The organism is Bacillus salitolerans (assembly GCF_042680805.1).
Taxonomy (GTDB): domain Bacteria; phylum Bacillota; class Bacilli; order Bacillales; family SA4; genus Bacillus_CJ; species Bacillus_CJ salitolerans.
Window position 1 is genome coordinate 1 of the sequence record NZ_JBHUEM010000011.1, and the last position, 161,853, is coordinate 161,853.

Annotated in this window: 137 protein-coding genes, 5 pseudogenes and 1 riboswitch; of the genes and pseudogenes, 19 read left to right on the forward strand and 123 right to left on the reverse strand. The window is 35.0% G+C overall.

The window, feature by feature from the left end:
- Positions 1-472 precede the first annotated feature (472 nt).
- The 6 genes and pseudogenes from ACFSCX_RS09060 to ACFSCX_RS09085 all read right to left on the reverse strand — a co-directional run bounded on the left by ACFSCX_RS09060 (position 473) and on the right by ACFSCX_RS09085 (position 9,791).
- Entirely contained in the window at positions 473-1,195 is a 723-nt protein-coding gene (locus ACFSCX_RS09060) for a LytR/AlgR family response regulator transcription factor (RefSeq protein WP_377927882.1), read from the reverse strand.
- A 71-nt stretch (positions 1,196-1,266) separates the two neighbouring features.
- A pseudogene (locus ACFSCX_RS09065) lies at positions 1,267-1,515 on the reverse strand (response regulator); the annotation flags it as partial.
- Between the two features lie 115 nt (positions 1,516-1,630).
- Positions 1,631-3,838: an ATP-binding protein gene (locus ACFSCX_RS09070; RefSeq protein WP_377927883.1), complete on the reverse strand. Its 2,208-nt coding sequence runs from the start codon at positions 3,836-3,838 to the stop codon at positions 1,631-1,633.
- A 343-nt stretch (positions 3,839-4,181) separates the two neighbouring features.
- On the reverse strand, positions 4,182-6,983 hold the full coding sequence (locus tag ACFSCX_RS09075) for a bifunctional diguanylate cyclase/phosphodiesterase (RefSeq protein WP_377927885.1): 2,802 nt from the start codon (positions 6,981-6,983) through the stop codon (positions 4,182-4,184).
- A 264-nt stretch (positions 6,984-7,247) separates the two neighbouring features.
- Positions 7,248-8,927, reverse strand: coding sequence for a methyl-accepting chemotaxis protein (locus ACFSCX_RS09080; RefSeq protein WP_377927886.1), 1,680 nt, complete (start codon positions 8,925-8,927; stop codon positions 7,248-7,250).
- A gap of 636 nt (positions 8,928-9,563) precedes the next feature.
- Entirely contained in the window at positions 9,564-9,791 is a 228-nt protein-coding gene (locus ACFSCX_RS09085) for a DUF3951 domain-containing protein (RefSeq protein ID WP_377927887.1), read from the reverse strand.
- A 285-nt stretch (positions 9,792-10,076) separates the two neighbouring features.
- On the opposite strand from ACFSCX_RS09085, the gene ACFSCX_RS09090 reads away from it, so the two are divergent.
- Positions 10,077-11,267: a diguanylate cyclase domain-containing protein gene (locus tag ACFSCX_RS09090; protein ID WP_377927888.1), complete on the forward strand. Its 1,191-nt coding sequence runs from the start codon at positions 10,077-10,079 to the stop codon at positions 11,265-11,267.
- Between the two features lie 419 nt (positions 11,268-11,686).
- On the opposite strand, the gene ACFSCX_RS09095 is transcribed toward ACFSCX_RS09090, so the two are convergent.
- The 15 genes from ACFSCX_RS09095 to ACFSCX_RS09165 all read right to left on the reverse strand — a co-directional run bounded on the left by ACFSCX_RS09095 (position 11,687) and on the right by ACFSCX_RS09165 (position 26,096).
- Complete coding sequence (locus tag ACFSCX_RS09095; protein ID WP_377927889.1) at positions 11,687-12,592, reverse strand: NAD(P)/FAD-dependent oxidoreductase; 906 nt, start codon at positions 12,590-12,592, stop codon at positions 11,687-11,689.
- Positions 12,593-12,656: 64 nt separating this feature from the next.
- Entirely contained in the window at positions 12,657-13,100 is a 444-nt protein-coding gene (locus tag ACFSCX_RS09100; protein WP_377927890.1) for an Rrf2 family transcriptional regulator, read from the reverse strand.
- A gap of 340 nt (positions 13,101-13,440) precedes the next feature.
- Positions 13,441-14,145: a YwmB family TATA-box binding protein gene (locus ACFSCX_RS09105; protein WP_377927891.1), complete on the reverse strand. Its 705-nt coding sequence runs from the start codon at positions 14,143-14,145 to the stop codon at positions 13,441-13,443.
- 69 nt (positions 14,146-14,214) lie between these two features.
- Positions 14,215-14,946: an urease accessory protein UreH domain-containing protein gene (locus tag ACFSCX_RS09110; protein WP_377927892.1), complete on the reverse strand. Its 732-nt coding sequence runs from the start codon at positions 14,944-14,946 to the stop codon at positions 14,215-14,217.
- 15 nt (positions 14,947-14,961) lie between these two features.
- Positions 14,962-16,851: a copper resistance protein CopC gene (locus ACFSCX_RS09115; RefSeq protein ID WP_377927893.1), complete on the reverse strand. Its 1,890-nt coding sequence runs from the start codon at positions 16,849-16,851 to the stop codon at positions 14,962-14,964.
- Positions 16,852-16,920: 69 nt separating this feature from the next.
- Positions 16,921-17,124 carry a hypothetical protein gene (locus tag ACFSCX_RS09120; RefSeq protein ID WP_377927894.1) on the reverse strand — a complete coding sequence of 68 codons (204 nt, stop codon included), beginning with the start codon at positions 17,122-17,124 and terminating at the stop codon, positions 16,921-16,923.
- Positions 17,125-17,647: 523 nt separating this feature from the next.
- Positions 17,648-17,902, reverse strand: coding sequence for a hypothetical protein (locus tag ACFSCX_RS09125; RefSeq protein ID WP_377927895.1), 255 nt, complete (start codon positions 17,900-17,902; stop codon positions 17,648-17,650).
- A gap of 40 nt (positions 17,903-17,942) precedes the next feature.
- Entirely contained in the window at positions 17,943-18,140 is a 198-nt protein-coding gene (locus ACFSCX_RS09130; RefSeq protein ID WP_377927896.1) for a hypothetical protein, read from the reverse strand.
- A gap of 76 nt (positions 18,141-18,216) precedes the next feature.
- Positions 18,217-20,628 (reverse strand): heavy metal translocating P-type ATPase, encoded by a 2,412-nt coding sequence (locus tag ACFSCX_RS09135; protein ID WP_377927897.1) that lies wholly within the window; start codon positions 20,626-20,628, stop codon positions 18,217-18,219.
- Between the two features lie 137 nt (positions 20,629-20,765).
- A complete protein-coding gene (locus ACFSCX_RS09140; protein WP_377927898.1) occupies positions 20,766-20,963 on the reverse strand; it encodes an SHOCT domain-containing protein in 198 nt (65 codons plus the stop codon).
- Positions 20,964-20,978: 15 nt separating this feature from the next.
- Complete coding sequence (locus ACFSCX_RS09145) at positions 20,979-22,892, reverse strand: F510_1955 family glycosylhydrolase (protein WP_377927899.1); 1,914 nt, start codon at positions 22,890-22,892, stop codon at positions 20,979-20,981.
- Positions 22,889-23,098 (reverse strand): hypothetical protein, encoded by a 210-nt coding sequence (locus ACFSCX_RS09150; RefSeq protein ID WP_377927900.1) that lies wholly within the window; start codon positions 23,096-23,098, stop codon positions 22,889-22,891. The genes ACFSCX_RS09145 and ACFSCX_RS09150 overlap by 4 nt, the downstream gene beginning before the upstream one ends.
- Positions 23,085-24,500, reverse strand: coding sequence for a sensor histidine kinase (locus tag ACFSCX_RS09155; protein WP_377927901.1), 1,416 nt, complete (start codon positions 24,498-24,500; stop codon positions 23,085-23,087). Before ACFSCX_RS09155 ends, ACFSCX_RS09150 begins: the two co-directional genes overlap by 14 nt.
- The gene (locus ACFSCX_RS09160) at positions 24,497-25,207 is read right to left on the reverse strand and encodes a response regulator transcription factor (protein WP_377927902.1); all 711 of its coding nucleotides are present in this window, start codon (positions 25,205-25,207) and stop codon (positions 24,497-24,499) included. Before ACFSCX_RS09160 ends, ACFSCX_RS09155 begins: the two co-directional genes overlap by 4 nt.
- Before the next feature lie 22 nt (positions 25,208-25,229).
- On the reverse strand, positions 25,230-26,096 hold the full coding sequence (locus ACFSCX_RS09165) for a cytochrome c oxidase assembly protein (protein WP_377927903.1): 867 nt from the start codon (positions 26,094-26,096) through the stop codon (positions 25,230-25,232).
- Between the two features lie 610 nt (positions 26,097-26,706).
- Here ACFSCX_RS09165 and spoIIP point away from each other — a divergent pair.
- From spoIIP to ACFSCX_RS09185, 4 genes are all read left to right on the forward strand, one after another.
- The gene (gene spoIIP / locus ACFSCX_RS09170) at positions 26,707-27,717 is read left to right on the forward strand and encodes a stage II sporulation protein P (protein ID WP_377927904.1); all 1,011 of its coding nucleotides are present in this window, start codon (positions 26,707-26,709) and stop codon (positions 27,715-27,717) included.
- Positions 27,718-28,217: 500 nt separating this feature from the next.
- Positions 28,218-28,379 (forward strand): hypothetical protein, encoded by a 162-nt coding sequence (locus ACFSCX_RS09175; protein WP_377927905.1) that lies wholly within the window; start codon positions 28,218-28,220, stop codon positions 28,377-28,379.
- A gap of 84 nt (positions 28,380-28,463) precedes the next feature.
- Positions 28,464-29,783: an MFS transporter gene (locus tag ACFSCX_RS09180; RefSeq protein ID WP_377927906.1), complete on the forward strand. Its 1,320-nt coding sequence runs from the start codon at positions 28,464-28,466 to the stop codon at positions 29,781-29,783.
- Between the two features lie 15 nt (positions 29,784-29,798).
- The gene (locus ACFSCX_RS09185; RefSeq protein WP_377927907.1) at positions 29,799-30,524 is read left to right on the forward strand and encodes a hypothetical protein; all 726 of its coding nucleotides are present in this window, start codon (positions 29,799-29,801) and stop codon (positions 30,522-30,524) included.
- Between the two features lie 247 nt (positions 30,525-30,771).
- Here ACFSCX_RS09185 and ACFSCX_RS09190 read toward each other — a convergent pair whose 3' ends face one another.
- The 17 genes from ACFSCX_RS09190 to ACFSCX_RS09270 all read right to left on the reverse strand — a co-directional run bounded on the left by ACFSCX_RS09190 (position 30,772) and on the right by ACFSCX_RS09270 (position 53,206).
- A complete protein-coding gene (locus ACFSCX_RS09190) occupies positions 30,772-31,959 on the reverse strand; it encodes a PDZ domain-containing protein (RefSeq protein ID WP_377927908.1) in 1,188 nt (395 codons plus the stop codon).
- A 200-nt stretch (positions 31,960-32,159) separates the two neighbouring features.
- Positions 32,160-33,617 (reverse strand): S41 family peptidase, encoded by a 1,458-nt coding sequence (locus tag ACFSCX_RS09195; RefSeq protein WP_377927909.1) that lies wholly within the window; start codon positions 33,615-33,617, stop codon positions 32,160-32,162.
- Positions 33,618-33,788: 171 nt separating this feature from the next.
- Complete coding sequence (locus tag ACFSCX_RS09200; RefSeq protein WP_377927910.1) at positions 33,789-35,195, reverse strand: ATP-binding protein; 1,407 nt, start codon at positions 35,193-35,195, stop codon at positions 33,789-33,791.
- 129 nt (positions 35,196-35,324) lie between these two features.
- Positions 35,325-36,557 (reverse strand): murein hydrolase activator EnvC family protein, encoded by a 1,233-nt coding sequence (locus tag ACFSCX_RS09205; RefSeq protein ID WP_377927911.1) that lies wholly within the window; start codon positions 36,555-36,557, stop codon positions 35,325-35,327.
- A gap of 68 nt (positions 36,558-36,625) precedes the next feature.
- Positions 36,626-37,519, reverse strand: a complete 894-nt coding sequence (gene ftsX, locus ACFSCX_RS09210) for a permease-like cell division protein FtsX (RefSeq protein ID WP_377927912.1) — start codon at positions 37,517-37,519, stop codon at positions 36,626-36,628.
- A complete protein-coding gene (gene ftsE, locus ACFSCX_RS09215; RefSeq protein ID WP_377927913.1) occupies positions 37,509-38,195 on the reverse strand; it encodes a cell division ATP-binding protein FtsE in 687 nt (228 codons plus the stop codon). The genes ftsX and ftsE overlap by 11 nt, the downstream gene beginning before the upstream one ends.
- 600 nt (positions 38,196-38,795) lie before the next feature.
- Complete coding sequence (gene cccB, locus ACFSCX_RS09220; RefSeq protein ID WP_377927914.1) at positions 38,796-39,134, reverse strand: cytochrome c551; 339 nt, start codon at positions 39,132-39,134, stop codon at positions 38,796-38,798.
- A gap of 68 nt (positions 39,135-39,202) precedes the next feature.
- Entirely contained in the window at positions 39,203-40,072 is an 870-nt protein-coding gene (locus tag ACFSCX_RS09225; protein ID WP_377927915.1) for a YitT family protein, read from the reverse strand.
- Between the two features lie 435 nt (positions 40,073-40,507).
- Positions 40,508-44,938 (reverse strand): diguanylate cyclase, encoded by a 4,431-nt coding sequence (locus tag ACFSCX_RS09230; RefSeq protein WP_377927916.1) that lies wholly within the window; start codon positions 44,936-44,938, stop codon positions 40,508-40,510.
- Positions 44,939-45,131: 193 nt separating this feature from the next.
- Positions 45,132-45,214, reverse strand: a riboswitch (cyclic di-GMP riboswitch).
- A gap of 113 nt (positions 45,215-45,327) precedes the next feature.
- A protein-coding gene (prfB, locus tag ACFSCX_RS09235; RefSeq protein WP_377927917.1) for a peptide chain release factor 2 occupies positions 45,328-46,429 on the reverse strand; the annotation gives its coding sequence in 2 pieces (ribosomal slippage) (positions 45,328-46,356 and positions 46,358-46,429; 1,101 coding nt in all).
- Between the two features lie 89 nt (positions 46,430-46,518).
- Positions 46,519-49,026: a preprotein translocase subunit SecA gene (secA, locus tag ACFSCX_RS09240; protein WP_377927918.1), complete on the reverse strand. Its 2,508-nt coding sequence runs from the start codon at positions 49,024-49,026 to the stop codon at positions 46,519-46,521.
- Between the two features lie 170 nt (positions 49,027-49,196).
- On the reverse strand, positions 49,197-49,742 hold the full coding sequence (gene hpf, locus ACFSCX_RS09245) for a ribosome hibernation-promoting factor, HPF/YfiA family (protein ID WP_377927919.1): 546 nt from the start codon (positions 49,740-49,742) through the stop codon (positions 49,197-49,199).
- A gap of 251 nt (positions 49,743-49,993) precedes the next feature.
- Positions 49,994-50,191: a cold-shock protein CspD gene (gene cspD, locus ACFSCX_RS09250; protein ID WP_377927920.1), complete on the reverse strand. Its 198-nt coding sequence runs from the start codon at positions 50,189-50,191 to the stop codon at positions 49,994-49,996.
- Positions 50,192-50,367: 176 nt separating this feature from the next.
- A complete protein-coding gene (gene fliT / locus ACFSCX_RS09255; protein ID WP_377927921.1) occupies positions 50,368-50,721 on the reverse strand; it encodes a flagellar protein FliT in 354 nt (117 codons plus the stop codon).
- Positions 50,721-51,125, reverse strand: coding sequence for a flagellar export chaperone FliS (gene fliS / locus ACFSCX_RS09260; protein ID WP_377927922.1), 405 nt, complete (start codon positions 51,123-51,125; stop codon positions 50,721-50,723). Before fliS ends, fliT begins: the two co-directional genes overlap by 1 nt.
- Positions 51,126-51,142: 17 nt before the next feature.
- Positions 51,143-52,720 carry a flagellar hook-associated protein 2 gene (locus ACFSCX_RS09265; protein ID WP_377927923.1) on the reverse strand — a complete coding sequence of 526 codons (1,578 nt, stop codon included), beginning with the start codon at positions 52,718-52,720 and terminating at the stop codon, positions 51,143-51,145.
- Positions 52,721-52,834: 114 nt separating this feature from the next.
- On the reverse strand, positions 52,835-53,206 hold the full coding sequence (locus ACFSCX_RS09270) for a flagellar protein FlaG (protein WP_377927924.1): 372 nt from the start codon (positions 53,204-53,206) through the stop codon (positions 52,835-52,837).
- A gap of 178 nt (positions 53,207-53,384) precedes the next feature.
- On the opposite strand from ACFSCX_RS09270, the gene ACFSCX_RS09275 reads away from it, so the two are divergent.
- Positions 53,385-53,570, forward strand: a complete 186-nt coding sequence (locus tag ACFSCX_RS09275; RefSeq protein ID WP_377927925.1) for a YjfB family protein — start codon at positions 53,385-53,387, stop codon at positions 53,568-53,570.
- A gap of 105 nt (positions 53,571-53,675) precedes the next feature.
- Here the strand turns inward: ACFSCX_RS09275 and ACFSCX_RS09280 are convergent, their stop codons facing one another.
- Genes ACFSCX_RS09280 through ACFSCX_RS09300 form a run of 5 tightly spaced genes read right to left on the reverse strand, consistent with a single transcriptional unit; the run spans position 53,676 to position 56,610 of the window.
- Positions 53,676-54,014 carry a hypothetical protein gene (locus tag ACFSCX_RS09280; protein WP_377927926.1) on the reverse strand — a complete coding sequence of 113 codons (339 nt, stop codon included), beginning with the start codon at positions 54,012-54,014 and terminating at the stop codon, positions 53,676-53,678.
- Between the two features lie 30 nt (positions 54,015-54,044).
- On the reverse strand, positions 54,045-54,269 hold the full coding sequence (locus ACFSCX_RS09285; protein WP_377927927.1) for a glycosyltransferase: 225 nt from the start codon (positions 54,267-54,269) through the stop codon (positions 54,045-54,047).
- The gene (locus ACFSCX_RS09290; protein ID WP_377927929.1) at positions 54,221-54,412 is read right to left on the reverse strand and encodes a glycosyltransferase; all 192 of its coding nucleotides are present in this window, start codon (positions 54,410-54,412) and stop codon (positions 54,221-54,223) included. Before ACFSCX_RS09290 ends, ACFSCX_RS09285 begins: the two co-directional genes overlap by 49 nt.
- 53 nt (positions 54,413-54,465) lie before the next feature.
- A complete protein-coding gene (gene pseC / locus ACFSCX_RS09295; protein ID WP_377927930.1) occupies positions 54,466-55,644 on the reverse strand; it encodes a UDP-4-amino-4,6-dideoxy-N-acetyl-beta-L-altrosamine transaminase in 1,179 nt (392 codons plus the stop codon).
- A gap of 24 nt (positions 55,645-55,668) precedes the next feature.
- Entirely contained in the window at positions 55,669-56,610 is a 942-nt protein-coding gene (locus tag ACFSCX_RS09300; RefSeq protein ID WP_377927931.1) for a GDP-mannose 4,6-dehydratase, read from the reverse strand.
- A 50-nt stretch (positions 56,611-56,660) separates the two neighbouring features.
- Between ACFSCX_RS09300 and ACFSCX_RS09305 the strand changes: the two genes are divergently transcribed.
- Positions 56,661-57,647 carry a glycoside hydrolase family protein gene (locus ACFSCX_RS09305; protein WP_377927932.1) on the forward strand — a complete coding sequence of 329 codons (987 nt, stop codon included), beginning with the start codon at positions 56,661-56,663 and terminating at the stop codon, positions 57,645-57,647.
- Here the strand turns inward: ACFSCX_RS09305 and pseI are convergent.
- The 49 genes and pseudogenes from pseI to ACFSCX_RS09540 all read right to left on the reverse strand — a co-directional run bounded on the left by pseI (position 57,630) and on the right by ACFSCX_RS09540 (position 106,492).
- Positions 57,630-58,685 carry a pseudaminic acid synthase gene (gene pseI / locus ACFSCX_RS09310; RefSeq protein WP_377927933.1) on the reverse strand — a complete coding sequence of 352 codons (1,056 nt, stop codon included), beginning with the start codon at positions 58,683-58,685 and terminating at the stop codon, positions 57,630-57,632. The genes ACFSCX_RS09305 and pseI overlap by 18 nt on opposite strands.
- Positions 58,682-59,722, reverse strand: coding sequence for a UDP-2,4-diacetamido-2,4,6-trideoxy-beta-L-altropyranose hydrolase (pseG, locus tag ACFSCX_RS09315; RefSeq protein ID WP_377927934.1), 1,041 nt, complete (start codon positions 59,720-59,722; stop codon positions 58,682-58,684). Before pseG ends, pseI begins: the two co-directional genes overlap by 4 nt.
- A 9-nt stretch (positions 59,723-59,731) precedes the next feature.
- Complete coding sequence (locus ACFSCX_RS09320; protein ID WP_377927935.1) at positions 59,732-60,460, reverse strand: cytidylyltransferase domain-containing protein; 729 nt, start codon at positions 60,458-60,460, stop codon at positions 59,732-59,734.
- Between the two features lie 13 nt (positions 60,461-60,473).
- Complete coding sequence (gene pseH, locus ACFSCX_RS09325; RefSeq protein WP_377927936.1) at positions 60,474-61,013, reverse strand: UDP-4-amino-4,6-dideoxy-N-acetyl-beta-L-altrosamine N-acetyltransferase; 540 nt, start codon at positions 61,011-61,013, stop codon at positions 60,474-60,476.
- A 14-nt stretch (positions 61,014-61,027) separates the two neighbouring features.
- On the reverse strand, positions 61,028-62,245 hold the full coding sequence (locus tag ACFSCX_RS09330; RefSeq protein WP_377927937.1) for an acyl-CoA reductase: 1,218 nt from the start codon (positions 62,243-62,245) through the stop codon (positions 61,028-61,030).
- Positions 62,242-63,327: a LuxE/PaaK family acyltransferase gene (locus ACFSCX_RS09335; protein ID WP_377927938.1), complete on the reverse strand. Its 1,086-nt coding sequence runs from the start codon at positions 63,325-63,327 to the stop codon at positions 62,242-62,244. The genes ACFSCX_RS09330 and ACFSCX_RS09335 overlap by 4 nt, the downstream gene beginning before the upstream one ends.
- Before the next feature lie 2 nt (positions 63,328-63,329).
- On the reverse strand, positions 63,330-64,715 hold the full coding sequence (locus ACFSCX_RS09340) for an AMP-binding protein (protein WP_377927939.1): 1,386 nt from the start codon (positions 64,713-64,715) through the stop codon (positions 63,330-63,332).
- Positions 64,716-64,817: 102 nt separating this feature from the next.
- Positions 64,818-65,561: an SDR family NAD(P)-dependent oxidoreductase gene (locus tag ACFSCX_RS09345; RefSeq protein ID WP_377927941.1), complete on the reverse strand. Its 744-nt coding sequence runs from the start codon at positions 65,559-65,561 to the stop codon at positions 64,818-64,820.
- On the reverse strand, positions 65,561-65,797 hold the full coding sequence (locus ACFSCX_RS09350) for an acyl carrier protein (protein WP_377927942.1): 237 nt from the start codon (positions 65,795-65,797) through the stop codon (positions 65,561-65,563). Before ACFSCX_RS09350 ends, ACFSCX_RS09345 begins: the two co-directional genes overlap by 1 nt.
- A 66-nt stretch (positions 65,798-65,863) precedes the next feature.
- The gene (locus ACFSCX_RS09355; protein ID WP_377927944.1) at positions 65,864-67,240 is read right to left on the reverse strand and encodes a sugar phosphate nucleotidyltransferase; all 1,377 of its coding nucleotides are present in this window, start codon (positions 67,238-67,240) and stop codon (positions 65,864-65,866) included.
- A gap of 9 nt (positions 67,241-67,249) precedes the next feature.
- Entirely contained in the window at positions 67,250-68,194 is a 945-nt protein-coding gene (locus ACFSCX_RS09360; RefSeq protein WP_377927945.1) for a GDP-L-fucose synthase family protein, read from the reverse strand.
- Between the two features lie 17 nt (positions 68,195-68,211).
- Positions 68,212-69,300 carry a GDP-mannose 4,6-dehydratase gene (gene gmd / locus ACFSCX_RS09365; RefSeq protein ID WP_377927946.1) on the reverse strand — a complete coding sequence of 363 codons (1,089 nt, stop codon included), beginning with the start codon at positions 69,298-69,300 and terminating at the stop codon, positions 68,212-68,214.
- A gap of 10 nt (positions 69,301-69,310) precedes the next feature.
- Positions 69,311-70,471: a glycosyltransferase gene (locus tag ACFSCX_RS09370; protein ID WP_377927947.1), complete on the reverse strand. Its 1,161-nt coding sequence runs from the start codon at positions 70,469-70,471 to the stop codon at positions 69,311-69,313.
- Between the two features lie 31 nt (positions 70,472-70,502).
- Positions 70,503-71,594, reverse strand: a complete 1,092-nt coding sequence (locus ACFSCX_RS09375; RefSeq protein ID WP_377927948.1) for a glycosyltransferase family 2 protein — start codon at positions 71,592-71,594, stop codon at positions 70,503-70,505.
- Positions 71,595-71,610: 16 nt separating this feature from the next.
- A complete protein-coding gene (locus ACFSCX_RS09380) occupies positions 71,611-73,572 on the reverse strand; it encodes a glycosyltransferase (protein WP_377927949.1) in 1,962 nt (653 codons plus the stop codon).
- The gene (locus ACFSCX_RS09385; RefSeq protein WP_377927950.1) at positions 73,569-74,483 is read right to left on the reverse strand and encodes an NAD-dependent epimerase/dehydratase family protein; all 915 of its coding nucleotides are present in this window, start codon (positions 74,481-74,483) and stop codon (positions 73,569-73,571) included. Before ACFSCX_RS09385 ends, ACFSCX_RS09380 begins: the two co-directional genes overlap by 4 nt.
- Positions 74,476-75,060: an acyltransferase gene (locus ACFSCX_RS09390; RefSeq protein ID WP_377927951.1), complete on the reverse strand. Its 585-nt coding sequence runs from the start codon at positions 75,058-75,060 to the stop codon at positions 74,476-74,478. The genes ACFSCX_RS09385 and ACFSCX_RS09390 overlap by 8 nt, the downstream gene beginning before the upstream one ends.
- Before the next feature lie 15 nt (positions 75,061-75,075).
- On the reverse strand, positions 75,076-76,758 hold the full coding sequence (locus tag ACFSCX_RS09395) for a glycosyltransferase (RefSeq protein WP_377927952.1): 1,683 nt from the start codon (positions 76,756-76,758) through the stop codon (positions 75,076-75,078).
- Between the two features lie 9 nt (positions 76,759-76,767).
- Positions 76,768-77,526 (reverse strand): class I SAM-dependent DNA methyltransferase, encoded by a 759-nt coding sequence (locus ACFSCX_RS09400; RefSeq protein WP_377927953.1) that lies wholly within the window; start codon positions 77,524-77,526, stop codon positions 76,768-76,770.
- A gap of 1 nt (position 77,527) precedes the next feature.
- A complete protein-coding gene (locus ACFSCX_RS09405) occupies positions 77,528-78,643 on the reverse strand; it encodes a DegT/DnrJ/EryC1/StrS family aminotransferase (RefSeq protein WP_377927954.1) in 1,116 nt (371 codons plus the stop codon).
- Complete coding sequence (locus ACFSCX_RS09410; protein ID WP_377927955.1) at positions 78,644-79,075, reverse strand: cupin domain-containing protein; 432 nt, start codon at positions 79,073-79,075, stop codon at positions 78,644-78,646.
- Complete coding sequence (locus ACFSCX_RS09415; protein WP_377927956.1) at positions 79,072-80,199, reverse strand: glycosyltransferase family 2 protein; 1,128 nt, start codon at positions 80,197-80,199, stop codon at positions 79,072-79,074. The genes ACFSCX_RS09410 and ACFSCX_RS09415 overlap by 4 nt, the downstream gene beginning before the upstream one ends.
- 81 nt (positions 80,200-80,280) lie before the next feature.
- Complete coding sequence (locus ACFSCX_RS09420; protein ID WP_377927957.1) at positions 80,281-81,747, reverse strand: glycosyltransferase family protein; 1,467 nt, start codon at positions 81,745-81,747, stop codon at positions 80,281-80,283.
- Between the two features lie 284 nt (positions 81,748-82,031).
- Positions 82,032-82,316 (reverse strand): methyltransferase domain-containing protein, encoded by a 285-nt coding sequence (locus tag ACFSCX_RS09425; protein WP_377927958.1) that lies wholly within the window; start codon positions 82,314-82,316, stop codon positions 82,032-82,034.
- A gap of 647 nt (positions 82,317-82,963) precedes the next feature.
- Positions 82,964-83,944, reverse strand: a complete 981-nt coding sequence (locus ACFSCX_RS09430) for a glycosyltransferase family 2 protein (protein ID WP_377927959.1) — start codon at positions 83,942-83,944, stop codon at positions 82,964-82,966.
- A gap of 5 nt (positions 83,945-83,949) precedes the next feature.
- Positions 83,950-84,939: a methyltransferase domain-containing protein gene (locus ACFSCX_RS09435; protein ID WP_377927961.1), complete on the reverse strand. Its 990-nt coding sequence runs from the start codon at positions 84,937-84,939 to the stop codon at positions 83,950-83,952.
- 8 nt (positions 84,940-84,947) lie between these two features.
- Positions 84,948-85,919, reverse strand: a complete 972-nt coding sequence (locus ACFSCX_RS09440; RefSeq protein ID WP_377928027.1) for an NAD-dependent epimerase/dehydratase family protein — start codon at positions 85,917-85,919, stop codon at positions 84,948-84,950.
- Positions 85,920-86,251: 332 nt separating this feature from the next.
- Positions 86,252-86,788 carry a class I SAM-dependent methyltransferase gene (locus ACFSCX_RS09445; protein WP_377927962.1) on the reverse strand — a complete coding sequence of 179 codons (537 nt, stop codon included), beginning with the start codon at positions 86,786-86,788 and terminating at the stop codon, positions 86,252-86,254.
- Between the two features lie 9 nt (positions 86,789-86,797).
- Positions 86,798-89,668 carry a 6-hydroxymethylpterin diphosphokinase MptE-like protein gene (locus tag ACFSCX_RS09450; protein WP_377927963.1) on the reverse strand — a complete coding sequence of 957 codons (2,871 nt, stop codon included), beginning with the start codon at positions 89,666-89,668 and terminating at the stop codon, positions 86,798-86,800.
- Positions 89,669-89,686: 18 nt separating this feature from the next.
- Positions 89,687-90,700, reverse strand: coding sequence for an SDR family NAD(P)-dependent oxidoreductase (locus tag ACFSCX_RS09455; RefSeq protein ID WP_377927964.1), 1,014 nt, complete (start codon positions 90,698-90,700; stop codon positions 89,687-89,689).
- A 19-nt stretch (positions 90,701-90,719) separates the two neighbouring features.
- A complete protein-coding gene (locus ACFSCX_RS09460; RefSeq protein ID WP_377927965.1) occupies positions 90,720-91,313 on the reverse strand; it encodes a hypothetical protein in 594 nt (197 codons plus the stop codon).
- A gap of 426 nt (positions 91,314-91,739) precedes the next feature.
- Positions 91,740-92,984: a flagellin N-terminal helical domain-containing protein gene (locus ACFSCX_RS09465; RefSeq protein ID WP_377927966.1), complete on the reverse strand. Its 1,245-nt coding sequence runs from the start codon at positions 92,982-92,984 to the stop codon at positions 91,740-91,742.
- Positions 92,985-93,144: 160 nt separating this feature from the next.
- Positions 93,145-93,258, reverse strand: coding sequence for a flagellin (locus tag ACFSCX_RS25670; protein WP_417281902.1), 114 nt, complete (start codon positions 93,256-93,258; stop codon positions 93,145-93,147).
- Positions 93,259-93,310: 52 nt separating this feature from the next.
- A complete protein-coding gene (locus ACFSCX_RS25675; RefSeq protein WP_417281903.1) occupies positions 93,311-93,685 on the reverse strand; it encodes a hypothetical protein in 375 nt (124 codons plus the stop codon).
- A 64-nt stretch (positions 93,686-93,749) separates the two neighbouring features.
- A pseudogene (locus tag ACFSCX_RS25680) lies at positions 93,750-94,049 on the reverse strand (flagellin N-terminal helical domain-containing protein); the annotation flags it as partial.
- Between the two features lie 88 nt (positions 94,050-94,137).
- Positions 94,138-94,365 (reverse strand): carbon storage regulator CsrA, encoded by a 228-nt coding sequence (gene csrA / locus ACFSCX_RS09475; protein ID WP_377927967.1) that lies wholly within the window; start codon positions 94,363-94,365, stop codon positions 94,138-94,140.
- Between the two features lie 2 nt (positions 94,366-94,367).
- The gene (fliW, locus tag ACFSCX_RS09480; protein ID WP_377927968.1) at positions 94,368-94,817 is read right to left on the reverse strand and encodes a flagellar assembly protein FliW; all 450 of its coding nucleotides are present in this window, start codon (positions 94,815-94,817) and stop codon (positions 94,368-94,370) included.
- 15 nt (positions 94,818-94,832) lie between these two features.
- Positions 94,833-95,408, reverse strand: coding sequence for a DUF6470 family protein (locus ACFSCX_RS09485; RefSeq protein ID WP_377927969.1), 576 nt, complete (start codon positions 95,406-95,408; stop codon positions 94,833-94,835).
- A 60-nt stretch (positions 95,409-95,468) separates the two neighbouring features.
- On the reverse strand, positions 95,469-96,611 hold the full coding sequence (flgL, locus tag ACFSCX_RS09490; protein ID WP_377927970.1) for a flagellar hook-associated protein FlgL: 1,143 nt from the start codon (positions 96,609-96,611) through the stop codon (positions 95,469-95,471).
- 15 nt (positions 96,612-96,626) lie between these two features.
- A complete protein-coding gene (flgK, locus tag ACFSCX_RS09495; RefSeq protein WP_377927971.1) occupies positions 96,627-98,279 on the reverse strand; it encodes a flagellar hook-associated protein FlgK in 1,653 nt (550 codons plus the stop codon).
- Between the two features lie 17 nt (positions 98,280-98,296).
- The gene (locus tag ACFSCX_RS09500; protein ID WP_377927972.1) at positions 98,297-98,785 is read right to left on the reverse strand and encodes a flagellar protein FlgN; all 489 of its coding nucleotides are present in this window, start codon (positions 98,783-98,785) and stop codon (positions 98,297-98,299) included.
- Between the two features lie 69 nt (positions 98,786-98,854).
- Positions 98,855-99,118: a flagellar biosynthesis anti-sigma factor FlgM gene (gene flgM, locus ACFSCX_RS09505; RefSeq protein ID WP_377927973.1), complete on the reverse strand. Its 264-nt coding sequence runs from the start codon at positions 99,116-99,118 to the stop codon at positions 98,855-98,857.
- Positions 99,119-99,210: 92 nt separating this feature from the next.
- Positions 99,211-99,606, reverse strand: coding sequence for a TIGR03826 family flagellar region protein (locus ACFSCX_RS09510; RefSeq protein WP_377927974.1), 396 nt, complete (start codon positions 99,604-99,606; stop codon positions 99,211-99,213).
- A 101-nt stretch (positions 99,607-99,707) separates the two neighbouring features.
- Complete coding sequence (locus tag ACFSCX_RS09515; RefSeq protein ID WP_377927975.1) at positions 99,708-100,391, reverse strand: ComF family protein; 684 nt, start codon at positions 100,389-100,391, stop codon at positions 99,708-99,710.
- Positions 100,388-101,872, reverse strand: a complete 1,485-nt coding sequence (locus ACFSCX_RS09520) for an ATP-dependent helicase ComFA (protein ID WP_377927976.1) — start codon at positions 101,870-101,872, stop codon at positions 100,388-100,390. Before ACFSCX_RS09520 ends, ACFSCX_RS09515 begins: the two co-directional genes overlap by 4 nt.
- A 46-nt stretch (positions 101,873-101,918) precedes the next feature.
- Positions 101,919-102,761 carry a DegV family protein gene (locus ACFSCX_RS09525; RefSeq protein WP_377927978.1) on the reverse strand — a complete coding sequence of 281 codons (843 nt, stop codon included), beginning with the start codon at positions 102,759-102,761 and terminating at the stop codon, positions 101,919-101,921.
- 212 nt (positions 102,762-102,973) lie between these two features.
- Positions 102,974-104,296, reverse strand: a complete 1,323-nt coding sequence (locus tag ACFSCX_RS09530) for an HD-GYP domain-containing protein (RefSeq protein WP_377927979.1) — start codon at positions 104,294-104,296, stop codon at positions 102,974-102,976.
- A gap of 345 nt (positions 104,297-104,641) precedes the next feature.
- Entirely contained in the window at positions 104,642-105,322 is a 681-nt protein-coding gene (locus ACFSCX_RS09535) for a response regulator (RefSeq protein WP_377927980.1), read from the reverse strand.
- Between the two features lie 21 nt (positions 105,323-105,343).
- The gene (locus ACFSCX_RS09540; protein WP_377927981.1) at positions 105,344-106,492 is read right to left on the reverse strand and encodes a sensor histidine kinase; all 1,149 of its coding nucleotides are present in this window, start codon (positions 106,490-106,492) and stop codon (positions 105,344-105,346) included.
- A gap of 305 nt (positions 106,493-106,797) precedes the next feature.
- Here ACFSCX_RS09540 and ACFSCX_RS09545 point away from each other — a divergent pair, with 305 nt between their 5' ends.
- Together ACFSCX_RS09545 and ACFSCX_RS09550 are read left to right on the forward strand one after the other, a co-directional pair.
- Complete coding sequence (locus ACFSCX_RS09545) at positions 106,798-107,430, forward strand: YigZ family protein (protein ID WP_377927982.1); 633 nt, start codon at positions 106,798-106,800, stop codon at positions 107,428-107,430.
- 190 nt (positions 107,431-107,620) lie between these two features.
- Entirely contained in the window at positions 107,621-108,679 is a 1,059-nt protein-coding gene (locus ACFSCX_RS09550; protein ID WP_377927983.1) for an LCP family protein, read from the forward strand.
- 143 nt (positions 108,680-108,822) lie between these two features.
- Here the strand turns inward: ACFSCX_RS09550 and ACFSCX_RS09555 are convergent, their stop codons facing one another.
- Positions 108,823-109,881: a glycosyltransferase family 4 protein gene (locus ACFSCX_RS09555; RefSeq protein WP_377927984.1), complete on the reverse strand. Its 1,059-nt coding sequence runs from the start codon at positions 109,879-109,881 to the stop codon at positions 108,823-108,825.
- Positions 109,882-110,234: 353 nt separating this feature from the next.
- Between ACFSCX_RS09555 and ACFSCX_RS09560 the strand changes: the two genes are divergently transcribed.
- A complete protein-coding gene (locus ACFSCX_RS09560) occupies positions 110,235-110,468 on the forward strand; it encodes a hypothetical protein (protein ID WP_377927985.1) in 234 nt (77 codons plus the stop codon).
- The gene (locus tag ACFSCX_RS09565) at positions 110,465-111,829 is read left to right on the forward strand and encodes a SpoIID/LytB domain-containing protein (protein WP_377927986.1); all 1,365 of its coding nucleotides are present in this window, start codon (positions 110,465-110,467) and stop codon (positions 111,827-111,829) included. The genes ACFSCX_RS09560 and ACFSCX_RS09565 overlap by 4 nt, the downstream gene beginning before the upstream one ends.
- Positions 111,830-111,844: 15 nt before the next feature.
- On the opposite strand, the gene ACFSCX_RS09570 is transcribed toward ACFSCX_RS09565, so the two are convergent.
- The 6 genes from ACFSCX_RS09570 to ACFSCX_RS09595 all read right to left on the reverse strand — a co-directional run bounded on the left by ACFSCX_RS09570 (position 111,845) and on the right by ACFSCX_RS09595 (position 121,613).
- On the reverse strand, positions 111,845-112,624 hold the full coding sequence (locus ACFSCX_RS09570) for an S-layer homology domain-containing protein (RefSeq protein ID WP_377927987.1): 780 nt from the start codon (positions 112,622-112,624) through the stop codon (positions 111,845-111,847).
- 1 nt (position 112,625) lies between these two features.
- The gene (gene murJ / locus ACFSCX_RS09575; protein WP_377927988.1) at positions 112,626-114,149 is read right to left on the reverse strand and encodes a murein biosynthesis integral membrane protein MurJ; all 1,524 of its coding nucleotides are present in this window, start codon (positions 114,147-114,149) and stop codon (positions 112,626-112,628) included.
- Positions 114,150-114,162: 13 nt separating this feature from the next.
- Positions 114,163-115,245: a glycosyltransferase gene (locus ACFSCX_RS09580; RefSeq protein ID WP_377927989.1), complete on the reverse strand. Its 1,083-nt coding sequence runs from the start codon at positions 115,243-115,245 to the stop codon at positions 114,163-114,165.
- A 217-nt stretch (positions 115,246-115,462) separates the two neighbouring features.
- The gene (locus ACFSCX_RS09585; protein ID WP_377927990.1) at positions 115,463-117,076 is read right to left on the reverse strand and encodes an N-acetylmuramoyl-L-alanine amidase; all 1,614 of its coding nucleotides are present in this window, start codon (positions 117,074-117,076) and stop codon (positions 115,463-115,465) included.
- A gap of 840 nt (positions 117,077-117,916) precedes the next feature.
- Entirely contained in the window at positions 117,917-118,735 is an 819-nt protein-coding gene (locus ACFSCX_RS09590; protein WP_377927991.1) for a M14 family metallopeptidase, read from the reverse strand.
- A 16-nt stretch (positions 118,736-118,751) separates the two neighbouring features.
- Positions 118,752-121,613 carry a phosphodiester glycosidase family protein gene (locus tag ACFSCX_RS09595; protein ID WP_377927992.1) on the reverse strand — a complete coding sequence of 954 codons (2,862 nt, stop codon included), beginning with the start codon at positions 121,611-121,613 and terminating at the stop codon, positions 118,752-118,754.
- A gap of 276 nt (positions 121,614-121,889) precedes the next feature.
- Between ACFSCX_RS09595 and ACFSCX_RS09600 the strand changes: the two genes are divergently transcribed.
- The gene (locus tag ACFSCX_RS09600) at positions 121,890-122,423 is read left to right on the forward strand and encodes a YceI family protein (RefSeq protein ID WP_377927993.1); all 534 of its coding nucleotides are present in this window, start codon (positions 121,890-121,892) and stop codon (positions 122,421-122,423) included.
- A 165-nt stretch (positions 122,424-122,588) separates the two neighbouring features.
- On the opposite strand, the gene galE is transcribed toward ACFSCX_RS09600, so the two are convergent.
- Positions 122,589-123,602: a UDP-glucose 4-epimerase GalE gene (galE, locus tag ACFSCX_RS09605; protein ID WP_377927994.1), complete on the reverse strand. Its 1,014-nt coding sequence runs from the start codon at positions 123,600-123,602 to the stop codon at positions 122,589-122,591.
- A gap of 147 nt (positions 123,603-123,749) precedes the next feature.
- Here galE and ACFSCX_RS09610 point away from each other — a divergent pair, with 147 nt between their 5' ends.
- Positions 123,750-125,126 (forward strand): S41 family peptidase, encoded by a 1,377-nt coding sequence (locus tag ACFSCX_RS09610; RefSeq protein WP_377927996.1) that lies wholly within the window; start codon positions 123,750-123,752, stop codon positions 125,124-125,126.
- Between the two features lie 236 nt (positions 125,127-125,362).
- Here ACFSCX_RS09610 and ACFSCX_RS09615 read toward each other — a convergent pair whose 3' ends face one another.
- Both ACFSCX_RS09615 and ACFSCX_RS09620 read right to left on the reverse strand, forming a co-directional pair.
- Positions 125,363-129,616 carry a S8 family serine peptidase gene (locus ACFSCX_RS09615; protein WP_377927997.1) on the reverse strand — a complete coding sequence of 1,418 codons (4,254 nt, stop codon included), beginning with the start codon at positions 129,614-129,616 and terminating at the stop codon, positions 125,363-125,365.
- Between the two features lie 231 nt (positions 129,617-129,847).
- A complete protein-coding gene (locus tag ACFSCX_RS09620; protein WP_377927998.1) occupies positions 129,848-132,136 on the reverse strand; it encodes a S8 family peptidase in 2,289 nt (762 codons plus the stop codon).
- A gap of 159 nt (positions 132,137-132,295) precedes the next feature.
- Between ACFSCX_RS09620 and ACFSCX_RS09625 the strand changes: the two genes are divergently transcribed.
- On the forward strand, positions 132,296-133,360 hold the full coding sequence (locus tag ACFSCX_RS09625) for an S-layer homology domain-containing protein (RefSeq protein ID WP_377927999.1): 1,065 nt from the start codon (positions 132,296-132,298) through the stop codon (positions 133,358-133,360).
- 42 nt (positions 133,361-133,402) lie between these two features.
- Here the strand turns inward: ACFSCX_RS09625 and ACFSCX_RS09630 are convergent, their stop codons facing one another.
- The 4 genes from ACFSCX_RS09630 to ACFSCX_RS09645 form a co-directional block, all read right to left on the reverse strand.
- The gene (locus tag ACFSCX_RS09630; protein ID WP_377928000.1) at positions 133,403-135,964 is read right to left on the reverse strand and encodes a YfhO family protein; all 2,562 of its coding nucleotides are present in this window, start codon (positions 135,962-135,964) and stop codon (positions 133,403-133,405) included.
- Positions 135,965-135,974: 10 nt separating this feature from the next.
- Entirely contained in the window at positions 135,975-136,364 is a 390-nt protein-coding gene (locus ACFSCX_RS09635; RefSeq protein WP_377928001.1) for a GtrA family protein, read from the reverse strand.
- Positions 136,339-137,304, reverse strand: a complete 966-nt coding sequence (locus ACFSCX_RS09640) for a glycosyltransferase family 2 protein (protein ID WP_377928002.1) — start codon at positions 137,302-137,304, stop codon at positions 136,339-136,341. The genes ACFSCX_RS09635 and ACFSCX_RS09640 overlap by 26 nt, the downstream gene beginning before the upstream one ends.
- 147 nt (positions 137,305-137,451) lie before the next feature.
- The gene (locus tag ACFSCX_RS09645) at positions 137,452-138,987 is read right to left on the reverse strand and encodes a glucosyltransferase domain-containing protein (RefSeq protein WP_377928004.1); all 1,536 of its coding nucleotides are present in this window, start codon (positions 138,985-138,987) and stop codon (positions 137,452-137,454) included.
- A 476-nt stretch (positions 138,988-139,463) separates the two neighbouring features.
- Between ACFSCX_RS09645 and ACFSCX_RS09650 the strand changes: the two genes are divergently transcribed.
- Positions 139,464-142,625, forward strand: a complete 3,162-nt coding sequence (locus ACFSCX_RS09650; RefSeq protein ID WP_377928005.1) for an S-layer homology domain-containing protein — start codon at positions 139,464-139,466, stop codon at positions 142,623-142,625.
- A gap of 80 nt (positions 142,626-142,705) precedes the next feature.
- On the opposite strand, the gene ACFSCX_RS09655 is transcribed toward ACFSCX_RS09650, so the two are convergent.
- The 9 genes from ACFSCX_RS09655 to ACFSCX_RS09695 all read right to left on the reverse strand — a co-directional run bounded on the left by ACFSCX_RS09655 (position 142,706) and on the right by ACFSCX_RS09695 (position 150,057).
- Positions 142,706-143,254, reverse strand: a complete 549-nt coding sequence (locus tag ACFSCX_RS09655) for a hypothetical protein (RefSeq protein WP_377928007.1) — start codon at positions 143,252-143,254, stop codon at positions 142,706-142,708.
- Between the two features lie 48 nt (positions 143,255-143,302).
- The gene (locus ACFSCX_RS09660) at positions 143,303-143,485 is read right to left on the reverse strand and encodes a hypothetical protein (protein ID WP_377928009.1); all 183 of its coding nucleotides are present in this window, start codon (positions 143,483-143,485) and stop codon (positions 143,303-143,305) included.
- A gap of 78 nt (positions 143,486-143,563) precedes the next feature.
- On the reverse strand, positions 143,564-144,340 hold the full coding sequence (locus tag ACFSCX_RS09665; RefSeq protein WP_377928010.1) for a PD-(D/E)XK nuclease family protein: 777 nt from the start codon (positions 144,338-144,340) through the stop codon (positions 143,564-143,566).
- Between the two features lie 256 nt (positions 144,341-144,596).
- Positions 144,597-146,075 (reverse strand): S-layer homology domain-containing protein, encoded by a 1,479-nt coding sequence (locus ACFSCX_RS09670; RefSeq protein ID WP_377928012.1) that lies wholly within the window; start codon positions 146,073-146,075, stop codon positions 144,597-144,599.
- A 574-nt stretch (positions 146,076-146,649) separates the two neighbouring features.
- Positions 146,650-147,342: a hypothetical protein gene (locus ACFSCX_RS09675; protein WP_377928013.1), complete on the reverse strand. Its 693-nt coding sequence runs from the start codon at positions 147,340-147,342 to the stop codon at positions 146,650-146,652.
- Between the two features lie 63 nt (positions 147,343-147,405).
- Positions 147,406-147,843, reverse strand: a complete 438-nt coding sequence (locus tag ACFSCX_RS09680; RefSeq protein ID WP_377928014.1) for a hypothetical protein — start codon at positions 147,841-147,843, stop codon at positions 147,406-147,408.
- Positions 147,844-148,111: 268 nt separating this feature from the next.
- Entirely contained in the window at positions 148,112-148,351 is a 240-nt protein-coding gene (locus ACFSCX_RS09685; protein ID WP_377928015.1) for a hypothetical protein, read from the reverse strand.
- 144 nt (positions 148,352-148,495) lie between these two features.
- Entirely contained in the window at positions 148,496-148,762 is a 267-nt protein-coding gene (locus ACFSCX_RS09690) for a hypothetical protein (RefSeq protein ID WP_377928016.1), read from the reverse strand.
- 755 nt (positions 148,763-149,517) lie between these two features.
- The gene (locus ACFSCX_RS09695; RefSeq protein ID WP_377928017.1) at positions 149,518-150,057 is read right to left on the reverse strand and encodes a hypothetical protein; all 540 of its coding nucleotides are present in this window, start codon (positions 150,055-150,057) and stop codon (positions 149,518-149,520) included.
- Positions 150,058-150,174: 117 nt separating this feature from the next.
- Between ACFSCX_RS09695 and ACFSCX_RS09700 the strand changes: the two are divergent.
- Positions 150,175-150,420, forward strand: a pseudogene (locus ACFSCX_RS09700) (hypothetical protein); the annotation flags it as partial.
- Positions 150,421-150,445: 25 nt separating this feature from the next.
- Here ACFSCX_RS09700 and ACFSCX_RS09705 read toward each other — a convergent pair.
- The 4 genes from ACFSCX_RS09705 to ACFSCX_RS09720 form a co-directional block, all read right to left on the reverse strand.
- On the reverse strand, positions 150,446-152,005 hold the full coding sequence (locus tag ACFSCX_RS09705; RefSeq protein ID WP_377928018.1) for a CAP domain-containing protein: 1,560 nt from the start codon (positions 152,003-152,005) through the stop codon (positions 150,446-150,448).
- Between the two features lie 330 nt (positions 152,006-152,335).
- Positions 152,336-152,881, reverse strand: a complete 546-nt coding sequence (locus ACFSCX_RS09710) for a hypothetical protein (RefSeq protein ID WP_377928019.1) — start codon at positions 152,879-152,881, stop codon at positions 152,336-152,338.
- A 250-nt stretch (positions 152,882-153,131) separates the two neighbouring features.
- On the reverse strand, positions 153,132-154,373 hold the full coding sequence (locus ACFSCX_RS09715; RefSeq protein ID WP_377928020.1) for an S-layer homology domain-containing protein: 1,242 nt from the start codon (positions 154,371-154,373) through the stop codon (positions 153,132-153,134).
- Positions 154,374-154,412: 39 nt separating this feature from the next.
- Positions 154,413-156,338: a hypothetical protein gene (locus ACFSCX_RS09720; RefSeq protein ID WP_377928021.1), complete on the reverse strand. Its 1,926-nt coding sequence runs from the start codon at positions 156,336-156,338 to the stop codon at positions 154,413-154,415.
- A gap of 195 nt (positions 156,339-156,533) precedes the next feature.
- On the opposite strand from ACFSCX_RS09720, the gene ACFSCX_RS09725 reads away from it, so the two are divergent.
- A complete protein-coding gene (locus ACFSCX_RS09725) occupies positions 156,534-156,920 on the forward strand; it encodes a helix-turn-helix domain-containing protein (RefSeq protein WP_377928022.1) in 387 nt (128 codons plus the stop codon).
- A gap of 21 nt (positions 156,921-156,941) precedes the next feature.
- On the opposite strand, the gene ACFSCX_RS09730 is transcribed toward ACFSCX_RS09725, so the two are convergent.
- Positions 156,942-157,475, reverse strand: coding sequence for a hypothetical protein (locus ACFSCX_RS09730; protein ID WP_377928024.1), 534 nt, complete (start codon positions 157,473-157,475; stop codon positions 156,942-156,944).
- Between the two features lie 295 nt (positions 157,476-157,770).
- Here ACFSCX_RS09730 and ACFSCX_RS09735 point away from each other — a divergent pair.
- Together ACFSCX_RS09735 and ACFSCX_RS09740 are read left to right on the forward strand one after the other, a co-directional pair.
- A pseudogene (locus tag ACFSCX_RS09735) lies at positions 157,771-158,582 on the forward strand (transposase); the annotation flags it as partial.
- 270 nt (positions 158,583-158,852) lie between these two features.
- Positions 158,853-159,275: a hypothetical protein gene (locus ACFSCX_RS09740; RefSeq protein ID WP_377928025.1), complete on the forward strand. Its 423-nt coding sequence runs from the start codon at positions 158,853-158,855 to the stop codon at positions 159,273-159,275.
- A gap of 116 nt (positions 159,276-159,391) precedes the next feature.
- Here ACFSCX_RS09740 and istB (ACFSCX_RS09745) read toward each other — a convergent pair whose 3' ends face one another.
- The 3 genes and pseudogenes from istB (ACFSCX_RS09745) to istB (ACFSCX_RS09755) form a co-directional block, all read right to left on the reverse strand.
- Entirely contained in the window at positions 159,392-160,093 is a 702-nt protein-coding gene (gene istB, locus ACFSCX_RS09745; RefSeq protein ID WP_377928028.1) for an IS21-like element helper ATPase IstB, read from the reverse strand.
- A 247-nt stretch (positions 160,094-160,340) separates the two neighbouring features.
- A complete protein-coding gene (locus ACFSCX_RS09750) occupies positions 160,341-160,742 on the reverse strand; it encodes a hypothetical protein (RefSeq protein WP_377928026.1) in 402 nt (133 codons plus the stop codon).
- Positions 160,743-161,175: 433 nt separating this feature from the next.
- Positions 161,176-161,748, reverse strand: a pseudogene (gene istB / locus ACFSCX_RS09755) (IS21-like element helper ATPase IstB); the annotation flags it as partial.
- Between the last annotated feature and the right edge of the window lie 105 nt (positions 161,749-161,853).

Consider the following 161,853-nt stretch of genomic DNA (forward strand, 5'->3'; position numbering starts at 1 on the left):
GTAAAATAGTGGGGGCAATTTCCTCTTTATAAGAAAAAATGAAAAACTAAGATAAAAAGAGATATTTAAAGTAAGTGTCCTAAATAAGGGGGCCAACCCGCTTTACTAAACTTATCAGCAACTTCAAAATATTTATCAGCAACTATCCTAATTTTATCAGCAACTTTTTAAGTTACGAAAACATCTATTTCACTATGTATAAGTTGGCTAGCCTACTTTCTAGTGAGTAGTACCACCGTAAAGGATACTTATGCTTTCTGAAATTATGAACAAAAGGCTCAGGGCACCCCGTTTAGCCTCAGGCAGAGCAAATGTTCCTAAAGGGTGCTTTTCCCCATTTTCTCATTTAGGGTTCTTTGACCTCGATGGCTGGGTGCTGGAGCTGGATTCCAAGTCACTAGCCCAGTCTCTTGCTGAAAACTTTTATACTTTCCTAATAATATAAAAAAGACAGACGCTATATCGTCTGTCTTTAATCGAGTAGATAACTCCGACTCTTTAATTCTTGTATATCATTTATTTTATGCTTTGAAATTCTTGCTGTAAGTGGACTATTTTTGAAATAGGCAATAAACATTTGACCACTTTTTTCGATTTTATTTAGTAAATATAAATTAATAATATAAGACCTATGTGATAATATAAAGCGCGAATCCAATAAACCTTCATATTCTGTTAATGGTTCATTTGTTTCAAAAGAACCTTGCTGAGTATGAACCACCGATTTCCTTTCAATCTTCTCAATAAAAATAATTTCATCAAAAGGAATAAAGCATATATGGTTTTGTCCCTTAACAGCTAGCTCTTTAACATAGCTTTGGTTCTTTTGATCTTCTAAAGGGATGATGACCTTCGAAAGTGCCTTATACAATCTTTCTCTCTCAACTGGTTTTAAAATATAGTCCACAGCATCTATATTGAAGGCATCAATTGCAAAGTCATCATGTCCCGTAATGAAGATAATCTTTAAATTCGGTACCAATTCTTTGCATGATTTAACGGCTTCCAAACCACTCAATCGTGGCATTACAATATCAACTAATGCAACATCAGGCTTCTTTGAATGAATCAGTTGAATCAGTTCTTCACCGTTTGCTGCTTCTCCTACTACACTGCAGTTCGGTAAGTCTTTAATAAAATGAACCAATACCTTTCTTGATGCAAGGTCATCCTCTGCAATGATTATTTTTATCATCTAAGACCCCCTTCGATCATTCATTTTATTATCAATAGTTACTAGAAGTCTTTGGATGTCTATTGGTTTCGTTATATATTGAGTAGTTCCCATTGATAATGACTTTCCAATGTCACGTTTCCTGCATTCGAACTCATTATAATGATTGGTATATTACTAGTTTTGTGATTGTCCCTTATCATTGCCAGGATATCTAATCCATGATAATCAGGCAAATACAGATCTAGCATACTAATAGTAATATTCCTTTTTTCAATATACTTTAAACCTTTTCTCCCATTGTCGGCATGAATGATATCCACTTTTTCATCATATTGTTTAAAAGCAGTTTCATATAAGGTAAAGGTTCATATACCTATCTTCATTATATCAGATGGTAGCTTATAGATGCTTTAGTGACTTGTAATCAATAGTCAACATTGAGAAGATCTGTTTCTAAGTTACATGCTTAATGAGTGGGAACGATAGACATACAATAGTACCATGATTTTCAAAACTATTTAGAGCAATTTCACCATCCATGCTCTCCACTATCTGTTTTACAAGCGTTAGTCCTATTCCCGCACCATTCGCATATTCTCTGTTAAAGCTACTTCTAAAGAATGGATCAAAGACCTTTTCTACATCAGAAGCTGGAATTCCTACACCTGTATCTCTAATCGAAACCGTAAGTCGTTCCTGTTCATTCGATACATCAACATATACGATGCCACCATTTGGCGTATACTTAATGGCATTATCAATCAAATTAATGAATACTTGTCTTAATTTTGTTGGGTCACCAATCATAACTAACTCTTCTTTTATTTCCTGTATAATTTGTATATTCTTTTTCTTTGTTAGTGGTCCAAAAAGTCCTGTAACTTCACTGATTACAGACCCTATCTCAATTTCACTTAACGAAAACTTCAGCTTCCCACTTTCAATCCGATTTAAGTCTACAATGGTATTGATTAGTTGGAGCAAATGACGACCGGCTCGCATGATTTCCCTAACATGATCATGTTGCTCTTCACTTAGACTTCCATCCATCTCTAACACTTGAGCAAAACCTAGTACCCCATTTAGAGGTGTTCGCAATTCATGACTCATTTTTGATATGAAATCAGACTTAGCATGATTTGCTTGATCCGCTTCACGCTTTGCCGTTAATAGCTCTTGTTCAACCTGCTTTTGTTTTGATATATCAACGACTGAACCGATCACTTCTACCACATGTCCATTTTCATTTTTAATGGGGACTAAGCTTAATAGAAGCTCATATTTCAAATACGAGTTTTCATATGTGACATATTCCCCATTCCAAGCTTTATTAAAATGTAGTAGATTTCTTTTATATTCATCTTCATGTAATGGAAAGTCGGAGAACTTAGTTCCTACAATGTGTGTTGATACTAAATCTATTTTTTTCATAAGTTGGCCATCAATAAACGTTAACACAAAATCTTCTTTCTCTTTTTTCATCTTGAATAAAATTCCAACCTGACTATGAATAAGGTGCTTTAACTCCTGTTCCGACTCCTCTTTTACTCTCTGTAGCCGTTTTTGTTCACTAATATCCTTTGCCATTACGATATACCCTTGTAATTGATTCTTTAACTGAATCGGCATTATCGTTAGTAAAACCTCAATGATTTCGCCAGCCTTAGTTAACATATTGAACTCAGAGAGCTGATCTTCTTGATCCATCTTCACTAGCTGATGAATAAATTCTGCTGTATTGATGGGACGATTAGCAAGAAGGCTTAAAATGGAGGATTGAATAAGCTCACTTTTAAAGTAACCAAGCTTCAATGCACACGCTTCATTTACGTCAAGAATTAGTCCATCGGAGTCAAATTTAATCATAATCATAGGACTATTGTTTACTAATAATGTATTTTGTTCATTCAGCCTCTGTTTTTCATTTTCTGTTGAGTACCGTTCATAATACGTTGTCATAAGGATGATGATATGGATAAACACAGTAGAAACCCCGACTAAGGTTATTATAAGCGTTTTATCTGTATTTATGACACTAGATGTTGGAATAGTAGAATCATAAAATAACGTAGTAGATTTTAATAAAACGTAGTGATAAACAAAAACTAGAGTACTGATTAGTAACGATCCTAGTATGAAAAGAGAAGGTCTGTTTACGCTCCCGTTTTTTGCAAAGGTCATCATAAGACCAAGTACAAAGAGTGCCAAGAAAATAAAAGTAGCTGGAAGAATTGCTATGTAATTTATAGTAAATGAGTATTGCCCATCTAACGCCCATACACCTAGTCCGTAAATACTATTAATCGTCATAAAAAATGCAATAGCAGAAGCAACTAGTCTATACCTTCTTGAAATTTTATTTAATATGAATATAGTAATGATGGCAAAAATGAATGGAATAATGAACGAAGCACATATCATCAAAATTCTGTAATCTAAAAATATGGATTCATAATACCCTAACATCGTAATATAGTGAACTGCAAATAAGCCTAAACTGGTCGAAAATGCTGCTAACACTTTAAGAAAAAATCGGTTGATTCGGTGAGTCAAAACAGAAATTCTCGATACTAAATGCAGCGTGATGAAAACTGTCAGGAAACTTACGATAATCGTAAAGATAGATGCTTGTATACTAAATGTTTCTTCTATAATCGTCATCGAGCAAGAGTCCCCTTTTCGCTATATGGTTTTTAGATTAACAATTTGACTACTGAACAACAAGTTGAAAATTTTTGAAATTTTCCTACTTCAAAAAAAAACACATGCACTGCATGCTTAATGAAGCAAAACAGAGCCCATGTTTCATTTACCATTTGTTCTTAGAAAATTGTATTTGATGAAAAACTCATTCAGTTCTTTACTGCATTTCAATACTTTTAAAGATGATAGTATTTCTTCTCTTCCGATTGCGAACAGTTCCTAATGTTTTCTTGCAATTTCTCTCTCAAGTTTGACTTGAGCCTTTGATTCCGGACTGATTCAAATCACTTCTACCCATTCTTTAGACCATGCTTCGATAAAATAACTTTTCTTTATCTAGCAGTTTTTCAAACTCTTTCGTTGGAAGTGGAGAACTTATTAAAAACCCCTGGACCTCATGACAATGTAAATCATGTAAGTAATTTAATTGATCTTCATTTTCAACACCTTCTGCCACGACGTTTAAACCTAGTTTATTCGCCAAAGCGATCACGGCTGACACAATGACAGTATCGTTTTGGTCCGTTAAAAGTTCACTAATAAAGGACCGATCTATTTTAAGAGTATCTACTGGAAAACGCTTAAGGTAATGTAAGGAGGAGTACCCTGCTCCAAAATCGTCAATCGCAATGGACACCCCTATTTTCTTTAATTGCTTTAACGTCCGGATTGTCGCTCGGCGATTTTTCATAATTGCACTTTCCGTAATTTCAAGCTCTAGCCAAACCGGATCAATTCCCGTTTCTGTAATAATTTCTTTCACCGATTCTACTATACTATTATTTTGTAACTGAATGACAGATAAGTTTACAGCGACTTTTATCGGATGATAGCCGGCGTCTTGCCATTTCTTTGTTTGCAAGCATGCTTCCCGTAGCACCCACTCACCAATCGGCACAATTAATCCACATTCTTCAGCTATCGGGATAAACTTTGCAGGAGAAATCATTCCTAAATCCTTCTGTTCCCATCTAATAAGGGCTTCCATTCCCGACATTTTCCCTGTTTTCGTATCCATCTTAGGTTGGTAATGCAAGTGGAATTCTTCATTTGCAATGGCATTTCGTAAATGCGACTCAAGAATCAGCTTGTTCGATAATAAGGATTTCATTTCTTCTGTGTAAAAACGGTAGGTGTTCTTTCCTTGTTCTTTCGCTTGGTACATAGCTGTATCTGCATGTTTAATTAAGGTCTCAACATCTTCTCCATCATGTGGGAACATACTAATTCCGATGCTTGTCGTTGTTGCAAAGGTTAACTGGTCAATTTGGTAAGGCTGAGCTAATGCATGTATTAATTTCGAAGCAATCGATGTTACTTGTTCTTTTTGATCAATGCATGGAAGGATAACCGTAAATTCATCCCCACCTAATCTTGATATGATATCTCGTTCATTTAAACAGTTCTGCAATCTTTCACTAACAGCCTGTAGTAATTTATCTCCCATACTATGTCCAAATGTGTCATTTACATATTTAAACCTGTCTAAATCCATAAATAATACCGCTAGCTTTGTATCATCTTGTAAGCAAAGATCAATTTCTTCCTCTAAACACATTTTGAACTTGGAGCGATTCGGTAAGTTAGTTAAACTATCATGAAAAGCATGGTAGCGGATTTTCTCCTCATTCTTGATTCGGTCTGTAATATCAGTAGCAAAACAGAGGGTATGCTTACATTCACCATTTTCAATGATGGGAGTTTTTGAAACCTGCATCCATCTCTCGTTTCCTTGACTATCCATCATCAGCGCATCAGGAATAAAAATCTCTTCCCTTGTCTCCATTACCTGTCGGTTTATCTCTAAATACTTTTCTACATCGTCTCGATTCGGATTAAAATAGAGTTCTTTTTTTCCAACTAAATCCTGACTAGTCGTACCCAAAATATTCGCATATGCCTCATTCACAAAAGTAAATTTGCCTTCCCAATCCATGATGTAAATGGCACTTGGACTTTTATCAATTACATATTGTAGGAACTCTTTTTGGCTTTTTAACATTAATTCTTTTTGTAAAAGCTCCGTTCGGGTAACATCTAAATTATGAATCATCTCACTAAATTTGTGTGACAGTATCCCAATTTCATCCTTACCAGTAATGGTGTCAAATGGAAGTTCAAAGTTTCCACTGGCTACTTGATCGACAGCTAATGATAGTTTCCGAAGTGGTTTGATAGTCATTATGGCATGAATTGCAGCTAGAATGGTTATGAGTATCATAACGATTACTGAAACGGCCCACAAGGACTTATTAAACTCCTTCACCGAAACTAATGTCGACTCAACTGGAACTTGTGCAACAACTCCCCATTCCACTTCAGGAACATATTGGTATGAAGAATACAATTCAACATTTAACGTATTGGTCACATGAAGATAGCCCGAGTTTTTTGCTAATAACTCCTGAACAATCTTATTATCACTTACATCTTGTCCAAATAAATCTTGTCTAGGATGGGCAACTAGCTTTCCCTTTTGATCCACAATGTAGGCATAACTCTCTGAACCAATATATAAGTCCTTAAACATCGATTGAAATAAACCTTCCTTTAATAAATGAATGGATAAATGGACCACCCGATACAATTGGTTCTCAGAATTATATATAGGAACAGATAATAACAGAATGGACTGATTGGAATCATTCTTAGTAATGACATGACTTAAGAAAGGTTTTTTCTTTTCGTCAAAATCCTGAAGGTATCCTAGGTACGACACTTGTTTATATTCTAGTAAGTCTAGTGAATAGTCACTAAGCATCCCACCATACTTATCTGTCACTGACCCTCCATCAAAAAATGGAGAAGCCTTCACGACCTTTTTCAGTTCTGCTTGTAAAATGAGTGGATCGTTTGAAATAAATTTCTCTTCCTGCTGGACTGTACTTGCAACCATTTGTACATTTTCCGCAAACATGTTGATCTGATGAGTAAGACGGTTCACAGCTGAATCTGTCATATCTCGAAACTGGTCTTTTGCAATTTTAGGTAGAATCAAATTTGAAACTACAAATATAATTCCTAATAACATGAAGCTTGTTATCACTAAGACAAGGAAAATCCTCCAAAAATAGCTAGATTTCCATGTATTATTACGTTTCATGTTGATCGCCTACTACCTACTACACATTCATACCATTTGATTATTTTCTTTGACCTAGCTCCCCTTGGAAAGTGATGAAAAATAGCGCTGGATTCTCTCTTTTCTAAACTAATCCCATACATTTCACTATCGTTTTTAGTCACGATTATTCTCCTCCCAAAACAAGAGCTGTTAACCTATTGTTAACAGCCCGCTTCTCTATTTGTTCTAGCTGAGGTACTCTTTTCATACTGAGAAATTGGCTATTTATTGGATGTATTCTTCCTATATTTTAAATTTTCGAACCAATGAATTTAAGTTTTCAGCTAATTGAGCTAAGCTATCTGCACTTGACGAAACCTCTTCCATTGAACTCACTGTTTGCTGAGCGGAGGCTGATGTTTGCTCAATTCCAGCTGCAGCTTCTTCCGATACCGACGCTATGTTAGAAATAGAACCATTCATTTCTTTACCATTGTCAGCGATTTCACTTAAACTCCTTGCAACACCTTCAATACTTGTACCCATGCCTGTTACTAAACGTTGGATATTCTTAAACGTTTCACTCGTAACTTTTATTTGCTCAGTCCCCTCCACAACTTGAGAATAGCCATCTTGTAGGGAGTTGACCACTTCATTCGATTCCTCTTGCACGTTCTTTACTATCTCTGTTATATCTTCGATGGACGCTGAAACCTGTTCAGCAAGTTTACGTACTTCATCTGCTACTACAGCAAATCCTCTTCCTTGTTCACCAGCACGAGCTGCCTCAATAGCTGCATTTAACGCTAATAAATTCGTTTGGGCTGAAATCTCTTGAATGACATCAACTAACTTAGAAATTTTCTGGGATTGCTGATCAAGGCCTTTTACTCGTTCTACTGCATTTCTGACAATTTGATCTATCGTCAGCATTTGTTCTTCAGATCGGTTCATTAAATCATTACCTTTTTGAGTATCTTGAAGAACTGTTTTTGAAGATACATTTATTCGATTACTTTCTTCGTGGGCAACAGCGATTTGTTCACTTAGCTGATCCATCATTTGGGCTAAATCACTTGAACTAGATGCTTGGTGTTCAGCACCTGCTGCTAGCTCCTGCATGGTTGAAGCAACTTGTTGACTTCCTTCTTTTATTTCACTAGCAGATTGGGTCAATTCCTCACTTTGTCCTGTAACCGTTTCACTCACTGAATTAATTTCAGCAAGTAAAACTTTTAAATGATCACTCATTTGGTTTGTAGCTTTGATGAGCTGTCCCACTTCATCTTTTGATTTTGATTTTAAATGATCTTGACTCAAGTCCCCTTGTGCAATTTCCTTCATTCTGTTCATTACGACATGTATAGGTTTCGTTAAGGAATTTGAAATAAATGTAGCGACGACTAATCCTAAAATAACAATTAGAATGGATACCACTAGTCCAATCCATTTAATGCTTTCACCATGCTTTAATACTATCTCTCCATTGTGAGTAATTTTCTGTTCACGATTTTTAGAAAGGGCTTCAAATTCGCTTATTAATTCTCTAGCAAGTGGTTGAGCTTCAACATTCATGATCAGTTTTGCGGTTTCAATTTGTCCGCTATCGTAGGCTGGAAAAACCTTATCTGTAATAAGTGTTCGCCATTCCTTACTACTTTCGATTAAGGCCTTTACTTCTTCAGAATCACTCATTTGCATTACTTCTTCTTGGAGAGATTTACTTTTTTCTGTGTATTCCATAAAATCTTCCTTAAACTCTTTATCACCATATAAAATATAGCCCCTAGCTAATGCAATTCGCTGAGCAATATTGAAGCTTAAGGTTTCATCTGCAATTAATAGAGGTAAATCCTCTTTAATGATGGCATTCGTTTCATTGTTTACTAATGTTATTGAAAAATAGTTATAAACGGCCATGATTACACTAAGACCGATTACGATTAAAAAACTTAATAAGATTTTCAAGCGTATACTTTTCATGTTCCCTCACCAATCCTTATAATGATTTTAATCCCATTACTTCCTTTTTGTTCGCACCGTGACTTTTATCCTAAATATCCACTTCTATCATAATAAAATCTAGGTATATAGTCCAGTAGCGTTTAAGCATAAAACATGTCCAATTAAACACTCTTCTTTTCCTCTGAGTCTAAAAATCTATCTATTTAGGACAAATTTCTGTTTTTTTCGACAAAAATAGACACGATTTTTGTCGTGTCTATTTAGCAAGAATCTCTTCCCACTCTCCTTCTATTTCCCGGAATCCTAGTCTCCCATGGGCTAATTTATTTCCTACTGTTACGACTAAATATAGCTCTCGGTAACCGTGTATTATTAACCGTATGGAGTGCCTAGCACCCCATTAACACTTTTTATGTAGGAAAAATTCGTTTATTTAAAGATTCAAACAATATATTCAATTTCAACTACTCTTTAAGTATTCCAAGACCTTGAACAATATCTACTTTTTCAATAGACAGTGCACGGCCTGCATTTTGAATAATTTCTTTTTGCACTAGTTCAGCTTTACGAATGGTTTATAGTACATCACTTTCAACTTTAGAAAAGGTATAATGCCTTTTCAAAAAAAGACAAAAACAGGATGGAGCAAAAATTTTATCTCTTTCCTTTATTCTTATCCTTATCATCCCCTTGATCTTCATCCTCTGCTAATACTTCTTGTTCTTCATGAAAGGCTACCTCTGTTTGTCCAGTAATTTCATCAAAGGGTGTATAAAATGGTGTTATATTTCGTTTTTTTACAAACACTTTATAAAAACCGATAAAGACCAATATTACAATTACAATTGGAAAGCCGATGGTCATCAAATCCAAAGGATTCATTTACATTCTCCTCTCATTTTCCAACTACTATATTTTTTAATATACGGAATAAGTGGTTAAAAGCTTCACAACTCATGTTGTGGCCAATCACAATTGTATGAATTTTCCAATTTCATTTATAATTATATACCATTTTTTTGCTTAATCACTCATCTACATGTACAAAAATGAATGAATAAAATTGTCAGATCCTTGAAAAAAATTAAAGATGTCGAAATTTGTAGAATTTCGTACTATAATGACTATGAAGGGTTAAAATATATGATGAAATCAGGTGTTATATAAATGAAGGAGAATAATAAAATAATTATTATCATCCAGTCCATTCTTCTACTACTTTTGCTCATTTCGAACCTCTTGATAGATTATTGGATTGTTGAATGCATGGTTAATCTCCTGCTAATAGCAGGGATTGCCATAATTAATATACGAAGCTTACATCACCACAATCAACTGTCTACTAATATAAAAAAGCTTAGAGAAGAAACAGTGGCCCTTGAGCAAATAGTTGGCACTTTGCAGGAAGAAACCGAGGACTATGACCTACTCTTTAACTCTCTTCATGGTGCAGTTTTTTCTATTGATTATATAAACAACCGTGTACGTTTTTCAAAGGGTGCCGAACAGATTTTTGGATACTCTTCAGAGATGTTGATCAAGGACCCAACTATATACAAGGAAATCATTCACCCTGATGATATAAAATATATTGATATACACGAATCAAAACTAAAAGTTGGCCGTTCTTCTAAAGTGGAATTCCGAATTAGTCTTCCAGAAGGACCCGAGAAGTGGGTAGTCCAAACAGCAACTCCTGTCCAAGATCAAGACGGGACTGTTACGAAAATTATTGGACAAATTTTTGACATTACGAAACAAGTGAAACTAGAACAAAAGCTAAAACAACTGGCTTATTATGATGACCTAACAGATTTGCCTAATCGTAAAGCATTAGACCGCCATATCCAAAAAGCGCTAGCACGTTCAAAAAGACATGAACATAATTTCACCTTGATGTTTATTGATTTAGATGACTTTAAAAAAGTAAATGATACAATGGGGCATGAAGCTGGGGATGTGTTACTTAAGGAAGTTGTTAAAAGGATAAATGATTGTATACGTGACGAGGATTTAATTTCGAGAATTGGAGGCGATGAATTCATTATTGTCTTTGAAGAAACAAATAAAGATGTCATTGAAGATATTGCTGAGAGAATACTAGAATTTGTCGCAGAGCCTTATCATATTCATGATCAAGAAGTGAAAATCTCACTAAGCATTGGGGTAAGTATGTATCCTGATGACGGTACTGATAAAGAAACACTCATTGATCACGCGGACAAAGCCATGTACTATGCCAAACATAACGGAAAAAACAATTACAAAATTTACACACCAGATCTAAATACGACTGATCTTAAAAAGGGCCTTCTAGAAAAGTGGGTCGATGCGATACAAAAATTTACGAATTTCTAGCTCAGCTATTGGTTAGACCAATTACTCTAATATAAATGTACAAAGCGACTACCTTTTTTAGGGGTAGTCGCTTTGATTTTCCAATAATACATCCTTCCAAGTGGTAGTGGGAATAAAGTGAAACTTCAATCAGTGGGGGTTTCCTCATCCCCACTGATTGTTAGCCCCGGCCCACACTGTGGGTCACACAGACGTTGCCACAGGAGGTGGCGACTCTAGTCTGTTTTCCTATTCAGGGTTCTTACTGGCGCTCATCCCCCACTTAAACTTCTCGATTCATCTAAAGTTTTGAAGTGAGGGTCTTAGCGCCAGTTGGCACGGGATAAACGGTAATAGGGAGTAATATAATCATGTCGAATATATCCTACTCCCCCTAAGCAACATAAAACCAGGACAACAAGTATTTAACACAAAGTGGATTACCACTTAAAATCTTCATTAACTAGGTCACTTATTACTCCCATAGCAACTTTACATCCCTCACTTGCTGCAATTATTAATTGAGAAGGAGCTGACATTCTATTATCTCCACTTGCATAGACCCCTTCAATATTCGTACGTCCAAAATCATCTGTTTCAATCCCTCCCATGTTATTCATGATACAGCCTAAGTTTTGAGCTAATGGAGAGGCTTGCTCTAATCCAGTAGTAACAAAGCCTCCTTCCCTTACAATTTCTTCACCATTATTAAATTGAATCTTTTCTAAGTGACCATTTTCACCTTTCAATGTCACTATTTTTTCTTCAATAACTATAATTGAATTCTTTGTTAATAATTCTTTCTGCTCTTTTGAAAAAATTTTATTACCATTAGTACAAACAACCAGATCCTTACTCCAATTAAAAATCATTTTGGTCATATGAAAAGCTCGCTCATTTTCTGAAATGACAACTAATGCACGGTCTTTTAATTCCCACCCATCACAAAATGGACAGTTAAACAAGCTTGTACCATAGAAATCATGCATACCTTTTATATCAGGCATTACATCTTTCATTCCAGTAGATAAAATCACCTTAGCAGAACGATAATCATTTCCATCGTCTGTATGGATAATAAAATATTGATTTTCCTTTCTTATATCAATTACCCGTTGATTATGAACCGATATATTTGGATACTTCATCAAATCTTCTTTAGCTTTACGTTTAAATTCTGAAGGTTTGATACCATCTCTTGTTATAAAACCGTGAGATTCATGAGTTATAGCATTTCTAGGTTTATCATCATCAAACAAAATGATATTCTTTTTTGCTCTTGCAAGAACTAGTGAAGCATTTAAGCCTGATGGTCCTCCTCCAATAACTACGCAATCTAACAACATTTTATCGTCCTCCTTAAATTAAATACATTAAAGACTCTTAATATCTATAATTCGCATAAAAAAATTATAACGATTTATGACGATTAATTTTATGATTTTTTTTCGATTCGATTTGTTTTGCAATATCTATAATATATCTATTGTTTAGTTCATCTTTCATCTTCTTTTCTGCTTCAACCATCACATTTTCAATTAAACAATCTCCATTTTTAATATCCTCATGTTCCAATGAACAATTGAATAAAGATGTTTTCCCTTCAATAGCATGAATAACATCTAAAAAAGATATATCACGAGAGTTTCTTACTATGCTATATCCACCATTAACACCCGGAATGGATTCAACTAGTCCTGCTTTAACCAATTTTGTTAAAATCTTGGAAAGGTATGTTGGTGAAAGATTTTGGATTTTTGCTAAATGATCTACTCCAACAGATTTACCCTTTGGTGTTAAAGTTAAATATACCATTGTATGTAATGCATAATTTGTGGCTCTTGAATACTTCATTACTGTCCGCCTTTATCAATATATTAAAGATCTTTAATGTCTGTAATTGATTATAAAAGAATAGAAAATAAAAAACAAGAAATTTACATTCTTGTTTCATTAAAGAGTTTATTCATCCTGTAAACTACGCAAAAAACATTTACTCCTACTACCATGCTCTCTTATGTAGAAGACAATGCCTTAAAGAATACCTTCAAGGCTTGCCTTCTTTTGTGAGAAGGTATTCTTTGTTATGATGAATGTATTCTTAACTAATTACTATAAATCATGATTACCTGTTACTTTTCATAATTAACCTGAAAAATTTTTTGGTTACAATAACTAAACACTAAAACCGAAACTAATATCCAGATGTGATAAGGGGTGTACCTATAGATACAAGGATATTGTCTTTATCCGGTTCTACCCTAAAACCAAATTGCAAATTAAAATATTGATTATCCTTTGTCGGGATAGAAAATTCCCAGTCTTCAACAAATGCCGTTACGGAAACAAAGTCTTGTTCTTCCATTGACTCTATCTCTTTAGCAGATAGCACTTTTAATAGTGAGTTTGATCTTTTTATTAAATCGCTTCTTTTTGTAGTACCATACACAGAAAAATACACTCGTCCTGTATTCAGCTCATTTTTATATTTAGAGTAGATGGTTTCCCACTTTTCATTTGTCCAAGTGGTTCCTGTTACTTCAATCGACTGATGAAGATAATATTCATCATTATTTCTAAATACAGTAATCGTTTTGATTTCAGTTGTATCCTCTTCTTTGTCAATTCTTCTACCTATCTTTTTATAATGGTGCTTCTTTTTCACAGTATCGGGTTCCCAGGAATAACTCTCATCTTGTTTTATTATGGTTCCAATTTCTCTTTCCACATCATTTAATGTGGAAAGTACCCGAGTAGTGCTTTTTATATAGATTTTCCAGCTAGTTATTGTGATTTCTTCTTGTTCAGCTACTTCTACAATCTCCAAAAAATCATAACTCTCACTAGGAAGGATATTTATTAAGAAAAATATTGTAGTAATAATTCCAAATAATTTCATCTGTTTTCACCTCATGATACATCCTTAACAATTATCATGAGGAATATACTAAGCTAGGAAATTATTTTTCTACCAATAGGTTATGGTGTCTAGAATTCCTAAGAATACCATAATGATTCCTGCAACTCTTTGAACATAGAATCCTAACTTTCGACCTTTCTTGTTTACTGCCTTTCCACCTAAATCAAAGAACCAAATAAAAACTGCCGCTAGTAATAAGGGCAAAGAAGTCCCTATTGCAAATATACTAGGCAAAATAACTCCATACGAAGTCGACAGAACCATTGGCATTAGTGTTACGAAAAATAAAATAAACATGGTTGGACAAAATCCTAACGAAAAGCTTGCCCCCATTAGAAAAGCCCCTAGTTTCCCTTTTTTCATAAACCTTTCTGGAATTTTTCCTAATAGGAGTCTCCCCTTAAAAGTGATGAAACCTACCATAAATAGACCAATAACAATCAATAACGGACCAACAAACTTTCTTATCCAAGGAAAATATAATAGTAACGATTGTTCGAACTCCCTACCAAACACCCAAACAAGTAAGCCAAGTCCAGAAAAAACCACAATCTTACCAAGAGTAAAAAAGAGTATTTCCTTCCAAGGAATTTGTGCTTGTAAAGATTTATTCCCATAAATTGTGATAGCTCCTAAATTACCTGTAAATTGACAGGGGGCAAGAGCACCAACAAGTCCTAATACAAAGGCAGCTATCATTGGAATTCCTTCGACATTATAAAACACATTAAAAAATGGACCACTTAAAAGATTACTGATTTTACTAAAGAAGTCATACATAGCCTTTCTCCTTTCTTACTCATTAAATCGGCTTTCTCCTGGTACAATTACACTATATTGATATACTTCTTCTTCTCCTGTTTTCATCTTGGCAGTAACCTCCATCAATAAAGTTCCTGCTGCATGAAACACATTTCCAGTAATCGCAAATTTATTATTATCTAGTTTAAAGGCATTGTAATCTACTTTATATTGAGGAGGCATTGAAATTTTAACCATTACAGATTCCACTTCTCTATGTGTTTGGAAATCAAATTGTATAACATTTAACCCCGGTTCGAATGGAGAGACATGAATATTGACCTTATCTGAGGGTTCTTGCCCTAAAGGATAAACTCCCTGTTCAGCTGCACTTGGCGTTGAAACCATTAACATGGAAGCAAAGAAAAGGACAAATAAACCGTAGAGGAGTTCACTTCTTCCTCTTCGTTTAAATCTTATAACAACTGAGACAGTAAGTTGACGAAGCGCTCGTCGTTGGCTATATCCAATAATCCCAATAAGAATGGTTAATCCTAATTTATATAAGATGGATTTTCCCCAACTGCTTTTATAGAAACTTTCAAAAGTAAAAGATGGAATGTATTGAAACGTCATAAGAATACCAGTCAAAATGACGATGAGCAGGCTTGGTAAAGCCCAATTTGAAAATCGAACTCCAACCTTCTCTAGCCATTCTGAAAACTCCTCTTTTTTCGAATACAATAGTAATGCCAATAAACCACCTAACCAAACGGATGCAGCAATTACATGAAGTTCATTCAAAATAATTGTCAAAACTCCACCATATCTAGGGTATGAGGCATGTCCCATTGTGAACGGTGTTAATAGGAGTGCTATTGTAAAAGATAGTACTTCCATTCTTTTAATGAATAGACCTATAAGAAGAAAGACGAGCTGAATAATAGGTATAAAAATCATCTTAAGTGAGATAAATTCCTTTGGTGAAATTTCAGTAAAAGCTATTCGTTGTTGAATAACCATGAACAGGATTCCTACAAGACTTACTAGAAAAAGAAACCATGATACCCTTTGTTGTCGAAGATTACGATTTTGATCCTTAAGGATCATTTTAGAGAAAAATGAAAGTCCGAATAATAGAGTTATACCTATAAAAAAGAACCAGTATCCTAGTTGCTTTAATCCTATATTATTGATATAAGGTACCTTTTTAAGGGGTGTACCCATAGCATTCTCTTTTAAAGGTGTAAATTCATCTACTGCAAAATAAAACACATCTACATGATCGGGCTGATTCGTCCCTTCAGGATGGCCATACCATGTTACTTGATATGTGCCTTTATTTAAAGATTCATTTAATTCTATTATGAGATGATTTGGATTAGATGGGTCTTGTAATGGTTGCTTTAAAGCATAGGATCTTTCGTTAAAAATCCCGATAGCCGTTAACTCTACTGGTTGGTTAAACCATAAATCTATCTTTTCCACGTTCCCCTTCACAATTTCCCCATCTGATGGTGACTGTTTTAGGAGCTTTAATGGTTCTGACTTTTTATCTTCTAGATTTTCTTCGATAATTTCAAAAGTAAATTTTTCCTTTAGAGGGTCACCGTCTAATGCAATAACTTGTACATCCACTATATATATGCCAGCTGGAAGTATCCCTTCTAATTCCCCAATCACATGGCCCTTGTCAGATAAATCAGCATAGATGTTTGATAATTGGATTTTATTACCTTTTGTGTCAGTTACCTTAATTGAATTGGAATGAATAACAACTGGGTCTTTGAACCAAAACTCTATCGTTTTGGGACTCTGGGTACTTCTTTCTCCTCCTTGAGGTTGAGTTTTCACTAATGATGAATGGGCTTCTACAAAAATGCTTGGACTTAAAAATACAAAGAGTATGAATATCAAGAGTAATTTTATGCACTTTAAAGGCACAATCTCCCCCCTCCCTTTACAACCTAATTCCCTTGCGTTAGGAGTAACCTACTCCTTTTTGGGAATACGTCAGCCTCCTTCTATACAGGTAGAACTAGAACTTCCAATTGCATGATTCAAATCCTTTATTAGGTCATCCAGAATTTCTATACTTATACTGTCACATATTTGTTTATCATTAATATCAATACCATAATTCTGAAAGATTTTTGTTGTCTCTAATCCCCATATATCAACTACATCCCTTACCTTCATGTTGGGTTGTATAACCATACGTAACCTCCTATGTTATTCTCTGTCTATACCATTTAATATCCTCTTCCGCGAACTTCCTGTAATTGTATCGACTACATTACTATCTATTTATAGGCAATGTAACTGGATAGGGCATCCCCCATATTAGTTATTACTTTTTCTTTTTCATCTTAAAGAACGGGAAATGAAAGCCCATATCTTTATACAAGCCGTTCAACAGTTGCGCTTCCCCTGTTTATATAGCAGTACTATCACATTTTATCTTTACATTCATGGTAATGGCTCTCAAAATAAAGCCATTTCCTTTTCTATGGTGTGCAAAAAATGTATCTTCAATTAATAAGCTCTATTCTCGCAACACCCTGACCAATTAATCTTATACTTTGTTCCCGCGTTCCCACTCCTAAACTAACTGCTAAAACTACTATAATACCTTAATATCTAATTGATAATTTTCCTATCTGAACAATACTACTAGCAGATTGTTTTCTCCTTCTAACGAAAAAGGCGAATAGGGAGTTTTCCTAATCACCTTTCCTTCTTATGAAACATTATTCTTGTTGTGTGAATCTCTACTAACGACATTTGTTCTAGTCCCCTGAAGATACTTAACTTCCTCAGTAAGTATCTTATTCTGTTCAATAACATTCCCTAGTTGTTTTCTAAGGTCATCTAGCTCTTTGTTACTAATATTAATCGAATTGCTTGTATTACAGTCCTTTTTCCCACCAGAAAACAATCCTTTCATACAAAACAACATCATTAAAGGACATAGAAGATAAAGAATCCATTCCATATAAACACCTCAAATCTTTTTTAATTGTTACCCCAGAATTTTAGTCTTCATTATTCAATTCCATAAACTCACCACAAGCAGCCATCATCTTTTGTCCCTCTGGGGAATTCATAGCATTCATCATCTGCATCATTCCATTTTTATTCATGTTTCCGGACATGTCAGCTGATGCAAACTGCCCAACAACTAACAGTGTTGCAAGGGCAAAGGAAAATCCTAGTGCTATCTTCTTTTTCATAACCTATCACTCCCTTCTTATTTTGACTCAAATTTAATTGTAGACAGTAAGTTTGGAGATTCTATGAAGACCAAGATTATTTTTTCAAGGGCTTCCACTTTCTTAAGAATAAGGTATTGGTTACAACCGAAACAGAACTAAAGGCCATAGCTCCCCCCGCTAATATAGGATTAAGTAATCCTATTGCTGCAACTGGAATAAGAAGTACATTATAACCGAATGCCCAAAATAGATTCTGGCGTATTTTTCTCATAGTCGCTTTAGAAAGACGGATTGTATCCACTATTCCAGTTAAGTCCCCTCGCATTAGAGTAATGTCTGCAGCTTCAATGGCAATATCTGTACCAGTTCCGATGGCAATTCCTACATCTGCTTCAGCAAGCGCAGGGGCATCATTTATTCCATCTCCAACCATCGCTACTACTTTACCTTTTTTCTTTATCTCACTAACTTCTTTAGCTTTATCTTCAGGTAGCACTTCTGCAAGTATACGGTTAACCCCTACCTCTTCACCAATTGCTTTCGCTGTTAGCTTATTATCTCCAGTCATCATGACTACTTCAATTCCCATTTCTCGTAACTTCTTTATGGCTGATGCGGAGGATTCCTTAACAGTATCTGCTACTGCAATAACACCTTGTATCTTTCCATCAACAGCCATTATCATCGCAGTTTTACCTTGACTTTCTAGTTTATTTTTTACAGGGATTGTTTCCTCATAGGCAACACTATTTATCTCCATTAACTTCGAATTACCAATAAGCACCTCTTTATCATCTACAACCACCTTAATTCCGTGACCGGGTATTGCCTCGAAATTAGTTGTAGCAGTAAGTGTAAGGTTCTCTATACTTGCTTTCGTTACGATCGCTTCTCCTAAAGGATGCTCTGACCCCTTTTCGGCTGATGCCGCTATTCTCAAGATATCTTCTTCCGACAAGTTCCCAAACAGATGTATATCAGTCACATCTGGTTTCCCTTTTGTAATCGTTCCGGTCTTATCTAGGACAACAGTCGTAATTCGGTGTGCTGATTCTAAGTACTCTGCTCCTTTTATTAATAAACCATGTTCAGCTCCTTTACCAGTTCCGACCATTACAGCCGTTGGTGTAGCTAAACCAAGAGCACAAGGACATGCGATTACTAGAACAGCCACTGTATGAATTAATGCCGGAGAAAAGCCAAGTACAAAATAGCTAACACCAAAAGTTATAATGGCAATTAAGATTACAATAGGAACAAATATCCCAGATATCTTATCAACTAATCTTTGTATAGGAGCTTTTGAACCCTGAGCTTCTTCTACAAGCTTTATGATTTGTGCCAGGGCTGTCTCATGACCTATCTTGGTAGTCTTAAAAGTAAAGGAACCATGTTTGTTAATCGTACCTCCAATGACTTGATCGCCTTTTTTCTTTGTCACCGGCATACTCTCACCCGTTAACATTGATTCATCAATTGTCGTACTTCCTTCTATGATTTCGCCATCAACTGGTATTTTTTCACCTGCTTTTACAAAAATCACTTCATCAACTTCAACTTCATCAATAGGTATATCCATTTCTACTCCGTCCCTAATAACTTTTGCTGTTTTAGGTTGAAGTTTCATTAACTTTTTAATTGCCTCTGAAGTTTGTCCCTTGGCTCTTGTTTCTAGAAGCTTACCCAATAAAATTAAGGTGATAATAATTGCTGCCGCTTCAAAATATAAGCCACCTTCTAGTTTAAAAACCGTTAAAAACATGCTATAAAAATAGGCAGCTGAGGTACCTAGTACAACTAAAACAGCCATATTGGCACTTCTGGCTTTTACAGCATGAAAAGCATCTTTATAAAAGTGAGCGCCTACATAAAATTGTACAGGGGTTGCTAATAGTAACTGTGCCCAGGGAGTTAAATGGAATTTAAAGGGTGAATTCATATCATACAACATGACAAAATCAGAAATCATTTGTATAAAAAAAGGGATGGATAATAAAAGACCTAGGATGAACTTTTTTCTTAAAAGGTTATACCCTTGCTCTTTTTTATCCTTTTCTGCCTCTTCTGTAGATTCTCCCAATGATGCACGATAACCCAGTTTTTCAATAGCTTTTACTAGTTGACTAGTGGTTACTTGTTCTTCAATATACTCGACTGTGGCACTTTCATTAGCTAAGTTAACATGAACCTTTTGAACACCACTCAGCTTACTAATTGATTTCTCAATTCTATTTACACAGGACGCACAAGTCATTCCACTAATAGAAAATGTGGCCTTTTTTGTGTGAACACCATATCCAATATCTTTTATGGTCTTAATAATTTCGCCTATATCCGTTTTCTCTTGATTATACTGAACAGTTGCTTTTTCATTTGCTAAGTTTACATTTATTTTCTGAACTCCGTTTAAACTTGAAATTTTGCTCTCAATTCGGGAAACACATGATGCACATGTCATCCCACTTAATCGTATAGAAGTTTCTTTGAAAGTAGTTTTATTTTCCACTTCATACCTCCTCCACCTTTGATTAAACTTAGTGTAAACAAAAGATTTGAAGAAATTGTGAAGTTCACCAAATTACTTAATAAATTTATAAATAAAATGGAGGGAAATCCTTGTTTTATCGTGTCCATTACTAAATATTATTTTGAAAGTATCCCAACTTTTTCTTCGTATTCATCTTTCTCTATTTCACCACGAGCAAATCTTTCTTTTAAAATGATAATTGAAGTATCTTTTCTTCTCTCGAAGGGTTTCATTATTAATATAAGAAAACCGTATATAGAAAGTCCTACAACCACAATCCAAAATAATAAATTTAACATCATTCCTAACCCCATCCTGATCTCTCCTTCCTATGGAACCTCTATCACATATGGGACTGTTATTAGTTCTCCCTCATGTTTAAATTGTAGCCAAATTTTATATATTCCATTTGTAGGAAACCTAGTCATAAATATCGCATTAGGGCCACTATCTTCAGCATTCATTGGATGACTATGCAGGTACTCTTGACCATTCTTACTTACAATGACTACATGTCCATTTGCTCCTAAATATTTTTCTAAGTTTGTTATATCTGAACCAGACTGATTTTTTACATTAAAAGTTAGTGTAACATCTTTATTAACAGTTAAGTCATCAAAAGAAAGGGATACAATCTTATTTTCTAAGCTTTTTGTAAGTTGATCGTCCACTGTTACAGACTCGTTTTTATTTTCACCCTCGACATTAATCCACTTTGTAAGTGTAGTTGTATTGGAATTTTGGGGAACCACATCAGCTATTAGCTTGTATTTTCCTCCTTTTGGAAAGTTCAATTCTACTGTAAATTTCCCATCTTCAGTTAAATCTGGATGTAAGTGCTGAAAAACAGAAAGATCTTCACTATGAACGATTAGGTGCATTAATTTCTCATGCTCAATATCAAATTCCTTTACTCTCTTACCCTTACTATCCATTATTTCTATTTCTAACGTTTGATTTCTATTTTGAATAGGTTCTTCTTCAAATGACCAACTAGCATCTAAGGAGTTACTTTGTCCTTGATGATGCACATGTTCATTTTCCATATTTGTTCCTAGGTTTTCTGAGTTTGCCTGCCCATCCTTAGCTATTTGTTCCCATTTCTCTCCAAAATCTTTAGAGAGAAAAATGTTTCTATTATAAGTAGTAAAAACGATCTCCTCTTTATTTTCAGGATTAACTGCAATATAAGAAATTGCATCCTCACTATCTACCTCGGGAACGGATAAATCATGTTCTGTATCCTGTTTAAGGTCTATTACCTTAATGGACATTCCGTCTTGAATCATTCCAAGAACGAGATCCCCATCATTCGTAAAGGAGACGGCTGTTGCTAATGAAGGAGATATTTGTTTGAACTGATCTCCAAAATCATGAGAGATATAAACTCCACTGTTAGTTGTTACGACAACCGTTCCTTTTTCAGTTGGATGAACAGCGAGAGCAGAGGGTTGGCCTTCTAAACCAACCATTTCACTTTTGTTCCAACTCTTTGTTTCATCTAATGTAAAATGTAAACCTGTTTCATTCATTCTTGAATTCTTTTGAGGGTTAAATACATATATTGCATGTGACTGGTATCCAACTGCCATGCCGTGAAAATCAATTTCACCATACAAATCTACTATTTCTATATTTAAGCCCATATCTGTACTTTTAATCACACCGAATGGATTTTTTAAATTTGATCCTGGACCGGGGTGACCACTACTATAAAATCCATTGTCTACCATTGAAAAGCCCATATAATCATGCTTTTCACCTTCGGGAATGGACCAAGAACCATCTTTATATACTCTTAATCCATCGTGGGCTGGTACATAAATTTCGTTTCCATCATGGGTATAGCCAAGACCGTGAATGTGCATAAAATCTATATTTTCTGATCTAGCTTCTTCACTGTTACTATTTTCATTAGAAAAAGCCATTGCACCCGTAAAGATTGTAGCAAGGAGTAATAGCCCTATGGAAGCTTGTACCCATTTTTTATATTTCGCTTTTATTTCTTTCTCTTTTCGTCCTGATTGTTTCTTTACATCAATTTTCTTTATATTTTGATTGATGGTCCACAATAAAACCACTGAGATCAACACTAATACAAGGAGGGTGTAGAACCCATACATTAATAAGGTATTCAAAAAGACTTCACGCTGATGTTCTTCCTCTGATCCATGTGCAAATACCTTAATTGGAATACTAAATAGCAGTACGATCGCTGATATCAATCTAGCTAATACACTCATTCTTTTTCTTCTCCTCTTCTCTTTATGATAAAGTAATACACGACTCCAACTACAGAGATGGGTATCCCCATCCATAAGCATACTTTTATAAACATTTTTGCATAGGCCATTATATTTTGTTCAAGCATATATGAGCCTGACATCGTTAAGCAGACGATCCCTAACATAATCAGGATTAGAGCAATGATATATTCAACTTTCTTCAATTTGCTCCTCCTCTCGATACAGTGGAAATATGAGATGTATGGCGGTACCTTCGCCCACTTTACTTTTTATGTCAATCGTGCCGTTTTGTAATTCAACTAACTCTTTTACAATTGCCAGCCCTAAACCAGTACCTCCAAGCTTTCTTGTTCTGGATTTATCTACCCGGTAAAAGCGATCGAATACATAAGGTAAGTCTTGTTCAGGGATACCAACTCCTGTGTCTTGAATTGAAATAATAGCTTGGTGATTTAATTCTTTCAATGATAGAGCGATGGATCCTCTATTCGTATAACGAATCGCATTTTCTAGTAGGTTTAAAAGGACTTGTTCTAACCGACTACGATCAGCGACAATGATTAAGTCATCTGATGCAAGCATATGCCTTACTTCTAGTCCCTTTTGTTCTGCTGATAATTTCACTTTGGCTAAACTATTCTGAAGAACCTTGTTAAGCGAAATTTCTTCTTGGTATAAATCAAATTTACCTTCTTTCATTTTTGAAAGCTCAAATAAATCATTGATAAGTTTGGAAAGTCTTTTTGCTTCTTCTTCAAGAATAGTAATATATTCATCCCGTTCCTGTTCGGATTTGTACCTTTTTTCCTTAATAGCCCTTGTGAACCCTTCTAGATACGTAATAGGTGTTCTAAGTTCATGTGAAATATTCGCAAAAAACTCTGTTCTAGTATTCTGTATTCTGTCAAGTTCCTGAGCCATATCATTAATAGCCATGACTAAGCTTCCTATTTCATCTTTACTACCTGCCTTCATTCTAATAGTAAAATCACCTTTGGATATTTTCTTTGTTGCTCGTTCAATTTCAATTAATGGATTTGTTAATTTTCTAGAGATAATGAACGTAAATCCCATTGCCAATAAAATGGATCCGACTCCGGCTAAAGTAACAAGATTTTGAATTTGTTCCAAGGAGTCATATATTCCTTCCACTGAGGTCAACACAATCAAACCACCAATCACTTGGTCATTATTAGAAATCGGTTTCCCAACTAAATAATATCGATTAGGTGAGTCACTTCCCCGTACCCCTTGAGCATGCCCATTGGTAAACAAATCTGCCAGGATTTCTGAATCGACCTGTATTCCTTTTGAATAGAGATTCGCTCCTGAATTTGAGACAACAATTCCTTTCTCATTAAAAACAATAATTTGATGATCTGTTAGATTCCCTAGTAGTTCAAACACAGTTAATAAATTTTGATCTTCTAACGAAGACAGAGATTCAGAATAGCGAGAGGAAAGACTAGTAAGCTCTTCTTGTACTTGTTTAAAGTAGAAACCAGTGAAAATTTGATTCACCGTATAACCTAAAGGAAGTAGGATGAGTAGCAGCAATAACATAATGGTAAGACCCATTTTAACTACAATGCTATTCCATCTCATTTCGAATCCTCATTTGGATTAAACTTATACCCAACACCCCACACTGTTTTGATTGGATTATAGGATAAACCGGCCTTTTTTAATTTTTCACGTATGTTTTTAATGTGAGTATCCACCGTTCTTACATCTAATACTTCATCCACAACCCATATTTGATCTAATAGTATTTCTCGGGTAAATACTCTTGAAGGATGATTGGCAAGGGCAAACAGGAGATCAAATTCCTTTGGAGTAAACACGACTTCTTGTGCTTGTACAAAGACTTGTCGATTTTCTATACCTATTTTTAGAGCATCAAAAATCATATACTCATTTTCACCTGATGATGAAGTTGATGTAGTTGCTGACCTTCTTAGCAATGCATGAACTCTGGCTAATAACTCTTCAGGTTCAAAGGGTTTACCCAGATAATCATCTGCACCAATCGTTAAACCATGCACTCTATCACTGACATCGGACCTCGCTGTAAGCATTAAAATGGGGGTTACAGTGTCCGTTTCTCTAATCTTATTACAGACTTCCCAACCATCTATACCTGGCATCATAATATCAAGAATGATAAGGTCATAAATTGAAGTCTTCATCTTATTTAATGCCTCAAATCCATCCATGGCTTCTACAACGTCATAAGAGTCATCAAGGTATAATCTTATTAACCTTCTCATCGTTGATTCATCATCAATCACTAATATATTTTCTTTGGACATAGTATCCCTCCCCGATTGAGGATTATTTATTTTCCACACACTTGTCTACTTCCTGCTCTTTCTTGGCCCAATTAAAGAAAATATATCCAATAATAGAACAAAACACAATCTCTTGTGCCACCTTCATTATGATTCCACCGAGTTGTTGGTCATCTAATGGTGGTAACATAGGGAACAATGGTTGATTGGTTATATACGTTGGATACATGGTATGGTCAGCAAAAAGAATGAGTGCACAGGCAGGTGTTAACAGAACACCACCAGCAAAGATGTACCCTATTTTTTGTACCTCAGTTAATGTATCCATTTCCTTTACAAGTGGTATTATGGGGACCCACATTAAAAATGCTGAAACCGTTAATATAACATGACTCATGGAATGAAAGATTGTATTTTGAACTAAATACTCAAAGATAATGGGAATATGGTAAAAAGAAAAAAGAACATTAAAACCTAATAATAGAAATAAAGGTCTTTTAAAAATACCTAGTCTTACTTTTGATATCCATTTTCCAGTTTCGCCATTCTGTAAACCATATAAAATCAATGGTGGAACTACGATATAAACAAGAGATTGTTGGAGCATATGAGCACTAAATAAATATGAGTCTCCTAGTACATGAAGGGGACTACCAAGTGCTAGAAAAAGAGTAAATAAACCAGATCCGAATGCTATTTTTTTTATCATGATCTTTCTTGACCCATTAATAAAAACAATATAAACAAAGGTTAAAATTAAAAAATATAAAGGGTCCCATAGTTCAAAAAAAGTATAATGTTGGAAAAAACCATCATGATCTTCGGAATCACCGTGGGCTTGTCCTATCAACGGTGAGAAAGAAAGATAAGCAACCAAAATACATAATAGGTAAAAAAGTTTTATTTTCATTGGTAACTTCCTTTTCTTTAAGATTACTTAATAGTTATAACAAGCAAATATGTAGAAAGTGTGAAGAAAATAAAAAAGAAGGTAGGATGACCTAACTTCTTTTCAAAAAGTCACATATTTTTAGTGCCAAAAGCATTCCAACATTATTAGTTAAAGATATGAATTACCGGCCACCTTATACTCAAATTACCAAATAATCTCCTGACTTCATTTGAATAACATCGGCCTTCATGCCTTTGCAAACAATCAAAGCGGTGCTCCTCCAAGTGCTCTTTCTTTCTCCAACGTGACATATAATATTTCATAATTAGGTTTCAGTCTTGATTCCCTGCCGATTTCAACTCACTCCCTACATATTGGTTTTTCATTACAGTATGACTTGGGCATTACAATTCTCCGAGATGTCATTAATCTTTAACTAAAAGATAAGTGCTAATCCATGCTTAGTATACCGATGAAACATTTGTCATTATTTGTAATTGAAAATTTTGACTTATATCCTATAATAGTGTTGTTTATCATGATCTTTACTATTTAATTCATAAGTTTTATTTTCAATATTTAAAGCCGATATTAAATATATAATTATAAATTCAAGAGGACTATTAACATGACAATTAGAAACAACAAGATCCTAAAAAACTTACTGTATTTGTGCAGTTTTCTCTTACTAATGTTAATCATATATATAACTCTCCTTAAAATAACTTATTCTAATTTAAATCCTGAAAGAGATATTCAATCTCATAATAAATACAATAATATACAAGCTGACGATGATAAAAAATCGAATAAAATGATAGACGATAAACTCTCAAAACAACATGATGAACAAGTGCATCCTGCTTCAATAGAAGTAACTCCAAGGTTAGATACCTTAAAGAATAACAAGCCTTTACTAATTGATCGTAATAAAATAAAGTCAATTGACAAACAGATAAAATCTCCAGTAATAAATGAAGGAAAGTTTCATAGTACCTTTGGCAAAGAGGTGATTTTTATTTACTTCACCCATAACCGAGAATCTTTCTTACCATACTTTCCTAAAGATACGACTCCTGATGAAGCCTATCATTCAGAAATAAATATATCTCTTGTTGGAGAGCGACTTCAACATTCCTTAAGATTAAATGGGATTTGGAGTACTGTATTTAATAATGATATTTTCACCATACTTGATATCCTTAACTTAGACTTTAGCCATTCCTACGCTATCTCAAGAGAAATGGTCAAAAAGGAAAAAAAATCTAACAAAAGTCTAGTGTTATTTTTTGACTTACACAGAGATTCTTTAACAAGAGAATATACTACAACAAGTATCAATGGTAATGATTATGCAAAGTTGTTGTTTGTGATCGGAAACGGACATACCAACTATAAGGAGAATTTAGCCTTTGCAAATGAGCTTCACGAATTAATAAATATGAAGTATCCTGGACTTTCAAAAGGTGTAATGATAAAAGATACAACCCAAGGTAATGGAGTATACAATCAAGATCTCTCGCCAGGTAGCGTAATCATTGAAATTGGCGGAGTAGAAAATTCATTTGAAGAACTGTTTCGGTCAGCAGATGTTCTTGGGTATATAGTCGGAGAATATTATTGGGAGAATTACCATTGATGTTTTATAGCAAACCAAAAGGACTCAGAAACAAAACTTTCTGAGTCCTTTATATTTTACTTATGCATTGACAAATGGTATTAAGCATTCTCTCTACTAGCAAAAACTTATTTATAAATTTCTTCAAAACCATAGCATTTAATAAATTTAGCGAAAAACTTAAGCCTCTTAAATCTAAAAAAAACACGGAGGACATAAAACATGCAAGAAGGAGAACTCCCCAATTCGTCTACCATTTTTCATTAACGTTTTATCTAGAATATTACATAGTCTTCAGAATCATTATGAGCTTATGGGAGTGTAAAAAGTAAACGTGGTTCCTATTCCTACTTTACTTAATTCAATAATGAGCTTAACTATAGACAAGCCAAGTCCATGCCCGTCTTTTTGGTTCGTGCTCTATCCTTTATAAAATCGTTTAAACACTTCGTTGTACATGAATATTTCCAATTACATTTATGAAAAATAATAGTTGTTATTAAGTAATAGGAGGAATTGGAATGCAGAATATTAATAAGACAGAGCTCCAAGCTTGTATAAATGAGTGCGAAAGTGCACTTTCTCATTTACAAAGTGCGATGAATAAAGTAACAAATGAAAAGCTTCAACATGCTGCTAGAGACCTTGAACAATGTATTTCTGAATGTAGAAGTATGCTTTAACCAGCAAGAAATGTAACAGGGAAGATAGACTTCCCTGTTATTTAAGTTTTTTTCATCTAATAAAGAGAAACGTGGTGAGATCCTATGCTAAAAGATATTAAGCAATTAGAAAAGCCGCTTATCATACTCCTAATTGGCGTATTACTTTCCCATTTAGGAACCTATATGGTTTTACCAATGTTGCCAATTATTTTGACGACAGATACAAACCTAACAGTCATCCAAATCGGGACAATCTTAGCGAGTATTGCAATCGCCTTTCAATTTGGAAGTATAATCGGCGGAATATTAGCTGATCGTATAGGTAGAAGATTTGTGATTGGGCTCGGTGCATTAGTAGGAGGAATTGGAATTTTTGGTTTTGGTATTTTTTCTAGTTATAGCTTGTTCCTAATTTCAGCTATCACGATGGGAATTGGAAATGGATTAAATGCACCCTCCACCAAAGCAGCAATAGCCGCGTTAGCCTCAGGTGAAACTCAAACAACCGCCTTTTCATTTCGGGGAATTGCAGCTAATATCGGAACTGCATCAGCAGGGTTGATTATATTCTTTTTGATTGCGGAGTCATCAAAGTTTATTTTTTGGATTGCAGGGATTATTTATATTTTACTCACTATCAAAAGTTGGACTCTGTTACCTAAAAATTGTGGAGATGGACCATGTCCCATTTTACCAGTGGGGGCTTATAAAGAAGTATTTAAAAATAGACCATTTATTATTTTTAGTTTTGTAAGTATTCTAATTTGGGCCCTATATGCACAATTGTCCTTTGCCTTACCGTTAAGAGCGACAGAGGTTTTATCCGAACCTAAAAACGTAGCATTAATATGGACATTAAACAGCTTTATTGTTATTACTTCTCAGGGTCTCATTACTCGTAAGGTTATTAGTCGAGTTCATCCATTAACTGCATTAAGTGCTGGTGTCACTTTTATAGGCTTTGGAGTTGGGTCCCTCTATTTTTCTCATTCATTTATCTACTTAGCCGTAAGTGGATTTATATTTGTGATTGGTGAAATGTTAATACTGCCTACAATTGATAGTATGATATCACAATTATCGAAGGCTGAGTTAATTGGGGTATTCTTTGCCCTTGCTAATGTCGTATCGGGCCTAGGTGAAGCTGGAGGTAAATCTATAGGTGGTGGGCTTTTATCAAATGGAGTAAACAATGCACTACCTTGGATCATATTTTCTATTACTGGCGTTTTATTATCCATTATCATTTTATTATTAAAAAAATGGGAGCCACTTAACACATCATTAAAGAAAGCAGCAGTCAAAAATGATCGGCCGATACAAGCTCCCCATGTTACCATTGAAACTTCGCACACACGTACACATCCTTATAACAACTGGGAACAAGAAGTGTTTTTTAGACACAGACCAAAAACGGAGTAAAAAGGGAGGAAAAGGATGCAGCAACATCACGAACACTCGAACCAACAACATCAACAAAAGACAAATGTTCTGGTCGGGGATGTAGAAGTACTTATTTCATCCCATCAGGACTCCTTAAATATTAAAGTTTGTGAAAAAACCGGTTTGAACCCAAAATTATTACGATCACACGAAAAAATCATGCATCTTATTATCGTTAGTAAGGATTTAGAAGAATTTCATCACCTTCATCCTGCACAATTAACTGAAAATGAGTTTAGTGTAGATGTTTCCTTATCAAATAAAGAGTATGTTGCATTTGTCGATATCAAGCCAGAAGGAATGAATTATTCCATAAAACCTATACCAATCGTCATTGAGGGCAGAGAAAATCCTGACATACCTTCACAATCTAAATTAAAAAAAGATATAAATACAACAAGAGAATTAAATGGAAAGATAGTTGAACTACATTCAAGCCCTTTAGTTGTTGGGGAGGATATCACCTTTCGATTTGACCTAAAAAATGCGACCCCGATGCCCTATTTAGGTGCATTAGGACATGTGGTAATTATCGATGAAAAAATTCAACAATTCATTCATGTCCATCCACTTAATGAAGATAAACCTATTTTTGTAGCACATTTTAAAAAAGCAGGTCTTTATAAAATGTGGGCAGAATTTATACTTGACAATGAGTTGTTAGCATTTCCATTTGTAGTTCAGGTGACAAATATTTTGATGAAGCAGGGGATTCATTAATAATCCCCTGCTTTACTATTCCTTGTATAATCTCTAACAGTGTTGGTAACTCATTTACATTTACCATCCTAGAAAAATTAAAAGAGAAGATTAACCTTCTCTTTGTTGATTAAATAGTATAATCCCTATAATTTTTAACCGGATATCATAATTAAAGCAATTAAATAACAAATTATTCAATTTATATATAAACACTTTCAATTAACTATGAGAAAATTTATTCATTCAGGTTAATTATAAAAATCAATCACCCAACCTGCTCCCGATCTACTGTTTTTTCCTCATCCACGAACAGAATTCCTAATTCATGATGCTCTCCATCATATAATGCACGTTGAACGAGGCGAAGCTCTCCATTCGTATCGATGACCTCCAGCTTAGCGAAGGCACGATTCTTCTGAAGTGAATAATAAAACTCATCTACACTCGCGACGGAAACACCATTCACCTTCGTGATGATCTCTCCAACTTGCAAGGCCATTTTTTCAGCTGGAGACTTTGGAATAACACCTAATATGACAAGTCCATGCCCTCTTCTTGAGAAGTATAGATAATCGTCATCTTGGACCCGGTGCTGAATCGAAATTAGCTCTCTACCAATCATCGCAAGTAGTGCAGTAGCAATTCCCATTAATGGCATCCAATACGTAACAATAGCCAATACGATCATAAAAACAGCTAAAGCCATTACCTTTCTACCTGTGTAGAAAATCGATTCTTGTGGTAGACTTCCTTTTATCTTTTGGTAAAACCCTATACTAAACGGCACTAAACATAAAGCATATGATTCTTGTCCAATTGATAGCAATGGCCACCAATCAAACACAGACGTAACTGCATCTCCTGGAAGAAGAACAAACATTGGAATCATCCATAATCGATTGACAACATGAACGCCGATGATTCTACCTCGCCTACTTCTCTCAAGCCTAGGTGAACTTAATTGTGAACCATTTCTCATAATTAAATACGCTTCTGTTGCTAGCAGCATAGCAAGAAGGGCTGCAAATGAGGCTGGGTGAATGAGGCTTAAATCATGTAACAACGTATCAACCATATGGTTCCCAGTTTCCCACTGTGGTAAGGATAGAGAGAATAATAAGGCTAACCCTATGACAAACGCTGGTGATAACCAACGAAAGCGAATGGTCAAACTAAACACAACAGTCAGGGTCGCAATAAGAACGATCCCACCAACAGGTATCACAATGCCTAACCCAATCGTAAATAAAGAAAGGACTAGACCAGGTAACAGACCGTTTGTTATTGCATACTTCCACTCACTAACTGCATCGAATATACGAATATGAAAGTGTCTACGCTCCTGCTTTACACGATTAAACCCAATGATTAGAGACAAGATCACTACCAGATAAAAAATAGGATGGAGAAAAAAACGTCCAACACCTGTAATAAATTCAACGAACCAATCCACATTCTCACCGCCTTACGCAAGTAACACGTATTTATCCTTTATTTTATCAAAACCAAACGTTACAGTAATTGTTTTTTATTGCCAGCTATCCGGATTTTCCAGTTTCTAGCATATAAAAATTTTGTTTAAAAACAAAAAAGTACACCCAAATGTAGTTGGGTATACTTTTCGACAAGTAGGATCGTTGTTCCTGCTTTTAATTAGAATAATGATTTAATAGCAGTTTCAAGCTGGATATCATTTTGTTGATTGCGGATTTTTTCAATGATCGCTTGCTCAAGCTTGCTTGCTGTCTCGGTGGTGATAGTTCCTGTTTGTTCAAGTCCAGCTGTCTGTTGGAATGCTTTTACAGCTGTTACTGTTTCTTGTCCGAAATAACCGTCTTCACGTCCAGGATTAAAACCTAAGCCCTTGAGCATTTTTTGAGCATTTTTAATACTCTCATTGTTCATATCAAACGTTAATGGCTTTTCAACCTGAAGTGGGTTTACATAATAAAACTCAGGTTGATTAACAGGAATTGTTGGTTCTACTCCTTTTTCATGAATCCAATTTCCATCAGGGGTTAACCACTTAAAGAATGTTAATTTAATGTTGCTTCCATCCCCCATCGGAACAGCCTGTTGTACCGTACCTTTTCCAAAGGACGTTTTCCCAACAACATCATATCCACCAGCTTCCTTCATGGCTGCAGCCATAATTTCAGAAGCAGATGCACTTCCCTCATCAATCAGAACAGATATCGGATATGGTTTCTTTTCCGTGATAGAAGAGAAGAATCGTTTCTTTTCACCCGTTCTTTCTTCAATTTGTACGTATGGTTTATCCTTTGGTAGGAAAAGCTTTAGCATTTGTTCAACACTTTCTAAATACCCACCTGGATTTCCTCTAACATCTATAACAAGACCGTCCATACCTTGGTCCTCTAAACTTTTTATCGCTTGCTCAAAATCAGCTGCTGTATCTGAAGAGAAGGATGTCACTTCTACATAACCAACCTTCTTTCCGTTATATTCCTTCATTTCTGGATAAACCGTCTCAAGTGGTATTTCATCACGTGTAACTGGAATTGTTAAAACGTCATTAACTCCTGGACGGAGAATATCCAATTCAACCACTGAACCTTTTTCGCCACGGATTTTTAGAACTGCTTCATATAAATCTAAGCCTTCAAGGCTTTCCCCATCTACTTTTAACACTTGATCATTCGACTTTAAACCTGCTTTTTCAGCTGGCGAATTTTTAAATGGAGCTACAATGGTTACCTTACCATCTACCATACTAACCTCTGCTCCAATACCTTCAAAGGAAGACTCTAGATTTTGAGAAAATTGCTCCGCAGTTTCAGCATCCATATAAACGGAATATGGATCCCCAAGCTTACCAAGCATCCCCTCGATTGCCCCTTCAATTAACTCTTCTCCCTCAATCTTCTTTACGTAATTAGCAGAAATTAAATCATATGCTTGCTTTACCTTATCAAATCCAACAGGCTCTGTACCATTTCCATCCGTTTTGTATTGTGACTCACCTGTTTCTTCTCTAACGCCCTGTTCCAATGGAGATTCACTTCCAAATCGGTCCATAACCAGGTACGTTCCCCCGCTTCCTACTAGTAGGGATACTGCCATTAACAGTGCTGTGACTTTCTGGTTCATCAACATCCTCCTCACCCACATCCAAGTTACAGTTATGTACTATTGTAAAACGAATAGACAAAAAATACACTTTTTTTGTACAAAAAAGCACCACACATGCAAAAGTGCGATGCCCTTACTATGTATTATGTCACGCTTGTACGAAATATGAGTAAAAGCTTGTACATTGTATCATAGTACATGATTAAATGGAAACGAAATGGTAACAATCGTCCCTTCTCCGCATTGACTTTGAATATCGATAGAACCTCCGTGATTTTCAATAATTTGCTCCGTCACCATGAGACCAAGACCTGTTCCCGAAGGTTTAGTCGTAAAGAAAGGTTCAAAGATTTCGGCTAAGATTTCCTCTGGAATGCCTTCTCCTTCATCTTCCACCTGAAGAGTTACCGCCTCTTTTTCATACGTTACATCTATCCTGATAGAACCACCATTCTCCATACTTTCTATTGAATTTTTTAGAATATTAATGATCACTTGTTTGATTTGCGTTTGAACACAAGATATGAATACCTCTTGAATCGCATAATTTTTTTCAATTAATATTTTTTTCGTCAAAGCTTCTACTTCAATTAATACAATTACCTCATCTAGTAGCTGAATGAGATTCGCTTTGCTAAAATGCTGAGGATGTTCTTTAGCTAACGAGAGTAACTCTCCCGATATCATCTCAATCCGTTCAATTTCACTTAACATAATCGGGAGAAACTGCTCCAAAGACGTGACGTCTTTTAGCCCAAGCTGGAGAAAGCCTTTTAACGAGGTTAAAGGGTTTCTTATTTCATGTGCAATACCGGAAGCTAATTGACCGACGGTAGAAAGCTTCTCTGAACGAATCATCATTTGATGATTCAAGTTTCTTTCCGTAATATCTCGAAAGATAACTTGAACAGCTGGTACGCCTTTATAAACGGTTGGAAACCCGATTATTTCAATATCGATTGTCTTTCCAGCAAGCGTTAACATGACTTGTTCCATTAGCTCAGGTATTTCATGATCATATATAATTCGATTCATCCGCTCTATGCATATCTCATGAAAATCAGGATGCAAAAACGTAAAGATATGCTTGCCAATGATATCTTCTTTTTTCTTGCCTCCTAAAACCTCAACACCAGCAGGGTTAATGAACACAAAGGTGTCATCAATGACTACGCCAATACTATCTAATGAGTTTTCAATTAGACTTTTATAGCTTTCTTGGATCTCCTTTACCTGCCTCGCTGTTTGCTTCTGGTTTGTTAGGTTCGTCAGCGCCATATAAGTAGCTCGTTTATGTTTGAAAAGAATAGGAGTTGATTGAACACCAATATCTATTCGACTTCCGTCACATGTTACCCACACTGCTTCAAGTAGACTTTCATTTTGCTCTGATTTGATATGTATAGGGTCTAAAAATTGATGTAAATCTTGTCCTATCAATTCATCTATAGTTTCCGCTTTTAAGAGCTTAGCGGCAGCCTCGTTGGCAAAAACAAGTTTGTTCTCTTGAGTGACCATGATTGCATTTGACATGTTGACAAGAAAATCAGAGGCTTCCCATACCGGCAATGGAGAGTCGTTCATTTTTATCGTCATGCTTTTTCACCTTGTCTTAACATTATATTAGACTCATTATACATCACTTCGCGGTAATAGAGCATGAAATTTCTGAAAAATCTAGTGCCCACAAAAAACCACAACCTTTTTTGGTTGTGGTTAGTGAAATTAAAAATTAATATATTTTCTCGGATCAACGGAGTTCGATTTACTTTCATTCCAGCCACCCTTATGAAGCTCAAAATGTAAGTGAGCACCAAAGGAATGCCCTGTGTTCCCCATGTATCCTAGACGTTGACCTTGCTGGACTGATTGGCCATCTGATACTTCTCTATTTTCTAAGTGAGCATATACAGTTGTATAAATTTGGCCTTTTACACTATGAGCAATGAACACAACATTCCCATAGCTTGAAGAGTAATAAGAACGTATAACTGTACCATCAGCTGCGGCTACAACTGGAACGTTACTACCACGCTTTCCAATATCCACTCCAGCATGGAGTCTTCCCCAGCGTTGTCCGTAATTAGAGGTGACTGGACCTGCAGATGGTCTAATGAAGTTACCAGAGCCACCATAACTAGCCTGCTGGTTCTTCCTTCTTTCTTCCTCTTCCCGTTTTTTTATACGCTCTAATTCCTTATTAAACGCTGCTTCTTGCGCTTTTAAAATCTCTTCTTCATCTTCAATTTGATGAATTTCCTCCTGAAGCATTTCTTCTTGAACTTGTAGCTCCTTCATCAGCTGTTCTTTCTGTTCACTTTGTCTTTGTTGATCGGCTAATAGATTCTCGAGCTGCGCTAGTTTTTCACCAAGCTGTTGCAATAGCTGCTTCATCTCGGCCTGTTTCTGCTCGAGCAATAGCTTGTCCTCTTCGTGCTTTTGTAATATTTCTTTATCTGCTCGGAAAATGGTGGTAACAGCATTCACACGATCGATAAAATCGCTGAAGCTTTGAGCACCTAGGACAACATCAAGATACTGCACAACCCCCCCCGAAACTTGAAGAGAACGCACACGTTCTTTTAATAGCTCATTTCTCTTTTCAATACGTTCTGTAACATCGACAATTTCTAGTTCAAGCTTTTGAATTTCTTCTTCCGCAACTTTAATTTCCTCTTGCTTTTCTCGTATATGTGCGCCTGTCTCCGCTTGAGCTAAATCGAGTCGTTCTATTTCTTTATATAGCTTTTGTTGCTTCGCTTCAATTTCTGCAATTTCATTTTCAGCATTCTCTTTGTTTTGTTGTAGTTCAGATTGTCTTTGATCTACTTCTTTCTTTTGTTGAATAATCTCAGATTTGGTGTTGGCTGAAACCACATCTAAAAAGTATGGTGTTGAGATAAAACCACTTAATCCAGTAATAAACACAACGACTAAAACGAATAATCTCCTCTTCAACGCCTGTTTCCCCCTTCACCTTTTTCAACCTTCTTCACATTCCTAGTAAAATGTAACCATTTAATCTATTAAACTTTTAAAAATTTTCGAACGGACAATAAGCTTCCCCATATTCCGATAAAGGCACCAATCACGATTAGCACTGCGCTTAGCTGATATAGAAAAGGTGTAACGGGAACAAGCTTAAAAAATGTATCTTCTAGCTTTGGACTTACAAGTTCGTAAATGTAATAATAACTTCCTGCTGTTACTGATATAGGGATAATCGAACCAGCAACACCTAATAGAAGACCTTCAATAAAGAATGGCCAACGAATAAATGAATTCGTAGCTCCTACTAATTTCATAATCTCTATCTCTCGTTTTCTAGCAACAATTGTAATTTTTATCGTATTTGATATTAAAAACATCGCCGTAAACAGCAAACCTATAATAATTCCAAGACCAATATTACGGGCAATTTCCAGCCCTTTAAACAGCTTTTCCACTGTTCCTTTTCCATAGAGAACCTTATCTGCATATGTAAAGGTTTCGATTTGCTCGGCTACCTTTACGACGTCTGTAGGTGTCGTTGTCTTTACGACAAACACGTCACTAAGCGGATTATCTTGCTCAAATAACGTATACGATTTTCCTTCTTCCCCCATACTTTGAATCAGTTCTTTTAATTCCTGATCCTTTGAGGAGAAGGTTACCTTTTCTACTTCTGGTATTCGCTCTATTCTTGTACGAAGCTCTTGACGGTCATTCTCGGTTGCCGTTACATCAATATGCACACTAATTTCAACATCTGATTCAATGGCATTCGCAAATTCATTTAAATTCATCATAATGACTAAAAAGCTCCCTACAAGAAGCAATGTCACAGTAACTGCACTGATCGAAGCAAAGGTCATCCAGCCGTTTCGGAAAATATTACGAAAGCCTTCTCGAATGTGCCGCAAGAGAGTTCTAGGATTCATAGCCATAATCCCCTCTCACTTCATCACGCGCAATTTTCCCATTTTCAATGGCGATTACACGTTTTTTGATGGTATTTACAATTTCACGGTTATGGGTTGCCATTACAACCGTTGTACCGCGGTTATTAATTTCTTCAAAAATATTCATGATCTCCCATGACGTATCAGGATCAAGGTTTCCTGTTGGTTCGTCAGCAATCATAACTTTCGGGCTATTCACAATCGAACGAGCAATCGACACACGCTGCTGCTCTCCCCCTGACAGTTCATTAGGGAAGAAGCGTGCCTTATGCTTTAAGCGAACAAGGTCTAATACGTCCATCACTCGCTTTTTAATTTGCTTTGGATGCTCTTCGATTACCTCAAGAGCAAACGCAACATTTTCATAAACTGTTAGCTTCGGAAGTAGTTTAAAATCCTGAAACACAACCCCGATATTTCGACGTAAATGTGGAACTTTCTTTTCTTTTAATTTTGCTAGGTTCACTCCGTTTATCATAATCGAGCCCTTTGTCGGCTTTTCTTCACGGTACATCATTTTAATAAATGTTGATTTTCCCGCTCCACTAGGACCGACTACATAGACGAACTCACCTTGCTTTATTTTTACGTTTATACCATTTACAGCCAGTACCCCATTTGGATACGTTTTGTACACATCTTGCATCTCAATCATTATTTATCACCTAACTTAGTTGATGTAGAAGTCTGAGATGGGTGGTGGATCGTCGTCTTCTTAAGCTGACATTCCCAACCGACTAATTAATTGACCGTTCGACGTTGTTTTACTATTTTAGTAGATTTCAACAAAATACCTCGGCCTTTTCTATTATACCATCACAAACCGTCATTTTGAGCCAAAAAATATTACATTTCTATTTCATCATGTCTAAATAAGGTATATTTTGTTATATTATACGGTATTTGTAAGTGTATTAAAAATAATAATAGGTGTTTGTCGAACGATAGTTGGAAGTGAACGAAAAAGAGGAAGAAGAGCGGAAGAGGAATTTGGATGAATTTGGAACGATGAGGAATACCGGGCAAAATTGAGTATTTACGGGTCAAATTTCAGTATTTACTGCTCAATCTTGAACATTTACCGGTCATAATCAATTATTTATCGATCAAATCAACTTATGCACTCGGTCAATCCATCATTTACCGGCCAAATATGCATATTTAACGGCAAATTCACTATGATACCGACCAATCCTAAATTCCAGCAAGCCATACAAAAAGAGGTCCTAAAAAACTAGAACCTCCCAAACAAAAACTATTTCTGTTCTGCTAACCAAACGGCAACAGCTTCAGCATCTTCACCTTGAAGAATACCTTTTGGCATCCTACCTTGTCCATTTTCGATAATGTTTAAAATTTCCTCGCTCGAGTATTTATTTCCAACTTGTGTGAGCTGTGGACCCACTCCACCTTGTAATTTCCCACCATGGCAGGTTGAACAGCTTTTTTGATAAATTTTTTCGGCTGCGGTTACTTCTCCTCCACCGGTTGCTGCGGAGTCTCCACCTGCCAACTGATCGGTTGTATCACCCGTACCACATGCTGACAATGTTAACATCGCTCCAAAAAGAATACCGATCCATTTCTTACTCATGCTAATTCCTCCTAGAGACTCAATTCTATATTCATATCTTATAATAATCTGCCATTATTTACTTCTTTTTATGAGCGCTTAAAACCTTCACCTAACACCTCAGAAGCATTCATGACGACAACAAACGCAACAGGGTCAATGCTTTTTACTAGTTGTTTCAATTTCGTGAACTCGGTTTGATCCACCACACACATCAAGATTGGGCGCTCATCATCCGTATATCCACCAAATGCCGAAAGACGGGTTACACCCCTGTCCACTTTCGTCAAAATACTTTGTCGTACTTCATCTTCCTTATTCGTAATTATTATGGCCATTTTCGAGTATCCTAGACCTACCTGGACAAAATCAATCGTCTTACTTGTAACAAAAAGGGCAATTAATGCATATAAACCTAACTCTATATCAAACACAATCGCAGCTGTTGTTACAATCATACCGTCTATCATCGCGACACACGTTCCAAGTGATAAACCAGTGTATTTGTTAATGATTTGTGCCGCTAAGTCGACACCACCAGTTGATGCCTTGCCTCGAAAAACAATTCCAAGTCCTAGTCCAACCCCAATTCCTCCAAACAAAGCAGCAAGAAGTGGATCAGTCGTGGCCGGTTCCATATTTCTCGACAGGTATACAACAAGCGGTAAAATGATCGTACCAACTAAACTCTTTACTCCAAACGAGCGTCCGAGTAGCATAATCCCAGCAATAAATAATGGAATATTTAATGCACCCTGCACAATAGCAGGCTCCCATCCCCAAACGGCATCCGTAATCGTACTAATCCCGCTGACTCCACCTGATGCAATTCGGTTTGGAAGTAAAAATAAATTAAAGGCAAGTGCGACAATAGCTGATCCTACTAGTACATATATGTATTCTAGCAGCATCTCTAGGTTCGGACTTAAACCTTCAGTATTTCTTTTACGTTTATTCATGATAGCCTCCCGCATTACCCTTTAAGATTGAGTTTCAACTCTATTAAAAGGTTTCACTGTTTTTAGCTCTGAATTTTCTCTACTAAAAACGATTAAAATTGTAAATTTTGCTCAAAAAAACGAAGCCATGCCCAATGGTATATTGACCGGCTCTAGTCTTTGTTTTTCTAACCGAAGGTGAGTATATCACGGGTTCATTATTTTGTGAACGGTATCGGTTTGACGTGGTAAAGTATTAAAAAAGATTACTGTTAGTTTATGTAAAATGACAGAAAAGTATAGACTCAAATAGCCACAAAGCTTCCTTTGCACTCACCTTTGTTATGTGCACTGGTGTGCTGCTCTCACTATTTCCCATAGAACCTGGTATGCCTCCTTGGCTTGTAGCCACTATGATATATAACTTTTATCCCCCCAAAAAAAGACTGTGATTGCTCACAGCCTTTCAGGGACTAAGTCCCAATAACATACGACCCTGTTCTTACCATTCTTCTTAGCAAATATTTCGGCAAAGTCAGCCTTTGATATTAAATCCTTCATCGTCTCAGGTTCATCCTTGTCAACACTAGATACCCCAATACTCGCGGTCAACTGCTTCCCTTTTCCTATATCAATTCGATGAATAACTCGCAGCAAATCATGCGCGACAGATGTAGCGGATTCACCATTTGTATTTGGAAGAATCACGATAAATTCTTCGCCTCCATATCGTCCAACAATGTCGCCGTTTCGAACGGATTGACGAAGCTGACTTGAAACTTCCTTTAACACACGGTCACCTTCTATATGGCCAAATACATTATTCACCTCACTGAAATCATCTAAATCAAGCATGATAAAGGAAAGGTGAGTACCATAAGCTTTCGCTTTTTTAAATTCGGAACCTAGCTTTTCAAGAAAGAAATCTCGTTTAAATAACCCTGTTAAATCGTCAGTTGTAACTTGTTCAGTGGCTAATACCTTTTCAATTTTAGGTGTAACTAGCTCTAACAAATTTCCGATGAGGGATCGCTCTTCTTTTGAAAAATAAGATTGAATCGTATAATTTTCAACTAGAAGAAAGGTGATGGCTTCATCCTTATCAGAAAATACCGGAAAACAGACATAGGTTGAATTGTCGACCTGGAAACTAGAATACGTACGGGTGCGATCAATTCTAGCCAGAACATCTTCCATATTTTTTGCTTCTACTAACTGAATTTTTTCATTGATGGATAATAGCTTTCTCCCATTTTTTCGTGTCGTATACAAATGGATGCGATCGATTAGAAAGTTTTCATATAAGACAATCGCAATATTTTTACTAAGCTGTTCAAGGGATAAGGAAGCATTAATCCGCTTTACACTATCAAACAATACCTCATAATTCACTAGCAGATTGGTTACATGCTGATGCTCTGCCATAATGTTTGTTACTAGCTTATCATGGAGTTCTACTAATTGTTGATTAACAAATTGGACTTTGACATCGTTCGTTAATTTTATGAAATTATTTTTTGCTCTAGTCAGGTTTACTTTTGCTTGAATGTATTGCTCTTGCTTTTTGTAAAACATCCCTCTTAGTAAGCAAACGTGACCTAGATAGCCATAATATTTCGTTTTGTAAATCAATTGCTCTAACGCTCTCGTAAGCTCTAACGCTTCTTCATAATTTGCCGTTTCTTGTAATGCTGTAATTTTGTAAATCATACATTCAATTCGTTCTTGTAAAGTTAACAGAGATGATTCAAGCTGTATACTCACCTTATGAATGAGCTCTCCAAAGTCTTTTGTAAATAGAAGATACATGAACTCCAGTTCACGTAATTCTTCTACCATATTGTTTGTTTCACATACCCGCCTCACAGCTGGCCACATTTTAAACACTTTATGTACGTCATTACGCTGAACATATAGCTTGAATTGAAAAATAAACACTTGATTTCGAATACTGATCTGTTTATTCTTTTTCGCTTCTCGCTTTACTTTGTTAATCATGATTTGGGCATTTTGAAAGTCTTCGATAAAGAGATAATGATTGATATATTCACTTAAAAAACCTGTATCATTTGGCTGATTGATTTTATTTCCTAACACTCGAACCTTTTCAGCAAACTCAAATGAGTTCGGTATATCCCCTAAGAGCTTGTAACAAACGAATAAATTCTCTTTGGCAACTTTTTCATTCTGTTTATCACCAAGTAATTTAGCCATTTCTACTGCTTTAAAATAAAAATCCTTCGCTCGCAATAAATCCTCATCCATGAGTCCAATTGCGATAATATTATAGATTCCACTTAACAGGAATTTCTGATCATGCTGTTCAGCAAGCGACTGAGCTTCTAAGATAAACCGTTCCCGTTCAGTCCATGGCTTTTTCTGGTGATAGAGCATATTATGTGTATTATATAAAAGGCGGATATAATTTTTAACACCCAGTTCCTTGCGTAAAGATTCACTTGCTGTATTTTGTAACTGTGTTAATTCTTCTACCAATGTAAAATCTCGCTTTGTAATAATACTCCAGGTTGAAAGAATAATTTTCAGCTCAATTCGATACTTTACCGGGATACCAGCATCTAAACTTAGCTGTTCAATTTTCCCCTCTACCTCCTCAAATACTACGTAGTTTTTCGTATTCGAACAAGAAAATCCTAGTCGTATAAGGGCTTTAATCGAATCGAATTGCTCATGTAACTGTTTATAAATCTCAATGGCTTTCATCAATTGGCCTGATCTCTCGAAGCTATACCCCATTAAAAGAAGCATTGCCTTGGGTGGCATGCCATCCAGATACTGTTCATATATATGAACAGATTTTTCAATCATTTCTACAGCCTTTATATAGAGACTAGCTCGAAAGCTTCTTCTTGCCTCGATTAAATAAAAGAGCGCTGCTTTTCTCCAATTTCCATTTTGACTATAATGATACGCAACCATCGAGTAGTGTCTTCCATCTATTAACTGCATGGCAAGCTCGTGATGAATGGAGTCTTTTTTCGTTTCATCAATCGTACTTTCTACAAACTCCCTAATCGTTAGTGATGGAAATTCATAATTCGTCATTAATCTCAACAACAAGCCTTGTTTTTGAATAGATTCTATCGCTTGTAACACCTTTTCACTAGACTCAACACCCGCCACCTTGGCAATCATCGATAAAAAGCTGTGATGATTCACGATAGGTATTTGAACAAGAGATAAAACCTGATAGATTCGTTTCTCCTCTTCTAATAACAACTGTATTTTATGATTGATCATCAGTTCATCAGATGGTGGTAAGGATAAAGCACGGATGTTCTTATCCACTAAATGCCAGCTGTAATGCTGAATATACAGCTGCTTTGTATCAGCTAAATAATGAACAAGCTCTATTGTCTTTGTCAAATTCTTATTGGAATAGTGGTACAGCCGTTCTATTAATTTTTCTTGTAAGAAGCTTGCCTTTCCAAAAATAGATAATAAAAAATGAGCATACTCACGTAACGGTAAAGGTTGAAGGTCTATCCCTTCTTCATAAAGCTCACCTAGTTCATGAGCCTCACCAATCCCAATTACACCTAACACAATTTCTTCTAACGATAATAATCGTTTTAATATCGAGAGTGAAAAAGGATCCATCCTTTCAGCTGAGTAAATACCAAACACGATTCTCGTTTCAGATATTGTTAGAAAGTCAATAAAGAAATCAACAAGAAACTGTTCTGTCTGGAGTAAAGAGAAGGCTGGTGAATCCTGTGACTCTAACTGATGCTTATAAACAGTTTTCAGTTTAGGAAATACTTCTGCTAAACCAGGTAAATGATTTAATATAGGATGAAGAATCGGCCGTGCAATCGATATTTTAATTATTTTTGTCACAAGCTGCTCAATGACTGAATATGGAGTGTCATCTGCTCTTGAAACATAATAATCAATTTGCCCTGAAAAGTCTTCGGTAATTTCAAAAAATAGGCGCTTGCGCCCGCTTCCCGTTGGGCCACTGATCAGAATACTTTGTGACCTTCCTTCAATAATCGAACGGTTTAGTTTTGAAAGAATCTGTAACTCTTCTTTTCTTCCAATAAATTCAGGCGAGTATAAATAGTGGGAGCCATACAAGCATGTATCTGAGTTTCTTTCTTGATGATCCTTCCCTTGAATTCTTTGAAGTTCATTTATTATTTGTCCTACCCATTGCAGCCTACTAACTGGACGTTTATGAATCATCTGTAGAACTAATTTCTTTAAATGAAAAGGTAGATCCATTTGTTCAATCGTTACATTATTCTGCTTTGTCACCATGTTATTTGGATTTGTGCCAGTTAGTATTTCATAAAACAAAATCCCCAGATTATAAATATCTGTACGCATATCAAATTTATTTAAATGGTACAGCTCTGGAGCGAAATAAGGATAATGAGGTCTTTGCATTCCGTGAAGTAGTTCATATGGTGATTGTGTATAAAGCGGCATAAATCTAACTTCATTTCCTTCAGTTATCCATACGTAACTAGGTACAATCGCTCCTTGTATTACACTTTCATGATGCAAAACCTCTAATTGAATGGCTATTTTCTCAAGGATTCTAATCGTATCCTTAAACGTCTTCCCTTTCATATATTCGTGCAAAGTGACCAAATTTTGGTGATTCTCATACTCCACTATCACTTCGCCCTGTTGACAATAAACCTTTCGAATTGGCAGAAAAGACGAATGGCTCTGAGCAAGAGATTTTAACCTGAGTTTAATATGTTCTTCGCCAATAAAGGTAGTCATCGTACTCGGTATCACATGAAGCAAAAGTGGGGTATGCTGCCTATCAAAAGCTGTGTATGTTTTACCTAAACCATCGTCGTGTTCTACTTCCTTAAGTAGTTTGTATTCACTTGAATCTACTATTCTCACCACTTCACATCACAGTCCTATCATAAGATTTATAGATTACAATCCAAATCAATTATCACAAAACTATGCTAGTCCCTTGTTTCTTGGCAGCATGAGACTACTTAATTTTTTATGTACAGAATTTATTGAAGTTTATCATTTGATTTTTTGAAGAAGAAAAAAAACACCCTAAAAAAGGGTATTTGCTGAACTAGATTGCAACTGGCTGGCTTATCTAATGATTTAGCCCCTTTAGTTTTGCGTCCCATCCTTTAGAATGGTTTGCCTCTATATCGAGTTTTCGGACATTTCTAACGTTTTTTTCATTATATACTATCTCCGTAAAAAGCACTAGGATAAAACGACTAAATATTAACAATTTTAGTGTTTTATCCTAGTTATGGGACTGTCTATTTTAATTTTGATCGTAAGAATGCATCGATAAATGGATCTAAATCTCCATCCATCACACTCTGGGTATTTCCAACTTCATAATTGGTGCGATGATCCTTAACTAGCGAGTATGGGTGGAAAACGTATGAACGAATTTGACTTCCCCAACCAATGTCCTTTTGTTCGCCACGGATTTCATCCAACTCAGCTTGTTGTTCTTCAATCTTCTTCTGATAAAGCTTTGCTTGCAGCATTTTCATCGCGCGTTCGCGGTTTTTAATTTGTGAGCGCTCCGTTTGACACGTCACCACTGTGTTTGTTGGAAGATGCGTAATACGAACGGCAGAATCGGTCGTATTAATGTGCTGTCCACCAGCTCCACTTGCACGGTACGTATCAACCTTTAAATCTTCCGTGCGGATTTCAATATCAATTTCATCATTAAATTCTGGCAATACATCACAAGATACAAAGGATGTATGACGGCGTCCAGATGAATCAAATGGAGAGATACGAACTAAACGGTGTACACCTTTTTCTGCCTTTAAATATCCATAAGCATTGTGACCTTTTATAAGTAACGAAACACTTTTTACCCCAGCTTCATCTCCAGGTAAATAGTCAAGCGTCTCTACTTTAAACCCTTTGCGTTCTGCCCAGCGCGTGTACATTCGTAGGAGCATTGATCCCCAGTCTTGTGATTCTGTACCACCAGCCCCTGGATGTAATTCAAGAATCGCATTGTTTTTATCATATGGTTCGCTCAACAATAGCTGAAGCTCAAATTCATTGAATTCCTTTGTTAAAGATTTAACCTCTTGAATCAGCTCTTTAAGAAGATCATCATCATTTTCTTCCTTCAACAGCTCGTATGTCATATCTAAATTTTCATATGCATCATTTAAATCATTAAATTGATTCACAAGATCTTTTAACCCATTTGCCTCGTTGATGACGGTTTGAGCGGCTTGTTGGTTATCCCAAAAGTTTGGTTCAACCATTCGTTCGTCAAGCTCACGAATACGTGCCACTTTCTCTTCTAAGTCAAAGAGACCCCCTAAAGTCAGCTAAACGCTTTTCCATTTTTTCAAGTTCATGTCTGATTTCTACTAATTCCATTGTGTTCACCTCATAGAACCTTTTCTATATATTTCGTGAAGAAAGCCTATGCCATACGACATAAGCTTACTTTCCATCCTTATAATATGTTAGCTTCCGCAGCATTGCTTATACTTTTTACCACTTCCGCAAATACACGGATCATTTCTCCCGACTGTAACACTTTTCACAACCGGCTTACGTTTTGGCTTTTGACCATCAGCATTTGGAATGACGGCTTGCCCTTTAGCCACTTCTTGTCGCTCAAGGTTATTGCGAATTTGTGCCTTCATAATATACCTGGAGGTCTCTTCCTCAATCGATTCAACCATACTTTCAAACATCGCAAATCCTTCCATCTGGTATTCACGAAGTGGATCAATTTGTCCATAAGCACGTAAATGAATTCCTTGGCGAAGCTGTTCCATCGCATCAATATGATCCATCCATTTACTATCAACAGCTCGGAGTACAATAACTTTCTCAAATTCACGCATTTGCTCAGGCAAGAGCTGCTTTTCCTTTTCATCATAACGAGCCCTTACTTTATCGTAAATAAACTCCGTGATTCCTTCAGGCTCTTTTCCAGACAATTCCTTTTCGGAAAGATCGCCCTCATTAAGAAGATTTGCCTCCACATAGTCAACGATCGCCTTTACATTCCACTCTTCTGGCTCTTCGTTAGTTGAGCAGTGTGCAGCCACATTTCGCTCAATCGTACCTTTAATCATGGACTCAATTACTTCACGCAAGTTTTCAGAAGATAATACATCATAACGCTGCGCATAAATGACTTCACGCTGCTGACGCAGGACATCATCGTATTGAAGTAATTGCTTACGTGCATCGAAGTTATTTCCTTCAACTCGCTTTTGAGCAGATTCAACGGCACGAGATACAATTTTACTTTCAATCGGTTGTGAGTCATCCATACCAAGACGATCCATCATTGCTTTCATGTTATCAGAACCGAATCTGCGCATTAACTCATCTTCCATCGACAGATAGAATTGAGTTACCCCTGGGTCACCTTGACGACCAGAACGTCCACGAAGCTGGTTATCAATTCGACGACTCTCATGACGCTCTGTTCCAAGAACAGCAAGTCCGCCAACTTCCTTGACGCCTTCACCTAATTTAATATCGGTACCACGACCTGCCATATTCGTTGCAATCGTTACGGCACCTAGTTGGCCAGCATTGGCGATAATTTCAGCTTCACGTTCATGATTCTTCGCATTTAAGACATTATGTTTTATGCCTTTTTTCGTTAAATATTTGGAAATGAGCTCAGATGTCTCAACCGCAACCGTACCAACTAGGATCGGTTGTCCTTTTGCATGCATTTCTGCAATTTGTTCACAAACAGCACGGAACTTTCCATCAATCGTTTTGAAAATTAAATCCGGCTTGTCATCACGTGCAATCGGTTTATTGGTAGGAATCGCCACAACATACATATTGTAGATGTTACGGAATTCCTCTTCCTCTGTTTTCGCTGTACCCGTCATACCGGATAGCTTCTCATACATACGGAAGTAGTTCTGGAACGTAATCGTTGCAAGGGTCATACTTTCGTTTTGAATCTCAAGCCCTTCCTTCGCCTCGATTGCTTGGTGAAGACCATCACTGTATCGACGCCCCTTCATAAGACGACCTGTAAAGGAGTCAACGATGACAACCTCACCATCTTGAACCACATAATCTGTATCGCGAAGCATACTAACATTCGCCTTCAATGCTTGGTTAATATGGTGAATCACATTTACGTTTGCAATATCAAAGAGGTTTTCTAAGCCAAAAGCCTTCTCAGCCTTTGAAATACCTTCCTCTGTTAGTTGTACAGCCTTTGTTTTGACATCGTACGTATAATCCTCTTCTTCCTTGATTGTACGTACAAACGCATTGGCTTGAATATATAGACCCGTTGATTTTCGAGCAGAACCTGAAATGATTAGTGGTGTACGGGCTTCATCGACTAAGATCGAGTCGACCTCGTCAATTACTGCATAATGAAGTGGTCGTTGTACCATATGCTCCTTGTAAAGAACCATATTATCACGCAAGTAATCAAAGCCTAGCTCATTGTTCGTACTATATGTAATATCCTTTGAATATGCCTCAATTTTTTCTTCTCGAGACATTCCATTTAAGTTAAGACCAACAGATAGTCCTAAAAATTCATAAAGCAGTCCCATTTCAGTTGCATCACGTGTTGCTAAATATTCGTTAACTGTGACAACGTGAACACCTTTTCCGGTTAAAGCATTTAAATAAACAGGCATCGTTGACGTTAAGGTTTTTCCTTCCCCTGTCTTCATCTCAGCAATATTTCCTTCATGAAGGGTCATCGCCCCCATGATTTGAACCGGGAATGGACGCATCTTTAATACACGAGTCGCACCTTCACGTACGACAGCAAATGCTTCAACTAGAATATCATCTACCGTTTCACCTTTCTCAAGACGTGCTTTAAATTCAGCTGTCTTTAAACGAAGCTCTTCATCCGACAGTTTTTCATAGTTAGGTCCTAGTGCTTCCACTTGATCAGCAATCTTTTGATATTTATTTATTTGGCGCTGATTTGAATCAAACACCTTTTTTAACATTCCAAGCATCTATAAAACGCTCCTCTTTATCTCATTCTGTTTTGCTTGCTTAAGCAAAAAATAGAAGAATCCACTCTTAATATTACCATTAACTGAAAAAGGATGCCAACATTTAGGGGACTTCCTCTTTTGACAAAAAAACACGCAGCCGATTTATGGCGGCTGCGTAGTTTTTGCGATTAGCTCGGTTCAATAATACCGTATTTTCCATCTTTACGTTTATAGACGACATTAGTCGCATTTGTAACAGCATTCGTATAAACGAAAAAGTTATGCCCTAACATGTTCATTTGAAGAATGGCTTCATCGTTATCCATTGGCTTTAAATTAAAGCGTTTTGTACGAACCACTTCTTCTTCCCCATCTTCATCTATATTAGACCTCGGCTCTTCCCCATTCGTAAACATGAACTTTGGAGAACCTTGATCTCTAAATTTACGGTTTACTCTTGTTTTGTGTTTGCGGATTTGTCTCTCTAGCTTATCAACCACTAAATCAATCGCCGCATATAAATCATCATGTCTTTCTTCAGCTCGTAATGTGATTGAAGACATCGGAATCGTAACCTCTATCTTCTGTTTGTTGTTATACACCTTCAAGTTGACATGAACATTAGAATCAAGTCCTTCAGTGAAGTACTTATCTAACTTCCCAACCTTTTGCTCGACATAATCACGAATAGCTGGAGTTACCTCAACGTTTTCACCACGAATGTTAAACTTCATACATGAACTCCTCCTTTAATACAAGCTATGCTATATATTTCTACATTACCCCTGTCCAAACCTCCTTAAACCTATAAAAAGTTTGAATTTTTGTGAATTAATTTTATGTGAGGAAGTGATGGTTCATGACAATAAATATGGAAAAAATAAAAACTCGCCAGTGGCGAGTTTTTGTGTTGCTTTAATTTTCGTGCTTATATAAGTAAGCGATGAAAAAACAGTCGCTTTTCATCGGTTATTTATGCTATAAATTAAAGCTTTGTTACGTTCGCAGCTTGTGGTCCGCGGTTACCTTCAACGATTTCAAACTCTACAGATTGACCTTCTTCAAGTGTTTTGAAACCATCTGTTTGAATTGCTGAGAAATGTACGAATACATCGTCTCCATCTTCGCGCTCAATAAATCCGAAACCTTTTTCTGCGTTAAACCATTTTACTTTACCTTGCATAACTCACATTCCCTTCAAAATCATATACTTTTGTGGTAAATATACCCACATTTTGAATATACCGAATGGAAAATTGGAAGTCAAATCATTGTCGTAGCAAATTTTTGAGCGGTTTCGACAGTATTTTCAACGAAAAGAAAAACTTCTCCAAACTGGAGAAGTCCGAATGATGAATCTTATTTCTTTTTGTCGAAAAATGTTCCATCCATGTTGCTTGTCGCGGCATATGGATTTGTATATTTTTGATGAGTGTTCTTCTGTTTTTTTAGTTTGTTCAAATCCATATTGATTTGATTGAATAAGGTTTTTAATTTTATTCGAATATCATGATCTAGTTTTTGAATCTCAGTTCCGAGCTCACGTTCTTCGTCCGTACTCGGTGCCTTTACTTCTTTTATGATGACATCCCGCTTATCAAGCATGTCATTAATTTGTTCAATGTATGGCTCTCTGCTGTCTTCATCCGGCAGTTGCTGTAAATGATCATAGAGCACTTTCGTAGCATCATATAGCTTTGCAATCGAAGACACTATGCTTGCCCACCTTGTACAGGTTGCGCTTGCTTAGAAAGAAGCATAGCTTCCTTCCACGTATCACGCAGTTCTACTACATAGCCTTCGACCTCTTCTAGGATGGTCAAATCGTTCTTTATATTGACTTCAATCAATCTTCGATAAATATAATCATAAAGCTGAAGTAAATTTTGAGAGATTTCAATTTCTGTATTTAACGTAACCATGAATTCATGGATGATATTTTGCGCTTTTTGCAAATTTACGTTCTTCACTTCGATATTTTGTTGTTCAATGCCTTGTCTAGCAAGCTTCATAAATTTCAAACATCCATTATATAACATTAACGTCAGCTGTTCAGGGGTCGCAGTCGTAATCGCATTTTGTTGATAAGCCTGATGCGGGTGCTTGTTAATGGCCATTGTTAATTAACACTCCTTTATTGTTGTGCTCCTCCACCAAACGCGTTGGCAATATATGCTGCTTGCTCGTTTGCACGTTGCATGGCTTTTTCCATGGCGGTGAATTGGCGCCAGTAGCGGTCTTCTGCTCTTTTTAATTTATCTTCGAAGGATTCAATACGATTGTTTAAATCACTAAGGTCACGTCCAATACGGAATTGATGATCTAGGGCTGTAGCCTTTCCTGCCGTTTCATCAATTCTATTAATACTACTCTGTACTTCTTCTCTTAATCTTCTCGCAACACCTTTTTCGCTAGAAGTTTCACCAGATGCGAAAAATAGCTGAAAAACAGCTTCTGGGTCTTCTTCTATCGCTTTTCGGAGTCTATCTTCACCTATCATTTTGTTAATAATTTTTGTAGGATCAAGGACAAGCTTACCATTTTCTAAATAGTTAGAGGATGTAACAATTCCTATTTCAGAAAGATGGTCATACTTTGAGTTTGTGAGAGCCCCATTTACCTCTCCAGTTAATGCCATTCTCATTTTGCTAAGATTGTTGGTTAAAAGAGTATCTCTTCGAAGTAACCCACTTTTTGCTTTTTCTTCCCATTTTTCAATTTCCTCTTTGGATAATTGTTCCTTCTGTTCTTTTGTCAATGGAGCGAATTCTTTGTATTTTTCTTCGTTAAGCTTGTTACCGAACTTTTCCAGAATTTCATTATACTTATCCATAAAGGCTTTAATTGATTCTACTACACCATCGACGTCTGTTGTTGAACTAATCGTTACCGGAGTCCCACCAGTGGTATTTTTGATATTGTATTTCATTCCATTAATTTCAAATTCATTGGATTTAAAGTACATTTGAAGATCGTTAATTTTTACAATGGCATCTTGGCCACCGGTTTGACCGTTTTGTTTAGGTACTAATGTTTCATTCAGGGCATATGTTGTACCATCGTCTTTTCTAAATCCAAACTTCTCCATTAATTGTGTTGCATCTGTATTCGTTACTTCAATAGAAGCGCCACTACCCGTCTTATTTTGAGTTAAGACAATCATTTCACGGTAAGTAACACCATCATCATCAAGAATATTGCCCTTCATTGCTGTGACGCCTAGACCGGCATTATTAAAAGCACTTATAGCAGCATCTATATTATCAGTATCCTTTATATTTACTGTTTTTGTTCTGACAGTGCCATCAGGATCGGTTACTTTAAAATCAGCGGCATAAGCTGTACCAGCTGTGAACGAGATTGCAGCCTCCGAATTCCATGACTCAGCTGATGCAAGCCTAGAAACCTCAAGCTTCGTACTTGTATTACTTGAAGCACCAACGGAAGTTGCCGTAACCTTTGATTCATCTGAGCTAACGATTTTCTTTTTCAGAAAGGTTGACTGTTTTCCAACCCCATCGAAAATAAACTTATCTAACTCAGCTAGCATTAAGTTCATTTCACGGTATTGGTCGCGTTTCCATTCAAGCGTTTGTTTCTTTTGCTCTAATTTATTTAGTGGGATTCTTTCTGCTTGCATAAGCTGTTTTACCATAGATTCTGTATCCATTCCTGATGCAAGTCCACTAAAACGTATTTTATCAATTCCCATAGTATTTCCTCCTCACCGGAAGACGGTCGATTTATATTCTATATTGTTATTATCGGACCTTACAACAAACAGTTAAGTGTAAAATAAAAAAAGAAGGTATTCCCTTCTTTTCCATTAAGCCTTCTTATCGACTAATAATCCTAAATAATCCATCATTTTCGCAAACATATCTAAAAATTCTTTTTCCGGAATTTCTCTTATTACCTTTTTCGATTCTTGATCAACTACACTAACCGCTACTCGATTGGTTTCGTCGTGTACTTCAAACTTTAATGAAGTATAATTTAGTTCCAACATTTTATTCGTTTGATCAACTTTATCTTTTAAATCTTCTTTTTTATCTTTCTTTTCTGTTGCTGGTTGTTCTTCTTTAGGCAGGGAAGATTCTAGTTGCTTAGCTTTTAACACTTCTACTTCATTTGGACTTGGCTGTTCCTTCTTGATTAGCATTTGCTTCATCATCGGTGTTGTTTTTTGTATTTCCACTACTAAGTCCCTCCTCTCAAAGATAGTCCAGTCAATATTTTTATCGGTGAAAATCTGTAAATATTTACAGTTCTTGATTAAAATTCTTATAAAGTTAAAAAGATAACTATTCTCATATATATTTCTTTATCTGATAATTAATCCATGTTAAGGTTTATTAAGAGAGGAGGTTGTCTAGATGGATATTGCTGCATTGTCTGTTATGATGAGCCAAGCAAATGCAAAACAAAGTACTGATCTTTCTTTATTAAAAGTTGCAATGGAATCAGCTGAACAAACTGGTGACAATCTAACAAAGATGCTAGAGGGTTCTTCTCCAGCTCCTCATCCTACATTAGGGAAATCAATTGATTTAAGAGGATAAAAAAATACCTAGTCATATTAGTCTAGGTATTTTTCTTTATAGTAGGTACACTTCAAAGATAACTTCAAGCTGTTTTTATTAAATATAAAGCTGCCACTTTACATTCTACTTTTTATCTTTTATTAAATGAATGTATTCCTTAGCCTTTTCCTTAATTTCTAGATCCTGGCTATTTAGAAGCACGTCATTCAAATACTCTAATGCAACCGCCGTATCCAAAATAGCAACTTCACGACCATAGTATAGTTTGGTTATATAATTATTAGGCTCTTTTTCTAACATTTTCTCTAAAAGTAGTAAGTTCCTTTTCTTTTTTTCTAATTGGTTCACATAGTTTGGATTATAACCATCACGAATTAATGAAATGTCTAATTTAAATCGCTGAAAATTTCTACCCTTTAAACTCTCACCGATGTTCTCATGAACAAGTCCTGTAAACTCCAATCCCCTATTATTCGGAAAAATTCTTAATACTTAATCAAAAGATTCTGTGGAATTGACTTGTTTAACATCCAAAACAACTAGTTGTTTTGAGTCATGACAAACTTTAACAAATTCTCTAAGCCTCTTTTTGTCTTCTTCTTTTATGTACTCATCGGCATCAATAATGAATATCCAATCACCTTTACATTTAGAAACACTAAAATTCCTCACCTTAGAAAAGTCATTTTGCCATTTAAATCTATAATATCGAACCATTTTTTATATTGATTTTGAAATTTTGTTATGATCTCTTGTTTATTATCCGTGGAACCGGAATCTACAATTATTATTTCGTCCACGACGCCGATTAAGCTATGTAAACATCGTAATATAAATTTATCTTCGTTTTTAACAATCATTGCAGCTGAGATTTTAATTTAAATCACTCCTATACTGTTTTATTCCCCATCTCTTATTTCGAGTAATAATCAAGCACTTTGTTAACACCTTGTATGACACTGTTAATATCTTCATCGGACATTTTTGGAAATATAGGTAATGTAAGAGCTTTTTCATACCATTCTTCAGCAATTGTACATAGTCCACGATTATAACCTAAGTGTTGATAATAAGGATGTAAATATACAGGAATATAATGAACATGAACACCTATATTTTCTGCACGTAAAGCTTCAAAAATTTCTCTTCTCCCTACAGTAAATTTATCTAAATCAATGGTAATCATATACAAATGCCAGCTTGAATTAGTCTCTTCAAGCTGATATGGAATCGTTACTGCTTCGAATTTAGAAAACTCTTCATTATAAATGGATACAATTTCACGTCTTCTTCTAACAAATTCGTCTAATCTACTCATTTGCGAAACACCTAATGCAGCTTGTATATCAGTCATCCGATAGTTATAGCCTAGCTCAACCATCTCATAATACCAAGGTCCTTCATCCTTAGATAAATTTTGAGTTGTAATACCATGAGACCTAAATAGTTTTAACCTTCGGGCATATTCGTCAAAATCCGTTACAATCATTCCTCCTTCAGCAGTCGTAATATGCTTTACTGGATGAAAACTAAACATTGTCATATCTGCTTGTGTTCCAACTCTTTTACCTTTATAGGTAGCACCGATTGAATGTGCTCCATCTTCGATGACCACTAGGTTATGCTTTCTGGCAACTTCCAAAATCGGATCTAGATCTACTGGTTGTCCGGTAAAGTCAACTGGAATAATTGCTTTTGTTTTAGAAGTTATATTCCTTTCAATTTGTGTTGGGTCTATGTTATAGGTTTTTGGATCAATATCAGCAAAAACTGGTACCCCACCGACATAACGTACACAATTTGCACTCGCGGCAAACGTGATAGGAGATGTTATCACCTCATCACCTTCACTAATTCCAGCTGCAAAACAAGCCGCATGCAAAGCAGCTGTACCGTTTGTAAAAGCAACAGCATACTTTGCTCCAACATAATTTGCTACCTTTCGTTCAAATTCTTCAATTTTTGGCCCTTGTGTAATATAAGGACTGTTAAGTGTATGAACAACGGTATTGATATCTTCTTCGTCAATCCATTGTTGCCCATAGCTTATATATGTTTCTCTCGCTGGTTTACCACCATGAATAGCTAACATTCGATATCCTCCTAAAAAAGTCACCTATACAAGGTGACTTTCCTTCATCCAATCTTCCGTTCTTCGTAAACCTTCCTGAAGAGAAACCTTAGGTTCCCATCCTAACAGATTTTTTGCTTTATCATAGTTACAAAGAAGTTTTTGAATCTCACTTTGTGGATGAATATGTTCAACGTGTTTTATCTTTGATTCATCCTTTAAGACTAAGTTAGCGAGTTCATTAATCGTAATGTCCCTACCAAGACCTGCGTTTACAATCTCACCATTAACTTGATCAGAGTAACCGGCTTGTACCACAAATTCCGCACAATCATCTACATATAAAAGGTCACGTGTTTGAGTACCATCTCCGTAAATATGCACTCCTTCACCTTTCAGCTTCTTCTTAATAAATATTGCGACTACGCCACCTTCTCCTCCTGTTTTTTGAAATGGTCCGTATGTATTAAATGGTCTGATAACCACCGTAGGGAGACCGTATGCATGATAATAGGAAAGTACCATATTTTCAGCTGCAATCTTTGATCCAGCGTATGGTGAGGCTGGTTTGATTGGATGTACTTCTGTAATACCTGTTTCATCAAGACAGCGGTCATACACCATACAAGTGCTCATGAAAACAACTTTTACATTGTGTTTCCGACATTGTTCTAATAAATAAAATGTTCCTATCGTATCGTTATTAAACGTTGTTCTTGGGTCATCAATCGAATCCTGGACGTTAATGGAAGCAGCAAGGTGATAACAGAGATCGAACTTTACATTCGAAAATAAATTCTCAAGAAGAGCCTCATTTTTAATGTCACCATGAATAAAATCCTTCAGTTCACTTCTGAATTCTGCTAAATTTTCTTCCCGTCCATTAGAGAGGTCATCTACTATCCAAACAAAATGCCCATCATTTAATAGTTTTTTTGCAACGGTGCGTCCAATAAATCCTGCACCGCCTGTTAATAATATGTTCATATATGTATGCACCTTTCGTGAATTTGATATGATAAAAAAGAGGTGAAACTATGATAAAAAAAACAATAATCCCAAGAAAACAAAATACATATTCTTCTTTTCCTACTTTGACTACATTTGAAGATCAAATTTTCTTATTCTACCGCCAAGGTACCTCCTATAAACGCCAAATGCACGGTCTTAGAGGAAGAGTTAACTCATGGAGTATTAAAAAGGAAATATTGACAAACTTATTTAACACTCAACACCACACTATATATAATAAAGGATATGAAAGAACTGTATTTCAAAGTAATGGCCAAAATGAATTAGATTCAATTGTTTCTAAAATAAATAACAATCTCTACTCTTTAACTACAAGGATTTGGGAACCCCAAAAAATAAATCAATCCTATATATCCATTTCTTCTTCACCTCATTTTACTAACCGATTAGAAGTAAATGTTCCCGAACTGCAATGGTTCGTTTTTTATGGAAAAGCTTTCTCCTCTGAACATGGTTACATTTTCCCTGCATATGGTTCCATCCATAAAGAACCTGGAGAAAGGCCATTTCTGCTTTCAACTAACGATTTTATAAATTGGAGGATTCTTTCAACGATTGAATTAAATAAGAAATACATTCTAAATGAAAGTAGTATTTTATACCATAATGAAAAATATCACATTTTTATGAGAGATAACGTATTTCCTTTTGCCATTTGGCACTCAACATCTAAAAACCTAATTAATTGGTCTGTTCCAGTTAAAAAAATTCCCTATGCCCATGCACCGATGGGAATATCACATCAAGATAAAGTGTATCTTTCTTATCGTGATTTATCAATTGCGAATAAGCACGCTACTTCTATTATTGATCCCTTTAGTAGTAATGTTAAACCCATTAGGGTAGATGAATACATAGGCAACTTATACGATGGTGGATATAGTGATTTACTTGTGATAGACAACTCTATTCTTTCAGTACATTATTCTGGTAATACATTTGCTGAACCTTATATCAAGACTTGTCTAGTCCCTTTAGAACAACTCCCATGAGACGGGGGTTCCTTTTTTAGTGTCTGATTTAACTTTTTTCCCCATTACTTTATCCAAATATTTTGGTAAAAGTCCTAATCCCGGTCTTATTGCACGAACATTCTCAGGGGTTAATACTTCTCCTTCTTGTAGATCTTTTACGATGTATAAAGACCGTCTGTGTAAAATGGACGGTTTTTCCGCAATAGTTGGACCATATTTTACTGCACCTATACTTTGCCATGCTCTTTCAGTTTCGACAACAAGCTGAGCCATTTCCTTAGGCTCCATGGAAAACGCTGAATCGACTCCACCATCTTCTCGTGATAAAGTAAAATGCTTTTCAATAATAGAAGCACCTAATACAACGCTTGCTACCGCTACACCTACACCCATTGTATGATCAGATAAGCCCACCTGGCATTTAAAAAGCTCCTTCATATGCGGGAGTGTTGCGATGTTTGTATTTTCAGGAGAAGCTGGATACGTACTTGTACACTTTAATAAAATTAGGTTTTCACAGCCCGCATCTCGCGCAGCTCTTACAGCCTCGTCGAGCTCAGAAATGGATGCCATTCCTGTAGATATAATAATAGGCTTCCCTGTTGAAGCAACTTTCCTTATGAGTGGAATATCTATATTTTCAAAGGATGCAATTTTATAACATGGAACATCCAATCTTTCTAAAAAATCTACAGCTGACGCATCAAAAGGAGAACTAAAGGCTAATAACCCTAACTCCTTGCAACGATTAAAGATAGGCTCATGCCACTCCCAAGGTGTATATGCTTCTTGGTATAAATTATAAAGTGATTGCCCTTTCCACAAGCTATTTTCATCCGAAATAAAAAATTCACCTTCAGAAACATCAATAGTCATTGTTTCAGCAGTATAAGTTTGCAGCTTTACAGCATCCACTCCAGCTTCAGCAGCTGCTTCTACAATTTGAAGTGCTCGTTCCAATGATTGATTGTGATTTCCAGACATCTCCGCAATGATGAATGGTTTATGTGTTACTCCAATTTTTCGATTTCCAATTAAAAACTCGTTTTGGGTCATGATATTCCCTCCATTATTGCTTGTACCACTGGATGTTTCTCTTGTTTATTTATTCTTATTAGCTCTTTTGCTTTTCTACTATATTTCCTTAAACTATTAGGTTGGCTTATTACATTTAAAACCTGATTTAAGATTACTTTTTCAGTAACATGCAAATAGTAACCTAAATTAATGATAGCCCCATATTCTTCTACATCATTGGTTGAATTGATTTGATTATCCGCTACAATAGTCACAATGGAGGGTAAACCAATGTAGCATCTTTCCCACATCGTTACACCACCTGCACCTAATGAGAGGTCAGCATTATTCATCAATGTAGCTAAATAGTCTATTTGGCAATGATAATTAAATCCTTTATCAAGACATCTTTGTTTAATTATTTCATTGTTAAGATTGGCGCTTCCTGTCACAACATCAACAACTATTTTTTCCAAATCGATAAGAGTGATAGCATTAATTGCTTTCAATGTCTCATTTGTAGGATCACTACCACCATAAAATATAAGTAATCTCTGTAACGAATTTCGCCTATCCCTATGCTCTAACTTGTAAAACTCCTCACGAAGAATTAAATGAGAAGGACCAAGCAATAATCTGCAATCTTTAGGGACAAGCAACTGATATCTAGTAAAATAATGCTTATAATAATTTTGATCTAATAGATAATCACAATCATGTTGGCGATTTGCCAAATCGTCAATGATAAATATCTTTTGAACACTTCTTCTTATTTGGCTTTCCCAGGTTCTATCTATCCCATAATGGTCGACAATTATCATATTTACATTTAATTTCTCTAGATAATTAAGAGTTTCTAGTGCATCACTATTCTGGTTAAACTCCCCCTGATAATTGAGAACTAGTACTTCAAATCCTTTCATACGTATTTCAGAAATTAAATTTCCTGGCTCATCTTTACACAGAAATAAAGAGAAAATACCTTCTTTTTTTAGATAATTTGCAAGAGTTAAGCATCTCATTACATGCCCAGTCCCTAAGGAAACAGAGGAGTCTACCCTAATTACAATCTTCATTTTTATCTCCTATTTTACAGCCTTTTGCTCTATGTTGGCGTTTAACCGGGATATATCTGGATTATTAGTTAGAAATTGAACTACATCTTTTGCGGACACAAACTTATTTCCATTAAAGTGATCCGCTACTGCCTTACATACCTCGTAATCTTCATATGTATCCAAAGTAATTCTTAACTTAGGATTCTCTAATGAACGTTTTGGCGAATACTCAACTATTTTGAACTCTTCCTTATGCTCATAACCGTAATATGTTACATGCTCACGGTGATAGGGTTCTTTTCCCTTTTCATTTATTGTTGTTAAAACATCCATAGACACTAATTCAACAGCGAGACCCCTTGGAAGCTTGTCAGAGTTTACCATGACAAGATCTTTTTTTTCTTTTTCCATTAGGGCTATCATCTCATTTGCCATTTCATAGTCAACAAATGGACAGTCAGATGTAACTCTCATGACGTAATCAACTTCATATTTTTTAGCGCAATCGACGTACCGAGTCAATACATCATGCTCAGAGCCCCTAAAGAATGAAACTCTTTGATCTTTACACCAAGAAACAATTAAATCATCCTTTGATGAAGTTGAAGTTGCGACAATGACATCTACCACATCTTTCATCAACTTACACCTAGAAACAACATAATCTAATACAATCGACTTCCCAAGTGGTAACAATACCTTACCTGGAAGTCTTGAAGAACCCATACGCGCTTGAATAATAACAAGTGTTTTCATAAGAAATACTCCTTTATTGGTCTTCAAACCGCCCAACTACATTTAAATATTTATTTTCTTCTCTATTCCAATCATTTGCCATCATTTCATACAAATAAACATTGTGATACTTATTATGTTTAAGAATATGATTTGAAAAATACCCTACTTCTCTACAACCATTCATCAGATGCATTTTTCGAACACTTTTATTTTCTTCTAGCACTTCTCCATACAACTTATTTAGTTTTAGATGACTGAAAGCATAGTTATATATGTATGGGCCAATTCTCCCTGCAATCATGGCATATTTATTTTCACCAATATAAAACGCCCAGCTACTCCTTGCATTTTTTAAATCGAAGTCATTTAAAGAAACTAAACCAATGTATTCCCCATTATATGAAATGATCCAGTACTTTTGAGACGGATCATCATTAACCTTTGAATACCATTTATTTTGATTCTCCATATTAAATTCAATGTCCGTATACATGTACTTGGTAACATGCTTACTAGTCCGCCACCGTAAAACAAGCTCTAAATGTTCTTCTGATAATCGAATAAAATCCATATGTGTAGCCACCTTTATAATACCGAAACTTCTCTCGTTAAATATAGAGGTAAATTATAGCCATCCCAGATCTCTTGAAATTCTAATGCTTTTCCAACTGGAATAATACGGTCTATCCCTCTACCATTTGTCATTTTAATTAACTGTATAAGCTCATCTTTATCAAATCCGTAATAAGACAATGTCTGATCTTTTTTTGTAAATATACTCTTTGCCTCAGTTAATGTAAATAAAGAAAGTTCTAGAAATAATCCTGCACCGCAATGAGCCTCTCTATCTAATTCATCCGCATTTTTCAATTCAACACGATGTAAAACATGTGAGTCAAAAGCATATACTGCGCTAGTTTCAGATTTGGAACTAAAATAAAATGAAGTAGCAAGCTTATTCATACTTACAGACTCAGATAGAGTATATCTTTTTTGCTTAATTATTTCCTTTAGCCCATTCCAGAATCTATCTTTTGCTTTTCCAACAGTTTGCTCGTCACCTATCCATAAAACAAGTTTAGGGGATGAGCAAGCCATCTGATCAAACCAGTATGCATCATTATAAAAGTTTTGGATCAGTAGCTTAAACTCATCTTGAGTACATTTCAGTACAGTTTCGCTATTAAGCATGACACATGAAAAACGGTCTGCAAATACAATTTCTGTGGACATTGGTGGGATTGGGATACTTCTAATTTTTTGAATGGTATTATCCCCCCCCCAAATTATCCGAATATCACATACATCTGAAAGAAGCTTTGTATACTGATCATTATGCTCATAGCTTATTATTAATATAGATTTCTTTATACTTTCATATTTCGATTGGGATAATAATTGCTCAAAATACTGGATTAAAATATTGATCTGTTCTGAATTATTTTGAGAAAGCCGTATTATGTTTTTATTACCAACTAGCATCGAGATTACCCATGAGTAAATAAAAATCGAATCCACATTCGAGGGAGCAAAATGAAGAACTGTTCCACGTGGCAAGACAATCCTATCTCCAATCTGGTCGATATAATCATTCTTCAATTGTTCTAGATGTGATTTTCTAAGCCAGTAAGCAGTTGCCATTAATTCAGGATACTCTCTCATTGATTTATTTTTTAGTATTGCTTTTGAGAATTCATTCAAAAACTCAATAACCACTTCATCAAACAATGGTAAAGGTAATTGATTTTGAACAATTTGGAGTTGGTCCAGCCAATTTAAACTTTTTGGTAGTACAAGTCTCAAAACTCAACTCCTCCTAATCGATCAAATGCATGTGTATCACTACACCCTCTTAACTCTGCTTTTGGGATTCTCCCAAATACATGGAAGTATTTCCCAAACCTACCACAAGAACAATTATCTTCCCCTCTTATCATACCGAGGTCCTCAGTAAGTAAACTATGTCCTGGGTAGCTTTGTGGTAGAGTACTTAAAACTTGAATTACCCCCGTCCTACCGACTGGTAAAACTTCTAGTGTTAAAGGATCCCGAATGATAATATCGGCAAAATCTGGTGTGTGAAAATATCCATGTTCACATTCCATAAAAATGGAACCCACTTGTTCAACCATTCCATAATAATTATGTATTTTAGAAAGATTAAACATACCTTCTAAGGACAACTTAAACTCCATATTGTCCACTGCTTCATCTGAAAGCTTTTTCCATCCTCCACCGTGAATCAGTAAACTGTCCTTTAAGTCCAAGTGAATATTGTTCTCTTTACAATATTTAAAGAAGTACTCCCAAATCATATAGGTGAAACCAAATAACAATTTAGGTACTCTTTTATTCTCCTCAATAAATTTTACTACTTCATTTATATCTAAGTTCATTTTCTCATCAAGAGCATAGATAGGATTCCTACCAAAGTTAGAAAATCCGAGGATACCCGCTCCCCGAGCACTAAATGAGGTCCTATTCTTAAGCACCTCTTTCGTATCAATTATGAGCATAGGTAGCCTTTTCTTTCCTATAAAGGACGTAACAATTGATACTAGAGCTTTCGTTTGTAGGATTGATGTTTCTTTATCTAAGTAAATCTTTGAAACTTTCTGAGAGGTTGTCCCGCTAGATGTAAGAGTTTTTATAACTTTTGAATCAGGAACTGATTTTAACTCTAGCATTTTGAATAGTTGTACGGGAAGGTAAGGTAAATCCTTAATTGAAATAGGTTCATTTGTAAATGATAGATTATTTAACATATTTACATATGGGACGCACTCTAACCTATGATGGATAGTCAAAGCTGTTAGTCGATTCAATAAGTACTCTTGTTTTTCCTTTTTAGACAGTGCATACGGATTTCCAAAGTTAATGTCCATTTTCACAAATCCTTTAGTAGTTGATAATTTATTTTGTCGTTCGGTAAACGCGGATGTTCATCAATTAAGACAACTTTAAATCCACTTGGATGCAACTTATAATATTCCTGAATTGCTTGCCTTATCTCATTTGCTATTTCCTTATTATTTTCTTCTATAATTACTTTCATGTTCTCATCATTTCCAACGCATGCTACATTTATATTAAATTTTGTTTCAAGGAATTTTTCTAGTTCATCTAAACTAATCCTTAGACCAAATAGTTTAATAAATCTTTTAATCCTACCTTTAATATAAAAATATCCTTCTTCATCCATTTCTCCAATATCACCTGTATACAGTAACCCATTTAGTTGATCGCCTATTGTAAGATCTTCTTTTGTCTCTGCATATCCCATCATAACATTTGGACCGGAATATACGATTTCAGAAGTTCCTTCATCTAAGGTCAACTTACCATTAGGAATGGGAATACCTATTGAACCCACCTTTTCTCCTAATTTATGAAAAGGAACATAGCTAATTCGAGCCGTTGCCTCAGTCTGACCATACATTACTGTAAAACAACACTTCCGTCTTATTGCCTCTTCATAAAAGTATTTAATATGATTTTCTGATAACCTTCCGCCTGCTTGTGTGAAGGATTTTAGAGAAGGTAGGTCCATTTTATGAAATTTAAGGCGATGGAGCATTTGATAGATATAGGGAACACCTGCAAAAGATGTAACTTTTTGCTCGTTAAATAAATCCCAAAAATATCTTGAGAGAACACTCTCATCCGTCATCACAATGCTTGCCCCTACTAGTAAATGACTATTGATGACTGATAAACCATATGAGTACTGGAACGGAAGAGAGGTGATAGGAATCTCTTTATTGGATAACTTCAAATATTCAGCAATAGATTCCGCATTCGCCTGAAGGTTCTTGTATGATAGCTTTACAAGCTTTTTACTCCCTGTAGTACCCGATGTACTTAATAGCACAGCTATATCAGGGTGAAGTTTAATCTCATTCTTCATTTGTAAACTTATATAAAGTCGATAATCATATCGCTCCCAAACAACTTTATAATTTTCTATAGATACTTCATCAGTAGACATAATCCAGTCTGGTTTATAGGCATCAACAATTTCACTAAGTAATTGTTGATTTAATTTTGCATCTAATAAGATAGAGGCATCATTGTTTTTTAAACCTGCAAGATAGGCTGCAAGCGTAGTAATATTATTCTTACAAAGGATAATACCTAGCTGTTTTTTAGTATCTTTAGTTAAAGACTGCATTTCCGAAACTAAATCTTCCAATTCTTTATAGGTTATCCTTTCAATAGTTTCATCTAGCAAAAAGGAGCCATTTTTATTCCCTATTTCCCAAAAGTATGACATATTTGTCCTCCCCTTTGGCATTCTCTATATTACTATCGGTTATCTCCGAGATTTTATTACCCAAAATAAATAAAAGCTTCTCTACAATTTTGTAGAAAAGCTTTAAATAACCATACCTCCTGAAACCTTTATGACCTCACCTGTAACATAAGTCGAAAGGTCTGAAGCTAAATAAAGAACTGAATCCGCTACCTCTCCAGGAGTACCAATTCTATTCATACTAATTGAATCTATTCGTTCCGTTCTCTTACCCTCTGATAGATTAGAAATAAGGTCGGTTTCTATAAAGCCCGGAGCTACGGCATTAACTCGAATATTAGATGAAGCAAGTTCTTTAGCAGCAGATTTAGTTGCTCCTATCAAACCAGCCTTACTCGCTGAGTATACAACTTGTCCCTTATCACCTTCCATCCCGAGAATGGAACTAACATTAATTATTGACCCTGATTTCTGTCTTAACATTAATCTTGAAGCAAATTGCATATGAAAAATAGGAGCAACTAAATTAACGTTAATTGTGTCATTCACCTTATCGGGTTGAACCATACCAAGTAATGAATCATAAAGAACTCCTGCATTATTTACCAATATATCAAGATGATTGTATTCTTTTTTTATTGTTTGAAAGGCTCTCTTTACTTCATCATAGTTAGAAACATCGTAAGGTAATATCAGAGTCTTTTCATTCGAAATTTCCGTTAGTTGTTCAGCTACCTCTTCCAATCTATTTTGATCTCGGCCATTAATAATTACTTTCGCTCCATTTTGAGCTAATGTTATTGCAACAGCTTTTCCAATTCCTTTTGTAGCACCTGTTACAAATCCGATCTTACCCTTAAGAAGCATTAAAACTCTACTCCATATTTTGCAAGAATTCGTTTGGCTTCTGCAAAAGAACTCATATCGATTACGTCTTCAGTATCAAGCATGATATCGAATTGTTCGTCAATTTCGGCAACTAGAGCCATGTGAGCGATTGAATCCCACTCAGGAATGGAATTATATTGGAGGTCGTCATTTACAAAATCTTCACTAATTCCAAGGGATTCTGCAAAAATAAATCTAAGCTTTTTTTCGGTCATCTTTATTATCCTCTTCTCTATTAGTATTATCTATCATAGCAAGAAAAAAGAAGTTTGCTAAAGTTTCTACAAACTTCTCTCAACTGATATGACTTGGGTTAATATTTCATTCCAATCAAGACTAAAACGAATAATATCTTCTTCAATTAATTGAGATCCCATTTGTACTTCGATTATCTCAATATCTGTAATAGCCTTAAGACCATGCTTTACTCCAACAGGTATTTGCAGGACATCACCTGGCTTAACTGTTTGTAGTACATCATCTAGGATAAATTCTCCGATACCTGAGATTATGGTCCAAACCTCACTACGATGGTGATGGAGTTGATAACTTAAATTTTTCCCTTCTAACAAACATAACCTTTTGGTTAAAACTTCGTTTCCATCTTCTTGTTTAATGTAATCCAAAACTCTGTACCATCCCCAACGTCTCTCTTCATACATTGGCCTTTGGTCAAAGTCTCCAATCATTTCTTTTAACCTTGGACTAGCTGATTTCTCAGAAACAAGAATACCGTCTGGACTCGCTGCCACAACAGTGTTGGATAAACCAAGTAGCATAATTGGTATGTCTAACTCATTTATAAGATGAGAGTTAATACTATCATTACTAATTTTACCTTTTCCAACAATATTTTCTGCTATTTCCTCTGTAATTGTATTCCAAGTACCTAGATCTTTCCATTCACCTTCATATGCAATAGCTTTGATATTATGAGATTTTTCAACGACAGCGTAATCAAAACTAATCTTAGGTAACTTCTCATACTCATCAATCATGTTATTAAAAGTTGTCGGGAATCCTTGTTCTTCTAGCAATTTGATAATATGACCTAATTTGAATGCAAAAACGCCACAATTCCATAATGCACCATTTTTTATTAATTGTTCAGCATTTTCCTCAGTGGGTTTTTCCACAAAATGACTTACATTTATTACTTTATCTTGAACTGAATTTGGGATAATATAACCATATTTTTGAGCTGGGTATGTAGGCTTAACACCCATTAAAGCAAGTTCTGGTTGAGATCTAGTTATCAATTTTTCAAGAGATTTTAGACTGAGAAAGTAGTCATCATTTACATAAGGGTCTACGGGTAAAATAGTGATTACTTCTTCTAAGTCTATATTCATACTATCATATAAGTATACACAAGAAAGAGCTATTGCGGGAAATGTATCTTTTCGGTCGGGTTCTATTATTAGTGGTACACTTGTGCCTATTTGACTGCGTATCATATCTGCTTGAGATTGACTAGTAACAATCGAAGTAACTTCCTGTAATCCTGCATTTTCTAATTGTCCCCATACCCTTTGTACCATAGATTCCAAATGATCCTCTTTATTCTTTAATACCTTTAAAAATTGCTTTGCCCTAACGTCACTTGATAATGGCCATAGCCTTTTGCCTGAACCTCCAGACAGCAATATTATTCTCATTGTAATTACCTACCAATCATTATTATGCTCTAAATACCATTTATAAGTTTCTCTTATTCCATCTATGATAGAGGTCTTGGACTTCCATCCAAGATTATTTATTTTTGAAACATCCAACAACTTTCTAAAGGTGCCGTCTGGCTTGCTTAAGTCAAATTTAATATTTCCCTTAAACTCTGTAATCTCCTTAATTACTTCGGCTAACTCCCTTATTGTTATATCTTTTCCAGTTCCAATGTTAATGAACTCCCCTAATTGTGGATAATCGATATTACACATAATAAACAAGCATGCTTCAGCTAAATCGTCCACGTACAGGAACTCTCTCTTCGGTCTTCCAGTACCCCAGATTTCTACACTTTTACTCCCCTTGATTCTTGCTTCATGGAACTTTCGGATCAAGGCTGGTAAAACATGTGATGTAGTTAAATTAAAATTATCGTTAATTCCGTATAGGTTTGTCGGCATAACTGATATGAAATTTGTTCCATACTGCTTATTATAAGCATTACACATTTTTATCCCGGCAATCTTGGCAATAGCATACGGTTCATTTGTTTGTTCCAATAACCCCGTCAGTAAATAGTCCTCCTTCATTGGCTGAGGGGCTAATTTGGGGTAAATACATGAACTACCCAGAAATAGTAACTTTTTTACACCATTAAGATAGCTATGATGTATAACATTACTTTGTATAACGGTATTATCATATATAAACTCTGCAGGATAGGTTTCATTTGCTAAAATACCACCTACCTTTGCTGCTGCCAAAAAAACAAATTCCGGTTTCTCCTTTTTAAAAAAACTTGCAACCGCTGATTGATTCCGAAGATCAAGTTCATTACTATTTAGAGTAACAACATTTGAGAACCCTTTGCTTTCAAGGAGTCTTGATATAGCAGAACCAACTAATCCATTATGACCAGCAATATATATCTTCGAACGCTTGTCCATTGATAGGTAACTCCTAATTATTCATAATAGTTTTTAACTTTATATCCTTGATTCTGGATTAGTATATCCTTTTGAGATGATTGTAGATCTTCACGTACCATCATTTTTACTAACTCCTCCAAAGTAACCTTTGGCTCCCAACCGAGAATTTGTTTCGCTTTCGAAGGATCCCCAAGCAATAAATCAACTTCAGTTGGTCTAAAATAACGAGGATCAATTTCTACAAGAATTTTACCAGTCGAAGAGTCAATACCCTTTTCAAGAACACCTTTTCCTTCCCACACTATGTTTATCCCTACTTCTTTAAAAGCTAATGCTACAAATTTTCTAACTGTATGAGTTTCACCTGTAGCAATAACAAAATCACCAGGCTTATCCTGTTGTAGCATTAACCACATTGCTTGGACATAATCCCCAGCAAACCCCCAATCTCTTTGGGAATCTAGGTTACCGAGATATATTTTTTCTTGAAGTTGTAAGGAGATTCTCGCAACAGCACGTGTAATTTTTCGGGTCACAAAAGTTTCTCCACGTACAGGAGATTCATGATTAAAAAGAATACCATTACATGCAAAAATTTTATATGCTTCTCTATAATTAACTGTAATCCAATATGCATACAATTTAGCTGCAGCATATGGACTTCGCGGATAAAATGGTGTAGTTTCCTTTTGTGGTGTTTCCAGAACCTTCCCATATAGTTCACTAGTTGAGGCTTGGTAAAATTTAACTCTTTCCTCCATTTTTAGTATTCTGATTGCTTCTAAGAGCCTCAATGTACCAAGAGCATCAGAATTCGCAGTATACTCAGGTGTTTCAAAGGATACTTGAACATGGCTTTGAGCTGCAAGGTTATAAATTTCGTCAGGTTGTACCTCTTGAATAATTCTAATTAAATTTGTTGAATCTGTTAAATCACCGTAGTGAAGTCTTAGATTTACGTTCTCCTCATGAAGATCTTGATATAAGTGGTCTATTCTATCTGTATTAAATAATGAAGATCTTCTTTTTATACCATGTACTTCGTATCCCTTATTAATCAAAAAGTCTGCTAAATATGCCCCATCCTGTCCAGTAATACCAGTGATTAGTGCTCTCTTCTTCATAACTTTGCACCTACTTAAAATATTTTAATAAATTTGGTCTTAACTCTCTTTTTGTTACTTTAAAATTTTCTATTCTTTTTTCCACTTTCTTTACCAATTGCTCTAAATTAAAATGAGCGTCTACATATCCCGGAAATAATTCCAATGCTTTTCTTAAATACTTAATTCCCATATTCACTCGATTATTAAGAACATGAATAACACCGATGTTGTTAATTGAAGAACCATGTAATGGATCTTGTGCTAAAATTTGTTCGAAGCACTGCTCTGCCTCTCGTAACTTTAATACATGGATATAATAAATGCCCTTTAAAAATAAAACTGTAATATTTTTGCTCTCATTAATACTTGATAGGATTAAGAATCCTTTTTCCCACTCTTCTAGTCGGAACAGTATTGATACATAGTCACAACTATTTGCAAACACAGAAAGTTCTCTCTTATATATAGCTTCTTTTATTTCGAACAGCTGATATTTTTTCAAAATGTTAATCTCAGCCTGGGAGCTCAAACTAATATTACTTGTGGTGTTGCTAGGATGTCTTCTAATATTTACAAGAGGATCGTCTACATAAATAAAGCCACCTATTTCGGCTAACTTTAACCATAAATCCCAATCTTCGTTTATGCTTATTGTTGTATCAAATCCATTAAATTTCATTATTGCTTCTTTTTTTACAAGCACACCTGAAGGTGAAATGACATAATTCCTTACAAACTCATATCCAAGGATTTCATGCGATAAAACTTGAATTCCTGTAACTACACTTTGTAATGAATCACCATTTGAATCTACTTGATTATACGCAGGGTACACTAATACATAATTTGGATCTTTACCTAATTCATCATCCAACACCCCTGTATATCTTTCTATTATAGTATCTTCAACAAAATCATCTGCATCTAAAAATAGTATCCACTCATTACTTGCCTCACTAATACCTTTATTTCTAGCAGAAGAGACGCCCAAATTGGTTGATTGACGAACCAACTTCAAACTACTATTTTGACTATGTAATTTTTCAATTATTTCAAGAGTTCCATCATTACTTCCATCGTCAACAATTATGATTTCTTTAATTGGAAATGTTTGTTTTAAAAGACTTTGAATAGCTTTTTCTATATAGTCTTGACAATTGTAGACTGGGACAATTGCAGTGATATTCAATATACTCACTCCCGTCATTTCATAAGAAGCTTTATATCAATAAGTCTTTCCATGATAATACCAATATACCTGGGAATGAATACTTTAGCTCATTAATTAGTTCTACATCTCCTGTGTTTTCTATCGAAACTATAATACAGTCTACTCTATCAGCATTTTTATGTAACCATTCCATTCCTTTCACTTCTATATTTGATATTATATGCCCTTGCATATTTGGATTATTATCTATGAATGAAACTACCTCAAAATCTTCAAATAACAAGTCTTCTAAAAGTAATATTCCCATCAATTTAGTACCAAGTATTACAACATTTTTTATACCCTTTTCTTTAACCTTATGAGTAATCCCTTGTTTCGAAATCAATAAAGATTCTAACCATTTTCTAAATTGGAAATGATCATCTTTATTAAAACTATCATACATGTTAGCTGAACCAAAATGTTTATGGATAATACTTTTCTGTTCTCCTCTTAGCTTTGTAAGCTGAGAGGAGTCTGTACTTATACCCCCAAGTCTAAAAAAGGCTATATTTCTGTCTAAATACTTTATATGATCTTTTGACTCATACTTAAAACATTTAATTACAAAGTCAAAGTCTCCGGCAATTCTATATGTTAGGTCAAACATTCCGTATTTTTCAAAAAGTGTCTTTTTTGCAAACAATCCTTGATGTGGTGTCATAATTCCTTTTTGCAAGTCTTCAATAGTAATTGTTTTCCCTTCAACAAACGAAAAATTTCTAGTTAAATCGAATTGAACAACATTTCCATATAGCATCTCTATATTTTGATTTTTTGTAAATTCCTTTGCAACATCAGCTAGTACCAAATCATCATAAAACGTATCATCTGAATTTAAAAAATAAACAATATCCCCTGTTGATTCTTCTATGCCTTTATTGAAAGCATCATAAATTCCTTTATCTTTTTCTGAAATTATAACATCTATATTACTTTCATATTCTGAAACAATTTTTATTGTAGAGTCTGTAGACTTTCCATCAATAATGATATGCTCAAAATTCTTATATTTTTGACTTTTAACTGACTCTAAAGTATCTCTAATAGTTTTTTCACTATTAAACGTAGCTGTAATTATTGAAATTTTCGGGTCTAACAATATACATCACCCTCTATTAAAAATCAAAATGCATTTTATAAATATTTTCAATAGGTATTCTTTTTCTAACAAAATCAAATATTTCTTCCTCATAAGCCTTGGAGGTAATAATTAAAGAATCAATTACATGTTTTTTCATATGTTCAGAATAAAATATAGGTATACCTCCAATAGCCTTTCCCTCTAATGAGCTATTATTATCAAAAATTCCTCGAATATTAAAATCGCTTAAATCTACATTTTTAATTATTTGTTCTGTATGTTCTCCGGCACTATAAAGATAAACATCTTGTTTTTCTTTTAAATGAGCGAATCTTTTATTAAAGTACCATGATAAATCAATAGTAACAGGTGTATCGTAGAAGAATGCCATCTTTTTATCCTTTAAAAATTCTACATTTAAAATTTGTGTGTCCAAAAAACTGGAAGTCTTAAATAATATACATGGTTTAATTATTTCGTGGAAAAATTGTCCACATGCTCTTTTATACATGGGAAAGTATTCACAAAATACTGTAGAACCATTTAAACAAGTTCTATCCATTCCACTAACAAGAAAATCATACGATCCAATATTCATTAGAAGAGTTTCTATTCCATTTTTTTTAAAAAAATAACCTTCTTCTATTAGGATAAAATAATCTTCCTTAATATGCTTTACATCTATTTCATCTATATTAGAGACATGTTGTGTCTTTATATGCCCATTTGTGTGACTTTGTAAACTCTTATATGTAATACTCTCTACGATACTTTCTCTTGAATCTACGAATATAATTAATACACTCTTTAATACAGATACTTTATTATCCATTCCTCTATATTGTTCAATTGTTGTTTCACATATATCCATAAATTTTTTTGCAAATTGATTGACAAGTGACAAGTTTTCTTGCCTTGCTTCAAATTCTAATCTTGGATTAAAACCTAAATTATCCTTATAAAGTAATTCTTCAATTTTATCTGATAGATCGTTGGCGTCACTTTTTTTAAAATAGTAGCCATTTTTAGGTGCTTGCTCAATATTAACATCTAAATCGGATAGAATCATATGCTTACCTAATACTCTTGCGTCTTCCACGACTGTACTCCATCCTTCAAATAAAGAAGGCTGAATGAGAAACTGGCTTGCTCTTATCAGTTGGATTTGATCCTCTCTAGGTATATTCCCTAGAATAAATACTATCTCGTCAATGCCTAAATCTTTTATCATTTTTTGTAGACCCTTAAAATAATTCGTAATCCTATAATCATTTATATTACCTGTACAAACAATTGGTATAGAGTAACCTTTATTTTTCAAGATGGAAATGGCTTGAAATAATACTTTATGATTCTTGTGTGCCCAAAACTGATTGCAACAAATCAAAAATTTATTAGGTAAATTATATTTTCTAATCGTGTCAGTAGGAGATTTTGAATACCAACTATCTTCTGGAAGAGAATAAAAAGTTAGAATTCTTGTAACTGACTTTGAATTGGGATAAAAGTTTTTAAAGTCTTTTTCTGCATCCTTACTACTAAAAATAATCACCTTGGAAAATTCAGAGTTTTTCAGGTCTTGTTTATCTCTATTAATAAGTTCTTGTTTTGGAAAAAACTCAGGTAAATACTTATGTTGGAAATCAGGTATCCAAGAGGCATAACATTTATTAGGAAGCGGTTTAAAGGAAGGATAGTAGAAATCAATAAAGTTGAACAAGTCATCTTGATTACTGACAAATATTTCAGGTATATTAGTTGATTTCGCATAACCTCTTTCTTCAAAACCAACATTGATAATTCCATTAATTATAGGAAATATCCTATCAAAGTATGATAAATTTGACTTATTTTCATAAAATACAATTAAATAAATTTCGGGAATTTCATTAATAGGTAAACTTTTTAGAGCTTTTACTAATAACTCTATATATGAGACCCCTCCCATCCAATCTTTTCCACCTATAATTGGAATTCCAATTTTCCTTTTAATCATAAATAACCCTCCTTCATAAACCAATTAAAGTAGCTAAGTAAGCTTTCTTCTAGCTCTCTAGAAGGTAAGAATCCTGCAGCCATCAATTTGCTTATATCAGCTTCCCAGTATATTGGATCCCCGCTTCTAACGACATTATTGTATACCACATCTTTACTAGAGTTGCTGATATCTTGAATCAATTTCACAATATAATTAATTTTTGTTTGATTTCCGGAGGCTAAATTGTAAATTCCTATAATATCGGAATCAAGCGAAAATTTAACTGCCCTTGCAATGTCACTAACATGTATAAAATCTCTACTTTCATTACCTGTTCCAAAAACTTCTACTATATTATTTTCAGGTGAAACAAATTTCGTGCATAACTCGTAAATTACTTGTCTTTTCAAACCTTCTCCGAAAGCTGAGAAAATTCTAAAAATTGTATAATTGAGTGAAAATTGATGTGAATATTCCTCAACTAGTTCTTCACACATCTTTTTGTGATAACCATAAGGTGAAATGGGTTGTAAATTTGCTGACTCCCTAATTGGCAGTTCTGTAGGATTACCATACACAGCAGCACTCGACAGAAGAATAAATTTAGTATTTCTCGTTCGCTGACGAATCGCTTCTAATATAAATGCACATACTCCAACATTATTTTGGAAATCTTCATAAGGATTAACAATTGATTGTGATACGGATGAACTACCTGCACAATGTATAATGACATCAGGTTGTAATTCTTCTAGAATACTAAGAAAATTTTTATCTGGTAGAGTAAGATTAATATGCCTTCTATTAGTTTGTTTATGGGTTCGACCAATACCAAAAACAATCAAACCTGATTTTTCTAAGTAAGAATAAATATTAGACCCAATGAATCCACCCGAACCAATTATTAATATTTTTTTTGAATTACTCATGGTCTATTTTCCTTACTATTCTTGCTGGGTTTCCAGCAACGATTGTCCAAGGTTCAACATCCTTAGTTACAACTGACCTTGCCCCAACAATAGCACCCTCACCGATAGTAACACCCTTTAGTATCACTGATTCAAAGCCAATCCACACTTTATCCTGAATAATTATTGGTTTGCTATTCACAGATGACCAATCCTTGTTTAAAATCATATTGCCTGTTTCCTTGTAATCTTTAATCTGTTGTTGTATATCTTTTGCACGTTCTTTCCAATCCAATGAATGAGAATCATGATCATAAATATAACACCCCCACGCGATTGTAACATCATTACCTATGGAGATTTTTGACCTAGAAATTAATTTTGTACCTCCATTAATAAAAGTTCTATCCCCTATTGAAATTTGTCCTTCACTTGACTCAAATATAAATTGGCAGTTTAATAAACAATCTTCTCCGATTATTACTCTAACATCTCGATTACAAAGAACATCAAACCGAAAAGTTGTATTTGGAAGCAGTACACTTGAACTGCATATATTAAAGTTATCTGGATATTGACGAATTAAGTCCTTAGACATATATCTACCACGACCTTAAAGTGTATATATAATGGGTTTATTTATTTTACGACACTGTAGTACTTTTCTGATTTCATATGCTCTAGAATATGATGAGATTATTATTACATCCGTTTTTTTATACATAGAACTTCTTAGAAATTGTTCTACCGAAAAGATTGGTATTCCTTCAATAAAAGTCCCTTGTAAACTCGATGAACTATCGAGATAGCATAGAACCTTTTTATTTGAATTTACTAACTTATGATAATAGTCTTGTCCAATTTCCGAAGCTCCATATATAACAAACGTTCGATTTGTTTGTAATAAATATTTATTTCTTATTTTAAACAAAATATCTATCAATCGGATAGGAATCAAAAAAAATACAGAATAGAAATCTAATTTGCTAAATGCACCCAATTTAAGTAACTTATTAATTATCCTTGTATAAGGCTTCATTTGGATACGGGAATTCTCTGGTACTAATCTATTTGTAAATTGGCTAAAGTTATCCTTTTCAATTTTATCTGTTAAAAGAAATTCCTGAAACTTTTCGTCTAATATTGATTTCATCTCATATTTATCAGTAAAAAGCTTTCTCGAATTAATCGAAAATTCTTTGTAATTATCTTTTATAGTGCTTATTGCATAATTAAAATCCTTGAAACTTGAAATCCCTATACCTACACCCTTTCTTTCAACAAAATCATTGAACTCCTTTGTGCCAAATGCAATTATAGGTATTCCTAATCTCAAGTAACTTACTAATTGCCCAGATGCATTTATTAATAATGAAAAATTAGAATCCTTTTCTTTATAACCAATAAATGCAATATCATATTCATTTAAAGTTTTTGGAAGTTTATAATTATCAACAAATCCTTCAGATATTATTGGTTTTTTTGCTAGATTGAAGACGGTCTCTTTTACTATGGGGTCAATATAACCTCTTAAATGTAACTCATACCCCTTTTCCCAATATTGAAAAGACTTAATTAAGTCTATACTTGCTCTAATAGGTATAATAGCACCACTTTGAATTATTTTTATTATTTCCTTTGGTTTATTATTGATTCTTTTATGGCTTGCTCTTAAACAGAAATAGCTATCGAGTAATGAAACTGGCAATAAGAATGAGTTATTTACCTTCCTACCCACAGTTTCTTCAAATAACAACTTCCTGTGCTCATCTTGAATTATTAATCCTTTAATTTCATGAATAGTTTTAGTTATCCTTTTTGCTAAAATATCTACTAATCCGTTTTTAATTCTATATGGACTATCCACTGTAAATATGTCGTGACTCCAAAATACTACATTGCCCGGAAAAATAAGGTTTGCGTGAAAAAAAGCATGGTCATCAATAGCAATAACAATATAGTCCGTTCTTTCTTTTTTTACTTTTCTAAGTTTTTCCAATAGATCTTTTTGATTACACTTGTAAGATCTATATAAATTGATAATTTTTCTACTTTTCAAATATAATTCTAAATTATCACGATTTGAGTTAGTATCTAAAATGGCATTATCAATATTAAAAAGCATTTCATGTCGACTATCATTGCCAATATAAGTGACTTCCTCGTACATTTTTCGTAATGCAGCTAAGAAATCATATAGATGAGGATACATCCACTCATTTTCTGCTTGAAAACCAATAAGAATAACGGTACGTTTGATTTTTTCTAATCCTATGGAATATCCCTTTAAAAGCAATTTTTTTCACTATCCTTTTATAGCTACAAAACAAGAATTCCAAGTATCACTTGAAAGTTCGTTATTTGTAATAAATTCACACGAATGGAGTAACTTAAAACCAGAAATTTTTAAATAGAACTCTAACTCATTAAAAAACATATATCGCATTGTGTGCACTTCATTAAATGAGCTATATAAGTGCTCTGAATCTTCTATTATAAACTCATAATTAACTTCTACTACATTCTCTCTAGTTAACAGTTTGGGTTCAGCTACTCTTAAAATTTTCTTATTATTTATTGAAACTCTTTTGACCCGGGTCTCTGGTTGTATGCTTAATACCGCTGGCCCATACCAGCAATCAAATATAAAGACTCCTCCATCGACTAGTGAATTATTGATGGTATATAAAGCATTTAATAAATCTTCATTAGTATTTAGATAACTTATTACATGGAATAAAGAAAGGGCAACTTCATACTTTTGATCACAATTGAAATTTCTGATATCACCATGATTAAACATTACTTTGTTTTTCATGGAGGTATTTCCGATTTTTTCATTAGCGATCGCTACCATTTCTTTACTTTGATCAATTCCTAAAATTGAATACCCTTTATGTGCTAATAACTCAGCATGTTTTCCAGTACCACAACCAAATTCAACTATTTTACTAGCCCCAGGGCAATACCTTTTAATCAACATATGCACAAAATCAACTTCACTTTGATAATTTTTATCTTCATAAAATGCATTATATAACTCTGCATATTGATTAAAAACCAAATTATTTTCCCTCCATTAAAATTGCTTTTAAATTCTCAGCAACTATTTCAATTTGCGTGGGGGTAATGGATAAACCACTAGGAAGATAGAATCCATAATTTGAAATTTTCTCAGATACAGGATACTCTTCATCTAGGAATAACCCCATTTTATTAAAAACAGGCTGTTTGTGCATTGGCCAAAAAAATGGTCGGGTTCCGATGCCTCTTTGATGAAGCATTTCCATCACAGTTTCTGCATTAATATTGTTTAGCACAATTCCAAACACCCAATATATATTCTCAGCGTAGTCAGTTTTGGGTAATGGCAATTGGATATTTGGTAGATCACTTAATAATTGAGTGTATAATCCTCCTAATTTTCTCTTCAGTAATACAAATTGGTCTAGTTGTTCAAGCTGAGCTATTCCAATAGCAGCTTGCAGATTTGTCATACGGTAATTAAACCCTAATTCCTCGTGAATAAACCTTCTTTTCGGTTGGAAACACAAATTTCTTTTTGAACGGCAATGATTCGCAATATAATCATCATCCGTCATTACCATTCCACCTTCACCAGTAGTTATGTGCTTATTAGGATAAAAACTAAAAATACTAACATCTCCAAAGCTTCCACAAGGTTTCCCTTTATATAGTTGACCATGCATTTCAGCAGCATCTTCTATAACTTTTAAGTTATGCTTTTTTGCTAGACTCAGAATTGGGTCCATATCTACAGGTAATCCATAAATATGAACAATCATTATTGCCCTTGTTTTTGGAGTGATTTTTTCTTCAATTTGTGATAAATCCATATTCCAAGTAGTAGGATTGCAATCAACTAATACTGGCACACATCCATTTCTAACAATTGCTGCTACGCAGGAAATAATAGTAAATGTGGGAGCAATAATTTCATCTCCACTTTCTAGGTTTAATGACGAAATGGCAAGCTCTAATGCTACTGTACCATTACTAACCGCTACGCCGTGCTTTCTATTTACGCGTGTTGACATTTGCTCTTCGAACTTCTCAACAAACGGCCCCTCGGAAGATATCCAACCAGTATCTATACATTCAAGTAGATATTTTTTCTCGTTTCCATTTAGTAGTGGTTCATTTACAGGTATGAAGCTCATCTAGTCACACACCTTTACATCGCCGTCGTTTATTCCCACGAATCTAGTTTTATCTAGTTCACCCGAAAAAGGTCCTTGCTTCACTTCAATCATCTCTAAATCTTCAATTACCTTAAATCCATGTCCTCCAGAAATTAAAAGAATTGTATCACCTTTTCTTAATAGATGGCTCTCATAGTACTCATTTTCATTATTGTATATGTCAACCCTAAGTATCCCCTTTTTTATAAAAAGGACTTCTTGTGTATAGATCACCTGTCTTTCAACAGGATTATGATAATGAGGTGGTATAACTTTATCTTTTTTATGATTCATATATGCCATCTGTTGAGACAAGTCATCAGGGGTTACAAAATGGATTCCTTCCTCATTAAATTCATTTTTTATTATTATTGCATATAAATTTTTATGGTCTTTTATATGTGTAATCATATAAATTCTCCTAATTTTATAAGTCTCCAATCTAATAAGGGTACATTAATATCATACTCATTTAATTGAATAGCCATTTCATGTACCCTTCCATTCGATGCCAAGACAATACCGTCAACAGTACCTAGTAAGTTCTTTATTTCATTTGGCTTATACAATGGTAAATCAGAAGAATATTCATCCCCAGTTACAGTATTATCAATGAATCCTAAAACTGTCTTATTATCATTTTGTAAATAAGTTTTACATTCCTGACCTGATTGACCAGCTCCAAAAATCAATATTTGCTCTACTCTTCCTAATGTTTTAAGTTCTTCAATAGCAAATAAATTTAATTCTTCTTTTATCTTAGTATTCATACTTGGAAAATTTGCAACATTGGAATCATGAAGTAATTTAATGTAATGGTTTATTAAAACAGGTCGTCCTGCCACCTCCAGTATTTCTTCCTTATGTTTTTCTACAACATAATTCCAGCCTTCTATAGACCTTATTGAATCTTTGGAAATTGTATCACCCTCGTGTAAATGATAAATGAATAATGGTTCATGTATAAACCCAACTTCAAAAAATTTACTTAGTCTAATGAATGTATCCCACTCTTGATAAGAAGGTACATTCTCATCGAGTAACCCTATCTTATATAAACATTCTTTTTTTACTATTAATCCCTGAAACATTGGCCCAGGATTAATTAGTAACTTTGGATAGACATTCCCAAATATTGAGGGAATGTCTATTAAAGAAAGGCCACCTTCTTTTTTTAAATAACCCATACTATGTGCAACTTTATAGTTATTCCGAGTAAGAAAATCAAGTTGCTTACTAAGTTTATTAGGTAACCACTCATCATCAGAGTCTTGAAAGCAAATCCATTGACCTCTTGAATTATCAACACCCATGTTCCTTGCTTGTTGGGCTCCAATTCTTTTGTTTGACGCTAGTACTCTTACCCTAGGATCATTAAATTCACTCAATACTTCTAGTGTATTATCAGAGGAGAAGTCATCAATAACTATCACCTCGAAATTATTAAAATCTTGGTTTAGGACTGATTGAAGACAATACGTTATTGTATTTGCCCGGTTGTAAGTCGGAATAATAATGGATACTTCTGGGACCATAATTTTACCTCTCTAAATGTTTAATATGTAGAGCATTAGCTAAATAAGAAAATTAATGGAGCTATTTTTATTACAAAAGGATTAATTTCTATTAATGAAATTAATTACTTTCTTGAATTGGTTGATAAAATTGTATTTCTCCTGATAAATTTTCCTTGCATTTATCGAGTAATATTCATAATTCTTAACAAGTTCATCCAAAGCAGTTGACATCTGTTTTATTGAGGAGATATATGTTCCAAATTCTCCTTCATCAATGGCAATTTTATAATTATCATAATCAAAAGTGATGATAGGTTTTCCAGATTGTAAAAACCTAGCAATCTTTTCAGAAGAGTAAACTGTTAATTTATCATTTAAAGGGGCTTCCTTATAAAAACAAAGGCCTATATCCACCGAGTCAATAACAACTTGTTTACTTTCAACAGATAAAAGCTCTGTTGAAAACACAACTTTATTCTTTTTGTCTAGCGTTTTCAAATAATTATAGTAACCTTCATCATAATATATACCATGAATTATGAACTGATACCCTTCATCTAGCTCTTGAGCTACTTTAATTATTTCATCACAATACCTATTTTCTGCAATCATTCCCCAATACAATACTTTTATTTTGCTTGGTGATATCTTATATTTTCTGTCAAAATAGTTTTCACTTTTTTTCACTTCTTCTCTTATAGATACTGTAACATATAGAGTTTCCTGTTCTACAATATCATTATCTTTAAACAAGACATCCCTTCGTGACTTATCTTGAATAATTGTTGCACATGCTTGATTATGAAAGTGTTTTTCAACATTATGTAGTAATCTGTATCTGCCTGGCTCCCACATAGGATGATCTGATGTATATAATTCTAAGCTATAATACATATATGGGATATTATAATTTTTAGAAATAATACCAGCCCAAATCATACCTATTTTTTCAAAGCCAACGAAGTACGAATATTCTTTTCCATTAATATATTGAATTGTTTTTTCAGTTGTGTAGTTTTCAAACATTTGGGCTTCTAACAAATTTAATATATTGTCAAAGTTTTCCCCTTCTTTAAAACCATTATCTTCTAACTGTTGCTTTATCTCTGAATAATAGGAACTGGCTACTAATATAAAAACTTCACTTCTATTTTCAGTGTGAATTTTTGAAGGATTATAAATTTTATGATTTATAAAATAACTTCCCCATTTATCTGAGTTATTATCAACAACATAGGAAACCTCTTGATTATTCAATTTTTTTAATGCTTTCTTTGCTAAATTTCCAGTACCAAATATTATTAACTTCCTATCTTTAAACTGTGAAGTGTATTCCTTATTAAACAAATGATTACTTTTATTTAGTGGGAGTACAAAATCTTTGTCGAATGTAAAATCCATTACGTTAATATAAGGATTTTTTATAGGATCATCTATGTTTATACTTGTATTACCATATAGAAATATATCAACGTAATAACCACTATTAGTTAGTTCAATTGCACTATCAATAACTTGCTGATGAAATACCCACTTAGCAACAAATAATCCAATTCTTTTCTTCAATTTTTCCGTCCCTTATTCTACTTTTTTTATATAACTTATATTTTCTCAATTTCTAAAATAAAATGTATATATAGTCTCTCGTCTATCCTATCTTTATTGAATAATTTATACACTTTGTAATTCAAACCAAGTGATGTTGCTTAGTCTAAAATTCTTGACTTTAATACATCCACACTGTACTTTCGTGACGAAGGGATATTTAAAGAGTTTCTCTTTAAGTATTCTATATGCCCTTATCCTTATATTTCTTACCATAGAAATCAGGAGAAGCATAACAACAATACTCAATTTGCATATACAGGGCTAATAACTAACTTTCCACCCTTTTTTAAAATTCTAGCAGCTTCTCTAATTAAATTTCGATCATCTTCAAAAAGAAACATTTCATATGAATATTGTAAGGAGATTCCCGAAAATGTATCTTCATTAAAACTTGTTTCCGTTGCGTCCATTTGAATATAGTATTCAAATTTTTGATACTCTTCCGGAATATTTAAGTCAATTGCGAATGCATTTATTTTTACCTCTAAGTAATAATGGCCAAAGGTTACTGAAGCAGCAACATCCAAATATTTTTCATCTGTATAGTTTTTAATACCTAATAAATCGTAAGCAATGAAATATTCAAGTATTTTTTCTTGTTTAACATGATCTTCTGATTACGTATAGGGTAGGATAATTTATAAAAATTATTACTGAATAAATCATATTTTTTCATATCGACTACGTATTCGTATAACAATATGTCATTTTTATAGAAATCATTCTCTATCCTAATTAAGTCAAATTCATTTGGTGGTCTATATTCAATTCCGTCAACGTGTTTTTGTGAATAATATTCTTTTATTATCAATTCTCGCAGTTCAAAAATATTAAAATATTGAACATTCTCTTCAAAACCATTTAATTTTAATTGCTGAGAAATTTCTGAATAATACATACTACAAATAAATATTACTAATTTATTTTTTTCTCCTAATAATAATGAATCAGGTGATCTGAAAATTAATTATCATGTTTTCCTGAATTATTTTCAAAATAATAATCTATATTTACGGGGGGAATTTCATGAAATATATCTGTAAGTCCACCTGTTCCAATTACAACTACACAACTATTTTATAAAAGCTGACCAAATGGTAAGGTCTGCCCCAAAATTTTGGTATTGTTCAACACTTCTTCAGTTTTGATTATTATTCATTAGAGTTCTCCTATATTAAATAGGTAATATCCCATTATTGCCTACATAAGATTTTCTCAATATCCAAGAGAGTAATTGAGGATTGTTAAATACAAATAATTGGTGTTGTAAATATCCCTCTATATACCCTTTATTTAATTCAAGTTTTATATCACTTGCATTACTTAAATCGTTATACTTTTGCTCACATGATATTTTGGATTCTAAAAGGTCACTATATAGCATGTGGCCTCTATCCCTAATGTGTGTATATGAATCAGATATTCCTTGCAAATACGAGCGTTTATATACATAGTTTATACTCATTCTCTCTTTTGAAACAAAATGTTTTACAGAAGCATCGGGATGAAAGTACGCTTCATAACCGAGTTCTGTAACTCTCCTTGAAACATAACTTTCACCATCCCCCCGGTACATAATTAGTTTTTCTGGCATCCCGTCCGGATTAAATCCACCGATATCTTTTAGTACTTCTTTTCTTATCGCATAATTACATCCAAAAATTAAATTGGATGGTATATATTTCTCTTCTGTACCAAGGTCAATTAAACTAAAAGTTCCACAATATTTTCCATATGGTGATTCTTCCCATAACATTTTTATCCAATCTGGACACTCTTCTTCATAAACAGGAATATTATTTCCTCCGACAAGCGCAACTTCAGGTTTGTTATCAAATATTTCAACAATAGTTTCAAGCCATCTTGGATACGGTACTATATCATCATCGGCGAAAACAATATTCTCTCCCTTACTTTGTTGCATACCTATGTTCCTACCTATATGTAATCCTGGGTTATCATCATAAATATAGGAGTAATTTGGAAAGGCATCTTTATAGATATTTACTACTTCCTTAGTATTATCTGTTGATCCATTATCAACCACAATTACTTCAAATACTTCATTAGATAATGTTTGTCTTGTAATTGAGCCTAATAATTTTTTGATAAAATCTACTCGATTTCTAGTTGGAATTACTACAGTTAACTTCAAGTCATTCACCTCAGCATTCGAAGATAACTCAATGCCTTCTCATGGTTTTGATTAGTTAGATCAAGACATTTATTAAAATACTCTAGAGCATTATCTTTCTCATCAATTTCAAAATAAAGTTCACCCAAATGAAAATTAGCAGAAATTAAATATTTTTCATGTTTTTGATGTAAATAATTTTTTAGATAAATAATTGCTTTCTTATTCATCTTAAGTTCCTTATGTGCTCTTCCCAAAAAAAACATAGTTTCTGGATCATTAAAATCAGATCCAATTGTTATTATCGCGTCATACATACCATTAATAAATAACTTGTTATAGAATACAGTTTTAATTTGTTGTTTTTCTTTTCTTAAATAATTTTCTGGATGAACTAAAAGATTTCCTGAAAAGGATTCAAATTTCTTCAAATTTTCAATTAGACTCTTGTTTTTATTTTTTTTAACAAAAATGACCATATTCTGACTATACCAGTAAGATACATTTATATTTGTCCAAAACTTAGGCCTTATAACATCAAATAATTCGTACCCTTTTCGTTTAAAAATGTCCTCCCAGTAATCAAGCCATTGTTCATTAATGTGACCAACCCCCCCTTGGTAAGGTATTGCTGCAGAAAACAATACAACCTCGCTTAAGCTTGTTAAAAATCCCACAAAGTTGATTGCTGATTCCTTTGACAAATGCTCCGATACTTCAAGAGAAATCGCTAAATCATATTTTTTATCTATTCTAACTGGGTCCTCAAGATTGCATGGCTTAAACTTTTCTTTACTGATTAAAAGCATGCTTTCTTCGACATAACTACCATCTAACCCTAAAACCTGATCTACTCCTTTTTCTTCAAAGGTTGAAAGCCAAGTGCCAACACCACAACCTACGTCAATAACACTTTTGGGTTGGATTAAATCAATAATAAAAGGAACAATCTCATTTGCAGATTGTTTGGAACCATTGCTTTGAATATTAAAAAAATCTTCATTATATAATTCCATACTACATCTCACTTCTCTTTATGATAATCTACATACCATCTTACAAAATTAGTTAATCCTACCTCTAATTCTATTTTTGGCTTGTATCCAGTTGCATCTCTTATTTTAGAGATATCTGCATAGGTCTCTACAACATCTCCTAGTTGCATAGGTAACTCTATTCGGTCTGCCCTTTTGCCAATAACATTTTCTAATGTATTAATAAAGTAATTTAATGAATACGGTCTACTATTTCCAATATTATACACTTCATTTGGTTGTTTATTATTAATATCTTGTTCGTGTAAGAAAAGCAACATAATACCCTTAATAATGTCATCTATATATGTAAAATCTCTTTTAAGATTTCCATAATTATATAGTTGAATTGGTAAACCCTCAATAATGCTTTTTGTAAATTTATAATATGCCATATCTGGCCTGCCCCATGGCCCATAAACAGTAAAAAACCTCATACCTGTAGTTCTAATATTATATAAATGATTATATGTATAAGCCATTAGTTCGTTTGACCTTTTAGTAGTAGCATACAAACTTACAGGAGAGTTTGCGTCCTCTGTTTCAGATAATTTGTTTTTATTATTACCATATACTGAACTAGAAGATGCATATAGTAAATGTGATACCTTATAATCTTTGCATGCTTCAAGAATCGTTAGAAAACCATGTACATTAGAATCCAGGTAAGCAAATGGATTTTCAATACTATATCTAACCCCTGCTTGAGCTGCCAAATGTATTACTTTATTAAAAGGAAAACTTTCAAATAATTTTTTTACAGAATCAATATCTGTAATATCAATATTTTCAAAATGAAAATTAGGGTTTTCCATTAATATCCCTAATCGGTTTCTTTTTAAAGTAATGTCATAATACTCATTTAGATTGTCGATTCCAATAACCATATAACCTAAGGATAATAATTTTTGAGATAAATGCATCCCTATAAAGCCTGCTGTTCCGGTAACTAATATGTACAGGATAAATCACCTTGACCTTCTTTTTCATTTGGATTTCAAAATGGAATGATTAGTGTATACCTAATCAAAACACAGGTACCATAGTTAATATGTGTATTATATATCCATTCTCAATCCCATGCTGATTTACAAAAAATAATTATTAATTCTAAATGAATAAGAATGGATATGTTTATACTGAAATAAGGTTTTGATCTTTTAATGTATATATTTTTTTCTTATTAATAAAACCCTCATGAATTTTTTTCTGAATCAGATACTAGAAAGACCTATCTTATATTTATTTGAAATGGTGCGATTAGTATCTGCATTTTACAACCATAGATTCACTCTTAATCCTTTCTAATATAAGCCCAATATAAATTTGGGAGATGTCCATCTTTTACTACCAATGGTTTCACATTCTCCTCTACAACTTGTTGGACCCCTTCTGCCCATCCTATATCATGAAATACCACTAAGCTGTTTTTATTTAATTTAGGGAACCAGTCTAAAACATCCTTTTTGACTCCATTATATGAATGGTCTCCATCAAAAAATATAAAATCAATATTTTCGTTAAAATTTCGTACAATTTCGTAACTCCAACCTCTTTTAGGTTTAATTATATTTCTATAAGGTTCAATATTATTTAAGAAAATATCAAATGTATCCCGTTTCCCTTCAGTCATTCCATCATTATTCCATGTGTCTATACAATAAAGTTTAGACTGACTATTATCTTTTATTGCATGAGCTATTAAACAGGATGATGCTCCAAGATAAGAACCTATTTCTACATAAACATTACCTTTTACTTCTTTAGCAAGTAGGAAAAGTTTTTCTTTTTCCTGCTCTGTTAAGTGAGTAAATATATTTATATCCACCATAATTGATCTTTATCCTTTCATTATTACCTTCGGTCTAAATCCATTATAAAATTCAGCACACGAGATTTCAGAACCCTCGGTATTTATAGTTTTATAGTTATGACTAAAAGATCTTCTTATATTCCTTGAAGTACCTTTAATTTTAGTATTTGTCCAAGATACAGTTGAATCATTATCAAACCAAACTTCCTTCTCATGGACGTTATTGTTTTTTTGAATATATTGATCCCAATCGTTTTTATCACCTTCAAAACTACCACCAGTAAGTAATCCAACAAGGTATTTCATATTTCCAAATGAAATAAATTCTCCCTCTGGTTTACCGATACCACTTGATAAAATTTGCATATACGATATACTATGTTGAATGTTCCTATCAGAAATTAAGACCTTTCCATCTTCATTTTGATCTACCATTACTAAATAGAAATCTCCCTCTGGTTCAGAATCTGATTCAACTGAAATGAATTTACCTGTCTCTTGACCAAGACCATTAAAACTCCCAATTTCATTTTCACTAGCTTTATAATGGCAACGTATCCTCTTGCCTATTTCAAGATCTTTGACATCAGTAACTTCATCTAAATGATATATTCGGCCTTGCTTATCTATCTCAATACCTTGAAATACCATTTTTTCATTATTAAGTATTTCAATCTCTATCTCATGTAGTATATCTTTTAATCCACTTTTCCCATAGAGCACTTGATAAAAATCAACTGTAAAATCTCCTTTATTTCCCTTAAACTTTTTCGTTGAAAATTTCTCTTGTTTACCATCGATCGTTACGATAACTTGATTTGAACAGTCATAATGCTGTCCACCAATTATTCGAAAAGCGGTCCCTTTAAACTTAAAACGAATAGTTGAGCCACTACAATTACATTGATGAAAAGTAAATATTTTTTCATTTTTGTAAAACGTTTCTTTCTCAACCTCCATATTGCTTTGATTCCAATTCATTGAATAATTATATACACCACAGGAATCGCTGTAGAATTTCCAATTACCATTTATCTCTTCCAATATTCTTGGGTGGAGAGAACTCTTAATAATTGGTGTAAACTCATTAAATACTTGTTCAGTCAAATCTAAATAGTAACCAAACAAATCATTAATTTTTTTCCCCTTTATGATTGGGTCTTGTATATCTTTAAGTCCACTGGTTTCCTTTAGTAATAATTCATAGAAAACACGGGTCACGGGTCTAACATATACCACAAAAAATTCATTCTTCAATAATTTGTTTAATACCTTATCAAACTTTAACAAATAGTTAGTTATTTTTTCTACTCTTCTATTCTCAATAACTTTATTAAGTTCATATAATACGTTGTAAGTTTCGCTATGGAGTTCAGAGAATTTCTCAATCGATCGGTTCATTCTAGTAATTCTATTAATAATCTCACTCTTTTTTATAAGTAAGTTGTTCCCCTTATACCATTCGTCATTAACAACTCTTTCTTTAAATACTGTTTTTATAACCTCTTCTAGTGACATATAAATCGTCCCTTTTATGCTTGCTCCTCCGTTAGTAGTATTAATAATCCTTATATTTGAATATAAATGAATATAATGCTCCATCAATAATCGCATTTGATTTAGGGATCTGTTTGTCTCTACTTCCTTTCCAAATACATCTAATACATATAAGGCATCTTGAATATCCTTTTCCTGAATTGATGCATTTCCATTTCCTCTTTGAATGTCCTTTGAGTAATATAAATCATTTTTAAATGCAAAATTTTGACCTACTAAAATGATTGAACTAACGTTCATACGTGCAAATATTTGTAATGTTATAATAGCTATTGAAAATGCATCATCAACAATATCATTACTCTGAATAATTTCGTTGTTATAAAATGAAGTAATTGTGTCTTGAGATGTAACAACATGTAATTTAGGACCTTTATATTTTTGTAAGGTCTCATAGCCTACACTTGTTCCGTATATCATTGGAACTGAAAATATTTTACGCTTTATCATTGCTTTAAAAACATTGTAATTATGTTCTTGGGGGTCATAAGTACAAATTGCATCCGGTAAAATCCCATTTGCTATTAATCCTTCATTTGCAGATCCAACGGCAATTATATAGGCAAGTCCTTTCTTTTTAATTAGTTTGATGTGTTCGTACTCATTCTCTAGTGACGGTCCAGCAGAAACAATTAGTACCGGTTTTCCACAAAATTCATGATATTTCTCTTTTAACAGATTTGGAGTAGTTAAAGTAGTCGGCAAATTCATTAAACTATTTAATGTCCACCTTTTTGCAAAGACATTTTCTGAGGTAAATGAAGCTATCTTTCTTTGTACAGTATCTTTAAATACAGTTAGAAACCAACTTAACTTTTCTTTAAAGACCCTCTCATAACTTGGTAAGATTAATAGTAAAACTTTTTCTTTTATTTCAAAAGAAAATCTAAGTAAGAAATTATAAGCTTGTTCTTCATCATATTCCACAAAAATATTCTCAATTTGACTGTTTCCAAATATAGTTCCTAAATCTTTATGACTCATATTCTGATCAAAAATTTCAGGAATTGGCTCATATATAGAAATTTTTTTATCGGGAAATTTTGAAATGAAATAATCAATATGGTAGGACAAACCGAGACCATAAATGAATACGTGTTTATATTCATTAATAGCATTTTCATTAAGATCAATTATTTTTTTGGCTTCAGATATTGGATCATATTTACTATGAAGATAAATATCATTATGATCTTCGCTTACTAATATGGTAGGAACACCTATCTTAGTTTCAGTAATTTCAATATTAGTATTTTTTTTACGCATAGATCGATTCTCAAATAAATACCCCACCTGAGGGAATCTCTGTTTTAGATACTTTCTATTTTTTTCTTCAAACATCAAATTTCCTCCGAATTGTTATATTAGATCTTCATTTAACATCCATTGTCTCAAAATATTTTTACTAATTACCATGTCTTTTGTAGGTTTTGGCAGTTTAACTCCTTTTGATAATTGTTCTGGATAGTTTCTAAATTCACCACCAAACGCAGGAGGTATAATATACATACTATTAGTTTCAATTGCTATCCTTGCTTCATCTTCTGTCATTAATTCTTCGTATAATTTTTCCCCTGGTCTGATACCGATTTTTTTTATATCTATACTTTTTGATATTAAAAATCTTGTTTTCATTTCCTCTATAATTATTTCAACTAAATCTTTCAGCTTAATAATTGGCATTTTCAAGACAAATACCTCCCCACCTTTGGCTAGTTCGTTTGCTCTAAGTAATAATGATATAGCTTGATTTGGAGTCATCATGTAACGTAACATATTTTCATCAGTAATTGTCACAAAGGATTCTTTTAGTATTTGTTCTTTAAATAAAGGAATCACAGATCCGCGTGAACCCATGACATTTCCAAATCTCACTGCTAAGAAGATAGTTTGTTTTGGACCTTTTTGGAACTGAGTTGCTGCAATAAGCCTTTCAGCAGTCAGTTTAGTTGCACCGTAAGTATTTGTAGGTGATATTGCTTTATCAGAACTTGTAAACAAAACCTTTTTTACTCCAGTTTGTAACGCAGCTTGTATGATGTTCTGGGTACCTATAACATTTGTTTTTACTGCTTCAAAAGGATTATACTCGCATGAAGGCACATGTTTCATTGCAGCTAAATGGAATACATAATCAATATCTTCCATTGCTCGTGTTACCCTCTGTTCATCTCTTATATCTCCAATTAGGTATCGGATATTTTTATAGTTGTTATACTTTTGTTGTAACTCAAATTGTTTGAATTCGTCTCGACTAAATACTCTTATCACTTTTGGTTCGTGTTTAAGTAGCTCTTCTAGTAAATAGTTTCCAATTGTTCCCGAGCCACCAATAATAAGTATTTTCTTTTCGAAATATATACTCTTATCCACTTTGCACCTCTATCCCTGATCAATTTAAACCATTTTCAGAGGGTTGATATTTGTCAATAATCAGAACTTCGATTCTTTCAATAATAGGTATGATCTCATATTGTATTATGTCCGCTATTAATACCATATCTTTTGTTTCGACAGCTCCTAGCAGATTTGTTAACTCACCAGTTATTAGTTCCTTTTCATGAATCAAATTATTCCTAACTTTTTCATTTTCAATATGATTTCCTTGAGCATCCAATATTTGAATTATCCATTGTAAACCCTCGACTAAGAGTGAAAATTTATCCCATGAATCTCTAGTCGGTCCTGAGTAAAATTGTTCTACTATTTTGTTTATCTCAGGTTTTGCTCTATCAATATATAACTTTATAGATTCAAAACTCTTAGATAATAGTTTTTTTAATGTTATCGTAACAACTTTAATAATTTGAATATCTTCTATATTTTCTTCTAAATATTTTTCAAAGTTTTCATAAATCACATTTTCATCAATTAACAAATAGTCAACGAAAAGGTTGTTTTTAGTTAAGATTGTATTTATACATTCAAAGATTTTTTGATCTTGATTCTCTGTTTTTATAATTTGATCTAGTATATGGATTTCCATAGTATTGCCCCCCATCAGTATTCTTCTTATAATATTATCGGCAAAACTAAACTATTATAAAGCAATTCATACCTATTGTTACTATTTGGTTATCAAATTCAACTTATTTTCTATTTAAATTTCTTCTGCTATACATAGGACATACAATTAGCACCTAACATGTAATAAATAAATTAGTAATATTTCTTAAGAGAAATTACTTTAATAAACCGGCCAAAGAAAAACCTTCAACCATTTTATATTTTTTCCACTTAACTTTTAAAACTAGAAAAATGTTTTACTTACGAGAGGGAGTCGAAATGTAAATATGTGGCATTGTAAAATAGAAGTTTAAGGTAATCAAAATAAATAATACTCAAATGCATCGGGGAAAAATCTAAATAAATGACCCAAAAGCCGAATCCGACTTTTGGGCCATATATATTATTATCCTAATAATTGTAGTACTGATTGTGGCTTTTGGTTAGCTTGAGCCAACATTGATTGTGAAGCTTGAGCTAAGATGTTAGACTTAGTAAACTTCATCATTTCAGCAGCCATGTCTACGTCACGAATACGTGATTCAGCAGCTTGTAGGTTTTCAGCTGAAGTACCAAGGTTGTTAATAGTGTGATCTAAACGGTTTTGGAATGCCCCAAGCTTAGAACGTTCAGCAGATACAGTTTCAATTGCATTGTTGATTACTGAAATTGCTGCAGAAGCTCCACTGTGAGTGCTTACATCTAAAGCTCTTTCAGAAGTTGTACTGCTTGTTCCGTTAGTAACAACGTTAGTAGAAGTATATCCAGTAGTACCACCTGAAGCAGTGATTCCTAAAGATTTAGAAGACATATCATTGATATCGATAGACATGCTTTGGTTTTGGTTTGCGCCAATCTGCATTTTTAATGATTGGTTAGTTGTAGAAACAGTTCCTTGTCTAACGTCTTCATAAAGACTTGCATTTACAGCTGTACCAGTAGGACCAGTGATTGCACCAGCTGCTGCCTTACCAAACTTTTGAGTTAAGCGAATTTTGTTGTCGCTTGTAACAGAAACATCATACTTTTCTGCAATAGTAGTATTGTTCTTAAATGCTTCTGCTAATGAGTTAATATCATTAAAAGTTTGGCTACCCGCTGCAGCAGTTGTATTAGCCGCTCCAGAAGTATAATTGAAGTTTTGACCTTCAAATGATACTGTTTGGGCAGCAGTGATTGTAGCGTTTAATCCAAACTCAGCAATTGCTCTAACTTCTCCAACCTTCTCACCAACATTACCGTTTAATACTTTCTTTGTATTAAATTCAGTTGTATTAGCAATACGGTTTATTTCAGAGGATAATTGGTTGATCTCCTTTTGGATTTCTCCACGGTCAACCGAAGTGTTTGTATCGTTAGAAGCTTGGTCAGCTAACTCACGCATACGTTGAAGGATTGAATGTGTTTCGTTTAGAGCACCTTCAGCAGTTTGGATTAAAGAAATTCCGTCTTGAGCGTTACGAGTAGCTTGGTTTAATCCGCGGATTTGTCCACGCATTTTTTCAGAGATTGCTAGACCAGCAGCATCGTCACCAGCACGGTTAATACGTAAACCAGAAGATAGTTTTTCCATTGAAGCAGCATTTGCTTTGTTGTTGAATCCTAATTGACGGTAAGTATTCAACGCAGGAACGTTATTATTGATAATCATTTTTATTTCCTCCTTGAAATTGTTTGATTTCCACATCCATGTGGTTATTTAACAGGTGGTAAGAAAGTCGGCCGCCTTTTTACCTTCTGTTCTTTACATATTTTATATCGACTTTTGTAGAATAAGTTTAATAGTTTTTGAAATATTTTTTAATAATATATTATGCCAATAACTGTAAGACAGATTGAGGCTTCTGATTTGTCTGCGCAAGCATACTCTGAGAAGGTTGAGAAAGGATATTTTTCTTTGTAAACTTCATCAATTCTGAAGCCATCTCAACATTTCGAATTCTCTACTCTGACGCATGGAGATTCTCAAAGTTAATTTCATTTACTGACATCGCGTGATCTAATCTGTTTTGTAATGCCCCAAAGTAAGAACGCCTTGAACAAACTACCTTCAATCGCTGAATTAAAAAGACTAATAGCATGTTGAGCTCCATTTTTAACGTCAATATTATCAATTCCTAAACTCTTGCTTGTAGTACTTGAGAAAAACATCGTCATTTTCTGTCCACTATTTGCACCCAATTGGAAATTTAAGCCTTTACAGTTAGCACTATCGCTCGGCCAAATTATGTTGAATTTTTTTAATGGGTTCTCTTCATATATTTCTGTATCTCCAACGACTGTTTTAGCAGTTTCTACAGCACCACCGTCTGCATCAAATCCCCCAATAGCTCCAGTATCTTCATTATTCAAGTCCAGTCTGTTAATAAAGTCAGCTCCATTGGCATCAAAATTTGTTTTAAAATCTGATTGGAATATCATTTGAAGCTTGTACAGAGAGTTCTCTACCTCTCTGTAATAGAGAATGAATTTCCAATAAAGCTCCTTCAGTAATTTGAATAAGTGATACAGCATCTTGGACATTCCGATTAGCCTGTTTCAAGCCAGGAATTTGACCTCTCATTTTCTCCGAAATCGCTAAACCCGCGGCATCATCGCCAGCACGATTAATACGAAGGCCTGAAGACAACTTCTCCATCGAATTAGAAACGCTATTATTATTAAAAAAGTTTTGTCGATATGCATTGAAAGCAGGTATGGTGTTATTTATGATCACTTTTTCACCTCCACACTCCAAAATAAAAGGCACAACCTCATAGGTTGCACCTTTTATATCGTCAAAAAATACTACTATTTGACAAAATTTACGATTTATATTTTTGCGAAATAAGTTTTCCTAAATCGACAGTGGAGCTAGCTGCATTACTATTTTCCTCTTTAATCGCAAGGTAGACCTCTTTTCGGTGGATATCCACATTTTTAGGCGCGTCTATCCCTACCTTTACTTGTTCACCTTCCACAGACAATATTGTTATTTCAATATCATTTCCGATTTGGATGGACTGGTTTGGTTTTCTCGTAAGAACTAACATGGCTAGCCCTCCTGCCCAACAGGTGATGTCTGAGAAATTAGTTTATGCTTCGTATGATAATCTTTATGATTTAGCACTACTTGTCTACCTAGCTTTTTCACACCATTAATTACAACTGGCGCTTGAAGGTTCGTAGTCGAATCTTCAAAAGGATCCTTTACTGTAATGATTGAATAAACTTCAATTTGTTCACGGTTTTCAATATCAAGAGAGTTTACGTCTGAGTCAGATAGCTTAAACTCATAATCACTATAAAATTTAAATGGATTAATCAACACAAACCCCAGTTCGGAATTTTTGACAGATTGTAATATTGAAAAAGGACTCTCTTCACTTAATGGAAGTAAAATAAATTCCTGTTCCTTTAAGAAACCTGGAATTCCATTCGGAAATGATAAGATACTCTCACTTTCAATTATGATTTCACCGTGATATTTCGTTTGAATCTTCATTTTTTCACCACTTTATTAAGATTTCATATCTATATGATTACCAACATACTCAATATCAATAAATGGCTTATGAATTAAATAGTTTTGAACCTGCCATTTTTGGAAATTGAACTCAGGCGGATTTACCCTTGAACGGATAATGGGTTCATTCGCTTTGATATCAACTTCTACTTTTGCTGGTTGATAATCCAATTTCACAGCAAAATGCGAGGAAGGAATATAACCAAGGCCTGTCTCCTTCATTGGCGTTTCACCATTAACCTTGGCAATTTGGGCAAGGACAGGCCCATTATGTATATTCATCATCTGATCTCCCTGCGCTGACATCTTAGCTAAATCACTGAACCATTTAGATTTGGCATATTCAACGTATTCTCTCGTTCTCTCAAAAGCATCCTTTAATCCTGCATCTTGAAAGGCTTGCGATTGATCAATATGCATTTCGCCAGGGGTTGTTTTAATTCTCACATCAGCCTCTGGTTGCTGGATGGATAGATCAGCTTCTTTTTGCCTGATACCCATAACAGGCCTTTCATGTTTCATTCCTAGTAATCCATTTGTTATGTGGTACTTTAACGGAGTAACTTGCATTGTAACTCCCCCTTTCAATACCAATTTATAAAGAAAAAAGCTATCGAAAATGATAGCTTATTATCGAAGAAAATCCATTAGTGTCGGTTGAATGATTCTTGCACCCGCTGCTAATGCTGCTCTATGAACTGTTTCTTGATTTTTTAAATCAATAATAACTCGTTCTGCATCAATATCTTCATTTTGTGACATAATATTAATTGCAATTACTTCATGCTCTTTTACACGTTCTTCAATCATTTCTGCACGATTAAAGCGAGCCCCTAATTCAGAACGTTCTTTTAGTAGACTATCTACTCGACTTTGAACCTTTGTTAAATAATCATCTATCTCGTCTCCAGTAGTAGCTGTACGTAATTCTTTAATTAAATTATTTACATCTTTAAATAATCCTGCTGAAAAAACAGATTGTGGCTTAATGTTAACACCAAGATGTATCCCCTTCATGACTTCGATATTAACCGAGTTGTTGTTTACCGATACGCCATCTTTATGGTTGATAGAATATTGTTTCGGATCTAAAGCAGCAGGTGCAGTTGCATCCGATGAATCATCATAAGTGACAACAGGGCTCGTTGGAGTCGTATAATCAATCGTGATACTTTTATTGGCACCATCTGTAAATTCCAAAATAGGCGAAACACTTGCAGGGTTATATGACAGTTTTATGTCTTTTCCATTTGTATCATGAAACATTATATAGTGATCTTCATTTGATAAGGAGGCAAAGGTCGTATCCCCAACAGGAATATCAAACTTTGTTATATCAACCGGCTTAGAAGTCGTATCGGTTCCATTAAAGATATATTTATTATTTACCTTTGTATTAGCAAGTGCCTCAATGTGTGCAAGAACTTGCTCAATTTCAGTGGCAATACTATTACGTTGGGAACTATCATACGTATCATTCGCACCTTGAACTGCTAATTCATTAATACGTTGCATCGCTTGTGTTACTTTATCAAGAGTAGTATCTGAATTCTCCATCCAGTTATATACTTCATCAAGATTTCGTTTAAATTGTCCGATTTCATTAACCTCAGAACGATATCGCATTCCCTTCATCGCTACGACAGGATCGTCAGAAGGACGAGTAATCTTTTTACCTGTTGTTAGCTGATCTTGAAGCTTCCCAAGTCTTTCATATCCTTGGTTTATATAACGTAGGTTTGTACTTGCAAGCATACTTTGTGTTACGCGCATTTACTCATCCCCCTCCTATCTACCAACAATACCCATGCCGTTAATTACTTTATCAAGTAATTCATCTACAAGTGTGATGTTACGAGCAGCTGCATTGTAGGCATGCTGGAATTTTATCATATTCGTCATCTCTTCATCTAATGAAACGTTACTTACTGAGTCACGCTTATATTGAACCGAATCTTTAAGAACCAATGAATTCTTTTCCATTCTAATTGCTTCAATTCCAGCTACACCAAGCGCACCAATGAGACCTTGGTAGAAGCCTTGAATCGTTGACGTTTCAGCCACTAATGGATTTTTGTAGTTAAGCTCTGCATCCTTTACATTCGCTAATGCAATAGCATTACCTCCATTACCAGCAGATTTATCAGCAGATGCAGCAATATTTCCTTCATTATTGATAATGTCATTCGAAACTTCGATTCTCTTAGCCGCATTTCTCCATGGTTGACCAATAGCTGAGTCCGCAAGCGTGAAAAATTCTATAGTTGTTTTATTAAGTGGATTTGCAATAGGATCTGCTTCATGTGCATTAATGTCATTTAAAGTGTATCCATCTTGGTGGACTTCATTAAACTTTTGCGCAAACACATATGCCATTTTATCCAGGTCTTCTAGCATTTTATTATAGACACCATTGACTGGATATGTGCCGTCTACATTCACTGGTCCAGTAGTATACCCATACATTTCAACGAGCGCCTGCATTTTACCAGGGACACCCTTCTTTAAATCTGTAAAGTTAGTACCCGAGATACCATCCATTTTTAAACCGTTATGATCTAAGAAATTGATAGATTGAATCGGACTATCTGGATTCAGGCTCGTAAATTCAACATCAATCGTCATATTTGTGTATTCTTTTGCATCTACAAGCTTAAACGTACCGGAATTTCCGTTCGCATAGCCACCTTGTGGATCAGCTAAGAAAATATTTAGTTTTCCTTCAGCAGCACCATTTGGACTTCCACCACTTGGTACACGTTCTACTCGTATATTGATAAGCTGTGATAATTGATCCACTAACCGGTCTCGTTCATCATATAAGTCATTCGGTACGAAACCATGAGGCTCAATTTCTCCCACTTGCTTGTTAACCATATTGATTTGAGACAGTAACGTGTTTATTTCGTTCTGAGTTGTCGTTACTTCCTTTTTAAAATCCTTTTGGATGGCCGATATAGAGTTGGATAAATAGTGAAACGTATCTGTAACAGCAATTCCACGTTGACGAACAACTGAACGTGCACCAGCATCTTCAGGATGTGCAGCTAAGTCCTGTAAGGAAGTCCAGAAACGGTCTAATGTTGCAGCCAATCCATCTTCTGTCGGTTCATTTAAAATATCTTCCATCTTTTGAATGGCTGATTTTTTAGATTCCCAGTATCCGAGTTTATTATTTTCCACACGATATTGTTCATCTAAGAAATGATCGCGAACACGCTGTATCGAACCCGCTTCAACACCCGTTCCCACTTGACCTGGCATTGCCGGACGGTTAACCGATGGCGCAGGGTATGGAGCTGTTTGCACAAAATTCACACGCTGGCGAGAGTAGCCCGGTGTATTGGCATTCGCAATATTATGGCCAGTTGTATAGAGTGCTCCTTGCTGTGTCATCATTCCACGGCGAGCTATTTCTAATCCTGAAAAAGTTGAGCGCATTGTTTGTTCCTCCGTTCTTATGCCTTCGAGTCAAAGTAAGTTTGGCTTTTCGGTGTTGTAGTTGATTTTTGATTTCCATAGTTATATTCAACCTGTTGTGGTCTTAGCATATCAATATTTAAATTAACGAACTGTAATGATTGATGGACAAGCTGTTGATTTAGCTTGTTCACTTCTTGCAGACGACCTAGCACTTCTAAAAGTTCCTGCTGCAGCTCCGCTAATTTCTCGCCCTGTTCCTCGTTTACAATTTTTATACAATCAGAGAGTGTTGGTGATTCTTGGTCAAATGGGTGGCCACTCATCACTTTCGCTACAAGAAGTTTACGTTCTTCTTCTAGTTGATTGATTGCAAGTACATGCTTGTTTTCGTCCTTCATGATAAGTGAAAGAGCGTCAATATCGTTCTGTTTCACGATTTCTGACTTTTTCTCCGATACTTGAAGAAGACTTTGATGGAGTCGGAGTAGTTTCGTGAGCGTGTTCATTAAGTTTTCAGCATCCATGTTGTTTACTCCCTTCCTCTTCTTCGTATTACGTAAAAAATTTAGGATTTGATGAATTCAAATCCTAAATTAATTATTTGAGAAGTATTGAAGAACACTTTTAGCAACTGCTTCGGCATCTACCGAGTAGTTACCACTTTGAACTTGCTGTCTAAGTGCCTCGACCTTATCTAAACGTTCTGTTACAACTTTAGATGTTTGACGAAGCTCTTGTGCAGCAGATGAGATTTCGACTTTATCAGCTTTTGCGGAAGATCTCTCAACATTTGGGAGTTTATTAACATTCTTTTTGTATGGATTAACATTCATTGAATTAATGTTATTAATTTTCATATCGTGCACCTCGCTTCCCGCGACCCTAATTATTTACTATTAGTATCGGCCCGAAAAGGGAAAAGTTTACACGACTTTAGAATTATTTTTTATTAATCATGGAAGTAAGTACGTCTACTTTTTTCTTTCTTCTTAGCTTCTTCCTCTTCTAATTTCGTTAATGCACTTTTAATTCCCATAGTACAGCTATTACATAGCTTGCCTTTTTGTATATACGTACCGCATCGTTCACATTTGTACCCTAAATTTGGAAAATTCGATACTTTTAACTTCCCTTTACGGATCCATTTACTAATTAATTCCTCATCAACCTCTGTAGCTTCTACCACCTCAGGCATTTTCGCCATACGATTCTCTCTTTTTCGAATGAAATCATATACCTTCTGGAATAATTTTTCCTCGTTTTTATAGCATTCACGACATACATCGTGTATCTCAGTTTGTACAAATAAACTATTACAAATAGGACAATTTGCAAGCTCGCCCATCTTATTCCCCCTCATTGCTGTTCATAATACCTATTATAACGGTTGACCAAACAGGATATAAAGCCTAATTTGTAACCAACTCATAGGTCTTTTGTACGATTTTAGCTTCTTATTAATGTTAAAGAGGAACAGCTTGCAGCACCCGCATAAACTAACAACTGTGCCACATTTCTTACCGTTACTCCAGTAGTATAAATATCGTCAATTATTACAATATGTTGACTTGTAAGATTTACTTTCTTCGTTAAAAAAAATGGGTTTACTTCTTTCATCCTCACTTTCTTGCTCATTTTACTTTGTTTATGAGAATGCTCTCTACCTAATACATCAGCAACTTCCGCGCCAAGTCCTTTCGCTAAAAGCTCAGCTTGATTAAATCCTCTTTCATAATGCCGCTCAAGGCTAAGCGGTATTGGGACAACGAGATTTGTATTTGGGTACTCTCTTTTAAACAAGGCTTTAAAATCACATTTAAAAATATTTAGTAGTTCTACATCCCCGCGGAACTTAAAGGTACTAAATACTTCTCTCATTTTCTCATTGTACGTAAAGAGAGATCTATTTTTCAGTAGATGATTCGAATTACTCTTTTCCCAGTTCATACAATCATTACAAACCTCGTCCATCTTCATAGGTCTTCCACAAATAAGACAAATCAGGCCTCCAATTTTTGTAAATGATTGTTCGCATCTATTACAAATGGTTTTATCATTATTTAGTAGAAGTACCTGTCTCCAGCTAACTTCGGGATGTAGGGTTGCGTGACAAATCAAGCATTTTTTCACTTAAGCAATCCTCCTTCATTTGCTAATTTGTTCATGCTTTTTATTTGACGTTGCGCTCGAACCATTGCATTTGTTTGTCCGTAGTGAAAAAAAACGATTTCTCCTGTGGGATATGATGAACTTCTCCCCACTCTTCCAGCTATTTGAACAAGAGAGCTTTCGGTAAAAACAGCGTTTTCTGCTCCTAACACTGCTACGTCAGTATTCGGAACTGTTACTCCTCGTTCTAAAATGGTTGTTGTTGCGATTATCGGTATTACCCCGCTACGAAATTTTTCTACCTTTATTTTTCTTTCTTTATCTTCAGAGTGAACTATTTCTATTTCAGAATGGAACTTTTTTAATAATGGCTGGAGAATATGTAGAAGCTCAATTGAAGGAACAAAGAGGAATGATTGTTTTTGACTGGTCAGCTTTTGTTGAATCCATTTTTGTAAAGGGGGTGGGATACGTTGTTTATGAAGAGATTTTTTCCAATTTCCACACCAAGCAAAACGAGGAACTGGGAGAGGGTAACCATGGTATCTCGCAGGAATAATAATGGATGACACTTCTTTTTTCTTCACTCTTTGTTGCCATTTTAGGTCTGGAGTTGCTGTTAGATAGATTGTAGAAGATTGATCTTTTTTAGCCGAATGCACCGCTCTTTGAAGAACAGGATCATACGAGAATGGGAAGGCATCGACTTCGTCAATAATGATGACATCAAACGCTTTGTAAAATCTAAGGAGCTGATGAGTAGTGGCAATGGTGAGAGGTTGAAGCTCTTTTGAGTACTCACTCCCGCCATATAAGGCAGACATTTTCACACTTTGGAAAACCTCTTGTAGTCTAGGAGCTAATTCAAGAACAACATCCGTTCTTGGAGTAGCGATACATATATACTTGCCGTTAGAAAGTGCATCGTTAATCCCTTCAAATAGAAGCTCCGTTTTTCCTGATCCGCATACCGCCCAAACTAACAATTGATCTGCACTCTTTATAGATACTTGTACGATTTCCGATGCTTTCTGTTGACCTTCTGATAAGCTCCCGTTCCATACTAGTGGGTGAGTATACTTAAATACTTGAATAGGACCAGACCAGGTCACCAAGGTCGTACATTGAGATACTCGCCCCATCATGACGCAGTTGCGACAGTACGTACATGGCTTAAAGCATCTTGAACAATCGAAGGTTGCAAACAAGCTTTGGTCTTCATTACCACAGCGGTTACAGGTAAAAATTTTTTTCTCTTTCTTTATCCCCTGCTGATAATGTACATAACCATTGATATAGTGTTCGTGAAGGAGTTCTTCTGAAAAAGGGAGGCTATCATAGAGTAGTCGTCTTCCTTGAAGGTGGGATTGAAGTTTTGCAGAATAGCGGTATGAGGAATGAAGAGGATGAAGAGGAATTGGGATATCTTCAATCCTTTGTAGCATTTTTCCCTTACAGTACTTGATCGGGATAATGGTATTGCCCGAATTGTAAAAAAGCATATTTACCTCCTTTTGAAAAAGCGCCTTAATCAATAAGACGCTCTGTTTACTTTTTATACCAACCAAGCCCTATCGCTCCTTCACCAAGGTGAGTACCGATTACAGGGCCAAAATGGCTAACAGTAATACTAGCATTTGGAAACTGTTCTTCTAATTCCTTTTTTATCTCGTTTGCTTCTTCTAAGCGACTTGCATGAATGACAGATGCTTCTAACGGTATACCTTGCTTCGCATCCATTTCAAATAACTCGAAAATACGCTTTAACGCTTTTTTACGGGTACGAATTTTCTCGAACGGGACAATCTTTGTTTCTTGAAAGTGTAGAAGTGGCTTTACCTGGAGTAAGCTCCCTACAAATGCTTGTGCTACACTTAACCGACCACCACGTTGCAAATGAGATAAATCATCAACCATGAAATAAGCTCTCATACTGCTTTTCATTTCATTCAACCGACTCATAATTACTTCCGGCTCTACTCCATCCTTCGCAAACCGAGCAGCCTCTAGGACATAAAAGCCTTGTGGCATACAACTGATTTCAGAATCAAATGCAAAAACTTGAATTCCTTCAACCATCTCACCAGCCGATACTGCACCTTGATACGTACCACTTATTCCACTAGATAGGTGAATACTAATCACCGCATCATAGTCAGCTGAAAGTTTTTCAAATAACTCAACGAATTGTCCAATAGCAGGCTGTGATGTTTTTGGAAGCTCTTGCCGTCCTTTTACTTCCTCGTAAAATACTTCCGTCGTTAACTCCAACTCTTCCTGGTACGATTCATTTCCAAACACAACATTTAACGGGATCATTTGTACATTCCACTTATCCCGAAGCTCCTTAGGTATGTAAGAAGTACTATCCGTCACAACAGCTGTTTTCATTAAAGTACCTTCCTTTATATAAAATTGATTTGTCTTCTACTTTACATAATCTTATTTTACATGATATTTGTCATATATGCATTATTATTCCTATTATTTTACAACCGACAAATTTGTGCTTTTTTTTTGAAATCTGTCCTGCCCCAATTTTTTGAGAATCAAATAAATTCCTCTTTTCCAAAAGAAAAAAGACATATCCTAAGACATGTCCCTTACGCTCTTCTTTTTACACTAATTGATATCGTTTTCTCTCTAAGCCACATGAGGAATATTTTTTCCGCAATTGTTGGATCGTAACCACGGTCGAACAATTCCTTCATAGCGGTCATGACGATTTCTGCATAGATTTCGTCAGTTAGCTTGTCAGTAATAAGTTCTTTAAACTTTTCTAATGCACGTTTTTCATCGTAGGTCTGCAAATAATTAATAAACAATTCCCATTCCTGTTGCTGTTTGTCCTGAAGATCCCAAGAAACGAACTCCTTAATGGAAATCGACATATCATTTGGAAGGTAGTACGTTTCCTTCGAGTAGTTTTCCATGACTTGTGGTGAGTATGGAGCATTATTATAAATATAAGTAATAGTCGCTCGCTTATTGTTTGTTAATTTAATCACACTATGAAGAGGGAAAATGTGCAGGTAGTTCATAAACTTTATAATGAGCGATTGATCAAATTGATCCGTACTTGAAAGCAATATTTCAAGTGCTTTCGGAGAGGTTAACGGGAATCGATCAGCTCTTTCTAATGTAAGAGCACTGTACACATCGATAATTGATAAAATTCTCGTTCCAATATCAATTTGATTTCCCTTTAATTTATTCGGATATCCACTTCCATCTAAACGTTCATGGTGATTTAACACTAGCTCACGAATAGCATCCGTTGTTCTTCCTTCGAGCATTTCATAGCTCCAGGTTGGATGCATTTTAATTTTATCTAATTCAGCTCGAGACAAGGAACCTTTACTTTGCAAAACTTCCTTTGGGATATAAATCTTCCCTATATCATATAACAACGCAGCTTTTGCGATATTATGAACATTCCCCATCTTTAAATGGCGTGCAAACAAACTGCACAATATAAACACATCAAAGGTATGAATAAAACTATAATAATCCCATTTCATTAACGATTGCAGCTTGTTATATACAAATCCATTCTTGACGATTGTACAGAAAGTATCTTCAATGAAATCTAAATCTTCTTCACTGTTCATCGCAAAACCATAGCGATTTTCATGCGCTACTAGAGGTAAAGTATCGTAAAAGAACTTTCTTGTTACTTCGTCCGAAATGATTTCAAACGTTTTTTTCCGCTCTGTAATAGGCGTTAAATTCGGTCCTATTTCTTCCTCGAACTCTACTTCTAATAAAATCGGTATCGTCTCGATTTCCCATTTAATAAACTTCTTAATGAGCATATCACTAACTTTCGTTCCTTTTCTAACAATTAAGGAACGATTCTTATAAATATCCTCGGCTATTATGTCCTCTGTATCGAGGGCATGGGCAGGCTTCCGGATCATTACCATCTAAAGCACCCTCCTCTTTTTGTAAATTCCCCAATTAATGTATATATCGGTAAAATATAGTAATTATCAACTATGTGTAAACATAATTTTCTAGGAATATAGGTTCAATTTTCAAAAGCTTCATCATTTATATAGTATGTAATGAAATCCATTAGTTGCTTGAATTTTCAGTGAAATTAGCGGAATATCCGTTCATTCAGTAAAAATTATATCATAGGCAAATAGACCATGACTAGATTCTCTTTATAACAAGGCATGACTATTTCCTTATGTTAACTTATTGATTGAAGGTGTAAACAAAAAAAGACCTACCACTATCATGGCAGGTCCTTTAATTACGTAAGCTTATTTCACTTCCACCCAGCCGTTTTTAATGGCAAATACTACAGCCTGGGTACGGTCGTTTACATTCATTTTTGTCAATATATTACTCACATGGTTTTTCACTGTTTTTTCACTTATGAATAGTGTTTCACCGATGACGCGATTGCTTTGACCGTCTGCTAATAGCTGTAAAACCTCACATTCACGTCTTGTTAATAAGTGGAGTGGTCTGCGGATTTCCGTTTCTTTTTTAGCTGATTTTTGACTATTTGTTGCTAATCGACGATATTCTTTTACAAGGTTATGAGTGACTTTCGGGTGTAAATATGAACCTCCGTCGGCTACAACCTTTACTGCTTCAACTAGCTGCTCTGCGTCCATCTCTTTTAATAGATAGCCCTGTGCACCGGTCTTTAAAGCGTGCGTTACATAGTTTTCATCATCGTGAATTGAAAGAATGAGAACCTTTGTCTCAGGATACATCTCAACAAGCTTTCCAGTCGCTTCAACCCCATTAATCGTTGGCATATTAATGTCCATGATCACAACATCAGGGTGATACTTTTCCACTAATGGAATAGCCTCAGATCCGTCTGTACCTTCTGCCACTACTTCAAAGTTCGCTTCAAAATCTAATATGCGTTTAACTCCCTCACGGAATAATTGGTGATCGTCTATAATGATAATACTTGTTTTCTTCATCTTGGTCCCCTCCACGTACAATTATCCATTTAATGGAACCTGAATCATGATAATCGTTCCATTTTCAGGTTTAGAATCTATTGTTAGCTGGCCATCAAGTAATTCTACTCTCTCTCTCATTCCCATTAAACCAAATGTATGGTCCTTTTTTTCTTCTACATTGAAGCCTTTTCCATTATCCTTCACAACAACAATAATTTGATTTCGCAGAACTTCTAGCTTAACAAGAATTTCGCTTGCTTGAGCATGCTTTGAGGCATTTTGCACAGCTTCCTGAACAAGTCTGAAAAGTGCAACCTCAAGCTTCGATGATAAACGGACATCTAAACCAATATGAACAAATTTATAAATCGCATTTTTGTTATAGTCTTCGATTGTATCTAAGTATTTTTTGAGGGTAGGAACTAAACCTAAATCATCAAGAGCCATTGGACGTAAGTCATAAATGATTCTTCTGACCTCATATAGCGCGTTTCGAACCATTTTTCTAAGACTCCTTATTTCTTGCATGGCCTCCTCGCCACCTCGTTCACGGTAAATTTTCTCCGTTAAATCGGACCTCATCATAACATTGGCTAGCATTTGTGCTGGTCCATCATGAATTTCACGTGATAAACGTTTACGTTCTTCCTCCTGCGCCTCAATAATCTTCAAACCGAAATCCTGCTTTTGCTTTGCATCCTCAAGCAAATCTCCAAATGCACGTAAATCACTATTTAAATAATTGAGGACAACCGAAATTTGACCTACTAATGATTCTGCTCGTTCAATTGTTTCTTGCAAGCCGATTAAACGTCGTTCAATTTCATCACGACGGTCTCGTAGTTGCTTTTCTTTTTGACGATTGACGGTTAGCTCCATTTGCAAGGTATGTGCCTTTTCATAAGCGTCCCTAATCTCATCTTCTGAGTAGTTCTTAAAATGCTTACTTACCTCTGATAGCCTTTTTCTCGCAAACTTTACATGCGATTCAAGCTTGTCCCCATTTTCAATTGTCATAATGACTTGACGTTTGACCTCTTGAAGCTCATCAGCCAATGACTCGAACTCCTGTCTAGATTGCTCTCCAATTCGAAAAATCTCGTTTTTACTGACCTCTACAGTGTTTACCATTTTCTCTAATATGTGATCAAGCATCTTGATATCAAGTTTTGGTTTTTTTGCAGGCATTGTATATTCCTCCACCTTAACAGTACAAGAAGCGACAATCGAATTCTAGCAACTTCCTTACCATTTAATATTAACACTTTTGTAGGTAAAAAGCCTTAATTTTTTTGGTTATTAATGTAAAATCTTACTATTAATCATTATTATCAAATCATAAACCCCTTTCATTTGGTACGAATTATTGGATACTACATGTTTAATAAGTAAACAATAGCAATTTATTTAGTCAAAAACGGTTAAATTGATGTGGCTGAATTCGAACAGTATAATAGTTCCTATGACTGAATATTAATTCTGGAGTGAAGTACATGCTAGCTAGTTATTTAACCGTAAAAGGATACGGAGTACATGAAATCACAATTCAAAAGTCACGATTTATCTGTTATGTAAATAGAGCAACAACGGAGGAAGAAGCCCAGCAGTTTATCTCTGATATAAAAAAGAAGCATTGGGATGCAACCCATAATTGTTCAGCGTATTTGATTGGAGAACAAGATCACATTCAAAAAGCTAATGATGATGGAGAACCAAGTGGTACAGCTGGTGTTCCGATGTTAGAAGTGTTAAAGAAACGCAAACTTAAGGATACTGTCGCTGTTGTAACCAGGTATTATGGAGGTATCAAGCTAGGTGCAGGTGGTCTTATTCGCGCTTATGGGGGCTCAACATCCGAAGGGCTAAATGCTACTGGTATTGTTGAACGAAAGCTAATGAGAGTGATGCATACAAACATAGATTATACTTGGCTTGGGAAGCTTGAAAACGAACTTCGGTCTTCTATTTATAAGGTAAAAGACATTCACTATCTAGATGCCGTTGAAATCGAAACATATGTGGAAGAAGGGATGAAAGAAGGCTTCACGAGCTGGATGACTGATTTGACAAACGGTCAAGGACATATTTCAGAGGGAAATGTCACATATTTAGAAGAAGAGATTTAACATTTCATCAAAATTATATTTCTTGTTAATTTGAGCAACATCTCCTGCCCATAATTTGCATCATTTTACTACATTTACTGAAATGTTATTAATGACATAATCATTTACGAATCGACATATTTCTTGTAAAATGGAGAATGGTTCACTTTTTTATAAAGGTTTGTATTAATTGGGTAAAAGGAGTCAAAAAATGACGATAAATAGACATAAGCTTATGAAGCAGAAACGTCATAGACGAAAAAAAGTGTGGAAGTTTATTGGTGTTCCACTCTTAGTGTTGCTTCTAGCTACAACAAGCTACGGTGCTTATCTGTACTACGTAGCAAAGGATACCCTTGGTGCCGCTTCGAAAGATAATGAGTTAAGTGAACGGGAAAAATCAGATAAGCGTTCCGATAAAGTTAACCCTAAAAACGACAATATATCCATCCTATTCATGGGTGTAGATGATAGTGATAGTCGGGAATACGGTACAGCTACAAGAACAGATGCGCTTATCTTAGCAACGTTTAACGAAAATCAGAAAACAGTTAAGCTTGTAAGTATTCCCCGTGATTCTTATGTTCACTTTCCTTTTAATAATGATTATGACAAAATCAACCACGCTCACGTATTTGGGGGTGTAGAAGGTACAGTCCAAACAGTTGAGGAACTGTTTGACATACCAGTTGATTATTACGTAAAGCTAAACTTCAATGCCTTCATCGATATGGTAGAAGCATTAGGGGGAATTGAAGTCGATGTCCCGATTACATTTTCCGAGCAAGATAGTAAGGATCGAAAAAATGCCATTCGTCTAAAAAAGGGATTACAGACCCTTACTGGTGAAGAAGCACTAGCCTTAGCAAGAACGCGTAAAATCGATAATGATATTGAGCGCGGTAAGCGCCAACAGCTTGTATTAGAGGCAATTATAAAGAAAGCAATTTCTGTTGGATCTGTTACGAAGTACGGAAATCTAATTGAAGCCGTAGGTACCAACATGAAAACGAACATGACGTTTGAAGAAATGCTTTCGTTTCATGATTATGCTACTGCAGGTTCTAACTTCTCCATTCAATCTTTACAATTAGAAGGAGAAGATGATTATATTAATCGAGTTTATTACTATAAGCTTAAGGATGAATCTGTTCAATCGCTAAAACAAGAACTAAAAACACATCTAGAAGTTAACTCTAAAAGCGATCCAAGCCATGTTGCACAACCACTCGATGACAACACAGACCTCCCGGATGAAAAACAAAGCTAATTACATTTACAGTACCTCCAGCAGTGCAGGGGGTACTTTTTCATTTCATAAAATCCAGTCAGATTCTACGGCAATTGGATAAACTAATGGTGATGCTTAGAAATTCATGATTCGCAAAAAAATAACCTCAGCAAGTGCTGAGGTTATTTTCTAGCTGCATATCGCATGCCACGACGTACAAATTTTATTAAAGGACGATAATCCTTATTAATAAGGCCAATTTTTTCAACGAGCAATTCAATCGCTACAATCAAGATGGAGATGATGAAAAATGCACCCCATAATGCAGCTTGTGATAATAGAACCGCTGATAGAGCAAATACAGCACTAATAGCATAAATGACTAAGACAGTTTGTCTATGCGTAAACCCAAGGTTTAACAAACAATGGTGTAAATGTGACTTATCTGGTGCAGATATTGGTTGCTTGTTAACAACCCTACGTATAATCGCAAAAAACGTATCAGAAATAGGCACACCTAGAATAATAATTGGAATGATAAATGAGAATACCGTTACATTTTTAAATCCAAGTAGGGATAGAACAGAAATCATAAACCCTAGGAACAATGCTCCTGTATCACCCATAAAAATTTTGGCTGGATGGAAATTATACACTAAGAAGCCAATCGTACTACCTAATACAATAGCCCCTATACTTGCAACAAAAACGTCGCCCATCATAACAGCCATACCAGAAATCGTAAGTAGCACAATAGACGATACGCCAGCTGCTAATCCATCAAGTCCATCAATTAGATTGATCGCATTTGTAATTCCCACAATCCAAATGATCGTTAAAGGAATACTAAATATACCAAATTCAAGATAGCCACCAAATGGTAGGTTGATGAATAGGACTTGAATTCCTCCCCAGATGACAACAACAGCTGCTGCTGCCAATTGTCCAAGTAGCTTCCATTTCGGAGAAATCTCCAATAAATCATCAAAGAATCCTGTAATAATAATAATCGTAGCACCTACTAATATCGGCAGGGCATCTTGATTATCTGGACTCAAAATCATGAATCCAATTAAAAAGCTTAAATATATTGCTAAACCACCTAGACGTGGCATGATTTTTTGATGGACTTTTCGTTTATTCGGTTTGTCAGTTGCTCCAATTTTTAACGCAAATCGTTTAACAAGTGGCGTTAAAAGAATAGAACTTATAAAGCAAATTATTAAGGTCAAGTAAAGCATAAAGACCCTCCCTCAAGTCTTATGATATCCATTTCAGTGAATTCTAGAATTATTTTTCTATACTTTTCGTTTCCATTTTTCTCTTTTTGTCCGGTTTCTCATAAATTCAGAAAACTATGAATATTCTGCGAAAGACTACCAAATTAATTCCTTCTTAATACACTTTTGTGATTATACCACATTTTATATGTTCTCTTATATAGAAATTTTTACCCAACAATCTCACTTTAATCAGTATACCATCATAATCTATAAATCTACAAACATCACCCCAATTTTTCTTCAAAATTCTACTAAAAATTTGATATAATGAGTTAAATGAAGTTTCATAGAATTACTACTAGGAGGCCAACATGTCGAATATGAAAAAAAAGCTACTTACAATTTCCCTAGTAACAATCCTAAGTGTAGGTACACTCTTTACAACGAAAACACTAGCCAACACAGAGCCGGTATTAGCAAGTGTTGAGTGGGTACTAAGCAAAGTAAACCCCTTAACTGATAAAGTTACAAAACTAGAACAACGAGTAAAGCAGCTAGAAGAACAAGTAGAAGCGTTACATCAGCAATTGGATGAGCAGCAATGAAAAAACTCCTTTTCTTAGTGTTTATACTTTTGGCGTTTCCTATGTGTGTTTTGGCTGATTCAACTGGTTCTACTTCGCCTATCACTTATAAGACGAGTGTTAAGGTCAAATTGTTACCAGAAATTAAATTTTCTGCCACCATTCGAGGATCTTATTTATTGGTGAACCTTGATAATCAAGAAGCACTACTCTTTACAACTCCAGTATCATTTGAGCAAGTTGATGGAAAAATTAAAGCTACCGTTGATGGGAAGGATTATATTTCTTTAAAAGGTTTTGCCATAAATGAAACAATGTATAAGGAAGAGAATGAAGTAGAGTTCACTCCCATTCAGTCAGCTGGTGGTATTATGTCCGTAAAATACCGCGGTTCATTTACCGTCGTACCCGGCACAGATCGCCCGGCTCTTTTTAACACACTTGACATGGAGAATTACTTAAAAGGGGTTGTCCCGTCTGAGATGCCAGCCTCATGGCCAATGGAGGCATTAAAAGCTCAAGCCGTAGCCGCTAGAAGCTATGCATGGGATTCTATCCAAGCAAGGGACTATCTAAATATGACGGTAGCGAGTCAAGTTTATGGTGGTAAATCAAAAGAACACAGCCGAACGAATCAAGCGATAGAAGAAACAAAAGAAATCTATGCGCTATATAATGGTAGACCAATCGCTGCCTATTTTCACTCAAGCTCTGGAGGCCATACAGAAAACAGTGAAAATGTGTGGTCAGGTACCGTACCATATATCAGAGCTGTGTTAGATGATTACGATCGGCATAGCTCGAATACCCATCATTATAATTGGACAGCTGTAGCCCCAAACAATTCCATTAAAGAAAAGCTTGCCCTGCCAGCTACATCATCAATCGTATCACTAAAAGTACTAGAAAAATCAAAAGCCGGCGGAGTGCAGCAAGTCCAAGCTACTGTTTATGATTCCCAAACAAAGCTTAAAACAAACATTGTCTATAAGCCTTCTTTCGTAAAATCACCAGATAGCTTTAGATCCATTTTTGGAGTTTCACTAAAAAGCATCAAGTTCGATGTAAAAGGTGATTCAAGTGCAAAAATTATACGAGCTGATGGATCCATTTCACAAACCGACCATTTAGCAGGCTATCAGGTTCAATTAAAAGACGATACTAAGATATCTATTATAGATCCTAACATAAAGGCCAAGGCGTTAAACTCAGACGTTTATATACGAAGCTATCCTAGCCTATTTACCTTCACAGGCAATGGCTGGGGACATGGTCTAGGCATGAGCCAATGGGGAGCACGTGGAATGGCTGAAAAAGGCTTTATGTATGATCAAATTCTTACGTACTATTATTCGGGTATTACCGTTGGAACTTATAAATAACAAAAGAAGCTGCCATTACTTGGCAGCTTCTTTTGTTTCAAGTGTTTCAATCGATAATGCTCTTGTTAAGAACGCTGAAAAATGTGAGCGTCTTGTTGGGTTATTTGGTGAAAAGTACCCATTACTTCCTTTTGCAATGTCATGCTGCGAGATAATTTTAATAACCTCATATCCTTCAGATCCCTCAAGAACATCCACATAAGGAATAAATTCATCCCCGTTATCCTGCAGGTCAAAGGCTCTTTGTAAAACAGTTGCCATATGAATTCGCTTCATCGGCGCTGTCGGCATAAAATTTCCATTACTCCCTTTAAATAGTCCAGCATCGTAAACGGTCATCACTACTTCTTCTGTCCAATGCCCACTTGGAACATCGGTGAATACAGATTGATTCGTAGATTTAGGCAAATTAAGTGCTTTAATAAGCATCGAAGCTGCCTGATAACGAGAGATCTCATTTTCTGGATAAAACTTCTTTTCTTCAGGGTAGCCTGAAATAATGCCTTTATTATATAAGTTCATAATTTCGATATAAGCCCAATACCCTTTTGGGACATCTTTAAATACAGTTGAGTTATTAATTTTTGCCTGTAATGATGCTATTTCCTTTTCAAGCTGTGCAGCTCGCTGGTCCACATCATTTACCTTCCTACTCGTATTGGAAAGCACATTTTCGGACCATTCTACCGTAGCAATTTCATATCCTTCATTCGCACTCGTCTTTTCCTGTTCACAGCCAGCTAGGGCAAGCGAACATATTACACCAACTAGTAACAATAATAGTCTAGATCGCATCTTATATCCCTTCTCCCTTTACCCTTCTAAATTTCCCCTTTACCATTTCCCACTCCGGAAAACGGCATACTTTTAACAGTATTAGATTTATACCAATAAGTAGGAGTCCACCAACGACAATCATCATCCATTCTGGTAATGGCAATAATACTTTTCTTGAAAACCAAATAATTGGCACCAACATGCAATAAAATAAAAGGGTTTGCAATTGTTGTCGAGGTTTGTATTCTAACGTTAATTTTAACATGCTTTGGGCAAGGATTAATAGAAGGAATAAATTCACAATTGAACTAACCGTCGTTCCCAGGGCTATCGCACTAGCTCCGAGCTCGTCCAAATAATAGATAGAAATAAAGCTGTTTATCCCAAAAACTGAAATCACACTAAACAAAACTGGAAGTACAGAGCGTTCCATTGCATAAAAGAACCTTGTTACATAGGCAGTAGCTGCAAGTGAGAACATCGATAGGGAAAAAATCATTAATAAAGGAGCTGTTAAGTCCGTTGACTCTTTCGTAAAGCTGCCATACTCAAACACCACGGTAATCACTTCTTTTGAATAAATAGCAATAAAAATCGCGATTGGCCAAATTAGTAAACTAAGCCACCTTAAACCTTTTTGAAAGATTTCTTGTAATTCGTCTCCTCTGTTTTCTGCCACTTTTTTTGCTAATAACGGATAGATAACGGTTGTGACCGCTGTTATCAAAATAATTTGTGGGAACTGAATGAGCTTGCCCGCATAATTAAGAGCTGAAATTGCCCCGTCCTGAAGGCTGGAGGCAAAGTAACGATGTAGTAAAAAGTAAAACTGAAGGGTTGCTCCTCCTAACATAATTGGAAACGCTAAACGAACAAGCTTCTGAAAGTCACCATCAAGACTAAACTTTATCCCAAATTCAATTGGAGTAACCCCTTTAATCGAAAAGTAAAGAACGATAATTGCTAATAAAGATCCTATTACAGCACCTAGACCATAGGCTGATACACCGATAATGGGCACGAATAGTAGCACCATTACAATAAATACAGCATTATTAATGAATGTAGAAAGGGCTGCGACCTTAAATTTATTATGAAGATTTAATATTCCAGAAAACCAAATTGTAAATAACATACACACGGTGGTTGGAGCCATCCAGTATAAAAGATTTTTTGTTACGGTTCGTTCTTCTATTGTGAAGCCAGGAAATAGCATCGAGATGATTTGATCTGTAAATACGAACAAAGAAATGATGACTATTATAGAAAGAAAGCTCAGTAAAGAAAAGACATTTTTCACTAAACTGTTCTTTGCTTTCTCCCCTGTCATTTTTGAGTAAATAGAGATAAAGGCAGTCGTTAAAGCTCCGCCTACCACAATATTTAAAAAGGTTGGTATCGTGTAGGCGGTAATGATGCTATCCGCTAGATAGGATGTACCAAATTGAAAACCAATGACGATTTCTCTAGCGAATCCGAGCAATCTCCCTAGCATGTTGATAACTACAACAGCCCCAATTATTTTCATTACGTTTAATTGCATATTGTCACGTTCCTTACGTGTATAGCTTTATCACTCTGTCTAAAAGAACTTTTTGATCATTTTCTTCAGCACATTTTAGCCCACTTTGTATCAACCTGTTTTTTAAGCCTTCATCCCGTAACACTTGATCAATGCCTTTAAAAAGTGAGTGAGGATTCTTAGGTTCTACTAGCACCCCGCGGTCCTGTTGCAATAGATAGGTTAGCCCCCCAACATTTGAGCCTACCACAGGAGTACCGCAAGCCATTGCTTCAACTGCTACTAATCCAAAACCTTCAATATAAGAAGGTAAGACAAACACATCGCTCGCAGCCATCCACTTTGCTACTTCAGCTTGACTTTTTTGTTCATGAATATGGATATCTTTGATATCACTTTGGTCTACAGCTAAAATCATTTCGTTAAAAAACCCCTCATGTTTCACTGGTCCTATGAAATGAAGCTGAGCATTTGGGTGATTTTCTTTAACTTTCGAAAACGCTTTGATTAACTCGAGGATTCCTTTTTCTTGTATATAATTACCGACAAACAGTACGACTGGTCCTTCATCTATACGTAACTCTTTCCGAAGAGTTTTCTTATCTTGCGGCTTGAATACCTCTCGATTCACACCCATATTAATAATTGAAACTTTATCCTTACGTATCCCAAAGCTTTCATGAATTTCATCATGCAGACCTTGTCCAACTGCAATGATTTCATCTGCTTCCTCTAGGATATATCTCGTCCAATTACGAATTCGTGCATTTTTCTTTGCCATTTTATCAATATCTCCACCATGTGCGGTAATAATCATCTTCGTTTTGAATAGCCGTTTATGTAAAAGAGCTAGTAATCCACTAGGAAACACGTAATGTGCGTGAACAAAATCATATGTTTTTCCTTTAGGTAAGTTCATAATAAAGTCTAGTAGCCATCGAGAGTATTTCATGAGTACATGCTTCTTACCAGCCTTCGGATTCGAAACCGAAACAACATCAATTTCAATCCCTCTTTCTCTTAGAGCTTCCACCTGGTTTTTCACAAATATCCCAAAGGTTCTTGCTTGTTCACTTGGATACATATTACTAATAACTAATCCCTTTAATTTTCTCACCTTTACACCTCTTACATGTCACTTTATCTCTCTACTTTAAAACATTGAAAATGTAAATGATTACATTCATCGAGCATTAACATTTTCTTTATCATATCATAGTTATTTCCATTATTAGAATTTGGGTATAACTGATGAACCTTTATGAGAATTAATACTATTTTCATCCACTATTTTTGAGTGGTTCTTCCCAAACAAAAACGGGCAAAAATGCCCGTTATTTTTCATAGTACAATTTAATACCGTTATAGATCGCTTCGGCAAAGATGTTTACATACTCATCAGATTTTAGCTTATTGGCATCCTCTTCATTCGTAAGGAAGCCTAGTTCTACTAACACGCTCGGGATGTCATTATTTCGGATAACATAGAAGCCTTTATCTTTAATCCCTCGGTTCTCCATTTTTGCCATCGCAACAATTTGACTTTGAATTTCAGAAGCCAGCTTCTTACTTTCATCAGGGTTATTGTTTTCTGATGTATCGTAGTAAGTTTCAGTCCCTTTTATATCCTTATTATCAACTGCATTGGAGTGAATACTAATAAATGCATCCGCAAAGTGACCTTTTGCAAAGTCAACACGCTCTTGAAGCGAAAGGAACGTATCATCGTTTCTTGTCATAATCACAGTTGCTTCATCCTTTTTCAGCATCTCATTCAACTTTTGTGCGATTTTTATGACGATATCTTTTTCCTGAGCATTGTTCGCAATAGCACCTGGATCCTTTCCGCCGTGTCCAGCATCAATGACGATAATTCTTCCTTGAAGTGGGTTTGATAACCCATTTTGTTTAATGTAGTGTTTATGAATATACCCAATTTGGTTATTATACTTAATTTGTAGCCAGTATCCAACTGAACCATACACATCTACTTTTTGCCCATTCGAAAGTGTACCAATCACGGCACTAGCTGTCGAAGGAAGGGACCGTATGTTAAGAGAAGATTTAGCCGTCACCGTTCCAGTTCCTGAAAGTGGACCAAGAACATTTACTCGAAATTCTTCATTCAGTGTTCTGGATAAAAAGATCGAAAATTGAGCACGACTAATGTTAGATTCGGGTAAGTATTTACCATTACTACCAATCGTAATTCCTTCATTAAAAAGTGTCGTAATGTAAGGTGATGCCCAATGGTCGGACTGTACATCTAAAAAAATCGATGAAGCTTTAGCTTCGGATGCTACATACGTATTTTCCAAACTAAACCCATTTACTAAAATTTTACTCATTTGTGAACGTTTCAGCGTATCATTTGGACCAAAATTCCCGTTTTGATATCCACTGATTATTCCTAATGCATAGGCTCTTTCAATGTAACCTGATGCCCAGTGATCTAGAGGAACATCTTTAAAGCTCGACTCTGTTACGATGAGCTGTTCTGCACCTAATGCCTCAACAATCATTTTGGCTGCCTGGGCTCTCGTTACATCATTAAATGGATAAAAAACACGTTCTCCATTTAAATCATATCCCATGATAATTGCCATGGAGCTTAAATAGGAAATCTCACGAAATGCAAAGAAATCTGATGCGACATCAGCATAATTAACCGTTACTTCTTTTCCACTTGGAGTAGGGTTAGATTCTTCTGTTTCCTCACTTGAACTAGTATCAGAAGATTCTTCATTCTCCCCTTGTTCTGTCTCATTCTCATCTGGATTTTCTTCGGATACATTCTCGTCTCCAGGAGCTTCTACTTCAGAGCCCGGAGGATTATTTTCACCTGATCCGTCAGATGGATTTGATGAGGTGTCAGCCACTGCAACAAAGGCAAACAAGAAGAACGACAAAAAGCAACACAAAATACTCGGGATGACTTTTTTCGACATTCGGGTTACTCCTTTCAACAAATTCCGTCAGACATAGTACTAGCTTACCATGTCCTCCCCTATAATTCTATCGTTTTTCTACCGAACCTTTTTCCTATTTTCATAGTCTATAGCTCTTAAAGAGCCAGCTATAGTAGAAGTTATTTTTCACTGGGTCATACAAAATGCAAGTAGTCACCCTTCTGTATTCAACAAAGCGCACCGTATTATGGATCAGCAGTCTCTGATGATATGAAGTAAATTCACTCATTAAATAAAATAAGAATGAACGATTTGGCTTTGATCTGATAAGAATGTATTTTTAATACACTTGCTTTGGTTACGACTGCGATTACACTTCTTTGCTTCTAACTTGCTAGTGATATGGAAAAACCTGCTTTTTATGTATAAAGCTCCATCATTTGATATTTTGAATTTTTTCGATGAAGCTTGGATTACTTTTTGAGGAATAATTACAATATAGACATGTAAAGTTTGCCTTTTTTATCATTATAGAAATCCATCGGCAACTTTGTTGATTTTATCAGCAACTTATTGAAATTTATCAGCAACTTCCTAAGTTTATCGTCAACTTTTGAATTTTATCATCAACTATCTTGTTTATCAGCAACTTTATATGGTTTATCAGCAACTTATGATAGTTTATCGGTAACTAACCTTGGTTTATCAGCAAATATAATAACTAAAGCCTCAGCTCAGCAAATATTCCTTATTTGACCTCAAGTAGGAGGAATGACAAATATCGTCTCCTTTTCATCTTGGCCGGGAGCTGGAACCTGGTTAATGCCTTCCTTTAAAAAAAAGAATCTCCCTCCTAAAAGGAAGATTCTCACCAAACTACTATCTACTCTTAGCTTCATGGGCTAGCATGAGACCAACTGTGTTATTTTGGGTCCAGATTTTGTCGTAATTCTCAAGTGGAATAGGTCTCGGACCAACGTGTGGTGACAGTTCTGGAGTGTAGGCAGGATTTTTTTGATTGGATATAAACCAATCCGTATACCCTCCACCGCTAGGATTTGAGACCGGATCTACGAGACGATAGCCAGTTTTCGTTTCGAGCATTTTACCTATGTGGAAATCTCTATCCTTCTGAGCCCCCGATTGATGGAAATGCCAAAAAATGATTTCACCTGAAGAATGGTACGAAACAGCTGTTTTAAACTTATGTTTTAGGGTGAAATCTACAAGTGCTTTCGTTTCTGGTTCACTTAATGGAGCAGGTCCTTTGTAATTCTGCGGGGAAGGCTTTCCAGGATCGTGACGAATGCTTTCCCATTTGGCAGGATATTGACGATTCAAATCTACACCTCGAATATTTGCTTTCCAGGCGGAAAAATCCGTACTCCCATTATTTAGTTTTAAAACTTGTGATGGATTACGTGCACTTGTATATCCTTTTTGAACAAGTGTAACCCCATCAGGGTTTACCATTGGGACAAACCAGATGCTCACTTCGTTAAGGACCTCGTAAACATCGTAGCCGCTATAAGGTTCCTTTGTTTTGTAATGATAGGAGTATACATCTAGCATTTCCATGACCAGATTGGACGTCATATGTTCTCTTGCGTGATGAGAACCATTAATAAAGATCTCTTTATCCCCTTTTCCAAGCTTAATCGCATATAGATTACGTCCATCAACTGATTTCCCAATCACTTCGTACTGAAGGAAGTCAGGGATACACCATGCTCAATAGTCTAATATCACTTTCCATTTGATCATACGTATAGACTTGTTTTGGCCTTACAATGCTATGGGCCGTCGTTTTAATTAAGCCGGTATTTGTAATTGTTCTATAAATAAACGCACTAAATTGACCACGATTAACGGATTCGTTTGGACTAAATGTACCATCCGCACGTCCAGTTGTAATATTATTTGCTGCAAGTGCTGAAATTTCATGATAAGCCCAGTGGCTCTTTGGTACGTCTTTAAACGTCTTTGGTGCAGTTCCACCTAATGAGTAGGCTCTCTGAAGAATTTTCGCCATTTGGGCTCTTGTTAAGTACCCCTCTCCATCGAACGTACCATTGTCTTTTCCTGTAATGAGCCCTTCGTCTACTACCGTTGCAATCACATCATAGTAGAGATGATTAGGAGTGACATCCTTAAGACCAGGGTTTGGCCTGTTTTTTGTATTTAAGTTTAATACCTTCGCCAATATCAGGGCAGCATGAGATCTCTTAAGCGGTTGCCCAGGCTTGAATGTACCATCCTGATAACCACTTATTATGCCTTTGTTGAAGATGTAAAGGACCTCTTTTTGAGCCCAAAATGTAGAATCAATATCTTTAAATTGCTGTTCCACATGCTTGTTGCTATAAACCGCTTGCAGCTGATCGAAATATAAGGTTCCTTTCCCTTGTCTTTCCTTATAAGCTTCTGCTACGTATATTTGTTTAAACTTTATCGGCAAGGCAATATCTGTCGGTAAAACTGCTTCAGCATATTTCCAACCAGACCAGTTCAATCCACCTTCTTCAGTAAAATTAATCGTGTGCTCTTGTCCGCTTCCATCAACAATTTTTCCTCGTAACCAGTGGTTTTTCGCATCACCATATACCCATACTCCTAGTTTCTGAGGCTTTCCTAATAAAGTAATCGGATTTACGGCTGAAATATAAGAAGCAGCAATCCCTTCTTCACCGACTGAAAAGTCATACGAAAGCTTCGCTGAGCCTGCACCTTGACGGAATGGCTCTGACTTGGTGCTTCTCGTTAAGGTCGATCCAGCACGAATGTTTTCATTACGCCAATTTTGCATTGTATCAAAGGAGTCAATAAGTTCTGAATTAACTCCTACTTTTACAGGTATACTAACAGTGTTAGAACCAATCGTTGCAATAATCTTACCTTCAGCTTTTCCTTGGCTAGAAGTGAAAACACCATTATTCGTGATAGTCCCGATATTTCCTTCTACCTTCCATGAAACTAAGGAAGTATCATAAATGATTGGCTGTCCGTTAGGGTCAGATGCCTGGGTTTTTAATGTTACAGTTTGCCCTTCTCCCATAACAAGTGATGGGATATTTAATTTAAAATTATCGATTTTTTCAACAACACTTAATGGTAAGTCTTTTGTTGCACTGCCATAAGTAACTTTAATGGTGCCTGTACCCGCTTGAGTTGCTGTAAATTTCGTCCCATTAAAGTTGCCTAAGCTACTAGAAATGGATAGTTTGCTAGCATCATATTTTAATGGATTGTAATATTGATCTAGCACATATTTTAACGACACATCAATAGATGTACCTTTTAGTACTTTTCCATTCGGAATAGATAATCCTATGTGTGTTTCTTTTCCATATGGAGCTGTACTTACAGCCTGTAAAATAGTTGAAACCGCTCGTTCTCTCCCATCTGAAGGAGAATTGGCTAATGTTGCATAGTGGGCACCATAACGACGAGTAGCAAGTGTTGTAGAGCCACCTCCATCTAGATTAATAGCGCGGTTTACTCCAAGACTAACGAGGTACTCAGCAAACTCGGTAAGATTCATTCCCGTACTATAACCTGGCTGACGTCCGTCAACTGTTACGAAAAATACCTTACTCCCTGTTGCATCCATCGCAACGGCTGTTCTTGGCGCTCTCTCTTTCGCTCTCGAGCTGTTTGTATCCATTGAAATCTGAACTTTTCCATCTCTAACAAGCATCGGTCCACTTGCTAGCATAAACTTAGCATTGTTCCACTTATCATCGATTGAAATTTTTACTGAGATTGGATCACCAACTTTAATCCCGGTTAGCGTACTTGGAAGATTACCTTGGACAGATACAACAAATTGATTTTCCATGATTAACGTATTTGTTGTGTCACCCTTTGGACGAATTTTTACAACTTGCCCAGATAGTACATCACCGAATTGAAGTGGTTCACGAATAGGAGTAGCGCTTTGAATCACAAATTCTGTTCCATACTCGTTTGTGTTTGTTTGAAAACTTGAGTGATTACTTCTTGTATAAAGAATCGTTTCTTCAGCAGCTCGTTCCTTGTTAATACCATGGATCTTATGAACATTGCCTGCTGCTTCCATATTAATGCTTAAGTTAAAGGAGTCAATTTGAGCTCTTCCGTCTTTATTGATTCCAAAAGCTATCGGCTGGTTTACATACTGACTTGAATCCTTTGCTGTAAAACCACCGTTGATAATGCTGTTATTTTGAGCAATTAAATACATCGGTAATCTGTTATTTGTGTAATAAAAGGAACCATTTATCGCCCCAACAACATGATGGGAATCCTTACTATTCGCTTTCGCTTGACTAGTTGTCGTTTTTAAAGACGATATCGGATTTGGTATCCCAAGCTTAACCTCTGTATAAGGATCTAGTAGATTCATTTCTAGAACCCTAAATGATTGAGTCGTATTTTGATAGACTTGATTTTTATACGTGACACCTGGTGAAACAATATACTGTTCCTTCGTTATCGGTGTCTCCGCTGCTGCTACAGCAGGTAGTGGTGGCAATAGGCTTACGAATAACTGAGCGACAATTAATACGATGAAAAGACGTTGAAAGATAAATTTCATAGTTCCTCCGTAGCTCCCTTTGTTGTAATTCTTTCTCTAGTCTAACATTCTATCATTTTTCGTTAGTGAATCACACAACAAAAAGTCTCATATTTTTACATTTTTTTCTGCCCATTAATAAGACGATTGTTTCAGCCGTTTTGTTTCATCAAAATTTGCTGAGTATTTTTCATTGACAGGTAAAGAAGATATGTATTATTATTTATCTCATATTGAGATATCTCAAATTAGAGATAATTGAATTAAAAATATTTTTTTCGAAAAGGGGAATGTAAAATGACAGTTTCAAAATGGGCATTAGACAAAGCGCACAGCAGTGTAGATTTTTCAGTAAGACATATGATGATTTCAAGTGTGAAGGGTTCTTTCAATGAATTCAGTGCATCTATTGAAGCAGATCCATCAGATTTAACAACAGCTAAAATCGAATTTACTATCGAATTAGCAAGTGTAGACACTCGTAACGATGATCGTGACAACCATTTACGTTCAGCAGATTTCTTTGATGTAGAGAACACACCTACGATGACATTCACATCTACTCAAATCACAAAGAAAGCTGACGATGAGTATGAAGTAACAGGTAACCTCTCTCTTCATGGTAAAACAAATCAAGAAACGTTCCTTGTCACATTTGAAGGGGAAGGAAAAGATCCTTGGGGTAATTTAAAGGTTGGTTTTAGTGCAGAAGGAAAAATTAATCGTAGCGACTACGGTCTATCATGGAATGCTGCATTAGAAACAGGTGGTGTTCTAGTAGGAGATCAAATTAAAGTAGCCCTTCAGCTTCAAGCAACGAAAGAAGCTTAATCTGGATAAACATGTGTTTTTTCTGGATATATGAAAATTTTTCTGGATAAAAGGAACAAAATTCTGGATAAATAAAAAAAATCGTGGATATCCCTCCGACTATTCTGGATAAGCAATATAACAAAGCAATACCGTCCTGTTGAGACAAAACAGGACGGTTTTTGCTTATTCTTCATATCCTTTTGGATTCATCGACTGCCATTTCCACGAATCTTTACACATTTCCTCTAGACTTTTCTCTGCTTTCCAGCCTAACTCACGTTCTGCCTTGGATGGATCGCCATACACAACGGCAACATCTCCTTGCCTTCTTTCAATAATGCGATACGGTATCGTCCTGCCTGAAGCATGTTCAAAGGCTTTCACCATTTCCAGCACACTATAGCCTACACCTGTGCCTAAATTATAAGCTTCCACACCACTTGTGCCCATTATTTTATGTAAAGCTTTTAGATGCCCCTTTGCTAAATCGACAACATGTATGTAGTCTCTAACTCCTGTACCATCTGAGGTAGGATAGTCATTTCCAAATACTTTAAGCTCATCACGCTTGCCAACGGCAACTTGTGTAATATACGGAATCAAATTGTTTGGAATCCCACTTGGATCCTCCCCAATTAAGCCGCTTTCGTGAGCACCAATCGGGTTAAAGTAACGTAATAACGCAATTCCCCATTCGTTATTAGATACATAGACATCCTTTAAAATATCTTCAATCATAAGCTTCGTACGACCATATGGATTGGTTGCTTGTAGGCGAGACTTTTCCGTGATCGGCACCTGCTCAGGATCTCCATATACAGTAGCTGAAGAACTAAACACCAGCTTATGAACGCCATGCGCCCTCATCACATCAAGAAGAACAAGTGTCCCAGTTATATTATTCTGATAATAATAAAGTGGCTTTTGAACAGACTCGCCAACCGCCTTTAATCCCGCAAAATGAATGACAGCTTCAATGTTATTTTCATTAAAAATCTGCTCCACCGCTTGTCGATCCAATAGGTCCACCTTATACACCTTGACCTGCTTCCCTGTAATGTCTGAAACTCGCTCTATTGATTTTGAATGACTATTTAAGAAGTTATCAACGACAACAACTTCATACCCAGCCTCAAGTAATTCAACACACGTATGACTACCTATATATCCTGCCCCACCTGTAACTAAAATGGACATTCAAAGCCCCCCAAACATATCATTTACTTCATTCATACAAAACATGGGTAACAATTCCCAATAATAATCTATTCTTATTTAATATACCGATACTTGTAATTAAGATACAATAATAGTAACTCAAAAAGTTATAAGAAGGTGAATGCATTGATAATAAATCTAAAGAAATTGTGTCTTCTTTTTACAGTACTGACGCTTGTTTTTTTTAGTCTCTCTACATCTACACTAGCTGCACCGATCGATGATGTTAGAAGCTATATTAAACAATATTATGTGGATCAAGTAGATTCAGAGATTCTCAATCTTCCTACGATTGACGAGATTTTAGGAAAGTTAGATCCATATTCCACTTACTTTACAAGTGAAGAATACGGGGAATTTCTTGATTCCTTAAATCAATCGTTTGTTGGGGTAGGAATTTCGTTAGAGGCAAGTGAGAATGGGATATTCATTACAAGAGTGATTGAAGGAAGTCCAGCTGAAAAGGCAGGGCTTCATGCCGGAGATCTGATCATCGAGGTCAATGGGCAAGATGTCACCTCTGATTCAATTGAGGCTCTTATGGCAAAATTGAAAGGTAAAGAAGGAGAACAGGTCGAACTTACCGTGTTAAGAGAAGGGGTAAAGATTACGAAGTCCATTACTCGTGCAAAAATCACCCTCCCAACTGTCACGTCTAAAATGCTAGCAGGAAACGTTGGCTATATGTCTGTAGCTAGCTTTAACGAAAGTACGATTCTAGAAATGAAAAAAGCGATGAAACGATTAAGTGGTGCAGTACATTGGATTGTCGACCTGCAGCATAATCCTGGGGGATATGTATATGTTGCACAGGAAATGGTCGGGATGTTTCCACAAACGACAAACTCGTTGATTGTAGAAACGCGACATGAATCCACAACGTATAAAGCGATCAAACAAGATGTAACCTTTAGTGACTCCGTTGATCTTCTCGTAAACCGTTATAGTGCGAGTGCTTCGGAAATTGTTGCGGGTGCAGTAAAGGATGCAAATGCTGCGACTCTATACGGGGAAACAACGTTCGGAAAAGGGTTGATGCAAAGCTTGCTTACTTTACCGAACAATGATGTTTTAAAGCTAACAACGGCTAGATTTTATACACCAAATCATCATACCATTCAAGAAGTCGGTATCACCCCGCACATTGAAACAAATCGACCATTAGGACTTGCTCATCGTCATTTCTTAGTTGAACAATTCGATGCATATAAAGAGCTTAACAGTTTAACGGATGTACCTGTATCAAAAGAATTTACGGTATCTTTATCTAAGCCATATAAGCCTACGTCCATGACAAAGGATATCATTCAATTGATACAGTTAGGTGGAGACGTTGTTGACATCGAGCTTGATTATGTGAGTCCTACAAAAGTAAAAGTAATTCCTAAGCACGATATGATTTCAGGTGGAGACTATCTTTTAGTTATTCATCCTGGCTGGGAAACGTTAAAGTCTAAATCTACTTCTACTACTGGTAGTTTTATTGACATTTCCGTAAAATAGTCTTTCATCAAAAACAAAAGGCGCAAGCGCCCCGTTTAGCCACGACAAGCAAATGTTCCTAAATGAGAAAAAGGGTGCTTATCCCTTTTTACTCATTTAGGGTTATTTGACCTCGAGTGGCTGGGTGCTGGAGCTGGATTTAGCAGTAACATTGTATAAACTAAACACCAGAAACTTATACGTTCTTAACTTATAAGAAACCCTCCACCATAATGGTGGAGGGTTTTTGTTTACTATTATTTAAATGAATCTTCTAACACACGAGCTAAAAATACAGCTAGTTGAGCACGATTTGTTGACTCATTCGGTGCGTAAGATCCGTCACCTTTTCCAGTTGTTACGTTTTCTGCTGCTAGACTGTTAATGTATGCTGCCGCCCAGTGACTTGTAGGAACGTCAGAGAACTTTGCATCATATCCAGCTTGCAGGTCAAATGCAACAGATAAGATCTTTGCCATTTGAGCACGTGATAATGAATTATCTGGCATAAACTTACCATTGCTTCCGGAAATGATTCCTTCTGCTTTCGCAGCAGCAATCGCTTTATAAGCCGGGTGAGAAGCCGATACATCACTAAAGCCTGGATCAGGACGATTTTCTGTATCTAATCCTAATGCATTTACAATCCACTCAATCGCATCTGAACGTTTTACATGATCATTTGCACCGAATGAACCGTTGTCATATCCATCTACTACACCTAAGCGACTTAGGAATGAAATTTCTTCTGAAGCCCAGTGGCTAGCTGAAACATCCTTGTAGTTATCAGCAGCATCCATACCGCGGTAAATGTTTACTTCTCTAACAGTTTTATTACCAGCAATATCTTCTACTTCTACTAAGAATGTATTCTTACCTGACTCTAGCGTAACTTCCTTCGTTACACTATGTTGAAGTGTTTTCATTTCAAGTGGTTGGTCAAGCAACTGCTTGAACTCTTCATTACCATCAATATAGAAATACAGCTCACCGAAGTTGTCTTCAACTGCTACAGTATAAGAAGCAGTCTCAGTGTTTGCATCCACAAACAATGGAGCATCAACTGTTACTTTTGGTGCTGTTGCATCTACAAAAATACTACGAGTGTAAGTAATTTCATTACCTTCACTATCCACTCCACTAATTACAATGTCATGCATTCCATCCACTTCATATTGAACCGTTGTGTTAAATGTGTAGTGGTTGTTTGCTTGATCCCATGCAAGTTTCACAGACTTTCCGTTTACTGTAATAGCATCAACATCAGAAGCATCTGTTACATACCCGCTCACTGGTACTGTTCTAGTGTTTACAGGCTCTAATGCTGCTGGAGTTTCTGCTACCACAAACGGAATTTGTGCATCTCCTGAAACCACAACTACTCTTGCGTTTCCAGCATAATCGTACGAAATAACCTTGATTGCTGCATCCTCAGATACATCCTTTAAATAGTATCTCGTTGTATCTTTAGAAAGTGGAGCGTCTAAAACAGACTTACCATTCACTTGAATGTCAAGGTGTGACACACCTGAACCACTATCGACAGTAAATAAGTCAAGCACCCCTGTTTCTTCTTTAAGAGTAGCTCTTAAACCAGGTGATTTTGTATCAACATAAACTGGATATTCACTTACTTGCCACTCTGCACCTGGATAGTCTAGCAATGTTTTAATTTGAAGGTAATATAAACCATCCTTCGTTACACTATTTTTTATTTTCCCATCCCAAGCTGCACGATCGAACAGAGTCGTTGTTTCGCTTGCAAAATAGTTTTTGCTAATATCTGTTTCAGTATTTAATTTGCGTAACACCTTTTTATTCTCGTCTAAGATAGAGAACTCAACATTTTTTGCATTTCGTAGGAATGATAATAATGGTATTGCTGCATCTAGTTGGCCATCCCCATTTGGAGAAATAGCAAGACTTCCATTATATAATCCCTCCACTGGGTTATATCCTAAGTATTCGTATACTGGTGTAATTTCACCATTTACTTCTTCATACTGGATATTAGATGATACTAAACCAGACTCACCGTAATAGGAGTTTTCATCAGATAAGAAACCATCTAAAACTGGCGCATCGTCCCAATCACCGTGGAATCCAACGTAAGGAACTGTTAATGCAGGCAATGTATCGTTAATATCAACTAACTTTACAAAACCTTCCACAAAATAACCATTTTCAAATACTTCATCTAAAGGTAAGTTGTTACCCCAATCGATTACATCTGTTAAATCAACTGTCACTTCAAACGTTTTGGATCCATTTGCAGGAATCGTTAATGTTTCAGAAGAGAAGCTGATTGGGAAATCACCAACCCAAGGTGCATCCTCACCAATTGTTCCATTTTTAAAGATACCTTGTGCTTCTAATTGATTTACACCACTGAAAACGAGGTCTGTTTGAACATTTCCTTCCACACGATAAGTTACTTCTTCGCTTCCAAAGTTATGTGCTTTTAATGAGAATGTGATGACATCGTCAACCTCTTTAAGTGCAACCTTAGCCTCATTTGAGTTAGCTTCTGTTACAACAACTGGCGTGCTCATTGCACCGTATAAATTCATCAATCCAGCACCTTGACGACGAGGTGAATATGGATTTCCTACTCCATAGTTTGCGTTATATGTTCCCATATCCGCAACTGTTGTTGAAGTATTCATTAAAATATTTTTCGCCATTACAACACGATCTTTACCAGAAAGTCCAAGCTCCTCATCTACACGGTGAAGAACTAGTGCTGCACCACCAGAAACGTGTGGAGCCGCCATTGACGTTCCGCTCATTAATCCATATTTATTATCATTCAATGTAGATAGAATGTTATTACCTGGTGCAGTAAGCTCTGGTTTGAAATCTAGGTTTGGCGTTAATCCCCATGAGCTAGACTCAGCAAGTGCACCAGCATCTGGGTTTACTGCTGTTACCTTTTCCCCGTTAAACGTAATGCTTACTTTTTCTCCAGCATCTAGTTGAGCCTTGATTCCATCACCATCTTCTTTAAGAACAAAAAGCTGTGGAATAGTAATCGCTGGATCAGACGCCATGCTTACATAGCCAGCTACATTATTAAAAACAATAACACCTACTGCACCATTAGCTTGTGCGTTTAATGTTTTACTTACAAACGTGGACTCTCCGCGTTGTATTAAAGCAATTTTTCCTTTTACATCCACACCTGCAAAGTCATCAGCATCAGGTGAAGCAGCTGAATTTCCTGGAAGGCGGCCTAATCCTGCATACACAACCTCATATGTTTTTGTAGATAGATCATTTGGATGAATACTTGATGAGGAAATAAACGGAACAGAAACCGTTTCATCACCATTTTCGTAAATAAATCCATCTAGATCTATATAATCATTTTGCATATTTGCAACAGAAGTAGAATCATAAGATACGCTTGGCGATCCTACCATACCTATGTCAGGGTTTGAGCTAAATGGATTCACATCAAAGCCAGAACCAAATTGGCTTGAGTTACCCGCAGAAATCGATACATATACCCCATTGTCAACTGCGCGAGCGACTGCTTGCTGATCAGGGCTTTCTCCATCAACGAAAGCTGCTGGTGAACCTAAACTCATGTTAATAACATCTGCACCTAAAGCAATTGCATCATCAATTGCTTTAATATAAATATCGCTGTAAGTTGAAGGCATCATCGGATCATTACCAAACACCTTCATCGCTAGAATTTGAGCTTCTGGAGCAACTCCCATAATTCCGCCGTTTTCTTCATCACCATTTGCTGCAACTGTACCGGATACGTGCATACCATGCATCGATGCATCCGGTCCTAAGTCTAAAACAATGTTATTTTTATCCATATAGTTATAACCAAATGGAACCTTCTCAGTGAAATACTTTCCTTTAAGTCCCTTTTGAGAAATTACAGTATCTACTACTTCTTTTGTTAAAGATGGCTGTGTTCCTTCACTAAGAACCATGTCCTGGTGGTTTGGGTCAATACCTGTATCCAGAACAGCTACTACCATACCTTCGCCCTTAAAGTCAAAATCAGCCCAAGTTTCTTGTGCCTTTACCATGTTCTTACTATAAATCATATCAGGCTTTACAGAGCTAAGGTTTACCTCTGGACGCGTGTACTCAGTCGCTAAATATACTTTTTTTACATTAGCTAATCTTTCAATTTTTGCGATATTTCCATATTCAACTTCACCACTGAAGCCATTGAATACAGTCGTAAAGCTTTGTTCATATGTAATATCAATATTGTGTTTTGCAATATCCTTTTTAACAAAGGCTTGTTCATTAAGTGCTTTGCCGATTAAATCAGCTTGCTTCGAAGCAGATAAATCAGTAAAGCGCATTTGCTCTTTTTGCGCATAAATGATTCCTGGATCACTATCCAGTTCAACAATTACACGTACCTTATCTGACGAGCTATAATTGCTTACATTATCAGACGAGGTAGCTGCCGCAACGGCAGAAAAATTTGAAAATACCATGATGAATGCTAATAATAATGCAAATCCTCTTTTCACGAATTTGTTTCCCCCTTAAGTATTCTGAGAAATTTCTACTAATCTATCTAAATTATCTATAGATTGAGAATTTTTCCCTATCTATTAGTCTATTAATAAAATTACAAATAGTCAAACTATTTTATCCCAGAATATTGACAATATCCTTATTCTTATATAATGTTTTTCGGAAATGGCACTTTTTGTCGAAATAAAAAACACCCTTTAAATAAGGGTGCGAAAACTTGATCTCTATTGATTAAAATATCGATGTGTCCTCATTAACATCGCAGTAAACTGGGCGCGTGTTATATAATCTGTTGGCCTATAGTTTTCTTGTTTCGTGATTATTCCAATATCGACTAAATGCTGAATGCTATTATACGCTTGGTGTTCCTTCACAATATCTGAAAACTCAAATGGTGTTTTGTTAAAAGGAGTTTCTGCAAGATCTAATGCTCTTGCTAAAATTAGTGCCATTTGAGCTCTTGTAAGCTTTTCATCTGGTCTAAAGCTTCGATCAGCATATCCGTTGATAACCCCCTTTTCATAGGCGGAAAAGATAGCTAATGATCCGGGCAGATCAAATGAAATGTCTGTAAATGGACCTTTAAAGCTAGAAGGAGTATTCCAATCGAATAAACGGGATAGCATCATCACACTATGCCTTCTTGAAATATTTCCTTCTGGAGAAAATGTACCATCACCAAATCCATTTACATAATAACGGTCATATGCCTCTGAAATATCTGCAAAAGCCCAGTGATCAGTATTTATGTCTGTAAAAGAAAAGGGAACACGTTTTGTTGCTTCTGCTTTTACTAGTAATGATTCATTACTAATAATGGAATGTGAACGATCAAAAACAATTGCACTAAGCCTAATCGAGTCTTTTGTAATAGGGAAATCTTTAAAATTAAACTCAACCCAGTTATTTTCAATTGAACCTTGATACAATAAAGTTGTATCCGCATAGATTAGAAGTGAATGTCCAATCCATTTGTTTGACACCCCAAGTACATGAGTCTCTTTAGTAGAAATCATCTGTCCTTCCTTTAGTGTATACCAGTCTAATCCGGAAGTACTGCTTGCTTGAATTGCTGAATTTATCTGCAAAACGCCTGATCCAGATTGAATATCGTAACCTTTAGTCTTAATATCCATACTCGTAGAAATAAGTCGGTCTCTAATCTCTGGTAGACTAATAGTTGGATATGTTACTTTTAATAGCGCTACTGCTCCTGTTACGTAAGGAGTTGCCATCGACGTTCCTCTTAAAGATCTGTACTCATTATTTAAGTACGCGCTATTCATGTAATCACCGGGAGCACTAAGATCGACTTCCCAGCCGTAATTGGATATTGAGATAATTCCCTTACGGTTGTCACTAGCTGCAACTGTTATCACCCCTGGATAGGAGGCAGGATAAATATTCTCAGTGGACATATTCCAATTACCTGCCGCAGCAACAATGGGGATGTTTTGTTTAAGTCCACTTATGACCGCTTCACGAAGCATCTTTGTCTCGCCTCTGCCAGCAAGGCTCATATTAATGACGTCAACCTTCATAGACACTGCATCTAAAACGGCTTTGCTTACCTCAAAATCCCCACCGTTTCCATACCTATCTAGTACTTTTAACGGAAGTATATCTATCCCAGCTTTACCTAGGACACCAGAATACCCAACACCATTGTTTGAACAAGCTGCTAAAATTCCTGTAACATGTGTTCCATGACCGAATCGATCTTCACCGTAAGGTAACTTTTCCTTATAATCTACACTTAAGCTGTAAAGAATATTATCACAAAAGTCCTCATGGACTGTAATACCAGAATCAATCACTGCCACAACAAAATGATTTACACCAACAATGTGAAATAATGGCTTCACTTGCCATGATTCAGTTCCGGTAATAACAATCTCTAGCTTGGAATAAGCTATTGTTTTATCTAGTAAAACGTCAAGCTTTTGTAAATTCCCTGTATTACCAGCCAAACGTTTACCATCACCGTATACTTCAATTCCCCATTCTTGCTCTACATGATCGGCGCTTACTGAAATTCTAGATAGCTTTTCTTTATTTACTTGAATGGTCGCACGTTGAAAAGCATTGAGTGTTTCGTTATACGTAGTTGCTACCTTTGTATCAAATTGTATCGTTTTTCCTTTTAATTTGTTTGTTAACGAAGGTTGCTTCTGCCATACCTTCTCCACATCAATATGAGATATTCCCCATTGTTCTGATAATTTCGGGTCATTAAAGGTAGCGTCTAAAGCTGCCCTCTTTTGAAAATTTGGTTCTATTGTAATATTAAAACGGTTCTTAATGTAGGATTGTTCCGCGTCACTTAACAAAGCTTTCGCCATTAACTCATGCTCATTAAGATAGCCCTCACCAATAAAGGATTGAACCTCTTTCATTTGTGCTTTATTTTGGAAATATAAAATCCATTCTTTTTCTTCATTATTTGCTTCAACAATTTGGAAGGTTAAACTAAAGAATAATAGAATAAATAGTAGGAGGCGGAGTTGTTTCATGAAGTTATTCCTCTCTTAATCTTTTAATCTATTATAGCAAAAAGAAGTAGAATTAATATTAAGAAAATGACTACAATCCGCATCCAAAAGTTGCTAGTGCAATGTCCATTTACTTCAAGTATTATCAATAATGATGACTATATAGAGGGGGCAATAAAGATGAATTTTAAAAAATGGATAACAGCGATGACGACAGCTGCTCTACTTACGGTACCATTTTCGGCTCAGGCTGAACAGGTAAGAAGCTACGAATCGTATATTCCCGTTGATATAGATGAAAATTGGGCATACGATCAATTAGATAATTTTCTTAATGCTGATGTTATTACAGGGTATCCTGTAGAGGATGGTTATGTGGAATTAAGACCTGATGCTACCATAACTCGTGCACAATTTATTAAAATCCTTGTGAATGCACTTCAGTTAACGAGTAACCAATCTGGCAAGAGTTTTACAGATGTAAAAGCTGATGACTGGTATGCAGAATATGTTCAAATTGGTAGTAGTTTAGGAATAATATCAGGAAGTAACGGTAAGTTCATGCCAGATCAAAAAATAACTCGTGAACAGCTTACAGCTTTTATTATTCGCGCATTTGAAAATACGATTGAATTTAACGGCACGCCAAAAGCTTTTACCGATGTTCCAAATGGATATTGGGCAAAAGACACGATTGATAAAGCATCTTCACTTGGAATCGTGAATGGGTATGACACTCTATTTAAACCACGTAATCATGCAACTCGTGCACAAGCCATGGTAATGATACAACGAGCTCTTGATTTAGAAACGAACCATCTTCCTAGTGAGCAAGCGCTACATGATGTAGTAAAAAGCTTTGTTCAAGAAGAAAATCGCTTATTTGAAGCTAGTGACTTTACAGGATTACAAGCTCATTACAGCTTAAACACACTTGGCTACTATCGTGCTCTTGCAAGCTACGGGCTTGAAGAATACGAGGTAATGATAGAAGAGGGTGTAGGATTTACAATTTCGATTGAAGACACGTTTGGTGTATCCGTCTTATCCGCAACCGATCGATATGCAACAGTTGAGGTAACAGACCTTATTTACTATTTCACCATTTCTGAGGGTGACATGACATACGAAAATACGATGACACTTGATGGTGTCTATCATCTCCAAAAACAAGCAAATGGAAACTGGAAAATTTATAACTATGCACCAGCATTTGATAACGCAGAAGTTATTGATGTTCAATAATTTGAAAGATCCAGCAAAAAAATGCTGGATCTTTTTCTATATTCACTGAACCAAACGCTTTTTGACGATGTACCGAAATACCACAAACAACAGTAAGCTTCCAAGTGAAATCACTAATCCTGGAACAAAGCCTGGAGATATATAAGACATCGAAAGTTGATGGTTTCCTCCATTTACTGGAATCGCCGTAAAACCACCAAGAGCTATACTAGGTTCTACCCGCTTCCCATCTACCTCTATCGTCCAGCCGCGGTCATAGGGAATCGAAACAAACAGCCAGCCTTTCTGCTCTGCCTTACTATTTCCTTTTAATGTTCGACTAGTCCAATCTGTAATTTCAAGAGGTGATTTCTGTAATTGGCTGATCGCCTGACTATATTGAGCGATATCCAAACCATACCAAAGCATGTCAGTAAATTCATAAAAGGCTGTATCTAAACGAAGCGTAACGGTAACCTCTTCATTCTTGAACAATCCTAAATTAAAGATACCTTTGTTGTAGGTTTCGGGATATACACCTACTTCATGTCCATTAATAAAAATAGTAAACGTTCGGTCACTAGATGACTGAGAGTAAAGATATAGTTGTTGTTCTCCCATTACTTGGAATGTATACTCAATCTTTGCATCAATGCCTTGCTCTAGCTTTACAAGCATATCTGCATCTTTTGATTTACGTAACTCTGCATTTTCATACGTTATACTTTTTATAGGTAGCTTGTTAAAATAAGTAGCTCTGTTGGAATCAACCATCGTACGAATCAACTTGTTCTGTTCCTCAAATCGATTCCGATCACTATCCACTTCTTGTGGCAGATCGTTCACAACATATCCGATAGGTAAAGAGAATTGATTACGAAAAACACGATATCCATCATGTTGAAGCTCATTGACCTTTGTATATCCATATCTACTTAGCTCTTCTTTTTCACTAACATAATACTTCTGACCAAGAAGAGCATCGGTGAACAGAGTACCGCCTTTATTCGAGACCCATTTATTGTTATAGGTGGTGTAGCCGAGTGTTTCCATTGATTGGACGGTCTCCATGTCAATCATTGAACTAAAATGCTTCATCCCCTTATATCCATATCGAAAAGGTTCATTCATACTAAAAAGACCATCACCCTCTGCCCGAAATAGAGTCGTGTCATAATCCTCAAGCTCATTAAAAATACTTCTAAGTTTGCGACCTTCAGAAAACTCCGTTCTCCCTGGCGGAGGTGCTTCCACACTTACATACCTTATCACCAAGTAGGCATTCGCCGTCATATCAAACATCACAAACCCTAAGACAAGAATGGAGACCACAGCTTTTAACTTAGGAAGATATACCTTTAGAAGTAATAAAAACAAACCTAGTGATAAAAGGGCAATATTGATATATAACGCACGTTCTGTCATAAGCTCTAGCTTCATTTTTTGTACCCATATAGCCGCCCCAACCAGTAGGACGTACATAGCAGCAAGCCAAGGAACCTCTTGTTTTTGCACATGCTGATACGCTCTTATTGCTACATATAGAATGACAAACGAAAACAAAAACGAATATCGGAACGGGAAAAGATTCGGCTGATCAAATGCGTGCCACACTAGATTTAACGTAGATATTTGAAAACTTGCAATCAATATAAGCATCAGACTGCCGAACAGGAGTTTTTCCTTTAACGAAATGTTCTTAATCCAAAAGAACACACTTGCAAGTAGTAGCGGTAATAGCCCTGCATATACATTTGGTAGCCCGTCCACAATGGAATCATACGATCCAAAATACAATTTAGAGAGAAACTGTGTGAGCGGAAACAATGAGTAGAAACTTGTATCTGGCACTATTTCGTTTGCCGTTTCACCTAGCGATAAATAGGTAGGTACGATGATAAATGCCGATAACCCTGCTGCGATCAATGTACACATAACAAATAAGAAAAAGGATACGAAGGCTTGTTTCAGCCGATGGTCATTTGCTTGTATCACTTTTATTACAAAATAAAAAAATACAAATAATCCAACCATAAATGCCATGTAGAAGTTTGAAATAAATAATAGCGCTAACGAGATGGTAAGCAAAGTAACTCTTCTCGATTGAATCAACCGATCAACACCTATTAAGATAAGTGGTAAATAAATGAGAGCATCCATCCACATGATATTCTGAAAATAGATCAGAACATATGACATCAACGCATACGCTGTTGAAAAAATGAGACCTTCTATCGAAGAGCTTTTTAAGGACCATCTACAATAGAGGAACATTGTAAGTCCCATAAAGCCCACTTTTAACATGACAAGCAACGCGATTGCCTCAGGTAAATACGATCGATCAAACAAGAGAATGACTGGGTTAAACAGACTAGATAAATAATAGCCGAATAGACCAAGGAAATTCGTTCCTAGGCCTGCTTCCCAGCTATAAAATAAATTCTTATCTCCTCTAAACATATCATAATACTGATAGAAAAATTGAATATACTGGCCGTACATATCCTTAAATAATATCGTATGTACTCCAAATGGGTACACACCAAATAGGAGAAACACTGTTGCAATACATAGAAAAGGTATGAAAAACGCCAGGATATAAGAATAAATGGAGCGATTGTACATTCAAGAACTCCTAACTTGTTTTTGTTTCATCTTTGACAAGAATCTTTTTCGAAATAATAAACGTAAATGGAATCGCAATAACGGATGCCAGCAGTGGTGAAATCGTCTCGTTTAATTTCATCACTTCGACAAGTAGAAATATCGCCGTGCTCGTAACCGTTATATTGACAACATAAGTTAGTGGAAATTGGAAAAACTTCTTCCATGTCGGTTTCGTCTTATACGTAAAATAGGAATTCATAAAGAAGGATCCAATCATACTAATTATAAAGGCTAACACATGTGATACCATGTAATGCCAGCCAAACAGATGAAAAAATAGTAAATATAACACATAATAATTAAACGTGTTCATAAAACCAACGATAATGAATCTAATAACCTCGTGAGGTATAAACATGTTCCTTAACCTCTTCTCCCTTACGAACGTTTTCCTCTTCAATAATGTAATGAGGTCGTCTTTTTATCTCATAATAAATTCTTCCAATATACTCCCCAATCACGCCAAGGAATAGTAATTGTATTCCACCAAGCACTAAAATAGAAGCAATCGTTGTAAAATAACCAGGTACATCTATACCATAGATTAAATTCTGTACTAATGACACAAACACATATAGAATGGCAAAAACAGTCGTGATTATGCCTAGGTAAATGGATATACGAAGAGGCTTATTATTGAAGGAAATCACCCCATCAATTCCATAGCTTAGAAGCTTTGAAAAGGTCCATTTACTTTCACCAGCATCTCGTAATACGTTTTCATATTTAATAACCTTTTCCTTGAAGCCAATCCAAGAAAAGAGCCCTTTTGAAAAACGATTGTACTCATTTAAATCTAATAAGGCATTAACAGCTCTTCTGCTTAACAAACGGAAATCCCCTTGACCATTCACAAGCTTCACATCAACAAGCTTATTAATCATCTTATAATACAATCTAGATAATACCGTTCTACCAAACGAGTCTCCTGTTCTAGTCCGCTGAGCAATGACTTGGTCATAGCCTTCATGATACCCTTCTACAAGCTTTGGTATAAGGGAAGGTGGATGCTGAAGATCGGCGTCCATAATAATGATGACATCTCCATCTGAGAAAGAAAGGCCGGCTAGCATGGCCGATTCCTTCCCAAAATTTCTGGAAAACGTAATATACTTCACACGCTCGTCCTTTTGAGCAAGAGCCTTTAAGATCGATAACGTATTATCTTTACTCCCATCATTCACAAGAACTAGGTTATACTCAAATTTTTCCTGTTCAAGTGTTTCGGTTATCACTTTATAAAATTGTTCAATTACTTTTTCTTCTTCGTAGCAAGGTACGACAATCGAAAGTTTCATTTTGCATGCCACCCAATTGAATTTTTATGTGAATGTATTATGCAGTTTTACCACAAGTAACCATTCGTATTACTTGTATTTTAGCAGTATTCACAAAATATAAATATATCGGATCGTTTCCCTCTCTCTAGACAAGATGTAATGTATTTATTCACTTAATTTAATTATTGCGATATGATCTACTATTTTGATGGAGCCATTAGCCGGCCAGACGGGCATTTCCAAGAACTCCTCGCTATTTAAAATCGCTTCTTGTTCCCGTTCATTTGCAAGCTTGAGAGATTTCCCAAAATAATTCGCGAGCATGTATTGATAGTGATACGGTTGAGCTAAGATAATTTCGCCCATCGCACCAGTCATCGTTGGAATGTTTTCCGGAATTCTTTCGGAAGCATTTTTTGTCTTCATTGTAACCCTACCATACACAAAAAGCTTTTCCACATCCTCATAACCTTCTGTTTGCTCAACCCGGTCCAATATCCGGTTCACAAGTGCGTAAGACTTTTCATATTTTAAGGTCATATTAAAATAGGCAATGTTATCAATAAGAGCAAAGTTAAAGATGGTTAGTGAAACGAAGACCACTACTCCCCAAGAGTTCAATCTTGCACCGAAAGTAGGTACCTCCAGTCTGTCATAAAGAATGATCGGAAGTAAGTAGAAGCTCGATAAAGCCATGACCATCAGCATATGATACTCCACACCAGGTGAAACAAAGTAAAGACTAAATGATAAGATAGGTAAGCTCACGATACAGAAAATTAGTAATAGGAAGTGAACGGGCTTCACATATATTTTTTTCTGAATCGCCACTACTAAAAGGATAAGTACGACCAAAATCAGCAGGCCTACATTTAAAAGCTCAAATAGTTTAATGGGGTTAGTCGTTACAAACCCTCTAAAGAAAAACTCAAGAGAAGCTTCTTTAATTTTCGAAAATTGATCACTATATGTACCAGCTGTCGTTCCTACCTCATTTAATCCTTGATAATCTGTAATTGTTCCGCCAAACCAAATTTGATAGGCTTTAAACGTTAACGTGTATAGTCCCATACCAATCACGGTCATACTTACATATCTTAAAAGATATAGAAAGAATGATTTGATTGACACTGTTTGAAATAAAAGTTCACGAATAAACCAGATAGAGATTACAGTTAGTATCAATGTTAAATTCGCTTGATATATTCCAACACTTACAAAGAGAATAACGGCACCCGCTAGAAAGCCAAGCTTATATTTCTTTGTAACCAGGATAGCAAGAACGGCTAATAGATTTCCAGCCATGTACCCGTCTGCTGTAAACATGTAGGAAAACGTTGCAGCGACAGTTGGAAACGTTATAATCAGTCCCGCTGTTAAAATGATCGATAGCTTCTTTTTGAGTTCAAAAAGCTCGGTAAGTAGGACTGACATAATCGATAAATATAGGATCGATAAACTCCCAATGACCCAAGGTAAATCAAAGTAGGAACTGATTCCACTAAAGGATCCTAGAAAAAACCGACCGGAACCGAATTTTCGCTGCGTATTATAAATATTAATCAAGCCATCATGATTCGGCAGCATGTTTGTAAACACATACATATGGGTAAAAAAGCCGATTAGCAGTGCAGCAATAAATGCCAAGCGCCATTCAGGCTTTATTCGTTCATTCCATTTCTTTAGCAATTCTTCAGGCATAATAAACTCCTTTTACGTCGCACGTTGAAAATATACGACTAAATATAGCATACCAAGTATTGCTTCTCAACGTGAGGTTTGCAATCATATTGAGTACTTTTCTATCCCTTAGTGGAACTAATACATTGAATTTTACTTTTCCACGCTTTGTTTCTTGCCTCGTTTTGCGATTTACTTATCTTGTTTCTATTTTTATTAATCTCTCGTTACATTTTGTTCGTCGTAACTATAGTTGCTTTATCTTCGACTTTATTCTACACTACCCTTTCCTTTAACTCCATACACACTTCACCAAGGAACGACAACATTCCAAAGATTTCTCACTGTAAGTAAACCTTTTGAGACGATTACTAGGCATAGAATTATCCCACTACCCCTTTTCCCTTTATCCACTCCTAGATATATAGTATGATAGAATGGTAAAATTTCCTTTTGTCGGAAAATGATGTAGAAATAGATAGAATGGAGGAATATTAATGAGTATAAAAAAATTCACTGCACTTGCGCTAACTCCAGTACTTATTGCATCTACTGCCGCACCATCTTTAACAGTTGCGGAAAGTGGAATTTCATTTACAGACTTAAAAGAAGGAGATCCATTTTATACAGAAGTGATCTACTTTGCCAATCTTGGAATCATTAATGGATTCACAGATGGGACCTTCAGACCGAACCAATCATTAAACAGAGGACAAGTGGCAAAACTATTATCACGTGCCCTTAAGCTTGAAACACCAGAAAATATAGAAGAGCTTACTGGAAATTATGAAGATATTCACCTAGATAGTGAATTAAAAGAAGCGGTTGCTGCAATTAAAGATGAAGGAATCATTTCACCCAACTCAGATAAACACTACTACCCTGGGAATGGACTAACTCGTGATGTTATGGCAACTTGGCTTGTTCGTGCATTTAATTTACGTCCAATTGAAGGTGTTGAAGTCCCATTAACTGATTTGGATACAATTTCAGAAGAACATCGTGAAAATGTGAAAATTCTATACCAAAATGGGATTACAACTGGTAAGGCGGATGGTACCTATACACCATATGACGTCGTAACTAGAGGGCAATTTGCTACCTTTATGTACCGCGCATGGATGCAGGTCGAATATGTTGAGCCTGTTGCTGATCAAAAAATAGATATAAGTGAGGATCCAACACTTCCTTCTTCTGTTAATGCCTATTTTAAGAGCGGTGAGCAAAAAGAAGTTGAAGTTATATGGAATTCAGCAGACTTTGATTTATCAAAACCTGGAACATATGCTTTAACAGGAACATTAAAGGATACTTCTTACACAATCAAAACAAATGTTACGGTTGAAGATCAGCCATTAACGGTTCGTGACGTTCAAGCAATAAATCTAAAGCAAGTGAAGATTAGCTTTAACCATTCAAGATATAACAAAGCGAGCTTAGAAAATCTAGCAAACTTCTATATCCAGACTGGCGACGGAAAGAAAATTGCGGTTACAGAAGCAAAGACCACCGATAAAGAACTACTATTAACGCTTGCAGAGGCACATGCTAATCAAGTCACTTCTACCTTATTTATCGGCAAGGACGTAACAGGTGCTGAACAGTATGTAGTCGTTGAATTTAAGGATGATACAAATCCTTATATTCTAGAGGTCGTTCCATTAAGCAAAAACAAAGTAAAACTTCATTTCTCAGAAGCAATGAAGTTTGAGGCGAAATCAGGTGAAATCATTACAAACCGTGCAATTCGTGCAGGATTTACACTTGATCATTCTACGTATAGTATAAATGACGTTACCGTATTAAACGATGGAAACGAAGCCATTATTGAATTTAATACGAATATTAAAGAAGGCTCTTACAATCTTAAATTTGATAAGGTCATAACAGATTTTGCAGGATTCCCTCTGGCTATTCAAGATTACTCATTTTCAATGATTTATAATCGAACAAAGCCGACAGTTGTAGAAGTCACAGATGTTTATCCGAATCAATATACACTTAAGTTTGATCGAGATGTAAACCTAGCCAGTAAATCCAATCTAGCATCCTATTTCCATCATACGAGTAGCTCGATCAATGCAAAATATGTGTATCAAAAAGATGAAGATGAAATTATCGTTGTATTTGATGAGAAAGATTCCATCAAATCTGAAGCAACGCCAATAAAGATTGACGCCTATGCATTAAATGATCTCTGGGGAAATTCAAATACTACTATCGACTATGGTGTAGAATTAAAGCCTGATGCAGTTTCTACAAAAATTCAATCCGTTGAACTTCTACCAGAAGAAAACGCATCAAGTAGCTATGTAGAATTAAAGGTTGTATTTAACGAACCACTATCCATACAATCGGCTCAAAACCAAACGAACTATTTACTAAAGAATTCAAGCAATGAAGCAGTTTCAATTAAACGTATTTCTCAAAAGGATGATTTTACAAATCGTAGCTTTATCATTACATTAGATACTAAATATGGCTATTTACGTAATGACACTTACACACTAACAGTTCAAAATATAGTAGATCTCTTTGATAACACTCTTACTGAAGGAACATTTACTTTCGCTGCTGGAAGTGAAAAGGCACCAGGTGATTTCACGGCTAATGTGTTACAGGAAGACAAATATGTTACCTTCATTATTGATTATAAGGAAAGTATGCAAACAGAAGGACAATACTCTATCCTTGATTTATCTAAGTACGAATTAACTGTTAATGGAACTAGCTATCTACTAAGCTCTCTCCAAAACACTGGCTTGCAAATCGATATTTATGATCATCAGAATGGTAAGGCCGAGCTTGTGATAACAAAAGTTGGCACACCAACAGCGAAAGTTAATACGTATTTTGAGGACTTAAAGAAAGCGATTCGTTATAAAACGTTAAATCAATTGCAGTTGAAAGTTGCAATGGTTGCAGACCTTAACGGTAATACAACCGAGAGCTTTTCAAATGCCATTACGTTATCGTCAGATTCATCATTTACAATTGATGCCTCTTCAGTAACAGCTATCGATAACAAGACAATTGAAATTGAATTAGGACAAGAAATCAAAAATTTTGTGGAAATGGATTTCATCCCATTCAAGGATTTGGATGGTGATCGCAAGTTAGATACGAACGAAATTCTTTGGCCTGAAGATATTCAGTTAGTAACTGAAAATGGAGCATCTACAGTAGTTGTAACATTACAAAATGACCATCAATTGAGTGGAAATGGTCAACTTGATGGAAAACGTATATATATTACATCCGAGAAAGCCCCAACTACGACGAACGTATTTGGTCAAAAACTAACTCAAGGTGTGTATGAAGTGCTCGATCACATTACACCATCGATTCAAGTTAAAAATGACAAGGAACAAGTCTATGTAAAGAACCATGCTGATAGTAAAAAAGCTTATATTTACATGGACTTCACAGAAACCCTTGATGCAAACACGGTAACTAGACTATCCTTTGAAGTTAGCAATGGAAAATACGAAGTTCTATCATCCCGCGTGACAGGAAACACAGTGGAGCTAGTTGTAGATTTAAACGGAGACACAACTGTTGACTTAGTAGGAGAATATATTGAGCAAATCGCTCCAATTTCGGATTTAAATAATAATGTGGTAAGTGGATTACAGACACAGGTTGTGGAGAAGAGGTAATCCAAGGTATTTATTAAAATAAGTTGAAAGAGGCTCTTGAAGTAAAATTTCTTCGAGAGCCTCTTTCTTTATTAAAATCCTTATAATTCAACCTTTAACTCTTTTTCCTTTACTGTTTCATCTTCAAAGTGATATTCCATTATGAATGAGACTTCATTTGAGAGGTCTTGTGTTTCAGCTGGAGCTTGTAGAATAATGTATTGTAATTTTGTTGTATATTCGCCTTTTTCCGTTTTTTCTAAACCATAATCCGTAAAATCATCTTGTAAATATTCATAGCTCGTATTTACGTTTCCATTCATAGTTGCTACATAAATTGCTCTTATATCATCTTCAGTAAGCTCTGGATTAAAACGATACACGACAGGAATTCCTATTTCACTATCTGCGAATTGTATATCCCTTACAACTAGCTTCGTGATTTTCTTGAAATCCGTATCATCCATTTTTGTTACAACATTTATGTAACCTTGATAGTTTTTCGTCACTACTTGATCATCTTGTAATTGAGCATCGACAGTTGTTAACGGTTCTACCTCAGTCTCTACACTGATTTCACCAACCGGTTGTTGACATGCAGCTAAGGCTAGTATTGAGAACATAATTCCTACTAGTAATAACCTTTTCATCATTTTCAACTCCAAACTTTTATTGTATTAAAAAAAGAATATACACCCTTACACCAATATTTTCTTAGTTTCGTCCATAATACCTTCTACAATTCCCATGACTTCATTAAACTCTATTTTGAAATCAAATGACCATTTGTATAGTGAGTTATAGGTTCCATAGCGATGCCTCGTCTTTCCTCCCTTACGTATGGGAAGGGTATCACAAGCCGTCGCTACTTGTTTTCGCATATCTCTTAATTCGCGATCAGTTAATTTTTCATGGTCGTCAAGCTTTACCTTTAAAAGAAAATCCTCACCGTTAAACTCCTAGAAGTACACAATGTTTTTTCCAAAAGCCTTGCTCTTAATCCATTCAGCCTTATAGTTCATGACAGCATTATTGCTACCACTATAAATTTCCCAAGACGCTTCAGATTTCGCATTTAACCTTAAACTATTATAGATGTAGTACATGAGCGACATCCAAGGTCGGTAGCCTATCTCTTTCCATTCTTCTGTATTCCACTCCCGATTGGATTCGAGTACATAATGTTTTACGGCTCTCATTCGATAATTTTCATCATCATAGATTGAATCCAGTCTGTATAAATGTAATGATCCGTGTGCATACCCATGAATACTTCTAGAATGAAATCTAGCTTCATAACGGTAAAGGAATGAAAGTTTTTTAGGTAATGAACAGACTTGAGAACTACCAAAAAGGAAAAGAAAGAATTCAACATCTTCTTCCTTGCATCTTTTATGCTTTAGAAAGTCCTGATGGGTTCCCTGTAATTGTCCTTCATACGGAATCGAATCAACCTTCATCTCAATAACTATATATTTTTGTTGTTCGTTCACTAATTGGATCTCTATTACTAAATCTATCTTTCTAGATCTTCCAATCGAATATTCAGGATAACACGTAATTCGCACGATATCCTCCGGTCTATAATCTTCCCAATCGTACCGATATCCTTTTGAAAATGAATATATCCTTCGAATTGCTTCATATTTTCGTTCACAATCGATTGTTTTTTCATTTGTATTTAAAATCCATTGAATGACTCCGGTATGGACTTTTTCTAACTGAAAGCCAACCACATCACAAAGGTCGGATTCATGATACCCTCCTAAGAAACTAAATATCTATCATCTACTATATTATATTTGATTATAGAAAACATAGATTTTCCGAATTTATACCTATTTTTGTGAAACAATTCTGTGAAACAAGAATATTCGGGTATTGCCTGTCACCTGTCGAATTTGCATAGAGAAAAGCTCTGCAACCTACAGAGCTCTTCGTTTGTGGAACATATGTGTGAAACAAGAAAAAACGGGAAGTGACTGTCACTATCTAATCAATGGTAAATGTTACGGTTTTTCGTTCTGCTTTCTTCCCTGCAAAGTCAACGACGTTTTGTACTGTAAGTTCATAGGTTCCTGGTTCAAAAGGAACGGTAGGTTGTAAGACTCCCCAATTAAATACTGAAAAATCAACTAATCCTACAAATGGCTCTCCATTGATTAAAATATCCTCGTGTACTGTATCTTTTGTATTGATTTCACCTGAGTAATTGGATTTATCAATCGGCTCATTAAACGTAAATATGATTCGTTCGTTACTCTGGGCTTCAGCACGTAGTAATTCTGGGTTATATAGATCCTCGACCTTTACAGAGTTATGGAGAGCTACGAACGGTTTCGAGCCATTTCTTGTTACAAATGCTCCAGGATTGATTGTAATAACTTCTCCGCTTGTAAAAGCTCCTTCCGTTTTTGAAATCTCAAAGGTTTTGTCGTCTAAAGGATGATAGCCAACGTGAATACCATCCTTTCCTAGATTTTCAAATCCTGATATCAAAGCCTTTCCATTTACTTCCCCTAGCATATTGATGTCGGTAATTGAAAACGGCTCACTAAATTTAATTTGGAACGTACGTAAATTCGTCATCTCAATTGTATAAGTTTGAAGAGAAAATGAGACTTGAATTCTAGTGGAAATTGGTGTTGATAATTTTCCACCATTAAACGTAAGCTCGTATAAGCCTTGCTCTTTAACCGAAACCTTCACTTCTTTTCCAGTTTGATCCCACGTGTGATTTTCAGCTGTCTCCACTCCATCTACCCAAAGATCAAGGTGGGGACTTTCATTATTTAATATCATAGATTGATTAAAAAGTACTTTAATTTCCTTTGTTCCTTCAATAAATTCGATATTTTCGATAATAGGTAACTCAATCGCCATCATAGCATTACCTAAAAACACAGCAAAATCAGCTCTCGTCACTTTACCATGTGGTTTAAATGATTCATCTGTCGCAATACCGTGTTGTTTAATAATCTTTACGTTTGGTAAATGAGAAGGACTAATGGCAGATTCATCTTTAAATGTGACAGCTTCTCCTGTATCCGCTAAGTCAAAGGCACGAACTAAAAGGGTAGCCATTTGTTCCCTCGTTAAATCTTGACTAGGATTAAATTTCCCACCAGACCCTCTAAAAATTTCATGTTCAAAGCAAGCTACGATTGCATCATAATAAGCATGTGTTTTTGGCACATCTGTAAATGAATATTGATCAGATGTACGTTCAAGCTTTAGTGCTCTCTGAAATAATACAGCTGCATGCATTCGTTGCAGGACATTATTCGGTCTAAATGTGTTATCACTGTATCCTGTTATAATTCCGTTATTCACTAGCAACATAATTTGCTCATAGCCAAATGAATTGCTAGAAAGGTCGATAAAATCAGTACTAGCAGATTCAACCGAGTTGGAATTAAAAGGGACAACTAATAGAATAATAGATAGTAGTATTGCTTGAAATTTTTTCATTGTGTCCTCCTACATTGTATTTAACAAGTAAATTTTACTTCAACTGGCATTTTAAGTAAACAACTCAATGTTAGTAATAAGTTTCGGAATGGAAGTTTACATTTCTACCTTTTATAGTTTTTCTCAAAATAGAAACTAATAAATAGAGACCTTATTGGTCTTACAAGTACATATGCTTTTACCCTGTTAAATTAACTCATCAGGAGTATTTTAGGTAATGCTATAACACTTGTTTGTAGTAAAATTTCTGATTTGATTCTTCAGATAGAAGTAATGCAATAACTTCGTAAAATTCATCAATCCTTGACGTACAATCTCTAATATTTGATGAATCGTAACCCCTGAAGATATTTATTACAATTATAATTTAGGTAATCTACAAGACTATAATCTTCATAATTTACACTGATTTGCATATGCATACCATTCACCTCCAGAATATAATGCTGCATCCAAACTGGACATTCTTAAACAGTCATTTATGTACACTTTTAAGTTAGCATTTATTCCAAATGAGCCTTAAATGCGAATGGGTAACAGCCTCATCCCTTATCCATTCTTAATTAGTTCAGATTTATACTCCCCACAACTCTTGATCATAGAAGTTGACAGATAGAGCAAATCCATTCCCCTTGTTTGAATTATAAGGTTTTCGCAAATAATCTATATGTTCGTGTTCATGAAACCCAGGTTGATTATTAAAAGTTTCTCTCCCATTAAGGGAGACATAGTCAACATCATAGGATAGAAAGTAAAATGGCTTACTACTACCAACTATAAAAAGTGTTTCAGCATAACTTTTCAAGTCTAGAAGGTCATTGTTTTCTTTATAGTAAACCCTACCATAACCTTTTAATTGTTCTTCTTTATCCCATTCTGGTAGATCAACTTCAAAACATATTTCTATTAGATTGTAGTTATCAAATTTATTTCTAATCCATTTCCAGTCTTTTGTATTAAGTTGTACAGAATGGTGTAATAAAACCATGTCATGTTGAACTGAATAATTGAATCTATTTTTTAAGTAAGTAGACTGAGGATTTTTTCTAAGAGGTAAATAGATGATTATGTCTTTATGTCGCTTTAATAAATATAATAAATTGGCTAATGTTTTTAGTTCACTTTCATTTCCAAAGATACTAAATACTTTTGTTGTTATCTCATTTACATATATATTATGAAAATCATTGAATGGTTTTAATACTTTATACTCTTTTCTATTGATGTAAATCGGTGTACTAATAAATCTAAGTTTTATTTTGCTCACCTCTCATTCTTTTACCTATTACCATCAAAGGTTCGTCAGTATAAATTTCATAGTAACAGTTTACTACCTATAAATCTTGTCAAGCTGCGTATAATACTCAGCTACATCAAATTTCATTTGAGGTATTTTATCCAGCCACTCAACTCTTGATCCAATACAATCATACCCCTTCAGTAGTTCTTCACTTGAACTCCTATCAATACCTATTTTGTCCCATATGATATACTCATTTGTTCTTACAACATGTGCAACAATAACTGTGCACCACAAATCACAATCATCTGGACACATTAGAATAGGTAAAACAAACTCTTCATTTTTTGATTTATATCTTACTTTAATAAATTCTCTTTCTATTAGATTATCAACCCAATCCATTATTAATGGGATCAAACCTAGTAAAAGTTCTGAGGGATAGTTTTGATGAAGCAGGATATCTAGAGGAGTATCATCAATTAGAATTGTTTGATGTTCAACATCACAATACTCACTTTTCAACATTTTAACTTCTAGTTTTTTTACTTCCAGGTTACTCACCTCACCAAATAAATTCTAGAATACGTCATTATTTCCCCTTTTTCAAACGAACATCTAATAATAATACTTTTTTACTCCTTTTTATATGTTTGGGGTAACAATATGTAATATCCTTCCTGCTAAATGGAACAATTCAAATTGATAATCCGTCCTCATAATATGTTTTAACATTAACCATGCTAGCTATCTTGTATATCACTAGCTATCTTGTATATCACTATAAATTACATTCTTAATATACAATTATGCTTTCTTTTTGTTTTTCTTTTATATAGAATCTATTACACTTGGCACAACTCCATAAATCCCTTGGTGGGCTTTGCAAAAGGCTAATAGGATCTCCTATATCTAATTCTAAGGTATAATTATCCATCTCAATATCCGTATATGCAACATATTTCATGAAGTCATTCTTTTCACCGCATAAACAGTTTGTAAAAATAACAACATCGTCATATTCAAGTAAAAACATCTCATCTACTCTATTATTTTTAAATGAATAAACTCTATTACATATTGGACATTTCCATATATCATAATCTTCTAAAGAAAATTCAATTTCACCTTTTAAAGTTTAAACCAGGTTTCGTCCTTAAATACTCGGATTTGAATATCATTAGGACATAGTCCATTCCACATCAATACTACTTTTTCCTGCATCGCTTAAGAACACTAAAAATTTATTTTGAACAACATGTACCACTTTAACTGATATATCAGTAATATGAAGAGGACTTATCACTAAGTCGTTAATACAATTAAGACGCTTAATAATATTTGGAAGCTGTTTAATTTCGTCTAAAGTAAAGTACAAAGAATTCCCACGCCGAAGCCCACAGCTTAACTTCTCCAAGCCATCAAAACACTGTTTACCAAAATCCATTTCTTTACCTCTCCCCAAGAACCTATTTGTGACTTTTTCCAACTATCCTGACCATTAAAATGTTTCTCTTTTTTAAAAAGTTATGCGTGGATTAAACTTTAAGGTAATTGTATATTGGAAATTATAATAGGATCTCCATATTGGAAACTATTTCCTATTGGAGATTGCCACTTCACAAATACTTCCTTCTTATCACTGTGAATTAATACCATTTACTATTTCAATCTATCTTTCAATGTACTATCATTGACTAGATTTCTTATAAAGAAACCGGGAAAAAATATATATTGTTGGTGTAATGAACATTGCCGCTATAAGGAATTCAACCTCAAGTAGTAAAGCAGATAAAAATGATAAATTCATACTAACCATGAGTTCAAAAGTATCCCTTCTTGTCCACCCTAATATATAAATTGCTTTTAAATAGATTATCGAATTCATTAAGATGAAAATAAGTAAATATGATAATTTCACTGACAGCACCTCTAACCAATTAAACTAAAATATCTTTAGTCTAGTAATAATAATTTGTTGTACATCTTTTCCTCTTTTTCCTAACTGTCCGGGTTTATTAATTATTCATCGTAATATGCATATCATCATAAACTTGTCCTGCTAAATAACCCATGATACAGTCACTAAAAAGATGTAAATTGTTTTTAGGAAGATTTTTCACAAGTTTAATTTGTCACTACTATATTCAAATTTCAACAAAAGTCTCTCAAACGGGTAACATAATATTTTTTTAATATTGATTATTTAATATCAGGGAATACATCTATGAAATAGCCATCTGAACCCCAATATTTATCAAATTGTTTATAAATATCCATAATTCTAGTTTTTGGAGGGCCGCAATTTTCTTGCAGCCAATTCCTCATGTAGTTAACATCCTTGTTTTCATCTTTCCACATAAAATCTATTAAATAAGATTCTAGAGCCCCTGTATCAGGTACGTATATAACAAAAGATGAATTGAAATAATTCATAATCTCAAATGAAACTTTCCTTAAATGTTTTTGAATTTCTTCTTCGATTAAAAATTCCCACCACCGAATATATGAATGAATACGACACACTTTCTCAGAAAACATGAAACTTATTATATTTGGACCAATTAAATCTATGGTATCCACTAATTGATCTGGTACCACTCGAGTATTATTGAAAGAACAATAGGTATTTACAAATCTATTTATAGATTTGAATTTATTTGAATTCAATTCATCACAAAACCTATTTATATCATCCTCATTCAACCTGTGGCCTACATAAGCCTCAAAACACATTCCCATTATATTTCCCCCCCTTCCTATATGCATTATATATTTTCCACATATGTGTAAATTTACCTTTATATTTTCCTGAAACAATAGGTAGCCGAGGGTAACTTTCATATTTTTTTGGGGGGAGGTCAATTCATGTCAAGATTAGGAGACTGTTGGGATAATGCGCACCACAGGAGTCGTTCTTTGGACACGTCAAGGATGAAGCACATATTAAGAACACTGAAACATTCGAAGTAAGTATGTGATAAAAGCTATATGACTTATTACAATAAAAGTGGAACTTAAAGAAGATGACATCTGTAATACAGATATCATCTTCTTAATGTAGCAAAGTCTTTTTTAATATCCTTTACAGAGGGTACACTTTAGAAGTACCTGTCTCGTTTGTATATTATTATTTTGGGCTTTCTAAATAATTGTGGTAATTTTTCATGAATGTTACAATATGTGCCCTTGCTAGATTTTTATCCGCACCGAACGATTCATAGGTTCTAGGGAAACTTCCATCTTCTGCAGGATAACCATTTGATAAGAACGCATCATACATGAATTGAACTGCATCTTCTTCCGATACTTCCTTTTGGAAGTGTGCTGATGCTAAGATTTGAGCCATTTTTCCACGTGTGATAGGCTTATCAGCGTAAGACTTATCAGTTAATGATGAATTAGTAGGTAAATTGTATTTTTCAGCTAATTGATATTGTACAGATGCCCAAAAGTCTACTTCTTTTCTTACAGTAGTTGCAAATTCATGCGAATACTTATATCTACAAAGAATTGTTAAGAATTGAGCTTCCGTTAACACATTATATGGTTTTAATAGATTTTCAAACACCCCAGTCTTAGGGTTTTCTACGTCCTTATACCCCTGAATTAAGCCATAGTCGATTGCCCATAACATGTTTTCTGCCCAGTATTCATTTTGATTAAAATCAACATATGTTATTGGTTTCTGAGTTGGTTGGGGCTGTACCGGTTCAGTCGGTTGAACTGGGTCATTTGGTACTGTCGGCTCAGATGGTTGAGGTTCAACTGGTTCAGGTTTTTTTATAATACTACCACTATAAGTTTTATCCCCCGTAGTAAATGACCATGTTTTGTTTTTTATCTTATTACCGTCTAGGCCATCCTCATAATCCACTGAAACTGTATACGTTTCTAATGGTTCTAAGTGTTCTTTTGGTAAAAATTGAATTGTATAAAGTTTATCTTCATAGAAAGGGATTTCTTCACCTTTACTATTTACAATAATTGCTTTTATATTCTCAGTGTAAGTTGGTGGAGTAAATGATATGATAAATCCTGGAGTATTATCAACAAACCCTTCATCATAAAAATTTTCTAGAGGATCCCATTGACTTAATGAATATAAAGCCGAATAATAAGGTACTACATCCTCTTGACCATCATAAGGATAATACATTATGTCAGGTTCCATATCAGGATTTACTGCTGCAATAAAGACCCAAACTCCACTAATAAGTGCAACACCTATTTCCTCTGTTCTTGGGTCAATAAACTCATACCTTCCCCATGCCCCGTTTAAAAACCTTTTTACTGCTTCTACTGAATCATATGAAAAATTGGCTATCATCTTGTCAAACGATCTACTTGCTAAATCAACATCTCCACCGGCTGCAATTATTCGGTCATAAACGTCTTTTCCTGTAAAACCCTCATTGCCTTCTATCTCGCCATAAAGATTACTTAAATCCCAATTATTTATAAAATAATATGCATGATTTTCTGCAGCTTTGTTAAGAATCGGATTCAAGGTAATTTCATTCAATCCCGCATCTTTTCTAAATTCATTTAAATACTCCAAAAACTTCTGCTGGTCTTCATTAAAATCATCATTAGATGCTTCTACCATCTGTATATCTTGTAAATTAGGTACCATAAAAACTGAAAATGTTAGTAAACCAGTAATAATAATCAACAAAATTTTATTCAAAGTATCCACCTAGTTTCATGTTTAATTTTATGTTTTATAACTACGTTATTCCCACTATCAACTTTATTTTTTGTCATTACCGATAGCATGACGGAATACTGAAAAGTGTGATTCCCCATTCCCTTAAACTAAGTAAATATACTTGGATAGTTTTTGGACCGTAAATTAATTATATAAAAAACCATTATCTCTGTTCTGATAGAATTAGGAACTGTGGACCAAATTGTGAGACAAATGTTTCAGATATAGAATTAGAAAAAAGTATAAATAAATATTTTAATAAAAACGATTAAATCTCCTAAGAAAAAAATAATAAATCTCTTACAATAATTAATTCTTTACAATCTGCTTTTTCAGTTTCTCTTCTTGTTCAGCAATATAATAATCTACTACTTTAATAATTGTTAAGACTCCTTCAACCATGGGCTCAATCTCTTCTTCGTTATAATCTAGTTCCTCGTCATTGTGGAATGCAATGATTGATATAGATTCAAAATGATGCACATATTCAAACGCAGCAATAATTGCTTCTCTATATACATCTTCCATCAATAAAAATGCTTCACTTCCTAGTAGTGTACTAGCAACAGCATTGTATGAATTGACAGCCTCTTGGCGTAGAGGAACAATCAAATGATTCCTCAACATTTCTTGGTCAATGACATCTTCTTCTAGTTCTTCCTCTAGTTGCAACTTCATATTTTCATAACGGTATGAAAATGGTGATAAGATGTTACGAATTACGTATAATTCCTTAAGGTGTTCCGGAGCCATTGCTTTTGACTGTTCCATACCTAATTCAAGTTGAACTCCCATTACATTAATAGAAGTTTTTTGAAGTCGTATTCTCTTAAAAGTATCTATGATTCTACTCATTTGGATTCTCCATTCATTTTTTTATTTGACTAATACTTCAGTTGGTTATATGAAAAACTAAGCATTTTTCTCGAAAAAAATAGATTTGTGGTCCCTATTACACTAAGTAACTAATGATGGGGAACTTAAAGAATAATAGGAAGTTACCCTTCTATACTTTACTGGTCTTTCCCAGCTATTTCTTTTAATGGGTAATTAGACTTTAAATTTCCAAGAAATAAAATAAACTCTATTGAACGTGTCTACTATTTTATTTAATCTCATTAAAACCTCTCGCATCTAAACGTTGAAAGAAGGCAGAAATATGACTACGTTTTAACACTTCATCTACTCCATAACTTTCGTATGTTTTCTGACCATTACGAGCAGTTGCCAGTTCGTTATCATACATGAATTGTACAGCGCTTTTCAGTTCTGATTTCTTCCCTTGTGTTGCAGCAAAGACTTGTGCCAATGTTCCTCTTGTAACTGGCTGATCTTTTACTTTATCATCCTTGTAACCTTTAAGTGGTAAATTATAAGCTTTTAACATGTCATAGATTGGTTGTGACCAATGTCCGTACTGCTGATCTGATTTCAAGTCAAAGTATCGAGCAAGAATTGTTGCAAGTTGAGCCTCCGTTAATGTATTCTCGGGTTTAAATGTTCCGTCAGCATAACCCTTTACTAAACCATTTTTAACAGCCCATTGAATTTCTTTTGTTGCCCAGTACAATTCGTCTGCATCTTTAAAGATTGGTGAAAAATGATTGTTCAAATTAAAAAATTTATTATTAGTATGTGCTTCTGAGACTGTAATCTTGTCACCTTTATAAGTAATCCCTACATAACCATAATCATATCCACTATTTTTTATAGGAATGCCATCGACATCTATTTGTCCAGTCCAACCGTCTATTTTATGTGTTAGTCCTGGTGAAAATATAAAAGGGTTTAAGTTTCCTTCTCTCCTTTGTTCATATTCTGTGATTTCTCTGATTTCTACGTTCATTGGTAAATTTACAGTTCCAAAAGTTCGAATAAAACTATATGACGTAGCATCAAGATGTTTAAAATTTAGATGTGCAAAACTTTGTACGGTTGGTCCTGCAAATTGTTTAACAGCTCTTTGAACAATGATATCTCCTCTATAACTTCCTTCATAAAGGGTAGATGCATATTTAACTCCATCTGCAAATGAGATAAATAAACCTTCTTTAGTGATAATAGTAGTGTAATTAAATTTAGTTCCTATTATGTAATCATTAGTCTTCTCTAAAATTGATTCGAAAAACTGTTCTGTTTCTTTCAGATTAATAGTCTTATCGGCATATAGATAAGAAGTCATCCCTGCGTTCTCCAATAAATAGTTATATAGATACGGAGAAATTTTGGCTTCGGCATCCTTCATCCAAGAGAACGGATCGTTTTCTTCTGCAGTTGTTTCTTTAGTGAGAGTTACATTGATAAGTAAAGCAAGGGATAAAAACGAGATTGCTAATTTCTTAAACATTAAATACACTCCTTTAAATTGTTATTTGTTTATATAACCCTATTTAGGTGTTACTAAATAATTTTTATATTTGTCTATTTCTGAATCAGTTAGAATCTTACTATCTATACTTATTTTAACTAGTTGCCACATGTTCTTGCCGTTTTCCTCTTTCTGTTTTACAACTGCATAACCTGATTTAGATGGATAATTCACAAATAGATTCTTTTCTTCAGTACTCCATGTATCAATAGGCTTTTTATAAAAGTCATTTTCACCTTCTAAAAGGTCAGTAGCATAAATCGTAAACTCTGTGTAGAATAAACCATTCCCTAAATCATATAGGGTATCTATTTGGGAAGATGTAGTTTCTAAACTACCCCCTCTATCAGGATTTATTATATAAAATTTACCATTCTGAAACTTCACTAGATCATATTCCATAGACCCTTCTACAACTAGATTTTTTTGAGCGACTGTAACACCAAATAATCTTTGAGTCAGAGTATTTACCTGTTCAACTGAGGCAGCTCCATAATAAAATCCAAAATCCTCATCCATGATATAATCATTTGTTATATAAGAAGGTGGTAAGTCATCTTTACTGATTTTCCCATCTAATCTAGCATCGCTTAAGAATGACATGATTTGAAAGTCAGTATAGTTATCTCTATCGAAGCCCTCTTCTAAGTAGCTAAATTGATCTATAAACGCCATTAAATTCTGTTGTTCATTAGTATTCAGAGTAGAAAGATAATCGTTTGTATTAGCAGAATTTACGCTTTTTCGTAAGGTACTGATGAACTTAGTAATAATATCGATATTGTCAGAAACATCAATAGTTAGCATCTTTGAACCAGATTCGCTATTAATAATTTCTTTTCTTGAGTCATAACCATATATTGTTAGAAATGTTTTATACTCTTCTTCAGATATCGCTTTGCTATTACTTTCACTTGTCTTATATTCGTATTCAGTCTTTTCTTCAAGATTTTCTATATGTTGTTTCCAAGTTTTTATTAAAGTTCCTATGGATGACAGCTTATTGTTGTTAATTTCAAAAATTTCTGTTATATAAAAGTCTTCCGCCCAGTTAGGATCCTCTCCTCTTGTGCCTGCGGAGTATCCCCCTGCTCCTATTAAATATATTTTTTCATTAACAGAAGAAATAGAACGAGTTGAATCACTAATTAGACCATAGTTATCAAATATTTTTTCGTTTAGTAGAAAAATTTCTCCATTTTTATACCCCCATACCTCTTCATGATAACCCTCTTCATACGATTTTCCGTATAGCACATACAATTCAGAAGTTCCATTATTATCGAAATCAATTAATTCAACATACTGTAACCCCGGACAGTCACTTGGACCGTTGTCTTGATTACAGATACCAAAATCATCTTTAATAACATTTACTTTTTCAAAGTAACTTGCATACATATGTTGATCTTTTCTAGCAATCTCATCTAACTTGTTTTGAACCTCTGCCATTAACTGATTCATATCTTCTTTCAGACTTGCAAATATTTCATTATCTGAAACTTCATTAATTACTTTTTCAATTTCTAGTTTTGCTTCTTGAAACTGTTTCTCTGTAATTAATTTTTGAATATGAGCAAATTGTTTATTATATCCAATTTGCTTTTTGACAATCTCAATTTCGTCTTGAGCATGTTTCTTTATTGTTTCAGAACCACCCTCGTATGTAATTACAGCATTTAGTAAAGTTTGGGTTTGCTCTAAGTTATTTTGTGTTTTTGCTATGATCGCAGAATCCATAGCGATTACATGTTCTAATAACTTATTAACCTCTTCATCATCTTTGTTTTCTTCTACTGCATTTTTAAAATATTGGATTGCAGCTTGATAATCTTTGTTCTCAATGGCAGAATGACCATCACTCACAGCTTTATTAAACACTTCTTTACTACATCCCCCAAGAAGGAGAACAATAGTAAAAACGAAACAAATAATTATTTTCAATGAATTCACCTCTAATTCAACTATTACCTCAATTAGTAATATATTGATTACAGTAATATATTGATTACAAATTGTCAAACATTATTTTTTAGGTTATAATAGGATCATATTAATATAAATACTGTATCTTGCTGTTTAGAGATTGATTACAACGTTTAATTTATGTGCTAATGTATAAAGGAAGAAGTGTTTAGGATGGAAGAAGTTAATGCAACACTAGGAAGTATTTTAGTAGATGTCAGGACTAATAGATTAAAGATTTCTCTTCGTAAAGCCTCTGATTTAATAGGAATCTCTCATAATTATTTAAGTCTTTTAGAAAAAGGAGTAGATCCTCGTAACAATCGTCCAGTCCAGGTAACTCCTGAAATATTAAAGAAAATTGCAGAGGCATATGAATTGCCCATCGAAGAACTATTAAATATGGCAGGTTTTCTTACGGAATTTGAGACTGAGAAAATCAATCTCCTTGAGATGCTACAAAGTTCAAAGGAAGTAACATTTGGAGATAAAGTGTTTTCAAGTGAAGAAAAACGAAAGTTGTTAACAATAATTGATACTATATGGGGCGAATCAAAATAAAATAAAAAAGTAGAGAAAATTTTACATTTTCTCTACTTTAAGTGTTTTTAGATACTCTCCTATACTGTAAATGACTTGCAAAACATCCTGTTGACTACTATATTCATACAGTTTAATCATTGAAACATCATGCACTTGAATGTCTAAAGGCATATGAACACCATTAATGATAGACGGACTGTCTATTTCAATATATGCAATGATGTGAAGGGTATTAATGATATCATCACTATCATATTTAAAAACAGGCCAAAATTCCTCAGGTACATGTAAAATATACTCAAAGCTCTTGGGATTCTTCGTGTTTTCAACTAACCAATGATAACAATCTTCTTTACTTAGTCGCTCTGAGATTTGTTTATTGAAGTAACTACTTATATTCTCAGAAATATGTTTTAATATATTTTGATAGGTCCCAGGAATGATTTCTTTAAGAGGATTTGCAAGATAATCTGAGCAGTATACTTCATACTTTCCGGAACTATTTTGATCAAACAAATGTTTATATTTCATCATTAATTCGATCAATTGCTGTTTATACTCATTAAACTCCATTAAAGTTTCCCCTATCACTACATTTTCTTTTTAATAACTCTCTATATCTTACCATTATCTACTGGGTATTTGTAGCGAAAATACTATCTTTTTGCACAGATGTTTTCTATTAACGGCTGTTAAAGGAAATGTTTATTTTTGAACAATGTCATAGTGTTTTTCCTTCTTTAGTTAATACTAAGTTTACCCTTTAAGATCAGGTATGTTTATATTGTTTTGAGAAGGGTTGATGTAGGATTTAGTAGAATTATAGGTATGAAAAAATACAACGAAAAATTCAACACAGAACCCTACAATTGAATCATTACAAGCGCAAGTTAGTGAATTAACAGCGAAACTAAAATGGTATGAAGAGCAGTTTCGCCTGAGTCAACGAAGCGATTCGGCTCTTCAAGTGAGAAAACGGCTCCAAATCAAATTGTACTGGAACTTCTCAACGAAGTTGAATAAGAAGCTAATCCTCAACTACCAGACCAACTGTTGAAACCATTACGTACCGCCGTAAAAAGAAACATGGTCAACGGGAAATCATGCTTGAAAACCTGCCTACAGAAATGAGTGAGTATCGCCTTTCTGATGAGGACTAGGTTTGTCGTGTTGCGGTGGATCTTACATGAAATGAGCACAGAAATTCCTAAAGAGTTAAAAATCATTCCACCTGAAGTCAAAGTTGTTTAACATAAACGATATGTCTATTCATGCCGTCACTGTGAACGTGAAGAACTAACAACACCTATCGTTACGGCACCTATGCCTTCACCGGTTCAACCAAAGAGTTTGACTTCTCCTTCTATGATGGTGTACATCATGCCCCAGAAGTACGTGGATGGGCTATCTTTATATAGAATCGAAAAGCAATTCGAACGATTTGGTCTCTCTTTATCACGTGAGACAATGGCTAATTGGCTCCTTCACGGAGCTGATCAATGGTTGAGTCCTCTCTACAAGAGAATACATGAGTTCCTCATAAAACAGGATATTCTCCATGCGGATGAGACAACCTTACAGGTCTTAAGAGAACCAGGTCGCGCTGCTCAATCTTCTTCTTATCTGTGGCTATATCGCACTGGACAAGAAAGACCACCTGCCATCCTATATGATTATCAAAAATGGAAGAAACTCGGAATTAATTAATAAATAATCTTTTAATGTTCAGTATCATTCTTAAAATATTTATGTCTAAACGATAATGAAATTGGAGTTTAAGTAAACATTTTGATGAACAGATTATCTAGAAAATATAACAAACTTTGTTCTAAAGAGGAGAATTTTTCCATAAATTTAAGCAAGTGTACTCATCAGAGGTCACCTGTATACAGATTAAAAATTAAAGCCCACTTTTTCTCCAACTTAAAAAAAATTGAAAGGAGGAAAATTATGAGTAAAGATATTAAAGAAGAATTTCAGGGCTATAAGCAATATTTACCTATTTCAGAAAAGAAAATAATTATTTCTTTGCGACTAGCCAATCAAAAATTAAATTATAGCAATTTAATTGAACTTGGACTAAATGTAGAAGAGGATATTAGAACAGAAATTGAATTACTAAAGAAACGCAATCAGGAAGAAGGTTTTAATTTTACATTATTAGAAATAAATGAAGACCGAGTATTAATTGGTGTGAAATGTCCAAAAAGCACAAAAAATACTAACCTTTCTGCAAGAATTGGATATATGAGTAAACGACTTCTAGATGAACACGGATGGATAAAAGTACTCTCACTCTCTAAAAATGAGAATATTAGACCAAGTGTTTTTAAACCAGAATATTTTGAAATGAAGGAATCAAAAATTAGCTAATTTATTAACTTTAAACTAAGTACACCAAGGAGGATTGTAACCGTCAAGTAGAAATAAACAGATTTTCACAATTAATTTTAAACAAGTTTCCACAATTAAGATTCAACAGGTAGAAATTAAAATATAGCCTTTCTGTACTTCATCCGAATGCTATCTGCCTCCTTATCAAACGTTATAATTTCACTTCGGTGTAATAGACGATCTAAAATGGCTGTTGTGAGAGTGGGGTCTCCCAAAAACTTTCCCCACTCTCCTGGTCCTTTATTAGATGTTAAAATAAAAGCAGTTTTGTCATATAAGTCATAGATGAATTGAAAGAATAAGTTTCCCTCCTGTGCCTCATAAGTCATGTACATAACGTCATCAATAATGATTAAGTCTGAAGAGAGAATTCGTTTATACCTTGTTTGTGACTTACTAATGAATTCTCTTGTTTTCAAAATATACATAAGCTGGTTCATGGATACAAAGGATACCTGATACCCTTTGTCCACGGCATGGGTACCTAAGGCAATGGATAAATGAGTCTTTCCAGCTCCTGTTGGTCCCATCATAATTAATGTGAAACATTCCTCTATCCAATTCAACTCCTTTAACACGTTAAGCTGCTTCTCTCCAATAGCTGATTGCTCTTTTAAATCATAGTTTTCAAACGTCATTTTTTCCGGAAATTCAGCCCATTTCATCAACCTTTCATTGTTCTTTTTCTCCCTACAGTTCATCTCATAGTTTAGAATTTCATGGATAAACTCATGATACGTCCAGCCTTTTGATTCAGCCTCACGTAATATAAATCTTAAATTGTCGGGTTTGGTAATACTTCGTAAACTCTGACGTTAGAATAAGGTCTCCTGCGTTCTCGCTGACTGCTAATAGCGCATCTTGATCATATACGATTTCCTCCGGCATTCCAATCACTTTCAATCACATTACTGATTGGGAAGTCGGTGATAAAAGATAACGTGCGAAGATATGTATGAAAGAAACATCGTTTTGTACTTTGTCTTCTTCGTTTTTTCCTAGTTTGATTACTTAGAGAAGTATTGTGATGTTACCTAAGCTACTTTATTTGTAATATAGATTAATAAATTCATTTATTTTTTCGATTGTTAATTTATTTTTTCTTTTAAATAGATTTAAGAATCTTTTTTTGATACTTTTGTTGTCATTAATCCAAACAACTTCAGCAAGTTGAATCTTAAATAAATAGTTTCCATCTACGCATCTCTTCCAGTTACCGATTTTGTAAATCCTCTTTTTTTTATTAAAGGGGAATACAACTCCTTTACCGAAACGTTCACCATTTCCGTAAACAAGTTCTAAGTAATCAAGGGCTTCTAAAGAGTTACGGAATCTAAGATCTAGTTCAGTTTTATTAATTACTTTTTTTATACTACTTTTATTTTTAGATACCCCTTCATATAGGATTACTTTAATATTTTTCCTCCAAACTACTAAATTATTCATTTGTTTCCTCCTTTTAACTAAACTAGTAAATTTTATGTATTGAAATAATTAATATGATACTTAAATAAAAAATTAATACCTTGTATATAGGACTGGTAAAAGAAGCTAGTATATCTATCAATAATTCCTCCACCACCTTAGTGTGCTTTGCCTTAACTCGTTCTCATAGTGAATGAACTTAAAGGTAATCTATTAGTAGGGATAATTTAATAGACTTTGAAATATCCTTAACTAAGAATATAAAGAGGTGACTTCATGTCGAATTATTTGTCGAACTTGTTGAATCAACAAAAAATGGAGAATAATTTTAATATGGTTGAGTGTCTGCTACCTATGTTTAAAGAAATAAATCCAGGATCAAGTGATAATTTTACACAATCTGTAAATGTCAAGTTAACTATGTACACTTTTGACTGTTTAAGAATGTACATTTTTACTCTTTATCTTTTTCTAAATAGTTCTTAATTCTGTACGAATCACCAACTATACTTACAACAGACGCGTGATGTAATATACGATCTAAAATCGCATTAGCTAACTTAGAATCCTGAAAAATTTCATCCCACGATTTAAAGTTTACATTCGTAGTTAGAATGGTACTTTTCTTTTCATATCTTAAATCAATTAATTGAAAAAATAACTTCGCATCTTCCTTGTCAATTGGTAGGTAGCCAATTTCATCAATGATTAGTAACTTATACTTCCCATAGTGCTTTAACCGACTTTCTAAACGATTTTCCACATTGGCTTTCTTCAATTGTAAGATTAGTTCATTGCACTTAATAAAGTAGGTACTGGTTCTTTTCTTTGCTGCAGCTATTCCAAGTGAAGTTGCTAAGTGTGTTTTTCCTACACCACTTGGACCTAAGAATACGATATTCTCTTTTTCTTCAATAAAACGTAGAGACGTAAAATCAAGGATTTGTTGCTTGTTTATAGAAGGCTGAAAGTCAAAATCAAAGTCCTTAATCTCTTTAAAGTGGGGAAATGCCCCCACCTTAACCATATGTGACTGCTAAACTAAAGTAGACAGTTTCTGCTAGATAAGATGAAACACTTATTACCCAAATATACCAGATAAAAATAATAACCTTTCATTGTATGATTGTCA

Excerpts from the sequence above, each read along its gene's own strand:
- ACFSCX_RS09060 (WP_377927882.1), bottom strand. The coding sequence starts at position 1,195 with ATGATAAAAATAATCATTGCAGAGGATGACCTTGCATCAAGAAAGGTA.
- ACFSCX_RS09070 (WP_377927883.1), bottom strand. The coding sequence starts at position 3,838 with ATGACGATTATAGAAGAAACATTTAGTATACAAGCATCTATCTTTACG.
- ACFSCX_RS09075 (WP_377927885.1), bottom strand. The coding sequence starts at position 6,983 with ATGAAACGTAATAATACATGGAAATCTAGCTATTTTTGGAGGATTTTC.
- ACFSCX_RS09080 (WP_377927886.1), bottom strand. The coding sequence starts at position 8,927 with ATGAAAAGTATACGCTTGAAAATCTTATTAAGTTTTTTAATCGTAATC.
- ACFSCX_RS09085 (WP_377927887.1), bottom strand. The coding sequence starts at position 9,791 with ATGAATCCTTTGGATTTGATGACCATCGGCTTTCCAATTGTAATTGTA.
- ACFSCX_RS09090 (WP_377927888.1), top strand. The coding sequence starts at position 10,077 with ATGAAGGAGAATAATAAAATAATTATTATCATCCAGTCCATTCTTCTA.
- ACFSCX_RS09095 (WP_377927889.1), bottom strand. The coding sequence starts at position 12,592 with ATGTTGTTAGATTGCGTAGTTATTGGAGGAGGACCATCAGGCTTAAAT.
- ACFSCX_RS09100 (WP_377927890.1), bottom strand. The coding sequence starts at position 13,100 with ATGAAGTATTCAAGAGCCACAAATTATGCATTACATACAATGGTATAT.
- ACFSCX_RS09105 (WP_377927891.1), bottom strand. The coding sequence starts at position 14,145 with ATGAAATTATTTGGAATTATTACTACAATATTTTTCTTAATAAATATC.
- ACFSCX_RS09110 (WP_377927892.1), bottom strand. The coding sequence starts at position 14,946 with ATGTATGACTTCTTTAGTAAAATCAGTAATCTTTTAAGTGGTCCATTT.
- ACFSCX_RS09120 (WP_377927894.1), bottom strand. The coding sequence starts at position 17,124 with ATGGTTATACAACCCAACATGAAGGTAAGGGATGTAGTTGATATATGG.
- ACFSCX_RS09125 (WP_377927895.1), bottom strand. The coding sequence starts at position 17,902 with ATGGAATGGATTCTTTATCTTCTATGTCCTTTAATGATGTTGTTTTGT.
- ACFSCX_RS09130 (WP_377927896.1), bottom strand. The coding sequence starts at position 18,140 with ATGAAAAAGAAGATAGCACTAGGATTTTCCTTTGCCCTTGCAACACTG.
- ACFSCX_RS09140 (WP_377927898.1), bottom strand. The coding sequence starts at position 20,963 with ATGGGGTTAGGAATGATGTTAAATTTATTATTTTGGATTGTGGTTGTA.
- ACFSCX_RS09145 (WP_377927899.1), bottom strand. The coding sequence starts at position 22,892 with ATGAGTGTATTAGCTAGATTGATATCAGCGATCGTACTGCTATTTAGT.
- ACFSCX_RS09155 (WP_377927901.1), bottom strand. The coding sequence starts at position 24,500 with ATGAGATGGAATAGCATTGTAGTTAAAATGGGTCTTACCATTATGTTA.
- ACFSCX_RS09160 (WP_377927902.1), bottom strand. The coding sequence starts at position 25,207 with ATGTCCAAAGAAAATATATTAGTGATTGATGATGAATCAACGATGAGA.
- ACFSCX_RS09165 (WP_377927903.1), bottom strand. The coding sequence starts at position 26,096 with ATGAAAATAAAACTTTTTTACCTATTATGTATTTTGGTTGCTTATCTT.
- spoIIP (WP_377927904.1), top strand. The coding sequence starts at position 26,707 with ATGACAATTAGAAACAACAAGATCCTAAAAAACTTACTGTATTTGTGC.
- ACFSCX_RS09175 (WP_377927905.1), top strand. The coding sequence starts at position 28,218 with ATGCAGAATATTAATAAGACAGAGCTCCAAGCTTGTATAAATGAGTGC.
- ACFSCX_RS09180 (WP_377927906.1), top strand. The coding sequence starts at position 28,464 with ATGCTAAAAGATATTAAGCAATTAGAAAAGCCGCTTATCATACTCCTA.
- ACFSCX_RS09185 (WP_377927907.1), top strand. The coding sequence starts at position 29,799 with ATGCAGCAACATCACGAACACTCGAACCAACAACATCAACAAAAGACA.
- ACFSCX_RS09195 (WP_377927909.1), bottom strand. The coding sequence starts at position 33,617 with ATGAACCAGAAAGTCACAGCACTGTTAATGGCAGTATCCCTACTAGTA.
- ACFSCX_RS09200 (WP_377927910.1), bottom strand. The coding sequence starts at position 35,195 with ATGACGATAAAAATGAACGACTCTCCATTGCCGGTATGGGAAGCCTCT.
- ftsX (WP_377927912.1), bottom strand. The coding sequence starts at position 37,519 with ATGAATCCTAGAACTCTCTTGCGGCACATTCGAGAAGGCTTTCGTAAT.
- ftsE (WP_377927913.1), bottom strand. The coding sequence starts at position 38,195 with ATGATTGAGATGCAAGATGTGTACAAAACGTATCCAAATGGGGTACTG.
- cccB (WP_377927914.1), bottom strand. The coding sequence starts at position 39,134 with ATGAGTAAGAAATGGATCGGTATTCTTTTTGGAGCGATGTTAACATTG.
- ACFSCX_RS09225 (WP_377927915.1), bottom strand. The coding sequence starts at position 40,072 with ATGAATAAACGTAAAAGAAATACTGAAGGTTTAAGTCCGAACCTAGAG.
- secA (WP_377927918.1), bottom strand. The coding sequence starts at position 49,026 with ATGCTTGGAATGTTAAAAAAGGTGTTTGATTCAAATCAGCGCCAAATA.
- hpf (WP_377927919.1), bottom strand. The coding sequence starts at position 49,742 with ATGAAGTTTAACATTCGTGGTGAAAACGTTGAGGTAACTCCAGCTATT.
- cspD (WP_377927920.1), bottom strand. The coding sequence starts at position 50,191 with ATGCAAGGTAAAGTAAAATGGTTTAACGCAGAAAAAGGTTTCGGATTT.
- fliS (WP_377927922.1), bottom strand. The coding sequence starts at position 51,125 with ATGGCCATTAACAAGCACCCGCATCAGGCTTATCAACAAAATGCGATT.
- ACFSCX_RS09265 (WP_377927923.1), bottom strand. The coding sequence starts at position 52,720 with ATGGGAATTGATAAAATACGTTTTAGTGGACTTGCATCAGGAATGGAT.
- ACFSCX_RS09275 (WP_377927925.1), top strand. The coding sequence starts at position 53,385 with ATGGATATTGCTGCATTGTCTGTTATGATGAGCCAAGCAAATGCAAAA.
- ACFSCX_RS09285 (WP_377927927.1), bottom strand. The coding sequence starts at position 54,269 with ATGGTTCGATATTATAGATTTAAATGGCAAAATGACTTTTCTAAGGTG.
- ACFSCX_RS09290 (WP_377927929.1), bottom strand. The coding sequence starts at position 54,412 with ATGATTGTTAAAAACGAAGATAAATTTATATTACGATGTTTACATAGC.
- pseC (WP_377927930.1), bottom strand. The coding sequence starts at position 55,644 with ATGTTAGCTATTCATGGTGGTAAACCAGCGAGAGAAACATATATAAGC.
- ACFSCX_RS09300 (WP_377927931.1), bottom strand. The coding sequence starts at position 56,610 with ATGAACATATTATTAACAGGCGGTGCAGGATTTATTGGACGCACCGTT.
- ACFSCX_RS09305 (WP_377927932.1), top strand. The coding sequence starts at position 56,661 with ATGATAAAAAAAACAATAATCCCAAGAAAACAAAATACATATTCTTCT.
- pseI (WP_377927933.1), bottom strand. The coding sequence starts at position 58,685 with ATGACCCAAAACGAGTTTTTAATTGGAAATCGAAAAATTGGAGTAACA.
- pseG (WP_377927934.1), bottom strand. The coding sequence starts at position 59,722 with ATGAAGATTGTAATTAGGGTAGACTCCTCTGTTTCCTTAGGGACTGGG.
- ACFSCX_RS09320 (WP_377927935.1), bottom strand. The coding sequence starts at position 60,460 with ATGAAAACACTTGTTATTATTCAAGCGCGTATGGGTTCTTCAAGACTT.
- pseH (WP_377927936.1), bottom strand. The coding sequence starts at position 61,013 with ATGGATTTTATTCGATTATCAGAAGAACATTTAGAGCTTGTTTTACGG.
- ACFSCX_RS09335 (WP_377927938.1), bottom strand. The coding sequence starts at position 63,327 with ATGGACATTAACTTTGGAAATCCGTATGCACTGTCTAAAAAGGAAAAA.
- ACFSCX_RS09340 (WP_377927939.1), bottom strand. The coding sequence starts at position 64,715 with ATGTCATACTTTTGGGAAATAGGGAATAAAAATGGCTCCTTTTTGCTA.
- ACFSCX_RS09345 (WP_377927941.1), bottom strand. The coding sequence starts at position 65,561 with ATGCTTCTTAAGGGTAAGATCGGATTTGTAACAGGTGCTACAAAAGGA.
- ACFSCX_RS09350 (WP_377927942.1), bottom strand. The coding sequence starts at position 65,797 with ATGACCGAAAAAAAGCTTAGATTTATTTTTGCAGAATCCCTTGGAATT.
- ACFSCX_RS09355 (WP_377927944.1), bottom strand. The coding sequence starts at position 67,240 with ATGAGAATAATATTGCTGTCTGGAGGTTCAGGCAAAAGGCTATGGCCA.
- ACFSCX_RS09360 (WP_377927945.1), bottom strand. The coding sequence starts at position 68,194 with ATGGACAAGCGTTCGAAGATATATATTGCTGGTCATAATGGATTAGTT.
- gmd (WP_377927946.1), bottom strand. The coding sequence starts at position 69,300 with ATGAAGAAGAGAGCACTAATCACTGGTATTACTGGACAGGATGGGGCA.
- ACFSCX_RS09380 (WP_377927949.1), bottom strand. The coding sequence starts at position 73,572 with ATGATTAAAAGGAAAATTGGAATTCCAATTATAGGTGGAAAAGATTGG.
- ACFSCX_RS09385 (WP_377927950.1), bottom strand. The coding sequence starts at position 74,483 with ATGAGTAATTCAAAAAAAATATTAATAATTGGTTCGGGTGGATTCATT.
- ACFSCX_RS09390 (WP_377927951.1), bottom strand. The coding sequence starts at position 75,060 with ATGTCTAAGGACTTAATTCGTCAATATCCAGATAACTTTAATATATGC.
- ACFSCX_RS09405 (WP_377927954.1), bottom strand. The coding sequence starts at position 78,643 with ATGAGCTTCATACCTGTAAATGAACCACTACTAAATGGAAACGAGAAA.
- ACFSCX_RS09410 (WP_377927955.1), bottom strand. The coding sequence starts at position 79,075 with ATGATTACACATATAAAAGACCATAAAAATTTATATGCAATAATAATA.
- ACFSCX_RS09415 (WP_377927956.1), bottom strand. The coding sequence starts at position 80,199 with ATGGTCCCAGAAGTATCCATTATTATTCCGACTTACAACCGGGCAAAT.
- ACFSCX_RS09435 (WP_377927961.1), bottom strand. The coding sequence starts at position 84,939 with ATGGAATTATATAATGAAGATTTTTTTAATATTCAAAGCAATGGTTCC.
- ACFSCX_RS09445 (WP_377927962.1), bottom strand. The coding sequence starts at position 86,788 with ATGGTGGATATAAATATATTTACTCACTTAACAGAGCAGGAAAAAGAA.
- ACFSCX_RS09450 (WP_377927963.1), bottom strand. The coding sequence starts at position 89,668 with ATGTTTGAAGAAAAAAATAGAAAGTATCTAAAACAGAGATTCCCTCAG.
- ACFSCX_RS09460 (WP_377927965.1), bottom strand. The coding sequence starts at position 91,313 with ATGGAAATCCATATACTAGATCAAATTATAAAAACAGAGAATCAAGAT.
- ACFSCX_RS09465 (WP_377927966.1), bottom strand. The coding sequence starts at position 92,984 with ATGATTATCAATAATAACGTTCCTGCGTTGAATACTTACCGTCAATTA.
- ACFSCX_RS25670 (WP_417281902.1), bottom strand. The coding sequence starts at position 93,258 with ATGGCTTCAGAATTGATGAAGTTTACAAAGAAAAATATCCTTTCTCAA.
- csrA (WP_377927967.1), bottom strand. The coding sequence starts at position 94,365 with ATGTTAGTTCTTACGAGAAAACCAAACCAGTCCATCCAAATCGGAAAT.
- fliW (WP_377927968.1), bottom strand. The coding sequence starts at position 94,817 with ATGAAGATTCAAACGAAATATCACGGTGAAATCATAATTGAAAGTGAG.
- ACFSCX_RS09485 (WP_377927969.1), bottom strand. The coding sequence starts at position 95,408 with ATGCAAGTTACTCCGTTAAAGTACCACATAACAAATGGATTACTAGGA.
- flgL (WP_377927970.1), bottom strand. The coding sequence starts at position 96,611 with ATGCGCGTAACACAAAGTATGCTTGCAAGTACAAACCTACGTTATATA.
- flgK (WP_377927971.1), bottom strand. The coding sequence starts at position 98,279 with ATGCGCTCAACTTTTTCAGGATTAGAAATAGCTCGCCGTGGAATGATG.
- ACFSCX_RS09500 (WP_377927972.1), bottom strand. The coding sequence starts at position 98,785 with ATGGATGCTGAAAACTTAATGAACACGCTCACGAAACTACTCCGACTC.
- flgM (WP_377927973.1), bottom strand. The coding sequence starts at position 99,118 with ATGAAAATTAATAACATTAATTCAATGAATGTTAATCCATACAAAAAG.
- ACFSCX_RS09510 (WP_377927974.1), bottom strand. The coding sequence starts at position 99,606 with ATGGGCGAGCTTGCAAATTGTCCTATTTGTAATAGTTTATTTGTACAA.
- ACFSCX_RS09520 (WP_377927976.1), bottom strand. The coding sequence starts at position 101,872 with ATGCTTTTTTACAATTCGGGCAATACCATTATCCCGATCAAGTACTGT.
- ACFSCX_RS09525 (WP_377927978.1), bottom strand. The coding sequence starts at position 102,761 with ATGAAAACAGCTGTTGTGACGGATAGTACTTCTTACATACCTAAGGAG.
- ACFSCX_RS09530 (WP_377927979.1), bottom strand. The coding sequence starts at position 104,296 with ATGGTAATGATCCGGAAGCCTGCCCATGCCCTCGATACAGAGGACATA.
- ACFSCX_RS09535 (WP_377927980.1), bottom strand. The coding sequence starts at position 105,322 with ATGAAGAAAACAAGTATTATCATTATAGACGATCACCAATTATTCCGT.
- ACFSCX_RS09540 (WP_377927981.1), bottom strand. The coding sequence starts at position 106,492 with ATGCCTGCAAAAAAACCAAAACTTGATATCAAGATGCTTGATCACATA.
- ACFSCX_RS09545 (WP_377927982.1), top strand. The coding sequence starts at position 106,798 with ATGCTAGCTAGTTATTTAACCGTAAAAGGATACGGAGTACATGAAATC.
- ACFSCX_RS09550 (WP_377927983.1), top strand. The coding sequence starts at position 107,621 with ATGACGATAAATAGACATAAGCTTATGAAGCAGAAACGTCATAGACGA.
- ACFSCX_RS09555 (WP_377927984.1), bottom strand. The coding sequence starts at position 109,881 with ATGCTTTACTTGACCTTAATAATTTGCTTTATAAGTTCTATTCTTTTA.
- ACFSCX_RS09560 (WP_377927985.1), top strand. The coding sequence starts at position 110,235 with ATGTCGAATATGAAAAAAAAGCTACTTACAATTTCCCTAGTAACAATC.
- ACFSCX_RS09565 (WP_377927986.1), top strand. The coding sequence starts at position 110,465 with ATGAAAAAACTCCTTTTCTTAGTGTTTATACTTTTGGCGTTTCCTATG.
- ACFSCX_RS09570 (WP_377927987.1), bottom strand. The coding sequence starts at position 112,624 with ATGCGATCTAGACTATTATTGTTACTAGTTGGTGTAATATGTTCGCTT.
- murJ (WP_377927988.1), bottom strand. The coding sequence starts at position 114,149 with ATGCAATTAAACGTAATGAAAATAATTGGGGCTGTTGTAGTTATCAAC.
- ACFSCX_RS09585 (WP_377927990.1), bottom strand. The coding sequence starts at position 117,076 with ATGTCGAAAAAAGTCATCCCGAGTATTTTGTGTTGCTTTTTGTCGTTC.
- ACFSCX_RS09595 (WP_377927992.1), bottom strand. The coding sequence starts at position 121,613 with ATGAAATTTATCTTTCAACGTCTTTTCATCGTATTAATTGTCGCTCAG.
- ACFSCX_RS09600 (WP_377927993.1), top strand. The coding sequence starts at position 121,890 with ATGACAGTTTCAAAATGGGCATTAGACAAAGCGCACAGCAGTGTAGAT.
- galE (WP_377927994.1), bottom strand. The coding sequence starts at position 123,602 with ATGTCCATTTTAGTTACAGGTGGGGCAGGATATATAGGTAGTCATACG.
- ACFSCX_RS09620 (WP_377927998.1), bottom strand. The coding sequence starts at position 132,136 with ATGAAACAACTCCGCCTCCTACTATTTATTCTATTATTCTTTAGTTTA.
- ACFSCX_RS09625 (WP_377927999.1), top strand. The coding sequence starts at position 132,296 with ATGAATTTTAAAAAATGGATAACAGCGATGACGACAGCTGCTCTACTT.
- ACFSCX_RS09630 (WP_377928000.1), bottom strand. The coding sequence starts at position 135,964 with ATGTACAATCGCTCCATTTATTCTTATATCCTGGCGTTTTTCATACCT.
- ACFSCX_RS09635 (WP_377928001.1), bottom strand. The coding sequence starts at position 136,364 with ATGTTTATACCTCACGAGGTTATTAGATTCATTATCGTTGGTTTTATG.
- ACFSCX_RS09640 (WP_377928002.1), bottom strand. The coding sequence starts at position 137,304 with ATGAAACTTTCGATTGTCGTACCTTGCTACGAAGAAGAAAAAGTAATT.
- ACFSCX_RS09645 (WP_377928004.1), bottom strand. The coding sequence starts at position 138,987 with ATGCCTGAAGAATTGCTAAAGAAATGGAATGAACGAATAAAGCCTGAA.
- ACFSCX_RS09650 (WP_377928005.1), top strand. The coding sequence starts at position 139,464 with ATGAGTATAAAAAAATTCACTGCACTTGCGCTAACTCCAGTACTTATT.
- ACFSCX_RS09655 (WP_377928007.1), bottom strand. The coding sequence starts at position 143,254 with ATGAAAAGGTTATTACTAGTAGGAATTATGTTCTCAATACTAGCCTTA.
- ACFSCX_RS09660 (WP_377928009.1), bottom strand. The coding sequence starts at position 143,485 with ATGCGAAAACAAGTAGCGACGGCTTGTGATACCCTTCCCATACGTAAG.
- ACFSCX_RS09670 (WP_377928012.1), bottom strand. The coding sequence starts at position 146,075 with ATGAAAAAATTTCAAGCAATACTACTATCTATTATTCTATTAGTTGTC.
- ACFSCX_RS09680 (WP_377928014.1), bottom strand. The coding sequence starts at position 147,843 with ATGTTGAAAAGTGAGTATTGTGATGTTGAACATCAAACAATTCTAATT.
- ACFSCX_RS09685 (WP_377928015.1), bottom strand. The coding sequence starts at position 148,351 with ATGTTTTTACTTGAATATGACGATGTTGTTATTTTTACAAACTGTTTA.
- ACFSCX_RS09690 (WP_377928016.1), bottom strand. The coding sequence starts at position 148,762 with ATGGATTTTGGTAAACAGTGTTTTGATGGCTTGGAGAAGTTAAGCTGT.
- ACFSCX_RS09695 (WP_377928017.1), bottom strand. The coding sequence starts at position 150,057 with ATGGGAATGTGTTTTGAGGCTTATGTAGGCCACAGGTTGAATGAGGAT.
- ACFSCX_RS09710 (WP_377928019.1), bottom strand. The coding sequence starts at position 152,881 with ATGAGTAGAATCATAGATACTTTTAAGAGAATACGACTTCAAAAAACT.
- ACFSCX_RS09715 (WP_377928020.1), bottom strand. The coding sequence starts at position 154,373 with ATGTTTAAGAAATTAGCAATCTCGTTTTTATCCCTTGCTTTACTTATC.
- ACFSCX_RS09725 (WP_377928022.1), top strand. The coding sequence starts at position 156,534 with ATGGAAGAAGTTAATGCAACACTAGGAAGTATTTTAGTAGATGTCAGG.
- ACFSCX_RS09730 (WP_377928024.1), bottom strand. The coding sequence starts at position 157,475 with ATGGAGTTTAATGAGTATAAACAGCAATTGATCGAATTAATGATGAAA.
- ACFSCX_RS09740 (WP_377928025.1), top strand. The coding sequence starts at position 158,853 with ATGAGTAAAGATATTAAAGAAGAATTTCAGGGCTATAAGCAATATTTA.
- ACFSCX_RS09750 (WP_377928026.1), bottom strand. The coding sequence starts at position 160,742 with ATGAATAATTTAGTAGTTTGGAGGAAAAATATTAAAGTAATCCTATAT.